General features: G+C 69.8%; 191 protein-coding genes, 6 tRNA genes, 1 other RNA gene and 14 pseudogenes (2 of these 212 only partly in view). 98 read left to right on the top strand and 114 right to left on the bottom strand.

From position 1 onward, the window contains the following. The 4 genes and pseudogenes from ACN28I_RS17910 to ACN28I_RS17895 form a co-directional block, all read left to right on the top strand. Positions 1–549 carry the end of a CHAT domain-containing protein gene (locus ACN28I_RS17910; RefSeq protein WP_420943206.1) on the top strand. 1497 nt of this gene lie to the left of the window's left edge, so only the last 549 of its 2046 coding nucleotides appear in the window; its start codon lies off the left edge, out of view; its stop codon occupies positions 547–549. After that, a pseudogene (locus tag ACN28I_RS17905) lies at positions 546–905 on the top strand (hypothetical protein); the annotation flags it as partial. The gene ACN28I_RS17910 and the pseudogene ACN28I_RS17905, both read left to right, overlap by 4 nt. A 28-nt stretch (positions 906–933) precedes the next feature. Continuing rightward, the gene (locus ACN28I_RS17900) at positions 934–1815 is read left to right on the top strand and encodes a hypothetical protein (protein ID WP_420948660.1); all 882 of its coding nucleotides are present in this window, start codon (positions 934–936) and stop codon (positions 1813–1815) included. Continuing rightward, positions 1728–3974: a hypothetical protein gene (locus tag ACN28I_RS17895; protein WP_420943205.1), complete on the top strand. Its 2247-nt coding sequence runs from the start codon at positions 1728–1730 to the stop codon at positions 3972–3974. Before ACN28I_RS17900 ends, ACN28I_RS17895 begins: the two co-directional genes overlap by 88 nt. 16 nt (positions 3975–3990) lie before the next feature. On the opposite strand, the gene ACN28I_RS17890 is transcribed toward ACN28I_RS17895, so the two are convergent. Continuing rightward, a complete protein-coding gene (locus ACN28I_RS17890; RefSeq protein ID WP_420943204.1) occupies positions 3991–4518 on the bottom strand; it encodes a hypothetical protein in 528 nt (175 codons plus the stop codon). 1346 nt (positions 4519–5864) lie between these two features. Here ACN28I_RS17890 and ACN28I_RS17885 point away from each other — a divergent pair. Further along, the gene (locus ACN28I_RS17885) at positions 5865–6062 is read left to right on the top strand and encodes a hypothetical protein (RefSeq protein ID WP_420943203.1); all 198 of its coding nucleotides are present in this window, start codon (positions 5865–5867) and stop codon (positions 6060–6062) included. A gap of 15 nt (positions 6063–6077) precedes the next feature. Here the strand turns inward: ACN28I_RS17885 and ACN28I_RS17880 are convergent, their stop codons facing one another. The 3 genes from ACN28I_RS17880 to ACN28I_RS17870 all read right to left on the bottom strand — a co-directional run bounded on the left by ACN28I_RS17880 (position 6078) and on the right by ACN28I_RS17870 (position 9077). Next, on the bottom strand, positions 6078–7367 hold the full coding sequence (locus tag ACN28I_RS17880) for a hypothetical protein (RefSeq protein WP_420943202.1): 1290 nt from the start codon (positions 7365–7367) through the stop codon (positions 6078–6080). Between the two features lie 121 nt (positions 7368–7488). Beyond that, positions 7489–8637 (bottom strand): chromate efflux transporter, encoded by a 1149-nt coding sequence (chrA, locus tag ACN28I_RS17875; RefSeq protein WP_420943201.1) that lies wholly within the window; start codon positions 8635–8637, stop codon positions 7489–7491. Then, positions 8634–9077, bottom strand: coding sequence for a DoxX family protein (locus ACN28I_RS17870; RefSeq protein ID WP_420943200.1), 444 nt, complete (start codon positions 9075–9077; stop codon positions 8634–8636). The genes chrA and ACN28I_RS17870 overlap by 4 nt, the downstream gene beginning before the upstream one ends. 235 nt (positions 9078–9312) lie before the next feature. Here ACN28I_RS17870 and ACN28I_RS17865 point away from each other — a divergent pair, with 235 nt between their 5' ends. From ACN28I_RS17865 to ACN28I_RS17855, 3 genes are all read left to right on the top strand, one after another. Further along, positions 9313–11388: a M13 family metallopeptidase gene (locus ACN28I_RS17865; protein ID WP_420943199.1), complete on the top strand. Its 2076-nt coding sequence runs from the start codon at positions 9313–9315 to the stop codon at positions 11386–11388. Between the two features lie 107 nt (positions 11389–11495). Then, positions 11496–13730, top strand: coding sequence for a prolyl oligopeptidase family serine peptidase (locus tag ACN28I_RS17860; RefSeq protein ID WP_420943198.1), 2235 nt, complete (start codon positions 11496–11498; stop codon positions 13728–13730). A gap of 123 nt (positions 13731–13853) precedes the next feature. Then, positions 13854–14231 (top strand): hypothetical protein, encoded by a 378-nt coding sequence (locus ACN28I_RS17855; protein WP_420943197.1) that lies wholly within the window; start codon positions 13854–13856, stop codon positions 14229–14231. 28 nt (positions 14232–14259) lie between these two features. On the opposite strand, the gene dps is transcribed toward ACN28I_RS17855, so the two are convergent. From dps to ACN28I_RS17840, 3 genes are all read right to left on the bottom strand, one after another. Beyond that, positions 14260–14736 carry a DNA starvation/stationary phase protection protein Dps gene (dps, locus tag ACN28I_RS17850; protein ID WP_420943196.1) on the bottom strand — a complete coding sequence of 159 codons (477 nt, stop codon included), beginning with the start codon at positions 14734–14736 and terminating at the stop codon, positions 14260–14262. A 113-nt stretch (positions 14737–14849) separates the two neighbouring features. Beyond that, complete coding sequence (locus ACN28I_RS17845; protein ID WP_420943195.1) at positions 14850–15377, bottom strand: carboxymuconolactone decarboxylase family protein; 528 nt, start codon at positions 15375–15377, stop codon at positions 14850–14852. A gap of 6 nt (positions 15378–15383) precedes the next feature. Next, positions 15384–15938, bottom strand: coding sequence for a peroxiredoxin (locus tag ACN28I_RS17840; protein WP_420943194.1), 555 nt, complete (start codon positions 15936–15938; stop codon positions 15384–15386). Between the two features lie 225 nt (positions 15939–16163). On the opposite strand from ACN28I_RS17840, the gene ACN28I_RS17835 reads away from it, so the two are divergent. Together ACN28I_RS17835 and ACN28I_RS17830 are read left to right on the top strand one after the other, a co-directional pair. Then, positions 16164–17765: a sigma 54-interacting transcriptional regulator gene (locus ACN28I_RS17835; RefSeq protein WP_420943193.1), complete on the top strand. Its 1602-nt coding sequence runs from the start codon at positions 16164–16166 to the stop codon at positions 17763–17765. After that, positions 17762–18604: a DUF3014 domain-containing protein gene (locus ACN28I_RS17830; RefSeq protein WP_420943192.1), complete on the top strand. Its 843-nt coding sequence runs from the start codon at positions 17762–17764 to the stop codon at positions 18602–18604. Before ACN28I_RS17835 ends, ACN28I_RS17830 begins: the two co-directional genes overlap by 4 nt. A gap of 7 nt (positions 18605–18611) precedes the next feature. Here ACN28I_RS17830 and ACN28I_RS17825 read toward each other — a convergent pair whose 3' ends face one another. From ACN28I_RS17825 to ACN28I_RS17805, 5 genes are all read right to left on the bottom strand, one after another. Beyond that, positions 18612–19418: a GNAT family N-acetyltransferase gene (locus ACN28I_RS17825; protein WP_420943191.1), complete on the bottom strand. Its 807-nt coding sequence runs from the start codon at positions 19416–19418 to the stop codon at positions 18612–18614. 7 nt (positions 19419–19425) lie between these two features. Further along, positions 19426–21870, bottom strand: coding sequence for a transglycosylase SLT domain-containing protein (locus ACN28I_RS17820; protein WP_420943190.1), 2445 nt, complete (start codon positions 21868–21870; stop codon positions 19426–19428). A gap of 226 nt (positions 21871–22096) precedes the next feature. Further along, positions 22097–22759 (bottom strand): hypothetical protein, encoded by a 663-nt coding sequence (locus tag ACN28I_RS17815; RefSeq protein WP_420943189.1) that lies wholly within the window; start codon positions 22757–22759, stop codon positions 22097–22099. A gap of 1 nt (position 22760) precedes the next feature. Next, positions 22761–23462 carry a DUF2339 domain-containing protein gene (locus ACN28I_RS17810; RefSeq protein ID WP_420943188.1) on the bottom strand — a complete coding sequence of 234 codons (702 nt, stop codon included), beginning with the start codon at positions 23460–23462 and terminating at the stop codon, positions 22761–22763. Between the two features lie 145 nt (positions 23463–23607). Then, positions 23608–24441: a type VI immunity family protein gene (locus tag ACN28I_RS17805; RefSeq protein WP_420943187.1), complete on the bottom strand. Its 834-nt coding sequence runs from the start codon at positions 24439–24441 to the stop codon at positions 23608–23610. Positions 24442–24859: 418 nt separating this feature from the next. Between ACN28I_RS17805 and ACN28I_RS17800 the strand changes: the two genes are divergently transcribed. The 4 genes from ACN28I_RS17800 (at position 24860) to ACN28I_RS17785 (ending at position 26774) form a co-directional block, all read left to right on the top strand. Beyond that, positions 24860–25276: a hypothetical protein gene (locus ACN28I_RS17800; protein WP_420943186.1), complete on the top strand. Its 417-nt coding sequence runs from the start codon at positions 24860–24862 to the stop codon at positions 25274–25276. Beyond that, positions 25206–25550 carry a hypothetical protein gene (locus ACN28I_RS17795; RefSeq protein WP_420943185.1) on the top strand — a complete coding sequence of 115 codons (345 nt, stop codon included), beginning with the start codon at positions 25206–25208 and terminating at the stop codon, positions 25548–25550. Before ACN28I_RS17800 ends, ACN28I_RS17795 begins: the two co-directional genes overlap by 71 nt. A 108-nt stretch (positions 25551–25658) precedes the next feature. Beyond that, positions 25659–26339 carry a hypothetical protein gene (locus tag ACN28I_RS17790; protein ID WP_420943184.1) on the top strand — a complete coding sequence of 227 codons (681 nt, stop codon included), beginning with the start codon at positions 25659–25661 and terminating at the stop codon, positions 26337–26339. A 96-nt stretch (positions 26340–26435) separates the two neighbouring features. Then, positions 26436–26774 (top strand): helix-turn-helix domain-containing protein, encoded by a 339-nt coding sequence (locus ACN28I_RS17785; RefSeq protein WP_420943183.1) that lies wholly within the window; start codon positions 26436–26438, stop codon positions 26772–26774. Here the strand turns inward: ACN28I_RS17785 and ACN28I_RS17780 are convergent. Both ACN28I_RS17780 and ACN28I_RS17775 read right to left on the bottom strand, forming a co-directional pair. Next, complete coding sequence (locus ACN28I_RS17780; protein WP_420943182.1) at positions 26764–27216, bottom strand: helix-turn-helix domain-containing protein; 453 nt, start codon at positions 27214–27216, stop codon at positions 26764–26766. The two genes, ACN28I_RS17785 and ACN28I_RS17780, sit on opposite strands and share 11 nt — an antisense overlap. Continuing rightward, positions 27213–28385: a serine/threonine-protein kinase gene (locus ACN28I_RS17775; RefSeq protein WP_420943181.1), complete on the bottom strand. Its 1173-nt coding sequence runs from the start codon at positions 28383–28385 to the stop codon at positions 27213–27215. The genes ACN28I_RS17780 and ACN28I_RS17775 overlap by 4 nt, the downstream gene beginning before the upstream one ends. Before the next feature lie 238 nt (positions 28386–28623). Here ACN28I_RS17775 and ACN28I_RS17770 point away from each other — a divergent pair, with 238 nt between their 5' ends. After that, positions 28624–28923 carry a DUF5953 family protein gene (locus ACN28I_RS17770; RefSeq protein ID WP_420948659.1) on the top strand — a complete coding sequence of 100 codons (300 nt, stop codon included), beginning with the start codon at positions 28624–28626 and terminating at the stop codon, positions 28921–28923. A 655-nt stretch (positions 28924–29578) separates the two neighbouring features. On the opposite strand, the gene ACN28I_RS17765 is transcribed toward ACN28I_RS17770, so the two are convergent. Continuing rightward, a complete protein-coding gene (locus tag ACN28I_RS17765) occupies positions 29579–30034 on the bottom strand; it encodes a carboxymuconolactone decarboxylase family protein (RefSeq protein ID WP_002621435.1) in 456 nt (151 codons plus the stop codon). Between the two features lie 162 nt (positions 30035–30196). On the opposite strand from ACN28I_RS17765, the gene ACN28I_RS17760 reads away from it, so the two are divergent. Next, the gene (locus ACN28I_RS17760) at positions 30197–31117 is read left to right on the top strand and encodes a sigma-70 family RNA polymerase sigma factor (RefSeq protein ID WP_420943180.1); all 921 of its coding nucleotides are present in this window, start codon (positions 30197–30199) and stop codon (positions 31115–31117) included. 118 nt (positions 31118–31235) lie between these two features. On the opposite strand, the gene ACN28I_RS17755 is transcribed toward ACN28I_RS17760, so the two are convergent. From ACN28I_RS17755 to ACN28I_RS17725, 7 genes and pseudogenes are all read right to left on the bottom strand, one after another. Then, positions 31236–31409, bottom strand: a complete 174-nt coding sequence (locus tag ACN28I_RS17755) for a hypothetical protein (RefSeq protein ID WP_420943179.1) — start codon at positions 31407–31409, stop codon at positions 31236–31238. Between the two features lie 356 nt (positions 31410–31765). Then, a complete protein-coding gene (locus ACN28I_RS17750) occupies positions 31766–32116 on the bottom strand; it encodes a hypothetical protein (RefSeq protein WP_420943178.1) in 351 nt (116 codons plus the stop codon). After that, positions 32116–32982, bottom strand: a complete 867-nt coding sequence (locus tag ACN28I_RS17745; RefSeq protein WP_420943177.1) for a hypothetical protein — start codon at positions 32980–32982, stop codon at positions 32116–32118. The genes ACN28I_RS17750 and ACN28I_RS17745 overlap by 1 nt, the downstream gene beginning before the upstream one ends. 730 nt (positions 32983–33712) lie before the next feature. Further along, a complete protein-coding gene (locus tag ACN28I_RS17740) occupies positions 33713–34657 on the bottom strand; it encodes a DUF2381 family protein (RefSeq protein ID WP_420943176.1) in 945 nt (314 codons plus the stop codon). Beyond that, positions 34654–35806, bottom strand: a pseudogene (locus ACN28I_RS17735) (IS4 family transposase). The gene ACN28I_RS17740 and the pseudogene ACN28I_RS17735 overlap by 4 nt, the downstream one beginning before the upstream one ends. A gap of 226 nt (positions 35807–36032) precedes the next feature. Beyond that, a complete protein-coding gene (locus ACN28I_RS17730) occupies positions 36033–38027 on the bottom strand; it encodes a serine/threonine protein kinase (protein ID WP_420943175.1) in 1995 nt (664 codons plus the stop codon). A 354-nt stretch (positions 38028–38381) separates the two neighbouring features. Further along, positions 38382–38993 (bottom strand): hypothetical protein, encoded by a 612-nt coding sequence (locus tag ACN28I_RS17725; protein WP_420943174.1) that lies wholly within the window; start codon positions 38991–38993, stop codon positions 38382–38384. A gap of 303 nt (positions 38994–39296) precedes the next feature. Here ACN28I_RS17725 and ACN28I_RS17720 point away from each other — a divergent pair, with 303 nt between their 5' ends. Next, complete coding sequence (locus ACN28I_RS17720) at positions 39297–40409, top strand: AAA family ATPase (RefSeq protein ID WP_420943173.1); 1113 nt, start codon at positions 39297–39299, stop codon at positions 40407–40409. A gap of 32 nt (positions 40410–40441) precedes the next feature. On the opposite strand, the gene ACN28I_RS17715 is transcribed toward ACN28I_RS17720, so the two are convergent. After that, the gene (locus ACN28I_RS17715) at positions 40442–41371 is read right to left on the bottom strand and encodes a phosphatase PAP2 family protein (protein ID WP_420943172.1); all 930 of its coding nucleotides are present in this window, start codon (positions 41369–41371) and stop codon (positions 40442–40444) included. A gap of 48 nt (positions 41372–41419) precedes the next feature. Next, positions 41420–41815 carry a hypothetical protein gene (locus ACN28I_RS17710; RefSeq protein ID WP_420943171.1) on the bottom strand — a complete coding sequence of 132 codons (396 nt, stop codon included), beginning with the start codon at positions 41813–41815 and terminating at the stop codon, positions 41420–41422. 204 nt (positions 41816–42019) lie between these two features. On the opposite strand from ACN28I_RS17710, the gene ACN28I_RS17705 reads away from it, so the two are divergent. Next, positions 42020–43663, top strand: coding sequence for a R3H domain-containing nucleic acid-binding protein (locus tag ACN28I_RS17705; RefSeq protein WP_420943170.1), 1644 nt, complete (start codon positions 42020–42022; stop codon positions 43661–43663). Positions 43664–43703: 40 nt separating this feature from the next. Here ACN28I_RS17705 and ACN28I_RS17700 read toward each other — a convergent pair whose 3' ends face one another. After that, on the bottom strand, positions 43704–45077 hold the full coding sequence (locus tag ACN28I_RS17700) for a BON domain-containing protein (RefSeq protein WP_420943169.1): 1374 nt from the start codon (positions 45075–45077) through the stop codon (positions 43704–43706). 413 nt (positions 45078–45490) lie between these two features. Continuing rightward, positions 45491–45829, bottom strand: a complete 339-nt coding sequence (locus ACN28I_RS17695) for a hypothetical protein (protein ID WP_420943168.1) — start codon at positions 45827–45829, stop codon at positions 45491–45493. Positions 45830–45978: 149 nt separating this feature from the next. Here ACN28I_RS17695 and ACN28I_RS17690 point away from each other — a divergent pair, with 149 nt between their 5' ends. The 4 genes from ACN28I_RS17690 (at position 45979) to ACN28I_RS17675 (ending at position 50376) form a co-directional block, all read left to right on the top strand. Then, positions 45979–47619, top strand: coding sequence for an AMP-binding protein (locus ACN28I_RS17690; RefSeq protein WP_420943167.1), 1641 nt, complete (start codon positions 45979–45981; stop codon positions 47617–47619). A gap of 56 nt (positions 47620–47675) precedes the next feature. Continuing rightward, complete coding sequence (locus ACN28I_RS17685) at positions 47676–48278, top strand: DUF2378 family protein (protein ID WP_420943166.1); 603 nt, start codon at positions 47676–47678, stop codon at positions 48276–48278. A 144-nt stretch (positions 48279–48422) separates the two neighbouring features. Further along, positions 48423–49688, top strand: coding sequence for a hypothetical protein (locus ACN28I_RS17680; RefSeq protein ID WP_420943165.1), 1266 nt, complete (start codon positions 48423–48425; stop codon positions 49686–49688). Between the two features lie 55 nt (positions 49689–49743). Further along, positions 49744–50376: a hypothetical protein gene (locus ACN28I_RS17675; RefSeq protein ID WP_420943164.1), complete on the top strand. Its 633-nt coding sequence runs from the start codon at positions 49744–49746 to the stop codon at positions 50374–50376. Positions 50377–50476: 100 nt separating this feature from the next. Here ACN28I_RS17675 and ACN28I_RS17670 read toward each other — a convergent pair whose 3' ends face one another. Then, on the bottom strand, positions 50477–50986 hold the full coding sequence (locus ACN28I_RS17670) for a hypothetical protein (protein ID WP_420943163.1): 510 nt from the start codon (positions 50984–50986) through the stop codon (positions 50477–50479). A 42-nt stretch (positions 50987–51028) separates the two neighbouring features. Further along, positions 51029–53293, bottom strand: coding sequence for a trypsin-like serine peptidase (locus ACN28I_RS17665; protein ID WP_420943162.1), 2265 nt, complete (start codon positions 53291–53293; stop codon positions 51029–51031). A gap of 133 nt (positions 53294–53426) precedes the next feature. On the opposite strand from ACN28I_RS17665, the gene ACN28I_RS17660 reads away from it, so the two are divergent. After that, on the top strand, positions 53427–53915 hold the full coding sequence (locus ACN28I_RS17660) for a YqaA family protein (RefSeq protein WP_420943161.1): 489 nt from the start codon (positions 53427–53429) through the stop codon (positions 53913–53915). Between the two features lie 63 nt (positions 53916–53978). Further along, entirely contained in the window at positions 53979–55607 is a 1629-nt protein-coding gene (locus tag ACN28I_RS17655) for a pre-peptidase C-terminal domain-containing protein (protein ID WP_420943160.1), read from the top strand. Between the two features lie 78 nt (positions 55608–55685). Here the strand turns inward: ACN28I_RS17655 and ACN28I_RS17650 are convergent, their stop codons facing one another. After that, the gene (locus tag ACN28I_RS17650) at positions 55686–56861 is read right to left on the bottom strand and encodes an AI-2E family transporter (protein ID WP_420943159.1); all 1176 of its coding nucleotides are present in this window, start codon (positions 56859–56861) and stop codon (positions 55686–55688) included. Between the two features lie 117 nt (positions 56862–56978). Here ACN28I_RS17650 and ACN28I_RS17645 point away from each other — a divergent pair, with 117 nt between their 5' ends. From ACN28I_RS17645 to xdhB, 3 genes are all read left to right on the top strand, one after another. Next, positions 56979–57392: a DoxX family protein gene (locus ACN28I_RS17645; RefSeq protein WP_420943158.1), complete on the top strand. Its 414-nt coding sequence runs from the start codon at positions 56979–56981 to the stop codon at positions 57390–57392. Positions 57393–57495: 103 nt separating this feature from the next. After that, the gene (gene xdhA, locus ACN28I_RS17640; protein ID WP_420943157.1) at positions 57496–58947 is read left to right on the top strand and encodes a xanthine dehydrogenase small subunit; all 1452 of its coding nucleotides are present in this window, start codon (positions 57496–57498) and stop codon (positions 58945–58947) included. Positions 58948–58952: 5 nt separating this feature from the next. Next, positions 58953–61340 (top strand): xanthine dehydrogenase molybdopterin binding subunit, encoded by a 2388-nt coding sequence (xdhB, locus tag ACN28I_RS17635; protein WP_420943156.1) that lies wholly within the window; start codon positions 58953–58955, stop codon positions 61338–61340. A gap of 39 nt (positions 61341–61379) precedes the next feature. Here the strand turns inward: xdhB and ACN28I_RS17630 are convergent, their stop codons facing one another. Next, on the bottom strand, positions 61380–62090 hold the full coding sequence (locus ACN28I_RS17630) for a heme oxygenase (biliverdin-producing) (RefSeq protein ID WP_420943155.1): 711 nt from the start codon (positions 62088–62090) through the stop codon (positions 61380–61382). After that, positions 62087–62314: a hypothetical protein gene (locus tag ACN28I_RS17625; RefSeq protein ID WP_420943154.1), complete on the bottom strand. Its 228-nt coding sequence runs from the start codon at positions 62312–62314 to the stop codon at positions 62087–62089. Before ACN28I_RS17625 ends, ACN28I_RS17630 begins: the two co-directional genes overlap by 4 nt. A 190-nt stretch (positions 62315–62504) precedes the next feature. Between ACN28I_RS17625 and ACN28I_RS17620 the strand changes: the two genes are divergently transcribed. Further along, positions 62505–64778 (top strand): hypothetical protein, encoded by a 2274-nt coding sequence (locus ACN28I_RS17620; protein WP_420943153.1) that lies wholly within the window; start codon positions 62505–62507, stop codon positions 64776–64778. Continuing rightward, a complete protein-coding gene (locus ACN28I_RS17615; protein WP_420943152.1) occupies positions 64775–66115 on the top strand; it encodes a hypothetical protein in 1341 nt (446 codons plus the stop codon). Before ACN28I_RS17620 ends, ACN28I_RS17615 begins: the two co-directional genes overlap by 4 nt. Positions 66116–66118: 3 nt before the next feature. Here the strand turns inward: ACN28I_RS17615 and ACN28I_RS17610 are convergent, their stop codons facing one another. After that, positions 66119–67375 carry a threonine/serine ThrE exporter family protein gene (locus ACN28I_RS17610; protein WP_420943151.1) on the bottom strand — a complete coding sequence of 419 codons (1257 nt, stop codon included), beginning with the start codon at positions 67373–67375 and terminating at the stop codon, positions 66119–66121. A 165-nt stretch (positions 67376–67540) separates the two neighbouring features. Between ACN28I_RS17610 and ACN28I_RS17605 the strand changes: the two genes are divergently transcribed. Genes ACN28I_RS17605 through ACN28I_RS17595 form a run of 3 tightly spaced genes read left to right on the top strand, consistent with a single transcriptional unit; the run spans position 67541 to position 69222 of the window. Further along, complete coding sequence (locus ACN28I_RS17605) at positions 67541–68038, top strand: type II TA system antitoxin MqsA family protein (protein ID WP_420943150.1); 498 nt, start codon at positions 67541–67543, stop codon at positions 68036–68038. Between the two features lie 33 nt (positions 68039–68071). Then, complete coding sequence (locus tag ACN28I_RS17600) at positions 68072–68653, top strand: hypothetical protein (RefSeq protein WP_420943149.1); 582 nt, start codon at positions 68072–68074, stop codon at positions 68651–68653. A 5-nt stretch (positions 68654–68658) separates the two neighbouring features. After that, positions 68659–69222, top strand: a complete 564-nt coding sequence (locus ACN28I_RS17595; RefSeq protein WP_420943148.1) for a GNAT family N-acetyltransferase — start codon at positions 68659–68661, stop codon at positions 69220–69222. A 97-nt stretch (positions 69223–69319) separates the two neighbouring features. Here the strand turns inward: ACN28I_RS17595 and ACN28I_RS17590 are convergent, their stop codons facing one another. The 3 genes from ACN28I_RS17590 to ACN28I_RS17580 all read right to left on the bottom strand — a co-directional run bounded on the left by ACN28I_RS17590 (position 69320) and on the right by ACN28I_RS17580 (position 71156). Beyond that, a complete protein-coding gene (locus ACN28I_RS17590; RefSeq protein ID WP_420943147.1) occupies positions 69320–70258 on the bottom strand; it encodes a hypothetical protein in 939 nt (312 codons plus the stop codon). Then, the gene (locus tag ACN28I_RS17585) at positions 70255–70662 is read right to left on the bottom strand and encodes a phage holin family protein (protein ID WP_420943146.1); all 408 of its coding nucleotides are present in this window, start codon (positions 70660–70662) and stop codon (positions 70255–70257) included. Before ACN28I_RS17585 ends, ACN28I_RS17590 begins: the two co-directional genes overlap by 4 nt. Before the next feature lie 80 nt (positions 70663–70742). Next, on the bottom strand, positions 70743–71156 hold the full coding sequence (locus ACN28I_RS17580; protein WP_420943145.1) for a hypothetical protein: 414 nt from the start codon (positions 71154–71156) through the stop codon (positions 70743–70745). Positions 71157–71342: 186 nt separating this feature from the next. Between ACN28I_RS17580 and ACN28I_RS17575 the strand changes: the two genes are divergently transcribed. Continuing rightward, a complete protein-coding gene (locus tag ACN28I_RS17575) occupies positions 71343–72167 on the top strand; it encodes a pseudouridine synthase (RefSeq protein ID WP_420943144.1) in 825 nt (274 codons plus the stop codon). Positions 72168–72170: 3 nt separating this feature from the next. Here the strand turns inward: ACN28I_RS17575 and ACN28I_RS17570 are convergent, their stop codons facing one another. The 4 genes from ACN28I_RS17570 to rnk form a co-directional block, all read right to left on the bottom strand. Next, complete coding sequence (locus ACN28I_RS17570) at positions 72171–72989, bottom strand: aminotransferase class IV (protein ID WP_420943143.1); 819 nt, start codon at positions 72987–72989, stop codon at positions 72171–72173. Next, the gene (locus tag ACN28I_RS17565; RefSeq protein ID WP_420943142.1) at positions 72986–73558 is read right to left on the bottom strand and encodes an anthranilate synthase component II; all 573 of its coding nucleotides are present in this window, start codon (positions 73556–73558) and stop codon (positions 72986–72988) included. The genes ACN28I_RS17570 and ACN28I_RS17565 overlap by 4 nt, the downstream gene beginning before the upstream one ends. Then, positions 73555–75024, bottom strand: a complete 1470-nt coding sequence (locus ACN28I_RS17560; protein ID WP_420943141.1) for an anthranilate synthase component I family protein — start codon at positions 75022–75024, stop codon at positions 73555–73557. Before ACN28I_RS17560 ends, ACN28I_RS17565 begins: the two co-directional genes overlap by 4 nt. Before the next feature lie 112 nt (positions 75025–75136). Next, positions 75137–75541: a nucleoside diphosphate kinase regulator gene (gene rnk / locus ACN28I_RS17555; protein WP_420943140.1), complete on the bottom strand. Its 405-nt coding sequence runs from the start codon at positions 75539–75541 to the stop codon at positions 75137–75139. Positions 75542–75844: 303 nt separating this feature from the next. Between rnk and ACN28I_RS17550 the strand changes: the two genes are divergently transcribed. The 4 genes from ACN28I_RS17550 (at position 75845) to ACN28I_RS17535 (ending at position 80431) form a co-directional block, all read left to right on the top strand. Next, positions 75845–77041 (top strand): cupin-like domain-containing protein, encoded by a 1197-nt coding sequence (locus tag ACN28I_RS17550; protein ID WP_420943139.1) that lies wholly within the window; start codon positions 75845–75847, stop codon positions 77039–77041. Between the two features lie 49 nt (positions 77042–77090). Further along, positions 77091–78251: a cysteine desulfurase family protein gene (locus ACN28I_RS17545; RefSeq protein WP_420943138.1), complete on the top strand. Its 1161-nt coding sequence runs from the start codon at positions 77091–77093 to the stop codon at positions 78249–78251. A 47-nt stretch (positions 78252–78298) separates the two neighbouring features. Next, positions 78299–78862, top strand: coding sequence for a dihydrofolate reductase family protein (locus ACN28I_RS17540; RefSeq protein ID WP_420943137.1), 564 nt, complete (start codon positions 78299–78301; stop codon positions 78860–78862). A 69-nt stretch (positions 78863–78931) separates the two neighbouring features. Continuing rightward, on the top strand, positions 78932–80431 hold the full coding sequence (locus tag ACN28I_RS17535; protein ID WP_420943136.1) for a methyltransferase family protein: 1500 nt from the start codon (positions 78932–78934) through the stop codon (positions 80429–80431). A gap of 29 nt (positions 80432–80460) precedes the next feature. Here ACN28I_RS17535 and ACN28I_RS17530 read toward each other — a convergent pair whose 3' ends face one another. Both ACN28I_RS17530 and ACN28I_RS17525 read right to left on the bottom strand, forming a co-directional pair. After that, positions 80461–81264, bottom strand: coding sequence for an iron-containing redox enzyme family protein (locus tag ACN28I_RS17530; protein WP_420943135.1), 804 nt, complete (start codon positions 81262–81264; stop codon positions 80461–80463). A 102-nt stretch (positions 81265–81366) separates the two neighbouring features. Beyond that, positions 81367–82884 carry a class I SAM-dependent methyltransferase gene (locus tag ACN28I_RS17525; protein WP_420943134.1) on the bottom strand — a complete coding sequence of 506 codons (1518 nt, stop codon included), beginning with the start codon at positions 82882–82884 and terminating at the stop codon, positions 81367–81369. Between the two features lie 142 nt (positions 82885–83026). Here ACN28I_RS17525 and ACN28I_RS17520 point away from each other — a divergent pair, with 142 nt between their 5' ends. The 5 genes from ACN28I_RS17520 (at position 83027) to ACN28I_RS17500 (ending at position 87976) form a co-directional block, all read left to right on the top strand. After that, a complete protein-coding gene (locus tag ACN28I_RS17520; RefSeq protein WP_420943133.1) occupies positions 83027–85060 on the top strand; it encodes an ABC transporter permease in 2034 nt (677 codons plus the stop codon). Between the two features lie 3 nt (positions 85061–85063). Beyond that, complete coding sequence (locus ACN28I_RS17515; RefSeq protein ID WP_420943132.1) at positions 85064–86362, top strand: ABC transporter permease; 1299 nt, start codon at positions 85064–85066, stop codon at positions 86360–86362. After that, entirely contained in the window at positions 86362–87138 is a 777-nt protein-coding gene (locus tag ACN28I_RS17510) for an outer membrane lipoprotein-sorting protein (protein WP_420943131.1), read from the top strand. The genes ACN28I_RS17515 and ACN28I_RS17510 overlap by 1 nt, the downstream gene beginning before the upstream one ends. Before the next feature lie 171 nt (positions 87139–87309). Beyond that, complete coding sequence (locus ACN28I_RS17505; RefSeq protein WP_420943130.1) at positions 87310–87588, top strand: hypothetical protein; 279 nt, start codon at positions 87310–87312, stop codon at positions 87586–87588. 4 nt (positions 87589–87592) lie between these two features. Beyond that, entirely contained in the window at positions 87593–87976 is a 384-nt protein-coding gene (locus tag ACN28I_RS17500; RefSeq protein ID WP_420943129.1) for a DUSAM domain-containing protein, read from the top strand. Positions 87977–88012: 36 nt separating this feature from the next. Here ACN28I_RS17500 and ACN28I_RS17495 read toward each other — a convergent pair whose 3' ends face one another. From ACN28I_RS17495 to ACN28I_RS17475, 5 genes and pseudogenes are all read right to left on the bottom strand, one after another. Beyond that, the gene (locus ACN28I_RS17495) at positions 88013–93676 is read right to left on the bottom strand and encodes an amino acid adenylation domain-containing protein (RefSeq protein WP_420943128.1); all 5664 of its coding nucleotides are present in this window, start codon (positions 93674–93676) and stop codon (positions 88013–88015) included. A gap of 232 nt (positions 93677–93908) precedes the next feature. After that, positions 93909–103349: pseudogene (locus ACN28I_RS17490) on the bottom strand (amino acid adenylation domain-containing protein); the annotation flags it as partial. A gap of 126 nt (positions 103350–103475) precedes the next feature. Beyond that, positions 103476–103856, bottom strand: coding sequence for a hypothetical protein (locus ACN28I_RS17485; RefSeq protein ID WP_420943127.1), 381 nt, complete (start codon positions 103854–103856; stop codon positions 103476–103478). Next, entirely contained in the window at positions 103780–105372 is a 1593-nt protein-coding gene (locus ACN28I_RS17480; RefSeq protein WP_420943126.1) for a hypothetical protein, read from the bottom strand. The genes ACN28I_RS17485 and ACN28I_RS17480 overlap by 77 nt, the downstream gene beginning before the upstream one ends. 136 nt (positions 105373–105508) lie before the next feature. Next, complete coding sequence (locus ACN28I_RS17475) at positions 105509–106177, bottom strand: hypothetical protein (RefSeq protein WP_420943125.1); 669 nt, start codon at positions 106175–106177, stop codon at positions 105509–105511. A gap of 74 nt (positions 106178–106251) precedes the next feature. On the opposite strand from ACN28I_RS17475, the gene ACN28I_RS17470 reads away from it, so the two are divergent. The 4 genes from ACN28I_RS17470 (at position 106252) to ACN28I_RS17455 (ending at position 110697) form a co-directional block, all read left to right on the top strand. Beyond that, a complete protein-coding gene (locus tag ACN28I_RS17470) occupies positions 106252–106431 on the top strand; it encodes a Xan family putative trans-acting RiPP leader peptide (protein WP_420943124.1) in 180 nt (59 codons plus the stop codon). 46 nt (positions 106432–106477) lie between these two features. After that, a complete protein-coding gene (locus tag ACN28I_RS17465) occupies positions 106478–107503 on the top strand; it encodes a Rieske 2Fe-2S domain-containing protein (protein WP_420943123.1) in 1026 nt (341 codons plus the stop codon). 123 nt (positions 107504–107626) lie between these two features. Beyond that, complete coding sequence (locus tag ACN28I_RS17460) at positions 107627–109546, top strand: hypothetical protein (protein WP_420943122.1); 1920 nt, start codon at positions 107627–107629, stop codon at positions 109544–109546. Between the two features lie 20 nt (positions 109547–109566). After that, the gene (locus ACN28I_RS17455) at positions 109567–110697 is read left to right on the top strand and encodes a hypothetical protein (RefSeq protein WP_420943121.1); all 1131 of its coding nucleotides are present in this window, start codon (positions 109567–109569) and stop codon (positions 110695–110697) included. Between the two features lie 25 nt (positions 110698–110722). Here the strand turns inward: ACN28I_RS17455 and ACN28I_RS17450 are convergent, their stop codons facing one another. Beyond that, positions 110723–112009 carry a TldD/PmbA family protein gene (locus ACN28I_RS17450; protein WP_420943120.1) on the bottom strand — a complete coding sequence of 429 codons (1287 nt, stop codon included), beginning with the start codon at positions 112007–112009 and terminating at the stop codon, positions 110723–110725. 70 nt (positions 112010–112079) lie between these two features. Between ACN28I_RS17450 and ACN28I_RS17445 the strand changes: the two genes are divergently transcribed. Then, entirely contained in the window at positions 112080–113393 is a 1314-nt protein-coding gene (locus tag ACN28I_RS17445; protein ID WP_420943119.1) for a metallopeptidase TldD-related protein, read from the top strand. Between the two features lie 44 nt (positions 113394–113437). On the opposite strand, the gene ACN28I_RS17440 is transcribed toward ACN28I_RS17445, so the two are convergent. Together ACN28I_RS17440 and ACN28I_RS17435 are read right to left on the bottom strand one after the other, a co-directional pair. Beyond that, on the bottom strand, positions 113438–114823 hold the full coding sequence (locus ACN28I_RS17440; protein WP_420943118.1) for a cupin-like domain-containing protein: 1386 nt from the start codon (positions 114821–114823) through the stop codon (positions 113438–113440). A 29-nt stretch (positions 114824–114852) separates the two neighbouring features. Further along, positions 114853–116241 (bottom strand): MATE family efflux transporter, encoded by a 1389-nt coding sequence (locus ACN28I_RS17435; RefSeq protein WP_420943117.1) that lies wholly within the window; start codon positions 116239–116241, stop codon positions 114853–114855. 121 nt (positions 116242–116362) lie between these two features. On the opposite strand from ACN28I_RS17435, the pseudogene ACN28I_RS17430 reads away from it, so the two are divergent. The 3 genes and pseudogenes from ACN28I_RS17430 to ACN28I_RS17420 all read left to right on the top strand — a co-directional run. After that, positions 116363–116710 (top strand): annotated as a pseudogene (locus ACN28I_RS17430) (MBL fold metallo-hydrolase); the annotation flags it as partial. Between the two features lie 67 nt (positions 116711–116777). Further along, a complete protein-coding gene (locus tag ACN28I_RS17425) occupies positions 116778–117956 on the top strand; it encodes an MBL fold metallo-hydrolase (RefSeq protein WP_420943116.1) in 1179 nt (392 codons plus the stop codon). Between the two features lie 6 nt (positions 117957–117962). Then, on the top strand, positions 117963–118721 hold the full coding sequence (locus tag ACN28I_RS17420) for a 2OG-Fe(II) oxygenase (RefSeq protein ID WP_420943115.1): 759 nt from the start codon (positions 117963–117965) through the stop codon (positions 118719–118721). A 77-nt stretch (positions 118722–118798) separates the two neighbouring features. Here ACN28I_RS17420 and ACN28I_RS17415 read toward each other — a convergent pair whose 3' ends face one another. The 5 genes from ACN28I_RS17415 to ACN28I_RS17395 all read right to left on the bottom strand — a co-directional run bounded on the left by ACN28I_RS17415 (position 118799) and on the right by ACN28I_RS17395 (position 122663). Next, on the bottom strand, positions 118799–120454 hold the full coding sequence (locus tag ACN28I_RS17415; RefSeq protein ID WP_420943114.1) for a hypothetical protein: 1656 nt from the start codon (positions 120452–120454) through the stop codon (positions 118799–118801). A gap of 209 nt (positions 120455–120663) precedes the next feature. Beyond that, positions 120664–121014 carry a DUF2019 domain-containing protein gene (locus ACN28I_RS17410; protein ID WP_420948658.1) on the bottom strand — a complete coding sequence of 117 codons (351 nt, stop codon included), beginning with the start codon at positions 121012–121014 and terminating at the stop codon, positions 120664–120666. Then, positions 121014–121607 (bottom strand): hypothetical protein, encoded by a 594-nt coding sequence (locus tag ACN28I_RS17405; RefSeq protein ID WP_420943113.1) that lies wholly within the window; start codon positions 121605–121607, stop codon positions 121014–121016. The genes ACN28I_RS17410 and ACN28I_RS17405 overlap by 1 nt, the downstream gene beginning before the upstream one ends. A 273-nt stretch (positions 121608–121880) precedes the next feature. Beyond that, on the bottom strand, positions 121881–122195 hold the full coding sequence (locus ACN28I_RS17400) for a hypothetical protein (RefSeq protein WP_420943112.1): 315 nt from the start codon (positions 122193–122195) through the stop codon (positions 121881–121883). Positions 122196–122237: 42 nt separating this feature from the next. Further along, on the bottom strand, positions 122238–122663 hold the full coding sequence (locus ACN28I_RS17395; RefSeq protein ID WP_420943111.1) for a hypothetical protein: 426 nt from the start codon (positions 122661–122663) through the stop codon (positions 122238–122240). Positions 122664–122885: 222 nt separating this feature from the next. On the opposite strand from ACN28I_RS17395, the gene ACN28I_RS17390 reads away from it, so the two are divergent. Together ACN28I_RS17390 and ACN28I_RS17385 are read left to right on the top strand one after the other, a co-directional pair. After that, positions 122886–123557 carry a hypothetical protein gene (locus tag ACN28I_RS17390; protein WP_420943110.1) on the top strand — a complete coding sequence of 224 codons (672 nt, stop codon included), beginning with the start codon at positions 122886–122888 and terminating at the stop codon, positions 123555–123557. 2 nt (positions 123558–123559) lie between these two features. Beyond that, positions 123560–124039 (top strand): SMI1/KNR4 family protein, encoded by a 480-nt coding sequence (locus tag ACN28I_RS17385; RefSeq protein WP_420943109.1) that lies wholly within the window; start codon positions 123560–123562, stop codon positions 124037–124039. A gap of 61 nt (positions 124040–124100) precedes the next feature. On the opposite strand, the gene ACN28I_RS17380 is transcribed toward ACN28I_RS17385, so the two are convergent. The 5 genes from ACN28I_RS17380 to ACN28I_RS17360 all read right to left on the bottom strand — a co-directional run bounded on the left by ACN28I_RS17380 (position 124101) and on the right by ACN28I_RS17360 (position 127648). Beyond that, on the bottom strand, positions 124101–124568 hold the full coding sequence (locus ACN28I_RS17380) for a hypothetical protein (RefSeq protein ID WP_420943108.1): 468 nt from the start codon (positions 124566–124568) through the stop codon (positions 124101–124103). 127 nt (positions 124569–124695) lie between these two features. Then, complete coding sequence (locus tag ACN28I_RS17375; RefSeq protein WP_420943107.1) at positions 124696–126099, bottom strand: DNA sulfur modification protein DndB; 1404 nt, start codon at positions 126097–126099, stop codon at positions 124696–124698. A gap of 313 nt (positions 126100–126412) precedes the next feature. Continuing rightward, complete coding sequence (locus tag ACN28I_RS17370; RefSeq protein WP_420943106.1) at positions 126413–126991, bottom strand: tyrosine-type recombinase/integrase; 579 nt, start codon at positions 126989–126991, stop codon at positions 126413–126415. Positions 126992–127126: 135 nt separating this feature from the next. Next, positions 127127–127426, bottom strand: coding sequence for a hypothetical protein (locus tag ACN28I_RS17365; RefSeq protein ID WP_420943105.1), 300 nt, complete (start codon positions 127424–127426; stop codon positions 127127–127129). 149 nt (positions 127427–127575) lie between these two features. Beyond that, positions 127576–127648: transfer RNA gene (locus ACN28I_RS17360), tRNA-Asn, on the bottom strand. Positions 127649–127795: 147 nt separating this feature from the next. Between ACN28I_RS17360 and ACN28I_RS17355 the strand changes: the two are divergent. The 6 genes and pseudogenes from ACN28I_RS17355 (at position 127796) to ACN28I_RS17330 (ending at position 134030) form a co-directional block, all read left to right on the top strand. Further along, a pseudogene (locus ACN28I_RS17355) lies at positions 127796–128987 on the top strand (RsmB/NOP family class I SAM-dependent RNA methyltransferase). A 112-nt stretch (positions 128988–129099) separates the two neighbouring features. Continuing rightward, positions 129100–130000, top strand: a pseudogene (locus tag ACN28I_RS17350) (S66 peptidase family protein). Continuing rightward, a complete protein-coding gene (locus tag ACN28I_RS17345) occupies positions 129997–131172 on the top strand; it encodes a serine hydrolase domain-containing protein (protein ID WP_420943104.1) in 1176 nt (391 codons plus the stop codon). The pseudogene ACN28I_RS17350 and the gene ACN28I_RS17345 overlap by 4 nt, the downstream one beginning before the upstream one ends. Next, entirely contained in the window at positions 131165–132631 is a 1467-nt protein-coding gene (gene mpl, locus ACN28I_RS17340; protein WP_420943103.1) for a UDP-N-acetylmuramate:L-alanyl-gamma-D-glutamyl-meso-diaminopimelate ligase, read from the top strand. The genes ACN28I_RS17345 and mpl overlap by 8 nt, the downstream gene beginning before the upstream one ends. Before the next feature lie 5 nt (positions 132632–132636). Beyond that, on the top strand, positions 132637–133191 hold the full coding sequence (locus ACN28I_RS17335; RefSeq protein ID WP_420943102.1) for a TlpA family protein disulfide reductase: 555 nt from the start codon (positions 132637–132639) through the stop codon (positions 133189–133191). 17 nt (positions 133192–133208) lie between these two features. Next, complete coding sequence (locus ACN28I_RS17330) at positions 133209–134030, top strand: inositol monophosphatase family protein (protein WP_420943101.1); 822 nt, start codon at positions 133209–133211, stop codon at positions 134028–134030. On the opposite strand, the gene ACN28I_RS17325 is transcribed toward ACN28I_RS17330, so the two are convergent. From ACN28I_RS17325 to mglB, 15 genes are all read right to left on the bottom strand, one after another. After that, positions 134027–134638, bottom strand: a complete 612-nt coding sequence (locus ACN28I_RS17325; protein ID WP_420948657.1) for a polysaccharide biosynthesis/export family protein — start codon at positions 134636–134638, stop codon at positions 134027–134029. The two genes, ACN28I_RS17330 and ACN28I_RS17325, sit on opposite strands and share 4 nt — an antisense overlap. A gap of 16 nt (positions 134639–134654) precedes the next feature. After that, positions 134655–135920 carry a hypothetical protein gene (locus tag ACN28I_RS17320; protein ID WP_420943100.1) on the bottom strand — a complete coding sequence of 422 codons (1266 nt, stop codon included), beginning with the start codon at positions 135918–135920 and terminating at the stop codon, positions 134655–134657. 119 nt (positions 135921–136039) lie between these two features. Further along, a complete protein-coding gene (locus tag ACN28I_RS17315) occupies positions 136040–136606 on the bottom strand; it encodes a hypothetical protein (RefSeq protein WP_420943099.1) in 567 nt (188 codons plus the stop codon). A gap of 76 nt (positions 136607–136682) precedes the next feature. Then, positions 136683–137132 (bottom strand): cyclic nucleotide-binding domain-containing protein, encoded by a 450-nt coding sequence (locus tag ACN28I_RS17310; protein WP_420943098.1) that lies wholly within the window; start codon positions 137130–137132, stop codon positions 136683–136685. A gap of 42 nt (positions 137133–137174) precedes the next feature. Beyond that, complete coding sequence (locus ACN28I_RS17305) at positions 137175–137462, bottom strand: AgmX/PglI C-terminal domain-containing protein (protein WP_420943097.1); 288 nt, start codon at positions 137460–137462, stop codon at positions 137175–137177. Then, positions 137357–138538 (bottom strand): hypothetical protein, encoded by a 1182-nt coding sequence (locus tag ACN28I_RS17300; protein ID WP_420943096.1) that lies wholly within the window; start codon positions 138536–138538, stop codon positions 137357–137359. Before ACN28I_RS17300 ends, ACN28I_RS17305 begins: the two co-directional genes overlap by 106 nt. A 24-nt stretch (positions 138539–138562) precedes the next feature. Beyond that, positions 138563–138862, bottom strand: coding sequence for a hypothetical protein (locus ACN28I_RS17295; protein WP_420943095.1), 300 nt, complete (start codon positions 138860–138862; stop codon positions 138563–138565). An 8-nt stretch (positions 138863–138870) separates the two neighbouring features. Continuing rightward, positions 138871–140160 carry a tetratricopeptide repeat protein gene (locus ACN28I_RS17290; protein ID WP_420943094.1) on the bottom strand — a complete coding sequence of 430 codons (1290 nt, stop codon included), beginning with the start codon at positions 140158–140160 and terminating at the stop codon, positions 138871–138873. Continuing rightward, positions 140157–143432, bottom strand: a complete 3276-nt coding sequence (locus ACN28I_RS17285) for a tetratricopeptide repeat protein (protein ID WP_420943093.1) — start codon at positions 143430–143432, stop codon at positions 140157–140159. Before ACN28I_RS17285 ends, ACN28I_RS17290 begins: the two co-directional genes overlap by 4 nt. 98 nt (positions 143433–143530) lie before the next feature. Further along, positions 143531–144226, bottom strand: coding sequence for a hypothetical protein (locus ACN28I_RS17280; RefSeq protein WP_420943092.1), 696 nt, complete (start codon positions 144224–144226; stop codon positions 143531–143533). Next, positions 144223–145020, bottom strand: coding sequence for a hypothetical protein (locus ACN28I_RS17275; RefSeq protein ID WP_420943091.1), 798 nt, complete (start codon positions 145018–145020; stop codon positions 144223–144225). Before ACN28I_RS17275 ends, ACN28I_RS17280 begins: the two co-directional genes overlap by 4 nt. 272 nt (positions 145021–145292) lie before the next feature. Then, positions 145293–146837, bottom strand: coding sequence for a tetratricopeptide repeat protein (locus ACN28I_RS17270; RefSeq protein ID WP_420943090.1), 1545 nt, complete (start codon positions 146835–146837; stop codon positions 145293–145295). Between the two features lie 825 nt (positions 146838–147662). Further along, the gene (locus tag ACN28I_RS17265; protein WP_420943089.1) at positions 147663–148406 is read right to left on the bottom strand and encodes a dihydrolipoamide acetyltransferase; all 744 of its coding nucleotides are present in this window, start codon (positions 148404–148406) and stop codon (positions 147663–147665) included. Between the two features lie 48 nt (positions 148407–148454). Further along, on the bottom strand, positions 148455–149042 hold the full coding sequence (mglA, locus tag ACN28I_RS17260; RefSeq protein ID WP_375771736.1) for a gliding-motility regulator Ras-like GTPase MglA: 588 nt from the start codon (positions 149040–149042) through the stop codon (positions 148455–148457). Positions 149043–149053: 11 nt separating this feature from the next. Continuing rightward, a complete protein-coding gene (gene mglB / locus ACN28I_RS17255; RefSeq protein WP_047856129.1) occupies positions 149054–149533 on the bottom strand; it encodes a gliding-motility regulator GTPase-activating protein MglB in 480 nt (159 codons plus the stop codon). Between the two features lie 388 nt (positions 149534–149921). Here mglB and ACN28I_RS17250 point away from each other — a divergent pair, with 388 nt between their 5' ends. The 3 genes and pseudogenes from ACN28I_RS17250 to ACN28I_RS17240 all read left to right on the top strand — a co-directional run bounded on the left by ACN28I_RS17250 (position 149922) and on the right by ACN28I_RS17240 (position 155110). Further along, positions 149922–151370 (top strand): MSCRAMM family protein, encoded by a 1449-nt coding sequence (locus ACN28I_RS17250; RefSeq protein ID WP_420943088.1) that lies wholly within the window; start codon positions 149922–149924, stop codon positions 151368–151370. Continuing rightward, complete coding sequence (locus ACN28I_RS17245) at positions 151367–153343, top strand: FecR domain-containing protein (protein WP_420943087.1); 1977 nt, start codon at positions 151367–151369, stop codon at positions 153341–153343. The genes ACN28I_RS17250 and ACN28I_RS17245 overlap by 4 nt, the downstream gene beginning before the upstream one ends. 7 nt (positions 153344–153350) lie before the next feature. Further along, positions 153351–155110: pseudogene (locus ACN28I_RS17240) on the top strand (protein kinase domain-containing protein). 10 nt (positions 155111–155120) lie between these two features. Here the strand turns inward: ACN28I_RS17240 and recR are convergent. The 4 genes from recR to dnaX all read right to left on the bottom strand — a co-directional run bounded on the left by recR (position 155121) and on the right by dnaX (position 158350). Next, complete coding sequence (gene recR, locus ACN28I_RS17235; protein WP_420943086.1) at positions 155121–155714, bottom strand: recombination mediator RecR; 594 nt, start codon at positions 155712–155714, stop codon at positions 155121–155123. Between the two features lie 6 nt (positions 155715–155720). After that, positions 155721–156038, bottom strand: coding sequence for a YbaB/EbfC family nucleoid-associated protein (locus tag ACN28I_RS17230; protein ID WP_047856133.1), 318 nt, complete (start codon positions 156036–156038; stop codon positions 155721–155723). An 88-nt stretch (positions 156039–156126) separates the two neighbouring features. Further along, on the bottom strand, positions 156127–156900 hold the full coding sequence (locus tag ACN28I_RS17225) for a DNA polymerase III subunit gamma/tau (RefSeq protein ID WP_420943085.1): 774 nt from the start codon (positions 156898–156900) through the stop codon (positions 156127–156129). Between the two features lie 235 nt (positions 156901–157135). Continuing rightward, positions 157136–158350 carry a DNA polymerase III subunit gamma/tau gene (gene dnaX / locus ACN28I_RS17220; protein WP_420943084.1) on the bottom strand — a complete coding sequence of 405 codons (1215 nt, stop codon included), beginning with the start codon at positions 158348–158350 and terminating at the stop codon, positions 157136–157138. 213 nt (positions 158351–158563) lie between these two features. Here dnaX and ACN28I_RS17215 point away from each other — a divergent pair, with 213 nt between their 5' ends. Further along, complete coding sequence (locus ACN28I_RS17215) at positions 158564–160009, top strand: mannosyltransferase (protein ID WP_420943083.1); 1446 nt, start codon at positions 158564–158566, stop codon at positions 160007–160009. Between the two features lie 52 nt (positions 160010–160061). Here the strand turns inward: ACN28I_RS17215 and ffs are convergent. The 9 genes and pseudogenes from ffs to ACN28I_RS17170 all read right to left on the bottom strand — a co-directional run bounded on the left by ffs (position 160062) and on the right by ACN28I_RS17170 (position 166998). Then, positions 160062–160150: signal recognition particle sRNA small type (gene ffs, locus ACN28I_RS17210), an RNA gene on the bottom strand. A 21-nt stretch (positions 160151–160171) separates the two neighbouring features. Next, positions 160172–160258, bottom strand: a tRNA-Ser gene (locus tag ACN28I_RS17205). Positions 160259–160271: 13 nt separating this feature from the next. Further along, positions 160272–160358, bottom strand: a tRNA-Ser gene (locus ACN28I_RS17200). Positions 160359–160364: 6 nt separating this feature from the next. Continuing rightward, the gene (gene tadA / locus ACN28I_RS17195) at positions 160365–160832 is read right to left on the bottom strand and encodes a tRNA adenosine(34) deaminase TadA (RefSeq protein ID WP_420943082.1); all 468 of its coding nucleotides are present in this window, start codon (positions 160830–160832) and stop codon (positions 160365–160367) included. A gap of 25 nt (positions 160833–160857) precedes the next feature. Then, a tRNA-Arg gene (locus ACN28I_RS17190) sits at positions 160858–160934 on the bottom strand. Between the two features lie 80 nt (positions 160935–161014). After that, positions 161015–161104: transfer RNA gene (locus ACN28I_RS17185), tRNA-Ser, on the bottom strand. Positions 161105–161147: 43 nt separating this feature from the next. Continuing rightward, positions 161148–161234, bottom strand: a tRNA-Ser gene (locus ACN28I_RS17180). A 117-nt stretch (positions 161235–161351) separates the two neighbouring features. Next, a pseudogene (gene serS, locus ACN28I_RS17175) lies at positions 161352–162633 on the bottom strand (serine--tRNA ligase). 90 nt (positions 162634–162723) lie between these two features. Further along, positions 162724–166998, bottom strand: a complete 4275-nt coding sequence (locus ACN28I_RS17170) for a tetratricopeptide repeat protein (RefSeq protein ID WP_420943081.1) — start codon at positions 166996–166998, stop codon at positions 162724–162726. A gap of 219 nt (positions 166999–167217) precedes the next feature. Between ACN28I_RS17170 and ACN28I_RS17165 the strand changes: the two genes are divergently transcribed. The 3 genes from ACN28I_RS17165 (at position 167218) to ACN28I_RS17155 (ending at position 170269) form a co-directional block, all read left to right on the top strand. Next, positions 167218–168531 (top strand): protoporphyrinogen/coproporphyrinogen oxidase, encoded by a 1314-nt coding sequence (locus ACN28I_RS17165; protein ID WP_420943080.1) that lies wholly within the window; start codon positions 167218–167220, stop codon positions 168529–168531. Positions 168532–168603: 72 nt separating this feature from the next. Next, positions 168604–169314 carry a glycosyltransferase family 2 protein gene (locus tag ACN28I_RS17160; protein ID WP_420943079.1) on the top strand — a complete coding sequence of 237 codons (711 nt, stop codon included), beginning with the start codon at positions 168604–168606 and terminating at the stop codon, positions 169312–169314. Positions 169315–169324: 10 nt separating this feature from the next. After that, positions 169325–170269, top strand: coding sequence for a polysaccharide deacetylase family protein (locus ACN28I_RS17155; protein ID WP_420943078.1), 945 nt, complete (start codon positions 169325–169327; stop codon positions 170267–170269). Between the two features lie 9 nt (positions 170270–170278). Here ACN28I_RS17155 and ACN28I_RS17150 read toward each other — a convergent pair whose 3' ends face one another. The 3 genes and pseudogenes from ACN28I_RS17150 to ACN28I_RS17140 form a co-directional block, all read right to left on the bottom strand. Beyond that, a complete protein-coding gene (locus ACN28I_RS17150; RefSeq protein ID WP_420948656.1) occupies positions 170279–170761 on the bottom strand; it encodes a tetratricopeptide repeat protein in 483 nt (160 codons plus the stop codon). Between the two features lie 88 nt (positions 170762–170849). After that, a pseudogene (locus tag ACN28I_RS17145) lies at positions 170850–171215 on the bottom strand (tetratricopeptide repeat protein); the annotation flags it as partial. Positions 171216–172191: 976 nt separating this feature from the next. Further along, positions 172192–173250 (bottom strand): annotated as a pseudogene (locus ACN28I_RS17140) (serine/threonine-protein kinase); the annotation flags it as partial. 130 nt (positions 173251–173380) lie between these two features. Here ACN28I_RS17140 and ACN28I_RS17135 point away from each other — a divergent pair. Further along, positions 173381–174234, top strand: a pseudogene (locus tag ACN28I_RS17135) (lysophospholipid acyltransferase family protein). 19 nt (positions 174235–174253) lie between these two features. Then, positions 174254–175198, top strand: coding sequence for an SDR family oxidoreductase (locus tag ACN28I_RS17130; RefSeq protein ID WP_420943077.1), 945 nt, complete (start codon positions 174254–174256; stop codon positions 175196–175198). A gap of 265 nt (positions 175199–175463) precedes the next feature. Here ACN28I_RS17130 and ACN28I_RS17125 read toward each other — a convergent pair whose 3' ends face one another. Then, a complete protein-coding gene (locus ACN28I_RS17125) occupies positions 175464–175790 on the bottom strand; it encodes a hypothetical protein (protein WP_420943076.1) in 327 nt (108 codons plus the stop codon). Positions 175791–175954: 164 nt separating this feature from the next. On the opposite strand from ACN28I_RS17125, the gene ACN28I_RS17120 reads away from it, so the two are divergent. Both ACN28I_RS17120 and ACN28I_RS17115 read left to right on the top strand, forming a co-directional pair. Continuing rightward, positions 175955–179413, top strand: coding sequence for a tetratricopeptide repeat protein (locus tag ACN28I_RS17120; protein WP_420943075.1), 3459 nt, complete (start codon positions 175955–175957; stop codon positions 179411–179413). Between the two features lie 58 nt (positions 179414–179471). Further along, positions 179472–179792: a hypothetical protein gene (locus ACN28I_RS17115; RefSeq protein WP_420948655.1), complete on the top strand. Its 321-nt coding sequence runs from the start codon at positions 179472–179474 to the stop codon at positions 179790–179792. A gap of 23 nt (positions 179793–179815) precedes the next feature. Here the strand turns inward: ACN28I_RS17115 and ACN28I_RS17110 are convergent, their stop codons facing one another. Continuing rightward, a complete protein-coding gene (locus tag ACN28I_RS17110) occupies positions 179816–180802 on the bottom strand; it encodes a HEAT repeat domain-containing protein (RefSeq protein ID WP_420943074.1) in 987 nt (328 codons plus the stop codon). Positions 180803–180822: 20 nt separating this feature from the next. After that, the gene (locus ACN28I_RS17105; protein WP_420943073.1) at positions 180823–181758 is read right to left on the bottom strand and encodes a hypothetical protein; all 936 of its coding nucleotides are present in this window, start codon (positions 181756–181758) and stop codon (positions 180823–180825) included. Positions 181759–182324: 566 nt separating this feature from the next. On the opposite strand from ACN28I_RS17105, the gene ACN28I_RS17100 reads away from it, so the two are divergent. After that, on the top strand, positions 182325–182513 hold the full coding sequence (locus ACN28I_RS17100; protein ID WP_420943072.1) for a hypothetical protein: 189 nt from the start codon (positions 182325–182327) through the stop codon (positions 182511–182513). Between the two features lie 33 nt (positions 182514–182546). Here the strand turns inward: ACN28I_RS17100 and ACN28I_RS17095 are convergent, their stop codons facing one another. Beyond that, positions 182547–183173, bottom strand: coding sequence for a hypothetical protein (locus ACN28I_RS17095; RefSeq protein WP_420943071.1), 627 nt, complete (start codon positions 183171–183173; stop codon positions 182547–182549). Between the two features lie 681 nt (positions 183174–183854). On the opposite strand from ACN28I_RS17095, the gene ACN28I_RS17090 reads away from it, so the two are divergent. The 5 genes from ACN28I_RS17090 (at position 183855) to ACN28I_RS17070 (ending at position 190992) form a co-directional block, all read left to right on the top strand. Beyond that, positions 183855–184598 carry a cytochrome P450 gene (locus ACN28I_RS17090; protein WP_420943070.1) on the top strand — a complete coding sequence of 248 codons (744 nt, stop codon included), beginning with the start codon at positions 183855–183857 and terminating at the stop codon, positions 184596–184598. Positions 184599–184866: 268 nt separating this feature from the next. Further along, on the top strand, positions 184867–185490 hold the full coding sequence (locus ACN28I_RS17085) for a hypothetical protein (RefSeq protein WP_420943069.1): 624 nt from the start codon (positions 184867–184869) through the stop codon (positions 185488–185490). Positions 185491–185666: 176 nt separating this feature from the next. Beyond that, on the top strand, positions 185667–186191 hold the full coding sequence (locus tag ACN28I_RS17080) for a hypothetical protein (RefSeq protein WP_420943068.1): 525 nt from the start codon (positions 185667–185669) through the stop codon (positions 186189–186191). Positions 186192–186387: 196 nt separating this feature from the next. Then, entirely contained in the window at positions 186388–187923 is a 1536-nt protein-coding gene (locus ACN28I_RS17075; protein ID WP_420943067.1) for a P-loop ATPase, Sll1717 family, read from the top strand. Positions 187924–188496: 573 nt separating this feature from the next. Beyond that, on the top strand, positions 188497–190992 hold the full coding sequence (locus ACN28I_RS17070) for a hypothetical protein (protein ID WP_420943066.1): 2496 nt from the start codon (positions 188497–188499) through the stop codon (positions 190990–190992). A gap of 3 nt (positions 190993–190995) precedes the next feature. On the opposite strand, the gene hflX is transcribed toward ACN28I_RS17070, so the two are convergent. Together hflX and ACN28I_RS17060 are read right to left on the bottom strand one after the other, a co-directional pair. Further along, positions 190996–192417, bottom strand: a complete 1422-nt coding sequence (gene hflX / locus ACN28I_RS17065; RefSeq protein ID WP_420943065.1) for a GTPase HflX — start codon at positions 192415–192417, stop codon at positions 190996–190998. 118 nt (positions 192418–192535) lie between these two features. Next, complete coding sequence (locus tag ACN28I_RS17060) at positions 192536–192964, bottom strand: VOC family protein (protein WP_420943064.1); 429 nt, start codon at positions 192962–192964, stop codon at positions 192536–192538. 39 nt (positions 192965–193003) lie between these two features. Between ACN28I_RS17060 and ACN28I_RS17055 the strand changes: the two genes are divergently transcribed. The 3 genes from ACN28I_RS17055 to ACN28I_RS17045 all read left to right on the top strand — a co-directional run bounded on the left by ACN28I_RS17055 (position 193004) and on the right by ACN28I_RS17045 (position 195732). After that, complete coding sequence (locus ACN28I_RS17055; protein WP_420943063.1) at positions 193004–194422, top strand: dicarboxylate/amino acid:cation symporter; 1419 nt, start codon at positions 193004–193006, stop codon at positions 194420–194422. A 147-nt stretch (positions 194423–194569) separates the two neighbouring features. Then, positions 194570–194908 carry a hypothetical protein gene (locus ACN28I_RS17050; protein ID WP_420943062.1) on the top strand — a complete coding sequence of 113 codons (339 nt, stop codon included), beginning with the start codon at positions 194570–194572 and terminating at the stop codon, positions 194906–194908. 269 nt (positions 194909–195177) lie between these two features. Next, positions 195178–195732 carry a hypothetical protein gene (locus ACN28I_RS17045; RefSeq protein ID WP_420943061.1) on the top strand — a complete coding sequence of 185 codons (555 nt, stop codon included), beginning with the start codon at positions 195178–195180 and terminating at the stop codon, positions 195730–195732. Here ACN28I_RS17045 and ACN28I_RS17040 read toward each other — a convergent pair. The 4 genes from ACN28I_RS17040 to ACN28I_RS17025 all read right to left on the bottom strand — a co-directional run bounded on the left by ACN28I_RS17040 (position 195714) and on the right by ACN28I_RS17025 (position 199074). After that, positions 195714–197789, bottom strand: coding sequence for a RecQ family ATP-dependent DNA helicase (locus ACN28I_RS17040; protein WP_420943060.1), 2076 nt, complete (start codon positions 197787–197789; stop codon positions 195714–195716). The two genes, ACN28I_RS17045 and ACN28I_RS17040, sit on opposite strands and share 19 nt — an antisense overlap. A gap of 2 nt (positions 197790–197791) precedes the next feature. Further along, positions 197792–198106 (bottom strand): DUF3006 domain-containing protein, encoded by a 315-nt coding sequence (locus ACN28I_RS17035; protein ID WP_420943059.1) that lies wholly within the window; start codon positions 198104–198106, stop codon positions 197792–197794. Further along, positions 198103–198876 carry a RadC family protein gene (gene radC, locus ACN28I_RS17030; protein WP_420943058.1) on the bottom strand — a complete coding sequence of 258 codons (774 nt, stop codon included), beginning with the start codon at positions 198874–198876 and terminating at the stop codon, positions 198103–198105. Before radC ends, ACN28I_RS17035 begins: the two co-directional genes overlap by 4 nt. Positions 198877–198948: 72 nt before the next feature. Continuing rightward, the gene (locus ACN28I_RS17025) at positions 198949–199074 is read right to left on the bottom strand and encodes a hypothetical protein (protein ID WP_420943057.1); all 126 of its coding nucleotides are present in this window, start codon (positions 199072–199074) and stop codon (positions 198949–198951) included. A gap of 69 nt (positions 199075–199143) precedes the next feature. Here ACN28I_RS17025 and ACN28I_RS17020 point away from each other — a divergent pair, with 69 nt between their 5' ends. Then, positions 199144–199668: a hypothetical protein gene (locus ACN28I_RS17020; protein ID WP_420943056.1), complete on the top strand. Its 525-nt coding sequence runs from the start codon at positions 199144–199146 to the stop codon at positions 199666–199668. 160 nt (positions 199669–199828) lie between these two features. Next, positions 199829–200263 (top strand): DUF6960 family protein, encoded by a 435-nt coding sequence (locus tag ACN28I_RS17015; RefSeq protein WP_420943055.1) that lies wholly within the window; start codon positions 199829–199831, stop codon positions 200261–200263. Between the two features lie 15 nt (positions 200264–200278). Here the strand turns inward: ACN28I_RS17015 and ACN28I_RS17010 are convergent, their stop codons facing one another. The 4 genes from ACN28I_RS17010 to ACN28I_RS16995 all read right to left on the bottom strand — a co-directional run bounded on the left by ACN28I_RS17010 (position 200279) and on the right by ACN28I_RS16995 (position 204649). Continuing rightward, entirely contained in the window at positions 200279–201001 is a 723-nt protein-coding gene (locus ACN28I_RS17010) for a response regulator (RefSeq protein ID WP_420943054.1), read from the bottom strand. Further along, positions 200998–203532 carry an ATP-binding protein gene (locus ACN28I_RS17005; protein WP_420943053.1) on the bottom strand — a complete coding sequence of 845 codons (2535 nt, stop codon included), beginning with the start codon at positions 203530–203532 and terminating at the stop codon, positions 200998–201000. Before ACN28I_RS17005 ends, ACN28I_RS17010 begins: the two co-directional genes overlap by 4 nt. Before the next feature lie 7 nt (positions 203533–203539). Further along, on the bottom strand, positions 203540–203917 hold the full coding sequence (locus ACN28I_RS17000; protein ID WP_420943052.1) for a response regulator: 378 nt from the start codon (positions 203915–203917) through the stop codon (positions 203540–203542). Between the two features lie 273 nt (positions 203918–204190). Further along, positions 204191–204649, bottom strand: coding sequence for a cyclic nucleotide-binding domain-containing protein (locus ACN28I_RS16995; protein ID WP_420943051.1), 459 nt, complete (start codon positions 204647–204649; stop codon positions 204191–204193). Positions 204650–204730: 81 nt separating this feature from the next. Between ACN28I_RS16995 and trxB the strand changes: the two genes are divergently transcribed. The 5 genes from trxB to ACN28I_RS16970 all read left to right on the top strand — a co-directional run bounded on the left by trxB (position 204731) and on the right by ACN28I_RS16970 (position 208673). Next, positions 204731–205690, top strand: coding sequence for a thioredoxin-disulfide reductase (trxB, locus tag ACN28I_RS16990; protein WP_420943050.1), 960 nt, complete (start codon positions 204731–204733; stop codon positions 205688–205690). A gap of 27 nt (positions 205691–205717) precedes the next feature. Continuing rightward, positions 205718–206905: a trans-sulfuration enzyme family protein gene (locus ACN28I_RS16985; protein ID WP_420943049.1), complete on the top strand. Its 1188-nt coding sequence runs from the start codon at positions 205718–205720 to the stop codon at positions 206903–206905. Then, complete coding sequence (moaC, locus tag ACN28I_RS16980) at positions 206902–207399, top strand: cyclic pyranopterin monophosphate synthase MoaC (protein ID WP_420943048.1); 498 nt, start codon at positions 206902–206904, stop codon at positions 207397–207399. The genes ACN28I_RS16985 and moaC overlap by 4 nt, the downstream gene beginning before the upstream one ends. 70 nt (positions 207400–207469) lie before the next feature. Then, entirely contained in the window at positions 207470–208246 is a 777-nt protein-coding gene (locus ACN28I_RS16975) for an aminotransferase class V-fold PLP-dependent enzyme (RefSeq protein ID WP_420943047.1), read from the top strand. Next, on the top strand, positions 208128–208673 hold the full coding sequence (locus ACN28I_RS16970; RefSeq protein ID WP_420948654.1) for an aminotransferase class V-fold PLP-dependent enzyme: 546 nt from the start codon (positions 208128–208130) through the stop codon (positions 208671–208673). The genes ACN28I_RS16975 and ACN28I_RS16970 overlap by 119 nt, the downstream gene beginning before the upstream one ends. A gap of 43 nt (positions 208674–208716) precedes the next feature. Here ACN28I_RS16970 and ACN28I_RS16965 read toward each other — a convergent pair whose 3' ends face one another. Beyond that, the gene (locus ACN28I_RS16965) at positions 208717–208920 is read right to left on the bottom strand and encodes a hypothetical protein (RefSeq protein ID WP_420943046.1); all 204 of its coding nucleotides are present in this window, start codon (positions 208918–208920) and stop codon (positions 208717–208719) included. A gap of 102 nt (positions 208921–209022) precedes the next feature. Between ACN28I_RS16965 and ACN28I_RS16960 the strand changes: the two genes are divergently transcribed. Continuing rightward, positions 209023–209274, top strand: a complete 252-nt coding sequence (locus ACN28I_RS16960; protein WP_420943045.1) for a hypothetical protein — start codon at positions 209023–209025, stop codon at positions 209272–209274. Here ACN28I_RS16960 and ACN28I_RS16955 read toward each other — a convergent pair. Beyond that, on the bottom strand, positions 209228–209581 hold the full coding sequence (locus ACN28I_RS16955) for a hypothetical protein (protein WP_420943044.1): 354 nt from the start codon (positions 209579–209581) through the stop codon (positions 209228–209230). The genes ACN28I_RS16960 and ACN28I_RS16955 overlap by 47 nt on opposite strands. A gap of 135 nt (positions 209582–209716) precedes the next feature. On the opposite strand from ACN28I_RS16955, the gene ACN28I_RS16950 reads away from it, so the two are divergent. The 11 genes and pseudogenes from ACN28I_RS16950 (at position 209717) to gvpJ (ACN28I_RS16900) (ending at position 216219) form a co-directional block, all read left to right on the top strand. Next, a complete protein-coding gene (locus ACN28I_RS16950; protein ID WP_420943043.1) occupies positions 209717–209965 on the top strand; it encodes a hypothetical protein in 249 nt (82 codons plus the stop codon). A 98-nt stretch (positions 209966–210063) separates the two neighbouring features. Continuing rightward, on the top strand, positions 210064–211188 hold the full coding sequence (locus ACN28I_RS16945) for a trans-sulfuration enzyme family protein (RefSeq protein ID WP_420943042.1): 1125 nt from the start codon (positions 210064–210066) through the stop codon (positions 211186–211188). Between the two features lie 117 nt (positions 211189–211305). After that, on the top strand, positions 211306–212250 hold the full coding sequence (locus ACN28I_RS16940) for a MaoC/PaaZ C-terminal domain-containing protein (RefSeq protein WP_420943041.1): 945 nt from the start codon (positions 211306–211308) through the stop codon (positions 212248–212250). Between the two features lie 62 nt (positions 212251–212312). Further along, on the top strand, positions 212313–213152 hold the full coding sequence (locus ACN28I_RS16935; protein ID WP_420943040.1) for a GvpL/GvpF family gas vesicle protein: 840 nt from the start codon (positions 212313–212315) through the stop codon (positions 213150–213152). Further along, complete coding sequence (locus ACN28I_RS16930; RefSeq protein ID WP_420943039.1) at positions 213145–213846, top strand: GvpL/GvpF family gas vesicle protein; 702 nt, start codon at positions 213145–213147, stop codon at positions 213844–213846. The genes ACN28I_RS16935 and ACN28I_RS16930 overlap by 8 nt, the downstream gene beginning before the upstream one ends. A gap of 101 nt (positions 213847–213947) precedes the next feature. Further along, a pseudogene (gene gvpJ, locus ACN28I_RS16925) lies at positions 213948–214154 on the top strand (gas vesicle protein GvpJ); the annotation flags it as partial. A 136-nt stretch (positions 214155–214290) separates the two neighbouring features. Then, positions 214291–215058, top strand: a complete 768-nt coding sequence (locus tag ACN28I_RS16920; RefSeq protein WP_420943038.1) for a GvpL/GvpF family gas vesicle protein — start codon at positions 214291–214293, stop codon at positions 215056–215058. A 2-nt stretch (positions 215059–215060) separates the two neighbouring features. Next, positions 215061–215333, top strand: a complete 273-nt coding sequence (locus ACN28I_RS16915) for a gas vesicle protein GvpG (RefSeq protein ID WP_420943037.1) — start codon at positions 215061–215063, stop codon at positions 215331–215333. Next, positions 215330–215569 (top strand): gas vesicle protein, encoded by a 240-nt coding sequence (locus ACN28I_RS16910; protein WP_420943036.1) that lies wholly within the window; start codon positions 215330–215332, stop codon positions 215567–215569. The genes ACN28I_RS16915 and ACN28I_RS16910 overlap by 4 nt, the downstream gene beginning before the upstream one ends. Continuing rightward, on the top strand, positions 215566–215886 hold the full coding sequence (locus tag ACN28I_RS16905) for a gas vesicle protein K (RefSeq protein ID WP_420943035.1): 321 nt from the start codon (positions 215566–215568) through the stop codon (positions 215884–215886). The genes ACN28I_RS16910 and ACN28I_RS16905 overlap by 4 nt, the downstream gene beginning before the upstream one ends. A 9-nt stretch (positions 215887–215895) precedes the next feature. Continuing rightward, positions 215896–216219 (top strand): gas vesicle protein GvpJ, encoded by a 324-nt coding sequence (gvpJ, locus tag ACN28I_RS16900; RefSeq protein WP_420943034.1) that lies wholly within the window; start codon positions 215896–215898, stop codon positions 216217–216219. On the opposite strand, the gene ACN28I_RS16895 is transcribed toward gvpJ (ACN28I_RS16900), so the two are convergent. Further along, a complete protein-coding gene (locus ACN28I_RS16895) occupies positions 216216–217751 on the bottom strand; it encodes a ricin-type beta-trefoil lectin domain protein (protein WP_420943033.1) in 1536 nt (511 codons plus the stop codon). The genes gvpJ (ACN28I_RS16900) and ACN28I_RS16895 overlap by 4 nt on opposite strands. A gap of 353 nt (positions 217752–218104) precedes the next feature. On the opposite strand from ACN28I_RS16895, the gene ACN28I_RS16890 reads away from it, so the two are divergent. Next, positions 218105–219985, top strand: coding sequence for an RICIN domain-containing protein (locus ACN28I_RS16890; protein WP_420943032.1), 1881 nt, complete (start codon positions 218105–218107; stop codon positions 219983–219985). Between the two features lie 7 nt (positions 219986–219992). Here the strand turns inward: ACN28I_RS16890 and ACN28I_RS16885 are convergent, their stop codons facing one another. From ACN28I_RS16885 to ACN28I_RS16855, 7 genes and pseudogenes are all read right to left on the bottom strand, one after another. Next, a complete protein-coding gene (locus ACN28I_RS16885; protein ID WP_420943031.1) occupies positions 219993–220652 on the bottom strand; it encodes a hypothetical protein in 660 nt (219 codons plus the stop codon). Positions 220653–220654: 2 nt separating this feature from the next. After that, entirely contained in the window at positions 220655–222211 is a 1557-nt protein-coding gene (locus ACN28I_RS16880; RefSeq protein WP_420943030.1) for a DUF4139 domain-containing protein, read from the bottom strand. After that, a complete protein-coding gene (locus ACN28I_RS16875; RefSeq protein WP_420943029.1) occupies positions 222211–223257 on the bottom strand; it encodes a DUF4139 domain-containing protein in 1047 nt (348 codons plus the stop codon). The genes ACN28I_RS16880 and ACN28I_RS16875 overlap by 1 nt, the downstream gene beginning before the upstream one ends. 376 nt (positions 223258–223633) lie before the next feature. Continuing rightward, positions 223634–223810 (bottom strand): annotated as a pseudogene (locus ACN28I_RS16870) (DUF4139 domain-containing protein); the annotation flags it as partial. Positions 223811–224178: 368 nt separating this feature from the next. After that, positions 224179–224499: pseudogene (locus tag ACN28I_RS16865) on the bottom strand (DUF4140 domain-containing protein); the annotation flags it as partial. Between the two features lie 75 nt (positions 224500–224574). Continuing rightward, a complete protein-coding gene (locus ACN28I_RS16860; RefSeq protein WP_420943028.1) occupies positions 224575–225552 on the bottom strand; it encodes an SDR family oxidoreductase in 978 nt (325 codons plus the stop codon). Then, a protein-coding gene (locus tag ACN28I_RS16855) for a lysophospholipid acyltransferase family protein (RefSeq protein WP_420943027.1) crosses the window boundary here: on the bottom strand, positions 225549–225797 show its 3' end. It continues 558 nt past the right edge of the window; 249 of the gene's 807 nt are visible here — the last part of the coding sequence; its start codon lies off the right edge, out of view — the gene reads right to left on this strand; its stop codon occupies positions 225549–225551. Before ACN28I_RS16855 ends, ACN28I_RS16860 begins: the two co-directional genes overlap by 4 nt.

Genomic DNA, 225797 nt, shown 5'->3' with positions numbered 1-225797 from the left:
CTCGCCGAGCAGCATCCGGACTTCACGCTCCACGTCATCCAACCCTCCTCGCGCGCGGACAGGCACGCCCTGGTGATGCGGCGCCAGGCGGGCGCGAGCCGCTGGGAGCGGGTGAACAAGCTCCCGGCCTCATTGGACACCACGCGCGAGCTGGTGGTGCTCCGGCTGTGCTCCGGCTACCTGCCGGCCCACCACTTCACCCGGCCGCTGCTCACCGAGGATGATTACCTGTTGGGCCTTCGCGGCCTGGGAAGCCTGCTGCCCGCCGAGCTCGCCGATCCCATCCAGAGCGTCCTGAGCCAGCGCCCGCTCCTGCTCGTCGGGTTGTCCCAGCTCACCTGGTGCCACCGGATGCTGCTCTACCAACTCTTCGGCAGACGCGCGTTGATGCACGGCAGCGTGGCTGTCCTCGACCCCCACATGCATGAGCAGGAGGTGTGGGAAGAAGGGCGGGGACTGCCAGGAAGGACCGGGGTGAGGGCCCTCGAATCGACGGATGAGGAGCTGATGGACTGGCTCGAAACGCTGGCGGCCGGGAGGGCGCCATGAGCGGCTCCGCCAATCCCTTCCTGGGACCCCAGCCCTACCGCGCGAGCGAACGGGACCGTTTCTTCGGCCGGGAGGAGTCCACGCGCAAGCTGGTGCAATGCATCCTGGCCTGGCCCTGCCTCCTGCTCTTCGGCCCCTCGGGAGCCGGCAAGTCCTCGCTGATGCAGGCCGGGGTGATGCCCCTGTTGGAGGAGAAGCACGGCTTCCGCGTGGTCCACGTCGGGGCCTGGCTGTCTGGCTTCACACCCCTCGAGTGGCTCGTCCACGCGATGTTCGCGGACCTGATGCTCGGCCCGGTGCCCGAGGGGATGGACCCCTACGAGGCGCTCGACGAGGCCGTGCGGCGGGCGGAGCGGCGCTCGGAAAGACCGGTGCTGCTTCTATCTGGACCAGTTCGAGCAACTCTTCCTGCCAGGGCGTTCCCTGGAGCAGACGGACGCGCTGCTCGCGGGACTGGTGCGGCTGGTGCGCAATCCCTTCCCGGGACTCCAGCTCGTGCTGCTGCTGCGCGAGGACTACCTGGGACGATTCCGGGCGCGGCCGTGCTGCTCGGGCGAGCTGATGGAGCATGGCTTCCGGCTCGGCCCGCTCACGGTGCGGGAGATGGGGGAGGTGGCGCGCAGGCTGGCGGCCTCCGGCATGCCCCCTCAATCCTGGCCTGAGCAGGAGCTGTGGCAGTTGATGTTGCAGGTGCGGATGCCGGGGCAGGACGCCACGGGCGAGGCCGAGGTCCAGACGGCCTTCGCGCAGATCGTCTGCCGTGCGCTCTGGGAGGAGCGCGCCGCCGGGGGAGCGGTGAATGGGCCGGTGGAGGCCGAACCCATCCTGCACCGCTACCTGGATGTCACGCTGGAAGGGCTGGGGCCCCTGGCGGCGGATGCCCGGCGGCTGCTGGAGGAGCACCTGGTGGCCTGCGATGGCAGCCGGACGCTGCTGACGGAGCGTCAGGCACGCGCCGCGCTCCCCCCGGGGCAGGCGGACCGGGTGCTGACCACCCTGGAGAGAACCGCGGTGCTCTTGGCCGGAGAGCACCACGGCAGCCGTTACTTCGAGCTGGGCCACGACTGGCTGGCGAGGAAGGTCTTCGAGGCTTCCGGCGGGAGCGGTTGCGGCAGGAAGAGGCCCAGCGGCGGCTTCAACGGGAGCGCGCCCGCTCGCGCAGGTTGCGGCTCATCTCCGTGTTGGCCCTGGCGGTGGCGGTGGCGATGGGGGGGCTGTTCTTGTGGGCGCTGGCGCAGGCGGAGCGGGCCCGGAGCCAGTCCTTGATGTCGGGGGCACGGGAGTTGTTGGAGCGCGGCCAGCCCGCGATGGCGATGAAGCTGTTGCTCGAAATCCACCGGCCGGAGCGGACTCGAGGGTGGAGGAGCCTCGCGTACGGCACCCTGGCACACAGCGCTCCAGAGGTGACGTTCCGCGCCCCGGGAGCGGTCTACGCGGCCCGCTTCAGCCCGGATGGAGAGCACGTCGTCACCGCCAGCGAGGATGGGTCGGCCCAGGTGTGGCGGACGGATGGGACGGGCCCCGCCGTGGAGTTGAAGGGGCACGAGGGGTTGCTCACCTCCGCGGCCTTCAGCCCGGACGGACGGTCCGTCGTCACCGCCTCCTGGGATGGGACGGCGCGGGTGTGGCGAGCCGATGGAACGGGCGAGCCCCGGGTGCTGAAGGGGCACACCGGGCCGGTCGTCACCGCCACCTTCGGCCCGGAGGGCCAGGCCGTCGTCACCGCCTCCTTCGATGGGACGGCGCGGGTGTGGCGGGTGGACGGGACGGGCTCCCCCGTGGTGCTCCGGGGGCACGCGGCCCGGGTGCAGTCCGCCGCCTTCAGCCCGGATGGCCAGCGCGTCGTCACCGCCAGCTCGGACGGGACGGCACGCGTGTGGCGGGCGGATGGCACGGGCGCGCCCCGTCTGCTGGAGGGACACACGGGAGCGGTCATGTCCGCCGTCTTCAGCCCGGATGGCCAGTGGGTCGTCACCGCCAGCGAGGATGGGACGGCACGCGTGTGGCGGGTGGATGGCACGGGCGAGCCCCGGGTGCTGAAGGGACACACGGGAGCAGTCATGTCCGCCGTCTTCAGCCCGGATGGCCAGTTCGTCGTCACCGCCTCCTGGGACGGCACGGCGCGGGTGTGGCGAGCCGATGGCACGGGCGAGCTCCGGGTGCTGAAGGGGCACACGGCGCAGGTGCAGTCCGCCGCCTTCAGCCCGGATGGCCGGTCCGTCGTCACCGCCTCGTGGGACGGCACGGCGCGGGTGTGGCGGAGCCATGGGCCGGGCCAGCCCGTGGAGCTGGAGGGGCACAAGGGGTTGCTCATGTCAGCGGCCTTCAGCCCGGATGGCCGGCGCGTCGTCACCGCCTCGTGGGACGGCACGGCGCGGGTGTGGCGGGCCGAGGGGACGGACGAGCCCGTGGTGCTCCGGGGACACGCGGGGACGGTCACGTCCGCCGCCTTCAGTCCGGACGGCCAGCGCATCGTCACCGCCTCGTGGGACGGCACGGCGCGGGTGTGGTGGGCCGAGGGGAGGGGTGAGCCCGTGGTGCTCCGGGGACACACGGCGCAGGTGCAGTCCGCGGCCTTCAGTCCGGATGGCCAGCGCATCGTCACCGCCTCGTGGGACGGCACGGTGCGCCTGTGGCGGGCGGATGGCACGGGCTCCCCCGTGGTGCTCCGGGGGCATGCGGGCGTGGTGACATCCGCCGTCTTCAGCCCGGATGGCCAGCGCATCGTCACCGCCAGCTCGGACGGGACGGCGCGCGTGTGGCGGGCGGATGGCACGGGAGAGCCCGTGGTGCTCCGGGGACACACGGCGCAGGTGCAGTCCGCCGCCATCAGCCCGGATGGCCAGCGTGTCGTCACCGCCTCGTGGGACGGCACGGCACGGGTGTGGCGGGTGGACGGGACGGGCGAGCCCGTGGTGCTCCGGGGGCATGCGGGCGTGGTGACGTCCGCGGCCTTCAGCCCGGATGGCCAGTCCGTCGTCACCGGCGGCGCGGACGGGACGGCGCGGGTGTGGCGGGCGGATGGAACGGGCGAGCCCCTCGTGCTGCGAGGGCACACCGGGCCCGTCCGGTCCGCTTCCTTCAGCCCGGAGGGCCAGCGCCTCGTCACCTCGGGAGATGACGGAACGGTCCGGGTGCAACGGGTGGATGGGACGGGCGAGCCCCTCGTGCTGCAAGGACACACCGGACCGGTCCAATCCGCCGCCTTCGGCCCAAATGGCCAACGCCTCGTCACCGCTGGCAGTGACGGGACCGCGAGGAACTGGCCCCTGCTCTCCATCCCCGCGCTCCAACGGCACCTGCGTGAGGACAACAAGGACTGCCTGCCACCGGACCTGCGTGAAACCTATCTCTACGAGAAAGAAACGCGGGCCCGCGGGCATTACACCGGCTGCGAACGCTCCCATGGCCGTGGTTCCTCATGAAGGCCCGGGGCTCGCTTCACCCCGTGGCCCGCCGGAGTGGAAGCCGGACCGCTGGATCTCCCAGCAGGAGGTAGCCTCGCAAGTCATTGCGGAGCATCCAGAGGTAGCCGACCTGCCTGGGATGGGTGGGATCTGGCCGCCCCTCCTCGGCCGCTTCCTGCCGCTCCTGGTAGGCGGACATCAAGCTGTCATTCACGTCCCGGAACGAGCGCATCAATGCATCGAGCGCGATCCCCACGCGGCTGCCCTTCGCCAGGACCTCGAGCGCCGAGAGGATGCGCGAAGCACGGCTCTCGGTGAGGTCGTCCGGGTTGGCGAACCCGAAGTTCCAGGCGAGATCACTATGCCCCAGGAAGGCCAGGGGACCGCGCGGATTGGCCAGCAGGGCCTGGGGAAGCGCGGCGAGAAAGGGCGGCTCCCCGGGCCGGGGCAGGCTCTCGAGCACGGCCTCGGGGCTGCCAGGGAAGAGTTGCTGCCGCGCCAGCATCGACAACCAGGCGTGGAACGCGCTCTTGCGTGGAGTGGCGGCCCCGAAGCACGCCACGCAAAACCATACGCCCCCCGGGAGGAAGGGCGGCTGCCGGACCTTGTCCGCGGTGAGCCTCCAGCCCGGGCGTCAGCCAGAGTGCTCCCTGCCTCGCCCGCTGCTGCTCGTCGGAGGCCCATCCCTCACGCGGCGCTCCCATCCCGTGCGACACCGAGAGCAACACCCCCGGGCCCACCGCGCCAGCCACGCGCGGCAGCGCCTCCGGCTCCTCGCCGGGCAGGACGAGTCTCCTCGCCAGATGTCTGGGAATCCATCGCGACTCCACCACCTTCCGGCAGGGCTCCATCAGGAGTTGGTGGCCCCGGATCGTGGCCCGCGAGCCATCGCTGGCCGTGTAGAGCAGCACGTCGGGAGCCTCGGCCTCTCCAGGGGAACGCTCGTGCGCCAGCACCTTCTCCACATAGGCGGCATGGCTGGCGAGGTCCGTGGTTCCCTCCGGTGTCGCGAAGTGCAACCGCCCCACGAAGGCCCCCTGGGCCAGGACGTGCTGGAGCTCGAGGGAGACCTGGTCCGGTGCCCCGAGCACCAACAGGTATCTCGGCCGCTCCTCCTGGGGGACGCTCTCACTCCGATAGACCCGCTCCCTCCACTCCACCGCCTGGGCCGCCTCCATGTCCGGAGGCACCCGGTAGACCTTCACCTCCGCGTCCTGCTGCCGCGCCCGGTGCTCCACCAGCGGGGCAATGGCTCGCAACAGTGAGTCCCCCTCGCTTCCCTCGGGCGCGATCACTCCCCAACGCTGCTCTGGCAAGGCATTGGGGTCCGCATCCGGTCTGTCGAGCAGGGGCACCTCCGCCCGGCGTGGCAACCGCTCGGGCCGGGGGGCGCCCTGGATGGCCTCTGGAGCCAGCCCGGAAGGCAGGAAGGGTTGATGATCTCCAGCCCTGGCGAGCAGGAGCTCGAGGGTCTCCCCGGGTGACTCCGGCGGGGGTGTACGTCGCGGCAAGCCCATGACTCCGTGCGCCCCCTTCCCGTTCGGGGCTCATCACATCAATGTAGGGCTGAGCTCCATCTCCGTCCAAGGGACGAGCCGAAGGAGTAGCCCGTGATTGATCATGACCAGGCGCAGATTATTTCGGAGCTGTCACGAGATCTGGTCAGCCAGATGGCTCCTGGAGAGCTGCCGCGGTTCGAGGCGACCCGCGCGGCCTATTTCGAGGATCCAGACAAGGTGCTACGGGGGGCGCCGGCCCAGGACGAGATTCTCGACTTCGGCATGGGAGAGACGTTGGCCCAGATGACGCCCGCCATCCTGGCGGTCGTGACCCAGGTCGTCGCGTTCCTGGCGTCTGAGATCAAGAAGCAGCTCAAGACGGAGAGCTTCGGCTTCGTGGGAGAAGCTCTTGAAGGGGATGTTCAAGAAGTTCAAGGAGCGGATGGGCATCTCCCGGCCCAAGGTACCGACGCTGACTCCCGAGATGCTCACCCGCGTGCGCGAGACGACCCTGCAGAATGCCTCCAGGCTCCATCTGCCTCAGGAGCAGGCCATGGTCCTGGCCGACGCGGTGGTGGGCAGCCTGACCCTCGCTCCCGCCGGGTGAGGCCCCCTCTGGGGTTCATCGTGTCCGTCCCGGCAGCGAATAGATGAGGTTCGCGGAGAAGGCGGTCTGTCCGTAGTAGGACCCGCCCGCGATGGACCAGTTCATGCCGCCGGCCACGGCCAGGCCTGTCCTCCCGATGGGGAGGCTGAGGCCAAGCTGGGCCTGCAGGTAGTTACCGGGCAGGCTCGGGACGCTGAGGGGCCGCAACGGCGAGGACTGGCCGAGATGGCCCCTCAGTCCGAGGCTCGAATGCAGCCTCGGCATGCCACGGAGGAGCCGTGCCTTCACGCCCAGCGCGACGGCGAGGGTGGCGCCCAGGGCTCCCTCCCCGGCGCTGAGCAGGTAATCCGGGCCGAACGACGCCATGGCGTCGACCCGCCACGGTGCGCGGAGGTCCCTGGTGAGGCTGTACGTGCCGGCGCCCAGGAGCGCCGCGCGAAAGGGCACGGGACTGGACCGGGTCGCCGGAACGTCCAGTTGCACCTGGAGTCCTCCATGCGCGGAGTCCACCGCATCCTCGAAATCGTCGAGGGCCTGTTGGAACCGGGGGCTCGCGGCCGCCGCGGTCCGGAGCCGGGCGGGAAGCCCGGGGGAGCAGGCGGCGGCGAGCCCCTCGAGCGTGCCGCCGGGAGCGAAGAGGGCATCGAGACACCGTGCACGCTGCTCGGGGGGGAGCGTGTCGAGCGCGCGCCGCAAGTCCTCGCGGATTCCGCCCCCCGCGGAGAGCGCCTGGCGCTGGGCCTGGAGGGCCGCGGCGGACAGGGTCTCGAGCTCGCGGTGGGCCACCGCGGCACCGAGGAAGTCGATGTTGGACCGCAAGCCGAAGAATCCGGCCGGTTGCTCATCCCCGAGAGGAGCGGGCAGCACGACGCTGACATCGAAGAGACGCGACAGCCGCGCCTGGGAGCCCGGGTCCTTGCTCGCGATGGCGAGCGGGTTGGCCGAGAAGGTGAGGAGATGGGCCCGGCCGTAATCGCTGGACACGACGCCCAGTGAGGCACCCACGAGCCCCACCGGTTGGACGGAGACCGTGGCATCGATCTGGCCGGGGGTGCCGGCAACGCCAACACCCAGGACCGGCTGGACCGCCTCGCGCTGGATGACCTCGACGGCCTCGTCCTCCCGGAGGAGCTGTCCGAGGCGTGATTCATCCACCGCGAAGGTGCTGACCAGGAGCGAACAGGCCTCCGGCTCGCTCGAAGGACAGCCAACGCCCCCAGGACAGGTGGGGTGAAGGCTCTGGTAGCGCTCCAGACAGGGCCCTGGAGCCTGGGCCAGGACGAATGCCAAAAGAGAAACAAGCATGAAGGACCCCCTCCCACCAGAAGCTCTCCCCAAGAACATGGAAGAGCCAGCTACCTGGAAGAGCAGGAGATTCGTCGATTCCTGAGCCTTGGTTGGACAGAGCGTCGTGCAGAGCGCTGGCTCAACCCACCAGCAGCCCCACCACCGCGCCACCCAGCACGAGCCAGGCGGAGTTGACGCGGTAATGGATGAGCAACACGGCGCTGACGAGCGCGAGGCCCACCGTCCACACGTCCACCAGGGCCGCGCGTCCGAGTTGCCAGGTGACGGTGGCCATCAGCGCCAGCGAGGCCACGTTGACGCCGTCGAGAAAGGCCCCCGCCACCCACGAGCGGCGCATGCGGGGCACCAGCGGGCCGCTCACCGCGACGAAGAAGAACGCGGGCAGGAAGATGCCCACCGTGGCCACCACCGCGCCCCAGGGTCCGCCCAGCACGTAGCCGATGAAGGTCGCCGTGGTGAAGACGGGCCCGGGCGTCACCTGGCCCACCGCCACCGCGTCCAGCAATTGCGCCTCGGTGAGCCATCCCCAGCGCTCGACCAGGTCCGCGCGCAGGAAGGCCAGCAGCACGTAGCCGCTGCCGTAGAGGACGGAGCCCACCTTCACGAAGAAGAGGAAGAGGCCTCCGAGGCTGAAGGCCGGGGCCGCTGTCGCCGCCAACACCCCGCCCAGTGGCAGCCCCGGCAGGAGCGCCTTCACCGCCGGGGGCGCCGTGCCTCCGCCCTCGCGCTTCCGCGTCACCAGCCGCCACACCGTCACGACGCCGCCCGCGAGCAGCAACAGGAGCAGCTCGTTCACACCCAGGAATCCCAACGCCACGCAGGCCACGCCCACCGCCGCCAGCAGCTTCGTCTTCGCCGCCCCTCGCGCCAGTCCCCAGATGGCCTGCAGCACCACCGCGATGATGACGGGCTTCACGCCATACAGGACATGCCCCACCCGTGGGAGCTGCCCGAAGCGCGTGTACACCCAGGCGATGGCCGACACGATGAGGAACGCCGGGAGGATGAAGCACGTGCCCGCCACCACCAGGCCGCTCCAGCCCGCCCGCCGGTGGCCGATGTGGATGGCGAGCTCTGTCGAGTTGGGCCCGGGGATGAGGTTGGCCGCTCCGAGCAGATCCAGGAACTCCTCTCGCGTGAGCCACTTGCGGCGCCGGACGACCTCGTCCTCCATCAGCGCGATGTGGGCCGCGGGGCCTCCGAAGGCCGTCGTCCCCAACCGCAGGAAGAGCAGCGCCAGCTCCCGCAGCGCACCCTCCTGGCTCACTTCCGCCGCTCCGCTCCCGCTGACAGCCGCGCGTCCACCGACCACGGCCCCGCTCCGACGAGCAGCAGGAAGAGGGCGCCGAGCAGCATGGAGAAGTCCGTCCGGGACTCGTGGGCCATGCTCCAGAAGCCACGGCCCAGCAGGATGGGCACCTTCGTGCTGGCGATGGCCACCAGCATGTTGATGATCAGCGGCACCGCCGCCAGCCGCGTCAGCAGGCCGAGCAGCAGCAGCGTGCCTCCCACGATCTCCACCACCCCGACGAAGGGCGCCAGCACCTCGGGCGCGGGCAGGCCGATCTTCGTGAAGCGGCCCACGCCCAGCTCCCCCGGGTAGAGGAACTTCTGGATGCCCTCGGACAGGAAGACCGCTCCCACCATCACCCGGATGAGCAGTGTCTCGGGCGGAGCCCCGCTGGATAGAAGACGCTCGAAGCGCATCGTCACTCCCTCCTCTCCGGCCGCTCTTCGCACGGATTGTGTGCCCTGTCGCGGCGCATTCTCGTCACGACGCTCCGTGTCGAAGGGTCCACCGGGGGCGGGTGGACGCCTCGCGAGCGGCTCGGGCAGCATGCGCGCCACCCGAAGCGGGGGAATCCGGACGATCCTGGGGAATTCCCCGCCGTTCCCAGGGTTACCTCCCTTCGTCTCACCCGACACAGCACAGCGAGAACGCATGAACAGCAAGAAGCCCCTCCGCCTTTCCTGGGCTCCCACGCTCGGCGCCTGTCTCCTCCTGGGATGCACGGCCAGCTCTCGGAGCACCCAGCCGGAAGTGGCCGTCCAGGCCTCCAAGCCCCGCTCCCTCGGCGTCGACACCAAGTACTTCGACCCCAGCGTGCGCCCGCAGGATGACTTCTTCCGCTACGTCAACGGCACGTGGTTGAAGACGGCCGAGATCCCCGCGGACAAGGCCCGCTACGGCTCCTTCATCGAGCTGCGCGACAAGAGCGAGGCCGCCCTCCGCACCCTCATCGAGGAGGCCGCCGCCACCCAGGACAAGAAGGCCGGCACCGACCCGCAGAAGGTGGGCGATCTCTACCAGAGCTTCATGGACACTGAGCGCATCGAGTCGCTCGGCCTCCAGCCGGTGCGTGCGGACCTCGAGCGCATCGCCGCGCTCCAGGACAAGCAGGGGCTGCCGGAGCTGTTCGCCGCGATGATGCACCTGGGCGTCCAGACGCCGTTCAACCTGTACGTGGGTCAGGACGCGAAGCAGGCCACCCGCTACATCACCTACGTCAGCCAGAGCGGGCTCGGCCTGCCGGATCGCGACTACTACTTCAAGCAGGAGCCGCGCTTCGCCGAGACGCGCGCCGCGTACCTCACCTATATCGAGACGCTGCTGGGCCTGGCGGGTGAGAAGGACCCGGCCGGTGCGGCCAAGGCCATCCTGGCGCTCGAGACGTCGCTCGCGGAGAAGCACTGGGACCGCGTGCGCAACCGGGACCGCGAGGCCACCTACAACCTCAAGAGCGTGGCCGAGCTGGAGCAGCTCACGCCGGGCTTCTCCTGGCCGCGCTACCTCGAGGCCCTGGGCGCGGAGAAGACGCCCGGCGTCATCGTCCGCCAGCCGGACTACTTCCAGGCCATGGCCGCGGCGCTGACGAACACGCCGCTGCCCGTGCTCAAGCAGTACCTCACCTTCAAGCTGCTCGACGACATGGCGCCCCTGCTCAGCTCGCCGTTCGAGCAGGCCGAGTTCGTCTTCCGCGGCAAGACGCTCCAGGGCCTCCAGGAGAACCGCCCCCGTTGGAAGCGCGGGGTGGAGGCGGTGGACTTCGCGCTGGGCGAGGTGCTCGGCAGGCTCTACGTGGATCGCCACTTCAGCCCGCAGAGCAAGGCCCGCATGCAGGAGCTGGTGAAGAACCTGCGCGTCACCTTCGAGAAGGGCATCGATCAGCTCGAGTGGATGAGCCCGGACACCAAGACCCAGGCCAAGGCGAAGCTGGCGAAGTTCAACGTGAAGATCGGCTACCCGGAGAAGTGGCGGGACTACTCCGCGCTCACCGTCAGCAAGGACGATCTGGTGGGCAACCTGAAGCGCGCCACCACGTTCGAGCTCCACCGCAACCTCGACAAGCTCGGCAAGCCCATCGACCGGCTCGAGTGGGGCATGACGCCGCAGACGGTGAATGCCTACTACAGCTCGACGATGAACGAGATCGTCTTCCCGGCCGCCATCCTCCAGCCTCCCTTCTTCAATCCCGAGGCGGATGACGCCGTGAACTACGGCGCCATCGGCGGCGTCATCGGCCATGAGATCAGCCACGGCTTCGACGACCAGGGCAGCCGCTCCGACGGTGACGGCAACCTGCGCGACTGGTGGACCGCGGAGGACAAGACCGCCTTCCAGCAGCGCACCCGCATGCTGGCCGAGCAGTACTCTGCCTTCAAACCGCTCGAGGGGATGAACGTCAACGGCAAGCTGACCCTGGGCGAGAACATCGGCGACCTGAGCGGCCTGACGGTGGCCTTCAAGGCCTACAAGCTGTCGCTGGGGGGCCAGGAGGCTCCCGCCATCGAGGGCTTCACCGGTGACCAGCGCTTCTTCCTCGGCTGGGCCCAGGTGTGGCGCACGCTGCACCGCGACGATGCCCTGCGGCAGATCCTCCTCACGGATCCGCACTCGCCGGGCGAGTACCGGGTGAACGGCGTGGTGCGCAACATGCCCGAGTTCTACTCCGCCTTCGGTGTGAAGGAGGGTGACGGCGCGTATCTGCCTCCCGAGCAGCGCGTGAAGGTCTGGTAGTTTTTCAGTGATGGCGTGCCCCCGGGGGCGCTTCCGACGCGGCGAGTCATGCGAGTCCTTCGCCGTTTCGGAAATACGCCCCCGGGCTGATAGGTTCGCGCGCCACCATGCGAATCCGCGCTTTTTCCGCCGCCGCGTGCGCCCTCTGGCTCACGCACTGCAGCCATGCTCCGACGCAACTGGAGGCCCAGGCCCCCAGCGCGTCCCAGCCCGCCCCCGCACCCGCCGCCTCGGCGAGCGCTCCCTCCCAGGCCTCCTCCCGTCCGAGCTATCCCGCCGCGCGCAAGGATGAGGTGGTCGACGACTACCACGGCACGAAGGTGGCCGATCCGTACCGCTGGCTGGAGAACCCCGACTCGCCCGAGTCCCGCCAGTGGATCGAGGCCCAGAACCAGCTCGCCTTCGGCTACCTGGAGAAGATCCCCGCCCGCGCTCAAATCAAGCAGCGGATGACCGAGCTGTGGGACTACGAGAAGTACGGCGTGCCCTGGCGCGAGGGCAACCGCTACTTCTTCCACCGCAACAACGGCCTGCAGGCCCAATCCGTGCTCTACACGGCCGACTCGCTCGAGGCCGAGCCCCGCGTGCTGCTCGACCCGAACACGCTGTCCGCGGATGGCACCGTGGCCCTCTCGGGCCTGGAGATCACCGACGACGGCAACCTGATGGCGTACGGCGTGGCCTCCGCCGGCAGTGACTGGAAGGAGCTGCGCGTGCGCGACGTGCGCACGGGCAAGGACCTGCCGGACGTCGTCAAGTGGGTGAAGTTCTCCGGTGCCTCCTGGACGAAGGACGGCAAGGGCTTCTTCTACAGCCGCTATGACGAGCCCAAGGCCGGCGAGGCCATGAGCGGCGCCAACTATTACCAGAAGCTCTATTTCCACAAGCTGGGCACGCCGCAGGCCGAGGACGTCCTCGTCTACGAGCGCAAGGACCAGAAGGAGTGGGGCTTCAGCGGCTTCGTCAGCGATGACGGGCGCTACCTGCTCATCAACGTCTCGCACGGCACCTCGCCGAAGAACCTCGTCTTCTACAAGGACCTGAAGGATCCCAAGGCCCAGGTCGTCGAGCTGCTCAAGGAGTGGGAGGCGGATTACGAGTACGTCGGCAACGACGGCACGCTCTTCTATTTCAAGACGGACCTGGAGGCGCCGCGCGGCCGCCTCGTCGCCCTGGACCTGCGCAAGCCGGAGCGCAAGAACTGGAAGGAGATCCTCCCCCAGGGCGCGGAGACGCTGTCGAATGTGAGCTTCATCAACGATCAGTTCGTCGTCAGCGTGATGAAGGATGCCCGCTCGCAGGTGCGGCTGTACTCGCGTGATGGCAAGGCCAAGGGCGAGCTGGCCCTGCCCGGCCTGGGCACCACCTACGGCTTCGGCGGCAAGCGCCAGGACACGGAGACCTTCTACGCCTACGCCAGCTACACCACGCCGACCACCATCTACCGCTACGACCTGAAGACCGGCCAGAGCCAGGTGTTCAAGGCGCCGAAGGTGAAGTTCGATCCGTCGCAGTACGAGACGACGCAGATCTTCTACACGAGCAAGGACGGCACCCGCGTCCCCATGTTCCTCAGCCACAAGAAGGGGCTGAAGCTGGATGGGACCAACCCCACGCTGCTGTACGGCTACGGCGGCTTCAACGCCCCGATGATGCCGGGCTTCAGCGTGGCCAACCTGGTGTGGATGGAGCAGGGCGGCGTCTTCGCCGTGGCCAACCTGCGCGGCGGTGGTGAGTACGGCCGCGAGTGGCACGAGGCGGGCACGAAGCTGCGGAAGCAGAACGTCTTCGACGACTTCATCTCCGCGGCCGAGTGGCTGCTCGCCAACAAGTACACCTCGACCCAGCGCCTGGCCATCAACGGCCGCTCCAACGGAGGCCTGCTGGTGGGCGCGGCGGTGACGCAGCGTCCGGAGCTGTTCGGCGTGGCCCTGCCGGGCGTGGGCGTGATGGACATGCTGCGCTTCCACAAGTTCACCATCGGCTGGGCGTGGACGAGCGACTACGGCTCCGCGGAGAACCCGGAGGAGTTCAAGGCGCTCTACGCGTACTCGCCGCTGCACAACCTGAAGCCGGGCACGCGCTACCCCGCGATGCTCGTCCACACCGCGGACCACGATGACCGCGTGGTACCGGGCCACAGCTTCAAGTTCACCGCGGCCGCCCAGGCGGCGCAGGCCGGTGAGGCCCCGGTACTCATCCGCATCGAGACTAAGGCGGGTCACGGCGCGGGCAAGCCCACCGGGAAGATCATCGAGGAGTACACGGACCTGTGGGCCTTCACGCTGCACCAGATGGGTCTGGGCGGCGGTCAGGCCGTCGCGGCTGACCAGTCGCGCTGAGCTCCGGTGCTGAATTGAAGCGGGCAGCCATCCGGGCGCATTCCCGGGTGCCTGCCCGCTTCCTTGCCTCACACCGAAGGGCATCCACCTTGTCCGGAAACGATTTGGACAAGGAGATGCCACGTGAAAAAGCTTTCCATCCTGGCCGCCGCCACCTTCGCACTCAGCCTCGTGGGTTGCGCCAATACCTCGAATGCGCGCGATGCCGAGGAGCCCTCCAACGAAGAAGCGGTGTGGCAGCCCTACCACGAGCGGGCGCGCGAGGACCGTGAGGACGCCCCCACCGTCTATGACGGCGAGGTGTCTGGGGACAGCGGCCAGCACTCCACGGTGACCACGGGCGATGGGAAGCGGTGGGACGTCACGGGGGAGCCCGGCGAGCAGGAGCCAAAGACCCCGGCCACCCAGGACGGCGACGAGGCCACCGGTGGCTCCGGCGAGGTGAAGGAGGACGTGGAGATCATCGACGAGGGCCCGACGGACGAGGCGCCCCAGGAGTGACGCCGGAGCGCGTGGGGGAGCGTCAGTCTCAGGACTCCAGCGAGGCGCGCAGGAACCAGGCGTGCTTCTCGAACTCGGTGATGATGCCGGTGAGCAGGTCCACCGTGTCCGTGTCCTGGTGCTGCTCGGCCACCTTGCGGCTCTCTCGCGCGCCGGTCAGGTAGGACTCGATGCGGTCGGCCAGCAGCCGCACGTGCTCCAGGTCCTTCGACGTCTCCTGCGGGTAGTCCGGCAGCCGGCTCGTCTTCGCCACGTGCCGGCTGGTGCCGTACGCCTTGCCACCCAGCGTCACCGCGCGCTCGGCCACCGAGTCGTTGTGCGCCGCCAGGCTCACCGCGAAGGTCTCGAAGAGCGGGTGGAGCGCCGCGAACTGCGGGCCCTTGATGTTCCAGTGGGCGACCTTGATCTGACTATGGAGATCCAAGCCATCGGCCAGACGCTCATTGAGCGTGGCGGAGACGGCGGTGCGGGTCTGCTCGGAGAGGGGGCTGGGGCTGCGGTACATGCGCTCATTCCTTTCGTGTGTGTTTGAGAATGAGATGCGTGGGCCCGCAAAGTGACGCGCCCCCCGGTGTTGCCACCGGAGGGCGTGTCTGATGTCAGCGTGTAGCGGAACGTCTACGACTCGAGGCCCACCGCCGCCGCGTGGACGACCGAGGCGATGCGGACGGCGTCGTGCACCTGGTCCTCGGAGAGGCCGCCTTCGATGACGACCTTCTCGTGCGACTGGACGCACGTCTCACAGCCGTTGATGGCGCTCACCGCCAGGCAGACGAGCTCGAAGTCCACCTTGTTGGTGCTCACCTGCACCAGCCGGTTCATCCGCAGGCCGGCCCGCTTGGCGGAGTAGGACTCCTTCCCCACCATGTGGCGGAACCGGTAGTAGACGTTGTTCATCGCCATCAGCGAGGCCGCGGCGCGCGCGTCCTCGATGATGGGATCCGCCTTCTCACCCAGCGCCTGACGGGCCTCGTGCAGCAGGGCCTCCTTCAGCCGCTCATTCCGGGCCGAGAAGGCACTGCCCACCGCCACCCCCCAGCGCTGCTCGGGGGTGAGGCTGTTGTTCTCCAGCACCGACTGGAGGTTGAGCCGGGTATCCCGGTGGGCATCCGTCAACTCACCGCGAACGACTTCGAGCGACGCCATGACGTATTACCCCGCCTTCGCCAGCTTCTTGGTGAGCGTCTCCTCGCCCTTCTGCCAGTTGCAGGGGCACAGCTCGTCCGTCTGGAACGCGTCCAGCGTGCGCAGCGTCTCGGAGACGTTCCGGCCCACCGACAGGTCGTTCACCGACACGTGCCGGATGATGCCCTGGGGGTCCACGATGAAGGTCGCGCGCAGCGCCACGCCCGCGTCCTTGTGCAGGATGCCCAGGCCCGCGCTCAGCTCGCGCTTGATGTCCGCCAGCATCGGGAAGGGCAGGCCCTTGAGGTCCGGGTGGTGCGTGCGCCACGCGTGGTGCACGTACTCGCTGTCGGTGCTCAGGCCCAGCACCTGCGCGTTGCGGTCCTGGAAGTCCTTGTCCCGCTTGCCGAACTCGGCGATCTCGGTCGGGCAGATGAAGGTGAAGTCCTTGGGCCAGGAGAAGAGCACCAGCCACTTGCCCTTGTAGCTGTCCTGGTTGATCTCCTTGAACTCCTTGCCCTTCTCCAGGCTCACGACGGCCGTGAGGTTGAACGCGGGGATCTTGTCGCCAACGGTCAGCATGTGATTCGACTCCTTGGGGGTTGAGGCCTGCCTGCTGGCAGACCGGACAGGGTTTCGTCGCGTACTACTGGGAGCAGCGTCCGTGCCAGGGAAACTCCACCTGTGATTCCAAAGGGTTGACTCCTACCCACTCCCCGGACGGTGCCGCAGTATCGGTGCATACCGAAATATCGGTGCCCAGCGCCACTGACATTTCGGTGGCGCTCCGGTTATCTACAAAGACGCATGGCCGATGACATCGTTTCTGTGACGCGGAGCGGATTTCGTGAACAGGCCCGGGAACTGGCCGAGCTGGCGGTCTCGGAGGAGACGGTGGCGGAGCTGCTGCGCCGCGGGCTGGACTGGCTCACCCGGGTGGTGCGCTTCGACCTGGCCACGCTCTTCTTGTTGCGAGAAGGAAAGCTGGTGGCGGTGGCGGCGCGGGGGCCCCTGGCCTCGGACAAGGTGCGGCGCCACGAGCTGAAGCTGACGGACTTCCCCACGCTGCGCCAGGCGCTGGAGACACGCCGGGCCCGCGCCTTCACCCACGAGGACCACGCGCACGGGGACGGAGATCCGTTCGACGGGGTGTTGGACCTGCCGCCCGGGCACTCGTGCATGGTGGTGCCGCTGTGCGCGGGGGAGAGCTGCTACGGCCTGCTGACGCTGGACAGGACGGAGTGCGAGACGTACCCGCGGGAGTTGGTGGAGCTGGTGGAGGTGTACGGGCAGATGCTCGCCACCACGCTGCAGGAGACGCAGCAGAAGAGCACCTTCGAGCGGCTGCACCGGCGGGAGCACGAGCACGCGCGGCTGTTGGAGGCGCAGCTCGGCGGGGACGAGGTGGGGGTGCTGGAGACGTCGCGGGCCCCGGCGGTGCGCGAGCTGGCGCGGCGGGCGCGGCAGGTGGCGGAGACGGAGACGCCGGTGCTGCTGCTGGGGGAGACGGGCACGGGCAAGGAGCGGCTGGCGCGGGCGGTACACCGGTGGAGCTCGCGCGCCGAGGCGCCCTTCGTGACGCTCAACTGCGCGGCCATTCCCGCGGGCCTGCTGGAGAGCGAGCTGTTCGGCCACGTGAAGGGGGCCTTCACCGGCGCCACGCGGGACAGGGCGGGGCGCTTCCAGATGGCGCACGGGGGCACGCTCTTCCTGGATGAGGTGGGCGAGCTGCCCGTGGAGCTGCAGGCCAAGCTGCTGCGCGCCTTGCAGGAGAAGACCTTCGAGCCGGTGGGAAGCGACCGGACGGTGCGCGCGGACGTGCGGATTCTCGCGGCCACACACGTGGATCTGCAGCAGGCCATCGCCCAGCGCCGCTTCCGGGAGGACCTCTACTACCGGCTGAGCGTCTTCCCGCTGCGGCTGCCTCCGCTGCGCGAGCGGCTGGAGGATCTGCCCCAGTTGTGCACCTTCCTTCTGGACGAGCAGGCCCGGCGCACCGGGCGGCGGGGGATGACGGTGACGGGAGAGGGGATTGTCCGCCTCGCGGCGTACGACTGGCCGGGCAACATCCGCGAGCTGGCCAACGCGCTGGAGCGCGCCACCATCCTGTCGCGCAAGCCGGAGCTGGGCGCCGAGGCGTTCGATCTGCCCCTGCGCCTGCCGGGGGCGAAGGCCGCCGTGGAGGCGCCGCCGCTGGTGGAGGGCGCGGTGCCCACGCTGGAGGAGGTGCAGCGCCAGCACATCCTGCGGGTGCTGACGCTGACGCAGGGCCGCATCTACGGGCCGGGGGGCGCGGCGGCGTTGTTGGGTCTCAAACCCTCCACCCTGCAGAGCCGGATGAAGAAGCTGGGCATCACCCGGATGGAGCAGTACGTGGCAATGCCACACCCTTCCGTGGAGGAATCATGAGCGACCCGCAGCAGCCGCCCCAGGGGGCACCCGCCGGCGCACCGAAGCCCGCTCCCTCGCGCAAGCCCCTGGTGGCCGGCATGGCCGCCCTCGCCGTGGTGGGCCTGGGCCTCCTCTGGCTCGTGCTGCGCGGCAAGCCCGAGGTGCCCGCTCCCGCCGCCCCGCCTCCCACGCCCGTGGCCGCGGCCCCCACGCCCGGCGCGGAGCCGGCGGCCCCGGGCGCGCCCGCCGTGCCCCTGCCTCCGCTCGGCCAGAGTGATGCCCGCGTGCGCGAGCTCGTGGGCCCCCTGTCCTCCATTCCCGAGCTGGCGAAGTGGCTCGCCTCCGCCGAGGACCTCGTGCGGCGTTTCACCACGGCCGCGGGCAACGTCTCCGAGGGGGAGAGCCCGCGCGCCGCGCTCTCCTTCATGGCGCCTCAGGGCACCTTTCAGGTCGTCGAGCGCGAGGGCCGCACCTTCATCGCCCCCGAGAGCTTCGCCCGCTACGACACGGTGTCGCGCGTCTTCACCTCGCTCGACACGCAGGCCAGCGTGCGCGCGTACCAGACGCTCAAGCCGCTCATCGACGGCGCCTACAAGGAGATCAGCCGCCCCGGCCAGCGCTTCGACCAGACGCTCTCCAACGCCATCCAGCGGCTGCTGGACACGCCGGTGCCCGAGGCCGAGCTCGAGGTGGTGGACACGCCGGGGGTGAACTACGCCTACGCCGCGCCGGAGCTGGAGCAGCTCAGCGCCGCGCAGAAGCACCTGCTGCGCATGGGGCCGGCCAACGCCCGCGCCATTCAAGCCAAGCTGCGCGAGTTGCAGGGCGCGCTCGCGCTGCCCCGCGCCAGCCGCTGACGCCGGCTCACCGGCCCTGGGGCGGCGCCGCCATGTAGAAGTGGAAGCGCGTCACGGGCCGGTAGCCCATGCGGCGGTACACGGGCAGGCCCGCCGGGGTGGCGTGCAGCACTGTGCGTTGGATGCCCCACGCCCGCTCCGCCTCGCCGAGCGCGTGGCGCATGACGGCCTCGGCGCAGCCAAGCTGACGGTGCGGGGGCAGGGTGGCCACCATCGAGACATAGGCCACGCCGTCCACCCGGATGACGGCCGCGCTGGTGGCGGCCTCTTCGTGGCGGTAGCCGACGAAGCCCGTGCCGTCCCCCGAGAAGAGGCCCGGCACGTCGAAGGCCTCGCGGCCCGTGGCGAGCGGCACGTCGTAGCAGCGCGAGTTGACGTCGGCGAGGTCGCGGCGCCCCTGGGCGTCCGTCGTCTGGCGCACCTCCAGCACCGGCTGGGGCCGCATGGCGGGGGCGAGGCGCTCGGCCACCATGCCGGTGGCCACCATCGACAGCTTCAACCCGTGAGGGGCGAACAACTCCCCGGCCCGTTCCCGCAGCCGGGGGGGCACCTGGTCCTCACACAGGGCGAGCATCCATCCCCGTCCCTTGGGTGCCAGGTGGCGGGCGGCGGTGGCGGCCGCCCGCTCCAGGGCCTCCTCCGTCTCCACCCGGGTGGGGAGGAAGGCCGCGTTCATCATCGACCACGAGACGTTGCTCGACGCGATGCTCACTTCGGGCAGGTCGAGCACTTCTCCGGCAACGCTGTTCCTGGCGAAGAAGCGCCAGGAACCGTGCAACTGGGTGTTGGATTCGTGGATCTCGTCGTGGGACATGCCGGGCTCAGCGAGAGCCCGCATTATTGGAGCCGCGCTCCCCGAAGGCCAGCGTGGTCATCTTTCCCGAGGCGTAGAGGAACTGGTAGGCCGAGGCGCTGCCCAGCACGCGCTTGACGTAGTGGCGCGTCTCCTCCACGGGAATCTGCTCCACCCACTCGTCCAGCTCGGCGTCGGGGAAGCGCGACAGCCAGCGGTCCACCGCGCCCGGGCCGGCGTTGTAGCTGGCCACCGCGTAGGCCGGGTTGCCCGCGAAGCGCCGCTGCAGGCTGCCCAGATACGCCGAGCCCAGGCGGATGTTCTCCCGGGGCTCGAGCAGCGCGGCGGGCGTGGTCAACGGCACGTTGAGCTGGCGCGCCACCGCGAAGGCCGTGGCCGGCATGAGCTGGGCCAGGCCCAGCGCTCCCGTGGCCGAGCGCGCCTTGGGGTTGAAGGCGCTCTCCTCGCGGATGAGGGCCTGCATCAGGTCCGGATTCACCCGCGCCGCCCGGCTGTGCTGCACCACCAGGTTGCGGAAGGCATGCGGATAGGCGGCCGAGTAGATGAGGCGCGTCTCGGCCTCGGTGGGCGCGGCCAGGCCCTCACGGCGCAGCGACCAGGCGATGGAGCGCGCATGGCCCTTGTAGCCGGTGGCGTGGAGGATGTGGAAGAGCAGCCGGATGGACTCCTCGGTGCGGCCCTTGCGGTCCACCGCCAGCAGCTCCGAGGCCGCCTCGCGGTGCTCCAGCTTCAGCAGCTCGATGCCGGTGACGAAGTGCGGATCCGCCGCGAGGTTGCCCGCGTCCAGGGGCCAGACGGACATGGCGTCGCTGGGGCTGCGCAGCCGCTCGTTGACGGCGCGGGCCCGCTCCGGCGCCTCGGCCGCCAGGCGCGAGCGCGCCATCAGCCCGTACCACGTGGCCGCACCCTCGGCCGCCACCCGCTCCATCAGCGCGTGCGCCTCCTCGGCGCGGCCCAGCGTCAGCAGCGTGCGCGAGCGCCAGTAGCGGGCGCGCTGCACCGACTCGTGCGTGGAGCCCTTGCCCCTGAGCTCTTCAATCCGCGAGAGGGCCTCGAGCGCCTCGTTCTGCTGGCCCTCGGCGCGGTACACCCAGAAGCGCTGGAAGAGGGCCTCGGCCGCGAAGTTGCCATCCGGGTGGTGGGAGATGAGCTGATCCAACGCGGCCATGGCCGCCGCCTTGTTGCCGCGGTCCAGCGCCTTGTGCGCCGCGTAGAAGAGCGCGTCATCCGCGTACGGGTGCTTCGGGTAGTCCCGCGCGAGCGTCAGGTAGGTGGAGATGGAGCTGTCCGGCTCCACCACCGACTCCGAGTAGCCCAGCACGTAGAGGGCGCGCGGGCGCAGCGCCTCGTCCTGGCACTGCTCGACGACGGGCCGCAGCGCGCGGATGGCCAGCGAGTGCTTGCGCTCCTTGCGCATGGCCGTGCCGTAGGCGAAGTGCGCGCGGCAGGCGAGCGGATCCGGCAGCTCCATCTTCGGGAGCATCCGCTCCAGCATGTCCAGCGCCTCGTGGTTGTGGTGCAGGGAGAGCAGCGTCTCCGCGCGCGCCACCTTCCACTTGGGCACGTAGGGCAAGTCGCGCAGGCCCTTCACGGCCGCGTGCACCTGCCTGGAGAAGGGGTGGAGCGCCCAGACGGCGAGGTGCGCCCGGTGCTCGCCGTTGTAGTCGGCCTGGTAGCGCGCCAGCCGGGCGATGGTCAGCCACGCCTCGGCCTGCCGGGGGTTGTTCGGCTTGGGCGAGTCCGTCTGGACGATGGGCGTGAGCGCCGCCACGGCCCCGGCGTAGTCCCGCTTCTTCTTCTCGAGGATGGCCGCCATGCCGAAGCGCGCATCCTCGAAGCGCCGCGCGCCGGGGGACACGGCGCCGTAGTGGTGGACGGCCTCCGTCCACTTGCGCAGCCGCTCATAGGCCTTCGCGGCCTCGAAGTGACAGTAGTCGCGCAGGGGCGGGTGGCTCTCCGCCAGGGCCGCGAGTTCCTCGGCGCCCGTGGCCCACTGGCCCATGCGCAGCGCGCTCATCGCCCGGAGGTAGCGCACCGGCGGCGTCGCCTCCTGGTCCTCCAGGAGCTGGCGCGCGGTGCGGTAGCGGCCCCCATCATACGCGTCCTTCGCCTTCGACAGCACGCCCTCGGCGAAGTAGGACTTGAGATCGGCGAGCTCGAACTTGCGCACCCACCGGCGCTCACCGGGCGCCACGGGCTCGGTGGGCCCGATGGTGAACTCGGGCTCGGCCTCCTCGTTCTCGCTGTCCAGCGAGGAGGGCAGTTGATGCTTGGAGGAAGCGCTCTCGGCGAGATTGGAGATGTCTCCCGCCGGAGGCTGCTGCTGTTGTGTCTGCTGCTGGGCCTCGGCCCGGGCGGCGGGCGCCACCCAGAGGGCCGCCACGAGCGGCCAGCTCAACAGCCGGTTCGTGTACCGCAGGAGGCCTCGGAGCGCCGCGTTTTCCAGTCCCACACCCATTCCCCTTGTTCGAGGCACGCACCGCGCGTGAGGACCAGGAAATAGGAATGGTGCAATGGGACCGGGAGTGTGGGAGCACGGCGCCTTGCTCGCCTGCGTTGTCTCGTGCACGGCACACATGCACGCCAGGGAGCAGGCGGGCGAGCTACCCGACACCGCGTCCGTGCGGCTCGCCCGCTCTCAAAATCCGGGAGGGGTGCTTCTCACCACGCGTGAGGGATTACGGCCGGCGCAGTGTCACCTCGGAGGCGTTGGCGCTCTCGGGCCAGCGGGTGAGCCGCGGCGTGCGCCCCGGCGCGTCGCACAGCTCCAGCCGCCGGCCCCCCGGGTGGAGGAAGTAGAGGGAGCGCGGTGCGCGGAAGGACTCGGGCATGGCCGCGTCCTCTCCGGGCTTCAGCAGGCGGCCCACGCGCCACGTGCGCACGACCGGCTTCTCGCGCAAGTGGTGGTGCACGGACACCACCACCTGGTCCACACCTTCCATCGTCCACTCCAGCACGAGCTGCGTCCCCGCGAGCCGCTTCTCGTCGAGCAGCGGGAAGGAGCGGCCCCCCGCGTACGCCACGGCGTCCACCTTCGCGCCGCGCAGGTCCCCGAGGAAGCCGAGCTCCAGCCGGCGGCCGTCGCGGGGCACCCGGAAGGAGTAGGCCATGCGGCCCGGGCGCACCGAGTCCGCGCCGGTGTACGCGGAGGCGTCCTGCTCGAAGAGGAGGGCGGGCTCGCCGGAGCGGAACCAGTCCACGTCCGCCGGGGCGGCGAGGGCCGGGGCCTCCTCGGGCAACACCACGCGCTTCCACCCCGCCGTCTGGTCCGAGGGGACGAAGCAGGGGCCCTCGGGCGTGCCCGCGGCGAGCATCATCACGAGTGCGGCGAGGGGGTGCATGTCACGCGCTCCGGGGCGTGCGGGGGGAGGACAGCCACGCGCCGCCGAGCATGAGCGCGCCCGCGCCGGCGAAGCAGGCGACGCGCAACGTGCCGCTCAGGTGCGTGGTGTCGTAGGCGAGCGCCTTGCCCAGGGCCACGGCGATGAAGGCGAAGCCCACGTCGCGGATGACGCTCTCGCCACGCAGACGGCCGTACACCACGAGGCCCACGCCCGCGGCGAGCCAGCCGAGGGTGAGCACCAGCCGGCGGCCGAGGTCATCGGCGGCGAAGCCCAGGGTGAAGAAGTGGAAGTAGAAGGCCCACGAGGCGGCGATCACCGCCGCCGCCAGCCCGTACCAGAGGAGGAAGGCCTGCACCTTGTCCTCGCGTGCCTCGGTGCGGCGCCAGGTGCGCGCCACGGTGACGGCCGAGGCGAGGACGGTGAGGCCCAGGCCCGTGAGCAGCAGTCCGGACTTCGTCGCCGCGTACCAGAGGCCGCCCATGAGGCCGGTGAGGAGCAGGGCGATGGGGCCCACGAGCGGGCGATGGCGGGGCACCTCGGCGAGGGCCACCGAGGAGGCCAGCACCGCGGCCACCGCGAGCAGCAGCTCGTGCGGCACTTGCAAGTCCCGCCAGAGGAAGACGCCTGCCAGCGCCATCATCCCCGCGCCCGCCACGGCCAGCACCCGCACATCCCACTTCGTCGACATCGTTGCGTTCATCGATTCGGACCCTCCGGGCGAGGGTCCACTGCACCGCGCGAGCCAACCGTGGCGCTGTGCGTCATTCAGAGGGAAGGGCGGGGCGCGGTGTGTAACGGCTGTGCAACGGCGCGCACAGGCCCGGGCGGCGGTGTGCAGCGCGCCGTCAGTCGAGGAAGCGGCGCTGCCAGCGGCGCATGTCCTCCTCGCTGAAGCCGTCCTCTTTAGGCCGGTTCATGTACAACCAGGGCTCCAGCACGCGCGCCAACTCGCGCCAGGCGGGCAGCGTATGGCCCTGCTCCGTGTCGCCCGCCTCCGGCCATTTCCCCAGTGTCACCAACACCCGCTCTCCGTCGAGCTCCTGCACGGTGGTGCCGGGTGAGTGCAGGCGCGCGCGTAGACCGGCGGCGCCCCCCAGTTCCCTCAGCACAGGGGGGGCCAGGAAGTTCAGCCAGTGCACCCCGTCCACCCGCGTGCCGATGGTTCTGGTGATGAAGCGTGCTTCCGGAATGTCCATTCCGGGGTAGCGGAAGGACAAGTCACGGATGGGGCGGGTAACGCCAAGGAGGGTGTCCGGGAAGTGGAAACAGAGCCCCGCGTGGCCGGAGTTGAAGGGCAGCTCCGCCGCCAGTTCCAGCGCCAGTTCCCGCACGCGCCCCGGCCCTTGCTCCTCCAGGTATTCCGTAGGGAGGAAGAAGGACACCTGGCTCGCGGGATCCTTCTCGTAGAGTTCGAGCATGAGTCCGTCGTAGTTGAACTCGTAGCCCAGGGTTTCGCTGTCTGACTGGCACAACCAGGGGTAGGCGGCGGGCTCCTCGAGCATGTGCTGCCGGATGTAGGCCCAGCCCTTGTCATCGAGCTCATACCAGTCCTCGTCGTAGGGATGGGCGTAGCTGGTGAGGGCTTGGGGGCCCACCGCACGGCGGTACACGTCCAGGGCGTTCAGCACCTGTTGCACCACCTCCTGGTGGGAGCGCTTCATGTAGAAGGTGATGCTCACGCTTTCCCGGATGCAGAGGAATCTTTGTTCCTTATCGCCCTTGTCGATCCGTACACGCGGGTAGTGCTCGCTCATCGCTGGCTCTGCCAATTGTCAGGATTTGGGTTCGCGCATTCCTCACTTGTAGTCGACTACAAGTGAAGTTTGTTTCATCCTACATATTTGCCTTGCTTCACTTGTAGTCGACTACAAGTGGCGCACTGCCTGCCGGTATACGAGTCACGGGTTCCCCCAGGCAAGAAGCGAAGGACCGTCCCGTCTTGTGGACGGGGCGTGGAGAACGTGGACTCTTTCCGCCCATCTCCTCTTCGTAACTCTTTGAAACACTTCGTGTCTGTCTTTGGCCCGCGGCCTGCTCTGTCTCCGTGTGCCGCTGATTCACAGTGGCGATGCACACCACCCTGAGGGGGGACGTACCATGAACAAGACGATGACCGCGGTGGGCGTCGACATGACGCTCGACCAGATTCGCGACACCATCAACGCGCTGGCCCGGCAGGGCAGCACCGCCAACCACCAGATCGGCGTGCTCTACAACCACGTCGTGGACAGGCGGCTGGCGGAGATCGCCGGGTACAAGAGCACGCAGGACTACTTCATCGCCCACGTGAAGGCGCTCGCGCAGTCCACCCTGTCCCTCTACGGCACCGTGGCGCGCAACTTCACGGAGTCCGTCTGCACGCAGCACGGCATGGGCAACCTGCGGGAAGCTCCTCCGCTACGCGGACGTGGCCAACATCTCCATCCCGGAGGACCCGGGGCCCATGAGCATCCAGGTGCCGCAGGAGGACGGCAAGGTGGTGACGAAGCCCTTCTCCGAGTGCAGCGTGGATGAGCTGGAGCGGGCCACCCGGGCCAAGCGGGCGCCGCCCGTCTCGCGCGTCCCCATCGCGGACCAGGCGCGCCTGCTGTTCCTCGAGGACAGCATCGTCACCCGGTTCTCGGGGGTGGCCCAGGTCCGCTTCTCCTCGCGCAACAAGGGGGGCAAGACGCTCGTCAGCCTGCAGGACGTGCCCATGACGGAGCTGGTGCGGCTCACGGAGGCCATCCAGGACGGCATCAGCGCCGAGCCCACCCTCGCGGACACGGAGACGCTCGCGTCCGCCTGACATGAGCCAGGCGGGAGGGGAGGGGCTCCGGCCAGTCCGGGCCGGTGGGCCCTCCCCCCTGCCCTCATCGCCGCCGACGGCGGCGCTTCCCGAGGGGAGGTAGCACACATGACTGTCATGACGAGGGAAGAAGCCCTCGCGGAGTTGAAGAAGGTGGCCACCCAGCTCAACACGCTCTTCTCGACCGGGTGCTCGGTCCAGGACCAGCTCGGCCTCGCGTACCACTCCGCGCTGAGCAGGAATCTGGCGGAGCGCGCGGGCTACAAGAACGCGTGGGAGTACCTGAGCCGGAACGTGAAGGGACTCACCCGGGCGACACTGAACACGTACACCGATGCGGCCACCTACTGGGGGAGCGCCGTCACCCGGAAGTACGGCGTGGAGCGGCTCAAGCTCCTGTCCAGGTACCTGCGGGCGAACCCTCCCGGGATTGGCCAATGGCCGGACCCGGATCCGGGTTTCCTGTCCATCCGGGTGCCGCAGCCGGAGGGCACGGTGGTGGTGAAGACCTTCGCGGACTGCAGCCTGGAGGAGATGCGGCGGGCGGTTTCCCCGCCCAGGCCCAAGCCTGTCTGGGAGCACGTCCGCATCCGGGAGCGGCTGCGCTGGCTGTTCCTGAGGCAGCTCATTCCTCAGCGTTTCGCCACCACCGAGGTGCGCGTCCGGGCCGAGGGCGACAAGGCGTTCGTCACCTTCCAGGAGGTACCCGTCGCGGAACTGGAGAAGCTCATCGCGGTGCTCCAGGAGTGCCTCGCGTTGGAGCGCTCGTCGTTGCAGGCCAGGCCCTGACAGGGAGGGGCGCCGATCCGCGAGGGTGGGCGCCCCTCCTTGCGTTTGTGTGCACGTGTCCTCGCGGCGCCACTCCCTTTGCGGTAGACGCAGCCCATGGACGAGAAGCTGCAACACCTCCTGGGGGAAGCGGCTCGAGCCGCGAGGCTGCGGCTGGGCCTCACACAGGCGGAGGTCGCCGGGAAGGTTGACTTGGATCCAGCGGTCTACGGCCGGGTGGAGCGGGGCCATATGATGCCCAGTGTGCCCTCGCTGCGGCGCATTTGCGTGGCCCTGGGTATCTCCGCGGATGCGCTCCTGTCCTTGGGACGGCAGGAGTCCGAGGAGCCTCCGGAGCTGAGTCGGATCATCCACATCCTGCACGGCTGGCCTCCGGAACGGCTGGCGCTCCTGCGCAAACTGTTGGAGACGGCAGACTCCCACCTCACGACGTGAGCTTCCCGGAGACGGGCTGCTCCTCGCCCACGGGGGGCTGCCGCCTGCCGGTGAGCTTCACCAGTGCCGTCACCATGGCACTGAGCACGGCGAGCTGCTCCTCGTCCAACAGGCGCAGGGTGCGCAGCAGGCGGCGCAGCGCGGGCGGGTCCTCGGCGGTGGGTGTCGCTGTCCTCAGCCAGGCTGCCGTCTCGCGGGTGCCAAGTCCCAGGACGGCGTTGGCGTCCACCCGCAGCACCATGCAGAGCTTCCGCAGTTTGGGCGGGCTTGGCATCAGGTGTCCGCGCTCCATCCGCCCGTACACCTCGGTAACGACGCCCACCCGCTCGGCCACGTCCGCCTGGGTCATCTGGAGAGCCCGCCGGGCCTCACGGAAGACTTCTCCCGCATGATGGGCCAGCCTTCTCTTCTGGGGAGAGGGCGTGTCTGGCGTCATGGTCATGGCCGGTGCCGGGGCTTCCTCCCGCCTCCCTCGCCTTGCGCCTCCTCCTCGGGGGTGGGCAGGACTCCCTTCTCGGTGGGGAAGGCGCGCGTGTCCTGAGCGGGCTTCTGATTGAAGACCAGGGGAGCCAGCTCCGCCGCCGCTTCCTGGGCCCCGAAGGGCTTGCCCAGGCGCAGGTACGTCCGCAGGTCCTCGCGCAGCTCGGCGCCGCTCTGATAGCGCTCCTCCAGGCGCGCGCGCAGTGCCTTGTGGACGATGCGCTTGAGCTGACCCGGCACTCCCTGGGCCGCCCGCTCCACGTCCTCCGGACCGAAGCGGAGGATCCGGTCGGCCAGCTCTCCCACGCTGGCCCAGGTGGTGCGCTCGGCCTTCACGGTGGAGTTGTAGCGGACCACCTCCGGGGACTCGCCGGGCGGCAGGTTCACGTCCTGCGGGTCCAATGGGTACTGGCCTGCCAGCATTTCCAGCAGCACCATGCCCAGGGAGTAGAGGTCCGCCCTTCCATCCGGCGGTTGGAAGCGCAGCACCTCCGGCGCCGCGTAGGCCACGTCCGCCCGGAGCACCCGGGGCGCGGTGCGGACCCGTCCCGTCATCTCGGACCAGGCCACGCCAAAGTCCGTCAGCTTCACCTGTCCCTGGAGGCCCAGCCGGAGGGTCATGGGACTGACGGCCCGGTGGACGACGTGGAGCGGCTGGCCGCGCTCGCCCTTCCTGTTCCAGGCATGGTGGAGGGCGTCAGCCGCCTCGGCGGCGATGTAGCAGGCGAAGGCGGGTGACAGCCGGCGGCCCTCCAGCAGCACGGCGGCCATGGCCGTGTCGAGCAGGCAACCCGCCATGTACTCCGTCACCACGTAGGGCCGGCCCTCATGCTCCTCCAGTCCGAACACCCGGGCGATGTTGGGGTGGTCAAGGTGCGCGGCGAGCTGGACCTCCTCCACGGCCCGCTGGCGCCGCTCCGGCCGGGGCGGCATCACCACGCGCCGGAGGATGACGACACTCGCGGGCTCGCCGCCTCGCAGCGGCTCGCGTCTGGCGAGCACCGTGGGGCTGTAGTCCTGATGCTCGAGGAGGGTGCGCAGGTACTCGTAGCGGTACTCCGCCCCCTGGAACAGAAGGGGGCTGGGCCCCTGGGGGCGGATGGGGAACTCGGAACTGATTGGCGTGTCCATGGCGCGCTCCGGGCAGGGTCCTCACGGCGGCCCTTGCTCATCCAAAAGGTCCGTTGCTCTGGTTTGGAGGACCACTCAGGTATCATGCCCGGCCGTGGAAGGGAAGAGTGGGCCCACTGCCCGAGTCGGGGTTGTCACCCGACCCGTCAGGACAGAACGGTGACGTGGGCCAGGAGAACAGGGCCGTGGGGCGCGCCCCGCGCCGCGCGCACGCCAGACGAAGAATCGGCCAGATGACCTGAAGCCGCGTCCCCGTGGGTTGCCGGTGCTCAAGTCCCCTGGTGCCATGCGCTCGCCTGAGATTCCCCATCGCCTCGGGTGGCTGAACGACTGGTCAGACGCCGCTGCACAGGCCATCGGCTTCCCGGACCCGGCCCGCGACGCGGAGCTGCTGTCGCGCTCACGGCGTACCGCGACGGGCGGGTGGGTGGTCAGACTCACCGAGGCGCCGCTCGACCTGGAGAACCCCGCGCACCTGGACGCGCTTGAACGGGCCTATGAGCGCTTCCCGGAGATCGGCGGGCGTTCCATCTCTTGAGGCTCGCCATCCAGTGGAGGCGGCGGGAATCGAACCCGCGCTGGGCGGTGCGAAAACTCTAGCAGATTCGCGCCCTTACCTCGTAACCGTCCGGAATGCTTGGGAGTCGATATTCCGCCGCGTCCCACCCTGTCCCGCCCCGTTCCAGGTCATTCCGCATGTTCATGCGACATACGCGCGACATGGCGAGGGTGTGCTGCCCACCGTTGGGCTGTTCAGAACTGAGTGGCTTGCCGCGCCCTTGGCCGTTCTGAATGTGCAGCTCGCTCCCAGTGCCCTTCCTTGCCGGAATTCTACCCACAGCACCCGCATACCCGGCCCGCGCACCTCAAGCGGAGCCCTCGGCCGTTGGGGCATGCTTTGACGCGCCAGGCATTGAAGGAATTGCGTGAGCAGTACCGGGCTTTCGTCGCGGCGATCCGAGAGGCGGCCGCGCGGTGGAAGCTGGGAGACTTCTCAGCCCCCTTTCCTCTTTTCTCCTTCCCGCCTCGGGTTGTGCCGGGCCGCGTTGCTCGAATTCTTTGACACCCTCTCGGGCCTCTCGGGGCCAACACGCACCTTCACGCGAACGACAGGCAGGGGCTGGAGCGGCTGTGCCGCTATGGAGCACGTGGATCGTTGGCGCTGGTGCGTTTGTCACGAGCGGGGGACGGCCTTAAGGCTGTGCCTTGACCGGCATCCGAAAGGGCGCGCCGAGCCGGTTGAAGGCGTTCATCGCGGCGATCGCGATCGTGAGATCGACGAGATCCTTCGGCTCGAACGCAGCGGCCGCCGCGGCATAGGCTTCGTCGGAGGCATGAGTTTCGCTGACTCGCGTCACTTCTTCCGCCCATGCGAGCGCCGCGCGATACTGCGGTGGGAACAAGTGCGGCACTTCAGCCCAAACCGGTACGAGCGCCACCTTGTCCACTGGCATGGTCTTGAGCAGGTCGCGCGTGTGCAGATCGATGCAATGCGCGCAGCCGTTAATCTGGGACACCCGCAGGAACACCAGATGGATCATTTCCTCCGGCAGGTTGGTGCCGGTGGCGACATAATGATGCACACCGAACAGCGCCTGCGCTCCTTTCGGCGCCACTTCGTGCCAGACCAGCCTCTTGATCTCGTTCATGCCTGCTTCCTTTGTCAGCGGCGTCCAAGCGACGCTCGCTGCATTGACGAAGCGGGCCGTCCGTTGTGTGACACGCCGTGGAAAATTTTCGATCAGCGTGCGATCGTGTCACAATGTGGCGGGCTGGCTCGCCACATCAGCAAATCCAAAGAGGAGCCGTGAGTGACGAGGAGCGAGAGCGAGAAGGTGGCGAGCCAAGCGCCGCAGCAGACCCCTCGCCTTTCGGACTTTCAACGAGAACGTAAGCGGCTGGTACGCCTGGCGTACCGTATGCTCGGGTCGTTCAGCGAAGCCGAGGATGTCGTGCAGGATGCCTGGCTCAAATGGGAGCAAGTCGAAGGCGGCGTCGATGCCCCGGCGGCCTATCTGACGCGCATCGTCACGCGCCTGTGCCTCGATCAGCTGAAATCGGCACGCGCGCGCCGGGAAACTTATGTCGGGCCGTGGCTACCGGACCCGCTGATGGGCTCGACTGACCCCGATGAGGCCATCGCCGACGACATCACGGTCACGCTGATGCTCGCGATGGAGCGCTTGTCGCCGCTGGAACGGGCGGCGTTCCTGCTCCACGACGTGTTCGACGTTGCACTGAATGACGTCGCCGTGACGCTCAGCCGGGAGCCTGCGGCGGTTCGCCAGTTGGCTTCGCGCGCGCGCAAGCATGTGCAGGCCGCCCGGCCGCGCTTTAGCGTCGAAGCGGCAGAGGCGAACCGCATGACGCAAGCCTTCTTCGTTGCCGCGCGCGACGGTGACATCGCAGCGCTCGCCTCGCTGTTGGCGAATGAGGTCGAGATCCACACCGATGGCGGAGGTAAGGTCTTGGCCTTCCGCAACATCATCCGCGGTCTCGATCGTGCGCTGCGCCTGTTCGCCGGGCTTCGGCGCAAGAACGCGACGTCGCCCACATTGCTGCATACCTCCGTCATTGATGGCTTGCCGGGCTACATCAGTATCGACCGCGGTGTCGTGCAGACAACCGCGCTCGATATTCGTGACGGAAGGATCGCGGCGATCTACATCGTCCGGAACCCCGATAAGCTAAGGCATCTGAGGAAGCCGAGCCAAGAGCATCCATTGGCCTGAAATTTGCGCGAGACTGACGATCGAACTCACCGGCGGCAGGGCAATGTCGGGAGGTCACAGGCCAGGAGGCCCCTGTCCTTCGTCTCCAGGGCCCGCGCCACCAGCGCCCCCACCTCCTTCATCTCCCCCGCGGGGACGGGGCCAGCGCGGGCAGATCGGCCTCGGCCACCTGGACCAGGGGCGTGGGCGACAGCGGGTCGGCCAGGGCCGGGGTGGAGAGGGAGAGCAGCGAGAGGACGGCGAGGGTGGACAGCTTGAGGCGTACGGATTTGGTCCAAATTTGGTCCGACAAGAACCGATTTGGTCCCCCAAGATGCTCCACGCCTCCTCAGTTAGGGGTGGGTTCGACTCAAGGCGGCGGGCAACCTCTATTGGAGGCGGCGGGAATCGAAGCCGCCAAGGGCGGATCTGCCTCCACTCGGGACCAGAGGCACACCCCCGTTTTCCCTCTGAAAATGGGGCGCCCATCTGTCCGGGCGAGTCCATGCGCGTCCGTTCGATTTGGTCCTTGGAACGGTAATGACTGATCGCGACGCAGCCAAGGTCGAAATGGCAAAGCAGGCCGTCAAAAAGCTATGGGATGAAAACTAAGCAAAGGTACGGGAGAACCAACCAAACACAGGCCACATCTCCCGTCTTGAGCGGCACCTAATCAACATCCAATTTCCAGGTGCCCTCGTCCCAATACTTCAAAACGCGAGACGCCAAGAAAGGGACCATGCCTTTCCCCTTGGCCGCTTCCTCAAGGACGGACTTTGCCTGCTCGGGCCTATCACTGAGCAAACAGGCCGCCGCGTTGACTCGAACATCCATGCGCGGATGCACTAACAGTCCCGCGAGAGCATCCCTCCCAGCCTCGCCTTGGTCGCGCAGCTTCTTGTAGGCAGCTATGTATCGCTTCGCATATTTGTTCCCCCCCTTACGATCGCCGCGCATGATTGCCTCAGTCTGCGCCGCTACATTCAGGGCGAAGTCCTCCACGATGCTGCCCAGATCCATTACCACACCCCATTCTTGATGTTCTCAATTGCAAGCAAGGCAAACTCTCGCTGCGCCTCGTAGGATTGAGTGCTGAGCCATTGCCTCACCGTCAGGCGTGAGGACTTGGTTGCGGTCCACTGGATGGACGAATAGAAGGCGCTCACCTCGTCATGTAGCGGCTTGTCTAGAGCAACGACATTCTCGGTGTTGTGTATAGCCTCGCCTCCAAATCGCTTGACGTTCCCTTTGGTCTGCTCAACTAGGTGATGCCACTCCTTGCCTTTGCCCGCTGGCCCCATGGCCGACTTGAAGCCACTAAACGACCCCCACGCCCGGTGTCCGTTCGGCAGGAGCTTACCCCGAGTCGGGGCAGGACTCCCAGCGCCAACGCCCCGGGCGGCCATGGCCACGGCATGAGGAGCCAACACCACGCGGATCGTCCCCTCTGGCACAGAGACAATAAGGCGCTCGGCTCCGGTTGCCGTCTCCAGCAGGCCCAACCCGGTACGAGTCGCGACTCTCTCCGACGCTTGCGTAAATCCGGGCAGCTTCGGGGCCTTGGAAGCGAGCGCCGCCGTTTCTCCTATCGCCGCTGTCGCCACCACCACGAGAATACGCACGCTGTTAGGGCCGATGACACGCCCGAAACGCTCGCCAATCTCGCGCAACTCCGCAAAGGTAGAGGCCCGGGGTGCATCCTCGTAAAGCTGCGCATAGGCCCGCAGCAGGTCGAAGAATTCATAACCAAGATAGCCCCATAGGGCGGCGCTAAACACCAGAGCCGCTCCCTTCGTTATCGGATCGGGCACGGGCGCCAGCAGCAGCGCCATATAAACAGTGATGCTAATGCTGACCATCGCGAGCATCCGCGTAGGGTCGAGCATGGCCCGCACTTCCGAGTTTATGCCCTCCAGGGCAGGGCCCACCGCCAGAGCAAGCGCAAGGCTGCGCTTGTCGTCATCCTGGAAACCGGGCCCATCCTCAAACAGTGTCAGACAGTCCCCCGGACTGCCGCACCGCTCGCAGTGGCGCCCATACGAGCGGGCCAAGTCTGATTGCCACGCTTCGCCACTCACGGGCGCGGAAGCCAACGCCAGCCTACGGCCGACATACAACGGGGGACGGGACGCGGCCACCCGAAGAGGAATGTTGAGCCAAAGCGTTGTCATGGCCGCCGAAAACTCGGCGTCGCTCACCTGCACCGGCGCGAAGTCCGTAGGCAGCTTGGCAAAGACAGCCTCTCCCTCCTGGCTCCCGTCCTCGGCTTCCCCTTCCAGCGCCCACGGCTCGGGCGAGTCGTGCGGCACGGGTGGACGGTAACGGGAAGCCGCCAAGCCTCCAGCCATGGGGGCCCCCGTGGCGCACGCTGTCACCAGCATCAGCGCCGCCAGGGCCAGCGCACCCGCGCGCAGGGGCCGCCGTGTGTCCACGGGGCGAGTATCGACAGAATGCCTAGACATTGCCGCACCTCTCCGGGCGAGCCGCCCGAGCTGAAAGCCCAAACCCGTCGATTACAGAGAGTGGCGGACAGTAAGGTCAAGCCGTAGGGTCTGGTGAGGTGCTGAAAACCCATCGGGTAGGTTACGCTTCCCTCGGGCCGCCGTGGGGCGGCGGCTACTCGCGCGCCGCGCCTTGCTTCCCTGCTTGCTCCTCAGCCGGGAACGTGACGTTCCCGAGGGTGACGGTGCGGGGCCCTTGCGCCTCCCACAGCTTGAGGGTGCAGGGGCAGGCGAGTTGCCCCGGCTCCCTTTCCGCGCCCACCACGACAAAGCCCGTTGCGCCGGGGGCAATGGCCGACTCTTGCCACGCGGAAAGCTCCACCTCCGCGCCCGTCGCGTCCTTCAACACCGCCCCCGCCGCCGTCCAGGGCTCGGCGCCAGGGTTTGCGAGTCGAAGCCTTACCGCCATGCTTCCCGGGCGAGCTTTGCCTTTGCGCTGGCTGTAACTTCGGGCCGCCTCTGTCCGCAGTGCGTTGGCCGGGTCGTGCTTCAACTCCCTCCCAATGTCTCGCGAATCAACCGCCTCTTCACGCTCCAGCCACGCGGCGCCCATGAGCCCGCCGGGCTCCTTGCGCTCGGCCAGAAGCCGCGTCTTGTCCTCCTGGCATTGGCGGGCTTCGGCCTGTGCTTCGTCTTTCTCTTTCTGGAGCACGTCCGCCGGGCGGGGCTTGCGGAACACTTCCACGCGCCGCGCCCCCCTTGCCGCATGGCCCACGAGCCAGAAGGTTGCACCTGCCGGGGCCGCGCCATCCGCAAAGCGCACCGTTACCTTGACCCTCTCCCCTGGCAGAAAATCCCCCTTGGGAATGACGTGGAGAGTCAGACCCTCTTTGCCCGGGGTCCAATCCGCAAGGCGGCCCTCTGGCTGGACCTCCACGGCCCCCGCAGCAAGGCGGGAGTCAAACGCAAACGTTGTCGTCTCGTTCGGACTAACGCACACCTCGGGGGCCTGTCCCGTGGGGTCCGCCGCCACGTCGATGCGGGAGGTAGCAGCACAGAGGGGGACGGGGGGCGGCGGCTCGGCGGCCTGTGCGGCGCCAGCGCTGAGGCATCCCCTCATATAAGGCCGAAAGCTTCACGGAAAACGAGCTGTTCACAGACGAGTTGGGCGAAGCGATCAATGAGAGGCCGCAACTGGGCTTCGGGCATATTGGGCAGAGCCTGGTAGTACATGCAGCCCTGGCGGAAGAGGGAGTAGGTGCGCTTCTTGGAGGTGTTGGCTTTGAGGTGGCGCTCCATACCCAGGCTCTCGCCAGCAGCCCCCAGCAGCGTCAGCAGGGCACATGCGAAGGCACTCAGTAGCAGCAGCCTGTCACGCCTGTCCGTCTCCGCGATTCGGAAGGAGGACAGGCCCATGCCAAAGCGCAAATCCTTCACGTCCCTGAAACTCTCCTCGATGGTGAATCTCCCGCTGTAGAGAGTCACCACCTGGGCTCCGGAGCTTCTCCCCCAGGCTGGTTGCCAGACACCAGGGCTCCTTCATGCCCTTCTTCTTCACGCATACCACCGCGGCGACTTCCACCTCATCGGCCGTGACGCGTGCGCCCTTGAGCTTGCGCAGGTGGCCTGAGGTGGGCACCCACTCCGCTGCCGTCCGGCGCTCTCCCTGCGCGCTGGTGACGATGATTCGCTGGCGGAAGCGCACCACGTACTCGAAGCGCAACTGCTCGAGCAGGGCATAGAGTTTCTGGTCCGCGAAGCCCCGGTCGGCCAGAATCGTCACCTTCACCTCGGGCGCAATCAACTCCCGCAGCCGCAGCAGGACGCTGTCTTCGGCGTCATTGCGCATTCCCTTGAGCGCGGACTTGTGGACCGTCAGCCACACCAGGGGCGTGGAGCGCCCGTGTCCTGTGCGCAGCGAGGCCACCAGCGTGGTGTGGTCGTCATCGTCGAAGTCCGTCCAGTCCAAGGCCACCACAGCCTCAGTTCGCTGTCCCATGACGTAGGGCACCCAGAGAGAAAGCAGGTGCCACACGTCCACTCCCGTGTTGGACAGCAACCTGTCCACCTGCTTCACCCCGTGCTTGCCCTTCTTCCCCCTCGCCACTGCCAGCGCCTGCCCTATGGCGTACACCGAGAGGCTCGCGGCGTGGATGACGCCCAGCGTCGCCAGGGAGAGCGACAGGACCCTCTTGGCGTGGAGGTCTTCTCCGAAGAGTCCGGCGAGGAATTCGTGCACCTGCTGTTCGTTGATGGCTTGAGTACCCACTTCTCCGGTAACATCCATGACCCTACTGCTCAAACCATATGGCCAGATACACGCTTCCTCGCCTGCTTGCTAGATGAGGGGATGCCTCAGGCGCCAGCGAGAAGGGCGAGCGCCAAGAGGGCGCCAGGGGACGGGGGCAGCACGGGAATCCAACCTCCAGAATGCAAGCGGGCCCGCGTCAGACAGCTGGCGGGCCCGTGTTAGGCGCAAGGGTGCGGCGGCATGTCTAGAAATAACCGCCCTGGTAGCTAGAGCCCTTCGGGAACACGTCAAAGCGGGTGAACATCTTCACGTTGCCGGGCCTGCTCTCGTGCGCGGGGCAGTCGCCCAGTCCGGCGGGGCAATCCGGTCCACCCGGCATGGCTGACGGGACCTCCAGGCCAATAACCAGACACACGGGGTAGGCGTCCCCGCCTGGAATCTGCGCCCGGGTGAAGGTGCCATAAAAGCGGCTTTCCCCAAGCTGCAACGTCCCGTAAAGCAACGCACCCCGAGGCAGCTTGCCGATGCCGTCCCCGCCCAGCACCACGGTAACGGGCCCCTCCCGCACGGGGGCCCTCTCGGTGTTCTCCCCCTCGTACCCTTGCAGCACGACGGTTTCCCCCGCGCTGAAAATACCTAACCTTTCGTGTGACGCCTTCCAATCGGCGGGGCATTCGACAGGTGCGGGCGTGGGGCGCACCTGGGGGGCCGTGCCGCCGGTGCAGGCTTGCAGGGCGGCTCCGACGAGGCCAGCGCAGGCACCGCGCACAACGGCACCCATGCCCTTCTGCTTCGTGTCCCCCTGGGGGCGGGGGGTCTTCGGCTGCTTCTTCACGGAGGCGTTGTCCTTGGAGGGCGCCGCGAGAGGGGCGGCGGCCGCAGGGGTGGCCTCCGCCGGGGGCGGAGCTGCGGCCCGGTCAGCTTCCGGCGGCTGCCACCTGGGCGCCACTTCGCCGCCGCCCCCGTCGGCCCAGGTTGGCTCCGTCCAGGGCAAGTCCAAGGGTAGGGGGCCCTGGCTGGAAGCGGGCGGCGGCGGGGGCCACCAGCGCTGGAGGAGCTGGTCCGCCCCCAGGCCCGCCAGCACCAGCACGCCCAGCACCACCGCCGCCTTCAGCAGCGAGGCCAGCACGTCCGCGTGGCGGAACACGGCGGCGGGCCAGGTGAGGGGGGCCGAGGTGGGCGTGGGCAGCGCGGGCGGCAGCGGGCCCGGAGAGGAGGGTTCCACCGGAGCGGGCCGCTTGCCCCGCCGGGGTTTCTGCCGCACCCACCGCCGCAGCCAGGCCGGTTGCTCCGCGTCCCCCAACGCCTCCTCGCCGCTCCCGTCCTCGTCCCAGCCGGGGAACAGGGGCACGTCCCAGGCCGCGTCTCCCTTCGCCTCCTTCAGCACCTCCTCGAGCGCCTCGCACAGCGCCCCGGCGCTCGCCAGGCGCGCCGTGGGCTGCTTCTCCAGCAGCCGCATGCACAGGACGCTGAGCGCCCGGGGCACCCGCTCATTCACCTCGTGCGGCGGCACGGGCTGGCGCGTGAGGATCTCCGCCAGCATCAGCGGCTCCGCATCGTCGATGGGGTAGGTGTCCGTCAGCAGCGCGTAGAGGATGACGCCCAGCGCGTACAGCTCGTCCGCCGGGCAGTAGTGGTAGCGCTCCCCGGGCTCGCGGCTCTCCCGCAGGAAGAAGGCCACGGACTCGGGGCTGCGGAAGTGCAGGTCTCCCGGGGCCAGCGCGCCGCGGGTGACGCGCGGGGCGCCGGGCATTCCGCCGGCTCCGAAGTCCACCAGCACCGGCTCCCCGTCCGCCTCGCGCACCAGCACGTTGTCGTCCTTCAGGTCCCGGTGCAGCACCTCCGCCGCGTGCACCTTCGCCAGTGCGCGCGCCAGCTTCCACAGCACCACGGCCACCACGCGCGCGCACGGGTTCTCCTCCCGCGCCCACCGCTGCAGCGTCCGGCCGCGCACGTACTCCATGACGAGCACGAGGAACTCGGGCTGGTCCTCCGGCCACTCCACATGGCTCAGCAGCCGCACCACGTTGGGGAACTTGTGGCGCAGCAGGATGAACAGCTCGCGCCAGCCCCATTCCCCCACGCGCGCCAGGTGGATGAACTTGAGCGCATACGGGCGCCCGTCCCGCCAGGCCAGGTACACCTTGCCCTGGCCCCCGGCGCCCAGCTTCTTCTCCACCCGGTAGCCGCCCACCACCACGCCCGGCGGCACCACCTCCTCCACCGGCTCGTGCTTCACGGCCTCCCTCCACCGGAGACACCGGCAGGGGACGGCGGGAGTTCGGTCATGCGCTCAACCTCCGGAGTGGGGAGGCTAGCAGAAGCGACGGCAGTTCCGCTCAACGGCCTCCAGCCCCGGAGTGGCGCACCGCAGGGGGGTTCAACCTCCTGGCAGCGCCACCGTGGAGAACAACAGGTCCGCCCTGCGGGGCTTCACGGAAGTTACTGGTCCCAGCCCCAGCAGCGATGAGGCTCGCGCCTACAGGCGCAAAGGATCGAGCGATGAACCTACCTGAGCCCGTGCTGATGCTCGACGGCTCCGGAGTCGGTGCTCGACCTGGCCCGGTGTTTGAGAACCGCGAAGATTGTTGCGTTACGCCTTATCGAATCCGCCTTCGTGAAGTCGTCCGAGCACCATCTCGTCACCGGAGTCGAAGCCGACCACGAAGATCCGCTCCTGCGCACCGGCGAGTAGCAGCTTGCTGTCGAGCTTCTGCGCGAGCGTCCTCACGCTCAAGGCCGCGAAGGCGAGGTTGAGAGGGTAGGTCGCTTCATTCATCAACGCCCCCTGCGAGTTACCGTAGGCGATGGAGTACACGCGGGAGAGCACCTGCGAATGTGCGTAGCGCCCTTCTGGAAACCATGCGGGACCGCAGGGCCAATCACCCTTGCTGGCATCGTAGGGGTTGCCAGCGACGTAGAGGTCCGCGGAGGGCTCGTCGCCTCGATACGGATTGAAGAGACCGAACCAGAAACCGGTCATCTCGGGGGGTGGGGGGGCGGACTGGAATAGGTGAGTCAACCAGCGCTCGAGATGCTGGATGTCGCTGTCCACATCGAGGGCACTCAGCCGCTTCCAGGCTGGGTGCGGATGCTGGCGTTCGCAGTGCGTGATGACGTGCGCCATTCCCTCGGCGACCGGGCAATCCGAACGCACAAGGGCTTGAATCTCGTCGTAGGCGGCCGCCTTGTTGACCTCTGGCATAGGCTCATTCTACATGACGTCCGTCATCATGCGAGCGGTGCCACAGCGGCCTTCTACGGAATGGGCCTGGTTGGCGGAGGGGCGTTCACGGTGGTGTGGCTCGGCTGCGTATGACGGCCAGGTTGAGCACTCGTTCCTGTTCAAGCCGAGTAGCCGTTCCGCCCGGTGGTGTACCGCTGCGGGTGTCACTTGTAGTCGACTACAAGTGTAGACTTGCTTATCTTACATATTTTGTATTCTTCACTTGTAGTCGACTACAAGTGACCAGCTTCCGGCCTTGCCTGGCTTAGGGTGTGCGCCGCCATGCCCATCACCCAGCTCGAGGTCTCCGGGTACCGCTCGGTGCGCCAGCTCGCGCTCCCCGTGGGGCCGCTCACCGTCATCGTGGGGCCCAACGGCAGCGGGAAGACGAACCTCTACCGCTCGCTCTACCTGCTGGCCGCCGCCGCCGATGGCCGGCTGGCCCAGACGCTCGCGGAGGAGGGCGGCATGCCCAGCGTGCTGTGGGCGGGCTCGCGCGACAAGAAGCCCGTGCGCATGACGGTCGGCGTCACCGTGGATGACCTCGCCTACGAGCTGAGCCTCGGCCCCGTGCCGCCCGCCTCGGGCAAGGACAGGGAGTCCCCGAGCCTCTTCAACCTGGACCCCGAGGTGAAGGAGGAATACCTGTGGACGGTGGAGGCCCGGCGGCGCGCGGTGTTGATGGAGCGCAAGGACCGCACCGCCTTCCTGCGTGACTCGGAGGGCAACCGCACCACCTTCCCCATGCAGCTCTGGGCCGGTGAGTCGGTGATGGCGCAGCTCTCCGAGCCGCACCGCTTCCCGCGCCTCGCCGAGGTGCAGCGCGCGCTGCGCCTGTGGCGCTTCTACCACCACTTCCGGACGGACCCCGAGGCGCCCCAGCGCTCGCCCCAGGTGGGCGTGCGCACGCCCGTGCTGGCGCATGACGGCAGGGACCTGGCCGCCGCGCTCCAGACCATCATCGAGATTGGCGACGCCGAAGGGCTGGAGCGGGCCCTCGAGGATGCCTTTCCCGGCTCGCGGGTGGAGATCCAGGCGCCGCAGGGCCGCTTCAGTCTCTTCCTCCACCAACCGGGGCTGCGGCGCCCCCTGGCGGCGCGCGAGCTGTCGGACGGCACCCTGCGCTACCTGTGCCTGCTGGCGGCGCTGCTGAGCCCGAGGCCTCCCGCCTTCCTCGCGCTCAACGAGCCGGAGACGAGCCTGCACCCGGATCTGCTCGAGCCCCTGGGCCGGCTCATCGTGGATGCCTCCATGCACAGCCAGGTCTGGGTGACGACCCACGCGGAGCCCCTCGCCCAGGCCATCGCCAGGCGCTCGCGCGCGGACCCGGTGCGGCTGACCAAGGAACTCGGCGCCACGGTGGTGGAGGGCGGCGAGAGGCCCGAGGACGCGTAGGTTTCCCGCCCCGCGCACCTTCAGTGCATCGGTCAGAAGCTGGGCGGGGTGGTTTGGCGGCGGAAGGGTGGACAGTCCTCCGGGCGAGCCACCGTTCTTTCCGCGGGGTGGAGATGGAAGGCTCTCGGGAACAGCAGGGCGCCCCACAGCATCGCCAGGAAGTAGAGCAACCCCTGGAGGGGCGGCGCCGCGCCGAGGTGCGCGGGCACCAGCAACGCGAGCAGCACGGCGGACCCGAGCGCCAACCCACGGGAGCGTTGGACACGGGGCGCGCGGACGGATGTGTCGCCCCGAAGCCTCGAGTCCACCAGCACGCCGAGGACGAGGCCCGCGGCGAAGCCGAGCACCTGCCAGGCCCGCCTGTCTCCTCCGAAGAGGAACACCCCGGAGGACATGGTGGCCACCATGCCGAGTCCGAACGACGCGAAGAACCGGAAGGGGCGCCGCTCGCCCCAGCGCCACAACGCGGGCCACAGGCGCGCATAGCCGCCCAGCAGCAGGAGCCCGATGAGCAGCCCGCCCACCACGTCGCCCAGGTAGTGCGCCCCCAGGTAGAGGCGCGCGAGCATCACCCCGGGCACCACCAGCCAGGGCACCGCGCGGGGAATCCACCCCCGCAGCGCCAGCCACCCGAAGAGCGCCACGGACGTCACCGTGTGCCCGCTCGGGAACGAGGACACGGCGGGGTCATCGCGCACCACGACTCCCGGCTCCCGGGGGCGCGGCAGGTCCACGAGCTCCCACAGCGCCAGGTCCACCAGTCCCGTGAGCATGAACAGGCTGGCGACGGACAGCGCCGCCCCGCGCCCCGCCCTCCAGCGCACCAGCGCGAAGAGCACCAGCGCGCACGCGGTGTCCCCCAGCAGCGAGAGCACCTGTGCCAGGAGCGTCCATCCGGGCGCGTCCCCGAGCCACGATTGGATGGCGATGAGGGAGCGCGGTCCCCAGAGGAAGTCGATCACGTGCCCTGGATGTCCGGGTTGTCCATGGACTGCGTCCCCATGCCCTCGTCACCCATGTGGCTGTCGAGCCTCCATGCGCAGGTTGGTCATGAAGGACTCCTGGTCCCGGGCGTCCATGGCGCCGAGGATCCGGGGGGCGATCATCCGCATCACTCCGAGCTGCGCCTGGAACGGGAGCTGGAAGATCTGCTCGATGAGCGCCGTCACCGTGTCCCCGGTGCCCGGCGTCCAGGTGTCTCCGGTGGAGGTGTGCCGCTTCATCGTGTCCGGCTGGCCGGCTCCGAAGCCGTGCACCACCGTCCCCGGCATGTGGGTCTCCAGGTGTTGCTGCGGCATCTCCATCGCGGCCGCATCGCGGACGCTCATCCGTCCCTTCGTCTTGTCGGGGGGCTTGCTGTGGTTGGTGATGATCTGCGTGTCGGGGTCCTTGTCGTACCGGGCCATGGGGTCGCTCCTCGGGCGGGGGCAGGGGGCGGGGAGCCCCCGGGTCATGCCCCCTTCCGCTGAGCTATGCAGGACAGTGGGAAGCACCCAGTCACGAGGGAGCGGCGCTGCCCCTGGATGCCCGCTCGCATCGGGTGCTCCGCTGCCCCCCGGCCGCCAGACCACGTGCAACCCGGCTCGGAAGGATTCACCTTTAGACACGTTATGAGTCAACGCGACGCCAGTGCCGTTCCTGATGACGACTTCCAGCTCCTCATGGGTGTCCTCCCCGAGCCGTTGCAGGCCGCGGTCCGGGACCTGCCTCCCGGGGAGGTGCTCGAGGTGGTGATGGACCTCGGCCGCTCGCCCGAGGCCCGGCTGACCGGGCGGGTGGTGCGCCTCTCGGAGAAGCCCATCTCCCGCGAGGACCTGGCCCATGTGCTCTCGCAGGTGGGCACGGTGAGCGAGGACAACCGCGCCGGCATCGAGCGCACCCTCCACCGCGTCTCCGCCATCCGCAACCGGCAGGGCAAGGTGGTGGGCCTCACGTTGCGCGTGGGCCGCGCCATCTTCGGCACCATCGACATGCTCAAGGATCTCATCGCCTCGGGCCTGAACATCCTGCTGCTCGGCCGGCCCGGCGTGGGCAAGACGACGAAGCTGCGCGAGGTGGCCCGCGTGCTCGCCGATGACCTGGGCAAGCGCGTCATGGTGGTGGACACCTCCAACGAGATTGGTGGCGACGGCGACATCCCCCACCCGGGCGTCGGCGGCGCGCGCCGCATGCAGGTGTCCCGGCCGGACAAGCAGCACGACGTGATGATCGAGGCGGTGGAGAACCACATGCCCGAGGCCATCATCGTCGATGAGATAGGCACCTCGGCCGAGGCCTCCGCGGCCCGCACCATCGCCGAGCGCGGCGTGCAGCTCGTGGCCACGGCCCACGGCAACACGCTGGAGAACCTGGTGCTCAACCCCACGCTGTCGGACCTCGTGGGCGGCGTGCACACCGTCACGCTCAGCGACGAGGAGGCACGGCGGCGCCGCACGCAGAAGACGATCAACGAGCGCCGCGCGCCGCCCACCTTCGACGTGGTGGTGGAGATGGTGAGCCGCGACGAGGTGCTGGTGCACCGCGACACCGCCCAGTCGGTGGACCGGCTGCTGGCGGGGGAGAACGTGGGCGGCGAGCGGCGCCAGCTCGTCGAGGGCCAGGTGGAGGTGAAGGAGGAGCCGCAGTCGGTGGCCCCGCTGCCGGTCCGCACCTCGGAGCCTCCTGCCTCCCGGGCGGCCCCGCGCCGCGGTGGTGCCAGCGCGGGCGCCCAGCCCGGCCTGCGCCAGGGCACCACGCGCATCTACGCCCACGCGGCCAGCCGCGACCTGCTCGAGCGGGTGCTGCGCGACCTGGGCCCGGATGCGCGCGTGGTGGGCCGCCTGGAGAACGCGGACGTCATCCTCACGCTGCGCTCGCGCGCCAATGATCCGAAGCTGCGCAAGGTCTCGGAGAAGACGGGGGCGCGCGTGCTGGCCATCAAGCGCAACAGCTCCTCGGAGATGCGGCGGGTGCTGCGCGACGTCTTCCTCATCGCCGAGGGCGTGGACGAGGACCAGGTGCGCGAGGCCGTCATGGAGGCCGAGCACGCCATCCAGCGCGTGCTCAGCGAGAGCGTGGTGGTGCCCCTGGCCCCGAGGCCTCCGCGGCTGCGCAAGCTGCAGCACCGGCTCGTCTCGCGCTACCACCTGGAGACGGTGAGCCACGGCAGCGAGCCCCAGCGCCACCTCATCATCTACCCGCTGGGCGCGCTGGTGGACATCCCCCGGGACCAGCAGGAGCTGGAAGGCGAGGAGGGCGTGGAGGGCATGGCCTGAGGCCACGGTCCCCACACGCCCTCCGGGGTGTCACGGACGCTCAGTCGCCCATGTACGGCTGCGCGTCCCCGTGCTCCCGCGGCTGCTCGTCGCTCTTGCGCGCCGCCTCCTGGGCCATGGGTCTGTCCCCCATGGGCTTCACGCGCACGCGGTTGTGGACGTCGTGCACGCCGCGCACGTTGCCGGCGATGTCCTCGATGGTGCGCTTCTCCCAGCGCCCCTCCACCGTGCCGCTCAGGGTCACCTCGCCATTGCTGACGGTGACCTCCACGTCACCCACGTCCACGGGGCCCTCCATGAGCCGCTCGCAGACGTCCTCGCGGATGCGGTCATCCGCCCGCTGGTAGCCGCGCGGCGGACGCACCGGGCCCCGCCGGGCCTCCATCCGGTCCAGCTTCGCGTCATAGCTGCGGGGGGCGTAGCCGCGCTCGTAGGCGCCGAGTCCTCCGTAGCCCCCCTGGTTGTAGGCGCGCTCGGCGCCGAACGAGCCGTAGCCCGGGCGGCCCGGCTCTCCGCGCTCGGTTCCGTAGTCGCGCACCGGGCGCTCCATCCGCCGCGCGCGCACGGGGAAGCGTTGCTCCTGGCCTGGGCTGTCGTTGTCTCGCTGTGCCATGTGGACTCCTCTCCTGTCAGATGTGTGGGGCACCGCCCTCACGAGTGCAGCGTCCGGCCCTGCGGGTCTCCCGGCTCTCTCCGCGAGTCCTCCTCGCGCTGCTGCTCGCGGGCGACCCGGGAGCTCATTGCTGACCTCCTTCACCCCGAGCACCTCCTCGGTCAGGTCCTCGATGGCGCGCTTCTCGTCGCGGCTCTTCACGGTGCCGGTGAGGGTGACCTCGCCCTTCTCCACGCGCACGGTGACGTCGTCGGCATCCATCCAGCCCTGCATCAGCCGGTCGCAGATGTCCTCGCGGATGCGGTCATCCGAGCGCTGGTAGTTGCGCGGTCCGCGGCCCTGGCGGCGCGGCAGCTCGGGGGACTGCTCGTAGTAGGGGTAGGCGCCCTGCATGCCGCCGCGGCCCGCGCCGTGGCCCATCTCCCGGTCCATGTCGCGCGTGGTGCTGGTGGAGTAGCCGGTGCGCGGTTGGTGCTCGATGAACGAGGACTGCACGCGCGGTGGCCGGTAGTCGTCATCGCCGAAGCCCCGGGTGCCGTAGCCCCGGTCGCGGCCCTGATCCTGGCTCCAGCCCTGGCCCCAGCCGTAGCGGTCGTAGTCCTCGCGGCTGCCGCTCGCCCCCAGCCCGTACTGGCCCGCGCTCCAGCGATCCGTGTCGTAGGGCTGGGTAGGCTGGGCGCCGGGCGCGCCGTAGCGGTCGAAGTCTCCCCGCACCCGCTCGCGCGACACCTCGCTCCAGAAGCCCTCGCCGAATTCCTCTCCGGGCCCACCCGCGCGGCGGACTCCCGGCGTGCCCCGCATCGAGTCCTCCGCGGTGGTACTCCTCGCGGCTGTCCTGGTCGAAACGGCCCCGGTCCTCGTCACCGCCGTACTCGTAGCCCCGGCCGTAGCGGCCCACGTCCTGATCGCCGAAGCCGCTTCCCCGCATTCCTCCGCCGCCGCCTCCACGGTGGGAGCGGCCGCGGCCCCGGTCCTCGTCACGGCCCCGGCCCGGACCCCGGTCCTCGCCGCTGTACCCGCGCACGCGGCCCATGTCCCGCCCGCGCTCCGTGGTGTCACGCCGGTTGCCGCGCTCCGGGTCCTGGCCCCGGCCCTGCCACTCCACGTCCGACCGCCGCCTGTCCGCCATCGCCGCCTCCTTGGGGTATGGATCGCCCAGAGGGTCGTACCGGCTCGCACCTCCGGCAAGGGGGCGTCCGGAGCAGGCCGCCCGGCTATCCCTCCCCGCGGGACGAGGCTTCCGCCCACCACTCGATCCAGGTGCGCCGGGCCATCCATGCCACCGTCAGCGACACCCCGCCGAGCATCCCCAACTCGACACCCTCGGGGTGGCGTACCGCACAGGCGCCGGCGAGCAGTCCAGCCAGCAACACCAGGAACATGGACAGTCCATGGTGGAAGCGGGCGGCATCCGTGCGCGGCCACGTGTCATCCTTCGCACGGGCCCGCCGTCGCATGGCCACCAGTGCGCGCGCCACGGCCAGCAGGAAGAGCGCGTAGCCGCAGACCCACAGCACCTCCGCGTGGACGTTCATGGTCGTGATGGCGTCCATCCGTGCCCCCCTTCGCGTGCGGCATGTCCCGGGTGCCGTGCTCCCGGATCGCCGCGGCGGAGGCAAGGACGGGCGCGCAAAAGTTGAGCGGCACATCCACCAGGGAACGGACGCTTGCGGGCGGTGCCGACTCGCGAACATCATCGGCCATGTCCTCTCCTTCCTACGTCCACGGAACCAGCACCACCCCGTTGCTCGGGGAGACCATTGGCCAGAACCTGCGCCGGACCGTCGAGCGCTACGGCGAGCGCGAGGCCCTCGTCGTCCTCTCGCAGGGCTACCGCGCCACGTGGCGCCAGTTCTGGGACGAGACGACGAAGGTGGCCCTGGGCCTGCTGGCCTTCGGCGTGGAGAAGGGCGACCGCGTGGGCCTCTGGTCTCCCAACCGCTTCGAGTGGGTGGTGTCCCAGTTCGCCGCGGCCCGCATCGGCGCCATCCTCGTGAACCTCAACCCCGCCTACAAGACGGCGGAGCTGGAGTACGCGCTCAACCAGTCCGGCACCAGTGTGCTGCTGCTCTCGCGAGGCTTCCGCCAGACGGACTACCGCAAGATGCTGGAGGAGGTGCGCCCGCGCTGCCCCCAGCTTCGCGTCTCCCTGGTGCTGGACGACGACTGGAAGCTGCTGCTCGAGAACGGCACCCGCGTGAGCGAGCGCATGCTCACGGACCGCGAGGCCACGCTCCAGTTCGACGATCCCATCAACATCCAATACACGTCCGGCACCACGGGCTTTCCCAAGGGCGCCACGCTCAGCCACCACAACGTCCTCAACAACGGCTTCTTCGTGGGCGAGGCGCTGCGGCTCGGGACGGAGGACCGCGTCTGCATCCCCGTGCCCTTCTACCACTGCTTCGGCATGGTGATGGGCAACCTGGCCTGTGCCTCCCACGGCTCCACCCTGGTGATTCCGGGCGAGGCCTTCGAGCCGCTCGCGGTGCTGCAGGCGGTGGGCGCCGAGCGCTGCACCGCGCTCTACGGCGTGCCCACCATGTTCATCGCCGAGCTGGACCATCCGCGCTTCGCCGAGTTCGACTTCTCCTCGCTGCGCACCGGCATCATGGCTGGCTCGCCGTGCCCCATCGAGGTGATGAAGAACGTGCAGGCGCGCATGAACATGCGCGAGGTCACCATCTGCTACGGCATGACGGAGACCTCGCCCGTGTCCACGCAGAGCGCGCTGGATGATCCCCTGGACAAGCGCGTGGGCACCGTGGGCCGCGTGCACCCGCACGTGGAGGTGAAGATCATCGACGCGAGCACCGGCGGGGTGGTGCCCCGGGGCACGCCCGGCGAGCTGTGCACGCGCGGCTACAGCGTGATGCTCGGCTACTGGAACAACCCCGAGGCCACCCGCACCTCCATCGACGCGGCCGGTTGGATGCACACCGGCGATCTCGCCACCATGGACGAGGACGGCTACGTGAAGATCGTCGGCCGCATCAAGGACATGATCATCCGCGGCGGCGAGAACGTGTACCCGCGCGAAATCGAGGAGTTCCTCCACACGCACCCCGGTGTCAGCGAGGCCCAGGTCATCGGCGTGCCCAGCGAGAAGTACGGCGAGGAGGTGATGGCCTGGGTGAAGCCCAAGCCCGGCACCGCCCTCACCCAGGAGGAGTTGGTCCGCTTCTGCACAGGCCGCATCTCCACCTTCAAGATTCCCCGCTTCTGGAAGTTCGTGGACGAGTTCCCCATGACGGTGACTGGAAAAATCCAGAAATTCAGGATGCGGGAGGTCGCTGTGGCGGAGCTGGGGCTGCAGTCCGCCTCGGCGATCCGCACGGCCTGACACCCGGAAGGCGGGTTTTGGGCTCTAATGGTGCACCCCCCTTGGAGCCCTCCACCGTGACCCTCTCCGCCGCCCCCATTCCCGCCCCCGGATTGGAGCTGCTGCTCACCCTGGCCACTCCCATGGACACCTGCCGTGGGATGTTCTTCAACGGAGCATTCGAGGCGGCACGCTCGCTGGGAGGCGAGGAGGCCCGGTTGAAGTGCCACGTGGCCGCCGGGGAGAAGAAGTACGTCGACTTCTTCAGCTACCCGGTGGCGGACTTCCTCAAGACCATCTTCACCGCCGCGGAGGTGCTCGGGGGGCCGGCGCCGGCGGGACAGAGCATGGTGCTGCGGCAGTTCGGGCGCCGGGCCACGGCGGACTTCCTCCATTCCACCGTGGGCAGGACGATGATGGCGCTGGCCGGGACGGATCCGCAGCGGCTGCTCGCGAGTTTTCCCAGTGCCTACCGGGCCTCGCTGAGCTACGGCGACCGTTCCGTGGAGCGGCTCGGGGAGAAGCAGGCGCGGCTGATGGCGCGCCGGGACTTCCTGCCGCTGGCGTACAACGAAGGCGTCCTCCTCGCCGCGATGGAGCAGACGACGGCCCGGGAGCTGGTGGTGCGGGGGCGCCAGTTGTCACCGCTCGACGTGGACTATGAAGTGAGCTGGCTGTAGGGGCCTCGGACAGGAGCGGGCGATTCACGGAGGGGGCGCCTGGCTGGCTCCTCCGTCCCAGGCCCGCGCGCCTCGACATAATCCCTTCCCTCCGCCCGTTGCGTTGGGAGGGAGGCCCCACTCCGAGGGAGAGGAGAGGACGTCATGGGTGTGAAGCTGCTGCTGGCAGGCTGGTACGGTGGAGGGGCGCTCTTCTCGGCGCCGGAAGCGCCCTGGCCCTGGCTGCGGCGGGTGGAGCGGTGGGTGAGGGGGGCGGCGGAGGAGTTGCTGGAGAGCTCGCGCACGGTGGAGGGCCCTCGGGGGCCCATCTTGTTCCTGCGCCTGCACCCGGCGGCCGAGGACGTGGCCATTGTCGCCGCCGGGCAGGGGCGGGTGGTCGTCCTGGCCAATACCTCCATGGTGGGGCCGGGCTACCACCGCTACCTGTGTGATCTGCTCCATGCCCTGGGGGACGCGCTCCATGTGGACTGGGCGGAGCCGGCCCTCACGGTGGCGGGAGTGGGAGACCCCACGGGGTATTTCCATACCGGAGACGCGAGTGACATCGCCCCTCGCATGCTCGCCTGGTTGGGGAGCATGGCCGGCCGGGTGTTGGACTTCCGGAGGCAAGGCCATTCGGGGGCCACGCTCTCGCTGCGCCCCGGGCACGGCTTCGAGCACCCCGGGGCCCTGCTGACGCCCATGGGTCCGCGGGACGAGGCGTGGTTGCGCGCCGTGCATGAGGAGCCGCTGAGTGGCCGGGACATCTTTCCGTGGTGGGAGCCCGGGCAGGGCGCCGCGACGAAGCTGGGCCGGGCGCTCAGCCTCATCTGGACGGAGATGGTGTGGCGCCCGCCGCTGCTCGAGGAGGAGCGCCACCGTTTCCGCGAGGTGGCCCGGTTGCTGGAGTCCGCATGGCGGGAGTCGCCGGAGCTGGCCTATCCGTGGCGCGAGTGGCAGCAGGTGTTGGGCTATCTCGGCGTGGGCGGCACGCTGGCGGAGGAGGTCTCCCGCCGCGCCATCGAGGCGCCCTCGGGTCCGCTCATCGGCTACCGGCGCGGCGCCGTGCAGGTGACGCTGCCCGAGGGCTGGGAGATCCGCATCCCCGGCTCGCTCGCCGAGGAGCGGCTGGCCGATGGGAGCTGGGTGGCGCGAGACCATCGCCGCAGCGTGCGCTTCGTGCCGCTGCAGGACGACGTGGAAGGGATTGCCCCCGGTCCCGAGCAGTCCCTGCCGTACGAGTTCCAGCACCAGGGCGAGCGGGTGAGTGGACGGGCCACGCTGCACGTGGAGCCGGGGGATTGCCGGCTCACGGCGCTGTGCGAGTCCGGCACGCACCGGGCCCTGTGCGTCGTCAGCTTCGATGATCCGGATGAGCAGGATTGGGCGCTGGGCACCTGGCGCTCGCTGGACCACGCCGCGGCGGCGTGACGCCGTGCTCGTTGGGCGCTCACCGGCTTTCGAGACTTGGCTCCGATGACGGGCCATGGCAGAGAGCATGGCCACTCCCATGCTCTCTCGCGAACCGGCAATGCTCGACCCCATGACAACCTGCACGGCCTTTTTCAGGTCGCTCGTGCCATGCATCGCCCTGCTGCTGGTCTCCTGCGGGAGCACTCGTCATACCGTTTCCCCAGGCGCCGACGAACTGACGGGATTCGTGCTCATCATGGGTGAGGACCCGGATGGCCAGGTCCGCCACTCCTGGCAGCGAGCTACCGAATTGAACCTGCCTCGGTATGACCCTCCCTCCAGCGTGGGACGCATCGTGCTCGCTTCACGCCGCCCCAGGGATTGCGATCAGGAGCAAGTCGACTGCGTCCAAGCCTGCATGAAGCGCAGGCTCCCTTCCAATTACAGTCACATCAGGCGAGAGGACGGTGGCAAGAAGAGGTTTTGTGAGAAGGAGTGTCTGGAGGAGTATATGGATTGCTTGGAGTCGCAGAAGCAGCATGCCCTGCAATTCAATGCTGTGGATTCCGCGGTCGAGTGGTTGAAGCGGAATCGCGAGCAACTCCTTCTCGGCTCGGTGGTCATCATTGCCGGTGTTGCATTCGTGACCATCTCCGCTGGCGCAGGGGCCGTCGTGCTGGCACCCATCGTGCTCGTGGCAACTTGAAGAGTATGCGCTTCACAGTGCTCGCTGGAGTGCCCGCATGAACTCCGATCTCATCAGAACCTTGACCCTGCTCCATGAGGTGGAGCGGCATGCCCTCACCTCAAAGCAACATGAGGCGCTCAGGAACTCCATGCTCACACTCCATTTCATCATGGGGCGGGGTGAGGCAGGTGAGTTCGCGGACTATCTCGAAGGCTTCGGGGCTACGCCCAACCCTCCGGTTCTCTCTTTCGCGACGAAGGAAGACGCGGACGTTTGGCTGCGGAATCATCCCGCCCCGCCCCATGGAGCCGTCATTGGGGTAGGAACTGCTCGCTATCACGTCGCGTACTCTCGAGAACTCGAGCATCGGAAGTTGCTTCGCCTCCCCTCTGAAGAAGAGTGGAAGCAGATGGAGGAGGCCGGGGAAGACCCTGAACCAGAAGCCGAGGATGCGCCCGAGCCCCAAGAACCAGGTCACGGCACGAGGTTCAGCCTTTTTCGCCTCGCCAATTGGACCTTCTTCCACCTCTACGAAATGGAGAAGCGTATTGCTTCCGCCGAGGAGCTCGAGGCCATCAGAATCGCCAGGATCTCCTTCCACTTCGTGATGGATGAGGGGGAGGAGCATGGATTCGAGGCGTACCTGGAGACCGTCCACTCCGCCCGGACCTCACGTCCTCTCCAGTCCTTCGAGAACAGAGCGGATGTGGACACATGGCTCGAGAATCAGCCCGAGCCTCCGCCTCCGGCAGTGGTCGCCATCGGGAACGACCTCTACTCCGTGGGGTACAATCGCAGGCGTAGGTTGCGCATGCTGATCCGCATCCCCACCGGCTCGGGCGGGTGACTGGGGTCTCCCAGTGCAGGGTGACCTCAGAGGGGGCAGGCACTCCGGGCGCGCTGCGTGAGAACTTGTCCGACTGTTGGACAGGTTTTCAGCGAACGCGCCCGGGACCCGCGGCCTTACTGGACGGTGTAGACCACCGTGCCGCTGCAACCGCGGTTGGCGGCGCAACCGGCGCGGAGCTGGTACGTGCCGCCCTTGCCCGCCGGGACGGTGTAGCTCAAGTGCGAGAGCGAGCCGCAGGCGTTGTCGTTGGAGCCCACCAGGGTACCGGTGGAGGTGTAGAGCCGCAGGTATGTATCGCCGCTGCCGGAGGCGCCCGCCAGGGTGCAGGTGCCGAGCCTCGAGCGTCTGGCCCGCGGCCACCGTCACGTTGCGGTGGGTGGTGTTGCGGGTGGCGTTCTGGGTTCTGCTGGCGGCGTAGGTGAACGAAGCGGTGATGGGGCCGGGCGGTGGCGGGGGGGCGGCGGTGAGCTTCCACACCACGGTGCCGTCGCAGCTCCCGCTGGAGTAGCAGCCGGCCCGGATTTGATAGGTGCCGCCCTTGCCCGCGGGCACCGTGTACTTGAAGTACGAGGAGTGGCCGCCACAGGCGTCGTCATTGGCGGCGGTCTGGATGCCCGCGCCATCGAACAGGCGCAGGTAGGTGTCGCCGTTGGCGGTGGCGCCGGTGAGGTTGCAGGTGCCCACCTCCACCACGTCCCCCGCGTTGAAGGTGAGGCTCTTGTTCACCGTGTTCTGCTGGGCGCTGTGGGTGTTGGTGGCGCTGAAGGTGAAGGACTCGGCCGGCGGCGGGGGAGGCGGAGGCGGCGGGGGAGGGGGCTCGCCGTTGGCGCCCCACGGGTCCGGGCACGTGGCGCTGCGGAGGGCACACCGCGGCAGGCTGGTGCCCAGGTGGGTGATGACGTCCTGGATGGGCACGCCGCGGTTGGGGCAGTTGGCGCAGTGGTGCAGCGACACCACCTGGTGGTCGGCATAGGCAATCACCGGCGAGCCCGAGGAGCCGCCCTGGGTGTCCGCGTAGTAGCCCACGTCATTGGGCCCGCTGCTCTGGCACGCCGCTTCGTTGAGGCTGTACACCTCGGCGTAGCCGGAGGCGTCGGCCGTGGCGCTGGAGGTGACGGCGATCTTCTTGCCGTACGCCGCCGGGTGCTGGGGGACGTAGATGCGCTCGTCCACCACCGCGCCGGTGGGGCGGAGCTGGAGGAAGCCGTAGGTGCTGGTGGGGTTGGTGGGGAGCTGCACCAGCGTGTAGTCGCGGGGCGCGTCCGTCTTCACCAGGGTGGCGCTGGTGGCCACCACCGTGCCCGGGCATGCGCCCCAGGAGCCGCAGGAGGTGGCGCAGGTGGCGCCCTCGGCCATGAACTCGTAGGTGGTGTTCTGCGCGTCCGTGGCCTTGCTGATGCAGTGGTTGTTCGTCAGCAGGTGGCCCTGGTCGCCCACGAGCCAGCCGGTGCACGCGCTGGAGCCGTTGATGAGCAGGCGCGCCACCGCCCGGCCGTGGTTGTAGATCTGCGGCTCGCTGCCCTCGTAGCACCGCGCCCAGCCGGATTCGTCCGCGCCACACAGGGCCTCGGCCTGGACGCCGCTCGGGCCCAGCTCCTGGGCGGTGTAGCCGCGCGCGTACTTGTCGATGCGGTAGCCGTATTTGTTGAGCACGCCCCGGCGATCCACCGCCGTGCCGTGCAGCTCGATGATGGCGGTGTCCCCCGGAATGGGGATGCCCCAGAAGCCATCTCGCGCGCCCGGGTGCGTGTTGTCGTAGCGCCAGGAGCGCGAGCCGTCCGGCGCGCGGACGACGAGGAAGTCCCCCTCCTCCAGCTCGAGCGTGGCGAAGTGCGGGGCGATGTACGAGGCCCCGGGGTGGGTGAGTGTCCCACGATGCAGGGCTCCGTTGGCGGCGCGCTGCTCCACCGCCGTGTACGGGTGCGGCGATTCGAGGCGGTGCACCACCTCCTCGCCCACCTTCTTGATGCTCTGCGACGCGGGCGACGCCTCGCAGACCGGCCCGCTCCCGGGCACCGTGGCCCCCGCGGTGGTGCCGAGCGCGAGGCTCACGGCGAGACACGCTAGCCGGCGAAAGGCATTCATGTGGGGACCTCGGTAGGGGGTGGGAGCCGGCTGGAAGGTAGGAATGAGCAGGCAGGCGTCCAGCCCTCCCAGGAGTACGGGGAGTCCGTGGCTGCACGGACGCGGCCCGGAAGGTCCTAAAGTGGGCGCCACGATGCCCGACGCGTCCACGCTCGCTGACTGGGGACTGCCGGGGCTCTTCCTCGTGGCGATGGTGGCCGGCTCGGTGCTGCCGGCGCCCTCCGAGGCGGTGCTGGCCGCGCTCGTCTATGGAGGGGTGTCCCCGGCTCCGGCCGTGGCGGTGGCCACCGCGGGCAATGTGCTGGGGGCCCTCACCCTCTATGTCCTGGGGCGCTGGGTGGCGCGCGGGGGCGGTGGCCCGGTGGGACGCTGGGTGCAGCGCCGCCGTGAGTGCGAGGGCCCCCGTCTGGCCCGGGCCCAGGAGCGGCTGGCCACCTGGGGTGCCCCGGCCCTCGCCCTCGCGTGGGTGCCCGTGGTGGGGGATGTGTTCGTGCTCGCCGCCGGCCTCGTGGGCGTGCGCTGGGGGCCCTTCGTCGGCTTCGTCACAGTGGGCAAGGGGCTGCGCTACCTCTTTGTCGCGCTCTCCGTCGTCGCGGCAACCCCCGCTGGAATTTCACCGTGAGACTGCGATGATGGGCCCGCATTCCCCCCATCGCCCGCTCGTCGCGGGCAGGAAGTGTTTCCGATGAGACAGTCTTACCCTTCCTCGAAGCGCTCGGGCCTGGGCCCCTGGCTTCTGGTTCCACTGCTCACCCTGGTCCTCGCCGCATGCGGTGAGGGCTCCGCCGTGGACCCGCGGGAGGAGTCCGCCAACGAGGAGCTGTCCGCGGGAGGGGCGGCGCTCGGGGAGTTCCGGCTGCGCCTGATGGCCGCCAACATCACCAGCGGCAACCTGCAGAGCTACGACCCGGGCCACGGCACCCGCATCTTCCAGGGCACGAAGCCGGACGTGGTGGCCATCCAGGAGTTCAACTACGGGAACAACTCGGCCGCCGCCATCCGGGGCTTCGTCGATACGGCCTTCGGGCCGGGCTTTCACTATTACCGGGAGACGGGGGCGCAGATTCCCAACGGCATCATCAGCCGCTGGCCCATCATCGCCTCGGGCGAGTGGGTGGACCCGAAGGTCGGCAACCGGGACTTCGCCTGGGCGCGCATCGACATCCCCGGTCCGAAGGATCTCTGGGTGGTGAGCGTTCATCTGCTCACCTCGGGAAGCGGCGTCCGCAACGAAGAGGCGGTCAGTCTGGTGCAGCGCATCAAGGACAACATTCCCACGGGGGACTACCTGTCCATCGCCGGTGACCTCAACACCGACAGCCGCTCCGAGAGCTGCTTCAGCACCTTCAGCCAGGTGGTGACCACCAGCGGCCCGCACCCCGCGGACAAGAACGGCAACGTCAACACCAACGCCGGCCGCTCCAAGCCGTACGATCACGTGCTGGTGGACTCGGATCTGCGCGCCTACCAGACGGCCACGGTCATCGGCTCCAGCTCGTTCAGCGCGGGCCTGGTGGTGGACACGCGCGTGTACTCGCCCCTCTCGGAGATCTCCCCCGCGCAGTCGGGGGACAGCGGCGCCTCGAACATGCAGCACATGGCCATCATCAAGGACTTCCTCCTGCCGGGGGATGATGGGACGACGCCCGTGGGGAGCGTGACGGTGGGCTCTCCCAACGGTGGCGAGAGCTGGGCGGGGGGCAGCAGCCAGACCATCACGTGGACGGCGAGCGGCGTGACGCAGGTGAAGCTCGAGTACACGACGGACGGGAGCACGTGGAACCTCATCTCCGCGGGCACGCCGGCCTCGGCGGGCAGCTACACCTGGGTGGTGCCGGGCACGGCCACCACGGCGGCGAAGGTGCGGGTGAGCGACGCGGCCAGGCCCTCCATCACCGACACCAGCAACGCGGCCTTCACCATCACCGTTGTGCCGGTGCCCGTGGGCGCCATCACCGTGGAGACGGAGTCCAACAACACCGCGGCGACGGCCAACGGCCGGGTGGGGGCGGGCACCAGCGTGAGCGGGAGCATCTCCACCAGCACGGACGCGGACTGGTTCAAGTTCACGGTGACCGAGCCGGGCACCGTCACGGTGAAGCTGACCATGCCCGGGAGCGGGGATCTGGACTGGTACCTGTTCACCGAGTCCGACCTGAGCTTCTTCGAGGTGCGCGGCTACACCACGAGCAACCCGGAGGTGGGCACCTACGAGGCACCCGCCGCGGGCACGTACTACGTGAAGGTGGTGGGCTACTCGGGCGCGATGAGCAACTACTCGCTCCTCGTGACGGGGGCCGGCGTCCAGCCGTAGCCTCCCCGAAGGCAGCGAGGGCTCCCGGGGGCACTCGAGCCCCGGGAGCCCTGGAGACGGCCCTCCCTTGGAGGAGGGTCAGTGGTGGTGGCTGTCCAGCAGGGCGTCACCCGAGTGGAGCCCGGCGGGCTCGAACTCCTCGCCCTCGGCCACCGTGGGCTGGTTGCGCGGAGGCGTGGGCGGGTCCCCGGGGCGGGACGAGGGCCGGCCGTAGTCGCGCTCGTAGATGCGCAGCACGGCGAGGAAGAAGGCCACGATGAGGGGCCCCAGCAGCAGGCCGACGGCGCCGAAGACGGCCAGGCCTCCGAGCAGCGAGAAGAAGACGATGGCGCCGTGCATGTGCATGCCACGCTTGGCCAGGATCGGCTTGATGACGTTGTCGGAGAGCCCCACCACGACGACGCCCCAGATGGCCAGCACGAGGGCGGCGATGGGGTGGCCGGTGGCGAGCAGCAGCAGGGCGGCGGCCAGGCACACCACGGCGGCGCCGACGGCCGGGATGAGCGCGAAGAAGAACGTCACCGCCGCGAAGAAGATGGGGACCGGCACGCGGGTGATGAGGTAGCCCACCAGCGCCGCCGCCGCCTGCACGCCCGCGGTGGCGATGCTGGACACCAGCACCGACTTGGTGACGCGGCGGAACTCCATCAGCAGCTCCGTCGTCTGCCCGCGCTTGAGCGGGGACACGCTCTCCAGCCACGCGACGAGTTGCTTGCCCTGCACCAGCAGGAAGTAGAAGGCGATGAGCATCATCACCGTCTGGAAGACGACCGTGCCGGTGGTCATCACCACCCCACCGACCGTCTGGGCCGCGGTGGCTCCCCGGGTGCTCACCTGCTCCTGCAGGGTCTGCCACAGCCCGGCGCTCCGCGTCTGGAAGTTCTCCAACATCTGCCCGGCGTGCTCCTTCAGCGGGCCGGGGACGTAGGCCAGCAGTCCCTCCAGCCCCCGCCGCTCCACGGTGTCGGCGATGAAGGCCACCCCCTTGGAGATCTCGGAGACCAGGAAGGCCGTGATGCTGGCCAGGGGCGCGAGCACCGCCACGATGACGCCCAGACAGATGAGGCCGGCCGAGAGCCCGTCCTTCCCGTGGAAGCGCCGCGTCAACCACCGGTGCAGGCCGTACAAGGCCCCGGCGAGCACCGCGGCCAGGAAGAAGGCCTCGAAGAAGGGAGAGAAGACCCAAAACACCAGGGCGATGGACAACACGATGAGCCCGATGAGGACCCTTCGGGCGCCTTGTTCAGTGGCCATGGGCGGACGATGGGGGCGCCACCCGGTGACCGGTAGGGGTGGGGCCGCCCGGCTGCCCGCTCTCCAAGGCTGCTCGGTTCTTGGGGAAGCAGGCAGGCCGGGTAGAGTGCGCGCCCCATGCCGTCCTTCGACTCGAACCTCTTCCCCCTCTGGCTCGTCCAGGCGCTGTGCGCCCTCTTCCTCGCCATCACCTTCCTCCAGTCCGGCCTGGACAAGGTGATCGACTGGAAGGGCAACCTGGGGTGGCTCACCGGACACTTCTCCAAGACGCCCCTGCGCGGGGTGGTGGCGCCCATGCTGGCCACCCTCACGCTGATGGAGCTGGCCGCGGGCGCGGTGAGCGCGGCCGGGCTGGTGGTCCTGGTGCTCTCCGGGGGCACCCGGGTGGCCCTGTGGGGCGCGGCCCTCTCGGCCCTGTCCTTCGTGGCCCTCTTCTTCGGCCAGCGCATGGCCAAGGACTACGCGGGCGCCGGGGGCTTGGTGCCGTACTTCCTCGTCAGCCTGCTGGCCCTGCTGGTCATGCGCGGCTGAGCCGTCCGGCGCCCCGGCCGCACCGGGCCGGGTTCCCTCGGGCGCGAGCCGTAGTAGTCTGGCCCCCCGGCCCTTCCGCGATGGAGGGGACCGGAGGAGGCCCATGGAACGCCTGCGCTTCTTCCTGAATGACAAGCCCGTCGAGGAGACGGGGCTCTCTCCCACCACCACGCTGTTGCGCTACCTGCGCGACAGGGTGAACCTCACCGGAACCAAGGAAGGCTGTGCCGAGGGCGACTGCGGGGCCTGCACCGTCGCCGTGCTGGAGCACGACAGCCAGGGGGCGCCCGCCCTGCGCGCGGTGAACTCGTGCCTGGTGCTGCTGCCCATGCTGCAGGGCAAGCGCGTCTACACGGTGGAGGCCCTCAAGGAGGGCGGCCAGTACCACGTCGTCCAGGAGACGCTGGCGCGCGAGCTGGGCTCCCAGTGCGGCTACTGCACCCCGGGCATCGCCATGGCCATGCTGGAGGCCTGCCACCGCCGGGACATGGACGAGCCCTGGAAGCTGGACGCGCAGATGTGCGGCAACCTCTGCCGCTGCACCGGCTACCGGCCCATCCGCGAGGCCGCGAAACAGGTGGCCGGCCTGCGCCCCGAGGACCGTTTCGCCCGGGCGCTCGCGGAGACGCGGCCCGAGCCCATGGCGCTGGCCTACGAGGCCGGGGCCCAGCGCTTCTTCACCCCCGGCTCGCTGGAGGCCCTCTGGGACGTGCTCGACACGCACCCCGAGGCGCGCTTCGTGATGGGCGGGACGGACCTGTCGCTGGAGGTGACGAAGCGCTACGCCGAGCCTCCGCTGCTGGTATCGCTGGAGGCCCTGTCCGAGCTGCACGTGCTGGAGCCCCGTGCCGGTGGGCACCGCCTGGGCGCCACCGTGTGGCTGACGGACCTGGAGGATTACGCGCGCGTCGCCTGCCCACCCCTGGAGCGGATGCTGCGCTACTTCGGCTCGCGGCAGATCAAGAACCGCGCGACGGTGGGCGGCAACCTGTGCACGGCCTCGCCCATTGGAGACCTGGCGCCGGTGCTGCTCTCGCTGGGCGCCGAGGCGGTGCTGCGCTCGCGGGCGGGTGAGCGGAGGATGCCCTTGGAGGACTTCTTCCAGGGCTACCGGCGCACGGCGCTCGGGCGCGGTGAGGTGCTGGCGTGCGTGGACGTGCCGGCCCAGCCGGAGGGCTCGCGGGCGCTGGCGTACAAGGTGTCCAAGCGGCGCGAGCTGGATATCAGTGCCGTCTCCGCGGGCTTCCGGGTGGTGGTGGACGGGGAGGGGAAGGTGACGGAGGCGCGGTTGGCCTACGGAGGCATGGCGGCGACGCCCTCGCGGGCCCGGCACACCGAGGCCGCGCTGGTGGGCCAGCCCTGGACGGAGGCCGCGGTGGAGGCGGCCCTGGCCCGGCTGGACGAGGACTTCAAGCCGCTGTCCGACCATCGCGGTTCGGCCTGGTACCGCGCGCAGGTGGCGAAGAACCTGCTGCGCGGCTTCTTCCACGAGACGCTCTCCACGCCGGTGCCCCGGCTGGCGGAGGGCCACTCGGCCACGGTGCAGGTGAGGTGACCCGGATGAGCACGCTTCCTTCTTCTCCCGATACCCTCCCCGCCCAGCAGCCCGGGCCCACCCCCACGCCCCTGCACGCCCCGGCCCCGCACGAGAGCGGCCTGAAGCACACCAGTGGCGAGGCCCGCTACGTGGACGACCTGCCCTCGCCGCCGGGGATGCTGGTGGGGCACCTCGTCACCTCGCCGCACGCGCACGCGCGCATCCGGCGCAGGGACGCCTCGCGGGCCCGGGCGCTTCCCGGCGTCCACGCCGTGCTCTTCGCCGAGGACATCCCCGGGGAGAACCAGGTCGGCCCCGTCATCCACGACGAGCCGCTGATGTCCGACGGCGAGGTGCACTTCCAGGGGCAGACGGTGGCGCTGGTGCTGGCGGAGGACGCCGCCGTGGCCCGCCGTGCCGCCGCGCTGGTGGAGGTGGAGTACGAGCCGCTGCCCGCGCTCCTGTCCATCAAGGCGGCGGTGGAGGCGGGCTCCTTCCTCACCACCCCGCATGTCATCGGCCGGGGAGAGCCGGACGCCGCGCTCGCCGCCGCGCCGGTGCGCCTGTCCGGCGAGTGCATGACGGGCGCGCAGGACCACTTCTACCTGGAGACGCAGGCGTCGCTGGCGGTGCCGGGCGAGGACGGCTCGGTGCACCTGTGGAGTTCCACCCAGCACCCCTCGGAGGTGCAGGCCATCGTCGCCCATGTGCTGGGGGCGGGGCGGCACCAGGTGGTGGTGGAGGTGCCGCGCATGGGTGGCGGCTTCGGCGGCAAGGAGACGCAGGCGGCGCCCTTCGCGGCCCTGGCGGCCCTGGGCGCACGTGCCACCGGGCGGCCGGTGAAGATGTGGCTCAACCGCGACCAGGACATGGCCTTCACCGGCAAGCGCCACCCCTTCTGGGGCCGCTATGAGGCCGGGCTCGACAAGGAGGGGCGGCTGCTCGCGCTCAACGTCGAGCTCGTCTCCGACGGCGGGTGGAGCACGGACCTGTCGCACGCCATCCTGGACCGGGCGCTCTTCCACCTGGACAACGCGTACTTCGTCCCGGCCCTGCGCTTCACCGGCCGGGTGGCCCGCACGAACCTGCCCTCCAACACGGCCTTCCGCGGCTTCGGCGGGCCCCAGGGCATGTTCGTGATGGAGGAGGTGCTCAACCGCGCCGCCGAGCTGCTCGGGTTGGACCCGGCCGTGGTGCGCGAGCGCAACTACTACGGGCAGGCCCCCGCGAACCTCACCCACTACGGCCAGCCCGTGGAGGGCAACCGGCTGCCGCGCCTCCACGCGGAGTTGATGGCCTCCAGCGACTACGCCCGCCGCCGCGCGGAGATCGACGCCTTCAACGCCCGCTCGCGGTGGACGAAGCGGGGCATCGGCTTCCAGCCGGTGAAGTTCGGCATCTCCTTCACCACGAGCTTCCTCAACCAGGCCGGGGCCCTGGTGGTCATCTACACGGACGGCAGCGTGCAGCTCAATCACGGTGGCACCGAGATGGGGCAGGGGCTGCACACCAAGATGAGGGCCGTGTGCGCGCACGAGCTGGGCATCCCCGCCGAGCGCATCCGGGTGATGAACACCGCGACGGACAAGGTGCCCAACACCTCGGCCACGGCGGCCTCGAGTGGCACGGACCTCAACGGCATGGCGGTGAAGCAGGCGTGCGAGGTGCTGCGCGAGCGGCTGCGCCCGGTGGCCGCGCGGTTGCTCCAGGCCGAGCGGGGGGGCGAGGTGGATGCGCTCGCCTTCGTGGGGGGCCGGGTCTTCCTGCCCGCGCGTCCCGAGCGCTCGGTGTCCTTCGCCGAGGTGGTGCACGCCGCGTACCTGGCGCAGGTGTCGCTGTCGGCCACGGGCTACTACCGCACGCCGGACATCTCGTATGACCGGGTGGCCGGGCGCGGCAAGCCCTTCCACTATTACGCCTTCGGGTCCGCCGTGGTGGAGGTGGAGGTGAGCGGCCTCACCGGCGAGCACCGCCTGCGCCGGGTGGACATCCTCCACGACGTGGGCACCTCGCTGGTGCCGAGCATCGACCGGGGCCAGGTGGAGGGCGCCTTCATCCAGGGCCTGGGCTGGCTCACGTGCGAGGAGGTGCTCTTCGACGCGAAGGGACGGCTCGTCACGCACTCGCCGGACACGTACAAGATTCCGGCGGTGGGGGATGCGCCCGAGGACTTCCGCGTCGCCCTGCTGGAGCGCGCGCCGCAGGACAACAGCATCCACGGCAGCAAGGCGGTGGGCGAGCCCCCGTTCATGCTGGCGATTGGAGCGGTGACGGCGCTGCGGCACGCGGTGGCCGCCTTCGGTCCTCCGCGGACTCCGGTGGAGCTGGCCTCGCCCGCGACGCCGGAGGCGATTCTGCGCGCGGTGGAGGTGGCGCGGGCCGCGGGAGCGCTTCCGGACGGAAAGGCCTGAGGCGCGGAGCGGGAGCGCTCGCCGCCGCGCGCCAGGTGCTCAGGACATGCCGCGCGCCAGCTCCAGCGGCCACGGCCACCTGCCTCGCGGCGTCACGCTCTCGCGCCGTCCGTGGGGCACGGTGAGATTGCGGCCCAGGGCCTGGAAGAGGGCGTGCACTCCGCGGACGGCGAGCCGGGCCTCCGCGGCGAGGGCCTCGCGAGAGGCTTCGTCCAGGCGCAGCAGATCCAGCGTGTCGAGCAGGTGCGCCCGGTAGGCCTCGCCGTCGAGGTGGGTCGCGTGACGGAGGAAGACGGTTCCCTCCTTCCCGCGCAGCCCGAGGGCGCGCGCAATCCCGGCGCCACCCTGGCCGGCTCCGGGCAGATCCGTGGCGTAGAGCACCCAGGCATGCGCGGCGAGCAGCCCGGGGGCTTCATCGCAGAGCAGGCCGAGCCGCTCCACGTGCGCCACCGTGTCCTGCCGCGGCGCGCTCGAGTACCACCCCGGGCCGAGCAGGGTGCGCAGATCGTCCTGCAGCAACTCGTTGCGCCACAGCTCGGGCAGGCAGAGGGGCGCCACCGAGGGGAGCTGGCGGTTCCACATGAAGGACCACTCCAACTCCGCGTAGAGGGCCTGGAGGTTGGCCAGCAGCCGCACGTAGTGCGTCCGGTCCAGCTCTCCGCGCGCGAGCCGCTGGGCGAAGGGGGTGCTCGCCGCGGCGCGCAACTCGTGGGCGGTGGCCCGCCGCAGCAGCTCCGTCAACGTGCTCACTGTCTCCACCCTCCCGTGGCCGCGGCCTCGGGCTCGGCCTGGGGCGCCGAGGCGAGCGTCCGCAGCGCGTCTCCCAACGTGTGCCAGGTCGCGTGCAGCGTTCCCTCGTCCATGCGGATCGTCAAAGGCCCGAGGGTCAGGTGCAGGTGCCCACAGGAGCAGCGCGCCACCTCCGCGCTGGGACTACGGGCCAGGATGGTGCGGCAGCAGGGGGGAGTCGGCACGGCGGACCTCCTCGGCGTCTCGTTGGTGGGTGATGTTGATTCTGATTATCGTTTTCAAAATGAAGATGCCAGACGAGGGGCGAGCGGTCAAGACTGCTGGCGGCACGTGGGCTGCTCAGGCGCACCGGTAGACTCCTCCCCCGCTCCAGCCGCTCCCCACCCATGAGCGCGGCGGGCGGGGAGGTGCCGCGTGTCCAACCGTCGTGAAACTCCGCGTCCGGCGGCGGGCGCGCCCCGATGGGGTGTGCTGCTGCTGGTGGCCCTCCTGCTCACTCCCGGCTGCGTCACGCCGGGTTCACGTCTCCTGTCCAAGACTTCCCCCTTCCAGGCGCCCACCTCCTCCGCTTCCATGGAGGACGAGCCGCAGCGGTTGCACCGGCGCCGCGGCGCCCGGGGGCTGGGCTCGGACGCCACTCTGTTGGGCGCGGGCGAGACGGCCATGCACAGTGTGGCCAGCGGGGGCATGGTCCCCCAGGGTCCGGCCACCTGCGGCGGCCAGACGGTGCCCCGGGGCTGGCCCGACTACTCCTCCGGCGGTGAGGCGCTGCTGGCGCCCTTGCTCACCTGCACTTCGCCCACCGAGTACGTCGCCCTGCAGCAGCGCGTGGACATGCCCCGGCTGGTGGAGGCCCTGGACGAGTGGAGCGCGGTGCGGCTGGGGACCCTGGGCCCGGTGCGCGAGGACGCCGCCGCCCTGCTGCAACGCAAGCGCGCCGCCTTCCTGGTGAGCGCCACCGAGCGTTACGGCCCCTTCCACGCCGAGGTGTTCGCCCTCTTCGTGCTGCACTCGGCCCATGACGACGAAGTGGACGCGGTGCTGCGGCTGCTGGCCGGGGACAAGCTGCTGGGACAGACGCTGGCCCTCATGCCCGCGGTGCGCCAGGAGTTGGAGACGCGCGGCCTGCCCCTCTCCCTCTACCCGGAACGGGCCGCGCGGGGCGGGGACGTGCTGCGGGGCCTGGGCCGCGCCGCCCGAGATGCGCTCGCCACCAGTCCCCTGGTGGACGGCGGGCGCTACACGGAGTTGGTGGGGCGGTGGGCGCACCTGCCTCCACCCTACCAGCACGCCGCCCGCGAGGTGGAGCGGGCCCTGGCGCTGCGGCACCTCTCGGCGGGTAGCGTGGCGCTGGGCTCCTTCGACGCCATGACGTTCGGGGTTCCGCTGGGCTTCTACTACCTGGTGGCCGGCACGAGCCAGGGGGCGTACTCCCTCGGCCAGGGCCACTACGAGCAGGCCACGCGCGAGCTGGCACCCACCCTGCTGCTGGGCACCCTGTACGCCGGTGGCAAGGGCCTGCGCGCCCTGACCCAGGCCCGGGGGGCCGGCACGCCCGCGCTCGGCGGTCTCCAGGTGATGGAGCAGCGCCTACGGGGCCTCCAGGAGCTGGCGCGGCAGGTGGAGACGCGGCTTGGCGTGGGCGGCCTGCGGGAGCTGGCCGGGTGGATACGAGAGCGCCGGGAGGTGGGCCACTTCGTGGCCGTGGGAGGAGTGGACGCGGCGCTGGCATTGCACGAGGCAAGGGGCAATGTGGCCCGGGCGCAGGCGGTGATGTCCAGGGCCCGGCCCGGGTCCACGGGCTCCCCGTCGGAGAGGAGCGGAGCCCACCGGGGCGCCGGGCAGGTGGCCCCCATGGCGGACGACGCCGTACGTGCCAGCCACGAGGCTGCCGGGCGCGCCGGGAGCCTGGCCTCGCTGGTGGACGACGGGGCGGGGCTCGCCCGGGAGGTGGTGGAGGCGCGGCTGGCGCTGGTGGAACTGGAGGCCCCGGGCCCACGTCTGCCCCGGGACGTGGCGGTGCTGGAGAAGCAGCGGCCCTCCCCGCGGGCTCCGCCGCCCGGAGCCGGGGGCAATCCGCGTTGGGGGGAGTACGTCGCCTACTACGAGGAGCGCCTGCGGGAAATCCAACAGGGCAAGGCGGCCAAGGCCCCCATGCGCTGGGAAGCCTACGAGCAGATGCGGGGGTGGTTCGCCCGGGGGCTGGCCTTCGAGCGCCTCATGGTGGAGTTGCTGGAGGCCGACGCGAAACGGCCCCGGGCCGAGCGCCGCTTCCTCGGAGCCTTCCTCCAGCCTCGTATCCTGCGGTCCGTGGGCGTGACGAAGCCGGAGAGCGGCCTGCGCTATGCGGATGTGCTCGTCATCGAGGAGGGCGGGCCTGCTGGAGTGCCACTTCGCGTCGAGACCTTCAGCTTCAAGAGCCGAGATCTGTCACTCTTGAAAGGCGGGGAGCTGATAGCGCAGATGGTCGAGGACGCGAGTGAAGCGCTCCAGAAGTACGGAGGGACGCTGGATATCCGCCGGAACTCCGTCCACTCCTTGCTCTCCGGGAGTAGCGAGGTGCCCGTCCAACGGGTCCGCCTCGTCTATGAGGGCGGCAAGCTCAAGCCCTCGCAGGTCGCAGACCTGGATGTTGCCGTGGAAGCGGTCACGGAAAGGGTTCCGGGGGTGGAGGTGCTATTGCAATGAAGGTGCTGGAGCTTCACGACATCAAGGCGGGAGACAGCCTCCGTCTCACCTTCAGGGGGGCGTTCGACCCGGGGGCCGCACGAGAAAGCGAGCTGGAGCCCTTTCTTCAAGTGCTCGAGGAGCACGCGGGCGAGTGGATGCCGGACGTCGTAGGAGGCAAGCGGCAGCGGAAGTACACCTGCGCTGCCCTTTGGAAGGCGCTGGAGGAGCGAGGGGGTGACCGATACACCCACTGCGGGCTCTATCGCACGAAGTGGCCCGCGTTGGACATGTCGCTCGGTCTCTTCCTCCCGCCTCTTCCACCCAGGCTGGACATCATGCTCAAGGTGAAACCGCTCTCCTTCTTCGCGGAGGCGGAGCGTTGCCTCCATCTGGTGGAGATGGTGCGGGCGTGGGCCGTACGCTACCCGGTTTCCCATGCGGCGGCCCACAGCGCTGACGACGCGGAGCTGGCGGGTTCTCCCCGCTTCGGTCGCGACATGCAGACTTCCATTCGGGACGGTTTCGACAAGGTGTACGAGGTGTTCTGGCTCAACGTCTTCGGCCCGAAGCTGGTGGAGAGCGTGGGCCGCGAGCGGATGCTGTCCACGCCAGCGTGGCGGGTGGAGGAGCTGCCCAACGGCTGCGTCCTGCTGGTGACGCGGCCCACCGCCGCGGACTTCGCCAGCGAGGAAGCGCGCCAGGCCCAGGCCCGTGCCCATGCCCACCTGCGGCCGGACCTGGACTTCGACACCCTTCTGCGCACCCTGCGCGAGCGCAGCGCCACGCTCGCCCCCGTGGAGCCCCGCTTCCACCCGGACGTGGCCCCGCTCCTGCTGCGCGTGGTGGACAGCGCCGCCAGCCACGAGCGCCAGCGCACCATCGCCGAGCTCAATGCCTGGCAGCCGCCCGAGCCCGAGGAGTGGCGCCCCGCCAGTTCCGCCCTGCCCGCGGACGTGGACAACCCCGGGCGCGCCATGGAGCACTACAGCGGCCTGGCCGAGCACCTCGTGGCGCTGCTGCACACGAAGGTGCCCTCCGTCTTCGAGCAGACGCCCGAGTCCCTCACGGACATCGATTCCTACTTCTGGCTCGAGGACTTCCCGAAGAGCCGCCTGCGGGAAAACATCGACGCATACGCGGTGCCCGCCATTGGCGCGTACCTGGGTGAGGTGCTGGTGCGCCACCTCGGAGGCCGGTGGATACCACGCCAGACGCTCGAGGAGGCCCAGGTGCTCGTGGGCAACCGTGTCTGGCTGCCCTTCGTCCGCGCCCGCCACTACATGCGCTCGTGCCAGGCGTTGCTGGACTTCTCGCTGACGCGGCTCTACCGCGCCGCCGAGCGGCACCGGGGTTGAGTGTCAGAGCGCCTTGCGCGGCTGGACGAGGGCGTTGGCGAACAGGAGGCCGGCGACGAGGGCCACGGCGACCATGAGCATGGAGAAGGCGGTGTCCACGCCCGCGAGCACATCGCGGGCGAGCAGGGACTCCATGCTGCGGAAGCCGATGCTGCCGGGAACCAGCAGCATGATGGCGGGCACCAGGGTGATGACGGCGGGGCGGTTGCGTATGCGGGCGAGCAGGTTGGTGACGACCCCCACGATGAGCGCACCGACGAAGGCGCCCAGTTGCGTGCCGAGCACCTCGGAGCCCAGGCGCGAGCCCACGTAGGCGAGGGTACCGGTGAGGCCGATCCACCCCCAGTCACGGGGCCGGGCGCGGAAGAGCACGCTCACGCCGAACAGCATGGACACCAGGGCAATGGGCTCCGTCCAGGCGGGGAGCTCGGGCCCGGGGCCGAGCTTCGCGGGCAGGGGGAACCACTCCGCGAGCCGGGTGCCCAGCGCCACACCGAAGCCGAGCTCCAGGAACACGATCGCCGCGCCGGTGAGCCGTGAGGTGCCGGAGATGAGGTTGCGCGTGGCGAGCTCGTTGAGGGCCACCGTCAGACTGAGGCCGGGCAGCAGCACGATGAGGCCCGCGAGGGTGACGATCTGCACGGACAGGGGCCCCACGAGGCTCGCGGCGATGACGGCGAGGGCCGAGGAGAGGATGGCGGCCACCGGCTCCAGCACCCACATGGTCGAGGACTGCCGGCGCGTCCACAGGTCCAGCCCGCCGATGAGGAGGCTGATCAGCGCGGCCACCCCCATCTCGCGCGGGCCACCGCCGAAGAGCCGGGCACCACCGACGGCGGCCAGGGCCCAGCACAGCAGGAGGAGGGGACTGCCGTAGCGAGGGGGCTCGGCGAGGATGGACTCCACGCGCTCGGCGCCTTCCTCGGGGAGAAGCTCTCCGCGGATGACGGAGTCCGCGAGCGCATCGAGGCGGGCCAACCGGCCGAGGTCCATCTCTCCGGGCTCCACGCGGATGAGGGAGGTGCGCAGGGCCTCGGGAGGGCCGAAGGACGCGAAGATGGACGTGGGGGTGGAGAAGAAGCGGGCCTCCAAGCCCAGCCGTTGGGCCACCAGGCGCATCTGCTCCTCGAGCTGGTGGGCGGGAGTGCCATAGCGGTGCAGCGCCTGCCCGAGGCGCAGCGTGAACGACACGGCCGGGACGGGAGGAGGTGGCGCGGCCTGGAGCGCGAAGAGCTGTTCTGCCGGGAGCACAGGCCGCACATGGCAGAGCGTTCCTGGTGAGTCAAACGAAGCCTGTGTCACTCCCTCCACCCGCCCGCTTGCCCTACGGCAGACCAGGAGGGCGCATTGCGGGTTGATGTGTCAGGTCATGTCAGGATGGGGGACGGACGGAGTCAGGTGGGTGACCGCCATGCGGAGGAACCGGTGAACAACAAGTGTCTCACATGCGGCACGCCCATGAAGGGAACCCGGGAGAACATCAAGGATGACCTCATCGGTCTGGATGGCGTCACCTTGAAGGGGGTCATGGTCTACCGGTGTCTCAAGTGCGGCGAGCGTCTGCTGGGCATCCATAAGATCGTGGAGATGCACCGCCAACTGGCCATGGCGGTTGCCCGGCGCCGGGAAAAGCTCGGCCCGAAGGAGATCCGCTTCCTGCGGAAGTACCTCGGGCTCTCCAGCAAGGACTTCGCGGACAAGATGGGCGTCGACAAGACGACCGTCTCCAAGTGGGAGCGCGTCGATGCTCCGGCACCCATGGGACAGCCCGCGGAGAGGCTCCTCTGCCTCATGGTGATGGTGGACAAGCCCGTCGAGGAGTACCCGCTCGAGGAGACGGGGCTCGTCGAGGCCAGGCCGCTCCGGATGGTTCTCGAGGAAGGCAAGGGTTCTCAGGCGTGGCGGGTCGTTCCTTCTTCTTGACGAAAGCGCCGCTTCGCCGTGCTCTTACGGCCCATGAGTGACTTCGCGCAGGGATTCATCGTGTTGGGAGCGGCTCGCACCAAGGTGCAGCGCTGGCTCGGCTCCCGCCAGTTGCCGGCCTTCCTCGCCGCCGGTCCGGGCAAGGCGCTGCGGCTGTGGCCCCGGGCCGAGGGCGAGGCCGCCGAGGAGGCCGCCAGTGCCCTCTCCGGCGAGCTCCCCAAGAGCCGCGTCCTCGTCTTCTCCATCGGTCAGGACTCCCTGCGCGTCAGCGTCCATTCGGACGGCTCCTGCCAGACCCGGGAGGAAGTGGCCCTGCGCCTGCGCACCGCGAAGCAGCTCTCCCAGGCTCATGCCGCCCTCCAGCGCGTCTCCACCGCCCTCGACTTCAAGGGACACCGGCCCACGCTGCTGCGTGACGGCGACAGCCGCCCCGGGTTCCTCGCGCTCGCCGGTGTGAAGGAGGAGGAGCTCTCCTCCCTGTCGCACGCACGGCTCGCCGAGGCCCGCCAGCACCCGGACGCTCCGGACGCCGTGCGCTTCCAGGACTTCACCTTCGTGGACGAGCAGGGAAAGGCCCAGCCCTTCTTCTCCAGTACCCCGGGCCCGGAGTCCTGAAGGCCATGCTGCTCACCACGCCCCTGAAAACGTCCCGCCTGCTGCTGCGCGAATTCGAGGAGGACGACTGGCGCGCCACCCACCCCTACGAGTCCGACCCCGAGGTGGTGCGCTACCAGTCCCATGGTGTCCGCACCCCCGAGGAGAGCCGGGACTACATCCTCCGGGTGATGGCCCTCTCGCGCGAGACGCCCCGGCACGTCTATGACCTGGCCGTGGTGCTGCGCGACGGGAACCGGCTCATCGGGCGCTGCGGCATGCGCATCACCGACCCCGAGCTGCGCGAGGCCTCCCTCTGGTACATCCTCGACCGCTCGCGGTGGGGCCAGGGCTACATCACCGAGGCGGCGCGGGCCCTCATGGACTTCGGTTTCGGGACGCTCGGCCTGCACCGCATGTGGGCCGATTGCGACCCGCGCAACCCCGGCTCCTTCCGCGTGATGGAGAAGCTGGGCATGCGCCAGGAGGCCCACTTCCGCGAGAACGGCTTCTACAAGGGCGAGTGGTGCGACTCCCTCATCTACGCCCTGCTCGAGCGCGAGTGGCGCGCCCTGCCTCCGGCCCGCTAGCCGCCGGACAGAGCAAGGCCGGGCGAGGCGAGTGACGCCCCGTCCGGCCTCGTGCGCTCCATGGGTGCGAGCACGCCCCTCTCAGAGGGCGGCTGGCTCAGTGCACGGAGGTGTAGTCATCGAGGGGCGGCAGCGGAGGAATGGCGCCACGCTCCCGCTCGCTCTCCGAGGACGCCGAGGCCTGGAACTCGTCCTCCTGATCGCCCTCTTCCCCGGTCTGACCCGAGAGCTTCGTCTCGAGCTGGTCGCCGAGGGTGGAAATGCGCTCCTTGACCTTGGCCTTGGCCGGCTCGATGAGCTGGCGCTCGCGGTTGGTCACCGGGATGAAGCTGGCGAACAGCGCGCCGAGGGCGAGGCCGCCGATGGCCAGCAGCGCCGGGTTCTCGGAGACGGTGCCGTACCAGTCCGAGGCCTGGTGGCGGATCTGCCCGCGGTCCGGGATGCGCTCACGCAGCCCATGGGTCCTGTCCATGGCCCGGTCCACCAGGCCGCTGGCGCGGTCCTTGAGCTCGTAGGCCTTGTCCTTCGCCATGTCCACGGCGTCCGAGGCGCGCTCCTTCAGGCCGCCGCCGCTGTCCCCGCCGCCCATGTTCATGGAGGAGCTGGTGCCCACATCCGTGCTGGTGCGCACGCCGATGTCGGCGCCCAGCGAGCCCCGCGCATCCCCGGTGGGCCTCATCAGGCCCCCATCGGGCGCGGGAACCAGGGACGGGGTGCCCCGGTCATAGTCGCCGTACATGCGGCGGTTCCAGTCGGACTGGTGGCGCACGTCGAAGGCCTTCTTCATCAGCACCGAGCCCACTCCGGCGCCGAGGATCGCTCCCAACATGCTCCAGCCCTTGGGCGTGTCCGCCCGTTCCTTCACTTCGTAGCCCTTGCGCATCACGGTCTCCCTGGCTTGTGTCTTGAGTTCGTCGACCTTCTCCACCGCCTTGTCCCGGGCCTGCTCCTTGAGGTCCGTGACCTTGTCCACGGCGAGTGCCTTGAGGTGCTCCGGCTCCACGCGCCGGGCCAGCTCATCGGCGAGCTCGCTCATGCGTGCCCGTGCATCTGAGATTTCACGGATTGGAACGTCTTGCTCGCCCATTGACTGTCCTCCTTCAGGGTTTGAATGGTCTGGTTGGGGGCGTGGATCTGCTTGAGCTGCTTGATGCCGGCCATGGCGATGCCCGCGCCGATGGCGAGGAAGGCCACCGTGACGATGAGCGTGGCGGCCCACAGCGGCAGCACGTATTGGAGCAGGACCACGGCGAAGGCCGCGAAGAGGAGCGCGCCGATGAACAGCAGCAGGCCCCCCGCGCCCACCAGGATGCCGCCCGCCTTGACCTTCGTCACCTCCTGGCGCAGCTCGGTCTTCGCCAGGGCGATCTCCGCGCGGATGAGCCGCTTGCCCTGGTCGAAGAACTCGCTCAGCAGGGACCCGAACGCGCGTCCCGACATGCCGTCACCTGGGACCGTGCGGTCCTCGTAGTCGAAGCCTCTTCGAGTATCTGGATTACCGGGTTGCATCGTGTCCTCTCCTATTCCTTGAGGATGCGGGCGGCGAGGAACCCGAGGGCGACGCAGCCGGCGAAGAAGGGCGCGGGCTTCTCGCGGATGAACTGCTTGGCGTCACGCACCAGCTCCTCGGTGCTGCCGTTCTCGATGCGGTCCGAGACCTGGCGCACGTAGCCCACGGCGCCATGGAGAATCTGCTGAGAGAAGCCGTCCGCGTTCTGCGAGGCGTTCTCCAGCGTGGAGACGAAGCCCTGGAGGCCCTTGATGAGATCGCCCTTGCGGTCGTCGATCTGGTGGTAGACGCGATCCCGCGTCACGCCGGTGAAGCGCTTCACCTGCTCCTTGCCGTGGGCGGTGAAACCGGTGTCCTGCTCCGCGCCGATGGACTGGCCGGTATACGTGGAACCCTGGATTCCCCCTTCAGTCACGGTTGCCATGCGCTCTCCTCCGAGTAGGTTGGAATGAGGTGGTGTTCATGCGGGAATGGCCCACACATGCTTCAAGCTAGGCACGCTCAGGAATGCGCCAGGAAGGAAGCGGGGAACGCTCGCGAAGCAGGCAGGGGAGAGGGGTACCGGCGCTCAGGAATAGGAATAAGACGCGCCCCAGGAGGGGAGTCGCTGATGGCGAGGAAGCCGAAGACACCGCGGTGGTTGGAGGCCGCGCGCCGGCGCCAGGAGCCGGTGCCGGAGGGGAGCCGCGCGGACTGGCTGGCGCGAGCGTTGGGCCGGGCGGGGGTGATGCCCCGGTCCGAGGCAGAGCAGGCCATCCGTGAGGGACGGGTAGAGGTGGACGGGCGCGTGGAGCGCGAGCCCTTCGCGCCCGTGCACGCGGGCAGTGCGGTGCGGGTGGATGGGACACCGCGCTCGCTGGAGGCGCGGACGCTGGCGTTGATGTTCCACAAGCCCGCGGGCGTGGTGGTGCACGGGAGCGATCCCGAAGGCCTCGGCACCGTCTTCGAGCGGCTGCGCGCGGTGCTGCCGCCGGAACTGCGAGGCCATGAGTGGTACGCGGTGGGGCGCCTGGACCGGGACACCACGGGCCTGCTGCTCTTCACCAACGAGGAGCGGTTGGTGGCGCACGCGACCTCGCCGGAGACGCACGTGCCCAAGCGGTACGTGGCGGACGTCGAGGGCGCACCCTCGGAGGCGGCCCTCCAGCGGCTGCGCGAGGGCCTCATGCTCGACGATGGACCAACCAGGCCGGCGGGCGCCCGGCTGTTGGCACCGGGGCGCGTCGAGCTGGTGCTCACCGAAGGGCGGCACCATCAGGTGAAGCGGATGCTGGCGGCGGTGGGGCACCCGGTGCGCACGCTGCACCGCGAGGCCGTGGGGACGCTGGTGCTGGACGTGCCGGAGGGCGCCTGCCGTCTGCTCATGGACGCCGAGGTACAGCAGGGCCTCGGCTTCCAGGACATCCCCTCTCCCTCTGGGCGAGGGCCAGGGTGAGGGTCAGTCCCCGTTCCGCCGCGCGGACTCCCGCACGACGGCGCGGGCGTGCCCGGCCAGGGCGTGGCTCTCGGGCAACTCCCGCCCGAGCAGCCGCGGGACGGCGAGGGCGAGGCTCACGGAGTTGGTGAGGACACAGCCGCGCACGTCCCCCACCTGCTCGCGGCGCACCGGGCGCTCCACGATGGGCCGTCCTGCGAGCCGTCCTTCCACCAGCAGCACGGAGCGGATGATGCCGGGAAGGCACGGAGCCTCCAGCGGCGGCGTCACCACCGAGTCCCCCACGAGGAAGAACAGGTTCCCATTCGGGACCTCGCAGAGCTCCCCGGCCTCGTTGACGAAGACGGTACCCCGTCCGAGGTGCGCGTACTGGCGCAGGTACGAGACGCTCTTGTGATTCAGGGTGGGGTCACCCCGGCGGTAGCAGCGCTCTTCCACCGCCTGGAGGGCAACCCCCTCTTCCGGGGGACGCGGAGGCAGGGAGCGGAAGGACAGCAGCAACCGCCCATCTCCCGCCACGAGCTTGGCCACTCCGGTGAAGCGTGGCCCCAGGCTGGCATCCGCCTCCAGGCACCGGCGCAGCGCCTCGCGGACGGCCTCGGGGGTGAGTACCTCCGGCGGAGGTGCGTGCACGCAGCCCGCATGAGCCCCGAGGCTCTCGCGGAGCCGCGCGAGGTGCCGCTCGAGGAACATCGGAGCGCCCTCCTCGACGAGGAGCGTCTCGAAGAAGCCCGCGCCGAAGAAGAAGGACTGGAGGAAGTCCTGGAGCCGCAGGTCCTCCAGCCGGCACACCTCGCCGTTCACCGCGACCGTCCCCATCATCCGATGCGCGCCTCCAGGAAGTTGGCGAGCAACTGGTTGCCGTGCGGCGTGAGGAAGGACTCGGGGTGGAACTGGATGCCCTCCAGCCACGGGTACTCGCGGTGGCGCAGGCCCATCACCAGCTCGCCGCACCAGGCCGAGACCTCCAGGCACTCGGGGAGGCTCGCCCGCTCCACCACCAGCGAGTGGTAGCGCGCGGCGACGAACGGCCCCGGCAGGCCCCGGAACACGCCCCGGTCATCGTGGTGGATGTCGGCCGTCTTCCCGTGGACGGGCACCGGCGCGCGCACCACGCGCCCGCCGAACACCTGCCCGAGCGACTGGTGGCCCAGGCACACCCCGAGGATGGGCACCCGGCCCGCGAAGGCGCGGATGACCTCCATCGAGATGCCGGCCTCGTCCGGGGTGCATGGGCCCGGGGAGATGACGATGTGGTCCGGCCGCAGCGCCTCCACCCCGGCGAGCGTGAGGGCGTTGTTGCGCACCACCTTCAGCTCCGCCCCGAGCCCTCCCAGCGCCTGCACGAGGTTGAAGGTGAAGGAGTCGAAGTTGTCGATGAGCAGCATCATGCCGCGTCTCCCTCCGGGCGCGCGGACAGCGCGAGCAGCAGCGAGCGGGCCTTGTGCAGCGTCTCCTGGTACTCGCGCCTCGGCTCCGAGTCGTGGACGATGCCCGCGCCCACCTGCACGTGGGCCTTGCCGTTCTTCAGCACCATGGTGCGGATGACGATGTTCAGGTCCAGCTCGCCCGTGAAGCTCACGTACCCGAGCGAGCCCGTGTAGAGGCCCCGGGCGTGGGGCTCCAGCTCGGTGATGATCTGCATGGTGCGGATCTTCGGCACGCCGGTGATGGTGCCGCCCGGGAACACCGCCGCCACCACGTCGAGCGGCTCCACTCCCGGCGAGAGCCGGCCCACCACCTCGGACTCGATGTGGATGACATGGGCGTACTCGGTGATCTCCATCAGCTTCGTCACCTGGACGCTGCCGTAGGCGCAGACACGCCCCAGGTCGTTGCGCTCCAGGTCCACCAGCATCGCGTGCTCGGCGCGCTCCTTCTCGTTGGTGCGCAGCTCGTGCACGAAGCGGGCGTCCTCCTCCGGCGTCCCCCTGCGGCGCGTGCCCGCGATGGGCCGCGTGAGGGCCTGGCCGTCCTCCACCCGCACCAACCGCTCGGGCGAGGCGCTCACCACCTCGAAGCCGTCCACCTCCAGGTAGCTGGCGAAGTGCACGGGGCTGAGCGCGGACAACGCCTCGTACAGCTCCAGCGCGGACAGCCGCGGCTCCACCTCCAGCCGCTGCGAGAGGTTCACCTGGTACGTGTCCCCCGCGCGGATGTACTCGCGCACGCGCTCCACCGCGCGCAGGTAGTCCTCCTGCGTGAAGTTGGAGCGCCACGCCACGTCCGGAGTCTGCCCGTCCGGCAGGTGCCAGCCAGGCGCCGTGGGCCCTCGGGCCGAGGCTTCGCGCACCTCGCGCTCCAGGGCCTCCACCCGCCGCGTGCAGTCGTCGTAGTCGCTGCCCGTGGCCACCACGAGCGCGCGGTCTTCTTGCGGCTCCACCGCCACGAAGGTGTCCACGAAGCCCAGCGCGATGTCTGGGATGTTCAGGTCGTCGTTCGGGTGGCGCGGCAGGGACTCGAAATAGTGGGCGGCCTCGTAGGCGAAGAAGCCCACCGCGCCACCACAGAAGAGCGGCATCCCCGGCAGCCGGAGCCCTCGCCAGCGCTTCAGCAGCTCGCGCAGCACGGACAGGGGCTCGCCCGGGTGCGGCTCTCCGTTCACCTCGCACCGGGGGCCCTTGGCCCGGAAGGTGAGGAAGGGCTTCGCTCCCACGAAGGAGTAGCGGCCCTCGCTGGAGGTGCGTGTGCTCTCCAGCAGGAAGCGGTGGCCCGCGGGCAGGACGCGCAGCAGGTCCACCGCCCTCAGGCCATGGAGCTCCACCGGGCGCACGAGGGGAACCTGGTTGTAGCCCTCCGCGACGAGCGCCTCGAAGCGTTCGCGGCTCAGCGGGGGCGGGGCAGGGGAGACCGGCATGGGCGCAGGGCTTGTAACAGAGGTCCCCAGGCTCGCGCTCCGGGTTGCTCCGTGGGCCCGCTCCGCCCGCCCTTCCGGGGTTCAACCCGGGATGGGAGAGGGGTTGTTGGGCTCAGTGGTAGTGGCCCGCGGCCTGCGGCTGGTAGGTGACCGAGAGGATGTGCAGGCGTTTGGTCTTCCCGCCGGGAAGCTGCCAGTCGATCTCCTGCCCCACCGACAGCCCGAGCAGCGCCGCCCCCACGGGCGCCAGCACGGACACCCGCCCCTGCTCCAGCGAGGCGTCCTGCGGATAGGAGAGCGTCACTTCCCGCGTCTCCTGCGTGTCCTCGTCCCGGTACAGGACGCGGCTGTTCATGGTGACCACGTCCGGCGGCACCTGCGTCGGCTCGACCACCTCCGCGCGCAGCAGTTCCGCATCGAGCGCGTCCGCCTTGTCGCCCGCGGTCGTGTCGATGAGGGTCCGCAGCCGCTCCATGTCGGTCGACGTGACCACGATCCTCGGCTCTTGCGTTCTCATCACGACTCAATCCTTTGACCCTGCGTGCGGCCGGTCAACCAAGCAGGACTCGGGCCATGCCTGCATGGCGGCTGGGCGTCTGGAACCGGACGTCCCACCGGGCGCAACCCTGACGGCCCGTCAGGGCTCGAGCGGCCCCGCGACATGCAGACGCAGTGCGTCGAGCACCCATCCACCCGCTCCTCCACCCGCCCTCGCTGCTGCGCTACCTCGCCTCCCGGCCGGGATTGACTTTCCAGGTGAGCGGTTTTCTCATGGCTTGAGGAAGGGAGTGTCCTGCCCTTCGAGTGCGTGAGAGCCCCCATGAACCTGCCGCCGCTGCCCTTCGAAGCCAGACCCGTCCGCCGCATCGCCCGGCTGTCTCGTGAGGAGTTCGTCCCCTCCGCCATCACCGAGCCGGTGGTGGTGACCGGGTGCATGGAGGACTGGCCGCTGTTCCAGGGTATGCGGGCGCGGGAGAGCACCGAGCAGAAGCTCGCCCTGCTGGGCTCGTACATCGGCCAGCAGCCGGTGATCTTCCACGACCTGCCGAAGCACTTCAAAGGCCAGTTCCACTTCGATGGCACGCCGGACCGGCTGACGTTCGGCGACGCCACGCGGCGCGAGAACGTCCCGTTCGACCTGTTCTCGCGCCGGATGCAGGAGTGCCTGAGCGGGGCCTCGGGTGACGCCGTCTACATGCAGGCGAACTTCATCGAGAAGGGAAGCCCGCTCTTCGGCGCCCTGGGGCCCAACATCCTGCCCTTCTTCCCGGAGGGCCATGAGCTCGCGATGATCTGGGTGGGCTCCAACGGCCAGGTCATCAACCTCCACTACGACGACTTCATGACCGTGCTCTGCATGGTCAACGGGGTGAAGCGGGTGACCCTGCTGCCTCCGGAGACGCTCCCCGACCTCTACCTGGCGCCGTTCGATCGCATGCTCGAGGGCTGTCAGTCGAGCCTGGTGCGCGTGCTGGAGCCGGACTTCGAGCGCTATCCGCGCTTCAAGCGGGCCCTCGAGCAGGCCATCGTCGCGGTCCTGGAGCCCGGTGACGTGCTCATCATGCCGCCCATGTGGTGGCACCACGTCGAGTCCTACGGGCTCAACATGATGGTCAACAGCCGGGTGTTCATGGCCTCCTTCCAGGATTTGGATCAGGCGTACACGAACCTGTCGCAGGCCATGCGGCTGTTCGTCCCCCGCACCCAGGCGCAGCGCAATCAGGCCCTCTCGCTCTACCGGGAGACGGTCTTCGGGCCTGGAGCGGCCGCCGCGTCCCCGCGGGAGCAGGGCGTGGAGGAGACCCCCGAGGACAGGCAGCACCGCCTCGCGACGCGGGACTTCGCCGCGCGCATCCCGGTCATCCTGCGCGAGCACCTGGCGCGGCACTACGAGCACTTCGTCTTCCAGGCCAACGGGGATCCGCATCCCACCCTGCCCGGCGTGCTCGACGCCCTGGTGGAGCGCAACCTCAACGCACACAACATGTTCCCCCGGGTGGATGAGGTGGAGCCGTAAGCCCGGCAGCCGGGGCGGAGCGTTGGCTCGTGCCCCTCCCGTGCCCGTCATGAGCGAGCTCCACGATCCCATCTGCCTGGATCCCATCTACCTGGACCACAACGCCACCACGCCGCTGCTGCCCGAGGTGGTGGACGCCATGGTGCCGTACCTGCGCGAGCACTTCGGCAACCCGTCGAGTGCTCACGTCTACGGGCGCCGCGCCAAGGAGGCCGTCGAGCGCGCACGCTCCCAGGTGGCGGCGCTGATCGGCGCGGCGGCGGAGGAGGTCTTCTTCGTCGCGCACGGCACCGAGGCCAACAACCTCGCCATCCGGGGCGTGCTGGCGGCGCGGCCGGACAGGCGGCACGTGGTGACCTCCGTCATCGAGCACCCGGCCACCGCCGAGCCGTGCCGCGAGCTGGAGCAGCACGGCGGGCGGGTGACCTGGCTCCCGGTGGACGGGGAGGGACGGGTCCGCGCCGCCGAGGCGGTGGCGGCGCTGCGGAGCGACACGGCACTCGTCACGCTCATGCACTCCAACAACGAGACGGGCGTGCTGCAGCCCATCGCCGAGGTGGCGCGCGAGGCCCGGGCGCGGGGCGTCTGGGTGCACACCGACGCGGCCCAGTCCGTGGGCAAGCTGCCCGTGTCCGTCGAGGGGCTGGGCGTGGACCTGCTCACGGTGGTGGGCCATAAGTTCGGCGCGCCCAAGGGCGTGGGGGCGCTGTACGTGCGCAAGGGCACGACGGTGCGTCCGGTGCTGCTCGGCGCGGGGCACGAGCGCGGCCTGCGTCCGGGGACGGAGAACGTCGCGTCCATCGTGGGGCTCGGCGTGGCCTGCGAGGTGGCGCTGCGCACGGTGGAGACGGAGCCGGCGCGGGTGCGGGCGCTGCGCGACGAGTTGTGGGAGCGGCTGCGGGCGCGCGTCCCGGGACTGGCGCTCAATGGTCATCCGGCGGAGCGGCTGCCCAACACGCTCAACGTGCGTTTTCCCGGAGTGAGTGGCTCCGCGCTGCTGGCGGCGGCTCCCGGGGTGGCCGCGTCCACGGGCTCGGCGTGCCACGCGGGCGAGGAGTCCGCTTCCTCCGTCCTCACCGCCATGGGCCTCGAGCCCGGGGCCGCGCTCGGCTCGGTGCGCCTGTCCCTGGGCCGGACGACGACGCGGGAGGATGTGGCCGCCGCCGCCGAGGCGCTCGCCTCCGCCTGGGAGCGCCTGGCCCGCCGCTGACACACTCGCGCCGCGCCCTGGTGCGAGCAGGAACAAGGGAGAGGGACATGCGGAAGCTGATCGTTTTCAACAATGTGTCGGTGGACGGCTACTTCGTGGACGCGAACGGCGACATGAGCTGGGCCCACGAGGGGACGCAGGATCCGGAGTGGAATGCCTTCGTCTCGGGCAATGCCAGTGGCGGAGGTGAGCTGCTGTTCGGCAGGAAGACCTACGAGCTCATGGCCAGCTTCTGGCCGACCCCGGCCGCGGCCCAGATGAATCCCGTGGTGGCCGAGCGGATGAACGCCATGTCGAAGGTCGTGTTCTCGAGGACCCTGGACCAGGCGTCCTGGAGCAACACGAAGCTGGTGAAGGGCGACCTGGTGGAGGAGGTCCGCAAGCTCAAGCAAGCGCCCGGACAGGGCATGACGATCCTGGGAAGCGGCAGCATCGTTGCCCAACTGGCGCGGGCGGGATTGGTGGATGAGTTCCAGCTCGTGGTGAGTCCCATCGTCCTGGGCCAGGGGAGGACGATGTTCGAGGGCCTCCAGGAGAAGCTGCGCCTGAAGCCGGCCCAGACGCGGACCTTCGGCAACGGGAAGGTGGTGCTGTGCTACGTGCCCGCGTAGCGGGAGCCCAGGTGCAAAGCGGCAATCGGTTGGGCCATACTCCGGCTCCCCGACCCCGAGGCATGCCCCGTGTCCGAGTCCACCCCCGCGCCCTCCCAGACCGCGTTCGTCCAACAGCTCAACTTCTGGGCCCGCGACGCGAGCAATGAGTCCGCGGCGCTCCTGGGCGCCTTCGCGCTCGGGATGTTCGCGCACCTCCCGGACGCGGGTTCCTCCGCGCCGGTGTCCCTGGAGTCGCTCGCCCAGCGCATCGGAGGCACGGTGCGGGGCACGCGCTCCGTCATCGAGCCCCTGGTCGGGCTCGGCTTCGTCCAACTGGAGGAGGGGCGGGGTTACTCGCTCCCGGCGTCCAGTGCCGTCCTGCGCGAGGCGGGTTTCGCCGCCCGCATGCGCGAGGCGCTGGAGGGGTGGCTCGTGTCCGCGAAGCTGCCCGAGGCCGTCCGCTCGGGCGCCCCGGTGGAGTGGCGGGGCGGGTCCAAGGACCTGATCGGGTGGTACCGCCAGGAGTTCCTCGCGCCCCGCGCGCCCGCGCCGAGCCCCACCGCCGCGGACTACGAGGACCGGGCCGTCCGTAACTTCCTGCGCACCCAGGCGCTCCTGACGAGCGGCACGGTGGGCCTGCTGGAGGCGCTGGTGTCCGGCCCCCGGCCGCTCGCGGAGCTGGCCAAGGCCACCGGCTCCCAGCCCGAGGCCCTGCGGGTGTTGCTCGGGGTGCTCGCGTCCATGGGCCTCGTCCGGCAGGAGGGCGAGGCCTTCGGGTTCACCGAGCTGGCCGGCCGCTGCCTCGACGCGAGCAGCCTTCCGTACTTCCAGAGCGCGTTCCCGGCCACCCTGGACTACTGGGAGGCCTTCGGGCACCTGGACGAGGCCGTCACCCAACAGAAGTTCCGGTTGGATCTGCGCGACCCGGAGACGGCGAAGCGCATCTACCAGCGCAATGCCTCGCGCATCACCGGCATCTTCGCCTCGCACGTGAAGCTGGGCCGGAAGGCCGCCGCGCTCGTCGCCACCATGCGCCCGCTCGAGAACGTCCGCGTGCTCGACGTGGGCACCGGCTCGGGGGTCTGGGGCGCCGCCTTCGGGCTGGCCCACCCCACCGTGCATGTCACCTACCTGGACTCCGAGCACGTCCTGGAGCAGGTGAAGCCCAACATCGCGAAGCTCAAGCTGGACGGGCGCGCGCGGTATTGGGCCGGGGATTGCCTCTCCGTGGACTACGGCGAGTCCCAGTACGACCTCATCCTCCTGCCCCAGGTCATCCCCGCGCTGCCTCCCGAGGAGCTGCCGCGGCTCTTCGGGAAGCTCGCCCGCGCGCTGCGTCCCCAGGGACTGCTCCTCATCTCGGGCTACCTGCTCACGGACCGGCGCGATGGTCCCCTGGACGCGCTCTACTTCGCGCTGCGCCGCTACGTGTCCAATGAGGGCGACGTGCTGTCCATGCCCGACTTCCGGCGGCTGCTCGAGCCCGTGGGCCTCACGTCCTCGCGTGGTTTCGAGATGCCCATCCAGCAGGTCGTCGTCGCCTCACGGGGTGACGTCTCCTGGCCGGATGGGACTCCCGCCCGCTGACACGGTGCCAGCGGGCCAGGCCGCCGCTTCTACCCCACGTTGCGCCGGGCCTCCGGCGCCGACGCGGAGAGCGCCTCGTTGAGGGCGCGGAACAGGTCGGCGAAGCCCTCGCAGAACGCCATCGCCCCCGCCTCCACCTGCTTGAGGATGGCCGGATCCTGGGCCGCGTAGATCTCGATCATCGAGCGCCCCATGGACTTGTGCATGGGCTCGACCACGGTGTGGACCCGGAAGAAGTGCAGCACGGGATCCGCGTCGTCCTTCACTCCGTAGTGCTCCTTGTACTTCAGGAAGCCGTTGAGGAAGTAGACGAACTCCTCCGAGGACGTCACCTCGGAGGCGAGGTGGAAGCCGAGCGCCTCGCCGATGGAGCGGTGCCGGTAGTACTCGGTGGTGCGCTCTCCGAGGATCTGCCCGACGGGCAGCAGGTAGCGCGGGTCCTGCATGTCCGCCTCGCTCACCTTCAGGTGCGCGGTGAGCTCCTGGAAGAGCTGGTGGTGCGTGCGCTGCATCCCGTTGCGCAGATCATGCAGACCGAACTCGTCCACGTCCGCGAAGAGGATGTAGGCGCCCATGGCGGTGGCGCCATAGCGGTCGCCGCGCGCCATCCAGTCATCGGAAATCTTCAGCGCCAGGGCGAGGATGCCCGTCGGCACCGTCTTGAAGAACGCGCCCATCGTCGCGAAGAAGGTCTTGAGCTCCCGCGCGTCCAGCGGCTTGCTGGCGAGCAGCTTGCCGAAGGCCGCCAGTTCCTTGACGGCGGCATGCTCGAGCATCCGCGCCTCCATCAAACTGAGCTCGCGGTCGAGCGCCTGGGAATCCGTCGCGGTCATCGTCATTGTCCCTCCGGGGGCGGGGCTTTTCCGAAATTAACGGAAAATAAGTCTAATCCCGGACCGGGGGGTGGAGCAAGCCACGCCCCGGAGGTGGGGCCCTCACGCCGCGCTGCGTTCGGTGCGCGGAGGCGGGGCGAGCCGCTCCGGCAGAGGCACCCCGGCGCGCGCGGCGAGCAGCAGCTCCTGGGTGGGCAGCGGCAGGCACACCGTGGAGGCGAGGCCCACGTCCGCCAGCAGCCGGGCGTACTCCGAGTGGGAGAGCAGATCCCCCTCGTTGGTGAGGAAGCGCCGGAAGCCGAAATAGAGGTGATCCAACGGGCCGTCGCGCCGCTCGTTCAGCACGTACTCGGCGATGACGAGGATGCCGTCCGGCTTCAGCGCGCGCGCCACCCGGCGGAACATGTCCGGCAGGGACTCGGGCCGCAGCACGTTGAGCACCTGCGGGAGGATGATGAAGTCGTACGCGGCCTCGCCGAAGTCCTGCGTGAAGAGGTTGCCCGGCCAGAAGCGCGCCTGCCCCAGTGCCTTGAGCTGCTCCACGTTGCGCCGCGCCTGCTCCAGCACCACCTCCTGGTCGAAGTAGGTGACGTGCGCCGTGGGCTCCGTCCGCGCGAAGGCCACGCCCCACACCCCCGAGCCCGTGCCGATGTCCAGCACCTTCGCCCCCGCCAGCGGACGCACCTGCGCCAGCGTCGCCGCCGCGCGCCGGCTGAGCTGGAAGTGCGAGGCGAACACCGCCGTGATCTGATTCGAGTTGTCCGCGTAGAAGCGCCGGCTCACCTCGGGATCCTTCAGGTCCAGGATGAAGCGCTCGTGCCGCACCGTCTCCTCGAGCCGCTCCAGCGCCTCCCAGTACTGCGCGGACACGGAGAAGGAGCGCAGCAGGTACGGCAGCGCCTTGCCGTCGAGCACCTGGCGCGCCTCGTCCGTGAAGCTGCTCGTGGTGCCCTCGGTCCGGGTGAGGCCCAGGTGGGCCAGCACCTCCAGCACCGTGCGCAGGCCCCGCTCACTGGCGCCCGTGGCCGCCCGCAGCGCCGCCTCGTCCTGGGGCCCCGTGGCGAGCTGCTCGAGCAGCCCCAGCCGGCCCACCGTCACCAGCAGCCAGGTGCGCGCGGCGCCGCGCGCGAAGCGATCGAAGAAGTCCTCCGCCTCGGGAGACGGGGCGGGCACCGGCCCCAGGAAGAGCCGCTCGTAATAGCCGAGCACGTCCCGGCAGCCGTCCTGGCCCAGGCGCTCGCCCGTCTTCACGGCCTCCTCCAACCGGCCGATGGCCCCCCACCAGCCCGCCGCCTCCTGGAGCCGCTCGCGGAAGGCCGCGTCTCGCAGGAAGGCCGCCACCGGACGGGCGAGCACGAGTCCGCGCGCGTCATCCATCCGCACCAGGCCCAGGCACACGAGCAGCTCCACCAGCGAGCGCACGCCTCGCACCGACGCGCCCACCTTCGCCGCGAGCTGCTCGGCCGTCACCGGCGCGCCCTCGCCCTCCACCGGCAGGGCGTCGAAGAGGCCCACGGCCAGCGACGTGCGCAGCAGCGCCGACTCGTTCGACGCATTGCGCGCCCAGAAATGCAGGGACTGCGCCAGGGAAGGGGACGGGGCGCTCCGCGGAGCCGTCATGGGTACCTCGTTCGGGGGGCCCCTAGCTTCGCCGCTTCCCTCGGGGTTCCGCAACCCGGGGGGCCGTGAGTTCATGGCCCCATGGCTTGCCAGGATTGGCATGTTTTTCTAACTTCCACCCTTCGGTGAGAGGGAGTACGCATTGACACTGCTGTTGCTGACGTTGCAGGGCATCCTGGCGCGTCGCCGGAGCTGGTGGGTCGGTCTGCTCGCGGCGGGTGCGGCGGCCCTGCTGACGCCCGGTCTGGCCCTGGTGGAGAGCATTCATGACGGGACGCGGCGCAGCCTCATCGAGAGCGGCGCCGGGCACCTGCACGTGTACCACTCGGGCTCGCCGCAGACGCCCGTGCTGCTGACGGGCCCGGCCGGCGCGCCGGAGCTCGTCCCCTTCGACGACTACCCCGCCACCGAGGCGCTCGTGCGCGAGGTGGAGGGCGTCCAGGAGGTGGTGCCCCTCGAGGCGGGGACGGCCACCGTCTTCCGCGGCAACTACCTGGACGAGAAGCTCGCCGTGGTGCGCGCCGTGGCCCGCGAGCCGGCCTCCCCGGAGCGGGAGGCCCGGCTGGGGCGGCTGGCGGCCGACCTGCGGCGCACCATGGAGCGCGTGGTCCAGGACGAGCGCCGGCGCGAGGAGGCCTTCACCGGGGAGGGCATCGTCGCGGAGGATCGGCTCGCGCTGGAGGAGGTGTCCTCGGAGGCCTTCTGGACGCGCTTCACCGCCGAGCCCCTGCCCGCCCTGGAGCTCATCGAGAACCGCGTGGCGAAGCTGGCCGGCGAGGGCGAGTCGCTCCCCCTGGACTACCTGGGCACGGAGCCGGTGCGCTTCGCCCGGGCCTTCCCGCGCTTCGAGCTGGTGTCGGGGCAGCTCCCTCCGCCCGGCAGCCGGGGCGTGTTGCTGGGGCAGGCGGCCTACGAGCAGAACTTCAAGCTGCCCATCGCCCTCCGCATGGACGAGCTGCGCCGGGAGCTGTCGCGCGGGGGCCAGCTCGCCGGGGACGAGCGGCTGCGGACCCTGGTGGAGCGCAACCTGGCGGAGCTGCCGGACCTGCTGGCGCGGCTCGACGTGGAGCGCTCCTCGGCGCTCCAGGCGGCGCTCGCGCGCGTGCTGGGCCACCCGGGGGAGCTGGAGCCGCTGCTGCGCGAGTTCCTCTCGGTGGAAGACGGGAACTTCGAGTCCCGTTACGGACTCTTCTACTCCGAGCTGGCGCCGCACCTTCCGCTGTACCGGGTGCGCCCCGGCGACACCCTCACGCTGCGCAACCGCGTGCTCACCGCGGCGAGCGTGCCGGTGCGCATCTGGGGCACCTTCCGCTTCAGCGGCCTGGGCGGTGACTCCAGCCAGGTCAACGCCACCAGCCTGGTGGACCTCGTCTCCGCGCGCCTGCTGGCGGGCCGGCAGACGCAGGAGCAGGCGCGGGAGTCCCAGGAGCTCATCGAGGCGTTCGGCATGGACCGGGAGAAGCTGTCCGAGGGTGGGTTCAGCCGGCCGGTGATCGTCGATCCGGAGCCGGAGGCCGCCGAGGCCGTGCCCGTCCCCACCTCGAAGGAGGTGCTGCCCGAGACCTTCACGGAAGGCGAGCTGCTGGGCGGCAGCGTCCTGCAGGCGGCCATCCTGCTGCGCCCCGGGGCCTCGCCCGAGCTCGTCTCCGAGCGCATCCGCCAGCTCGCGGGCGAGCGGAAGCAGACGCTGGCCATCACGGGCTGGCAGGACGTGGGCGGCGCCTTCAGCGGGGTGGTGGAGATGAGTCAGGTGGTGCTGCTGGTGCTCGCCGGGTTGCTCGGCTTCTTCGTGCTGCTGGTATCCGCCGGCACGCTGCTGTTGATGGCCAAGGAGCGGGTGGGCGAGGTGGGAACCCAGCGCGCCATCGGCATGCAGCGCCGGGAGGTGTTCCTCGGCATGTTGCTGGAGGGGCTGGTGCTCGGGGGCCTGGGCGGAGTGCTCGGGTCCGCCCTGGGGGCGGGTTTGCTGATGGCTGTCGTGGGTGGAGGGATGCCCGTGGGAGACGAGCTGCAGTTCTTCCTCGGAGGCGCGGTGCTGCGGCCGCACCTCGGGGTGGGGCACGGGCTGACGGTGACGTTGGGCGTGCTGGCCGTGGTGACGGTGGCGGCGCTGGTGCCCGCCTGGCGCGGGAGCGCCGTCGAGCCGGTGGTGGCCATGCGCCGGAGGGAGGACTGAGCCATGAGCAACCTCCTGCGAATCGCCCTGCGCAACCTCTTCATCGACCGGGAGCGCGGACTGCTGCTCTTCTTCCTCATCGCCAGCGCGAGCGCCGTGCTCGTCGGGATGATGTCGCTGACGTCGGGAGTCGCCTCCGCGCAGCGCGAGGCCGTGCTGACGCTGCTCAGTGGAGAGCTCAATGTCGGCGGGTACTTCAAGGTGCACCCCGACACCATCGCCCCGGTGATGGGGGATGCGCGCCGCGTGCGCGCCGTGGTGGAGCCGCTCGTGCCCGCCGGCTGTGGCCTGCGTGAGCGCGGACGGGGCCTGGCCTCGGTGGGCGCGGGCCGGCACCGGGGCCGCTCCTTCATGACGAGCCTGGACGTGACGCGCGAGCCCGAGACGCTCGCGAGCATCCGGCTCGCGGGGGGCTCGCTGGAGGCGCTGGACAGGCCGCGCACGGTGGCCCTCTCCACCTCCCTGGCCGAGCGGCTGCGCGTCAAGGTGGGCGACGTGGCCACGCTCTTCTCGGAGATGGTGGGCGGCAAGCGCAACGCGCTCGACGTGGAGGTGGTGGCCCTCACCGAGCCCGCGGGGCTGCTGGGGGAGTCGGCCGCCATCCTCGTCTCCAATGCCACCCTGCGCGAGCTGGGCGGGCTGCGCCCGGAGGCCGCGGGGGTGTTGCAGCTCACCTGTGCCGGGGGGGCGGAGCCCGGCCCCCTGGACGACACCTTCCGCCAGGCGCTGCGTCAGGCGGGCTTCGACGTCCTTCCGGCCTCGCGCGAGGCCTACGGCGACAAGGTGGCGCCGCTGCTCCGGGAGAACTGGTCCGGCCAGCGGCTGGATGTGAGCACCCGCGAGGACGAGGCCTCCTTCCTCGCGCTGGTGACCGACGGGCTCGCGGCCCTGACGGTGCTGGTGGGGTTGATCGCCATCCTGGTCGTCATGGTGGGGCTGTTCGTCTCGCTGAGCGTCTCCGTGCGCGAGCGCACCCGGGAGATCGGCACGCTGCGCGCCATGGGGATGCACCGCCGCTCCGTGGTGGGCCTGTTCCTGCTCGAGGGCCTGCTGATGGGGCTGCTGGCCTCGGCCACCGGGGCCGCGGTGTCCGCGCTCCTGAGCGTCCTGCTGCGGGGCGCCATTCCCCTTCCCACGCAGATGGCCAAGCTCTTCTTCAGCAGCACCCTCCCGCTGGAGCCGCACCTGCCGGGCGCGGTGCTCGCCGTGGTGCTCGTCTCCCTGGGCGCATGTCTCGCCTCCATCATCCCCGCGGCCCGCGCCGCCGCGCTCTCCCCCCGTTCCGCCATGGAGTCCCTGTGATGAATCCGCGTGCCGCCCGTCTGCCGTCGCTCCTCCTCGCGCTCCTCGTGTCCCTGCCGGCCCTGGCCGCCGAGCCCCCGCTCTCCGCCACGGAGCTCGTGCGCCGCATCGACAAGCGCATGTCCCTGCAGAGTGACTACAAGGGCACGGTGCGCATCCTGGAGCGGCGCAAGAACGGCGTGGAGAACGCGTACGAGATCGTCGTCTACCGCCGCGACTCGACGAGGGATCTGCTCTTCATGACGACCAAGCCGAAGATCCTCAACGGCAGCGGGTACCTGCGCATCGGGAAGAACCTCTGGGAGTACGATCCCACCGTGGGCCAGTGGACGCGCACCACCGTGCGGGCCAACATCTCCGGCACCTTCACGTGCGAGGCGGACTTCGACCGCTCCCGGCTCTCCGAGGACTATGACGCGAAGGACGAGGGCGAGGAGACGATCGACGGCACGAAGTACCGGAAGATCTTCCTGAGCCTGAAGCCCGGCGTCGAGCAGCCCTTCCCCCTGCTGCGCATCTGGGTGGATTCGGACCTGAACATCGTCAAGCGCGTGGGGTACGCGCCGTCCGGCCGCACGCTGCGCTCCGACTACATCCGCAGCTATCAGCGCCTCAAGGATCCGGTCTCCGGAGAGATCGTCTACCACTACAAGGAAGTGCTCGAGGTGGAGGAGGAGGAGGGCACGCAGATGCTGCTGAAGTACGACGAGGTGGTGCTCCAGCCGCTCAGCCCGAACATGTTCACCAAATCCTTCCTCGAGCAGCGCGCGCGTTAGTTCCAGCCTGGCACTCCCGTGTCGATGAATTCTGGTGAACGCGCCTCCGGGCGCGTGAGCCGTGCTCCGGTTCGAGGGGCGGCTCTGTGGTGGTGGGGTGTGCTCGCGTCGGGTTGCTCGGCGGGTTCTGCCGCTTTGCTCCCGTCGGATTGCCGAGCCGGGGACACCTCCATGACCTGCTGTATCAAGAAGTTCCCGGCCGACCCCGTGGGCGCTTGTGGTGCCACCGCGTCGGACATCGAGCAGGCGCTCAGGATGGCGTCGCAAGTCGACGAGGATGACTTCGCGAACAACGCCTCGCTTCCTGAGTGGAAGCAGTGGTGCATCAAGTTCTACGTCCGGTGTGTGGACTACGGGTGGAACGGCAAGTGTGACGACTGCCTCCGCGTCTGCGAGGGCCAGCAGGATTGGCCGACCGACATGTGTTTCCCGCCCAGGAAGAAGAGGTGAGCCCGTGTCCGAGGAGATCGACTGGAACCCGATCCGGGCGCTGGCTCAGCGTGTGTTGACGCAAGGCGAGCCCCTGGAGCTCACCAACGAAACGCTCGCCCTCTTGCGGAAGAGTGCCCGTGAAGTGGCCATCAGCTCCGAGGATGCCGAGGACGCTCTTCGCAGCCAGTCCACCGCGAGCACCTTGCTACGAGAGATCCGCCAGCGCATCCGCGACGGCTCCAATCGGCTGATGCAGGCGCTCGAGCGGGCGTACACCCTCCGGGAAGCAGGAGACCTGGAGGGCGCTCGCAGGGAAATGGAAGGCGTGCTCGCCGTTGAGGTCGTGCCCCTCTATCGCGCCCAGGCCACGGACGTGCTGGAGGACATCGAAGCGGGGCTGTTCTAGACCCTCTCCCAGAGGGAGAGGGAGAGGGGATGTTCCTCAGTCCTTCCGGTCGAGCGCGGCGAGCACCCCGGTCACCACCTCGTCCAGCCTCGGCGGGCGGATGAGGTCCGGGTGGTTGCCCTCCAGCGCCACCAGCTCGAGCTGCTCGCGCCGCAGCACCTGGCTCCACCCGATCGTCTCGTCGCGGCCCGTCCGGGACTGGGCGGACGTGAAGAGCAGCACCCGCGCGCGGATCTCCGGCACCGTCCACTCCCGCGCCTGCGGCGTCAGCACCTCCCCGAGGATGTGCCACAGCCGCGCGAGCTGCGCTCCCTGGAAGTGCGGGGCCAGCATGCCTCGCTCCTTCGCCTTCTCCGCCAGCAGCTCCCACTTCGCTTCGATGCTCAGCGGAGCCAGCTCGCGCTCCAGGCTCTCGTCGAGCAAGGTGAACTCGTCGGCGATCACCCGCACCGGATCCTCCGACTCCAGCCGCGGAATGGTGTGCGAGGGCAGGGTGTCGAGCAGCGACAGCAGCTCCACCTGCTCCCCGGCCGCCTCGAGCTTCGCCGCCACACCGAGCGCCAGGTAGCCGCCGAACGAGAACCCCAGCAGCCGGTACGGGCCGTGAGGCTGCGTGGCCCGGATGTCCCGGGCGTACTCGGCCACGCGCTCCGCGAAGGTGGCGAGCTGGCGCTTCGACACCGTTTCGGGCGCCTGGAGGCCGTAGCAGCGCACCCTCGGCTCCAGCTTCCGGACGAGCTCCATGTAGTGGTGCAGCTCTCCGTCACCCGGGTGCATGACGAAGAGAGGCGGCGCGTCCTCCGTCACCTCCGCTCCCGACAGGCGCAGCACGCTCGTCCGCGGCGGGCCCTCCGCCAGCAGCTCGCGCACCGCGTCCGCCGTCTCCTTCAACACCGGGCTCTGGAAGAGGACCGCCAGCGGCACCGGCATGCCGAGCTCCTCCTCCATCCGCCCGAGCAGGCGCATGGCCAGGATGGAGTCTCCGCCGAGCTCGAAGAAGTCGTCCTCGGCCCGGATGTCCTGCCGGTGCAGCACCTCGCCCCACAGCCGCTGCAGCGTCATTTCCAGCGTCGAGCGGAACGCCGTCTCCCGCTTCCCCGCCGCTTCGGCCACCACCGGCGCCTGCTCCGGCTCCGGCAGCGCCTGCCGATCCACCTTGCCGTTGTTGTTGACCGGCAGCTTCTCCATCACCACGAAGACCGCGGGCACCATGTACGCGGGCAGCCGCTCCGACACGTGCTCGCGCAGCGCCTCCGCGCTCACCGTCCTGGGCGCCTGCACCCATGCGCAGAGCTGCTGCACGCCCGCGGCCGAGGTCCGTGCCAGCACCACCGCCTCCTCCACTCCCGGGCACTGGCGCAGGCACGTCTCGATCTCCGACAGCTCGATGCGGAAGCCGCGGATCTTCACCTGGTGGTCCGCCCGTCCGAGGAAGCGCAGGCGTCCGTCGGGCAGCAGCCGGGCCAGGTCACCCGTGTGGTACATGCGCGCGCCGGGCTCGGTGGCGAAGGGATCCGGCACGAAGCGCTCTGCCGTCATGTCCGGAGCGCCGAGGTAGCCCCGCGAGAGCGCCGCGCCTCCGATGTAGACCCGGCCCGGCAGGCCCGGCAGCACCGGCTGGAAGTGCTCGTCCAGCAGGTAGAAGCGGACGCGCGGAATGGGCCGGCCGATGGGGAAGGTAGGCGCGGTGCCCACGCCCTCCTCACCGGGGATGTCGCAGGTGGCCGAGGTGATGGTGCACTCGGTGGGGCCGTACACGTTGACCCAGGGCGCGTGCGTGCCGCCCACCCGTTGCCAGGCCTCGAACGTCTCGCGCTTGAGCACGTCTCCGCCCGGCGCCAGCAGGCGCAGCCGCGGGGGCACGCGCTGGCCCTGCGCCTCCATCTCCCGCACCCACTCCTCGATGTATGTGGGCGGCAGGCTGATGAGGGTGATGTCCGTCTGCTCCAGGTACGGCGTCATCGCGTACGCCGGCACGAGCCCGCTGCGCATCACCACCGTGGCGCCCATGGCCAGCGGCGGGTACAGGTCCTCGGCCGCCGCGTCGAAGCTCAGCGGCGCGAACTGCAGCATGCGATCGCCCGGACGCAGGCCGAAGCGCGCGGCGATGGCCAGGTTGTGGTTCACCACCGAGCGGTGCTCCACCATCACCCCCTTGGGCTCGCCCGTGGAGCCGGAGGTGAAGACGAGGTACGCGAGCTGCCCGTCGGACACGGCACGCGGGCCGGGGCCGAGGTCTTCCGCCACCAGGTCCGGCTGGGGCGGCATCTCCACCCACGGCACCAGCCCCTCGTGCTCGTACATGACCTGCGGATCCACCCACAGCAGGTTCACGCCGGAGCGCTCCAGCACCGCGCGCTTGCGCGGCTCGGGCCAGCCCGCGTCCAGGGGCACGTAGGCGCAACCCGCCTTGAGGATGCCCAGCAGCACCGCCATGGCCTGCGCGGACGGCTCCATCACCACGCCCACGCGAGCCTCGGGGCCCAGGCCCCGCTGCACCAGGAGCGTGGCCAGCAGGTTGGCGCGGGCGTTGAGCTCGGCGTAGCTCCACGTGGTGTCCCCGTGCGCCACGGCGGGCGCGTGGGGCGTGCGGCGCACCTGGGCCTCGAAGAGCGTGTGCACGCAGGCCCCGGCCGGCACCTCCTGCGCTCCACCGTCGAGCGCCCGCAGCACCTGCGCGCGCTGCTCCGGAGACAGCAGGGACAACCGCGACAGGGGCACGTCCGGGGAATGCACCACCTCGGAGAGCAGCTGCTCGAAGGCGCGGGCCATGCGCTCGGCCGTCCGCGGGGTGAAGAGGGCGCTGTCGGTGGCGATGAGGCCGATGGTGCTGCCCTCGGGCTTCTCGATGAGGTGCACCACCACGTCATAGGCCGCCATGACGCCCTCGCCCTCCAGGTGCGAGGCCGAGAGCCCCTCGAAGGACGGGGCGTCGAGGCTGTCCAGGTTCACCAGCGCCTGGGCCAGCGGCGGGGCGGGGATGTTCGTCTCCGGCTGCACGGCGTCGACGATGCGCTTGAAGTGCACCTCCTGGTGCGCGGTGGCGTGCACCACGGTGCCGTGGGCCCGCTTGAGCAGCGCGCGGAAGCTGGGGTCTCCCGAGACGTCGGTGCACAGCGGCACCACGTTGGTGAAGTAGCCCACCAGGCTCTCCGTCCCCGGCAGCAGCCGTCCCGAGAAGGGCGAGGCCACCACCACGTGCTGCTGGGCCGTCAGCCGGTGCAGCCACGCCTGGACCAGGGCGATCGTCGCGGTGTAGGTGGACACGCCCTCCCGCCGGGCCAGCGCCTTGAGCGCGGCGATGTCCCCGCCGCGCAGCGAGAGCCGCACCGGCCGCATGTTGGCGTTGGCCGCCGGGGCCCGGCGCGGGAAGTCCAGCGGCAGATCCAACACGGGCGGCGCGTCCGCCAGTGCCCGCTTCCAGGACTCGAGGCCCTCGTCCAGCCGGTGGAGTTGCTCGGGCTGCCGCTGCCAGAGGGCGAAGTCCGTGTACTGCGCGGGCGCGGGGGGCAGCAGCGTGGGCTGGCCCGCGAGTGCCGCCCGGTACGCGGCCGACACCTCGTCCAGCAGCACCTGCAGGCCCATGCCGTCCAGCACCAGGTGGCTCACCGCGGTGATGAGCACGTGCCGCGTGCCCTCCGCGTCCAGGCGCAGCAGCTCGAAGCGGTACAGCGGCCCGTCGTGCGGGTCGAAGTGCTGCCGGTCGTGACGGCTCGTGGCTTCGCTCGCCGCCTTGCGGGCCTCGGCGGGCGGCAGGTGCGAGAGGTCCGTCCGCACGAGCACCGGCGCGCTCCTCGCGTTCACCCGCACGAAGAGGGACCCGCCCTCATGGGCGAAGGTGCTGCGCAGCGTTTCGTGGCGATCCACCACGGCTTCGATCGCCCGCTCCAGCTTCGCGGCGTCGAGCGAGCCCTCGAGCACGAGCCCGGTGACGATCACGAAGGGCGGGGCGTCCGGCAGTTGCAGCGCGTACCACATGCGCTCCTGCACCAGCGAGGCGGGCAGGCGCGTGGGACGGGGGCCGGACGGCTTCCACTCCACCCGCGAACCGGGGGCCTGGGCGAGCTTCCCGGCCAGGCCCGCCACGGTGGGCTCGGAGAAGAAATCGGCGAGGGACGGGGCGACACCGAAGCTCTGGCGCACGCGGGCCATCAGCCGGGTGGCGTTCAGCGAGTGGCCGCCCAGGCGGAAGAAGTCATCCTCGCGACCCACCGCGTCCACGCCGATCACCTGCCGGAAGAGCCCGGCGAGCAGCTCCTCCACGGGGCCGCGTGGGGGCTCGCCCGCGGGCTTCGTGTCGGTGCCTTGCAGCGGCATCGACTCCAGCACCTTCCTGTCCACCTTGCCGTTGCTGTTGAGCGGCAGGGCCTCCAGGGACACGAAGCGCGAGGGCACCATGTAGCCGGGCAGCGTGCGGGCCATGGCCGCCGAGAGCCCGGTCATGCTGACCTCGGCGCTGGTGGGCACCACCCAGGCCACCAGGGACGTCTCACCCGGCCGCTCCCGGCGCGCGGTGACGATGGCCTCGCGCACCTGGGGCAGGGCCCGCAGGGCGGCCTCCACCTCGGCCAGCTCGATGCGCACGCCGCGCACCTTCACCTGGAAGTCCACGCGGGTGACGAACTCCAGCACGCCCTCCGTCCTCATCCGCCCCAGGTCCCCGGTGCGGTAGAGCCGCGCTCCGGGCCGGGTGCTGAAGGGGTGCGGAATGAAGCGCTCGGCCGTCCAGTCGGGGCGGCCCAGGTAGCCACGGCCCACGCCCTCGCCGCCGATGTACAGCTCGCCCACCACGCCCGGGGGCACCGGCCGCAGGGACTCGTCCAGGACGTACACCTCCACGTTGCCCCGGGGCGTGCCGATGGGCGTGGTGGCTCCCCGCGGGGCCGCGTGCAGGAGGTGCATCGTGGCGGTGTCCGTGCACTCGGACGGCCCGTACAGGTTGCCGAAGCGCACCGCCGGGTAGCGCTCCATCCAGGCCCGGCACAGCGCGGGCGCCAGCTCCTGCCCACCGGTGAGCATCCACCGCAGGCGGCGCAAGCCCGGGGCCTCGGCCGGATCCGAGTCCTCGAGGATGGATTGGAGGATGGGTGCCACCAGCTCCGCGAAGGTGGTGCCGCTCTGGTCCAGCGCCACGGCCAGACGCGGCGGCTCGCGCACCAGGGCGTCGTCGAAGACGTACGTGGTGCCGCCGACGCAGAAGGCCCCGAGCATCTGCCAGATGGAGACGTCGAAGCCGATGGCCGCCGTCTGCGCGAGCACGTCCTTCGACGTGAGCCCCAGGTCCTCCGCCTTGCCCAACGCATGGTTGAGCATGTTCCGGTGGCTGATCATCACGCCCTTGGGCGTGCCGGTGGAGCCCGAGGTGAAGATGACGTAGGCGAGGTTGTCCGGGGTGGCGCGGCGGGGCAGCGGCTCCGGGCTCTCGGTGTCCAGTCCCTCCAGGGACAGGACGCGGGGGCGCTCGTGCCCGGGGAGCGAGGCGAGCACCTCGGCGAGGAGCTCACCGGTGCCCTCGAGCGGGAGGACGAAGGGCGCGCGGCTCTCCGCCAGCAGGCCGGCGAGGCGCGCGGCGGGGAGCTGCGCATCCAGGGGCAGGTAGACGCCGCCGGCCTTGTGCAGCGAGAGGATGGAGCGGATGAGGCCCTCGGTGCGGTGGCTGAGGACGGCCACGAGGGACTCGGAGCCAACCCCCTGGGCCACCAGCCGCCGCGCGGCGCGGTGGGTGTGGGCCTCGAGCCTCTCCGTACGTCCACTGTCCTCCCTCGAAGGCGAGGGCCACCTGCTGGGGCATGGCGCGGGCGTGCGTGGAGAAGAGCTCGTGCACGCACGTGTCCAGGCTCCAGTCACGCGGGGTGGGGGAGGCGGCCCGCATGAGCGACTGGTGCTCGTCCGGGGTGAGCAGCTCCAGGGCGTCCAGGCGCCTGTGGGGCTCGCGCAGCGCGTGGGTGAGGAGCTGGACGTAGTGGCCCGCCAGGCGCTGCATCGTTCCGGCCTCGTAGAGATCGGTGCTGTAGCGGATGGCGAGCGCGTGGCCCTCGGGCCCCTCCTGGATGCCGAGGGAGAAGTCGAGCGGGCTGCTCTGGGACTCCAGCGGCAGGCTACGGCCCTGGAGGCCCGGGAAGGCGCTGGTCAGGGCGCGCTCCACCCGGTTGAGATCGAACAGCACCTGGATGAGCGGCGAGTGGCTGGAGCGGCGATCGACGCCGAGCGTCTGGACGACGCGCTCGAAGGGCACGTCCTGGTGGGCGATGGCCTCCAGGGTGGTGGTGCGCACCTGCTCCAGCAGGGAGGAGAAGGAGGCGGAGGGCGCCACGCGGGTGCGCAGGGCCACGGTGTTGACGAGCAGGCCGACGACGCCCTCGGTGTCCGGGTGGGTGCGGCCGGAGGTGGGCGTGCCCACGCACAACTCCTGCTGGCCCGAGTAGCGGTGCAGCAGCGTGGCGAACGCGGCGTACAGCACCATGAAGGGCGTCACCTGGTGCTGGCGGCAGAAGGCGTGCAGGGCCCGCGTGAGCGAGGCGGGGAGCGCATGCGGGCCCGTGTAGCCACCCTGGTGGGAGAGGACGGCGGGACGGGGCTTGTCCGGAGTGAGGCTCAGCAGCTCCGGCGCGCCGTCGAGCTGGCGCTTCCAGTAGTCGAGTTGCGTCTGCTCACGCGCATGCAGGGGCGCGGTGCGCTGCCAGGCGGCGATGTCGGCGGAGTCCAGGCGCACCGGGGCCAGGGCGGGCGGTTGGCCCGCGGAGAGCGCGCGCCAGGCCTCGCTCAGCTCGCGCACGAGCGTGTCCAGCGACAGCCCGTCCACCAGCAGGTGGTGGAAGACGAGCAGCAGCACGTGCTGCCGGGGGCCGGTGCGCAGCAGGCGGAAGCGGTAGAGGGGGCCCTCGTCCATGGAGAAGGGCCGGTGGGCCTCCTCGCGCAGCCACTGCGTCACCCGTTGCGGCGAGGCGGCCTCCAGCACCTCCGCCGTCAGCACCTCGGAGGGCAGCGGCTGGACGGTGGGCCGGGGCATTCCCTCGCGCGAGGGCACGGCCAGGCGCAACAGGGGATGGCGCTCCAGCAGCCAGCGCAGGGCCGCTTCCAGCGTGCCCGTGTCGAGCGGACCCGTCAGCTCCACGGCCTCGGGGATGTGGTACGCGCTGGAGCCGGGGTGCAGCTGCTGGATGAACCACAGCCGCTCCTGGGCGAAGGAGAGCCGCGGAGGCTCGCCCGCCGGCCGGGGCGTGGGCGCGGGGAGCGCATGGGGCGAGGTGCCCTGGAGCTCCGTCACCTGGCGCGCGAGTCCCGCCACGGTGGGCGAGGTGAAGAGGGCCGCCAGGGGCAGCTCCACGCCGAAGGCCTGACGCACGCGGGCCACCAGCCGGGTGGCGCTCAGCGAGTGGCCGCCGAGGTGGAAGAAGTCGTCCTCGCGCGACACCGTCACCCGCTCCAGCACCTGGCAGAAGAGCCCGGCGAGCAGCTCCTCCACCGGGCCACGCGGGGCCTCGCCGCGGCGCGGCTCCGGGGCCCCGGTGTCCTCCGCCGGCAGCGCGGCCAGGGCCTTGCGGTCCACCTTGCCGCTCGTGGTGAACGGGAGGGCGGGCAGCGCGACGAAGCGCGAGGGCACCATCGCGTCGGGCAGCGTGCGGGTGAGCGTCTCGCGCAGGGCACCCACCGCCCGGGCGGCGTCACCGTCCAGGACGAGGAAGGCCTCCAGCCGCGCGTCCTTGCCCTTGCCGCGCACGATGGCCGCCGCCTGGCGCACGCCGGGCTGGCGCAGCAGGGTGGCCTCCACCTCCTCCAGCTCGATACGGACGCCGTGCACCTTCACCTGGAAGTCGGTGCGGCCCAGGAAGCTCAGCGAGCCATCCCCATTCCAGCGGACGCGGTCCCCCGTGCGGTAGAGGCAGGCGCCGGACTGGCCGGAGAACGGATCCGGCACGAAGCGCTCGGCCGTCAGCTCCGGCTGGCCCCGGTAGCCGCGGCCCAGGCACGTGCCGCCGATGTACAGCTCGCCGGGAATGCCGGGGGGAACGGGCTCGCCGCGGCCGTCGAGCACGTACACGCGGCACCGGTCCAGCGGGCGGCCCAGGCGCACGGGCCGCTCCGGCATCGTCCGCTCCGCGACGACGTTGATGCTCGTCTCCGTGGGGCCGTACGTGTTGATGAGCTGCGTGCGGGTGAAGGCGAGCTGCCGCACCAGCGGATCCGGCAACACCTCGCCACCGGTGACGAGCACCTTCAGCGACCGGAAGGCCTCGAGCGCACCGGGCTCCTCGAGCGCGGTGGCCAGCGAGGAGGGCGTGATGACGACGTGGGTGATGCCATGGCGGGAGATGTCCCGGCCCAGTCCGAGCGGGCCCACCTCGCGCAGGAGGGTGCGCGCGCCCCGGGTGATGCTGAAGAGCAGCTCCTCCAGGTGGATGTCGAAGGAGAGGCTGCCGGACGAGGCCCAGCAGTCGCCGGGAGCCGTCGCGTAGTACGTGTCGAAGGCGGCGAAGCAGTGGACGACGTTGCGGTGGGTGAGCTCCGCGCCCTTGGGCTCACCGGTGGAGCCGGAGGTGTAGAGCAGATAGGCGAGGTGCTCGGCGCGGGCGGGCTGGAGCGCCACGGCGGAGGACGGCTCCCGCGTGCGCACGTCCGGAGACACCAGGGGCACGTCGAGCGAGGCCCCGTCGAACAGCGCCGGGCGGCTGACGACGAGCTTCGCGCCCGACCTGCGCACCAGCGCGGCCCGGCGGGCGGCCGGGTGCGAGGCCTCCAGCGGGAGACACCCGGCACCACTCAGGAAGATGGCCAGCAGCGACACCACCGCGTCGAGCGAGCGCTCCAGGCACAGGCCCACCACGGTCTCCGGCCCGGCTCCCGCCGCGGCCAGGTGCACCGCGAGGCGCGAGGCCTGGGTGTGCAGCTCGCGGAAGGTGAGCGTGCCCTCGGGGGCCACCACCGCCGGAGCTTCCGGGGTGCGCGCCACCTGCGCCTCGAAGAGGGAGGCGATGGTGGCCTCGGCGTCGAAGGGCCGGTCGGTGTCGTTGAAGGCGTGGAGCACCTGCTGGCGCTCGGCGGCGCTGAGCAGGGACAGGGCCTGCACGGACGTGGCGGGCGAGGCCAGCGCGCTCTCGAGGAGCTGGAGGTAGTGGCCCAGCATGCGCTCCACGGTGCCGGCCTCGAAGAGGTCCGTGGCGTACTGGATGAGCAGCTCGGTGCCGCTGGGGCGCTCGGCGACGCTGAGCGAGAGATCGAAGAGGCTGCTGACGGCCCCGGGCTTCAGCGGACGGGGCTGGTGGCCGGGGAAGATGTCCGCCAGCGAGTGTTGCACCTGGCTGAGCTCGAACATGCTCTGGAAGAGCGGCGAGTGGCTGGTGCTGCGCTCGACGGCGAGGGCCTGGACGAGGCGCTCGAAGGGCACGTCCTGGTGGGCGATGGCCTCCAGGGTGGTGGTGCGCACCTGCTCCAGCAGGGAGGAGAAGGAAGCGGAGGGCTCGAGGCGGGTGCGCAGCACCACGGTGTTGAGCAGCAGGCCGACGACGTTCTCGGCCGCCGGGTGGGTGCGGCCGGACATGGGCGTGCCGACGCAGAAGTCTTCCTGGCCCGAGTAGCGGTGCAGCAGCGCGGCGAACGCGGCGTACAGCACCATATAAGGAGTGACCTGGTGCTGGCGGCAGAAGTCCTGGACGGCCCGCGCGAGCGCCGGGGACATCGAGCGGTAGACGATACCTCCGTGGTGCGAGAGGGCGGCGGGACGCGGCTTGTCCGTGGGGAGTTGCAGCACGCCCGGGACGCCGTCGAGCTGGCGCTTCCAGTACTCCAGGTGCTGCTGCTCGCGCGCGCGCAGCGGCTCGGTGCGCAGCCAGGCGTTGAGGTCCCAGTGGCTCAGGCGCGGAGCGGGCAGCTCGGGGTGCTGGTGCTGGCTGAAGGCGGCGAGGGCCTCACCCAGCTCGCGCACGAGGAGGCCCACCGACAGGCCGTCCACCAGCAGGTGGTGGAAGACGAGCAGCAGCACGTGGCGCTGGGGCTCCCGGCGCAGCAGCCGGAAGCGGTAGAGCGGACCGCCGGGGGTGAAGGGCCGGTTGATCTCCTCGTCCAGCCAGCCGGCGCGCGCCTGCGTTTCCAGGGACAGCACCTGCTCGGGCACGGGCAGGAGGACGGGGGAGGGCTGGCCTTCGCGAGCGGGCACGGCCATGCGCAGCACGGCGTGACGCTCCAGCAGCCAGCGCAGGGACGCCTCGAGCGCGGGAACGTCGAGCGGCCCCGTCAGCTCCACGGCCTCGGGGATGTGGTACGCGCTGGAGTCCGGCTGGAGCTGCTGGAGGAACCACAGGCCCTCCTGCGTGGAGGAGAGCAGCGGAGGGGCTCCGGCCGGCAGCGGAGTGGGCGCGGGCAGCGAAGGGGCGGCGCCCTGACGCTTCTCCACCTCGCGAGCCAGTCCCGCCACGGTGGCCGTGTTGAACAGCGTGTCCAGCGCCAGCTCCACGCCGAAGAGCTGATTCACCCGGGCGATGAGGGTGACGGCGTTGAGCGAGTGGCCACCCAGGTCGAAGTAGTCGTCCTCGCGCGAGACGGACTGGAGGCCGAGCGCCTCACAGAAGAGCTGAGCGAGGCGCTGCTCGACGGGGCCGATGGGGGCCGCGCCCTGCTGCTGGGCGCCGGGCGCTTCGAGCGCAAGGGCACCGAGGGCGTCGTAGTCCACCTTGCCGTTGGTGTTGAGGGGCAGGGCGGGCAGGAGCACCAGCCGGGAGGGCACCATGTAGGAAGGCAGGGTGCGCTCGAGGGCTGAGAGCAGGGCGGCTTCGGTGACGCCGGGGAGGGAGGCCACCACCCAGGCGACGAGGAAGGGGTCGCCGGGCTTGCGCTCGCGCACGGAGACGGCGGCCGAGCGCACCTGGGGCAGGGAGTGGAGGGCGGCCTCCACCTCACCGAGCTCGATGCGGAAGCCACGCACCTTCACCTGGAAGTCGGAGCGGGTGACGAACTCGAGCAGGCCGTCGGAGTTGAGGCGGACGATGTCGCCGGTGCGGTAGAGGCGGGCACCGGGAGAAGGGGAGAAGGGGTGGGGGACGAAGCGCTCGGCGCTGAGCTCGGGGCGCAGCAGGTAGCCGCGGGCGACACCGGTGCCGCCGACGTAGAGCTCACCCATCACGCCCGGAGGAACGGGCCGCAACGCCTCGTCGAGGACGTAGACCTCCATGTTGGCCTTGGGCAGACCGATGGGGGTGAAGGCGCCGGAAGGGGCGGACCGCAAGGGGTGCACGGTGACGATGTCGGTGCACTCGGTGGGGCCGTAGGCGTTGACGAGGGTGGACTGGGGGTAGCGCTCGAACCACGCCTCGCACAGCGCGGGCGGCAGGGCCTGTCCGCCGGAGATCACGAAGCGCAGGCGATGGAGGGCGGGGACGTTGGGGTCATCGCCATCGCGCAGGATGGACTCGATGACGGCGGGCACCGTGCCGAACACCGTGACGCCAGCCCGCGCCAGGGCGGCAACGAGGCGCGGCGTGTCCCGGACGAGCTCATCCTCGAAGAGGTACGTGGTGGCGCCGAACGGGAGCGCTCCGAGCATCTGCCAGAGGGAGATGTCGAAACCCATGGACGCCGTCTGGGCGTTGACCTCACCGGGGGCGAAGCCCAGCACCTCCTGTTGACCCAGGAAGTGGTTGAGCATGGAGCGGTGCTCGACCATGACGCCCTTGGGCGTGCCGGTGGAGCCCGAGGTGAAGATGACGTAGGCGAGGTTGTCCGGAGTGGCGCGGGGCGGCAGGGGCTCTGCGCTCTCGGAGTCGAGCCCGTCCAGGGAGAGCACCAGGGGCTGCTGGAGGGTCGGCAGCAGGTCGAGCACCTCCTCGAGGAGGGGAGCGCAGTCGCCGAGGGAGAGGACGAAGGGAGCGCGGCTCTCGGAGAGGAGCTGGGCGAGGCGGGCGGGAGGCAGCCGAGCGTCGAGGGGAAGGTAGGCGCCGCCGGCCTTGTGGAGGGAGAGGACGGAGCGGACGAGGGCCTCGGAGCGGTGGCAGAGGACGGCGACGAGGCACTCGGGGCCGACACCCTGGGCGACCATGCGGCGGGCGGCGCGGTTGGTGTGGGCCTCGAGGTCGGCGTAGGACCAGACGCCGGCACTGGAGGCGAGGGCCACCTGGTGGGGCGTGCGCCGGGCCTGGGCGGAGACGAGCTCGTGGACGCACGTGTCCAGCGCCCAGTCACGCCGCGAGGTGCGGTGCGCGGATTGGCGCTCGCCCTCGGTCAGCAGCTCCAGCGCATCGACGCGCGTCTCCGGGGCGCCCAGGGCCTGGGTGAGGAGCTGGATGTAGTGGCGCCGCATCCGCTCCACGGTGGAGCGGGTGTAGAGGTCCTCGCTGTAGCGCAGGAGGATGTCGAAGCCGCCCGAGCGCTCGGTGACGGTGAGGACGAGATCGAACAGCGCGGCCCGGTTGTCGAGCCGCAGCGGGCGCGCGCCGAAGTGGGAGAGCGCGGCCTCCAGCGAGCCCTCTTCCTGATAGAGCTCGAACAGCACCTGGAAGAGGGGCGTCTGGCCGGGACCCCGGGCCGCGCCGAGCGCGGTGACGAGCCGCTCGAAGGGCAGCTCCTGGTGGGCGATGGCCTCCAGGGTGGTGGTGCGCACCTGCTCCAGCAGGGCGGAGAAGGGGGCGGAGGGCTCGACGCGGGTGCGCAGCACCACGGTGTTGATGAAGGCGCCGACGACCTTGTCGAAGGCCGGATGGGTGCGGCCGGAGGTGGGGGTGCCGACGCAGAAGTCCGCCTGGCGCGAGTAGCGGTGCAGCAGCGCGGCGAAGGCGGCGTACAGCACCATGTAGGGCGTCACCTGGTGCTGCTGGCAGTAGGCGCGCACGGCCTCGGTGAGCGCGGCGGGCAGCGGCAGGTGGTCCGTCTCGGCCGCGCGGCTGGTGCGGCTCGAGGGCGTCAGATCGGCGGGCAGCCGGAGCGCCTCGGGGGCGCCGGTGAGCTGGCGCTTCCAGTACTCCAGCAGCTCGGCCTCGCGGGCCGGGGTGACGGAGGCGCGCTGCCACGCGGAGAGATCCGTGGCCTCGAACTCCAGCGCCTCGAGGGCGGAGGACTCCCGAGCACCCGCCGCGGCGCAGAGGGCCCCGAAGTCACGCATCAACAGGTTGAACGACCAGCCGTCGAAGAGCAGGTGGTGGAGCACCACGAGCAGGACATGCCGGTGCGGCGAGAGGCGGAAGAGGTGGAAGCGGTAGAGCGGCCCGTGCGCCAGATCGAGGGGGCCGCGCAGCACTTCCTGGAGGCGCTGGAAGAGGAGGGTGTCGTCCTGGCCTCCGGCGAGCTCCTCCACGGTGAGCACCCGGGCGGGCACGTCGTGGAAGGTGAGGCGGGGAAGGCCGCTCCGCGAGGGGAACGAGGAGCGCAGCGAGCGGTGGCGGGCGAGGAGCTGGCGCAGCGCCGAGTCGAGCAGCTCGGAGTCGATGGGGCCGCTCAGCTCCACGGCCCGGGGCATGTTGTAGAGCGGGAGCTGGGGCTGGAGCTGCTGGAGGAACCACATGCGCTCCTGGGCGAACGACAGCACCGGAGTCGCATCCGCGGGGAGCGGGGTGGGCGCGGGCAGGGAAGGAGCGCTGCCCTGGAGCTTCTCCACCTCCTGAGCGAGTCCCGCCACGGTGGGGTGGGCGAACAGGAACTCCAGCGGGAGCTCCACGTCGAAGAGCTGCCGGATGCGGGCGGTGAGGGAGATGGCGCTGAGCGAGTGGCCACCCAGGTCGAAGTAGTCGTCCTCGCGCGAGACGGACTGGAGGCCGAGTGCCTCGCAGAAGAGCTGGGCGATGCGCTGCTCGATGGGGCCGATGGGGGCCGCACCCTGCTGCTGGGCGCCGGACGCTTCGAGCGCAAGGGCACCGAGGGCGTCGTAGTCCACCTTGCCGTTGGTGTTGAGGGGCAGGGCGGGCAGGAGCACCAGGCGCGAGGGCACCATGTACGAAGGCAGGGTGCGCTCGAGGGAGGAGAGCAGGGCGGCTTCGGTGACGCCGGGGAGGGAGGCCACCACCCAGGCGACGAGGAAGTGGTCGCCGGGCTTGCGCTCGCGCACGGAGACGGCGGCCGAACGCACCTGGGGCAGGGAGTGGAGAGCGGCCTCCACCTCACCGAGCTCGATGCGGAAGCCACGCACCTTCACCTGGAAGTCGGAGCGGGTGACGAACTCGAGCAGGCCGTCGGAGTTGAGGCGGACGATATCGCCGGTGCGGTAGAGGCGGGCACCGGGAGAAGGGGAGAAGGGGTGGGGAACGAAGCGCTCGGCGCTGAGCTCGGGGCGCAGCAGGTAGCCGCGGGCAACGCCGGTGCCACCGACGTAGAGCTCACCCAGGACGCCCGGGGCAACGGGCTGGAGGGCGTCGTCGAGGACGTAGACCTCCATGTTGGCCTTGGGCAGACCGATGGGGGTGAAGGCGCCGGAGGGAGCGGACCGCATGGGGTGCACGGTGACGATGTCGGTGCACTCGGTGGGGCCGTAGGCGTTGATGAGGGTGGACTGGGGGTAGCGCTCGAACCACGCCTCGCACAGCGCGGGCGGCAGGGCCTGTCCGCCGATGATCATCCCCCGCACGCGATGGAGCGCGGGCAGGTCCGGGTTGTCGCCGTCCTCCAGGATGGACTGGAGGAGGGTGGGGACCATCTCCGCGAGGGTGACGCCGGCCTGCTCCATGGCGGGAACGAGGCGCGGCGTGTCCCGGACGAGGTCGTCCTCGAAGACGTGCGTGGTGGCTCCGAAGGGGAGCATTCCGAGCATCTGCCAGAGGGAGATGTCGAAGCCCATGGACGCCGTCTGGGCGTTGACGTCACCGGGCGCGAAGTTCAGCACCTCGTGCAGGCCCAGGAAGTGGTTGAGCATGCCGCGGTGCTCGACCATGACGCCCTTGGGCGTGCCGGTGGAGCCCGAGGTGAAGATGACGTAGGCGAGGTTGTCCGGGGTGGCGCGGGGCGGCAGGGGCTCGGCGCTCTCGGAGTCGAGCCCATCCAGGGAGAGCACGAGGGGCTGCTGGAGGGTCGGCAGCAGGTCGAGCACCTCCTCGAGGAGGGGAGCGCAGTCGCCGAGGGAGAGGACGAAGGGAGCGCGGCTCTCGGAGAGGAGCTGGGCGAGGCGGGCGGGAGGCAGCCGCGCGTCGAGAGGAAGGTAGGCGCCGCCGGCCTTGTGGAGGGAGAGGACGGAGCGGACGAGGGCCTCGGAGCGGTGGCAGAGGACGGCGACGAGGCACTCGGGGCCGACACCCTGGGCGACCATGCGGCGGGCGGCGCGGTTGGTGTGGGCCTCGAGGTCGGCGTAGGACCAGACGCCGGCACTGGAGGCGAGGGCCACCTGGTGGGGCGTACGCCGGGCCTGGGCGGAGACGAGCTCGTGGACGCACGTGTCCAGTGCCCAGTCACGCGCGGCGCCCATGTTGTGCGGTTCCAGGTGCTTCAGCGACACGGAGGGCACGGCGGCGGAGTCTTTTCTGGAAGCCATGGAGGACGGAGGGGGGAGAAGAATCTGGGACGGTGTGAGGAGCCGGGCAGGCGCGGCCTGTCAGATCCTCATGCGGACGTTGATGCCTGCGCGGAGCAGCCCGAGTCCCTCGACGGGGAGCTCGGCCACCGACAGGTCGGGCTGGAAGCGGAACTCACCGCCGCGCTCGCCGAAGGGGGCCTCCACGAAGACGAAGACCCGCACCGCGGTGGTCGGCGCCATGCTGAAGTCCACCCGGCCCGTCACGGAGCGGTCGGAGATGTTCGCCAGGCCGGTGAAGTTCAGCGTGGGCGCGTACATGCTGCGGCGGCTGATGGAGATCTGCCCCATGCCGTAGTAGCGGCCGAAGAAGAGGGGGCGGTAGTCACCCGTGGACTGGAGCCAGGTGAGGAAGGCCCGATCGGTGTAGCCGAGCGGGTTGTAGAAACCCTCCAAGCGCACGCCGACGCGGAAGACATCCGCGAGCCGGAACTGGGTGCCCACGCCGGCACTGGCGAGCAGCGTCGGCCCGTCGAGCCTGCGCTCGGAGAAGCCGCCGTCGTTCCGCTGCCAGAGACGCACGTCGGTGTCCTGCACCAGCGAGAGCTCGGCGTTGAGATCGAGCGGACCCAGGCCCATGCTCCAGTCCAGGCCGTAGCGGGGGCGGCGGTTCTGCAGGAAGGACGCGATGAGGCTGAGCTTCTCCGAAGTTGCCGAGCGCGATGTCGGCGCGTCCGGCGGCCCCGTAGCGCAGCTTGTCCTCGCCGGGCCCGTTCAGGTCCGCCGTGACGAGCAGCGTGAGGTTCGAGGCCATCGCTTCCCAGGGGATGTTCACCTTCAGCATGTCCACCCCCAGCCGCAGGTCGATTCCCTCGAGCGGTTGCTGGTTGGGGGACTGGAGGAAGTCGGTGGGGTTCCAGATGAGGGAGCTGCCCCATTTGATCTGCTGCCGGCCCGCGGTGATGAACACGCGGCTGGCGATGTCGAAGCGGAACCAGAGCTGATCCAGCACGGCCTGGGGACCGGCGCCCGCCGCGTTCAGCGGATCATAGACGAGCCGCCCCACCACGAAGCCGCGCAGGCTCTCGGAGGGCTTGGCATCCATGTAGAGGTTCACGAGCGCGGGCAGGCTGGGCCTCGCCGAGGTGGTGCCGCCCAGGCGCGAGCCGAGCACATCGATGCGCTGGTAGAAGAGCCCGCCCAGGGTGAGGAAGTTCTCCTTCTCCGCGCTCATGGCCGGGGGGAGCTCGGTCGTGGTCCTGGAGGCGGGCTCGGAAGCGGGCCCGGCGGAGGGCTCGTCGGTGGGCCCGGTCTGCTCCACCGCGGCCTGTGAGACGGTGACGGGCCGGAACGCCGTGCTGAAGGGATCCGGCTCCTCCGTGGCACCCGGCTCGTTGCCGGCGGCGGACGTGGGGCTGTTGGCCGCCACTTCGGTGGGGCTCGGGGCGGGCGCGGGCGGAGGCTCCTCGGCGGGAGCGGGCTCGGCGGCGGCGAGGACGGGCGCGGGAAGCTCCGGCGGCTCCTCGAGGGGCGGCTGCTTGCGGACCCCGCGCCCCGGACGGGGCGGCACCAGGTACGCCAGCGAGTGAACCCGCTGGCCCTCGAAGAAGACCGCGAGCCCGGACCTGGCGTAGTGGAAGTAGACGCGGTTGCCGGGCGTGACCTTGACCTCGTAGCAGGACACCGGCTTGCGGACCTTCTTGCCACCCGCCTTCGCGCCGGGCGTCCGGACCTTGCCCGCGGCCTTGCCCGCCTTCACGCAGGGGGGCCCGAACTGCTCCTCGAGCGCTTCGCGCGTGGGCGGCGTCTCGGGGAACACGTCGATGCGCTGGAGCAGTCCGTTCTCCATGGAGATGCGGAACCGCGCACCGCGCGTCCCCTCGGGCGCTTTCTCCCTCCAGTAGTCCAGCACCATCTCCTCTCCATCCGGAGAGGTGCGTTCGGCGGGCTCGCCGAACGACTGGAGGAGCTCCTGCATCGTGGTGACGCCCGGTGTGCTCCCCTGCCATTCGCTGGCGGCTCCGGTACAACTCCAGACAAGAGCCAGGAGGATGGCTGCGCGAGCGGCGGAGGTCGGTGTCAGCATGAGCAGAGGGGGGCGAGGCGGGGGAGCATCATTGTAACGTTTGCGCGCCAACGGATGGAAGGGACCGCGTCCGCATCGCCAGGCCCAGGGCGAGCCAGACGGCGCCCGCCAGCGCGAAGGGGAGCTCATCCACGACATATGCGGGCACGGAGCCGAACGACAGGGTGGAGGCGGCGATCAGCACCACCGTCGAGACTCCCAGGGCGATCAGCGTGCGGCCCGCCCAGGGGAGCGGCTCCTGCCCCTTCCTCGCGGCGAGACCGAGCAGCACCGTGCTGGCGCAGACGGCCATGACGCCGGTGCCTCCGAGGTCCGGACCGAACCGGGCGGGCCCCACCGCTCCCGTGAGCAGCACCAGATTGGCGCCCGCCGTCGCGACGGCGAGGGCCGCCAGCAGCAGCCCCGCCCGCGCCGTCCACCTCGCGTGGCTCCGCTGCCGGGCATGGAGCCCCAGCAGGCTCGTGCCCAGCAGGAGGATGGCTCCGCAGAACGCGGCGAAGAACGGGAGCCACGCGGCGCTCACGTCCGTGTGGGGCCGCTCTCCCTGCCGGCCCAGCAGCACGGAGCCCACGTACGTCACCACCCACAGCGCCCCTCCACCCATCGCTGCCAGACCTTCCCAGCGGATCGCCATCCGCGCAGCGTAGCGGATGGGCTCCGGCGGCTCCAATCCCAGTGGAATGATCCACGGGTACATTGACAGCCGCCCCCGCTTCACGGGACCATCCTGGATTGCAGCGTTTCCGATCCTTCGTCCCCCCAGGAGGTCCCATGGCATCGCAAGAGAATCCCCTCCAGGCTGCCGAGTCCGCCGCGCCTGTCGTCGCCCAGGCCGCCGAGTCTCTCGCCGCGCCTGTCGCCGCCGCTCCCGAGAAGCTCGATGAGCTGGAGGAGATCAACTTCCTGCTCGAGGAGATCGAGAGCAAGATCGCCCCGCTCGCGCTGGCGTGAGCGGACCGGGCCTCGCGGCTGCCCGTCCAGGGAGGGCCGCGGGGCCATGTCGATGCGTTCAGACATGGATTCGAGCGTGCGCTCCTACGAAGAGGCCTTCTCCCCGTACTGGCATCCCGTCGCCTTCTCGCAGGAGCTGAAGGAGCGTCCCCTGCCCGCGCGTCTGCTGGGGACGGAGCTGGCCCTGTGGCGCACGGGCTCCGGCGTCGCCGCGACGCGGCGCTACTGCGCGCACCGCGGGGCGGACCTGTGCGCCGGGGAGGTCTCCGGCGAGGGGTTGCGCTGTGCCTTCCATGGGTGGACGTACGGGACGGACGGCCGGTGCGTGCGCATTCCCTCGCAGCCCGGGGTGCCCATCCCCGCCGCCGCGGCCGTCTCCTCGTTCCACGCCGCAGAGCGCTATGGCCTCATCTGGGTGTGCCTGGCCCGGGAGCCCGCGGCCCCGCTGCCGGAGTGGCCGGAGCTGGAGACGGGGAAGATCGCCACCGTGGCCCTGCCCCGCCTGGACTGGGAGGTGTCCGCGGGCCGCATGGTGGAGATCGTCCTGGACGTCACCCACCTGTCCTGGGTGCACCGGGGCACGTTCGGCAACCCGGAGCAGCAGGAGGTGGCGCCCTATGAGGTGGAGCGGCGGGCCGGTGGCCTGAGGGCGCAGATCTCCTATCCCGCGCTGGCGCCCGCGCTGGACGGCGCGCCGCCCAAGGTGGACAAGACCACGCTCGTCTACGAGGTCTTCTACCCGTTCGCCGCGCGCCTCACCTTCAAGCCCACGCTCTTCTTCCCGCACACGGTGTATGCCATCGCTTCACCCTGGTCGGAGGAGAAGATGCAGTGCTTCTACTTCGCCTCGTACCACCCGGCGCTGCGGCACTTCCCGGACATCTTCGTGAAGAGCGAGCTGGCCATCCTCGAGCAGGATCGGCTCATCGCCGAGGGGCAGCGGCCCAGGGCCCACCCGCTGGACTTCTCCGGTGAGGTGCACGTGCGGGCGGATCGCCTGCCCCTGGAGTACCGCCGGGGCGTGATCGCGCTGCGCACCGGTGGCCCCGTCGAGCTCCCCACCCCGGCCTGAGGGCTGGGGGGCGGTATGGATTTCAAGGGAGGTCCCCGCTAGAGTGGGGCCTCCGAGCAGCTGATTCTCCCCCCCCAGGTCCTGGCTTTGCGCTGGTGAATACAGGACCCGAAATCCAGTGACATGAACCTGCGCCAGAAGATCCTTCTCCTGTCCACCGTGGTGCTCGCTTCGGGCTGCGACCTCTTCAACATCACCGATGCGGAAGGTACTCGGGGGCGTGGGGCGACGGCCTTCGATCCCTACTCGAGCTCGGCCTCCGGCGCCCTGTCGCTGACGCTGCTGCAGTTCAACGGCTGCGCCATGCTGCCCAACGGCGAGCCGGTGTCGCGTGGCTCGCTGGAGCTGCCCGGCTACCCGGAGCAGTGCCGCCACCTCAACGACGGCATCCCCCTGGGGCCCGAGCGGCCGCCGTCCGCCACCTTCCAGGTGACGCCCGGCGCGCTCTACTTCCTGCGCGAGTTCACCGCGATGGACATGATGATGAGCCTGGCCACGATGGACCCGGTCCAGGACGACGCCACGTTCAACGACTGGCGTGCGCCCACGGTGTGGATGCGCAGGCAGTCGCGCTTCAAGAGCCTGGACTGGGGCGGGCTGGCCGTGGGCCGCGAGGAGTGGAAGAACCTGAACAACGATGCCTCCTACCAGCGGGAGATCTTCTACGAGAACGCCGGGTGGATGCTGTCCGACGACGACACGTTCACCCTCGAGGTGTTGGACGCCGGCGGCACCGTGCGCTCCTCCACCACCTACAAGCGCAAGGACTTCCTCGCGGAGACCCACGTCACCGGGCGCACCCGCGTGAGCTTCACGACGATGGGCCTCACCCGTCCGCTCTTCCCCAACGATCCCTCCATGCACGTGGACCTCATGGGTCCGCCGCCCGTCTTCCTGACGGGCGTGAAGGTGTCGCTGGCCAACTCGACGGATCCCTTCAAGAGCTTCCGCATGCCGCAGCTCACCGGTGAGGGCGTCATCCGCGTCACCTGGAGCCTGATGCCCGAGGAGCCCTTCCTCTTCCCGGTGACGTTCGTGCCGGAGCAGAGCCGCGAGCCCTCCTGCTACAAGCTGGACGCCAGCGGGCTGGCCACCACCGAGCGCGTGCCCTGCGGCTTCGGCCTGCAGCAGGCGGCGCTGATCTCCCGGCCGGCGAACGGCAAGTTCTTCCAGCCCGGCGAGACGGTGGACTTCACCATCTCCCTGCGTGACGGCGACGGCAACGGCCTGCACTCGCGCGATGGCCTGCCCTCCTACAACCAGTACATGGCGGGCGAGTCCAACGGCATCGCCTACTTCAACGACTCGATGCTGACCACCTACCGTGACGCGAGCAGCTCCGAGTCCGGCTTCAAGGTGGTGGGCCCCCTGCAGGAGTTCCGGCCCGTCTACGGTACCTATACGCGGCCCTACTTCTCCTATCCGCAGGCGAGCGAGCCCTATTACTACCTGGATCCGGGCGCGAAGTTCCTGCCCCGCGCCGCCGAGCAGACGCCTCCGGCGCGCTGGGCCGTGAAGCTGCCACCGGACGCCAAGCCGGGCACCTACGCCATCTTCCTCAAGGGCCACCGCAACTTCATGGGCGAGCGCCTCAACCGGCTGGAGCCGTTCTTCTTCCAGGTCGGCCAGGAGCAGGCCACGACGTACCCGGGCCGGGTGGGCAACTGCCAGATGTGCCACAACGGCGTGAACTCGCTGAGCAACCTCCACCACGGCATGTCCGTGGACAACGTGGAGGCGTGCACCACGTGCCACAACGAGGAGTCCATCGGCTTCCTGCCGGACACCATCCACCGCATCCACATGGGCTCGCGCAAGTACGCGCAGAACAAGCAGGACTGCCGGATGTGCCACCTGACGAAGGAGAGCACCGTGCGGCCCAGCATGATGGCCTGCAACGGCTGCCACCTGCAGTCGCACGGCACCGAGTTCTTCGACATGAAGTTCGCGCCGTACCAGAACGCTCCCAACGCCTACGGCAATTGCGCCCAGGCCTGCCACGTCTCGACTCCTCCGGCCCGCCACATCCTGCCGGAAAACTGAGCCCACCGAGGACCGCCAACATGAGGGCTTCGACCGTCTTCTCCAGTGTCATGCTGTCGGCCGCCCTGTCCGGTTGTCTCGGGCAGGAGCCGCCGGTGGTTCCCCCGAGCAACCCCTACGTGGACGCCACGCCGCGCACGAGCACCGTCTCGGGCTTCGTGCACGATCCGGAGGCCTTCTGGTACCTGATGGCCAACTGGCCGATGGATCCGGAGCATCCGGAGATGGCTCCGGGGCCGTTGCTCCTCGAGGGCTCGCCCATCCTGAGCTACTCGAGCATCACCGGGGCCCACGTGAACCTCGTGGACCACGGCGTCCCCGCCGCGCCCACGTCCGCGGTCACCACGCAGCGCGGTGGCTTCAACGTGTACGGCGTGCCGGCCAGCGAGTCGACCGAGTACCTGATGCGCTCCGAGGTTCCGGCCTCGGGCGTGACGCTCGGCGCGGAGATGCACGAGCCGCCGCCCGTCCCGATGCCCGCGGCGGCGAAGTACTACCCGACGACGACGCTGCGCCCCATCGTGGCGAGCGGGCCGTTCTGCAACCTGCAGGTGGCCACCATGGTGAGCGACGCCGGGGCGCTCGGCGCGCTGGCCTTCGCCATCTCGGACGAGCAGGGCCGCACGGTCACTCCGGATGACCTGATGGATCCCAACCAGTTCGGCGGCGTGGTGCTCACGTGGGTGTACGCGCCCAGCGAGTTCCTCGATCTCATCGTGGTGCCGGCCGACCATCAGGTCGCCGTCGAGACCAACTACGGCACGCTCTACGGCATCGACTGGGCACCGTCGATGGGCATTCCGGGGCAGACGGAGCTGGGCTACATGGCCGGCCGGGGCGCGCCGAGCTACGTCGGCTACTACGCGGTGGTGCTGCCCAGGGACGTGCCGCCGGAGCCGCTGATCGTGTCGTTCTCGGATACGGGCTCGACGTACCCGGACGGCTCGCCGGATCCCACCCGTCCGTGGAGCATCCCGCCCGTCATCGCGGAGCCCCAGCCGGGCGTGTCCATGGCCCGTGTCCACGCCTTCCCGGGTGGAGAGCCGCCGGGCGGTCCGCCCGAGGACGCGTACGACGAGTTCCCGCCCGAGCCGGACATGAGCTGGGTGTGCATGCCGATGCATCCGCCGGAGCCTCCGCCGGGGGAGTAGCGGCTGGGGGCCCGCGCGAGCGGGCTCACCGCCACGGCCGCAGGTGGAGCCGCCGGAAGCGCAGGGACGGCTGCCCGAAGGACACGGGCAGCGGGCCATGGTCCAGCTTCCGGCAGCCCCGGGTGGCGAACAGGTTCTGGAGGTCCGCGCCGACGGCGTCGATGTCCGCCAGCGCCTCCAGGCCGTTGCCGCTGAGGATGCCCGGAGACACCAGGCGCCCCAGGCGCCCGTCGCGGATCTCCTGCGCCTCGATCATGTAGAAGCTGAAGTCCCCCGACAGCAGGTTCATGTGGCGCGGCGTCAGGTGGCGCACGAGCAGCCCGTGGGGCACGTCCGCGAGGAGCCCTTCCAGGTGCCCCTCGTGCGGCTCCACGCGGGTGTGCGCCATGCGCGCGAGGGGAGGGTGCTTGAAGCCCACCCGCCGGCCGTGGCCGTTGGGGGCGAGTCCCAGCACCTTCGCACTGCGCGAGTCCAGGAGGGGCGTGCCCACCCGGCCCTCGTGGATGAGGCGGACGGGCTGGGCGGCGTGGCCCTCGTCATCCCAGGCGTAGGCGAGCGCCCCGCATCCGTCGGTGGGGTCGTCCGAGATGGAGACGAAGGGCGCGGCGACGCGCTGTCCGAGGCGGTGGGCCAGGTACGAGCCGCCGCGTGCGACGGCGTCCCCCTCCAGCGGGTGCCCGCACACCTCATGGAAGAAGCAGGCGGAGGCGGAGCCGGGAGGGAACACCACCGGCAGCGGGCCCGAGGGGCATGGCACCAGGGGCGTGCACTCCTGGAGCTGCCGCACCAGCCCGCCCACCAGCGACTCGAGCTGAGGCAGGGCCGCGAGCATTCCCGCGCCGTCCGGGTAGGCCGCACACCGCCACAGCTCGGCCGTCCCGCCCGGAGGGCCGCCGTACACCTTCACCTCGAGCAGCGCGTAGTGCCGCCGATCCGCGGCCAGCCGGGACGGGGTGGCCAGGAGGGTGCGCTGATCCACCTCGCGCAGCAGCACGTCCAGGTGCGCCGCGCCCGCGGCCCGGGCCGTGTCCACCAGCCGCCGCACCACCTCCACCGCCACGCCGCTGTCCGGCGGAGCCGGCTCGGGCTCGGGCTCGAGCAGCTCGCGCGCCGGGGCCAGCACGTCCGCGGGCAGCGCTCCCGGCGGCAGCGGGCCCCCGGCCACCTCCGTCCACACCTGCTCGTGGCCTCCGGGCACCTCCCGGCGGGCGGCATGGCCGCGCTCGCAGACGGGCGCCTGCACGCGAAGCCCCGAGCGATGATGGGTGACCTCGGTGACCTCGCGCCGCTCCACGAACCAATCCCGCGACAAGACGATGTGCCTCCTGCCCGTTTCTTACCATCCCCGTGCCGCGGTGCGGATGGGGCATGATGGGCCCGTCATGCCGGTGACCTCCCAGGAGCTGGAGTTGCGTGCGTTGGCCGAGGCGGCCCGGGCGGAGGTGGACGCCTTCGTGCGAGAGCGGGCGCCGGCCTCGGTCGAGCTCTTCCTCCAGGCGGGCAGGCGATTGTCCCTGGAGTACGAGGCCGGTACGGGCGCCTCCCTGCTCAATGGGGGCGGGTCCGTGTGGGCCGCGGCGCGCGTCTGGCGGGAGGAGGGCTCGGGCCATGCGGTGCTGCCCGTGGGCGGAGCCGCGGATGTCGGGCGCGTGCTGAGGGCCGCCGGACAGCGGATGGGCTCGGGTCCCCGCCCGGTGCTCCCCCCACCGCTGTCACCGGCCGGGCCGCCGCTCTTCCACCTGCCGGAGCTCTCCGCCTCGCGGCTGCGAGGGCTGGCCGGGCAGCTCGTCCAGGAGGTGATTCCTCCGGGCGTCGTGGTCCAGGCGGCCGTGCTCGCGCAGTCCGCGGCGTGGTTCGCGCTCGTGCGTGGGGAGGGGGGCTTCCAGGTGGGCAGCACCTCCCGGGAGGAGGCCTTCGTGCGCTGCGAGACGTCGCGCGGCGCCCTCGTGGACGCGGTGGCCTCGCCGCTGGAGGGGACGTGGAATCTCGCGGCCCTGAAGGCACGGCTCGCGGAGGCCGTCGAGGCGCTGGAGGGCCCGGCGGAGGCGGCGGACCCGGGGCTGCCCCTCGTGTTGCGGCCCGCCGTCGCGGCGCCCCTCGTCGCGGCGCTGGCCTGGATGCTGCGGGGGGACGTGGTGGCGTCGACTCCCGCCCTGGCGCGCGCGGTGGGCAAGAAGCTCTTCCCCTCGGTGCTGAGCGTGGAGGACGACCCGCTCCATCCGCTCGGCACGCAGCTCCGGAGCCTCGATGACGAGGGCGTCCCCATGCGTGTGTCCCGGCTCATCGAGGAGGGCCGGTTGCAGGGCTTCCTCCACTCGGCCACGACGGCGGCCTCGCTGGGCGCGGAGCCGAACGGCCGGGGCCTGCGCGCCGAGTCCTCGCCGCCCTCGCCCTCGCCGGTGAACCTCTTCATCGTGCCGCGGGGTGACGCGCTCCCCAGTCACTACACGGAGCTGGTGGCGCGCATCGAGACGTTCACCACCATGCCGCGTCCCGGGACGGTGTCGCTGGTGGCCGGAGGCTGGGAGGTGCACGAGGGCCGCCGCGTGCGCCGGGTGGCCCCGATGGAGCTGAGCCTGCCGGTGCTGGAGACGTTCCGCGTGCTCCGGGGCGTGGGCGCGGACTTGACGTTCTTCCCCACGGCCGAGGGGTGTGGCACCCCGTCGCTCGTGTTCCCCCCGCTCCCGGGGGCTTGAGAAACCAGCCACCCGGAGGAGCGGGCACCCCGCTACGAGCCGGCTCAGCGGCGGCGGGAGGAGGGGGGCTCGCAGCGCTCCACGCCGCGCCAGCGCACCAGGGAATCGAGCAGTGCGTGGAAGGAACGCGGGGGGAAGGCGCGCGCCGGCAGCCGGTGGAAGAAGTCCCGGGCGAGCGTCTCCACCTGCTGGGGCTTGCCGCCGTTGAGCGTCTCCAGGAGGTGCTCGAGGCGGCGGCGCGCCGTGGCCGAGGGCTCGAGAATCTGGGCGTGGCCGTTGGCGGACACCAGCAGCGGGCCTCCGGGCAGCGGCAGGCCGAGGAGGGGCCGCCGGGGGCTGGCGCGGATCCACTCGGAGGGCGTGAGGGGCGCCTCCTGGGCCTCGGGCGCGGCACCATCCAGGGTGCCGCTGGAGAGGAGGCGGGCCCACTCCAGGGTGCGCTCACGCTGCAGGGCGAGCAGGCTCGGGCGGCGGGTGTGCTGCTGGAGCGCCTTGCGCAGCGCGGCCGGCGGCTGCCAGCCCCGGGCACTGGGCAGCTCGTTGGGACGCAGGCGCGCGGGCCACTCTCCCGGCGCGCCCATCATGGTGAACTCGGGCGGGCTCGTGCCCACCCCGAGCGAGGCGCTGACGGACAGTCCCTCGGACGGCTCGGCGCGGTGCCAGTAGGAGTCGGGCCAGTACAGCAGGTCTCCCGCCCGGCCCTCGAGGAAGGACGCCTGGGCGAGCAGTTGCTTCTCCTCGGCCGCGTCGCGCACCTGGATGCCGCCCGGGCGGTGGATGAAGCCCGGATCCTTCGGCACCTCCTCGCGGTGGGAGAGCGCCTCGAAGGGCCACATGCTCATGGTCTTCTTCCCCTCGACGACGAAGTAGAAGACGTGCAGCTCGTCCTTGTGGATGCCGAAGGGCGTGTAGCGGTAGTTGCCGAAGAAGACGGCCGAGTCGCTCCCGCTCAGCGGCATGCCGAGCGTCTGGTGGAAGCCCGCAAGGAAGCTGTGCATCTGCAGCCAGTGGCCCCAGTGCCAGGCCTGGGCGCGGTTGAGCACGAGGCCGAAGCGCTTGCCGCCCAGCACGCGCGTGACGCGCTCCACGTACGCATGCGCGTCCCGGTCCTCGCGTGACGGGAGGAAGTGGGGCGCGAGGTTGAAGAGCACCGAGTAGTACGGCATGCCGGCGGGGCCGTCCTCGTGCTCGATGAAGAAGCGCAGGCCGCGCAGGGGCGGGAACTCACCCCGGAGCGCGCGCTCGCTGCCCTCCACCAGCCCCGCGAAGATCTCCTCGAGGGTGGGGAAGTGCGCCGCGAACAGCCCCCGGAAGACGGCGGGCTTGCGGTCCCAGTGCTCGCGGCCGAAGTCCTTCCAGAAGGTGCGGGGGAGCGTGAGATTCGGCTCGCCGGGAGCCGGGGTGGGGCGGGCGGGAGTGGGAATCAACATGGGGAGGACCTCGGTCGGAAGGATGGGGCTCACGCTTGGGCGGCCAGGGGTTGGAGCGAGCCCGAGCTCAGACGCTCGAAGCGCCAGAGAAGGGCGGCGGCGATGGTGGTGAGCCCCGCGAACAGGCCCCACCAGATGCCCAGCACGCCATACCCCAGCCCGTACGCCAGCAGCAGCGCCACGGGCAGGCCCACCAGGTAGTGCCCCACCGTGTTGGCGTAGAAGGTGAAGCGCGTCTCCCCGAAGCCCCGCAGCACCCCGCCTCCCACCGCCAGCGCTCCATCCGAGAGCTGGAAGAGGGCGGCCACCAGCAGCAGGGGGAGCAGGACGGGCAACACCTCCGAGGGGGTGCCGATCAGCCTCGCCAGGGTGTGGGGGAAGAGCGCGAAGATGACACCACTGCACAGCATGAAGACGCCCACGGAGACGAACGCCACCTGTCCGCGCAGCCTCGCCAGGGCCCTGTCGCCCGCGCCCACCGCCCAGCCCACGCGCACCCCGGCGGCGTTGCCGATGCCCATGGAGATCATGAAGGAGAAGATGCACAGGGACATGGCGATCTGATGCGCGGCGATGCTCTCGGGACCCAGGCCCCGGGCCAGCAGGGCGGACAGGCCGTGGAAGCCCTCGTCCGCGACGCACTGCAGCCCCAGGGGGAACCCCATCCGGAGGATCTGCTGGATGTCCTGGCGGGAGGGGCGGCGCGAGGGCATGCCCTCGGGAACGGGCACCCGGCGCAGGGCGAGCGTCACGATCAACCACTGCAGGCCCGTGCAGAACGTGGTGGAGAGCGCCGCCCCCGCGGCCCCCATGGCGGGCACCGCGCGCAGCGGCCCGAAGAAGGCGGGGAGCTCGGCGCCGCCGAAGACGAGCACCACGTCCGCGGCCAGGTTGAGGACGTTGGCGGCCACCGTGGACACCACCAGCACGCCCGGGCGCTCCGAGGCCTGCAGGTAGGTGGCCGTGTTGATGAAGAGCAGCATCAGCGGCAGGCCGGGGGCACGCCAGAGAAGGTAGTCCTGCACCGCGGCCTGCTCGGTGGAGCCCAGCCCGAGCAGGGGCGTGAGCCAGGCGCCCCCCATGACGAGGAGCCCGAGCAGGGTGCCTGCCCCGGCGGCCACGTAGCCCCCCTGCCACACGAGCCCCCGTGCACGCGCCGCGTCACCGGCGCCGAAGGCCTGGGAGATGAGCGGATCCGGCCCCACCATCAACCCCGCGCCGAAGCTGAGCACCAGGATGAGGAGCGCATTGGACAGCGCGGAGGCCGCGAGCATGGTGGTGCCGGCCCGGGCGAGCACCGCCGTGTCCACGAACCCCATCATCGACTGGCCGATGTGCGCGAGGGTGATGGGGAAGGCGAACTTCCACAGCTCACGGAATTCCGTGCGGGGGCGGGTGTCGGGGGCGGGGGGCTGCATGAAGGACCCGAAGCTATCTCAGTCACCCCTGGGACGGGAGACCCCCCGGGGCCTGTCCCCGTGGGCCGCCCGGCGCGCCCTCGGTTGACAGACCTGTCTCTTTCCCTGACAAAGGTCGGTCATGGACGCCCGCACCCCCGTCTTCCTCCGGCCCGACGTGATGCTCGAACCGCTGGTGAATCAGTGGTTCGCGGTGCACACCCTCGTACCGCCGGTGTCGGCGGCCATGATGGTGGTGAACAAGCAGCTGCGCATCATGAAGTCCTTCGTGGACTACCCGCAGGGGCATGCGCAGGCGCTGAAGACGCCGGGGATGGCGGGCGGCTCCTTCCTCAATGTGGACCCCGGCCGCGTGTCCGAGGTGCGCGAGCTGCTGGAGAAGACGCAGCGGGAGAACCCCGAGTTCATCGAGTTCGACAGGGCCGTGCGTGCGCTGGAGAAGCTGCTCGCCCAGGAGACCTCGGGCGAGGGCCTGGAGCGGCTCTATCCGCTGCTGCCCGACGCGCTGCGCGGCTACGTCGAGCTGCAAGTACGACATGCAGCACCGGCCCTCCTTCCGCTTCTTCGAGCCGCTGCTCTACCGCGGCCGGTTCTACAAGGAGAGCTGCCAGAGCGTGGTGCTGAGCCGGGGAGGCTCGGACGTGCGGCCCTTCGCCTACAGCACGCCGCGGCTCGCCGAGGAGGGGCAGGTCTTCCTGCCGCTGCCCTTCCGCCACGAGGGGCTCTCCGCGCTCGCGCGGATGAGGGAGCACGCCGCGCCGCTGGGGGAGATCCAGGAGCGGCTGGGGGTGGAGGCCGGGCAGGAGGCAGCCTTCCACGCGTTCTTCACCGAGCAGGCGCCTGTCCGGGCCGAGCGCTTCGCGGGCCCGGGCGTGCGGGTGCGCTACTTCGGCCATGCCTGCCTGCTCATCGAGTCCCGCGACGTCACCGTGCTGGTGGACCCGAGCATCTCGTATGAGTACCCGACGGAGCTGCCGCGCTTCACGTTCGCGGACCTGCCGGAGCGCATCGACTACGTCCTCATCACCCACGGGCACGGGGACCACATCAACCTGGAGACGCTGCTGCAACTGCGTCACAAGGTGGGCACGGTGGTGGTGCCGCACAGCAGCAGCGGCATGGCGGACCTGTCGCTGAAGCTGCTGCTGAGGGCGATCGGCTTCCCGCGCGTGATGGACCTGGACGAGCTGGAGAGCATCGAGCTGCCGGGCGGGAGGATTCTGGGGCTGCCCTTCCTGGGCGAGCACGCGGACCTGGATGTGAGGGCCAAGCTGGTCTACCTGGTGCAGTTGGAGGGGCGCTCGGTGCTGGCGGCCTCGGACACCAACTGCCTGGAGCCGCGGGTGTACGAGTACCTCCGCGAGGACGTGGGGGCGCTGGACGCGCTCTTCCTGAGCATGGAGTCCGAGGGCGCTCCGATGAGCTGGGGCTACGGGCACATGTTCACGAGCCCGCTGCCGCGCAAGATGGACCAGGCGCGCCGGCTCAATGGGGCCAACTTCGCGAGGGCCGCGCCGCTGGTGGACCTGCTCGGGCCCAAGCGGGTGTACAACTACTCCATGGGGCTCGAGCCGTGGCTGGGCCACGTGATGGGCCTGGCGTACACGGCCACCTCGCCGCAGATCCTCGAGTCCGACAAGTTCATCGCGTACTGCCGGGAGCGGGGCATCCACGCCGAGCGGCCCTTCGCGCGGCTGGAATTGAACCTGGGCTGAGCCTTCGTGAGCGTCGCGACCCTCGAAGAAGGCCCGTTGCTGGGGCCGAGCTTCTTCCTCTCCCGTACGGCGCTGCGTTCGCTCGCGCTGGCACATCGTGACAGCTACGGCGCCGCACGGCCCTATCCGCACGTCGTCATCGATGGCTTCCTGGGAGAGCGGCTCGCGTCCGGGCTGGCCGAGGTCTTCCCGGGCGCCACCGAGGCCAGTTGGAAGCGGCGCGATCACCAGGAACAGGCGGCGCGCCTGGGACAGCTCCAGCGCAAGGCGTTCGAGGGGGTGCACGGAGCGCTCCGGCACCTGCTCTCGGAATTCTCGAGCATGTCGTTCATCGACTTCCTGGAGAGCCTCACCGGAGTGCAGGGGCTCATCGCGGATCCGCATTTCCGGGGCGCCGGGCTGCACCTCACGCTGCGTGGAGGCCATCTCGCGCTCCACGCGGACTTCAACCGGGATCGCTTCCGTGCGCTCTCGCGGCGGCTCACCGTCCTCTACTACCTGAACCCCGGCTGGGAACCCGCCTGGGGCGGTGACCTCGAGCTGTGGGACGCCGGCCTCACCCGGTGCGAGACGAAGATCGCCCCGCTGCTGGATCGGCTGGTCGTGATGGCGCATGGGGATGACTACTGGCATGGCCATCCCTCCCCGCTGGAGTGTCCCGAGGGACGGGGTCGAGCCGCGGTCGCGGCCTACTTCTACACGGCGGAAGTGTCCCCGGACGCACCGGAGGCCCACAGCGCCATCTGGGCGCCCCCGCGTTCCTGATTCAAGAAGTTCCCCTCGCGGTGCGGGGAGCTGGGCTCCGGCCGCCCCCGTCCTTGGGAAGTCGAAGTCCGGTCGCGCTACCCGTTCAACATGGCGAGCACGCTCAGCAGGTAGATGCTGGCGAGGGCGCAGGCGAGCCAGACGCGGTTCCGGCCGGGCGTGCGAGACAGCTTCCGGGTGAGCACCACCGAGACGGGGAGCAGCACCAGGTTCGTCACGGCGAACACCGGGAGGATGATGAGCCCCGAGAGCGCGTCGGGGTGCTTGTCGAAGGACAGGGAGAAGGGGATGGAGACGGCCAGCGCGGCGATGAGCCCTCCGAGCACCAGAAGGACCCGGCTCGTGTCGCGCCGGGAAGTCGCGGCCACGATCGCCACGAAGAGGGCGCCCATGAGGAGGTAGGGGAGGAACTGCCCGGCCTTCTGGACCCACCGGGACTGCTCGGGCGGGGAGGGGAACTCCTGGGCCGCGGGGGACGCCGGCTGTGCGGCGGAGGGGGTCTGCTCGGAGATGACGGGCAGACCCGCGGCGGTGAGCTCGATGCGGCTCGGGGGCGCGATGTTGGCGCGGTCCCACCGGGACAGCTCGACCGGGGGATACCGGGTATGGCCCGGGAAGGAGACGAGCCGTCCGAAGGTCTCGGGCTCGTTCCAGCGCAGGGTGCTGGTGGCCACCAACGTCTGCTGTCCGGCCCCGGGCACGTCCGAGTCCGAGAAGGCCACGGTGAAGGGGACCTGCCAGGACTCCTCCGGCCGGGTCACGCCGAGGCTGGAGAGTGGCAGGTCCACGACGAAGGTGTTGCCGTCGAGCGCCACGATGGGCAGGGGCTCGGTGAGGCCGGCGGGGTGGAACCAGCGAGAGAGCAGGGTGCCCTCGCCGGTGCGTGCCACCGCGAGCTGGCGTGTCGAGGAGCCTTGGCCGTCCTGGCTGGCCCACCAGATTTCCAGATGATCCGTGCCGAGCAGGTCCCGGTCGCTCATCCCGGAGGTGGCGGGAACGGTGATGTCGTCGCGCACCTGGATGCGCAGGCGGACCGCATCCGGGCCCTGGGCGAGCGCGGCCACGCGGAAGGAGGCGTCCTGCTCTCGCCTCCGGTGCTTCGCGCCGTGGGTCACCTGGTTGTGCGTGGGCGGGAGCGTGGCGGCCACCTCGGGCGAGGCGAGCACCGGCAGGAGGGCTCCCGCGAACGACGTCTGGTGCTGGGTGTCTCGTGATTCGGCGGTTGTCGTGTACACGGACGTGCTGCCGAAGGTCAGCGACTCCCAGTCCTCATCCTCGGAGGAGCTGCCGAAGCTCTCGCCCTGGAAGGCACTGCCCTCGGAGGACTCGAGCACGACGGGCCTTCCCTCGCGGAAGGCCACGCTGGCGCTCGACCACACCCGGTACTCGTCCGTCGACAGCTCCAGCCGGGTGGGCCGTGGTCTCTTCTCCGGCGGCGAGGAGGGGCACGGGCGCTTCTCGGAGTCCGGGCTGACGGTCCAGAGAACGCCCGGCGCCTGCTCCAACACGTACAGCCCGGAGCTGTCTGCCTCCGAGGGCTTGCACAGCCGGGCCAGGTGCTCCAACTCGGGGTCCTCGTCGAGCTGGGCGTTGGACACCCAGTCCACGGTGAGGGAGAGGCCGCGGGCATAGGCGTCGGCCTGCTCGCGGAAGGAAGGGGAGGATGCTGCGCTGACGGACGAAGCGAGCAGCAGCCCGGTGAGCAGGGCGCGAAGCGCGTGGCGAGGAGGCATGGCCGGTGGTCGCGCACTCTACAGGTTTCGCTCGCGCTACCACGAGCCCGCGCCCGGTCTGCCCGGCGGAGACTTCTAGAAAAGCTTCGCGGTGACCCACTTCTGGAAGCCTGGCCCCTTGCTGTCGCCCCGACTCGAACCACGGCCCTGGTGATTAACAGTCACGTCCGAGGCTGGAGCAGGGGCGGCGGCCCTGAGCTTCATGGTGGCTACCCTGGGTCAAGGGCCCAGGTGCCTTCCTCCCACCGCTTCAGTGCCTGCTGTGCACAGAAGGGGATCATTCCTTCGCCCTTCGCGGCCTCCTCCAGGACCGCTCTGGCCTCGGCCGTCCGGTAGCGGAGCAGATGCGCGGCGGCCATGACGCGCACGTCCATACGCTCGTGCTTGAGCAACACGAGGAGTGCATCACGCCCGGCATCGCCGTGGGCCAGGAGCTTATCGACTGCGGCACCGTACTTCCTGGCGTGCTTGTTCCCGGTCTTGGCGTCCCCTCTCCAGATGGCCTCGGTCTGCGCGGCCACGTTCAGAGCGAACTGCTCGACTAGCTCCTCCAACTTCATCACCAGATCCCCTTCCTGATGTTCTCGATGGCCAGCAGCCCGAATTCGCGCTGGGCCTCGTACGACTGCGTGCTCAGCCACTTGCGCACGGTCAAGGGCGAGCCCGTGATATCGCGGCGGACCGACGAATAGAGCGAGCTGATGCGGGTGTGGATGCCCTTGTCCAAGGGGACGATGTTCTCGGTGTTTTGAACGGCCTGGGCTCCGAAGCGTTTCACGTTGCCCGGCGTCTGCTCGACGATGTGGTGCCACTCCTCCCCTGGGCCCGCCGAGCCCATGGCCCGCTTGAAGCTCTTGTACGAGCCCCACGCCCTGAAGCCGTTGGGAGGAGCATTGGCAGCGGCGCCGCTCATGGCCCGAGCCGTCATGGCGACAGCACCAGGAGCAAGGGCGATGGTGACGGACTCGGCGCTCACGGCGACCGTCTCCACATGCCCCACCGCCACGAGACGGATACCCACCTGCGTCTCTGCCTGCACGGCCGCCTGCATCGAGCCGGGCAGCGCCGGCACCTTCGCGGCCAGCCCCGGCGCCGTGTTGCCGATGGCCGCCATGGCCAGCATGGCGAACGCTCGCGCCGCGTTGCGGCCCATGAACTGGCCGTACCGCTCGCCTACGGCCAGGGGAGGGCAAAAGAAAAAGGGCGCCAGACTTTCGTCTGACGCCCTCTTCCAGTTCCCCGACGAGGACTCGAACCTCGGACCTAGTGATTAACAGTCGTGAAAATGACGGGCGGGCCACCATTCCTCCTCTGGCGAGGGGGTTGGAACGGTCGAAAACGGGAGAGGTGGTTGCCCGTAATTTGCCCATGGTCTTCTCGAAGAATCGGACGGTTGCTGCACGGCTGGCCTCCGAAGGCCCTGTGCTCACCGCTCTGGCTTTTCCTTCCTCCTCTTCTCCGCCTCCATCGCTCGGTCGAACCAATATTGATGGAGGAGCATCCCACCCACCCAGGTGAGCGCAATCAGGGCGGACTGCCAGAGGGGGAGCGTTCTTCCGCCCATCCCGGGAGAGCGGATGTCAAATGCCCGGCTGACGTAATACGGGAAGCCGAAGAACCAGACGATTCCCAGGTTCAGCGGGAGCAGGACGGGCCAGCCGTGCGACTCGTACCAGGTGACGTTTCCCTCCCACCACGTGCTGAGCGCCCAGAGGCCGAAAAGAAGGACAAGAAGTTCCATGCGAGCAGGTGCTGAGTCGAGTTGGCGAGTGGCCGGAGGAGTCTAGAACTTCAGCTTGCGGATCGCATCGGCGGGCGACTCCGAGGGCCTGGAGGTGGCCGTCCTCGGGGCCCGGCGAGACCTGGAAGGCTGCGGCTCGGTAGCGGGGAGTCCCTCGCTCAAAATGCGCTCGATCTCGGACACGGGGATGCGCTGGTGCCCGTTGACGTCCACCGTCTTGATGCGACCCGAGGCGATGAACTGCGCCAGGGTGGTGGCCCGGTCCACCCCGAGGCGACGGGCGGCCTCCTTCTTCGACACCAGCCTGTTCTCCACCAACAGCAGGATGGCGCTGATGATGACGGGCGCGCTGTGCGTCCGATCCGGGTCGGGCACCGCGCCCATGGCGACGCTGTCCGCGATCCAGTGGGCGCCCTCGATGGCGTAACGAATATCCCCCAGCTCAGCCGAGCGGCTGATGTGTTCCACCTGTGCTCCTCCTCGGGTGGATTGGATGATGACGTACTGGCCAAGCAGCCAGGACGTCAGCGGGATGGCCGCCAAGGTCCTTATGCCGAAGCACCGGCGTTCTTGGTGATCTCCCCGAATGATGCCGCCGAGAACGGTGAGCCCCAGGAGTTGTCAGTCTCATCGGGTATTCCATTGGATCGGCTACCCATCGGGGCGTGGCCATCACCACGGGGAATTCCCATGAAGCTGGCCGGAGCGGTGGTGCTGTTGGTGTGCCTCGCCGGATGTGCGACGACCCGGGGTGCGGATGGCCCAGGAACGGGGGGCTCTGGCCCTTCGCCCTCACCGGGGGCCAAGCCCGCCGTGAAGAAGGAACTGCCCTGGTTGAACGTGCCGGGCGGGCGCATGAAGACGACCCTCTTCTACGGCCCCTGGCAGTGCCGCCGGGAGTTCATGAGCGGGTGCCAGAGGGAGTGCGCCAGCGAGGGCTACACGCTCAAGGGGTGCATGTGGCTGGCCGATCTCAAGTTCGACTGGGAGGGACGCCTCGTTGTCTTGCCCGTTCCCGTCAAGGCCGGGAGCCGTTACGGCATCTATCACTGCTGCTGCAACTACCCCGAGCTGTCACCCGAGGACAATGCAGCTCAACGTAAGGCGTGGAACAGGTTTCGGACTTCCTTCCGGAAGGACTGGAGCGAGAAGTTTGGTCAGTGGCCCGATAAGGGCGGGGTGTCCTGGCCGGGGCACCACATCCGAGACCTCTGGCACGGCGGGGACCCGGTGGACCCCAACAACGTCTTTCCTGCGCAAGCGGACGTTCACGATGTGTACAACGAGCAGTACCCCGTCTGCTACGCCGGTCAGGCCCCCTGGAATACAGTGGGCCCCAACCTGCCCTACACGGACAACTGACGATGGCCACGTCCATGAGCCGCTTGCTCGAAGAGGTCTCCCGCGACCACTTCCCCTATCCCCCCGCCACGCCCGAGGAGATCGAGGAGTTCGAGCGGCGGGTGGGCTGGAAGCTGGACCCGGACCTGCGGGCCTTCTACCTGCACTGCAACGGGGCAGAGCTGATTGAGCGGTTGCCGGACTCCCCCTACCGCATCCTCCCGCTGTCACAGATCGTCCGGGCGCGGGTGGCCATCTTCGGGAAGAAGAACGACGATGACGCGCATGGGCCCGCGTCAATGTGGGCCATCTGCGACGTGCAGGACGGCAACTACGTGCTGGTGGACGTGGCCCGGCAGGAGAATGGCCGTTACCCCCTGACGGACGGCTACCACGAGGCATGGCCCAACCCGAAGTACTGCGGGCCAGTCGCCATCTCCTTCTCGGAGTTCCTGGAGCAGGTACTGCGCACCCGGCGCGGCCTCTACTGGCTGGGGGAGTGAACTCTCCTCCAACTCGATTCCGATTCCTCTCCCGTTGCAGGTGGAGGAGCTTCCTCCGTGATCAGATCGTCGGCTTCGAGTAGTCGTCCAGCACGTCGGCGAGCCGCTCCAGGGAGGTGGCGGTGCGTGGCACGACGTACTTGTAGTTAGAAACCGTGTAGCGCATCCCTGGAGCCGTGATGGCTCGCATGGTAGCGGCTAGGCCGCGCAGCACAGCGGCATCCTGGGGGCGGATTCGCATCTTCAGATTCGCGGAGCCGGATCCTCCGTTGAGCTGGCCTCCATGCTTGCGCACGTAGTCCACGACCTGGGAGCTGTACGGGGCGTTGCGGTCGAGCATCAGCTCCAGCTCATCCGGTTCGCTCACGGTGACGAACATGGTGCAGAAGTAGCTGTAGAGATCACCATCACTGCCGACGTCCCTTTCCTGACGGTCATCAATGGCGAAGATCTTGCCTTTATCCAGGTTCTTGATGCGCTTATCGGCGAACCCGCCGTAGGCGCTGAAGAGGTGCGCTTTGAGCGACATGCTGATCTCCTGAAGATAGGTACTTTCGTGGGGACGGATGCAGGACATGCTGACGGGCAGGTACCGCGCCCACTCCTTCAAAGGAGTAGGAGTGGACGCTAGAGGCACCTGGAATCCAGTTCGCCAGCTACTTCCGCGGGCTCAGCTTCGCCAGGTAGCGGATGATGCCCGGCAGCACCAAGATCGACTCGTTGTGGCGGCTGCCGAAGCGGAGCTTGCCGTCGATGAGTCCCCCGATGGACTTCTGGCGCCAGTTGTCGGGCAGGTAGTCCGGCAGAGCCGGGTAGTGCGACAACTTCTCGTCGTTGAGGTGCTCGATGTTCCAGAGCGGGTTGTTGTGGGAGAAGTCGATGGTCGGCAAGCGGGACAGGAACTGCTCCGCGACCTCCTTCCCCTCCGGCTTCCGGCCCCACAGGATCTCGAAGTACACGCGGGCGATGGACTTCAAGAGGGCGGGCTGTGCGGCCACGGACTCGTTGCGGTTGAAGATCCCGGGGATCTTGGTCACCACGGCCCAGAAGGACCAGGCATCCTCCTCCCGCTCGGTGATGATGGACGCAGTTGCTCCCGAGATGGTCGTCTGGTTGAGGAAGAGACGCGCGTTGACGGCGTTGAGCGAGTCGAGCTTCATCCAAGCCGGGTCCTCCCAGTCCACGCGCCCCTCCTCCACGATCGACACTCCCTCGAACCACTCTTGGTCCTTGAGCCGGTGCGTGAAGATGTTGATCGGGTTTGACTGATCGAAAGCCTGCGCCTGGCTGGTCAACACGGTCTTCTGCAGGTTGTTCAGATCGTGGAAGAGCTGCTTCTCCTTGTCGATCGACAGTCCGAAGTGAATCTCGATGGTGATCGAGAAGCGCTCGGTGAAGATGGTCGTGGCCTCGTGCCAGAAGGGCGCCGCCTCGTCGGACACCTGCTTCAGCTCGGCGGGGACCAGGCCACCGGACTTGGTGTACTTGCGGTCGCGCGTTAGCTGCTGGAGGTAGTCCCGCACCAGCCCCCAGGCGATTCGCCGGTGCTGTCCGTCCACGACCCAGAGCATCTGGTTCGAGCGCAGCTTCAGGATGAGTTCACCCGGCGAGTCCTGGACCGGAGCCACCGTGATCTCGCGCATTTCATCCCGGATAGACGCGACGATCGGCGCCCACGCGTAATACGGCTGGTCCCCGAGGTCGTTCTTGATGGTCACGACATCGGCGGGAATCTTCCGCTTGGCGTCCTCCCACTTCTTGAACGTGTAGTTGACCAACCCCTTGAAGATGAAGCGCGCCATCTTCTGAGCGTGGGGCACATCAGGCTTGCGCTGGGTGACCGGCCCCTTCAGCGGGTCATTCCCCACCATCGACTGGAGCAGGAACGTCCCCAGGTCCATGGTGGTGACCATCGTGTTCGAGCCCAGGTTGACCGACCGCTTCGCACGCAACTCGATGAAGCGGTTGCTCCCGGCGAACTCAAGTACATCGGCGAGGGTCGTTTCGCCTGAGGAGGCGGTGTGCGTCTTCGACACGGTGGTGGCGTTGTTATCCGACATTGTGCGTCCTTTCCTGAGCTACCAGGCCCAGAGTTTCGATTGGCCTGGCGGTAAGTCCGCCACGACCAGGCGGTACGCATACTCCACGAGGTAGAGGACAGTGTCAACGCCTGGCGATACGATTGTCTCAAGGTCTGGCTATTTGTGCGACACCTGGCCGAATTGGGAGTTCCGCCAGGCGGATATTTTGGTGGGGATCCTCCCCATGAACTCGCTCTGAATGTGAGTAGGTCACGTAATTTCAATGGGTTATGTGGAATGACCAAAGGTCCGGCTACTTTTTGAAGAGTAGGGCCCTCCCACATCTAGGTCTCTAAACCAAGGTGGGAACCTTCGTCGAGACGGCGTGCGTCGCGTAGAAGCGCCGCATGGTGGTCGGGCTCTTGTGGTTGAGGAAGGCCGCCACTGAAGCCGGGTCCGCGCCCTTTTCGATGGCCCAGGTGGCGACGGAATGCCGGAACCGTCCCTGGGTGAAGGGCGGGATGCCTGCCGCCTTGCAGGCCCCCTTGATGGTCAAGCCGTACTTCTCGAAGCTGAACGAGCCCCGCGCCAACATCCGCTTCCCGGCCTCCAGCACCTCGGCGGACACGGCGGTGCGCAAGGGTTCGCCGCTCTTGGTCTGCGGACACACCAGCACGCCGGCGATGCCCTCGGCCTCTCCCCGGTACGGCTCCGCGCTGCCCATCTTGGCGAAGCGCACCAGCTCCGAGACGTGCCAGCCGGTGCCCGCCTGCACGTCCATACTGTCGCGCCAGTGAGGCGCAAGGTGCTCATAGGCGAGCAGGTAGTGCTCCCGGGGAATGACCTTGGTTCGCTTCCACTGCTCGGGCCTGGTCTGGGGCACGGTGAGCCGCCCAAAGGGGTCCTCGGCTACCGAGAGGACGTGCTTCACCTTGCGCAACCAGGAGTAGACGCGCTTGAGGACCGCGATCCGATGCCCCCGGGCCTTTGCCCCTTCCAGGGCGGGGAGGATGTCATCGAGGAGCGTGAGCTTCCGCAGGTCCTGGTCCTTGAGCTGGTGGGCCCACTACGCGAGGTGACCCTGCTGCTTCTTCACCCAGGTAGGGCTGTTCTTGTCCACGTCGCGCGAGTAGGCGAGGAATTCAGCCGCGAGCGGCGCATCGAGGTAGATGGGCTCCTCGTGGGACGAGCCCGCCGGGTTGTAGTGCTTCGGGTCGGTCTCGAATCGCTTGAGCTGTTCCATGGCCGCCCGGAGCGTGGTCGCCCGCGTGCTGACCTTGTAGTTCCGCCCGTTGATCATGCGGCGGATGACGTAGACCTTGCGACTCCTGGAGTCGTGGCGGATGAGCCCACCCTCCCACGTCACCGCGTAGTCCTGGCTCTTGCCCGTGCTCTCACCCAGGCGCCTGCGCCCTCCATGGGAGAGAACGTCCGGGGGTTGCCCGTGTTGTGCCCACGGCCAGGGGAGGGCAAAAGAAAAAGGGCGCCAGACTTTCGTCTGACGCCCTCTTCCAGCTCCCCGACGAGGACTCGAACCTCGGACCTAGTGATTAACAGTCACCCGCTCTACCGGCTGAGCTATCGGGGAATATGCCCGCTGCGCGGTGGCCGGTGTGGACCGCCGCGACAACGAGGTGCTTTCTAAAGAACGGAGTCCGTCCTGTCAACATCCCGTTTCGACCCGCTCTCCCGGCTTCGCTCGGTCCCCTGGCCGGCACTCGATGGAATCGCCCCCATCGCCGCCGAGGCCCTCTCTCATGTTCTCTCGGGCAGTCCCGCCGAAAGGGTGCTCGACCGCACCCTCCGCGCCCACCGCGACTTCTCCCGCGAGCAGCGCCAGGCCCTCGCCGAGACCGTCTTCAATGTCGGCCTGTGGCGCCGCCGGCTCGGTTTCCTCCTCGGCAACCCCGACGCTCCCCCTCCCGCGCTCCTCTTCGCCTTCCTGCACCGGCTCGCCGGCCTCTCGTCAGAGGAGGCCGCCCGGCTCTCGGGAGTGGGGGCCCCGCTGCCCCTCGTGGCCGGGGAACCCCCGTCCCTCGCCCTCCGCTGGTCCTTGCCCGACTGGCTCGCCGAGCATTTCTCCCGCGAGGCTCGGCCCCGCCGCCGAGGACTTCTGCGCCCACCTCAACGTCCCCGGCCCCATCACGCTCCGGGTGAATCCGCTGCGCACCACTCGTGAAGCCCTCGCGGAACGGCTCCGTTCCGAGGGCGTCGAGACCCGGCCCGGGGCGCTCAGCCCCCTCGCGCTCCACATCGTGGGCCCCAAGCCCAACCTCTATGGGCTCGACTCCCTGCGCGAGGGTCTCTTCGAGGTCCAGGACGAGGGGAGCCAGTTGCTCGGCCTGCTTCTCGAGGCCCGGCCCGGGGAGACCGTGCTCGACCTGTGCGCCGGTGCCGGAGGCAAGACGCTCCAGCTCGCCGCCGCCATGGAGAACCGGGGCCGGCTCCTCGCGTACGACCCGGATGCCGGGCGGCTCGACCGGCTCCTGCAGCGCTGTTCCCGCGCCGGCGTCTCCCATATCCAGGTGCTCCGCACGCCTCCGGAGGGCGTGCTCGCCGACCGGGTGCTCGCGGATGCCCCGTGCTCGGAACTGGGCTCCCTGCGGCGTGGGCCGGACTCACGCTTCCGTCTCAGCCCCGCGTCCCTGACCGAGCTGCCTCGCGTCCAGCGCGACATCCTCGCGCGCGCGGGCCGCCTCGTGCGTCCCGGGGGCCGGGTCGTCTACGCGACCTGCACCGTGAATCGCGCGGAGAACGAGGAGGTGGTCCTCGGCTTCCTGCGCGAGTCCCCCGGGTTCCGGCTCGTGCCTCCCGGGGCGGGGTGGTTGGACGCCTCGTGTGTCCGGGAGGGGTTTTTGTTCTGTGCTCCGCATCTGCACGGGACCGATGGGTTCTTCGCCGCGGTGCTGGAACGGGTGGGCGGGTAGGGGGCAGGCACCCTCACCCTGGCTCTCTTCCGGGGTGAGAGGGGAGGTTGTCCCTCGGACATGGGGTGTTCGAAGCCCGAGACATGCGCGCCCCCGGTGCTATGAAGGCGCCGTGCGTTGGCTCAAGCCCCCCCTGCTGCGTCCTCGCGACACCGTTCACGTCGTCGCCCCCGCCGGGCCTTTCGACCCGCCTACCTTCGAGGTCGGCCTCGGCGTCCTCGCTCAGCGATACGACACCGTCTACCAGCCCGACCTTTACGAGGCCTGGCGCTACCTCGCCGGTCCTGATTCGCGCCGGGCCGCGGAGCTTCTCCCGCGCCCTCACCGACTCCAACGCCCGCGCCATCTTCTGCGCTCGGGGGGGTTACGGCGTCATGCGCCTGCTCCCCTCGCTCCCGCTCGCGGACATGGCGCCCACGGCCCTCGTCGGCTTCTCCGACATCACCGCCCTGCACCTGCCCCTCCAGGGGCTCGGCCGCGTCACCATCCACGGGCCCGTCGTCACCCACCTGGGCAAGCAGCCTCCCGAGGTCCAGGAGTACCTCTTCCGGCTGCTCGAGTCCCCCGAGCCCCCGCCGCCCCTCCAGGGCAAGGCCTCCTACGTCCCCGGCGTCGTCGAGGGCCGGCTGCTCGGCGGCAACCTCTCCGTGCTCTCCCGGCTGCTGGGCACTCCGTACATGCCGACGCTCGACGGGGCCATCCTCCTGCTCGAGGACGTGGGCGAGGCCCCCTACCGGTTGGATCGCATCTGGACGCACCTGCGGCTCGCGGGCGTGTTCGACAAGGTGCGAGGCATCGTGCTCGGCGACTTCACCGGCTGCGAGCAGAAGGACGCCCCCTACAGCAGCGCGGATGTCCTCCGCTCGCTCGCCGAGGAGACGGGGCTGCCGTGCGCCGCCGGCTTCCCCATCGGCCACGACATCCCCAACTACCCCGTCGCCCTGGGCACCCGGGTGCGGTTGGATGCCGGCGTGGCCCGCCTCACCTTCCTGGAAGGAGCGGTGCAGGCATGAGCAGCCACCCCATCGCCAATCTCCAGACCGTCCTGGAGGAGTCCGTCACCTTCGGCATCTTCCCGGCCGCCCAGGCCGTGGTGATGCACCGGGGCGTCCAGGTCTTCGGCGGGGTGGCGGGCAACGTCACGGGAGACACCCGCTTCGACCTGGCCTCCGTCACCAAGGTGCTCTGCACCACCGCGCTCTTCCTGCGCTTCTGGACCGAGGGCAAGGTCGGCCCCGAGACGCCCGTGGCCCGCTACTTCCCGGGCTCGCCCGTGGGGGACGCGGGCGCCACGGTGGCGGACCTGCTCTACCACCGCTCGGGCCTGCCGCCCTTCGTGCCCTTCTTCGCCCAGTCGCTCACCGCGCACCCCGAGTTGCTCGATCCCGGCTGCGCTTCCGCCACCCGCGCCCGCGTCCGCGACGAGGTCATCCAGGCCGCCGCGAGCACGCCACTGGTGGCCCCGCTGCGTACCGCCACCGCCTACAGCGATGTGGGCTTCATCCTCCTGGGTGAAATCCTCTCCCGGGCGGGTGGCGCGTCCCTGGATGTCCTCTTCTCGCGTCACGTCGCCGAGCCGCTCGGCCTCTCCGCGCGCTTCCACCGGCTCACCGACTTCCCCACGGATGGCCGGGTCGCCCCCACGGGCGCCACCCGTCCCCGAGAGCCCGCTCCCGGCCAGGAGGGCCTGTGGGGGGAGCTTCCCTCGCGTCCCGCCGTGCCCGGTGAAGTGGACGACGACAACGCCTGGGTGATGGACGGCGTCAGCGGCCATGCCGGCCTCTTCGGCACCGCGGTGGACGTGGCCCGCTTCGGCCAGGCCATCCTCGCCGGGTGCGCGGGGGCGCCCTCGTTCGCGCCCGCGCCCCTGTTGCACCGCGCGCTGGCCAATGATCCGCTCGTGCAGGGCAGCACCCGCTCCATGGGCTTCGACACGCCCTCGCAGGGCCTGTCCAGCGCGGGCCACTTCATCGGCGACACGCCTCCGGGCGCGGTGGGCCACCTCGGCTTCACCGGCACCAGCCTCTGGGTGGACCTGCGCCGCTCCCTCGTGGTGGCGCTCGTCACCAACCGCGTGGCGCATGGCCGCAAGGAAGTGCGCATCCGTGAATTCCGTCCCGTCTTCCACGACCTCATCGTGGAAGCACTCGGCCTCAACGACCTGACCCCGAAAGCACATGGCTGACGACAACGGCAACGTCCTCGAAACCATCACCCCCGGCGCCGTGCGCCGCATCCACCTCGTCGGCGTGGCTGGCACCGGCATGGGCTCGTTCGCCGGCATGCTCAAGGCCGCGGGCTACGACGTCACCGGCAGCGACGAGAACGTCTACCCGCCCATGAGCGACATGCTCCGCGCGTGGGGCATCCAGGCGCTCACGCCCTACAATCCGGGGAATCTCGATACGGCGAAGCCGGACCTCGTCATCATCGGCAACGTCATCCGCCGGGTGAACCCCGAGGCCACCGCCGTCCGCGAGCGCCGCATTCCGCAGATGAGCTTCCCGGCCGCGCTGGGCTCGCTCTTCCTCGACCGCGCGCACTCCGTCGTGGTGGCCGGCACGCACGGCAAGACGACCACGTCCTCGCTGATGGCCCACGTGCTCGTGGCGGCGGGGAAGGATCCGTCCTTCCTGGTGGGCGGCGTCACGCAGAACTACTCGGGCAACTACCGGGTGGGGAAGGGCCCGCACTTCGTCGTCGAGGGTGACGAGTACGACACGGCCTACTGGGACAAGGGCTCCAAGTTCCTCCACTACCGGCCGAAGACGGCCATCCTCACCAGCGTGGAGTTCGACCACGCGGACATCTTCCGGGACCTGCCGCACTACGAGGCCACGTTCGACAAGTTCGTCCGGCTGATTCCGAAGGACGGGCGGCTGGTGGTGTGCGCGGCGTACCCCAACGCGGTGAAGCTGGCGCAGGCGTGCCCGGGGCAGGTGGTGACGTACGTGGCGAAGGAGGGCGCCGACGCCGACTTCACCCCACGCAACGTGCGCTTCGGCCCCGAGGGCGCGCGCTTCGAGGTGGTGGAGCGCGGCACGGTGCTGGGCAGCGTGCTGTTGCCGCTCTCGGGCATGCACAACGTGGAGAACACGCTGAGCGTCATCGCCGCGGCGCGGGGGCTGGGCCTGTCCTTCGAGGAGATCGCCCAGGGTCTGGCCAGCTTCCAGGGCGTGAAGCGGCGCCAGGAAGTGCGCGCGGAGATTGGCGGCGTCATGGTGATGGATGACTTCGCGCACCACCCCACGGCGGTGCGGGAGACGATCGCCGCCATCCGCCACCGCTACCCGGACAGGCGGCTGTGGGCCATCTTCGAGCCGCGCTCGAACACCAGCCGCCGCAACATCCACCAGGAGGACTACGCCCACGCCTTCACCGGCGCCAACCTGGCCAGCCTCAAGGTGCCCGAGCGTCACGACAAGGTGCCCGTGGACGAGGAGCTGAACGTGCCCCGTGTCATCGAGGCGCTGAAGACCCAGGGAATCGACGCCGACTCCACCACGGACGTGCCCTCGCTCGTCGAGCGCGTGGCGCGTGAGTCCCAGGCCGGGGACGTGCTGCTCGTGATGAGCAACGGCGCCTTCGGAGGCTTCATCGACAAGTTGCTCGTCGCACTGCGGGCCCGCTTCGGGGAAAAATGACCCCCATGCGTCCTTTCCTCCTCGTCCTCGCCACGCTCGCCCTGTCCGGGTGCGCCGCCCAGAAGATGCCGTCACTCACCGCTCCCGCGCTGGCCACGGGCTCGGCGGCACTGGCGTCCTCCGAGTCCATGCCGCTGGAGTTCACCGTCAAGCGCTACCCGGGCGGTGAGCCCCACGCCATCGCCAGCGACCGGGGCAGCGTGGTGCTGCTCGACGTGTGGGCCACCTGGTGCGAGCCCTGTAAGGACGCGCTGCCCATGTACGAGGACCTGGCCAAGCACTACGCCGGGAAGGGCCTCAAGGTGTACGCGCTCAACGTGGACGAGGACGCCCGCGCCATTCCCCCGTTCCTCGCGGAGACGAAGGTGACGCTGCCCGTGCTCCTCGACTCCAACGCCGAGGTGTCGGAGAAGGTGCTGCGCGTGCGCGGCATGCCCACCACGGTGCTGCTCGATCGGCAGGGCCGGGTGCGCTACGTGCACGAGGGCTTCGCCGAGGAGTACCTGACCAAGTATCAGGCGGAGATCGAGGAGTTGCTCGCCGAGCCCGCGAAGAAGTAGCCCAAGGAGGAGCCGCCATGTCCGATGAGTCGCCCGCCACGTTGCGCCGCATCGCCGAGGAGGGAGCCCGGCTCGCCGGGAAGGTGCTCTCCGAGCGTTTCCTGGGCGAGCGCACCATCGAGTACAAGGGCGGCATCGACACCGACCTGGTCACCGATGCGGACCGGGCGGCCGAGGCGGCGGTGCTCGGCTTCATCCGCCAGCAGTACCCGGGCCACGCGATTCTCGCCGAGGAGAGCGGGGCCTCGCAGGGCTCGGAGCTGCGGTGGATTGTCGATCCGCTGGATGGCACCACCAACTACGCGCACCGGGTGCCGCACTTCTGTGTGAGCGTGGGCGTGGAGGGGCCGGGCGGAGTGCTGGCCGGTGCCATCTACAACCCCATGCTGGACGAGCTCTTCTCCGCCGCGCGAGGGCAGGGGGCCACGCTCAACGGGCGTCCGCTGAGGGCCTCGGGTTGCACGGAGCTGTCGCACGCGCTGCTGTGCACGGGTTTCCCCTACGACGTGCACCAGAAGCCCGAGGGCCCCATGGGGCTGCTGCGGCGGTTCATCGTCCGGGCGCAGGGCATCCGCCGCACGGGCAGCGCCGCGTTGGATCTGGCCTACGTGGCGGCCGGGCGGTTCGACGGTTTCTTCGAGTTCGGCCTCAAGCCGTGGGACGTGGCCGCGGGCTCGCTGCTGGTGCAGGAGGCGGGTGGGGTGATGGTGCGCATCGACGGAGCCCCGTTCCAGGTGGGAATCGGGGACGTGCTCGCGTGCGCGCCCGGACTGGCCTCCGCGCTCATCGCCGAGAGCCAGGGGTTCCTCGCCGACCTCGGCTGGACGCCCCCGGCCTAGAAGAAGCTCTCCGGCACGTAGACGATGTCACCCGGCCGCAGGCTGAAGTTCTTCTCCGCGCCGTCGCGGATGTCCTTCACCGGGACGCGGATCTTCAACTGCTGGCCCTCGTCCTGCCGAGCCACCTGCGTCCCGTTGGGCGAGGCCAGCTTGGTGAAGCCGCCCGCGAGCGTCACCGCCTCGATGATGGTCATGCCCTCCTCGTAGGAGAACGTGCCCGGCTTCTGCACCTCACCGAAGACGAAGACCTTCTTCGAGTTGTACTCGCGGATGGAGACGGACACCTCGGGGTGGCGCAGGTAGCGGGTGAGGCAGTCGCGCAGCGCGTCCGCGGCGGTGCCCGAGGTGCGGCCCGCAAGGTGGACCTTGCCGCACAGCGGGTAGTCGATGGTGCCCTCGGGAGACACGGCCCAGATGCCCGAGTGGTCCGGCTCCTGGAAGACGCGCACGTCCACCAGGTCTCCCGGGCCGAGCGTGCGGCGGGTCTCCGCGCCCTCGGAGGCACGTGACCCGGGCAGCGCCGAGGCGTCGATCGTCTGGGAGGGCGTAGTAGTGCGGCACGCGGTCAGCGCGCCGAGCAGGAACACGAGGAAGCGGAGGGAGCGCATCACGGAGGGGGCCGTCTCAGTACGTCACGGTCATCCGAACATACCCTTCGTGGCGCGAGTAGTTGATGCCCGCGCCCGTGAGCGTCGACGTCCGGGTATTGAGCAGGTAGCCAGCCCCGCCGATGAGCCATCGCTCGAACTGGTACTGGGGGCCCACGTCCAGCTTGAAGACGGTGTCGCGCCGGTCCCCGAAGAAGCTCAGGAAGTCCAGCGCGCTGCTGGCCCGCAGGGTGAGCCGGCCGCCGAGCAGGGCCTGCCCCTCCAGGTACGCGCGGTCATCCCGGAACTGGCCGAACGCCGCCACCGGCTCCAGCGTCCGCGCATAGCCCGCCTTGAGGGTCGTGGTCGGGCTCACCATGTAGCTGCCCTCCACCTGGGCGAGCAGGGTGCCTCCGAGGCCTCCACTCAAATCCTGGCCCCACCCCAGCATGGCCGTGACGGCGATCCTCGGCGTCACCAGGCCCGCGAGGCCTCCCTTGGCCTTGAGCAGCAGGGCGTTCGGGGTGTCCCCGTTCGTGTAGTCGCGCAGGTTGAGGTCGACGTCCGCCACCACCGCCGTCTTCGGCAGGAAGCGCCAGCGGCCATCGAAGCCCGCCCGCAGGTCGCTGTAGTTGAAGCGGCTCACCTGCGCCGGGTCGCACTCGATGCCGCCGCAGCCCACCGGGGCCAGGGCTCCCATGGGCTGGAAGGACTCCATCCCCCAGGACACCTGGGGCACCACCTCGAGGGCGCCTCCTCCGGGCCGCAGGGGCACGCGCAACTTCAACTCGTTGAAGAGCGACAGCACGCCCGCGCCGATCGCCGCGCTGCGCGTCCGGTCCGAGCGCTGGAAGTGGTCCGCCACCTCCACGCCGATCTGCCCCTCCTGGTTGAAGACGACGTCGAGGTCCGCCTGCGCCTGCAGGTGGGAGGTGTTGGTCGAGCCGGGGGTGAAGAGGCCGGTGTAGTGGACGTAGTCGGCGTACCCCCGCAGGTTCAGCTCCACCAGCTTGCCGGGCAGCTCCAGCCGCAGCCCGGGCCGGATGTGCAGCAGGGCCTCCCCGGAGAGCTGGTCCGACACCACCGTGGGGTCCATATTGCCCGGCGGAGGGAAGTAGCCGGCGGCGCTGTCGTAGCGCGTCTCGAAGTCGAAGGTGGCATGCAGCCTGCCATCTCCCACCTTGATGCCGTTGCCACCCGTGTGGGGGCCGCCCGTCAACGCGGGCGCCTGGCCAGACGCGGGCCATGAGGCCACCATGGCCAGCAGGCTCCAGGCCCTCCACTTGTTGGCAAGCCGCGTCATGAAACGGTCAACACCCCGGCTCCGGGTCATAGCACGCACATCGTCCGTGCTCGAAATGACTTGGGCCTCCCGTGAACGGCCACGGCCGTCCGAGGAGCGGGGAGCCAGCCTTGCTGGAATCACCGCACGGCGCTGGCGGGCGGCGGGCGGACGACGATGTTCTCCACCGGAAGCGGCCGGGTGGGGTCTCCCCCGGGCAGATTCGTGGGCTCCTCCACCTCCACCGACATGTTCTCGTCCGCCTGGAAGGCCAACTGCCCGATGCACTTCTCCGCCTCGGTGCGGAGCTGGGACACCTTCTGTTGGGCGATCATCACCTTGGTGTACTCGTGCTCACCGGCGGTGCGCTCCCGGTTGGAGACGGCCTCCTGGAGCGCCACGTCCGCCTGCTCGGAGATGCGCAGCAGGCCCTTGATTTGAGTGAGCTTCTCGTTGACGCAGTTGAGCTTCACCACGTCCTTGGCGCGCCGGGCCTCGTCCAGCTTGCCCAGCACGTCCCGGAGCACCTCGCGCATGGCCCCGAGCGACTTGCTGCTGCGCTCGAGCTTCTTCTCGTCCGGCACGTCACTGGCCTTCTCCGCCTGCAGGGCCGCGGGAGCCGCGGGGGCCGGGACGGGACGAGGGGCGGGCTGGGCCAGGACGAGCCCGCTCGTGAGCACCAGGGCCAGTACTCCAATGTAGGGCATGTGCTCCACTCCAGGGCCGCGGTGCATGCCCCCGACGCTAGAGAGGCGGGCAGGGGGTGTCAACGCGCGGCACCGCTCACGCCTGCCTGGCGGTGAGCCGGGCATTGGCCTCGCGCACCCGGGCCGACAGGATGCGCGCGATGTTGATGACGACGAAGGTGAAGCCGTCGCGGTGCGTCTGGCGGAAGGTGGCCAGGTGCTGGGTGGTGAGCCGCAGCAGCACGGCCTCCGTGCGCGCCCGCACCGTGGCCGAGCGGTACTCCTTGTCGATGAGGCTCATCTCCCCGAAGAAGTCCGGGGCGGTGAGCACGGTGAGGGGCCGGTTCACCCCGCCGCTGTCGCGCCGCACCACCTCCACCTCCCCGCGGACGATGACGTAGAGGCTGTCGCCCAGCTCGCCCTCCTCGAAGACGTGTTCCCCATCGGCGTAACGCCGCTGCTCGGCCAGGTCGGCCAGATGCGCCAGCTCCGTGCTGGAGAGCATCTCGAACAGCGGCGAGGATGAAATGATGGCCAGCTTCTCCATGACCCCCGACCCCCCGGGATGATGCAGGTTGCTGGCCCCAGTCTACCCCGCCGGGGTGAAGACGAACGGGTAGGCCACCGGGACTTCGTCATCTGGTTTGAAGGGGAACATCCAGCCCCGGACGACGGTGCGGATGCAGCTCGCCACCGCGTCGCTGCCCAGGGTGTTTTCCTCGATTTCGATCTCCCCGGCGCGTCCGGACGGCAGGATGGTGAAGCGCACCATCACCTTGCCCTTGAGGCTGGGGTTGCGCTTGAGCTCCTTCTCGTAGCAGCCCTGGATGGACTTGAGGCGGGACTTGATGAAGCGCGCGAGCGCCTCACGGTCCACCTCGGAAGCTTCTCCACCTCGGGGGTGGAGGTGGTGACACGGCCGGAGACCTCCACCTCCTTCTTGGAGCCCAGGTCCACGTTACCGCCACCGCTGGTGCCGAGGTCGCCGATGCCCGCCACCTTGCCGGTACCGCCGCCACGCGGGCCATTGGCGCCCACGGAGGCCTCGGTGGCGATGCCCACGCCGCCCGCGCCGGCCAGCGCCTGGGCGATGTCTCCGCCACCCGTGCTGCCGCCGAGCACGTCCGAGAACGCGCCCCCGCCACTGCCCGAGGAGCCGAGAATCTTCAGCAGGCCCTTGCCAGCCACCTTCTTGGCGACCTCGGCGCGCCGGGCGGCGGCCTCCTCGGCGGTGGCGGGCCTGGAGGTGCTGTCCGCGGAGGGCTTCTCGTCCGAGTCGTTCGCCTTGGGCTTGTCCTTCTCGGTGTCGGCGGCGGCCTGGGCGGTGTCGGTGGCCTGCTTCTTGGGCTCCTCCTGCTTGGGAGGCATGAGCACCCGGGCGAAGCGGTCATCCAACTGGTCCAGCTCCAGCTCGGGCTCGGGAGGAGGCTCGGAGGCGATGATGACGGCCGCGCCGGCGAAGTGGAGCAGCAGCGAGGCGGCGAGGATGCCGAGGAACATCCGGTCCATGCCCCGCCACGCGCTGCCCTGGAGGTCCGGGGGGAGCCGGGGCGCGTCGGCGGGGAGCGGGGGGAGGATGAACTGGAAGAAGAGGTGGAGGTCCTTGTCGAGCTCCACCACCCCGCGGGCGCTCTCCTGCAGGGGGAGGATGTACTGGTCACCGCGCTGCATGGCCATGCCCTGCGAGCGCAGGGTGTGGAAGTCCACGTCCGAGGAGCCGAGGTTCACCCGGCCCTGCATGGCCTCGTTGAAGACGAGGTTGTACTGGCTGGCGCGGTACTCGAAGACGGGGAAGCTGGCCGGTATCTCCGGCAGCGGCAGCACGAGGGTGCTCTTCGGATCCTGGCCGACGGTGAAGTCACCGGGCTTGTGGAGGTGGCGCTCCTCGAGGATGCGGGTGCCCTGGAGGAGGCCCACGCGGAGGATCCGGTTGTGCGGCTGGGGGGAAGCCATGGTCTTCTCGGAGCCCTTCCTACCCTAGAAGGGTTCCTTCTCCACGCTCTTGACGACCTTGGGCGTGAAGCTCTCGGCCTGGTTGAGCTCGTCGAAATTCAGGTGGGAGCGCTGGAGGATGTAGAAGGCCTGCGGCTTCTGGATGTTGCCTTCGACGGTGATGGCCTCCAGGCGGATGACCTTGCGCTTCTTGCCGTCCTTCTGCGGGGCCGCCTGGGTGCCCTGTGCCGAGCCCTGGGTCTGCTTGGGCGTGGACGCGGCGGAGTCCTGGGCGGACGCGGGCGCGGCGGCGAGCAGCAGCACGAGGGGGAGGGCAGGGCGCATGGGTGGGCTCACTTCTTGTCCTCGGTGACTCTATCCGAGGTAGGAGACTCGTCGGAAGGAGGGGCCTCGGCCTGCTGGGCCTTGCGCAACTGCTCGCGTTTCTCGCGCTCGCGCCGCCGCTCCTCCCTCTCGATGCCCTTCCGGGCGTCCTTGACGTAGCCGTCCACGCGCTCGTCGCGGCCGCCCCGGGCGCGGTACTGCTCGAAGAAGGAGAGGCAGGCCTGGAGCCGGGCGAGCGTGTCCAGCTCCTTGGGCTCGGCGTCGAGGTGGAGGATGGCGAGGTTGAACCAGGTGTCGGGCAGGGCGGGGGCGAGGCGGAGCACCTGCTGGTACTCGGCGAGGGCGCGGGCGAAGTCCCCCTGGCCGCGGTAGGCGTTGCCGAGGTTGAGGCGGGCGGAGACGAAGTCGGGGGCGGCCTGGACGGCGGCCTCGAGCTCCCGGACGGCGGCGGCGTGGTCCTGGGCCTCGTTGAGGAGGGCGCCGTGGTTGTTCCGGGCCTCGGCGAAGTCGGGCTTGAGCTCCGAGGCCTTCTGGAAGGACTCGAGGGCGGCGGGCTTGGTCCCGAGCGCGAGCAGCACGAGCCCGAGGGCGTTGTGGGTGGCGGCCTCGTTGGGCGCGACGGTGCGGGCGTTCTCCAGCACCATCCGGGCCAGCTCGTACTTGCGCTCGCGGTAGTACACCTGGGCGAGCAACTGCATGGCCCGGACGTTGCGCTCCTCGGACTTGAGGACGCGCTTGGCCTCGGTGGCGGCCGCGTCGAGCTTCTTCTGGCACAGCAGCGCCTGCACGAGCGCGGTGCGGGGAGCGATGGCGTCCGGCTTCGCCTGGAGCTGCTCGCGGAGCCACGTCTCGGCCTGGGCGGCCTTGCCGGTGCGGCACTGGAGGCGGGCGAGGTTGTCCCAGGCGGCCTGCTGGTCCGGCGCGAGCTCCAGGGCCTGGCGGTAGGCGCGCTCGGCCTCGTCGTGTTTGCCCAGGCGCTCCTGGGAGATGCCGAGGTTCGTCCAGGCCGCGCCATCCTTCGGGCGGCGCTCGGTCTGGGTCCTGTAGCTGGACTCGGCGGCCGTCAGCTCGCCGCGCTGGGCCACGGACAGCGCATCCGCGGGAGGAGGAGCGGCGTCGGCCTTCTTCGCGGCGTCCTGGGCGGCGGGCTGCTTCTTCGCGGTGGCCGGGGGCGCCTCAGCCGGCGTGGCGGAGGCGGAGGGCGCAACGGCGGCGGCCGGGGCCTCCGGCCTGGGCGTGGTGGCGCAGGTGGAGGCGAGCAGCAACAGGCCCGGGAGGAGCAACCGGTGCGGGCTCACCTGCCACCTCCAATGAGGCCTTCGGGGTAGAGCTGATCCGAGGCGATGGCGTCCTTGGGCTCCTTGAGCACCGGGTACTCCTTGGGCCGGAAGCGGTGGAGCGACTCGAGGGTCTTCTTGGTCCACTCGTTGGAGATGCGGTTCTTGCGCGCCTCCTGGAGGGTGGCGGCGTAGCTCTCGACGGCGGCGTCCTCGAGCGTGGCGGTCTGCTGGGCGAGCAGGTCCTGGTAGGCGACCACGGCCTCCTCGCCGAGCCGCTTCACGTCGGGGGGGACGGGCGTCTCGATGATGGTGTTGGCGAAGCGCTCCAGGGCGTAGCCGCGGCGGTAGAGCGCGGCGAGCGTCCACTCCAGGCGCTTGTAGGGGAAGACGCGGGCGTAGGCGTCGTTGACGGACTTCGCGCCGGTGCGCTTGGCGGTGAAGCTGCGCTCGAGCGCCTTGCCCTTGCCGCCGATCTTGAGCCTGTCGAAGCCACGGAATTCGGCCTCGGCGAGCTGGAAGCGGCTGTAGGCGGCGGCATCCGCGGCGCGGGGCTGGGCCTCGGGCTGGAGCTTGCGCCGGTCGAACTCGTCGGCGGCGGCCGCATAGGCGCGCAGGGCTTCCTTCTCGTTCTTCAGCTTCGCCCACGCATCGCCGATGCGGCGCTTCGCGTCCACCACCAGCTCCACCTGGGCGGGCTGCGAGGCGAACTTGCGCACGAAGGCCTCCAGCGCGCGGATTTCGCCCTTCCAGTCCTCGCGCTTCTCGAGGATGAGGGCGGCGCGGAACTGGTTGCGCGGGGCGTCCTCGGCGTTGGGGAAGAGCTCGGCGTAGCGCTGGAAGGAAGCGGCGGCCTCGGCGTAGCGCTGCTGGCCCTCGAGCAGGGTGGAGGCGTTGAAGAGCGCGGCCTCGCGGTCCTTGGAAGCGGGGTAGTCCTTCACCAGCTTCTGGTAGCTCTCCACGGCCTTGTCGAAGTCGTAGGAGTTCTGCGCGTTGACGGCCACGCGGAAGAGGGCGCCATCGGCCAGGGGCGAGGTGGGGTACTCGCGGTAGATGCGCTCGTAGAGCTTGAGGGCCGAGTCGAAGCGCTGCGTCTTCTCGTAGGCCACGGCGGCGTTGTTGAGGGCCTTGTCGGCGAACTCGTGGCGGGGGGCCTCGTTGACGAGCTCGATGTACTTGGCGGCGGCCTCGTCGTACTTACCCTCGGCGAGGAGCTGGTCGGCGAGCTTGAAGCGGCCGGCGAGCTTGAAGCGGACCAGGTCCTTGTGGAGGTCGCTCCGGGGGTCGATGACGTCCTTGTTGGAGGCGAGCTGGCCGCTGACCTCCTCGACGCTCTTCCAGTCCTGGCCGATGAGGAAGGTCTCGACGATGAGGTTGGTGGAGAAGCGGGCCACCTCGTGCTGGGGGTACGCCTTCACGATGGCCTCGAAGCGGCGGCGGGCCTCGGGGAAGTCGTCGTGGGCGTAGTACAGCTCGGCGGCCTTGTAGGCGATGCCCGGGGTGCGCTCGCTCCTGGGCAGCTTCGCCACGTGCATGTCCGAGGCGGCCACCAGCTTCGCCTCCAGCGCGGTGAGGGGCGAGGGCTGGATGGGCTGGCCCTCGGGACGCTCGCTGGAGCGCCGCGGGGTGGGCGCGGGCTGCTTGCCCGCCTTGACGTCCACCTCGAGCTGCTTCTGCCGGGAGAGCACCACGCTGAAGGCGGACTCGGCGAAGTACTTGTCGCCCAGCACCGAGTCGCGCACCGCCTCGTAGTGCTTCGAGGCCTCGGCGAACTGCAGCGAGTTGTAGAGGCACTCGGCGGCGTAGAACTCGAGCTCGTAGGCGTTCTTGCTGCGCGGGAAGCGCTCCAGGTAGCGGCTGTAGCCGGAGGCGGCGAGCTCGAAGCTGGCCTTGGCCTGGTCGAACTTCCCCTCCTGCTTGAACACCAGGGCCTGCTGGTGGTGGTAGATGGCGCTGGAGTAGAGGTTCTTCTCGGTGAGGTCGTTCGCGGTGGCCAGCACGTCGGGGTCGCGCTGGTGCTCCTGGTACCACCGGGAGCCGGGCGAGTAGAGCTCGGAGAGCTTCTGGGCCTCGGCGGAGGACTCCGTCAGCCTGCGGTCCCGCTCGTAGGCCTGGACGATCTTCTGCTGGATGAGCGGGGCATCCGGCGAGAGCGGAGCCTTCCGCAGCACCAGCGTGTAGGCGGCGATGGCCGCCTCGTGGTGGGTCTGATCGAAGAAGACGTCGCCGAGGCGCCGGTACACCTCGGGCTCGTAGGAGCGCGGGCCGATCTTCGCGAAGTACGCCTTGGCCTTGTCGAGGCCGCCCCAGGTCTCATCGGCGAAGGAGATGGCCGTGTACTGGAGGGCCTCGTTGCGCAGGTCTCCGCCACCGGCCTCGTCGCCCTGGACGGCGCGCTGGGCCTCGTAGAGGTCCACCAGCGCGATGAACGTGTCCACCGCCTCGTCGAAGCGGTCCATGCGGTAGTACGTCCACCCGAGCTTGTAGAGGGCCTTGTCGTAGAGCGGGTGCGAGGTGTCGCGGGTGGCGGCCTCGTAGGCCTCGGCGGCCTTGGAGAGCGCGGTGGGATCGCTGTAGGCGTCGAAGTAGTACTCGCCGACGCGCACCCACGCCTCGGTGGCGAAGCGGCTGGAGGGGTACTGGACGATGAGCTTCTGGTAGGCGGCGAGGCCGTCCTCGAAGGCGTTCTGCTTCTCCAGGCAGTAGCCGAGCAGGTACCAGGCGCCGTCGTTGAGCCGGTAGTCCGGGAAGCGCGAGAGGAGCTGCCGGTAGAGCGCGATGGACGGGGTGAAGTCCGGCTGCGGCTCGGGCGGAGACTCGGCGCCGTCGGGGAGCGCGCGCAGCGTCTCCTCCTGCTCGCGCATGGCCACGAGGTGCGAGTCACTGGAGCGCTCGTAGTACAGCTCCGCCAGGCGGAACATGACGTCCGGGGTGTAGCGGGGCTCGTCGGGGTAGCGCCGGAGGAACTCCTCGAAGCGCGCGATGGCCTCCAGCCGCTCCTGGCGCTCCTGCACCTCCATGCTGGAGATGGCCTTCTCGTACGAGTCCGCCAGCCGGCCGCGCTTGTCCTGGTACTTCTTCTGGATGAGGAGCTGGATCTCCCGCTTGTACTCGCGAGACTCCTCCTCGTAGCGCTGGACGGCCTCGCTCAGCTCCTCCAGCAGCTTCTCCTGCTCGGGCGTACGGCCGAGCCCAGAGAAGCGCGAGGGGGCCGGCTCCGGACGTGCCACGTCCTGCGCGGCGGCGTGTGCGGTGGCCAGCGTCAGGAGGGTGAGCAGCAGGGGGCGGCGCATTGAATCCGCCGCATCCTAGCCAACGCGATGGATGGCTCCCAAGGACTGTCGGGCCGGGTCAGGCAGGCGAGCACAGCCAGGCCAGAGGCCCTCGCCGCTCAACCCGCGTCAGGGGAGGACGGTGGGGCCGGGACTGCCGGTGAACCTCCGTCCGGAGTCGGAACGCCGCCATCGGGAACCAGGGAGCCCGCGTCAGGCGAGTTGGGGGCAGGGGCCGGAGTGGGGGGGGAATCCGGGGTTGGACGGCGGGTGCCTCCGTCGAACCAGGATGAAGGGAGGTTGGGATCCACCTTGCCCCAGACGCCGCCCACCTGGGAGTCGGGAACGGGCGTGCCCTGCGATTCCTGCTCGCCAGTCTCGGAAGCCGGGCTCAAATCCTCGGGCTCGCCGTCGAACAAGCGGCGGAGGATGCGTCCATCGAGGCTGATGGCGTACCTCGCTCCACCGTCCAATGGGATGACGGTTGGTTCACACGCCTTGGGGTCCGTGCCAATTTCCACGAAGATGATGTCATCCCGCCGAATGACCCGATAGCGGTGTGCTTCTTGTTTCTCCCAACACTGCCGCTCTCTTCCATTGGGCGGGATGAAATCATTGGCGGCGATGGTGATGGCTCGCAGCGTTGCGCCGTCCAACTCGTAAGGCTTGCCTTGCTCACCAATGATGGTTGCGAAGTGTTCGTGGAAATTGGGGAACCTGATGGAGGTGTCTTCCTGGCGTAGCGCTGGTTTCTGGAACAGCGCACAGCTCGAGAGGATGACAGTCAGCGCGAGGGGCAGGTTTCTCAGTCTCATGGCGCGCCCTCGGTGGAGTTCTGGCAGGGGGCTGTTTTGTTCTCGATACGAAAGTCTTCTGAACTGAGCCACCTGACGGTACCAGTCTGTTGGCAGAGCCATGTGTCCTGGGTGCGGGTCCACTTCCGCAACTGACCTGCGAGCGGAATATATTGAAAGAACCCGTCGCAGCTGGGGTTCTTCAGGTCGCTCGAGTTCGAAAAGAACGCGATGACGGCGAGTTGGACCTGTTCCTTCTTGTTCTTCGCAGTGCGCGCTTCGAAGTCGAACCCGTGAAGCTTTCCCTTGCGGACGATGGCGTCGATATCGTGCCTGGAGAGTTGTGCCTCGTATGGGTGGTTGTGAAGCGCGAAGACGTACTTGAGGCTGCCTTGTGGGTAGCGCTGGTCATCCACGATGGGCGGAAGGACGCAGCTCTTCTTTCTGTCCAGATCGTCGGATTGAGACTGGTCCGTCAGCATGCTCATCTCGTACTTGTGGTCTGGGGTGTAATAGAGCCAGGCACAGTATTCGCGTGAGATTCGCCAACGCAGCGGGAAGTCTTGATCCTGTACGCGGCCTGCGGTCGCGTTCGGCTTGGAAAGGATAAGCGGGCACGCGGCGAGCAATGCATCCGAGTAGGAGTCGAAAGAACCAAAGTCCGGCATTGGGCCTGGGAGACTCTTCAGGAGAGGTTCTCCGGGCTTGGGGCGCACGACACCCTCAATGGATTGGGGCGACGAACATCCCGAGCCCATCAGGGCCGAAGCCAGCAAGGCTCCTGGCAGCCATCTGCGTGAATTCTCGTACGCCATGGGCTCCTTCCGGTGGCCAGGATTCGCTCCCAGTACCTGTGCGCTCTTGTTCTCTCTCGGCCTCCCCATCCACCAACCCCAAACCGCGTACCAGGAATCTCCAGGCAAAGCATGGAAACCCTATAAGACGGAGAGCGTAGCAGTCCTTGAGGCATCGGGACAACATCGAGGCACGATATTACCGGACATGACCTCAAAAGTCATGTGGTGGGACGCGACAGTCGCGTCACGTGGCCTCGCGAAACGCGCGCAACCCTTGGGGAGGACGCCCGCTAGTTCTCGTCCTTGAGGACTTCCTCGTACTCCTTCTCGAGGTCGCGCAGATCTGCCTCCTTCTGCGCGGAGAGCTTTTGAATCTCGGTCGTCTTGTCCTGCTTGCGGGTGAAGGCCACGTCCACCAGCCCCACGTCCGCCTTGAGGACGAGGTCATAGAACTGCTTGCGGACCTTCTGGATGCTCTCGAAGCCGATGCGGCCCACCATGTGGCGCGCGTCGCCGGACACGCTGGCCACTTCCTGGTGGTAGTCCTGGAGGAGCCGCTGCTCGGCCAGCACCTTGCCCTTGATGATTTCCCCGCGCCGCTGCACCTGGGCGCGCAGCACGTACCGGGCCGTGTCCACCCGGGTGCGCAGGGCCTCGGATCGCTGGCGTGTCTCGTGCGTCCGGGCCACCAGCGCCGCGTCCTCTCCGGACAGCCGCTCCTCGGCGGCGGCCAGCAGCGCGTGCTCCCGCTGGAGGGTCTCGCGGTAGCGCCCGCGGAGGATGTCCTCGCCCGAGACGAAGGCACTGGCGGAGGCGCGCTCATCCGCCAGCCGCGAGCGGAGCAGCTTCAGCTCGGCCTCGAGCGCCGCCACCGTCTGCTCCTCGTTGTGGAGCTGGGTGAGGAATTCCTTCTCCTCCTCGGGTTGGCGGGTGCGCTCCGCGCGCGTGTCGTCCAGCCACTGGCGCACCGCGGTGGAGATGGCGCTCATGCTCTGCAGCTCGAAGCCCAGTTGGAACGCGTCCCGGTCCAGCTCGTCCACCCGGGTCTGCATCCGCTCCCGCCGCGCGTCTATCTCCTGGGGGGTGGTGGGCAGGGTGGCCAGGCGCGTGCCCAGGGCCTCGCGCTCGCGGCGTACGCCCGCCAGCGCGGTGAGCTCCTCGGGCCGCAGCCGTTCCCGCAGCACCTCGCCCTCCACCTGCACCAGGCCCTGCTCCGCCCGCACCAGCGCGCTGTCCACCGCGTCCGCCCGCTGATAGCCCTCCTGCAGCTCGGGGAACACCTGGAGCCCGCGCTCGTCCAGGGCATGGAGGATGCGCGTGGCCAGGGCCTTCGACTCGTCCACGCCCTCCCGGCTGCTGTCGAGGTCCTTCTGCATCCCCACCGCCTTCGCCAGCTCTTCCTGGGTGGTGGCGAACTTGAGCGCCAGCGGCGGCAGCAGCGTGGTGACGTCCAGGGTGCTCGCGTTGCGCGCCAGCAGCCTGTCGAAATATGCGATGGGGTCCTGGTTCGCCTTCAGCAGCGCGTCCACCTGGTCGCGCACCGGCTTGTAGGTGCCGATGACGTCCTCGTACGTGGCGGTGGCCTCGTCGTACTTGCGCAGCTTGAGCTGCAGGTGGCCCTGGAGGAGGCGGGCATCCGGGGCGACGGGGGACTCGGGCCCCACCAGCAGGAGGATGTCCGTGGCGTTCTTCGCCTTCTCGAAGTCCCCCCGCTTCACGTGCACCCAGGCCATCTCATAGAGCGAGTCCACGAAGGATTCGCTCTCGCGCGGAACCTCCGCGTACCGGTCGAGCGCCTCGTCGGCACGTCCCAGCTCGTAGAGGAGCCGCCCCATCGACAGGCTCGCCAGCTCCTTGAGCCGCTGGAGGCCTCCGGCTCCTGGGCCGTGCTGGAGGCCAGGGGACGGAAGCGCTCCACGGCGCCCGCGTAATCTCCCTCCTGCACGGACAGCACTCCGAGGAAGTATGCGCTCTGCGGCTGGAAGCGCCCCCCGGCGGTGCTGGCCAGCGGCTGGAAGGCCGCGCGGGCCCGCTGGCGCCGCTCCGCGTCCGGCAGGTCCGTCCGCTTGAAGATCCACTTGGCGTAGACGTACTCGAGCTCGGGGGGGAGCTGGCCGCCCGACAGGCGCCGCGCCCGCTCGATGTACTCGTCGAGCCCCGTGAACTGATTGAGCCGGCTGGCGATCTCCAGGTAGCGCGCGAGCGCGTTCCGGTAGTGCTTCGTGTCGCTCAGCGTGAGCAGCTCGCGCAGGTAGATGCGCGCGCCGATGTCGTTCTGCTGCCGGTAGAGCGAGTCCCCCAGGTAGAAGAGCGCGTCCGGGTAGCGTCCCTCCGCGCGGAACTTCGGGTCGCCCACCAGGTCATAGAAGAGCACCGACGCGGCGGCCCAGTCCTCCAGCAGGTATTGAATCTCTCCGTCGGAGAAGCGCCGCAGCCGCAGCTCGTCCTCACCGGGCTCGGGGCGCTGGGTGAACTGGGCCTCGACGAAGCGGAGGTTCTCCTCGGCGGCCTTGAGCTGCCCGGACACCTGGTCCAATCGCGAGGACAGCTCACGGGCGGAAGGGCGGGGGGCCTCGGCGGCGCGCGCGGAGCCGGGAGCCCCGAGCGTGGCCGCCGCGAGCAGCAGGGCGTGGAGGCGCGACGTGCTCAAGGCCGGCCCCCTACTTCGTTTCGGAGGCCGCGGCGGGAGGCGGCGGGGCGGCGTCCGGGGCCGGCTGCTGCTTTCCGGAGTCACGCGACGACTCGATGTCGTAGCGCACCGCCGGCCGGTCCTGCAGGTCCGTGGTCACTCCCCCCTTCTCGAATCCCACCACGCGCACGGTGGTCACCTTCCCCGGCTCCGCGTTGAAGGTGTAGCTGGACTGCACCTTGAACCGGTAGCCCTCGAGGTAGCTGAACACCCCGTAGCCATGGCCGCGGTAGACGAGCCGCACGGCCACCTGGTGCTGGCCCGGCACGATGCGGCCGCTGAAGATCTCCAGCTCCTTGTGCTTGGACAGCTCCTCGGAGGTCTCGTCCGTGCGGGTGAAGATGGGCGCGCCGTCCAGCGCGTACGCCACCGACTCCAGCACGAACGAGTCGCCCATCTCGTTGCGGTGGAAGAGCACCGCGCGCGCTCCGGTGGAGAGATCTCCCCCCAGCACCGTCTCCTGCAGGAGCTGCAGGCGCGCCTTGGAGCGGTAGATCTTCTCCTTGAGATCGACCACCTGCTCCTCGAGCGCCCTCACCCGGGTGTTGAAGGCCTCGTCCGCCGTGCGCGCCTGAGGGGCCGGGGCGGCGGGCGCGGCGGCCTCCGAGGGCGCGGGCGTGGAAACGGCGGAAGGGCCCTGCTGCGCGAACGCAGGGGCCCACAGGGCCGTGACCGCCACGGCCAGCGCACGGAAGGTGGAGGATGCCGAGCGCACGAAGGAGCGACCCCGTCTGCGGGCGGACCCGAAGGCCCGCCCAGCGTTCTAGCCGCCCTTCTTCAACTCCGTCAGCACCAGCTTGGCCACCGCCTTGAGCGTGTCGAAGACGCCCACGCCGGTCGGCGCCACCGCCTGATACTCGGGGATGTTGCGCTGGTTGAGCGACTTGCGCATCTCCTCGACCGTCACGGCGTTGGGCAGGTCCCGCTTGTTGTACTGCATCACGTACGGAATCTTGTTCAGGTCGTAGCCCTGCTCGGCGAGGTTGATGCGGAGGTTCTCCAACGACTCCATGTTGGCCTCCATGCGCTCCACCTGGCTGTCGGCCACGAACACCACGCCGTCCACGCCCTTGAGGATGAGCTTGCGGCTGGCGTCGTAGAAGACCTGGCCGGGCACCGTGTACAGGTGGAAGCGCGTCTTGAACCCGCGGATCTCACCGAGCGACAGCGGCAGGAAGTCGAAGAAGAGGGTGCGATCCGTCTCGGTCGAGAGCGAGATGAGCTTGCCCTTCGTCTCCGCGGCGGTCTTGTTGTAGATGTACTGCAGGTTCGTCGTCTTCCCGCACAACCCGGGACCGTAGTAGACGATCTTGCAGTTGATTTCGCGAGACGAGTAGTTGATGAAGGACATGGCTTCTCGGGTTACTCGCTGAAGAGGTTGTCGATATCGTCGTCGGAAATCTCGGCGAACGGCGAGCCGGCCCCGGGACCATCCGTCTTCTTCACGAGGCTCTCGAAGATCTTGGTCAGCTCGTCACTGGCCTTCTTGATGCGCAGGCGCACCAGGCCGAGGCTGGTCCGGTTGTCGAAGATGACGACCAGCACCACCCGGCTCCCGACGATGGTCATGTACAACGAGTCCTTGGCCCCTTCGTGGAATTGATGGGGGAACTCGTTTTCGCCAATCAGCTTCGCGAGACCGCCCATCGCCGCCACGTTACCGGCCGTCAGCGAGGCCAGTGAGGTGGTGTCGATGTTCTGCGTCTGTCCCGCGGAAGAGATGAGCTGCCCGTTCTTGTCGACGAGGAACACCACCTTCGCGTTCGCGTCCTTGGTCAGCCGGTCGCAAACCGCGTTGATCTTGGTGAACTCCTCTTCATACATCACCAGTTGCGTGCCCATGGGCGTTTACGCTCCTAAGCGTCTCGCTCGACCTTGACTCCCGCGGCCCCCGAAGGTTTCCGGAATGAATTTCGGAGGTTAGGTGCGGCGCTCCCGACCGGGGGAGCTTTAGCAAAGCCCTTCCAACCCGGCAAGAAGCCACCTCTATCCCTGGAACCATGTGCTCCGAGGGCTGGCGTGCAGGCACGTGCCCACAGAGGTCGCCTGCTGGGGGGCGTGGAAGGGTTGGGGGGACTCATTCGGGGGTATCTTCCGAGGTAGGAAGGCGTCGTGGAATTCGGATCGCGTCCAGTTTGGAGGGGACCTGTCGAGTATTCACTATACTCCGGCCGTGGCGTTCCGCTCCCGTCCCTTTTTCGCCGTTCTCCTACTTGTGCTCACCCTGGGGGTGCCGATCAGCACGTGGGCCCAGGGTGTACCCGCGGAGCGGGCGTCGGTGCGGTTGCGCTACGGGCTGGCCTTCCGCGAGGGGGCTCAGGAGGCCGGGCCCACGGTGTCGTACGCGGGCATGACGCCCAATGACGTGGCGCTGGGCGTCTCCGCGTTCGGCGAGGGCTGGCTGGGCGCGTGGGCCAGCGTGCAGCGCGAGGGCTTCCGGCTCTCGCTGGGCTCGGAGGCCATCACCGGCGGAGCGTTGGTGCGGGCCTCGGTGGGCCCGGCGGCGCGCGTCTTCCTGGGGCCGGTGCGCGCCGAGCTGAGCGCCGGCTACGGCTTCGCGCAGTTGCCGGCCTTCTCCTCCAGCTCGGGACAGGTGCAGCTCGTCCCCACGGCGCGCCATGCGGCGTTGCTGGGCGCCCGGGTGCTGGTGCCGCTGCCCTGGCGCCTGCGCGCGGAGGTGCGCGGGGAGCTGCCCGTGGCGATCGGCTCCTCGTCGAATGGCTTCGCGGCCGGGGGCGCGCTGCTCGTCCCGGTGCTGCGGCGGGGCGAGTGGAGTGGGGCGCTGGCGCTGGAGTACCAGTACGTGCGCGACGCGCTGACGACGGCGGATGGCGGGGTGTCCCGTCAGAGCATCAGCCGCGCGGGCGTGGCGTTCGAACTCTCCCTGGGGGGCGCGGACGCCGACGTGAGGCCGAAGACGGGCGAGCTCGTCCTGTCGGTGGTGGACGCGGACTCCGGCCTGCCGCTGCCCGAGGCGCGGGTGGTGCTGACGGCGGACGGCGTGGCGCAGGCGCCGCGGGTGGCGGGGGTGGATGGGCGGCTGACGGACGTGGTGCTGCCGCCGGGCGAGGTGCTCGCGCGGGTGGAGGCGGGGGGCTACCTGCCCGCGGAGGCGCGCGCCACCGTGACGGCTGGCGGGCGCACGGAGCTGGTGGTGCGGGCGAGCCCGGAGCCGCGCGTGGGCACCCTGCTCGTGACGGTGACGGATGCGCGCGGTGGCAAGCCGCTGCCGGGCGCCGCCGTGGCCGTGGGCACCACCGAGCGCGTCACCGACGCGGCGGGCCAGGTGCGCGTGGAGGGGCTCGGTCCAGGTCCGCTGGAAGTGAAAATCTCGGCCGAGGGCTTCCGGGCCATCCAGGAGGCGGTGGTCATCGTCACCGGGACGGAGACGGAGCTGGCCGTCTCGTTGGTGTCCGGGCGTCAGGGAGCGCTCGCCACCCTGTCCGGTCAGGTACGGAGCGTGCGGAAGGGAAAGCCGCTGAAGGCCCTGCTCGTCATTCCCGAGGCGAAGATACGGCGCCGTACGGATGCCCGGGGGACTTTCCAGGTCCAGCTCAAGCAAGGTAGGTATCGGCTCATCTTCTCGGCTCCCGGACACGTGTCCCAGACCAAGGTCGTCACCGTTCGCGACGGCGAACAAGCCATCTTCAACGTCGATCTCTTCCCCAAATCCCGGTGAGCCCCTTCCGCCCTCGCATCGTCTCCGCTCTGTGTCTGCTGCTGGCCTCCGCCTGTGGTGACGAGGAGCCGTTGCCTCCTCCCGTGCCGCCTCCCGCTGTTGCCGTGGCGGAGAAGCCCGCGGAGGTGGCGGTGCCGGACGCGGGCAGGGTGGAGCTCGCACAACTGGTGGTGGTGACGGGCGAGGCGCGGCTGGAGCGCGGAGGCAAGCAGTCGCCCGCGGCGCCGGGCCCGTTGTCGCGCGGTGACGCGGTGGAGACGGGCGCGGACGGCGCCGTCACGGTGCGCTTCGCCGATGGGCGCACGGTGGAGGTGGGGCCGGATGCGCGCTTCGTCCTCGAGGAGGACTCGAGCGGCGTGGTGATGGCGGTGTCGCGCGGCCTCGTGCTGGCGCGGGTGCCGGCGGACCGGAGGCCGGGGTCGGCGGGCCCGAGCGTGCAGCTCACCCTGCTCACCCCCTTCGGCCTCACCCGGGTGGGCGCGGACGGCGGCGAGGTGAAGGTGGACGTGGGCCCGGACGAGGGCCGCGTCGAGGTGTTGCTGGGCACCGTGGAGGTGGTGGCGAAGAACGGGCAGACGGTGCGGGCCGAGCAGGGGCAGGTGGCGTCGGTGAAGGTGGAGGGGGTGACGACGCGGGTGCTGGAGCTGGCGCCCGTCGAGGTGACGGTGCACGCCGGGACGGGCCGCGCCGAGTGGCGCCAGAAGGGCAGTGCCCGGTGGCGCGGGGTGGCCCGGAACGGCGAGGCGCTCAAGTCCGGAGACAGCGTGCGCGTGCGCCAGGGCACGGCGCTGCTGAAGCTGGAGGGCTCGGAGTCCACGCTGTCACTGGGCTCGGGTGGCGAGCTGGTGGTGGAGGACGTGGCCCGGGCGGGCTCGACGGACGAGGCGCGGTTGGACCTGCGCAAGGGCGAGCTGGGGCTGATGCTGGCGCCGGGCCGCGCCAGCCGGGTGGTGCTGCCGGGGCTCTCGCTGGAGAGCAACGGGGCCGCCCGGCTCGACGTGCGGCGCACCGGGGATGGCTTCACCGTGGACTCGCGCGTGGGTGACGTGACGCTGGTGCGCGGAGGGGCCCGTGAGTCCCTTCGGGCGGGCGAGCGCGCCACCGTGACGGGCGAGGCCACCGCACAGGTCGGGGCGCTGGAGCGGGCGCCGTTCGCGCTGCCCTCCGCCGAGCGTCAGCAGGTGTTCCATCGGCGCCCGTCGGAGGTGGCCCTCACGTGGGAAGAGGCGGGCGAGGTGCGGGTGGAGGTGGCCTCGGATGCGGCCTTCAAGATGCCGGTGTTGGAGGGCACGGCCCGGAGCGGCTTCGTCAACGTGATGCCTCCGGCCCGGGGCTCGCTGTACTGGCGGGTGAAGCGGGTGGACGGCTCGGAGGTGGCGCACGGCAGTGCGACCTTCGGACCGGAGCGCTCCACGAAGGGCGAGCTGGACCGGCTGCGCAACCGGGTGCCCGAGGGCCCGGAGAAGACGACCATCTTCTTCCAGGACAAGCCCCCGGCCGTCACCTTCACCTGCGAAGCGGAGCAGGGCGCGGCCTCCTACAAGGTGGCGGTGTACCGGAGCGGGGCGCTGGGCAAGCCCGTGGCGGAGCGCTCCGCCGACGAGCCGCGGGTTCCACTCGAGGCGGGCACCCTGGGCGAGGGCAGCTTCGTCTGGTCCATCACTCCGGTGGGGGCCGCTGGCCGGCCGTTGCGCGGCGGGCGGATGAACAAGCTGGAGCTCGTCTTCGACAACTCGGTGCCCACGCTCATCGTCAACGCTCCCCGGGAGGGCCTGCGCGCGGGCCCTCGCGTGCGCGTGGCCGGAGTGGCTCCCGTGGATGCGAAGCTCTTCGTGAACGGGCAGCCCCTGACGCTCGATTCGAAACACCGCTTCAATACCTGGGTGGTTCCCGAAGGACGGCCGCCCCAGGTCGTGTTCAAGCTGTCCCGCCCCGGTGCACCGGACGTCTATACGGTGCGCACCCTGAAGTGAGGCCCGCATGACGACCCCCGATGCCGGAAAGGTAGTTGGAGGGAGCCCCGAGACCCAGCTCCGGGCCTATGGCCAGTACGTGCTGGTGCGCAAGCTGGCCGAGGGCGGCATGGCGGAGATCTTCCTCGCCAAGCGGCTCGGCGCGGACGGCTTCGAGCGCAATGTCGTCATCAAGCGGATGCTCTCCTCCCTGTCGGGCATCCCCGAGTTCGTGGAGATGTTCCGCGACGAGGCCCGGCTGGCGGCGAAGCTGTCGCACCCCAACATCGTGCAGATCCAGGACCTGGGCTTCACGGACGGGTGCTACTACATCTGCATGGAGTACCTCGCGGGGGAGGACTTCTCCACCACGGTGCGCACGGCGAGCTTCCGGGGCGAGTACGTGCCGGTGCCGCTGGTGATGCGCGTGCTCGCGGACGCGGCGCGCGGCCTGCACTACGCCCACGACTTCTCCGACGAGTCGGGCCGGCGGCTGAACATCGTCCACCGCGACATCTCGCCCTCGAATCTGTACGTGACGTACGAGGGCCAGGTGAAGGTGCTGGACTTCGGCATCTCCAAGTACGAGTCGCGCCAGGCCCAGACGCGCACGGGCGTGGTGAAGGGCAAGTACATCTACATGGCGCCGGAGCAGGCCCGGGGCGGCCAGGTGGACCGGCGCGCGGACATCTTCGCGCTGGGCGTGAGCCTCTACGAGGCGCTCACCCACGTGCGGCCCTTCGCCCGGGACAACAACCTGGCGGTGCTCAGCGCGCTGCTGGACGGAGACTTCCAGCCGCCTCGCGAGCTGCGGCCGGATCTGTCCCCGGAGCTGGAGATGGTGGTGCTCCGGGCGATGGCCTACGACCCCGACGAGCGCTACGCCACCGCCGCCGAGTTCGCGGATGACCTGGAGCACCTCCTGTCGCGGGAGCCCCAGCGGCCGACGGGCTCCGCACTGGCCTCGTACCTGCGCGGCAGCTTCGGCGAGGAGCGCTACGCGGAGAAGACGCGCATCCCGACCATCACGACGCTGAAGGAGTCCGGGCTCTCCGTTCCGGTGACGATCCCCGGTGCCGCGTTGATGCCGTCGGGCTCCATGCCCTCGGTCTCCTCCGAGGCGCGGACGGGGGTCGTTCCCCCTCCGCCCGGGACGAACGGCGCCATGGGCGGGGGCTCGCGCTGGCGTGGAATCGCCGTGGGCGTCGTGGCGAGCTGCCTGCTGCTGGCGGGTGGGGCGTTCGTGGTGGGGCGCCAGATGGCGCCGCCGGCGCCGCAGCCCGTGGTCCAGGCCGCTCCGCCCCGGCTCCGGTGGAGCCCACTCCCGCTCCCGCCGCGGCACCGGAAACCGCCGCACCCGGAGCCGCCATGGCCGCCGTCGCCGAGGCTCCGCCTCCCGCCCAGACGGCGCTGGCCGCCGCGCCGGAGCCCACCGAGGCTCCGCCCGCCGAACAGGCCGAGCCACCCGCCGCGAAGACGGCGCGCACTCCGGCGAAGCGTGTGACGCTGGAGGCCGCGGACATTCAACGGGTGGTGTCGCGCAACCGGGCGCGCATCATGTCGTGCTTCGAGCAGTACAAGCGCGAGCTGCCCGCGGACGAGGGCCAGGTGCAGGTGCGCTTCACCATCTTCTCCTCGGGCAAGGCGGACGCGGCCACCCAGGGGCCGCTGGCGGCGAAGCCCGTGGGCAAGTGCCTGGAGAAGCAGGTGGCGCGCCTGCGCTTCCCTCCGCACCGGGACAAGGAAGTGACGGTGGTGCTGCCCTTCGGCTACCGCGTGACGCGGTAGCCGCGAGGGCTCACAGCTCGCGCCGGGCGCTGAGCGCCTTGGCCAGCGTGGCCTGGTCGGCGTACTCGAGGTCGCCGCCCATGGGCAGGCCCTGGGCGATGCGGCTCACCCGGATGCCCATCGGCTTGAGCAGCCGCGTGAGGTAGAGCGCGGTGGCCTCGCCCTCCACGTCCGGGTTGGTGGCGAGGATGATCTCCTCGACATGGCCATCTCCCAGACGGGTGAGCAGCTCCTTGATGCGCAGCTGCTCGGGGCCCACGCCGTCCAGCGGCGAGAGCACGCCGTGCAGCACGTGGTAGCGCCCCTTGAACTCGCGGGTGCGCTCCAGGGCCATGAGGTCCGCGAACGTCTCCACCACGCACAGCGTGCGCTCGTCGCGCCGGTGATCCCGGCAGAAGCCGCACAGCTCCGAGTCGGTGAGGGAGAAGCAGCGGGCGCACAGGTGCACCTTCTCCTTCACCTCGCGGATGGCCTGGGACAGCTCCTGGGCGTACTCGCCCGGGGCGCGGAGGATGTGGAACGCCAGCCGCTGCGCGGTCTTCTCCCCGATGCCGGGGAGCTTCGCGAGCTGGGCGACCAGCCGGTTGAGCGGATCAGGAGTCATTCGGTATCAAGTAATGCCGGGGATCTTCACGCCGCCCGAGATCTTGCCGAGCTCGCGCTGCATCTTCTCACGGCTGCTCGCCAGGGCAGCGTTGACGCCGGCGGTGACCAGGTCCTCGAGCATGCCCAGGTCGTTGGGGTCCACGAGCGACTTGTCGATCTTGATGCTCTTGATCTCCTGCACGCAGTTGGCGACCACGGTGACGCGGCCGTCGCCGGCCTGGGCCTCGACGGTCTCCTCGGCCAGCTCCTTCTTGCGCTGTTCGATCTTCTCCGTGAGCTTGTTGGCCTGACGGATGAAGTAGTTCAAGTCGATGCCGGGCATGAGCTTCCTCGTGGGGCGTGCGAGCGGGCATCGGAAGACCGCTCGGTGTGGTGCGAAACGCGCACCCTAGCGTCGGGCGAGCCGGTTGTCAGGGGCTCTCGTCGGGGAGGTCGTTCGACGGGGCGGCGACCGGGCGCGCGGGCTGGTCATAGATCTGGATGTGTTCGATCTCGCCCCCCAGGAACTTCAGGGTGGCGCGAATCGCGGGATGGCCGCGCACCCGGCCCTCGGTGCTCTTCTCGTGGGCGGCGCGCTCCTGGGCGTCCTCCTGGGCGATGCTGATGAGGCCCGCGCCCGGACCCGGGGCCTCGTTCTCGGCGCAGTCCTGCACCACGAGCTTCGTGGGCCGGCCGAAGTGCTCGGAGAGGGCCTTCTCGACGATGCCGCGTCCAGCACCGCCCGCCACGGTCGTCTTGTGGAAGCCGTCCTTGGGCGTGTAGGCGATGGCCACCTCGCCCTCGCGAATCCACAGCAGGCGGCCACAGGCGAGCGACTTGGCGTGCCGGCCGGAGGCCTCGCGCACGCTGTCCACCGCCGCGCGCCACCGCTCCTGGAGCGGACGCCGGAGGTTGTCGCGGCCCGAAGCGGCCATGGGCGCCGCGGCCCGCGCGGCGTGGTGGACGTCGAAGGGCCGGACGGACTCGGCCTCTGGTTCCGGCTCCGGCTCGGCGAGAGGAACGGGCGGCACGTCGGGCAGGCACTCGCCGGAGGCACAGCCCTCGGGGGAGCCCTCCTCGGGGAAGTAGCGCTCGTCGTCGACGGGAGGCGGAGGCTGGGGCGGCTGCGGGGGCAGGCGCACGTTCGTCACGCGCACCACGGGCTGCGTGGGAGCGGGAGCCGCGGGGGGCGGCGCGACGGGCACGGGGCCCCCGCGGGACATGCCAAACGGAGACGAGGCCGGAGGCATGGCGGCCCGCGCGGGCTCGGAGGCCTGGGCAGGAGCCGGGACGCGCGGAGCCGGAGCGGGGGAGGGCGCCGCGGGACCTGGAGCCCGGGCCTCCCACGGACGCGACGGGGCCTGCGCCGCCGCGGGAGGTGCGGCGGGCTCGGGCGCGCGAGGCGGCGGGGCAGGGGAGCGGGTGGGCTCTGGGGGACGCTCAGTGGGAGCGAAAGTTGGCGGGACTGGGGCGACCTCCAGGCGCCCCAGCAGCTACCTTGCGCGCGTCCTCGGGTCCGAGACCGGAGGCGAGGCGATCCACCCGGGCGAGCAGCTCCGGGATGGAGCCGGCCGGCGACAGTTGGATGGCCTTGAGCAGCGCCATCTCCAGCGCGAGCCGGGGATGGGCGGCGCGAGACACGTCCCACACGCACCCGTGCACCACGTCGAAGAGACGGGAGATCTGCGCCGGCTCCGCGTCCTTGGCCAGCGCGGTGAGCGCGTTGCGCTCGGACTCGGCGAGCTCCGCGGGGGCCTCGCCCAGCGTCTTGGTGACGAAGAGGTGGCGGAGCTGCAGCGCGAGCTCCTCGGTGAGGCGCTTGAGGTCCGTGCCGCGGTTGAAGACCTCCTCCACGCGCTCGAGCACGCGCTTCGCGTCCTTGCGCACCAGGGCCTCGGCGAAGTCCTGCACCACCGTGCGATCGATGGTGCCCAGCGCGTCGGCGACGTCCGAGTCCTTGGGCTCGGCGCCACAGGCGGAGAAGATCTGATCCAGGAGGCTGAGCGCGTCGCGCATGCCGCCCTCGGACTGACGCACCACCATGGCGAGCGCGGTGTCCGAGATGGCCACCTTCTCCTGCTCGCAGATGTACTTGAGCCGCTCGAGCATCACCTTCCCGGAGATGCGGCGGAAGTTGTGGCGCTGGCAGCGCGAGAGGATGGTGTCCGGGAGCTTGTGCGCCTCGGTGGTCGCGAAGATGAACTTCACGTGCCCGGGCGGCTCCTCGAGCGTCTTCAGGAGCGCGTTGAATGCGGCTCCCGAGAGCATGTGGACCTCGTCGATGATGTAGATCTTGTGCCGGTCGCGCTGCGGCAGGTACTTGGCGTTCTCGCGGATCTCCCGGACGTTCTCGACGCCGTTATTGGAGGCACCGTCGATCTCCGCCACGTCCACCGAGGTGCCCGCGGCGATCTCCGTGCACGCCTGGCACTTGCCACAGGGCTCCGGGGTGGGGCCGTGCTCACAGTTGAGGGCCTTGGCGAGCAGGCGGGCGGCGGTCGTCTTGCCCACGCCTCGCGGGCCGCAGAACAGGTAGGCGTGCGCCACCCGGTTCATCTTGATGGCGTTGGCGACCGTCCGGACCACGTGCTCCTGGCCGGTCATGTCGTCGAAGGTCTGCGGGCGCCATTTACGGGCAAGAACGAGGTAGCTCATGGGGGCCGGGAGTCTAAACACGGGAACGCGCCGGTTGCATGCATGCAACCACTTTCCTTTCTCGCAGGAGACTCCGTGGCTGCTTGACCCCAGAAGTCAGCTTCGGCTGTCCAGGAATGGGACGCCTGGAGTCGGGTGCTTCACTCGGAGTGTCCCGCATGCCCCTCGCCTGTGCTTCCCCGAGAGGATAGGGAGAGTCGCGAGGCCCTTCTCATGACCGTTCCCGCGCCCGTCTCCAGTCCTCCGCCGTCCGCCGTCCCCGCCTCCGAGGTGCCGCGCTCGGGGGGACAGCGGCGCTGGCCGCTCGTGGTGCTGCTGGGCGGGGTGGGGCTGTTGCCCGCGCTCATCGCGGTGGCGCAGCTCGGGCGCATCCACCCGGACGAGGTGTATCAGTTGCTCGAGCCGGCCTGGTTCCGCGCCCACGGCTATGGGGTGCTGGCCTGGGAGTGGCGCGTGGGCCTGCGCAACTGGGCCATGCCCGGAGTGGCCGCGTGGCTGTTGCGGCTGGCGGACGTGTTGGGCCTCACGCACCCGGTGGCGTACCGGGCGCTGCTCGCCGTGCCGCAGGTGGCGCTGCACGGGTGGATGTTGTGGGCCGGGTACCGCTACGCCGAGCGCCGCGCGGGACCCTCGGGGGGCCTCTTCGCACTGCTCGCCCTGGGTCTCTACGGGCCGGTGCTCGTCTTCGCGGGCCGGACGTTGGGGGAGTCCCTCTCCACCGCCTTCCTCGTGGTGGCCCTGGAGGCGCTGGACCGGCCCGGACGCCCGGTGCGAGCGGGGCTGGTGGGGGGACTCGCGTTGGGACTGGCGGTGGTGGCGCGCTACGGCTCGGCGGTGATGGTGCTGGCGGCGCTCGTCTGGCTGGCGGCTGCCCGGCGGTGGCGGGTGCTCGCCTTCACCTGCCTCGGGGGACTGGGCATCGCCCTGGGCCTGGGGGCCCTCGATTGGGCGACGTGGGGCAAGCCCTTCCACTCCTTCTTCGCCTACGTGGACTTCAATGTCCTCTCCGGGCAGGCCGCGAGGCAGTTCGGCGCTTCACCCCCGGGCTTCTACCTGTGGCCCTTCCTCTCCGGGCTGCCCCTCTGGCTCCTGGCCGTGGTGCCCCAGGGACTGTCCTCCCTGCGCCGGAGGCTCGCCGTCCCGCTTCCACTCTTCTGCGCGGTGGCCTACCTGCTCGCCATCACCACCACGGCCCACAAGGAGGAGCGCTTCCTCTACCCGGCCCTGGTGCTCCTGACGCTGGCCGCGGCTCCCGCCCTGGCCACCCTCGTGCTCGGACGCGAGGCGGCCCGCTCGAGGTGGGCCCTGGGGACGGCCGCGCTGGCCACCGCACTGCTGGCGGGACACTTCTTCCCACCGGGGGACCTGCGGGGAGACCAGTTCCGCGCCATCGTCGCGGCCACCCGGGACGACGGCGCGCGCGGGCTGCTCATCGTCAACGAGGGCCTGTGGGGGGCGGGGGGCTTCTTCTACATCGGCAAGAACATCCCCTGGTCCACCTGCGACTGGCCCCGGGATGCCAGCTTCCAGGCGGCCATGAGGGATGCGCGCTTCAACCGCGCCGTCACCTTCGAGGGCCGGGCCCTGGCGGAACTCCAAGCGGCCGGCTTCCGGGTGGTGGGCCAGGTGGGCCGCGAGACGGTGCTCGCGCGGGACTGAAGGGCAAAAAAAGAAGGAGCCGAGTCCTCTTTCGAAGACTCGGCTCCTTCACAAGAACGGCCGGGACACACGCGGAGGTGCGCTACCGTTGCTTCCTTCCGGACCTGGCGGGGTTCACGTCCCCACGTTGTCCCGACCACAAGCTCTTTGTGACAACAACTACGGAGAGGGTGGGATTCGAACCCACGATACCCTTTCGAGTATACACGCGTTCCAGGCGTGCGCCTTCAACCACTCGGCCACCTCTCCATGAGACACTCTGCGGAGAGCGTAGGATTCGAACCTACGATACCGTTCCCGGTATGCCTGATTTCGAGTCAGGTGCCTTCGACCACTCGGCCAGCTCTCCAGATATTCACTTGTCGCGTTTCTTCTCGCGCAACCGCTCGAAGAAATCCTTCAGCATCTGACGGCTCTCGTCCGCCAATAGTCCACTCATCACCTGGAGCCGGTGGTTGTGCCGGGGCTCCTCGGCGAGGTTGTAGAGCGAACCAACGGCTCCGGCTTTCGGGTCCATCGTTCCGAAAACCAGCCGCGTGACCCTCGACTGAACCAGCGCACCGGCGCACATCGCGCACGGCTCCAGCGTCACATACAGGGTGACACCCGTGAGCCGCCACGCTCCTAACGCCTTGGCCGCTGCGTCCAGCGCGAAGATCTCCGCGTGGGCCAGGGGATTCCGGTCGATCTCCCTGCGATTGAAGCCAACCCCGATGACCTTGCCATCGTGAACGGCTACCGCACCGACAGGGACTTCCCCGAGTCCAGCGGCTTCCCGCGCGAGCGCGAGCGCCTGCTGCATGAAAGCTTCGTCCAGACTCATGAGGGAATGAGATGAGGGGAAAGGGTGGCGCTCCCTGGAGGATTCGAACCTCCGGCCTTCGGATTCGTAGTCCGACGCTCTATCCAGCTGAGCTAAGGGAGCTTGCCGTTTCCTTCACCGCATCTACCACAACCGCGACCTCTGTACCACAACCACTTTCGCGCTACCACAACCAAGATGAGTGGCGGAGAGAGAGGGATTCGAACCCTCGATACCCTTTCGAGTATGCAGGTTTAGCAAACCTGTGCCTTCAGCCTCTCGGCCATCTCTCCACTGCCTTGCCTGTCAAAGAACCGCATACCACAACAACAACATCGGAGGAGGTAGGATTCGAACCTACGGGAAGCTTGCGCCACCTGCGGTTTTCAAGACCGCTGCCTTCAGCCGCTCGGCCACTCCTCCACTGCTTGGAGCCGCGCGGGCCACCCGAACTGCGTGGGCCGCCCTTCTACATCATCCGGGGCCCATTGCAACAACGTTATGGGGCCCCGGAAGCTGACAGCACGCCGATACCGCCTGCTACAGCGGCCGGAGCTCCTTGAGGCCTCCCATGTAGGGCACCAACACCTCGGGGATGACGATGCTTCCGTCCTCGCGCTGGTAGTTCTCGAGGAGGGCGATGGTCGTCCGCCCCACGGCCAGGCCACTGCCATTGAGCGTGTGGAGGAGCTGGGGCTTGTCCCCCTTCTGGGCCCGGTAGCGGATTTTCGCCCGGCGGGCCTGGAAGTCGCCGCAGTCCGAGCAGGACGAAATCTCCCGGTACGTCCCCTGGCCGGGCAGCCAGAACTTCAATGTCGTAGGTCTTCCGAGCGCCGAAACCCATGTCCCCGGTGCACAGCAGCATCACCCGGTGGTGCAGCCCCAGGCGCCGGAGGATGTCGCAGGCGTCGTCCGTCATCTTCTCCAGCTCGTCGAGGCTGGACTCCGGGGTGGCGAACTTCACCAGCTCCACCTTGTGGAACTGGTGCTGGCGGATGAGGCCGCGGGTGTCCTTGCCCGCGGAGCCCGCCTCGGCGCGGAAGCACGGGCTGAAGGCGCAGTACTTCCGGGGCAGCTCGGCCGCGTCGAGAATCTCGTCCGCGTGATAGTTGGTGACGGGCACCTCGGCGGTGGGGATGAGGAAGCGCTCGGTCTCCCCCACCGTCTTGAAGGCGTCGTCCTCGAACTTGGGGAGCTGGCCGGTGCCCATCATCGTCTCGCGCAGCACGAGGTAGGGCGGCAGCATCTCGACGTACCCCTTGGGGGTGTGCACGTCGATCATGAAGCTCACCAGGGCCCGCTCCAGCCGGGCCAGCGCTCCCTTGTAGAAGGCGAAGCGCGAGCCGGACACCTTGGCGGCGCGCTCGAAGTCCAGCATCCCCAGCTTCTCACCCAGCTCGAAGTGCTGCTTGGGCGTGAAGGGCAGGTTGGGCTTCTCACCCCAGATGCGCACCTGGACGTTGTCCTCGGCGCCGCCGCCCACGGGCACGGACTCGTGGGGGATGTTGGGGATGAGCAGCAGGATGCGGCTGAGCTCCTCCTCCACCTCCTTGAGGCGAGCCTCCTTCTCCTTGATGGTCTGGGAGACGGCGCGCATCTCCCCGCGCAGCGACTCGAGCGCGGCCGGATCCTCCTTGGCCTTGCGCTTCATCTCCTCGTTGGCCGTGTTGCGGCGCGCGGAGAGTGACTCCATGGCCACATAGAGGTCGCGCCGTTCCGACACGAGACTCTTGAAGGGGCCGAGGTCCAGGCTGCCGCCGCGGGACTGCAACCGGGCGACCACCGCATCGAAGTTCTGCGCGACGTGCTTGAGATCCAACATGGCGGGGCGGGTTGTAGTCACCCCGCGCGGGCCCGGCAAGGCAGGAAGCACCCGGGCGCCCGGAAACGGACGCCCGGGGAGTCCGGCGGACTACTCGAGGAAGCTGATCTCGTCCTCGACTTCCTTGCGATCCACCGCCTCGGGCTTGCGTCCCAGGTACTCCTGGAAGGCCTTGATGGCGTCCTTCTTCTTGCCCTTTTCCTTGTAGGCGAAGCCCAGATGGTACCAGGTCTCGGGCTCGACGGGCTCGACCTTGGTGGCCTTCACGTACCAATCGATGGCCTTGCCGTACTGGTTCTGCTCACTCCAGGCGCGGCCGATTTTGTAGAAGACCTCGGTCAGAGCCGGGTCGGCCTTGAGGGCCTGCTCGTAGGCGCGGACGGCCTCCCGCCAGTGCGTGGCGTTGAAGTGCGTGTTGCCGATGGCGGCGAACACCCGGGTGCGCTTGGGCTCGGCCTTGAGCGTGGCCTGGAAGGCGGTGAGGGCCTCGTCGAACTCGCCGCGCTCCAGGTGGGCCAGACCGAGGGCCTCGTGGGCGTCGGCCATCTTCGGCTCGAGCTTCACGGCCTCCTGCCATTCCTTGATGGCCTCGGGCAGCTGCTTGGCGTCCCGGTAGAGGGCACCGAAGGCGTAGCGGTAGTCGGCCCGCTTGGGGGAGCGATCCACCGCGGCCCTCATGCTCTCGATGGCCTGGGAGAAGTCGCCGGCCGGCACCGTCTCCGGATCCGCCTTCTCCTTGATGGCCTTGGCCCGGGCCGCCTTCACCTGGGCCTTCACCTGGGCCGTCTTCACCATGGCCATGTGGAAGTTGGACTCGGCGTTGGAGGGCTCACTCTTGAGCGCCATCGTGAGGTTGACCTCGGCCTCCTTGAAGTGGTTGGAGGCCTCCGCCGGCTTGTCTTCCGGGGTGGCATGGCCCTTGTCGATCTGCACGGCGGCCAGGGTGACGAGCGTGGGCACCGAGCGGGGCTCGGCCTTCTTGGCCTCGGTCAGCTCGGTGAGGGCATCGTCCAGCTTGCCCTGACGCCACAGCACGAGGCCGCGATGCAGGCGGGCGCCCCGGAGCGTGTGCGGATCCAACTGCAGCGCGGTTTCCGCCTCCTGCTGGGCCTTCTCCAGGTCCCCGGCGAGCAGCGCCAGGCGGGACAGCCCGAGGTGGGCATCCGCGAGGGTGGCCTCGAGCGTGACGGCACGCGTGAACGCCTCCTGGGCGCGGACGGTGTCGTCCTCGGCGAGCGCCAGCTCACCCAGGCCGAGCTGCACCCAGGCGTTCTCGGGAGCGAGGGCGGCGGCCGCCTCGAAGCTGGCCTTGGCCTGCTCATTGCGGCGCTGGCGCAACTGGAAGCGGCCCAGGGCGACGTGGGCCTCGACGAGCTTCTCGTCGGCCTTGATGGCGCGCGCGTAGTGCTGCTCGGCGGTGGTGTTGCTGTCGCGCGCCTCGTCGACGCGGCCGTTCAGGTATGCGATGCGGGCGCTGTCCTTGAAGCGCTTGGCGGCCTCCTCCACCTGCTTCTGCGCGGCCTCGATCTTCCCGAGCGTCACCAGGATGCTGATGTAGCCATCCGCGGCCTCGAGGTTCTGCGGCTCGGCCTTGGCCACCGCCTCGAAGAAGGGCAGGGCGTCCTCGAACTTGCGCTGGGCCTGCAGCACGCGCGCCAGGTAGTTCTTGAGGATGAGGGCGTTGGAGTCCTTCTCCAGCGCGGCCCGCAGCTCCTTCTCGGCGTCGTCGAGCCGGGCGAGCTGGAAGAGGGCGATGCCCTTGAAGGTGCGGGCACGCGACAGCTCCGGCGCGCTCATCTGCGCCTGGCTCTTCTCCTCGAGCGCGAGCTCGGCGGCCGCGAGGCCCTTCTGCGCGTCCTTGCGCAGCAGCAGCTCCACCGCGGCCAGCTCCACCGAGGAGCTGAGGTGGGTGGCGTCCGCCTTGAGCGCGGCCTCGTAGGCCTTGGCCGCCTCATCCGCCTTGCCACCGGCCTGGTAGACGTTGCCCAGGGCATGGTGGGCCCGGGCCAGGTCCGGCTGCGCCTTCAGCACCCGGTTGAGCGTGTCGATGGCCTCGACGCTGTCCTTCTTCTGGGCGGCCTGGGCCTCGGCGAGCAGGAGGCCCAGCTCGGCATCCCCCTGGTTGGCGTCGCGGCTCCAGGCGTCCTTCGCGAGCTGGATGGCCGTGCCGTAGTCCCGGGCGATGATGGAGCTGCCCACCCGGTACTTGGTGTACTCGACGTTGCTCTCACCCAGCAGCTCCAGGCTCGCGGCCTCCTCCTCGGAGCGGCAGCGCAACAGGTCTCCGCTGTTGGCGGCCGAGTAGCGGCGCTGGAGGTGGAAGACGGCCTGGCACCAGATGGCGCGCACCTCCGGGTACTCGTTCCCGGAGAGCACCTTCGCCGTCAGCGTGTGGGCCTGCTTGTAGCCCTGGAAGGAGTCCTGCAGCATCGCCTTGCGCGCGGCCTCGACGTCCGCGTGCTCCGCGCTGCCGTCCTTCACCTTCGTGGGGAGGAACTTCTTCAACCCGAAAGCGCCGTAGCGCGTGGCGCTGAAGCTGAAGCCCACGCCGAGCACCAGCACCACCGCCGCGCCGGAGATGACCAGCGGCAGGCGCTGCTTCACCTTGCCGAGGAAGATCTCCATCTTGGTGGTGCTGTCCGTCACCGCCACCGGCGCCATGCGGCCGCCGTACATCTGCTGCAGCTTCTCCATGTTGGCGGCGGAGTTGAGGTTGGCCCTGGAGCCGGGCTCGGCGGCGGCCTGGGCGGGAGCGGGGGCGGCCACGGCGGGCGTCCCCGGCCCCTCCATCAGCTTCTGGATGGCCGCGGCGAAGGTGGGCACCGTGCCGATGGGCGTCCAGGACTCTCCGTCGTTGGAGACGTCCTCGTTGCCCAGGAGCTGGCCGTCCTCGAGCATCTTGACGACGACGCCCTCCTCGAACGGGCCGAAGACCTTGCCGGAGCGGCGGCGCACGTGGAAGCGGCGCACGTTGGACTTCGCCTTGTTGGCGCCGTTGTCCTTGGCCGCGTCGTCGATGAAGCTCAGCATCTCCAGGCCATCGGCCGTGCCCGCGGTGGGCGGCGGCGGCAGCGGCGCGGAGAGATCGGCCTCGAGGTCATCTCCCCCGGCCCCGGAGGGCGCGGAAGGATCGAACTCGAGCGCGTCGGGGATGGAGGCACCGGCGGACGCCATGGGCGCCGCGGGCGGAGGCTCCGAGAAGTCCATGCCCACGTCCACCGTGGAGGGCGCGGGCTCCGAGAAGTCGAGGTCCGTTGCCTGGGCGGCCGGCGCGGGCGGCAGCGCGAAGGGATCCTCGTCGGCGAAGGGATCCGCGGACGGCGTGGGCGCGGGCGCCATGGCGAACGGATCGGCCTCGGGCGCGGGCGGCAGGCCGAACGGGTCGTCCGCACCGGAACCGGCGGCGAACGGATCGGCCTCGGGCGCGGGCGGCAGGCCGAACGGATCCGCCTCGGGCTCGACGGGAGCGGGAGGCAGGCCGAACGGATCCTCGCCACCGGCAGCGGCGTACGGATCGGCCTCGGGAGGAGGCGGCAGGGCGAACGTGTCCACCTCGGCCGTGTTCCGCGGGGCCTCGTCCAGGAACGAGTCGCCGGTGGCGTACGGGTTGTCGGCCGGAGGAGGCGGCATGGCGATGGCGCCCCCGGGCGTGGCGGCGTACGCGTAGGGCTCCTCGGCGCCGACGGGAGGAGGCGGCAGGGCGATGGCGTCCGCCTGGGGCGCGGCGGCGTACGGATCCGCGGCGTACGGGTCCGCGGCATACGGATCCGCGGCGTACGGGTCCGAGCCGTAGGGGTTGCCGGCGGGAGGAGGCGGCAGGGCGATGGCGTCGCCCTGGGGCGCGGCGGCGTACGGATCGGCGTAGTCGAAGCCGCCCGCGTTGTCCGCGTAGCCGTCGGAGGCTCCGGGCAGGGGCACGGCCTCACCCTGCTGCGCGCCGCCGTACGGGTTGTTCGCGTACGGATCGCTCGCGCCGGGCAGGGGGATGGCACCGCCCGCGCTCGCGTCGTAGCCCTGCGCGGGATCGGAGTAGTCCCCGGAGGGCACGGCGGCACCGGGCAGCGGAATGGCCTGCGGAGCGGTGACGTCGCGGTAGGCCGCGCTCGGCACGGGCAGGGCGACGACGCGCGTGGCCTCGGACTCCGCGGGCCGCTGGAAGTCGTCGTAGCCGGCGTACGGATCCGCCTGGGGCGCGGTGGCGCCGGGCAGCGGAATGGCGGCGGGAGCGGGCACGCTCACCGGCTCTTCGGCCTTGATGGGGAAGGTGTTCTGGCACCGGGCGCACTTGAGCTTCGCGCCGCCCGGCGGGATCCGCTTGTCATCGATGTTGTAATTCGTCTGGCAAGACGGGCAGGAGACTTTCATGGGTTTCCTTCAGCGGGGGCTGGACGGTCGCGAACGGCCGCGCTCCCGCGGCGGGCGAAGGTTATCAGAGGCATTTTCCAGGCGGCAAAGAACGAGACGCCGCATCGGACGAGCCCTGGCGGCAGGGCAGGCGGGCAGGGGACCCCTTTCCGGGGGGGGGCCGGGTGACACGTGCCGGTTGCCCGGGGGGGCTCCGAAGGTGGTAGACCCGGCTTTTCCATGGAACCCATCGTCATCCTCGGCGCGGGCCTCGCGGGGCTGTCCGCCGCTCATTTCCTGCAGCGCCCCTGGCGCCTCATCGAGAAGTCCGAGCGGGTCGGCGGTCTCATCAAGACCGAGGTCATCGACGGGTGTGCCTTCGATCCCACCGGCCACTGGTTGCACCTCAGAGACCCGGAGATCAAGGAACTGGTGGATACCCGCTGGCTCCCCGGCCAGTTGGTCACCATTCAACGAAAGGCGGCCGTCTACTCGCGGGGGGTCTTCACGCGCTTTCCGTACCAGGTCAACACCCACGGGCTGCCCCCCGAGGTGGTGGCGGAGAACCTCATCGGCTACGTGGAGGCCGTATACGGGGAGAAGGGCCGGGCGCTGCGCGAGCGCGAGCCGCGCGACTTCGCCGAGTTCATCCTGCGCTACATGGGGGAGGGGTTCGCGAAGAACTTCATGTTCCCCTACAACAAGAAGCTGTGGACGGTGGACCCGTCCGAGCTGTCCGCCGCCTGGGTGGGCCGGTTCGTGCCGCGCCCCACCTTGAAGGAGGTGGTGGACGGGGCGCTGGGCGTGGGGAGCGATGCGCTGGGCTACAACGCCTCCTTCGTCTACCCGCGCGAGGGCGGCATCGAGAGCCTCGCCCGCGCCATGCTCGCCCACCTGAAGGGCGGGGAGTTGAGCGTCAACACCGAGCCCACCGCCATCGACTGGAAGGCCCGGCAGCTCACACTGTCGGACGGGCGCACGCTCGGTTACTCGGAGCTGCTCTCCACCATCTCCCTGCCGGGGCTGGTGCGGCTGGTGGGCAAGGGCGGCTCCGGGGTGCCCGACGAGGTGCTGGCCGCTGCCGGACGTCTGCGCGCCACCACGGTGACGTACGTGTGCGTGGCCGCCCGGGGAAAGAATCCGCAGCCGTGGCATTGGATCTACCTGCCCGAGCCCGAGTTCAAGACGTACCGCATCGGCTCGCCCTCGGCGGTGTACGCGCCGCTGGCGCCTCCGGACACCTCCACCTTCTATGTGGAGTACAGCCACCACGGCGAGGTCTCCATGGCCCAGGCCGAGGCGTACGCGGTGGAGGACCTGGTGCGCTCGCGCATGGTGAACTCGGCGGACGACATCCTCTTCGCCCAGGCGCGCGAGATTCCCCACGCCTATGTCCTCTATGACGAGGCGTACGGGCCGGCGAAGACGGAGATCCTCCACTTCCTGGAGCACGCGCGCATCCACATCGCGGGGCGGTACGGGCAGTGGGAGTACTCGTCCATGGAGGACGCCATCCTCGGTGGGCGGGCCTTCGCGCGCCGGTTGAACGGCTGACGGAGGGCGGGCGCCGGCGGTAGTTGTGCATCGACGGGGCCCTCGGGGGCGTGCTAGGTCGCACGTCCGCCCATGGCCCCGTACCTCTCGATCGTCATTCCCGTCTACAACGAGGCGTCCATCGTCGCCTCCGCCGCGGCGGAGCTCTCGCAGGGGTTGGATGCGCGCGGGTGGGACTACGAGATCATCTTCGCGGAGAACGGCTCGCGCGACGCCACGCCCCAGATTCTGGAGGCGCTGTGCGCGAAGAACCCGCGCCTGCGCTGGTTCCACTCGGAGCGGCCCAACTATGGCGTGGCGCTGAAGGCGGGCATCGAGAAGGCCCGCGGCACCTACGTCTTCTGCGATGAGATCGACCTGTGCGACCTGAGCTTCTACGACGCCGCGCTGCCGGTGCTGGAGAAGGGTGGGGCGGACATGGTGGTGGGCTCGAAGGCGGCCAAGGGCGCGAGTGATCAGCGGCCCCTCGTGCGGCGCGTGGCCACGCGGGTGCACACCAGGCTGCTGCGGGTGACGCTGGGCTTCCAGGGCACGGACACGCACGGGCTGAAGGCCTTCCGGCGCGAGGCGTTGATGCCGGTGGTGGCCAAGTGCGTGGTGGACATGGACGTGTTCGCCAGCGAGTTCGTCATCCGCGCCTGGCGCGAGGGGCTGCGGGTGGTGGAGATCCCCATCCAGCTCCAGGAGAAGCGCCAGCCCTCCATCCACCTCTTCAGGCGCGTGCCCAACGTGCTGAGGAACGTGGGCAAGCTCTTCTACGTCATCCGCATCCGCGGCACCTGAGGAGGCGCGGGTGGCGCGGCGGCTCGCATCCATCTCCGTCGACCTGGACTCGCTGCCGCACTACTGCCGCATCCACGGGCTGCCCGAGTCGTTGCTGGATGCGAGGGCGCGGGGGCTAGTCTACACCACGGCGGTGCCCCGGCTGAGGCAGTTGCTCGAGTCGGTGGGCGTGCCGGGGACGTTCTTCGCCATCGGCGAGGACGTGGCGGCGGACGCGGGGGCCGCGGAGGCCCTGCGCTCGGCGCACCGGGCGGGTGTGGAGGTGGCGAGTCACAGCTTCTCGCACGACTACGCGCTGACGCGGCGCCCTCCCGAGCGCATCCGCGAGGATCTTCGGCGCGCGGACGAGGTGCTCGAGGCGGCCACGGGCGTGCGTCCGGTGGGCTTCCGCGCGCCGGGCTATACGCTCAACGCCGCCCTGTACGCGGCGACGGTGGAGCGCGGCTACCGCTATGGCTCCTCCGCCTTTCCCGCCGTCCCGTACTACACGGCCAAGGCGGCGGTGATGGGCTCGCTGGCCCTGCTGGGGCGCCCCTCTCGGGCGGTGCTGGACTCGCCCCGGGTGCTGCTCGCGCCCCGGACGCCGTACCGGCCAGACCCGGCCCGGCCCTACCAGCGGGGCTCGGGGGCCGTGCTGGAGCTGCCCATGGCGGTGACGCCCGGCGTGCGCTTCCCCTTCATCGGCACCTTCGCCCTCACGCTGCCCCTGCCGGCCATCCGGGCCGCGTACCGCTCCCTCCAGGGCGACACGTTCTTCAACCTCGAGCTGCACGCGGCGGACGTGCTGGACGCCCAGGACGGCATCCCGCCCGAGCTGGTGCGCCAGCAGAGGGACTTGCGGGTGCCCGCCGCGCACAAGCTGGAGCGGTTGAGGACCCTCTTCGGCTGGCTGAAGTCCGACTACGAGGTGGTGACGCTGCGCGATGCGGCCTCCCACCTCGCCCTCACCGTGTAGCCGCCGCGCTCAGGGGACGGGCACCGCCAGGGTCGTCCTCTCGCTCTTCTTCCGGGTGCTTCCCGGGCGCGCCCGCTCCAGCGTCCGGGCCAGGGTCTCGCGCGACTCCGCCACCAGCGGGTGCTCGGGCCCCAACGCCTTCTCGCGCAGGGCCAGCGCCCGCTCGTGCAGCGCCCGCGCCTCCTCGTACTTCCCCAGGTCCCGGAGCACGTTGCCCAGGCCGTTGAGCGACAGGGCGATGTCGGGGTGCCCGGCCTCCAGGGCCTTCTCCTGGATGGCCAGCGCGCGCACGTGCCGCGCCCGGGCCTCCGGGTACTTCTTCAGGAGCCGCAGCACCTCGCCCAGGTCGTTGAGCGTGGTGGCCACGTCGGGATGGTCCGCTCCCAGCACCTGCTCGCGCAGGACCAGCGCGCGCTCGAGCCGCCGCCGTGCCTCCTCGTACCGGCCCAGCCCCCGGAACGCGTTGCCCAGGTTGTTGAGCGTGTTGGCGATGTCTGGATGCTCCGGCTTCAGCAGCTTCTCGCGGATGGCCAGCGCGCCCTCGAGCCTCCTTCAGCGCCTCCTCGTACCGGCCCAGGGCGTCGAGCGCGACGGCCAGGTTGTTGCGCGAGGTGGCCACGTCGGGATGCTCGGGGCCCAGGGCGTTCTTGCGGATGGCCAGCGCGTGCTCGTACAGCTCCCTCGCCTCGTCGTGCTTGCCGAGCTGCCCGAGCGCCGTGCCCAGGTTGCTGTAGGAGTTGGCGACGAGTGGGTTGTCCGGCCCCAGCGTCTTGCGCCGGAGGCTCAGCGCCTGCTCGTACGCGGTCCGCGCCTCCTCGTACTTGCCCAGCGCCCCGAGCGCGACGCCCAGGTTGTTGTACGCGGAGATCACCTTCGGATGCTCGGGACCCAGCACGTGGCGCCGGAAGCTCCAGCGCACGCTCGTACAGGCTCCGGGCCTCCTCATAGCGGCCCATCTCCTGGAACGCGATGGCCTGGTCATTGAGCGAGTCCGCGCGCGTCTCGTCGTCATCCGCCACCTCCACGGCGGATTCCATGGCCAGCGTCAGCCCCTGGGCCTCCTGGTAGCGCGCCTGCCTCCACCCCACCTCCCGGAAGAGCAGCGTCCAGGCCTTGGCCACCATCACCTGATCCTTGCTCCTCGCGGCCACGAGGATGGCCCGTCGCGCCAGGGCCTCGGCGCCCGCGTAATCCCCGCCCTGGTCCTTCAGCGATGCGGCCTCATACAGGGCCTGTGCCACGAGCGGCCCGTAGCCCACCTGCTCCACCCGCGGCAGCAGCTCCTCGCTGGGGGCCAGCGCCTCGCGGTACTGGCCGGCCATTCGCAGCGTCGCCAGCCGGTCCACCTGCACCCGCAGCGTCTCCACCGCGGCGCGCACCGAGGGATCCTCCGGCAGGGGCACCGTGGCCGTCAGCGCCTTCACATCCGCGCAGGCGCTCAGCGGCGGCAGCGACTGCACCACCTGCACGGCCTTGGACAGGTTGTCCCGGTCGGGACCGCGGGCGAACAACTCCGTCAGCTCCCGCAACTGGCCCCGGCGCCGCTCCAGGCAGTCCACCTTCAACACGTCGAGCTTCCCGGGCGAGGGCTCCTGGAGGGCCTCGCACGCCTCGGTGCGCATCCGCACCCAGGTGCCCGTGTAGCCGTCGAGCAGCGAGGCCGTGCGCGTGAAGGTGTCCTGGGCATACGGCAGCCGGGTGCCGAGGAAGGCCCGCTTCATCCGCGCCTTCACCGTCTCGTCCCACGTGCCGGTGAGCCCGCGCTCCATGCTGGCGCACCCCGGCTCCTGCTCCGTGTGCAGCAGCGCGCTCCAGAGCGTCAGTCCCGCCAGGCCCGTCACCAGGGCCACCAGGGCCGTCTTGCGCCGCCGGGCCCGCCGCCGCGCATCGAGGTCCACCTCCAGCGCCGCGACCAGCTTCTGCATGGACGCGGGGCGCTGCGCGGGGTCCGCCCGCAGCCCCTGCACCAGTGCGCGCGCCACCCAGCCGGGCACGTCCGTGTTGGCTGGAGGGGGCTTCACCCGGCCCTCGAGCTGGGCCTCGGTGGACTCGGCCTGGGTCGCGCCGGAGAAGGGGTGTTGCCGGTAGAGGGCCTCGTAGAGGGCCACGCAGAAGGCGAACAGATCGCTTCGCGCATCGGCCGGCCCGGCCCGCAGCAGCTCGGGGGCCATGTAGCGGGGCGTGCCCAGCAGCGTGCCTTGCAGGGTGAGGGGGCTGTCCAGGGCGCCCGGCGGCAGGGGCAGGGGCGTGTTCGAGGAGGCCACCGGGGTGGTGGTGGTGCCGGCGCGCGCCAGGCCGAAGTCCGTCACCCGCACCCGCCCGTCCTTGCCCACCAGGACGTTCTCGGGCTTGAAGTCGCGGTGCACGAGGCCCGCCTCGTGCGCGGCCGCCAGCCCGCGCCCCGCCTCCAGGTACACGTCCAGCGTCTCCCGCCAGGTGCGCGGGGCCTGCTCGCTCCAGCGCCGCAGCGTCTGCCCCTCCACCATCTCCATGGCGATGAAGATGGCGCCGTCCTCGAGGGTGCCCACGTCGTAGATGGCCACCACGTTGGGGTGCGAGAGGCGCGCCATGGCCTGGGCCTCGCGCAGCATGCGCGTCTCCAGGTCGTGCTGGGACAGGCCGGGGTCCCAATCCCGGCGCAGCAGCTTGAGGGCCACGCGCCGGTCCAGCCGCGAGTCATAGACGGCCACCACCTCGCCCATGCCGCCCTGGCCGAGCCGGTTGAGCACGGTGTAGCGGCCGGCCAGCGTCTGTCCCGGCGCGGTGGAGACGGGTCCGCTCCGGCGGGGCTCGGAGGGGGAGGCTTCCTGGGAGAACAGCGGCGTGGCGAAGCTGCGGACCTGGGTGGCGGCCTCTCCCAGCGCATCCGAGAACTGGAGGGTTTGAGCCGGTGGGGCGGCCTGGGAGCGCACCACCGTGGCGTCCTCCTCCAGGGTGCCGGTGCCCGAGTCCTCTTTCGCCCGTGGCCCCTCCTCGCTCATGTGCGTGCCTCCCCGGGAGTGACTGTCGCCAATGGGACAGTCTTACCCCGAACCCGGGAGGTAGAGTAGCGGTGACCCTCCGGCCTCGTTCCCCTCCCAGCGTGGGAAGCGATGGTGTAGACACGCCCCCATGCTCGAGCAGCTCTCCGACAAGGTGAAGCAGGAGCCCGGGAGTGGACGGAGCGCATGGTGGGCCCGGAGCGCAAGGAGCGCCTGCAGGCGCTCGCCCGCACCGGCAATGAGTACGGGGTGGATCCGTTCGGCTTCAACCTCGACTACAGCCTGTCGGCGCTCGCCCCCTTCTTCTGGCTCTACCGTCACTACCACCGGGTGGAGACCTTCGGCATCGAGAAGGTGCCCAAGGGCCGCGTCCTCCTCATCTCCAACCACTCCGGCCAGCTCCCCATGGACGGGGCGATGATCGGCGTGGCCCTGCTGCTGGAGGCGGACCCGCCGCGCGCCATCCGCAGCATGGTGGAGAAGTGGGTGCCCTCGCTGCCCTACGTCTCCACCTTCATGGCCCGCGTGGGCCAGATCGTCGGCACCCCGGAGAACTGCCGCCGCCTGCTGGAGGCCGACGAGGCCATCCTCGTCTTCCCCGAGGGCGTGCGCGGCCTGGGCAAGCTGTGGCCCCAGCGCTACCAGCTCCAGGACTTCGGCCTGGGCTTCATGCGCCTGGCCCTGGAGACGAACACCCCCATCGTCCCCATCGCCGTGGTGGGCGCCGAGGAGCAGTCCCCCGCGCTGGTGGACGTGAAGCCCCTGGCGAAGCTGCTCGGCTTCCCCTCCTTCCCCCTCACCGTCACCGGGATGCCGCTGCCCCTGCCCACCAAGTACCGCATCTACTTCGGCGATCCGCTGCGCTTCACCGGCCGCGCCGACGACGAGGACAGCGAGCTGGACAAGAAGGTCCGTACCGTGAAGACCGCCATCCAGGGCATGCTCAACCAGGGACTCAAGGAGCGTCAGGGCGTCTTCTGGTGACGCGCCCGGCACCCTCGCCATGAATCAGGATCCATCCAAGAGACCGGCCGTCGTCATCACCGGCATCAGCGGCAACCTGGGCCGGGCCCTCGCCAAGGTGCTGCACAAGCACGAGCGCATCATCGGTATCGACCGGCGCCCCTTCGTGGGCCGGCCGAAGGACATCGAGATGCACCAGCTGGACCTGCGCAAGAAGAAGGCGGAGGACGTCTTCCGCAAGAACGACATCCGCGCGGTCATCCACATGGGCATCATGCACGACCCGCGCATGAGCGAGGAGGAGCACCACTCCTTCAACGTGGTGGGCACCACGCGCCTGCTCGAGTACTGCGCCAAATACGGCGTGCCCAAGGTGGTCGTCCTCTCCTCGGCCAACGTCTACGGCCCCAGCCCGGACAACTCCAACTTCCTCACCGAGGACGCGCCGCTCATGGCGGCCAGCCGCTTCTCGGGCGTGCGCGATCTCATCGAAGTGGACATGCTCGCGCATGGCTTCTTCTGGAAGCACCCCACTGTCCAGACGGTCATCCTCCGGCCCGTCCACATCGTGGGTCCCACCATCAAGAACGCCCCCAGCAACTACCTGCGGCTGCGCCGCCCGTGGGTGCTGGCGGGGTTCGATCCGATGGTGCAGCTCATCCACGTGGACGACGTGGCGCGCGCCATGGTGGAGGCCGCCCTGCGCCCCGAGCCCAAGGGCGTCTACAACGTGGTGGGCCCCGGCGAGGTGCCCCTGTCCGCCATCCACCGCGAGCTGGGCCACAGCGCCATCCCCGTGCCGCACCCCGTGGCCCGGCCGCTCCTGGGCCTCCTCTTCAAGTACCGGATCGCCAACTTCCCCCCGCCCGAGCTGGACCACATCCAGTTCCTCTGCAACGTGGACGGCTCTCGCTGGCGCCAGGACGTGGATTGGACGCCGCGCTTCTCCATGCGCGACACCATCCGCTCCGTCATCGGCGAGTAAGGGGTTCCGCTGACGCCGCTGTCAGGGTCCCGAGCCACGGGGCTTCAAAAGGGGGTCTGACATCCGTGTCAGGCCCCCTGGCTTTTCCGGTACGGGCTTTTCCCGACGGGGGGCATGCAACCCCTTGATTTCAGGAAGGCGGTGGGCGGCCAGGGGACTGGCACCCGCGTTGCTATGTACCCCATCAACTTCCTTAGGGGGTTCCATGGGGGAACCTTCGACGCCCACCGTTCCGGCCGGCCCCGGGACGGTGGGCGGTTTTTTTTCAGGGGAGCTCTCCGTCGAAGGGTCCCCCGGACTGCTTCTCCAGCAGCCACTTCCCCTCCCGGTAGATGAACTCGGAGGTGACGGTGTCGCTCTGCTCGGACACCGAGGGCAGGCGCATCCACTTGATGCGGCTGGTGACGATGGCCCGCTCGCCCTCCTCGACGACCTCGACCTCTTCGATCTCGTAGTCGGTGATGGACAAGTCCCGCTCGTCCTGCTTCTCCCGGCGGGCCCTCTCGAAATCCTGACGGCGCTCGGGGACGATGAAGCGGGTGGCGATGCGGTAGTCCTTCCAGCGCACGCGCTGGTGGAAACTTTCCACCACGGGGCGAAGCGTCTCCAGGTCGGACTTCTTCTTCGTGTGGGCGCAGCCCCCACTGAGAGCGAAAACGAGCAGCACAGCAAGCAGGCGAATCACCCGGGGAACGCTAGCACCCATTCCAGAGGGGGAGAAACGGAAGAGGCGCCGGTGATATGGTCCCGGGCCGCATGGCCAAATCGTTGGTGGAGCGCTACGAGCAGCTCCTCGCCCAGGATCCTGCTTCATCGGTATTCGTCGAGCTGGCCAAGGCGCTGGTCGCCAAGGGCGAGCACGCCCGCGCCATCGCCGTGTGCGAGCAGGGCATTTCCCACCATCCCAACTCGGTCACGGGGCGGGTGCTGTGGGGCAAGGCCCTCATCCTGATGGGGCGCCCCGCCGAGGCGATGGCGCAATTCGATCAGGCGGTGTCGATCGACAAGGAAAACCCGCACGCCTACAACCTCATCTCCGAGGTGTTGCTGCAGCGGGGCCTCTACCGCTCGGCACTGCCCATTCTGCGCAAGGCGTTGGCGCTGCAGCCCAACGATGCCCGCGTGCGCGGATGGATGGAGCAGGCGCAGGCCGCGCTCGCGGGTGGACCCGCCCCGGCCTTCGGAGACCTGAACGCCCTCGAGCCCAAGAGCTCGGAGGAGACCGCCGCGCCCGCGGAGGCGTCCGAGCAGGCTTCCGCCGAGGCCCCCGCGGCGCCGGCCGCCCCGGAGCTGTCGCCCGAGGCCGTGACCGCGGAGACGGTGGTGGCCGCGGAGGCCCGGGAATCCACGCCGGCCCCGGAGGCTTCTTCCGAGCCGGTGCTGGAGGGCGTGGAGGCCGCTCCGGACGAGGCGCCCGTCGAGCTGTCGCTGGAGGCCAGTGACATCGACGGAGGCGCGCCGTCCGAGGCCGCGCCGGCCGGGAGCCCCGAGGAGGCGCTGACCGTCGAGGAGGAGCCGCTGGCCGGCCCGGCCGAGGCTTCCGGCGGTCCGGAGGCGCTGGAGACGGCTCCGGCCGAGGCCGCTGCCGCGGACGACGAGGGACTGCTCGCGGAGCTGCCGCCGCTGGAGTCCGAGCCCGAGCCCGCCGCTCCCGAGGCGCTGGAGCCCGAAGCCCCGGCCCTGCACTCCGTGCCCACCGCGCAGCCTGGCGGGACGGGCTCCCGGCGCGGGTTGCTCGCGGAGCTGCCCGAGGCCTCGGGCGCCGCCCCGGTGGTGCCCGCGCAGGCCGCCGCTCCGGTGGCCCGGCCGCCCGTGCAGGACGTGGCGGCCCTCACGGCGGCCTACGAGCGCGAGCTGCGCGAGAAGCTGCTTCCCAAGGACTCGGCCTCCTTCCTCCCACCCCGGGCGATGAAGGTGGCGGCGGCGGCGGCCGTCCTGGTGCTGCTGTGCGGCGTGTTCCTCGTGGTGCGCGCGAAGCAGGGCGGACAGGCGCTCGCCTCGGCCCTGGATCGCGTCTCCCGGTTGCTGGAGCAGGACACGGAGGCCTCCCGGCAGGAGTCGCTCTCGCTGCTCTCCCACGTGGTGGCGCTGGAGGACGACAACACCCGGGCCTGGGCCCTCTCGGCCTATGCCCACGCCCTGCGGTACGCGGACACGGCTTCCGCCGAGGAGCGGACCCAGGCGCTCGAGGCGCTCGGCCGCCCCGGGGTGCGCACGGAGCATCCGGTGAGCTCCCTGGTCGTGGACGCGCTGGTGGCCGACGCGCAGGGCCGTGACGCCGCCCGCCGCGCGCTGCTGGCCGCGAAGGTGGAGAGCCCGGAGGCGCACGGCCTGGCCGGTGGCGTGCTCCTGGAGCAGGGCCTGGAGAAGGAGGGCCTGGAGCGCCTCGAGCGCGCGCTGAAGCTGTCGCCGCGCAACGTGCGCGCCCTGGTGTCGCTCGGCGCCTACTACCGCGACGCGGGCGATGCGGTGAACGCCCTGAAGATGTACTCGGCCGCCACGAAGCTGGCCCCCGAGCACCCGGTGGCGCGCCTCGGTGTCGCGGAGAGCCGCCTGGCGCTCGGCCAGGAGCTGGCGCAGGCCCTCGCGGACGTGCAGGGGCTGAAGGGTGACGCGCTGCCGGTCTCCCTGCGCGAGCGCCACCGGCTGGTGCGGGGCCGGTTGATGACGGCCCTGGGCAAGGCCAGCGAGGCGCGGACGCTGCTGGCCGAGGGCGTGAAGGGCCCGCTGGCCTATGAGATCTCCCTGGCGCTCGGCGAGGCGAATCGCGCGGCCGGGGACATGGCCGCCGCGCAGCGGGCCTTCGAGCAGGCCCTGACGTTGAAGCCCAGCAGCGAGGAGGCCGCGGCGGGACTGGGCCGGGCGCTGCTGGACCGCGATCGCGAGCGCGAGGTGCTCTCCCGGGTGGAAGGGGAGGGCCCCGAGGTGGCGCTGGTGAGGGCCGCGGCGTACGCGAAGCTGGGAGACTTCAAGCGCGCCCGGGTGGAGCTGGCCCGCACGCGCGTGGAGGACCGCTACCCCGCCGAGGCCATCATCTACCTGGCGCAGGCCGACGCCGCCGAGGGCGAGCGGGCCCGGGCGTACGAGGCGCTGGAGAAGACGCTCGCGGCGACGAAGAAGGCCAAGGCCGAGGTGCGCACGGCGCTGGGGCAACTGCACTGGCAGGACAAGGCCCTGGACAAGGCGAGCACCCTGCTGGAGGCGGCGGTGGCCGAGGGCACGCGGGACTACGAGGCCTCGTGCGCGCTGGGCCGGTTGCTCATCGCCCGGGGGCTGCCGGACCTGGCGATGAAGCCGCTGACGCAGGCGGTGGAGCGCAACGGCGCGCACGGCGAGGCGCGCGAGGCGCTCGGCCGGGCGCTGCTGGCGCTGGGCCGCACGACCGAGGCCCTCAAGCAGTTCGAGGAGTGGCAGCTCGACAACCCGGGCGCGGCGGGGGCCCACAAGGGCTTCGCGATGGCCCTCTACCAGACCGGGAAGATGAAGGACGCGGAGGCGGCCTCCGGGCGCGCGGTGAAGCTGGTGTCGAACGATCCCGAGGCGCACCGCGTGCGCTCGGACATCCTCTTCGCGCTGGGAGACACGCGGGGTGGCTTCAGCGCCCTGGAGAGCGCCAACAAGCTGGACAGCAAGTCGGCGGAGACCTTCTGCGGCATCGCCCGGGCGTTCCTGCGGCAGGGCCTGGTGGCCAACGCGGGCAAGGCCTACGAGGCGGCGCGGCGCGAGGGTCCCGAGACGCCGTGCGGCCGCTCGGGTGAGCACTGGGTGGAGGACTCGGGCGGACGGGCCGCGGCGAAGGTGCTGCAGGGCATCGCCGAGAAGGCCTCCACCACGTGGGACAAGTCATTCGCCCAGGCGGCCATGGCTCGGGTGCTGCTGGCCGCCGGAGCGGCGAAGGACGCGCGGGCGGCCGCGGACGAGGCGGTGCGGCTGGAGCCCTTCTCCGGACGCAACCACCTGGTGCTGGGGCAGGTGGCGCTGAGGCAGCGTGACGAGGCCGCGGCCCTGAAGGCGCTCAACCGCGCGGTGGAGCTGGAGCCCGTGGACGGACTGGCGTGGCTGGCGCTGGCGGACGCGCTGGTGCGCAACCCCGCCGAGACGGAGCGGGCGGTGCAGGCCTATGGGACGTTCCTGAAGCTCGCGGGCGGTTCGCCGGAGGCGGCCCGGGTGAAGAAGGCCCTCAAGCCGCTCCAGAAGAAGTTGGGAGGCCGGTAGCGTGCAACAACCCCAGCCCCAGTCATCGCTGCCGCCACCGCTGCCGTTGATGCGCATCATGGGAGGCAATGCCTTCCTGCTGTCCGTCCTCTACCTGCTGGTGGGCATCGTGGTGGAGGGGGCGCGGCGCGTGTGGCCGTCCATCTTCCTGCAGCGGCTGTCCCTGTCGCTCGACTCGCTGCCGGCGCGGGCGCTGGAGTTGGTGGGGTTGATGGAGCCGCTGCGCGAGGCCTACTTCACCCAGCAGATCCGCGAGTCCGTGGTGCGCCTCGTCTTCGGCGTCACCACCATCATCATCATCTTCCTGCTCGCGGTGGTGGTGGGCGTGTTCATGGGCTCGCTGCGCAGCCTCGCGCTGCGCCGGGCCTCGCGCCGGTAGATGCCGTCCCCAGAAGGGGCCCTTTAGAGAAGCGTTCCCGTGGAGGGGCGTCCGCGCAGCACGAGGGCCGCATCATCGAAGACCTTGGCCAGACCGGGATCTGCTGGCCGGTGTGCTTCGAGGAGAGCTGCATCCTCCGGGTGGCCCAGGTGCTTGAGCAGGACAGCGGCTTGAAGGGAGCACTTGAGAGAGGAGGTCGCCGCGACCAGCCTCCGGGCCATGTCACGTAGCCTGTCGAGTTCTGCCTCCCGGAGCATGGGGAGGAGCCACTCCGGGCGCAGGAGGAGCAGAGAGAACAAATCCACGCAGTAGCCCGAGGCCACGCCTTTGTACTTCACGGCCGTGTCCACCAGGGGCCATGCCGAGGAGATGAAGGCGGGTAGGGTGGAGACAAGTGCCTCGGGTATCTCCTCGGTGAGCACCGTGAGCACCTCGCCCTTGAGCCCGATGGGAACGGAGTCATCGCTGGCCCAGGCACGGAGCTCTTCCGGGGACTTCTCCAGCAGTACGCGCAGGCCGTGCAGGGCTGTGGGGGCTGAATGTTCGAGTTTCTCCAGCCCCTGGCGGACGACAGGAATCAGGTCCGGATGCCGTTGGCGCCACAGAGCGCAAGCCACGTCATTCAAGTCCGCGGCCTCGGGCCTGCCATGGGCGACCAGCCGCTCCAGCCTGCGTGCCAGACTCGCCCTTGCGCTCGCGCCCTTGATGCGTCCCAGTGCCTGCGTGAGGGCCTCCACGACGGCGGCTCCATCGTGGCCTCCCCGTGCTTCCTCCAGGGCAAGCTGGTGCTCGAGTCGCTTGGCGCTGGAGGCACCGCCCAGCTCGCCGAGGCCGAATGCCGCTGCCTGACGCACGGCTGCCTCCGGGTCCTCCAGCATGGCCTCCAACAGGGGCCGGGCCTTGCGCGCGCCGAGCTGGGACACCTGGGCACGCGCGCGGGCCTCATCGCCCTCGCTGAATGCCTGGAGGAACCCGTTCCGCCACTGCGTGACATCCTCCCTCTGCGCCATGCCTCGCCCTGGTCCTCTTCCTACGGAAAGCCTACTCCGGGAGGGACGTACCTTCCCACCAGCGTCCCGTCGAGTAGATACAGCTCGAGAATGGCGTCCGGGTCCGCCCGCTTCATGGATTCGAAAGCTTCCAGCTCACGCTTCAAGTCCCGAGGGTTGGAGACATAGTTGGTGTTGTGCCGCACCCCATCCGGCCGCACCGACGATGCATCCGGTCTCCGGAAGCGAACGTCCTTCACGGGTGCTTCATCATAGACGCGCTTGCCCGCTGCATCCCTCTGGACCCTGTCCTTCCTCAGACTCGTATGCCCGGCCGCTTCCCGTGAGGCCAGGTCCCGCTCGATGGTCTCGTTGTGAGCCGGGTTCTGCCGGGTGTGGGGTTGCCCGTAGCGCGTGGCGAGCGTGGGTGCTCCGCTGGAATTGCTTCCCGAAGCGTTGGTCGCGCAAAGAGCCAGGCTGGAGCAGATGGCGGCGCCCGCGGCCACACCGGAGACGATGAGGGAGCCGTCCGCCACGAGCTGAGCGGTGGAGACGGATTGCTCCAGGAGGACGAGTCCTTCGGGCGTCACCGAGGGCAGTAGCCGCCAGATTCCGCCCTCGGGCACCTGGGGAATGAGTCTGGCCACTCCCAGGGTCGCGACCGTTACCAGCACCCGCAGGTACGTGCCGCCCATGGCCTTGCCGAAGCGTGCGGAGGCAGCCTCCAACTCCTGGGGCGTGGAAGCGGCTTCCGCCTCTTGGTACAGGCGCAGGCCTGCCAGGGCTACATGGCCCAGTTCGATCAGGCCCACCGCCAGCGAGAGGCGCAGGGTGAGGGTTGCGGCGAAGGCTTTCGAGAACAACGGCTCGGGGGCCAGCCAGGCCGCGAAGTACACCCCGATGGAGATGCAGACACTGATGACGAAGGCGGGAGAGGTGAAGAGCGCGATGGCTGCCTCGCGGATCCCTTCGTGCATGTAGCGGGTAGAGAGTTGAAGGGCGAGGAAGAGGCGGCTGGATGTCAGGGACCCAGGCAGGGGGACCAATGGGGGGCCGAAGTGGGAGAGGAACTCCTCGCGCAGCCGCGACTCCCATGGGGGCGCCGTGTCCTGGCCGGCATTGCCCGCACCGGGTATTTCCAGCAGATGCAGCCGAGGGCGAGGTGGCGAGCCAAGGGGTGAGAAGGTGGCGAGAAAGGGGCTCACCTCCTCCAGGCTCAACACCTCCAGGGCGGAGTCGGGCGGACGGAGAGGGAAGAGGAGCTGCCGGCGATCCCCTGGTAACTCGCGGAGGCCAACCGGTAGGAACCGCACCTGCGCAGGTCCCGTGGGTGCCTGCTGCTTGATGACCAGCTCCTGGCGTTGCTGGGGGGCACTGGCGCGGGCGCCCCCACGTTGATGGACACCCGGAGTATCGGGAGCCTGCCGTGCTCCTCCTTCATCGGCGGTCGCCCTCGAGGTGACGCACGCGGTGGACAGGAGAGCGAAGCTCAACACCAGGGCCATACGCGGCGATGCAGGGGTTCTGCTCATGTTTCGGGAGCATGCCCCAGCCAGCGCTTCGAAGGCAGTCGCTGCGCGAGGCCTACTTCACCCAGCAGATCCGCGAGTCCGTGGTGCGCCTCGTCTTCGGCGTCACCACCATCATCATCTTCTTCCTGCTCGCGGTGGTGGTGGGCGTGTTCATGGGCTCGCTGCGCAGCCTCGCGCTGCGCCGGGCCTCGCGGCGGTAGTGGCTGGAGGCGGCGGGAATCGAACCCGGCTCCTCAGCGGGAGGAATCGAGCACCTGGAATGGGATGCTCAGCGTGGTGAACGTCTCACCGGTACTCTCGTCCACCAGACGGGCCTGGAGGATGAGCTGGCGCTCGTTGGCGCCGAGGCTCTCGAAGTAGAGGAAGCCCGTCCACGAGGACTCGTGCTTCAGGACGCCCTCGGGGAAGGCCTGGCGCAGCATGTCCGTCGTCGGCAGCCCGGCGCTTACGCAGGTGTAGCAGGCGACCTGGGGATCCCGGGTGAACTGGCCACCCGGGCGATACGTGGGAGGCGGTGTCGGCACCCGGGGAGAGCTGGGCCGGGCCAGCGTGTTGGGCTGGAGCGCGGCGTAGTGCGCCTCCCCCACGAGCGAGAAGCCGTCGTACTGGACGTGCAGGGTGCGGCCGCTGTTGTTCTCCAGGGCGAGTTCCACCGGCGTGAGGATGCTGGGGAGATCCGAGGGGGCCCCCTTCCAGGTGTCCGCGCTCACCACGAGCCGCACCCCTTTGTCCTCGGCGGCGGCGATGCGCCCGTCCTTCGAGAGGACGATCTGAGACGCCGGCATGGGGCGCATCCGCGCCGGGGTGGAACAACCCGTCAGCAGCCACAACACCACGACACCCAGAATGCAGGAGCGCATGAACGTGCTCTTCCTCGGTGATGAGTTTCCGGCCCCGCCGCGCATCTTCGACATGGGAGCGGAAGCCCGCCACCCCTATTTCCAGGACTGTTGCACGCCCGCCACGGGGTCCCCAGGCGGAGCCGCGTTGGCGGAAGGCGCGCGTCTATACCCCCCGGCCTCGAAGTTCTAAGGTCGGTGCTTTGCCTGCGAAGGAGCGCTCCATGACGGTCAGTCCCCTGTTCGCGGAGGGAGAGACGCTGTGGTCTCCCCACGTGCGCGCCAACCCGTTCCCCCTCTACAAGCGCATGCGGGAGGAGTTCCCCGCCGCTCGCATCACGGATCCGGCGACGGGGATGCACTTCTGGCTGCTGACGCGCTACGCGGATGTGGTCTCGATCGTGAGGGATCCGCGCTTCACGCAGGATCCCTCCCGCCTGCCCGACGAGGTCCGGCAGCGGTACTTCAGCCATAAGAACAGGGCGCTCAGCCAGCACCTGGTGACCGCGGATCCGCCGGACCACACGCGGAGGCGCTCGCTGGTGTCCAAGGCCTTCACCCCGCGCCGCATCGAGGAGCTGCGCCCGCGCATCACGGCGATCTGCTCGGAGCTGCTGGAGAAGCTGAAGGCCCAGGGCCCCGGGACGGACTTCCTCGAGGAAGCTCGCCTTTCCGCTGCCCGTCATCGTCATCACCGAGCTGTTGGGGATTCCCTCGGAGGACCGGGACCGGTTCCGCGAGTGGACGCAGACGTTCTTCACCCCTCCGTCGAAGGACGCCCAGGAGAAGACCCGCGAGGCCCACCAGCGCTTCATCCAGTACCTGGAGGACATCTTCGAGCAGCGCCGTCAGCAGCCCGGGGACGATCTGATCAGCGCGTTGCTCGCCGTGCAGGAGCAGGGGGATCGGCTGAGCGCCGAGGAGCTGACGAGCATGGTCTTCGTTCTGCTCGTCGGTGGTTACGAGACGACCGGGAACCTGTTGGGCAACGGCCTGCTGGCGCTGTTGCAGCATCCGGATCAGCTCCAACGGCTGCGGGAGGATCGCTCGCTCATCCCCTCGGCGGTGGAGGAGATGCTGCGCTACTGCGGCCCGTTCGAGCTGAGCATCCTGCGCTTCCCGAAGGAGGACCTGGAGCTGCACGGCCAGCGCATCCAGGCCCATGAGGCCGTCCGGGTGAACTACCTGGCTGCGGACCGGGATGCCGCGCAGTTCTCCGAGCCGGACCGGTTCGACGTGGGGCGCACGCCCAACAAGCACGTGGCCTTCGGTCATGGCATCCACTTCTGTCTGGGAGCGCCCCTGGCCCGGCTGGAGGCCATCGTCGCCTTCGAGTTGCTGCTGGAGCGGCTCCCGGGGATGCGTCTGGCCACGGCGCCCGAGAAGCTCGCGTGGCGCCCGAGTGCCCAGTCTCGTGGGCTGGTGAGCCTGCCCCTGGCGTTCTAGCGCGCTGCATCCTCCGGGTGGCCCAGATGCTCGAGCAGGACAGCGGCTTGAAGGGAGCACTTGAGAGAGGAGGTCGCTGCGATCAGCCTCCGTGGCGGGAATCGAACCCGCCGCCTGGCACTCCCGGAGCCCTGGCCCGAGCCCCATCCCTTTCAAGGCCGGGGCTTCCAGGAGCCCCGGAGAAATAGCCCGCGAATTTCCTGCATGATTCTCCCGCTCGCCGGCTCTTCCCCAAGGCAGGGCATTCAATTCCAAGAGGGGGAAGTGCATGAAACCGATGCAGCTGTCCGCAGGGAAGTCCGTGTTCCGCTCGTTTGCCGTCATCCCGCTCCTCGCCTCCACGCTCGCGCTTCCGTCCAGCGCACTCGCGCGGGAAGAGACGCCGGAGCCGGCCTCCACGTCCATCCGTTCTCAGCGCCGCGTCGGGATCATGGCGGAGGCTGGGTGGAACAGCCTCAGCGGGGTGGGGATGCAGGTGAGCTACCACTTCATGCCCCAGCTCTCGCTCGACGTGGCGGGGGGGCTGTCGGCGTTGGGCTGGAAGGCGGGCGCGCGCGCCCGCTACAACTTCGTCACCTCCAATTTCACGCCTTTCCTCGGCGCGGGACTCATGATCGGCTCGGGCGCGGGTGACGAGCCCCTCTCCGTTGACGACGGCACCAGGACGGTCCTGGCCCGGGTGGGGCTCGCTCCCTTCGCCCAGGTGGTGGGGGGCCTGGAGTACGTCGCGGATGGGGGCTTCAGCATCATGGCGACCGCCGGCTATGCCTTCGCCCTCACCCAGAATCCGGAGGTTGTCTCCGGAACCCCCACCGAAGCGCATCGGCAGGTCTTCGAGCTCCTGTACGGCAACGGCATCTCGCTGGGACTCGCGCTCGGCTACACCTTCTGACCCGGCCCAGGGGGTCGGACGGCTCGTCGGCCCCTGGATGGGCGCGGACTCGATCCGCGTCTCCAGATCGCGCGGCCCGAAGATTCTCTGCATGATTTTCCGGGTCCCTGGCTCATGAGAGATGGGAGCTCCGCCATTGCATCTCGCAAGCGCAGCTCCCGTCGGGGGAAGACCACATGCGCTACACGACTGCGCCCGCCGTACTGCTCGCCGCCTTCATGGCGGCCTGTGCCACCACCCCAGCGAAGAACTTCGACACCACGAGGCCGCTCCAGCTCGACGGAGGGACCTACCGCCAGGGCGACCAACCCATCCTGGTGTCTGACCTCGAGGAGAAGCTCGCGGCGCATCCGTCCGCCGGGACCAAGATGGGCGGCTACAAGGCGATGAAGTGGACCGGATTGATTCTCAGCAGTGTCGGCGGAAGCCTTGTCGGGTGGAACGTGGGGGACAACCTCATGAAGACGGGCAAGGCGGACTGGACGCCAGCCCTGGTGGGGGCCGGCACCATCGCCCTTGCCATTCCGTTCGCCCTCATCGCGGACGGGCAGCTGCGCTCGGCGGCAGAGAGCTACAACGGCAGCTTCACCCAGGCACAGTCGAAGGTGCTGGGCGGTGCGGTACCTTTCTTCGCCGTCCTGCCCGAGACAGAAGGGGGCAAGGGGGGCAAGTGCCTCGCGGGCGTCACGATGTCCTTCTAACCGCCTCTCCTTGAGCTGGTGCGGGAGGCCCTGGGGTCCCTTCCACCGTCCTGTCTCCACCACGCCCGCACGCCTCTCGCGGCCCCCCCGTGTCCTGGCGTGTGGTTTCGGTCCCTCGGCGGAGGCGCCGCTTTACAAGCGGGTGAGGCTGGGAAGAACCTCCCTGCGCAGTCCGTCAGCAGGAGGCGACCCTGTCATGCCTCAAACGCCGCTCGACGTCCTGGCCCCCTACTTCTTCTCCGGCACGGCCGAAGGGGAGAAGCGAATCCTCAAGGAGGTCTTCATCCCGCCGGGGCAGATGGCCGAGGTGCTGAACCTGCCGGAGGGCAACCCGCGCATCCTGGTGGGCTCGAAGGGGATGGGGAAGAGCGCCATGCTCAACCGCTTCTACGACGCCACGCGCGCCCAGAAGCTCCCCGCCCTGTTCCTGACGCCGAGCAACCTGGATCTCCGCCCGCTGCAGGGCCACAACGACCTCGCCACCATCGAGCGCACGCTCTTCCAGTGCCTGGTCAGGGCCGTGGCCGTGCATATCGGTACCCAGCTGGCAGGGTTGCTCAGCAACGCCGACAAGAAGTTGCGGGACGAGGCGTTGAAGGAGGGCCTCATCGAAGAAGACTTCATCGAGCGGGGGATCAAGCTCCTGGCGGCCGTCGCCAGGCCCACCACCCAGGTGGACTTCGCCCAGCTCGCCAAGGATCTGGCCGGTGGAACGTCGGATGCCGCGCTGCTCAACTCCATCACCGGCCACATGGAGGAAAGCGAGTCGGTCATGCTCGTGCTCTTCGATGACACCGACCAGGTCGCGTCGCCCGATGAGCCGAAGGAACTCAACCGCATCTGGGGAATGCTGCATGCGCTGCGGGACCTGGCCAGCAGGGTTCCCCAGATCAAGGTCGTCGCGACGCTGCGCTCCGAGGTGTGGACCCGGCTGCGGGACCCGGTGGGCAACCGCGAAACGCTCGACCACTTCCACGGATGCATCATGCACCTGAAGGGCTCGGAAGAGCTCCTCGACCGCATCGTCCAGCGCCGGGTCCTCAAGGCCGCGGAGAAGGCCTCCAAGGGGCCGGTGCGAGACCCCTGGGCCCTCTTCTTCGAGGGCAGCGAGGTCCACATCCCCGGGGCCGGTCCGGGTCACACGCGAGGCTGGAGATCCTTCCTCGTGACCAACTCGCGCGAGCGCCCGCGGGACCTCATCCAGTTCGTCTCCTTCCTTCTGCAGACGGCCAAGACCCGCATCGCGGATACGGAGCCGAATGCTGGCCCGCAGGCGCGAATCACGGGATCGGACGTCGCGCGCTCGCTCCCGCGCTTCTCGAAGACGCGGCTCGAGGATCTCTCGACCGAGGTGGGCAAGGCCTGCCCCCAGTTCTTCGCGGTCGCGGAGTCCTTCTGCACGCTCTCGTCCGAGCTCAGGTATGACGAGCTCCATCAGCATCTCGCGAAGCTCCCGTCCCGTTTCTCCATCCAGCTCCGTGGCAAGTCATTGCGGCCCGACTCGCACGATGCCGCGGCTCAACTCCACGCGCTCCTCTTCGAGGCGGGTTTCATCAATGCGCGGGTCGATGATCCGGGCCAGCCCAGGGGCTACCGGCACCTGACCTTCGCGGACAGGCCGGAGCTGACGGACCCGGCCCACGTCAACGAGGCTCGGGCGGCGCGGTGGGACGTGCATCCGGTCTTCCGCAGTCATCTCCTGCAAATCAAGCCACCGCCCCGGAAGGTCTGACTGTCTCCCGAGGGGGTTGGCTGCTCGTTCAGGAAGCAGTCACTCCCATGGCACTTCCGGGCATGTCCAAGGATCGCCACTCCAGCCGTCTTCACTCTGATGAACATGGAGGTGTCTGCACGGGGTTGAGCGCTCAAAGGCCGCAGGTGTTGTTCGTGGAGCAATTTAGAGGAGGTACCAGGACATGAGTCTCCGTGTCCCACCTTGCCAGGAAACAACCTGGCCCGTCCTAGTCTGGAGTCATACTTGCGTGAGCGGTCTCCAGATCCCCACGGGTGGTGATCCACGGAGCCGCTTTGTCTGGCCCTCGGACCTCGAGTCTCTTGATGGCCAAGGGTCAATCGGGAGCCCCAGGGAGCAGTCGCACTGGGCCCCGCCACCTCTCATTAAACTGGGCCGCTGCGAGCGTGCCCGGGCGCGAAGTGCAGCCCCCACGGTGCCTCATGGCGCTGTGGGGGTTTTGTTTTCAGCCCCACGTGATGACCCCAGACACCAGGTGGTGACGGGTGTCACCAGGGGCGGCGCTCCCTTGGGTGGCGCAACTCACCGGAAACACGAGGCCCCCGGGCTGGCATGACGGACGCAACAGGGCCCGTCATGCCCATCGCGCCCCTGTCCAGGCAGCCCCTCATCCACCGGTCTTCCTTCCCCCAGGGCACCCCCGTGGAGAAGCCGGCTCCGGCCGCTTCCGCCCAGAAGCCCGTGGAGGTCCTTGCTCGCAACGGCCGCGACACCTTCGAGCCCGCCGTGGCTCCCGCGGTGGCCGCGAAGCGCCTCCAGGAGACCGCCGCCGCCGGGAAGACGCTCGCCGCCGAGGCACCTCGTCCCGCCACGCCGCCTCCCCCGCGAACCGTCTCCGGCGAGGAGCGCGCCGGGAAGGAAGTGGACGTGAAGACGGTGGCGGACCGCCGCGTGGAGACCGAGGAGGCGCAGAAGAAGCTGAGCGAGGAGACCGGCAAGCAGGCCGATGACATCCTCGCCATGGCCAACGGCAAGGCGGTGGTGCCCCCGGGCGCCGAGGTGAAGAAGCTCTCCGACACCGAGGCGGAGCTGGTGCGCCGGGACAACAAGGGCGGCGTGCTCGAGCGCACCGTGGCCTCACGGGGCAAGGACGGCGCGGTCTCGCTGGACTCCGCGACGTATGCGAACGGCGTCAACAAGCGCGACCGGATGGAGGTGCTCGAGGGCAGAGGCACCCGCGTGCGGCATGCCGAGTGGAAGGGCGAGACGAACGAGGCCGGCGGCCTCAAGTCCTTCGATGACATCGCCAGGTCGCGGGAGCGCAACCTCGTCTCCTCGGACACGCACGTGCGCGTGGAGGACGGGCGGCTCAAGGTCGACGCATACGCGCAGGCCGACGGCGCCATCAAGGCCAGCCGCACCTCGTTCTACCAACAGAAGGGAGACAAGGGCATCGACAACAAGTTGGACAAGCCCTTCGACTACAAGAAGCCGGTGGATCGGGCGGATACCTACTCGTACTCGATTCCAGCGCCCAACGCGGATGGCTCCCAGGACAATCCCCAGTACCAGCGCACCCAGGATTTCTCCCAGGAGAACGTGAAAGCCACCTCCATCGTCAACCGCGAGCTGGATGGTCACACGAAGTACGCGGGGCAGGGGCCGCACAACCGCGAGGACGTGGATCGCCTGCGCGACGAGTACTCCAAGCACGGCGGCGAGAACTATGACGCCAACGACGGCACCAAGAAGGGCAAGACGCCCAAGCAGTGGTTCGTCGAGGTGCAGAAGGGCCCCGATGCCAAGGACACGCAGACCTTCATCGAGGGCTCGCCCAAGGCCACCGTCGTCACCCACCTGTCCCGCGAGGGCAGCCAGGTGCGCGAGAGCTACTCGGGGAAGACCTTCAAGCCCGGCTCCAGCGATCTGGCGGAGGTGAAGGGCGAGTCCTCGCGCACCTACGCCCAGGACGGTTCCATCGAGAAGATGGACGCGAAGCGCAAGGAGGCGGACGGCACGGACCTGGAGCAGCACTACGCCAGCACGCGCAAGCCCACGGACAAGGGCCTGGAGCTCAACGAGACGCTGGAGACGAAGCGCACGAAGGACGACAAGACGTTCACCTCGAAGCAGGAGGACACGTCACTCCTCTCCGGCCAGGGCGCGCAGTTGCTCGGCTCGCGCAACACGGTGACGGACCCGGACGGGCGGCAGGCCGTCTCCGAGGTGGGCAAGCAGGGCGAGAAGATGACGCTCTCGGGCCCCGGGGGCAGGGACCCTCGCACCGTCGCCCGCCCGGAGGACTTGAAGGACGATGAGGCGGGCAAGGACCTGTTGCTCCAGGCGAGCGTGTCCACCACCCACACCGTCCAGGACTTCCTGCGCAATGGGGGCACCCGGGCGCTCGGGGCACTCCACGGCCTGAGCGCGGGCGCGGACCAGTTGCCGCTGGGCAAGGCGTCCCGGGTGTTCGGCAAGGAGTCCGTGCAGAACTCCCTGCAGGGGGCGAAGGGAAGCGTGTCCTCGTTGGGCGGCGCTGCCGGTGTGGTGGCGGGCGGGTTGCAACTCGCCCAGGGCATCCGCGAGCACAACGTGTCCTCCATCTTCCAGGGCCTGGCGGACGTGGGCGTGGGCGCGTTGGACCTCTACAACGGCACCCAGTCCTTCCGGAACGCCATCAAGGGTGTGTCGGACTTCGCGCTGGAGGCCTCCGACGATGCGTCCCGGCTCGCCGGTGGTTGGCTGGGCAAGGCGACGGGGCTGGACAAGCTGGCGCAGACCTCGGCGGGCACCAAGGTGCTCGGGGCCATCAAGGGCCTGGGCGGCGCGGCCAACGTGGCCGGTGCGCTGGTGGGCACGGGCCTGGGCATCAAGGACATCGTCGACGGAGCGCGCTCGGGCGATGGGGCGCAGATCGCCAAGGGCGCCGTGAGCATCGCGGGAGGCCTTGGCGGAGCAGCCGCCGCCGTGGCCGCGGGCAGCGCCTTCGGTGGACCCATCGGCGCCGCCGTCGGCGCGGTGGTGGGCTTCTTCACCTGGGGCATCACCAAGCTCATCGACAAGATCAGCGACAAGGCGCACAAGATCGCCGGCCTGCAGATCGGCTGAGGCTCACGCCTCGAAGGCGCGGGTCAACCGGGCCATCGCCGCCGGGAGCGCCCGGACCTTCAGCCGCCGGCCCGTCTCGTCGAAGGCCTCGGAGATGACCCGGGCATGCTCGTACACCTCGCCGATGCGCGCCTGGCGGGAGTAGGGAATCACCAGCTCCGCCTCGACCATCGAGCGATCGAAGAACTCGATGAGGGTCAGGCGCAGCGCCGCGACGTCGTCCGGTGAGTGCGCCGAGAGGACGAGCGCCTCGGGGTGCTGCTGGAGCAGGGCCTCCCGGGCCTCGGGAGAGAGCCGGTCCGCCTTGTTGAACAACAGCCTGCTCGGGACGCTCTGCGCGCCAATCTCCCGGAGCACGGAGCGGGTGACCTCGAGCTGGGCTTCCCAGGTGGGATCGGAGGCATCCACCACGTAGAGCAGCAGCGAGGCCTCCAGCGCCTCATCCAGCGTCGACCGGAACGAGGCCACGAGATCGTGCGGCAGCTTCTGGATGAAGCCCACGGTGTCGGAGACGAGCACCCGCGGACGGGTCTCCGGTTGCAGTGCGCGCACCGTGGTGTCGAGCGTGGCGAAGAGCTGATCGGCCACCAGCACCTCGCTGCCCGTCAGGGCGCGCATGAGCGAGGACTTGCCCGCGTTGGTGTACCCGACGAGCGCCACCCGGAGCTGGTCCCTCCGGGCGTAGCGCCGGTTCTCCTGGTCCTGCTGGATGGACGCGAGCCCCTCGCGCAGCTCGGCGAGCCGGTCGCGAATCTTGCGGCGATCCAACTCCACCGCCGAGTCACCGGAGCCCCGGCCTTGCTGGCGCTCGCGGCTTCCCGTCGACTCGCGCATTCGCGGGGCGAGGTAGTTGAGCCGGGCGAGCTCCACCTGCATCTTCGCCTCGCGGCTCCGCGCGTGACGGTGGAAGATGTCCACGATGACGCCGGTGCGGTCGAGCACCTGGGCGCCCGTGGCCCGCTCGAGGTTGCTGAGCTGGCTGGGCGAGAGCTCATGGTCGACCACCACCACCGTGGGCCTCGCCGTAGCGGGCTCCTCGTCGCTTTCGGCCGCCAGCTCCTCCACGGGGAGCTCCTCGTCCTCCTCCTCCACTTCGGCCTCTTCTCCCGCCGCTTCCGCCTCGGCTTCCTCCGCCTTGGCCTCCCAGCGCTCACGGGCCTTCGATTTGCGCTCCTGCGCGCCCGAGGACACGGTGCCGCGGCCCCCGGTGAGATGGGCCAGCTCCTTGAGCTTTCCGGTCCCGAGGACCGTCCCTCCGGCGAGGCGCTCGCGGCGCTGGCTCACGGTCGCGACGACCTCGTAGCCGAGGGTGTGCACCAGCCGTCCCAGCTCAGCGAGATCGGCGGCGTGGTCAGTGTCCGAGACGCCCGGGAGCTGGACGCCCACCAGTACGGCGAGAGGGCGCGGGGAAGAGGAGGTCGACATGACACCCTCGTATCACGCCGGGCTCCCTCCCGCGCGGGTGGGCGTGCCGGGGTTGAACCCCGGTTCCTGATGGAATTGACCGGCGGTCCTACCCCCCCGGAGTCTTGGATGCCCTGGCTCAGGCGGTGAAGACGTGCTCGGGGTGGCGGAAGGCCTTGAACTCGAGCGCGTTGCCGCTGAAGTCCCGGAGGAACATCGTCGCCTGTTCTCCGGGTTGGCCCTCGAAGCGGATGCGCGGCGGGATGATGAACGTCACCTGCGCCGCGGCCAGCCGCTTCGCCACCTCCTGGAACTCCTCCCAGCCCAGCAGCGCGCCGAAGTGCGGCATGGGCACCGCGATCTCTTCCACCCGTCCGGTGTCCCGGGTGACGGTGGGCTCGCCCAGGTGGGCGGAGATCTGATTGCCAAAGAAATCGAAGTCCACCCACGTCTGGGTGCTCCGCCCTTCCCGGCACCCGAGCAGCTCGCCGTAGAAGCGACGGGTGGAGGTGAGGTCTCGGACGTTGAAGGCGAAGTGGAAGGGCCGCACGGGCGTGGACGGTACCACGCCCGGGCGCTTATGGTGCCGCGCCCCCAAGGAGACGACATGAGCACCCAGAGCGAGCCAACCGGCAAGTCCATGCCCCTGCACACGAAGATCCTGCTGGGGCTCGTGGTGGGAGCGGTGCTCGGGCTCGTGCTGAAGCTCACGCTCGGCGCGGAGCACGAAGCCGTCAAGGTGCTCAACCGCTACGTAGCGGGGCCGCTCGGGCAGATCTTCCTGCGCCTGCTCTTCATGGTGGTGATTCCGCTCGTCTTCGCCTCCATCTCGCTCGGCGTGGCGAGCCTGGGCGACCTGAAGCGGGTGGGGCGGATCGGCCTGAAGACGCTCACGTTCTTCTTCATCACGATGTTCATCTCGGCGTCCATCGGCCTGGGGCTGGTGCAGCTCCTGCGGCCCGGCACGCGCATCTCGCCCGAGACGCGCACCGAGCTCATGGCCACATACGCCAGCGACGCTGCCTCGAAGGTGCAGGCGTCGCAGCAGTCCACGTTCGGCATCGAGACGTTCGTGAACATCATCCCGCGCAATCCGGTGGCGTCGGCGGCGAACCTGGATCTGCTCGGCATCATCTTCTTCGGCATCATCTTCGGCGTGGCGCTGACGATGATCCACCCGGCTCGGGCCCGGCCGATGATCGGTGTGCTCGAGGCGCTCAACGACATCGTCATCAAGATCGTCGAGATGGCGATGAAGCTCGCCCCCATTGGAGTCGGGGCGCTCGTCTTCGGCGTCACCTCGCGCTTTGGCTGGGTGCTGCTCAAGCCGCTCGCCGTCTACGTGGTGGTGGTGCTCTCCGGGCTCCTCCTGCACACGATCATCACCTTCCCGCTCATCCTGCGGTTCCTGGTGGGGCTCTCGCCCTTCACGTTCTTCTCGCGCGTGAAGGCGGCGCTCGTCACCGCGTTCTCGACGAGCTCGAGCAATGCGACGCTCCCCAGGTCCATCGCCGTGGTCGAGCAGAACCTGGGCGTGCCGTCCAAGGTGGCGGGCTTCGTGCTGCCGCTGGGCGCGACGATGAACATGAATGGCACGGCGCTCTTCGAGGGCGTGACGATCATCTTCCTGGCGCAGGCGTTCGGCGTGACGCTGGACGTGGGCCAGCAGGCGCTCATCATGCTGATGGCGGTGATCACCGCGCTGGGGGCCGCGGGGGTACCCGGCGGCTCCATCCCGCTGCTCGTTGGAGTGCTGGCGATGTTCGGCGTGCCGGGAGAGGGCATCGCGCTCATCCTCGGCGTGGACCGGATTCTCGACATGGCGCGCACGGTGGTGAACGTCGCGGGAGACCAGGTGGCGGCGGCGTACATCGCGAAGAGCGAGGGGCTCTGGACGGCGGCGTCGGTGCCCGCGGCGGGAGTCCAGGCGGGCGCGGGGAAGCTCGACGAGAGCCCGGGTTGGCCCGGGCCCACGGACGTGCAGCCCACGGTGGAGAAGGACGAGCGCTCGCGGCCGGTGGGCTGAGCGCCCATCCGTCAGCATCACTGCCTCAAGCCGAAGATGACCCCGATATCAGGCTTCACACTCCGCAGAGAGTCCCTCGAGGAATCAGCCCGGCCCGGAGCCCTGCTCCATGAGGGACGGGAGACTGGCCTCGAAATCCATGCTGCCGTGCTCAACGCGCAGTTCTCGATGAAGCCTGATCTCTATCTGTTGTTCTTCACGGATGACTGCCCTTACGAAGAGGAACTGCAGATCATCCTGTTGGACAAGCACCTGAAGCTGATGGACGGCGTCAAGCTGGGAGGGATGTACACTCCTGGAATATTGTCCGACATCCGCGAGGAAGGTGAGAATCAGCTCAGCTTCGCTTTCTTCTCCGGCATCCGGACGATCCTCCAGCTTCATCCTGAGGGATTCACCCAGCTCATCAGAAGATTGCCACCACGCGTCAGGCCACTCAGACATCGATTCCTGGGCAAGCACTATCTGTCCGTCAGGAATACCTGAGTCATCAGCGCCACAGGAGGAGTCATGCCCGCGAAGAAAGATCCTGTTCTTGAAAATGCCCTCCAGCAGCTCGAAACGCAGGCGCTGAACTTCGCCTACCGCTGCACGCAGGACAAGCGGGCGGCGAGAAGTTCAAGAAGCCCTTTGAGCAACTGGGGCCCAAGCAGCGGAACCAGGTTCTTCTCGAGGTCGTAGACGCTTCTGGGCGCCCCAACCCGAAGTTCAACGCCAAGGCCGCCCGGCTTGGTGCGGCAGCAAGAGCGCTCTGGGTGCTGGGTGCTGCCATTGCTGTCTACAACATCGCCGTTTCCGACAACAAAGCTCAAGCGGCTGCTCGGGAAGGCGTGAGCATCGCTGGAGGATTCGCGGGCGGCGCCGCCGGTGGAGCACTGGCGGGGATCTGGTTCGGGCCCGTGGGTGTTGCTGTCGGCGCAGCGATCGGCGGGGTGGTGGGCTCCATCTGCTCTGACGAATTGTTCGTCGAACTCGCTCCCGTGGGCTCCAGGAGTGTGAATGCCATCCTCGATCCGCACACGATGCCGTTCTCCACGGATGAAGAAGGACTCGCGAGCGCCCTCTACGAGCATGCAGGGATAGATACAAGTCTCGTCAAGTCTGTCTTCGCCGTACTGGCCGAACGGTATTCCTCGGATTCCGACGATGTGGCGCTGGCTTATGTGAATCTGGTGAAGTCAAAAGGTGGGTCCGTGATGCATGCGCTGAAGCTGGATTCCAGCCTCAAGGATCTGCTCATCCAGCTCCTCGAGCAGGGCTGGACGACCTCAGGCGAATCCGCGGCCATCCGCTACCTGCGCGGACTCTGAGTGCGGGACTTGCGCACCCGGGGCGGCACGGGAGCCACCGGGATGGGCTCGTGGCCGGCGGCGCGGGCCATGAGGCAGATCTCCACCACCTTGGGACCGAAGCGCTCCCAGCGGCTCTCGCCCGTGCCCTTCACCGTGAGGAAGGACTCGCGGTCGATGGGCAGGGCGGCGGCGAGCCCGCGCAGCGTCTCGTCATTGAAGATGATGAAGGGAGGCACCTCGAGGTCGCGCGCGAGCTCCTTGCGCCAGCGGCGCAGCTCGGTGGCGGCCAGCTCGCTGTAGCCGTCGGGGCGCCCGGGGGCGAGCGTCGGCGTGGCGCGCGGCGCGGTGGCGGGACGGTCGAGCCCCTCCAGGCGCTTGAGCCGGCTGCCAGCACACGTGTCGCAGTTGCCGCACGTGGCCTCCACGTCCTTCTGCCCGAAATACTGGAGGATGAAGGCCCGCCGGCACCGCTTCGTGTAGGCGTAGTCCGTCATCTGCTTGAGGTGCAGCAGCGAGCGCCGCTCCTGCTCGCGCACCTTGCTCAGGTCCACGCCCAGCTCGCGGAAGGGCACCGGTGACAGCGCGCGGATGGTGCGGCCGGAGAAGGGCCGGCGCACATTCAGCGCTCCCGCCCGCTCCAGCAGCTTCAGCGCGTGTTGAATCTCGTCGCCGGACAGGCCGGTGCGCCGTGCGAGGATGGGCAGCTCGGTGGTGGCCGAGCGCCCCACGGGGAACGTCTCCAGCAGCGAGGCCAGCAGGCGCCGGGCATCCGGGGCATGCGGCTGCGCGCTGGGCGCCTTCTCCGTCAGGGTGATGCCGTACTCGCCCTCGCCCCGGCTGCCGCGTTCAATCTTGCCCTCGCGCTCCAGGATGCGCAGCGCGGCGGAGATCTCGAACTCGCTCGCGCCCGCCTGGGCCGCCAGCACGTGCTGGCCCTTGTCGTACTCGGGCACTGAGCGCAGCACGTTCCACAGGTCCGAGAGCACCGCTTCGGACGGGTGGTTGCTCTCGATGAGCCGCTCCTGCGTGTAGACGTCCGCGTGGTTGAAGAGGAGCGCGGCGAAGGCCGGCCCCCGGTCACGGCCCGCGCGGCCGATCTCCTGGTAGTACGCCTCCACCGCCTTGGGGATGTTGGCGTGGGCGACGAAGCGGATATCCGGCTTGTCGATGCCCATGCCGAAGGCGTTGGTGGCCACCGCCACCGCCTCCTTGGCGGACATGAAGTCGTCCTGGGCGCGGCGCCGCGCGTCGTCGTCCATGCCCGCGTGGTAGAGGATGGCGTTCACCCCCCGCTCCAGCAGCGCCGAGTGCGTGTTCTCCGCCGACTTGCGCGTGGAGCAGTAGATGATGCCGCTGCCGCCGCCCAGGGACGACAGCCCCGCGCAGGCCCGGCGCTTGTCCTCGTCCCCGCTCACCTGGAACACCTCCAGGAAGAGGTTGGGCCGGTCGAAGCCTTCGGCGAACACCTGCGGATCCTTCATCAGCAGGGAGCGGACGATGTCGTCGCGCACCTCGGGGGTGGCGGTGGCGGTGAGGGCCACGGTGCGCGGCGGGCGCAGGCGCTTGCGCACCTGGCCGAGCTGCGCGTAGTCCGGCCGGAAGTCATGGCCCCACTGGGAAATACAGTGGGCCTCGTCCACCGCGAGCAGGTCCACGCCCACCTGGCTCAGCGCCTCCAGGAAGCTGGGGCTGCGGAAGCGCTCGGGCGCCACGTAGACGAGCTTGAACTCGCCAGCGCGCATGCGGCGGATGCGGTCCGCGCGCTCCAGGTCCGACAGGGACGAGTTGATGAACGTGGCGGAGATGCCGCGGCCGGTGAGCTGCTCCACCTGGTCCTTCATCAGTGCGATGAGGGGGGAGATGACGAGCGTCACCCCGGGCAGCAGCATGGCGGGGAGCTGGTAGCACAGGCTCTTCCCCGCGCCCGTGGGCATCATCACCACGGTGTTGCGCCCGCTCATGATGGAGCTGATGACCTGGGCCTGCCCCGGCCTGAACTCGCTCAAGCCGAAATGGCGGACCAGACCCTCCTGGGCTTGCTCGTAGTAGGGGAGGGCCTCCGGCATCCGCCGCATATTCAACGTTCCTTATCAGCCGTCAACGACCCAGAGGCTCCTGAGTCCAGATCCAGCCCGTCAGGTACCGGAACGGCCAGGCGCGCCCGCCACTCGGCCACCTCGCGGGCCAGCCGGGCTCCCAGCTCGGCATCCAGGCGGCCGTCCCGTACCACGTCTCCTTCCCGGGCCTCCGGGGGCAGGGTGGAGCGCGGCACCATGCGCGCCTTGCCGCCGCCCACGGGCACCACCTGCGCCACCTCGTCCTCCAGCACCTCCACCTGCACCGCCCCGCCCGTACCACCGCACGCCAGAACACCCAGTGCCCCCAGCATCATCCACGCTCTCCCGCCATGCTCCATGACCCTCGGGTCTCCCCGCCCAACAGTGGCAGCTCGCCCCGCTCCAGCAGCGAGCTGTACGTCCCATCTCCAATCACCACATGGTCCAGCACCTTGATGCCCAGCACCCGGCCCGCCTCGATGAGCTGCGCGGTGAGGCCCAGGTCCTGTCCCGACGGCTCCGGGTCCCCCGAGGGATGGTTGTGGGCCAGCACGATGGCCGAGGCCCGCGAGGTGATGGCCGCGGCGAACACCTCGCGCGGATCCACCGGGCACGCGTTGATGGTGCCTTCGGCCACCCGGGCGTCGTGCAGCAGCACGTTGCGCGCGTTGAAGCACAGCACATGGAAGACCTCACGCCGCAGCGCGCTCAGGTTGGGCGCGAGGTACGCGTAGATCTCCCTCGGAGTGCGCAAGCGCGGTCTCCGCTCGGTGACGCGCTGGGCGCGGCGTCCCAGCTCCAGCGCCGCCATCACCTGCGCTGTGCGCCCCGGCCCCATTCCCGGGCGGGCGCACAGCTCCCTCGGGTCTTGCTGCACCAATTCCTTGAGTCCCCCGCGTGTGGCGAGCAGCACTTCCGCCAGTGCCTGCGTGCGCGCGCCCGAGCCCATCAACACGGAGAGAAGCTCCGGATCGGTGAGGGCCGCCGCCCCCAACCGGAAGAGGCGCTCCCGGGGGCTCTCCGCCTCCGGAAGCTTCTCCCTCACCGACCCATCGCCCGCGGACTCCTCCCACCCCACCGTCGCCACCACCGCCGTTCGATCCATCCCGCCCTCCGTCCGCGCTACGGACTTCGCACCACACCGCCACCCACGCCGCCCGCCCGACCATCCCGCCCTTCATCCGTGCCGGGCCGGTAGAGCAACGCGCGTGCCGACGGTGTTCCCCTCGGAGAGGCCGTGCTTCACCGTCCCGTTGCGCGTGAAGCGGCTCGCGGCGGGGACGGGTGACGGGTGACGGGCCATGGCACAACCATGACGAAAGGACCGCGCGGCCATGAATCAGCGGGACGTGGATTTCCCTAGGGTGACGCCATGTCCCATGTCCTCCGCCATCTCGTGTTGTGGGTTGCTGGCTCCTGCGCTGTCTTTGCCCTCGGCGCGTGTTCGAGCGTCTCGGCCGCCACCCAGCCCACCGCGTCGCTCTCGGTGCGCGAGCTGAACATCGTCGACGAGCGCGGCCAGGCGCGTCTCCGCATTGCCGCGCCGCTGCCGGATCCCCAGGGCCTCAAGCGCGCCGTGAAGGCCGTGGGCATCCAGTTCATGGCTCCGGACGGGCAGGAGATCGGCGGGCTCGCCATGCTCGACTCCATCGGTGTCACCGGGCTGTGCTTCGACAGCAAGGAGGGCTACGAGGCGATGTGCATGGGCCTCATCAAGGGAGAGCCCAACATCACCTTCCGTCACGACTGGAAGGAGCGCATCGTCATCGGTGTGGAGAAGGGCGTGGCGAGCGTCGTCCTCCACGACGCCCAGGGCAACCCGCACCTGCGGCTCGAGGTCGACAAGGACGGCAAGACGCGGGTCGAAGGGGTGACTCCGGCCCCCGCGGGTAAATAAAGGCGGCCCTTGGGGCGTTCCGGGGGCGACCGTCTCATTGTGTGCGGAGCGGCCCACCGTCTGGACGGGGACGGTTGGCGGCACATGCCGCACTGTGTCACGTCAGGCCAGTGCGATCAGTCCGTGTGCAGGAACTCCGAAGAGCGCGAGGAGGTCGTCCATGGCCGCCGATTCCGGGCAGATGAATGAACGCAGGTGGGGGCTCTACCCCTGGCACGGGCAATCCGAGTCCGAGCGCGCGCTCGTCCACCCCGAGGACTTCGAGCGGCTGAAGCTGCTGTGGCCCTACTGCAAGGTGCTCAAGCGGCTCGGCGAGGCCGCGGAGCAGGGCTTCATCGTGCTGCGCTATGGCGAGAGCACCTTCCGCGTCCGGCCGGAGCTCTTCCAGCCCGTCCCCCCGCCCGCGTTCGACATCGGCAGCGCGGTGCGCCTGCGCAAGGACCCCGAGCGCACCGGCGTCATCGTCGCCATCTACTGGCACTACAAGCAGGCCCGGCCCTTCTTCCTCATCCGGCTCGGGGTGAAGCGATCCCTCAACCGCTACCGGGCCGAGGAGCTCCTGCCCTTGGCGGCGCCCCTGTCCCCGTGTGCCTGAGCCGGCTCGGCGCCATCAGTCCCCGGTCTTCCGGAGTGCCTGCCACGCCGCTTCCAGGGCCTTCCAGTCCGCGGTTCCCTTCCCGTCACGGGCCCGCCGCAGCAGCGATTCCAGGTGCCACGCCGCTCCGCTCACCGCGTGGAGGCCGTAGGAGCCCGCCGTCCCATGCAGCTTGTGGGCGAGCTGGTACGCCTCGTCCAGGGCCTCGGCGCTCCCGGCCCGCGCCCGCTCCAGCGCCGCCGCCAACTCCCGCAGCTTCTCACCCAGGCGGGCGGCGTACCCGGCGCTCAGGGCCCGGAAGGTGGCGTCCAGGTCATCGCTGGAGTCCTGTGCCTCGGTCTGGGCCACGGGCGGCCGGGGCGGGGGCCTCACCGCCAGCATCTGCTCCACCCGGAGGAGCAGCTCCTGGGGCGTGTAGGGCTTGTTCAGCACGCGCGGCACCTCGAGCTGCCGGGTGAGGGCCTCCTGGCTCCGGGGGTCCTTCCAGAAGGCGGAGGCCAGGAGGAGGGGTAGGGCGGGGTGCTTCTGGCGCAGCTCCTGGAGGAAGTCCCCCTCCCGCACCTCCGGCAGCAGGCCGTCCACGATGGCGGCATCCACCCGGATGCAGGCCAGCACCGTGCGCGCCTCCTTCACGGTGCGCGCCGGTTCCACCTCATAGCCCCGCTCGCTCAGGGCGGCGGAGACGAGCGACTGCAGGTGCGCGTCGTCCTCGAGGAAGAGGAGCGTTCCCCGGCTCATGAGGTCTCCTTGCGCGGCTCCTCGCCGCCCTGTCTGCGGGCCAGCAGGCCGTTGAGCAGCTCCCTCACGGAGGCCAGCAGCTCGTCCTCGGACGTGCGCGCCTTGGTGAGGTGGCGGGTGATGCCGAGCGTGAGCTGGTTCTGGTCCACCGACGACAGCTCGCGCCCGGTGAAGACGATGAGCGGCGTGCCACGGCCCTTGCCCTGGCGGAGGATGTCCACCACCTCGAAGCCATCCAGCCGGGGCAGGCCCACGTCCAGGACGATGAGGTCCGGCGGCGTCGTGCGCGCCAGCGCCACCGCGCCCTCTCCGTCCTCGGCCTCGTAGCAGGCCACGCCCAGCCGCTCCAGTTGGGCGCGCAGCACCTGGCGCGTGCTCACGTCATCGTCCACGATGAGCACCCGCGCCTGGCCCGGCCGGCGGATGGCGTGGCGCAGCGCCAGGAGGAAGCGCGTCTCGTCGAAGGGCTTCTCCATCCAGTCCACCAGCAGCGGCTGGACGACACCCTCCTGCTGGGACGAGCGCCCCGCCAGCATCAGCACCGGCAGCTCCCGGGTGCGCGGCTCCTCACGCAGCTTGCGGACGAGCTCCAGCTCGCTGCCGTCCATGCACTGCGCGTCCAGCACCAGCATGTCCGGCGCGCCCACCTCGATGAGCTTTTCCGCCTCCTGCAGGGTGGGGCTGCGCAGCACGCGGTAGCCCTCCTGGGTGAGCAGGCCGCGCAGCAGGCCGGACAGCTCCGAGTCCTGCGTCACCGCGAGCACGGTGTAGCGCGACTCGTCCATCACGACGGAGTTGGGGCCCGAGCCCACGCGCAGCGCCGTCAGCGAGAAGGTGAAGGTGGCACCCTGGCCCGGCTCGCTGTGCACCTCGATGCGGCCGCCGTGCTGCTCGACGATGGCCTGGGAGATGGCCAGGCCCAGGCCGGTGCCGCCCTTGGTGCGCGTGTCCGAGCTGTCCAGTTGCTGGAACTTGCCGAAGAGCCGGCCGCGCTGATCCAGGGGAATGCCCGGCCCCTGGTCCACCACGGAGAAGCGCACCTGGCCGCGAGCATCCCGGGCGGCCCGCACCGCCACCTCGCTGTCCGGAGGGGAGAACTTGATGGCGTTGGAGACGAGGTTGGTGAGCACCTGGATGAGCCGGTCCCGGTCCGCCCGCACCGGGCCCGCGCCCACCGCGTCGGCGCGCAGGCTCACCCGTGCCGCGTCCGCCATGCCCCGTACCCCGCTGAAGGTGGCGTCGATGACCTCGGCCGTCTCCACGGACTGGAGCTTCAGCTCCAGCTTGCCGGACTCCATCTTCTCCAGGTCGAGGATGTCGTTGATGAGGCGGATGAGGCGCTCGGTGTTGGTGCGGGCGATGCGCACCATGTCCTGGGCCTGGGCGGGCAGCTCGCCGAGGATGCCGCCTTCCAGCAGGCCCAGCGAGCCGCGGATGGAGGTGAGGGGCGTGCGCAGCTCGTGGCTGACGGTGGAGACGAATTCATTCTTCATCCGCTCCACCTCGCGGCGCTCGGTGATGTCGCGCACGTAGGTGGTGAAGCGCGGGGGGCCCTCGCTGCGCACCCGGAAGAGGGTGAGCTCGGCGGGGAAGGTGCCGCCGTCGGCGCGCAGCCCCTGCAGCTCCAGGCGGGTGGCGCGGCCGGGGGCGGCGTCGGCCCGGAGCGCGCGGGCCACCGTGGCGCGCTGCTCGGGCTTCACGGTGGCGGCCAGGGCCAGCGACAGGAAGTCCCGGCCCAACGCCTGGGCCCGTGGCAGCCGGAAGATGGACTCGGCCGAGGGGTTGAACTCCTGGATGCGGCTCGCCTCGTCCAGGGAGATGATGCCGTCGAGGGCGCTCTCCAGGATGGCCGCCTTGCGGGCCTCGCTCTCGCGCAGCTCCGCGTTGGCGGTGGAGAGGGCCGCGGTGCGCTCCTCCACACGTGCCTCCAGTTGCGCGTTGAGGGCGTCGAGCGCGGCCCCCGTGCGCGCCAGCCGGAACAGCACCACCAGGACGAAGGCGACGAGCAGCAGCGAGACGGCGAAGAGGATGATGCGGAAGCGCTCGGCGCGCGCCAGGGCCCCTTCGTAGAGCTGGAGGTAGGTGGTGATGAGCCGCTCGGCCTCGGGGCTGGCGGGGCTGTCCAGCAGCTCGCGGAGCGTGGTCTCGGCCTCGGCGCCTTGCTGGGCCTGGAGGCGCACCAGCAGGGCCTCCTCGTCCGCGAGGGCGCGCAGGTAGTCGTCCAGCACGGCGCCCAGCGTCCGCCGCTCCGGCTCCGTCAGGAAGGACGGGAAGGCGCGCAGCTCCTCCGCCCGGGTGCGCAACCCGGCGAGCTCCTCCCTCGGCGCGCCATGCTGCCGGGGCAGGCCCACGTGGGCTCGCAGGAGATCCTGCTCCACCTCGGCGCTCAGGACGCGGAGCTGGCGCAGCCGGGTCCGGTAGCTGTCATGCTCGTCGGCCCGCATCGGACGGCCCAGGGCGAAGAGCACGCACAGGAGCGCGAGCGCCCCCGCCGCGAGCACGATGGAGCGTTTGGACAGACGGGTCTTCACGGGGACCTCAGGCGGGCGGCAGCAGCTTCTTGATTTCCGCGGGCAGGGTCATGGGATCGAACGGCTTGCCGATGACCCCCACGGCGCCCAGCTCCAGGTAGCGCGCCACTTCCTGCTTCTGGATTTTGGCCGTCATGAAGATGACGGGCGTCTGGGCGGTGGAGGCCTGGGCGCGCAACTGGCCCAGGGTGGTGGGCCCGTCCATGCCCGGCATCATCACGTCCAGGAGGATGAGGTCCGGCTGCTCGGCGGCGGCCTTGGTGACGGCCTCGGCGCCCGAGGCGGCGAGCACCGTCTGCCAGCCGCCCACGCGGCCGAGGCTGAGCTGGCCGATGGTGCGGATGTCGTCCTCGTCGTCCACGAGCAGCACCTTGCGAATCGTCATGGGGAACCTCTGGGCGGCGGGGATGTGCAGCACACGGGGCTGCTCGGCCTCGGGCGCGGGCGCCGAGGCCGGCTTTCACCAGACGCCTCGTTTCATCGGGCGGAAGGGGAGGGGGGAGCATGGAGGGGGGAGACCCGGGGGCGCGGAGGGACGCCCGGACCCAGTGTATCCGGGGCTCACGCGGAGTGGGGCTCCCCCTCTCACACCTCCGACACCCTGGTGGGACCCCAGGCCACCGGGCGGGAGGCGGCCCGGCCGGGGGAAGGCGGCGCGTCAGAAACGCGACAGCGCCAGGAACGTCTTCATCTTCTCGTTCGTCTCGCGCAGACGCACGGAGAGGGTGCGGACGAAGCTCCACAGCAGCACGTAGGCCAGGTCCTTGTCCGTGAACATCAGGTGGTCCAACTGCTCGCGCTCGATGACCCACAGGGTGCACGAGGTGTGGGCATAGGCGTCGGCCGAGCGGGGGATGTCCTCGATGACGGACATCTCCCCGAAATACTGGCCCTTTTCCAGGATGGCGAGCGCCTCCTCGCCCATGCCGGGCACCTGCTGGGAGATGCGGACCTTGCCTTCCAGGATGATGAACATGTCCCGGCCGGTCTCCCCCTCGCGGAACAAGCAGGCGCCCGCCTCGTGGCCCCGGGGTCGAGCGATCGCCGCTACCCGCAGCAATTGACTCTGGGTGAGGCCCTCGAAGAGCGCAACCTTCTGGAGGATCGCGGCATCCATTGTGGCGCTGGTTCGTACCACGACCCATGGGGGCTCTGGTACGGTGGCGCCCCCATTTCACGGAAACACAGGAGCGACGACGTGGCGGAGAAGATCAACAAGGTGACCATCATCGGCTCGGGGCCCGCAGGCTACACCGCGGCCATCTACGCCGCGCGTGCCAACCTGCAGCCCGTCATGTTCTCGGGTGGCCCCACCCTGGAGGACCCCCAGCGCGTGCCGGGCGGCCAGCTCATGGTCACCACGGACGTGGAGAACTACCCCGGTTTCCCCGAGGGTATTACGGGCCCGGAGATGATGGAGCGCTTCCAGAAGCAGGCCGAGCGCTTCGGCACCGTCATCCACATGGAGAACGTGGTGAAGGTGGACTTCTCCAAGCGCCCCTTCTTCATCGAGGGCGAGAGCCAGAGCTGCTACTCGGAGACAGTCATCATCGCCACGGGTGCGACCGCGAAGTGGCTGGGAGTGAAGGGCGAGGACACCTACAAGAACCGGGGTGTGTCCGCCTGCGCCACGTGTGACGGCGCCTTCTTCAAGAACCAGGACGTGCTGGTGGTGGGCGGCGGCGACACGGCGATGGAGGAGGCCACCTACCTGGCGAAGATCGTCAAGAGCGTCACGGTGGTGCACCGGCGCGACAGCCTGCGCGCCTCGAAGGTGATGCAGGACCGGGCGCTCAACAACCCGAAGATCTCCTTCCTGTGGGACAGCGCCGTCGACGAGGTGATGGGCGACGCCAAGGGGATGACGGGCGCGGTGGTGCGCAACCTGAAGACGAACGACACGAAGCTGGTGGCGGCCACGGGCCTGTTCGTGGCGATCGGCCACACGCCCAACACGGGCCTCTTCCAGGGCGTACTGGAGACGCACCATTCCGGCTACCTGAAGACGGTGCCGGGCAGCACCCGCACCAACATCGAGGGCGTGTTCGCCTGCGGCGACGTGCAGGACAGCTACTACCGGCAGGCCGTCACCGCGGCGGGCACGGGCTGCATGGCGGCCATCGACGCCGAGCGCTGGCTCATCGAGCACGGCGAGTAGGCGCGGCGGGGCACCCGGGAGACATCCATGAGCACGAAGCGGAAGACGGTGGCGGTGCACGCGGGCTCGCAGTTGACGGGCAGCAAGTCCCAGCCGGTGGTGCCGCCGATCCACGTGTCGGCGGTGAGCTACTTCGACAACAGCGACGAGCTGGATGCGGCGCTGGATGGCAAGGACTACGTCTATTCGCGCATCGCCGCCCCCAACGCGGCGCTGCTGGAGGAGGCGGTGGCGGCGCTGGAGGGCGCGGAGGCCTGCGTGGCCTACGCGAGCGGCATGGCTGCCCTCAAGGCCGTCTTCGAGGCGCAGAACCTGAAGGCCGGCGACGTGGTGGTGATGCCGGCGGACGGTTACGGCGTCACCCGGTCGCTCTTCAAGAACCTGGCGGCGCGGAACGGGGTGCGCATCGAGGCGCTCATCCTCACCGACGCGGCGGCGGCCGAGCGCATCGTCGCGCTGCGCCCGAAGCTGGTGCTGGCCGAGAGCGTCACCAACCCGCTGCTGCGCGTGCCGGACATCCGGGTGCTGGCGCGGGCGTGCCGGGAGGTGGGGGCGGCGTTGGCGGTGGATGCGACCTTCCCGTCTCCGTACGGGCAGCGCTCGTGCGAGCTGGGGGCGGACTACGCCATCCAGTCCACGACGAAGTGGCTCAACGGGCACAGCGACGCGCTGGGCGGCTCGGTGAGCGGCACCCGGGAGAAGCTGGCGCCGCTGCGGGCCGCGCGCCTGCTGGGCGGTGAGGTGCTGGGGCCTTTCGAGGCGTGGCTCACCCTGCGCGGGGTGCGCACGCTGCCCATCCGCATGAAGGCCCACTGCGAGCACGCGGCCCACGTGGCGAAGCGGCTCTCCGAGTCCCCGCTCGTCGAGCGCGTGCACTACCCGGGACTGCCCGGCCACCCGGACCACGCGGTGGCGAAGCAGGTGCTGGAGGGGGGCTTCGGCGGCATGGTGGCCTTTGATATCCGAGGCGCGGGCCGGCCGGACTGCTTCCGCTTCCTGGAGGCGGTGAAGCTGGCGAGGGCGGCGCCGTCGCTCGGGGACGTGTGCACGCTGGTGATGCACGCGGCGAGCGCGAGCGCGCGGCGGATGACGCCCGAGGAGCGGCAGGCGGCCGGGATCGGCGAGAGCCTCATCCGCGTCTCGGTGGGCCTGGAAGACCCGGATGACATCGCGGACGACTTGCTCGCCGCGGTGTCGGAGGCGATGAACCGGTGAAGATGGTGGACGTGGGTGGGAAGGAGAAGACCGAGCGCGTGGCCGTGGCCACCGCCCGGCTGCGCATGCTTCCCGCGACGCTGGAGCGGATTCTTCAGGGGAAGGTAGAGAAGGGGGACGTCCTGGCGGCCGCCCGTCTGGCGGGTGTGATGGCGGCCAAGCGGACGCCGGACATCGTTCCCCTGTGCCATCCCATCGCGCTCTCCGGGGTGGAGGTGCAGTTGGAGCCCCAGAAGGACGCACTGGAGATCCGCGTGACGGTGCGCACGGTGGACCGCACGGGCGTGGAGATGGAGGCGCTCACGGCGGCATGCGCCTCGGCCCTCACGGTCTACGACATGTGCAAGAGCGTGGACCGGGGCATGGTGATGGAGCAGGTGCAGCTCGACCACAAGTCCGGCGGCCGCTCCGGCACGTGGGACCGCGAGGTGGCTCCCGCGAAAAAGTCCGCGACGAAATCGCGCCGCAAGGCCGCCCGCCCGTCGGGCCGGTAGTCCTGCTCGGAGAGGGAACCCGGGGTCCTCGCGGAAAGGACCCCGGGCATGAGGCGTGTTGGGCAGTGGCATGCCTCCCGCCCAGACCGATTCGTTGCTGAAGTGGCGCTCGGAGTTCCCCATCCTCGAGCGCAAGGCCGGCTACCTCATCAACAACTCGCTGGGCGCGATGCCTCGCAAGGCGCGCCAGTACCTCAACGACTACGCGGACCTCTGGGAGACCGAGGGCGTGGTGGCGTGGCACACGTGGCTGCCCATGGTGGCGCAGACGGCGGACCTGCTCGGCTCCATCATCAACGCCCCGCCGGGCACCATGACGATGCACCAGAACGTGAGCACGCTCATCTCCGTGCTCATCTCGGGCCTGTCCTTCTCGGGCCGGCGCAACAAGGTGGTGCTCACCGAGCTGAACTTCCCCTCGGTCGTCTACAACTGGATGGCCCAGCGCAGGAGCGGCGCCCGCATCGAGGCGGTGAAGAGCCGCGACGGCGGGCTGAACGTCGAGACGGAGGATCTGCTCGCCGCCATCGATGACGAGACGCTGGTGGTGTCGCTGGACCTGGTGCTGTTCCGCTCCTCGGGGCTGGTGGACGTGAAGCCGGTCATCGAGAAGGCGCATCGGCACGGCGCGCTGGTGATTCTCGACTGCTACCAGGCCACGGGCGCGGTGCCCATCGACGTGCGGGAAGCTCGGGGTGGACTTCCTGGTGGGCGGCAGCGTGAAGTGGCTGTGCGGCGGCCCCGGGGCGGCGTACCTCTACGCGCGCCAGGACATCATCCCGGACTTCAAGCCGAGGATGACGGGGTGGTTCTCGGACGCGCACCCGTTCGACTTCCGTTTCGGTGATGTGGAGTACGCGGCGGACGCGCACCGCTTCATGGGCGGCTCGCCGTCGGTGCCCGCGCTGCACGCGGCGCGCGCGGGTTATGAGATCATCCGCGAGGTGGGCGTGGCGGCCATCCGCGAGAAGTCGCTGCGGCAGACGTCCCTGTTGATGGCGCTGGCGGACGAGCAGGGGCTGAAGGTGAACACGCCCCGCGCGCCCCACCGGCGGGGCAACACGGTGTGCCTGGACTTCGAGGGCAGCGAGGACGCGTGCCAGCGCCTCATCGCGCAGGGCTTCGTGGTGGACTGGCGGCCCAACGGGGGCATCCGCATCTCGCCGCACTTCTACAACTCGGATGGCGAGTGCCGCTCCATCATGGATGCCATCCGTGAGCTGCGCGCGTCAGGGACGCTCGAGAAGACCCTCGCGGGCCCGCGCGCCCACTGAGCCAACGCAACGTCTGGCGGCTCTGCGCAGGGAGCGGGAGCGTTCACTCGACGCAGACGCACCTGCGCCCGGAGCAGTAGCCGTCGGAGTAGCCCATCTCCCGGCAGTGCTCGTCACACGGCTCCATGCAGATGGTCGCGGAACCGCCGCGGTCCACCACCCCGGTTTCCGCTCCGGTCCCCGCCCCGGCGGCGAAACCCACGCCCAGGCCCAATGCCAGCGAGACACCTACGATGAATCGACGCACGTGCACCTCCACCCGGCGCGGCTCATCCGCGCGGGCGTTCATGGTGCCGAAGGGTCCGCACCGCCCCGGACCCCTCTGCTGGAAGTGTTGATTGGAAGACAGTTGCGTTTCGCCGAGCGCGTCTCCGAGCTCGGGCTGGGGCTCTCGCTCACCGAGGGCTTGACGGACCCGAAGCGGCTGCGCGAACTCGTGGAGCGGCTGGACACCGAGCCCGCCTGGCGTGAGCGCGTCGCCCGGTTCCAGGACTCCGTGCGCGAGGGCGGCGGCGCGGTCCGTGCCGCCGAGGCCTTGCTGCGGTTCGCCTCGGCTAGCGCAGCCCCGCGTCCAGCGGACCGAGGATCGGTGGAGGCATGAGCCCGCCGGAGCCGCCCATCCCCGCGTCGTTCGTCTCGAACGGCGAGGGGTAGGACGGCGTGATGCCCGAGCCCCCGAGGCCGCCATCCTGGCTGTCATAGGGGGACGGCGTCGGGCTCGGCACGCTCCCCGGAGAAGGCGAGACACCCGGTTGAGGCGAGAGCCCCGGGGGCGTCGGGGAGATGCCGGGCGAGCCAGGTGCACCCGTGTTGGGATCGAGCTGCGCGTTGGCCACCGCCAACGTGAACAGCGAAGCCCCGAGCACCGCCCCGGCCACCGCGAGTCGCTTCTTCAGATTGAGAACCATCTTCCGCCTCCTGCCGTGCCTCTGGTGCCAGGAAGGTGGGTATGTCCGTATGCGTGCCGCAGCGAGCCCTGGCCCTCCCGCTCGGAGAGGAGCCGGCCGCCAACCCCTTGTTTTCAGTGCTTCCGCCTCCTCCGGGTGATTCTGTCCTACGGCAGTGGCTGCGCCGCGGAGTTCTACTCGGGCGTGGAGGGGCAGGCGGCCGCGAGGCGGATGGTCCAGGCGGACGTGGAGTCGGTGCTCGCGAAGCGGGAGCGCGTCTCGATTGAGGAGTACGAGCGCATCATGCGGCTCGCCTCGGACGCGCCGGAGTCGTTGACCCCGGCGCCGGGGGAGTTCCGCCTCGCGGAGATCCGCGAGCACCGCCGCATCTACACCGTCGGCTGATCCTCTTCAGGGAATGCTGTCCCCTGCTGAACCGGCCTCTGCCCGGTCGAAACGGGGGTTACTGCATTTCCTGGCGACCGAGGTGTACCTTCGAGAGCATGAGCACGGACCTACCTCTCGCGGGGATCTCGTCAGCCGAATCCCTGCTCGTCGCGGCGGGACGCGACCGGCGCCCTGGGGCGCCGCTGAACCGGCCGCCCGTTCCAGCCTCGAATTTCGTCCTCGGTACCGAGCGCGCCTACGCACGAGACGACGGCACGCCCACGTGGGAAGCGCTCGAGGAGATCGTCGGGCTCTTGGAAGGAGGTCATACCGTCGCGTTCGCCTCGGGCATGGCCGGCATCGCCGCGGTCTTCGACCAACTGCGCGTCGGGTCGCAGGTCGTTCTCCCGGACGATTGCTATCAGGGCGTGGCCGGGCTCGCTGAGCTCGGGAAGCAAAAGGGCTTCTGGAGTCTCCGCAGACTGGCGGTCGACGATACGGCGGGGTGGATACGGGCCTGCGCGGACGCGGACCTCATCTGGCTGGAGTCTCCGTCGAATCCGTTGCTGGCCGTGGCCGATGTGCGCGCCATCTGTTCGGCCGCCCGGAAGCCAACCGCCCTCGTGGCCGTCGACAATACGTTCGCGACTTCCCTGAATCAGCGGCCGCTCGACCTGGGCGCTGACGTCTCCTTCCAGTCGGCAACCAAGTTCATCGGGGGGCACTCAGACCTTCTCTCGGGGGTGGTCACCGTGAGGCGTGACGACCTCCGCACGGCCCTGCGGCGCTCGCGTGAGTTGAACGGAGCCACTCCCGGTGCACTCGAGTCATACCTCGCGGTGCGTGGCGCACGCACGATGGCGCTCAGGCTCGAGCGAGCCCAGGCCAACGCCATGGTCCTCGCGGAGCGCCTGCAGGCACATCCGCGTGTCGCCCTTACCCGGTACCCGGGACTGAGCAGCCACCCGACACACCCGGTCGCGCGCGCTCAGTTGAAAGGCTTCGGCACCATCATCTCGTTCGACGTTCGCGGCGACGCCGCGGCGGCCGACGCGGTGTGTTCGCGGGTCAGGCTCATTCATCACGCCACCAGCTTGGGTGCCGTCGAGTCGACGATTGAGCGCCGTGCCGGCATCCCCGGCCAGGAGCACCTGCCCCCTTCACTCCTCCGATTGAGCGTCGGAATCGAGAATGTCGAGGAGCTCTGGGCAGACCTCGCATCGGCCCTGCGGGACGAATAGGCCCCACTTGCGCCAAGGTGTTGGCCTGCGCCCGCTGTGGACGCAAGCTCACCCCAGTGGGGTCACTTGAGCGGGAGCGACAACCCGGCCAAATACCCAGACACCGCAGGAGCCCCCTTGTCCGTCTCTCCGCCAGTCCTCGAGCTCACCGAACCTCCGTCCCTCGCCGTGGAACTGCTGCGAGCCGCCGTGGCCCGCCGTCCCGCGCGCCCGGGCGAGGTGCCCCGGCTCGAGGTACGCGTGCGTCACTTCACGCCGGACCCCCGGCAGCTCGCGCTCTACCGCGAGGTGTGCGGCTTCCCGGCGGACGGTCACCTGCCGCTGCCCTTTCCCCAGGTGCTCGCCGCGCCGCTCCACCTCGCCCTGCTCAACCGCCCCGAGTTCCCCTACCGGCTGCTCGGGATGATCCACGTGCGCAACCACATCCAACAGTACCGGCGGCTGGCGGAGGGAGCCTCGCTCTCGGTGCTCGCGTGGGTGGAGGGCCAGCGCGAGGTCCGGCTGGGACGCGAGTTGGATCTGCACACCCAGGTGGAGGAGGGCGGGGCGCTCGTGTGGAGCGCCGTCACCACGATGCTGCGCCGACTGCCCGGCACCGGTGAGCGCCCGCGCGAGGAGCGGCCAGCGGGCTCCACGGCCGCTGTCTCGGAGGAGGACGCGCTCTTTGCCCAGAGCCGCCCCGCGCCCTGGACGGTGCCCGAGGACACCGGGCGGCGCTACGCGCGGGCCTCGGGGGATTACAACCCCATCCACCTGCACGCCCTCTCGGCGCGGTTCTTCGGATTCCCACGCGCCATCGCGCACGGCATGTGGACCGTGGGCCGCTGCGTGGTGGAGCTGGGCGAGGCGGCCGAGGCTCCCGCCCTCACATTGTCCTCGGTGTTCCGCCGGCCGCTTCTGCTGCCCTCGCGAGTGGTCTTCCAGACAGCGGCGCAGCGGGACGGCGCCGTCGCCTACCGCGTGAAGTCCGAGGACGGCCAGCCGCACGTCATGGGCGAACTGTCCCCTATCCAGGAGCCAACACACCGGCCCTCCGCCCGGGAGGGCCTGCCCCGCTCCTGACGGCATGGCGCTCGCGGAGCACCCCATTCCTGTCGGAGGCGGGTGGGACACTCCGGGGCACCATGAACGCAAGAGAGACCGCCCGTTCCACGGGTGATGAAGGCGTGGGGCTGTACGTCTTCTGCTTCGCGCGCGCGGGTGCGGCCGGAGTGGCGGTGGACCACGGCCTCGACGCGAAGGTGCACGAGGACATCGCCGCCATCTGCTGCGAGGTGCCACTTCACGAATGGACGGGGGAGGCGGGCGAGGCCCACTTGAAGGACCTGGGCTGGCTCGGGCCGCGCGCCCTGCGCCACGAGGCGGTCATCGAGCAGATGATGGCTGCCTCCCCGGTGCTGCCGCTGCGCTTCGGGTGCCTGTTCTCGTCGGCGGAGCGGCTCGAGGCCCTGCTCCGGCGCGAGCGGGCGCGGATCTCTGCCTTCATCGAGAAGGCGGCGCACGAGGAGGAGTGGTCGCTCCAGGGCTCGCTGGATGTGAGGGCCTGCGAGGAGGCGATGTTCGCCGCCGACCCTCGCGTGGCGAAGCTGCCGGCGCAGGCGGGGGCGCGCTATCTCATGGAGCAGAAGCTGCGCAAGGACGCGGTGCGCGCGGCACGCGGGTGGGCCCAGGAGATCCAGGCGGACATCTCACGGGCCCTCGAGGGACTGGTGCTCGAACGGCACTCCCTGCGGCCCCCTCCGAGGAACCCGGACGAGCCAGGACGGGAGGGCGCTTTTCACTGGGCGCTCCTCGTGCCGCGAGGCGCGGAGGCGGAGCTGGCCAGGCGGCTCGAACCCCTGGCAGAGCCACTGTCGGCGCGCGGCCTGCACCTGTCAGCGCGAGGGCCCTGGCCGGCCTACAACTTCGCGCCGCGACTCGGGGATGTGCCCGGCGACGGGAACGAGGTGCGGACGCATGACTGACGGGACCAGACTGCTGCTCTATTGCATCGCGGACGCGTCGGCTGCGTTGCCGCGCGAAGGGCAAGCGGGTGGGCTCCTGCGCATCGTGCACGGCGGGCTGGCGGCCGTGGTCTCACCCCTCGCGGAGCCCGGGCGGGTGGACGCGCCAACGAAAGCGGAGCTGCTCGGATACGAGCGTGTCATCCGCTCGCAGCACGCCGTGGCCGATGTGCTGCCGATGCGCTTTGGCAGCGTGCTCTCGGGAGAGGCCGCGGTGCGCGCGCATCTCGACGAGCAACGGGAGACCTATCAACGTGCACTCACTCGGATCGCGGGTTGCGTGGAACTGGGAGTGCGAGCGCTGCTCTCCGCGCCTCCGCCCACCGCGCCGGAGACGGCCGTGAAGCCGATGAGCCGCTCGGGTGCCGATTACCTCGAGGCGCGGCGGCGGCACTATTCCGCGGAGAACCGGCTGCGCGACCGGTGCGTGGAGCTGGAGCAGGCCTTGTTGTCGAAGGTGGCGCCGCTGTGCAGGGAGCACCGCATGGAGCTTCCGGCCCCGCGCCCGGGCGAGCCCGCGCTCTGCTCACTGTATTTCCTGGTGCCGCGCGAGCAGGTCCTCGCGTTCCGCATGGCGGTGCCGTCAATCCCTGTTCAAAGTCATACAGAACTCGCGCTGAGCGGTCCGTGGCCGCCCTTCAATTTCGTGGCATGAGTCTGTCCATTGAAAGACATGTCAGGCACTCCTGCTAATCGTGAAGGCAAGCAAGGACGGGAACCACGGTCCGAGCCCAACACGACAACCAGGAGGCAGTCATGGCGGCCATCACGAAGTCGACCGATTCGTCCAGCCTCGCGGAAGTGATCAGCATCATCTTGGATAAGGGCATCGTGATCGATGTGTGGGCCACGGTTTCGCTCGTGGGCATCCAGATCCTCTCGGTGGAGGCGCGTGTGGTGATCGCCTCGGTCGAGACGTATCTGAAGTACGCGGCGGCGATCGGTCTGACGGCTGGCACCAGCAGCGCCCTCCACGAGGGCAAGAACGCGGCCCTGCCGATGCCGGCTCCGGCGATGGCGGCGGCTGGCGCGCCCGCGGTGGCGATGGGCGTGTAGCGGAACGAACCCTCATCACGACAACACGAAGGGAGTCCGGGAGATGATGAGCGCTCAGGCTGGAGGCACGTATCTCTATGCCGTACTTGCCGGCGGAGCAGGTGCCGGAGAGAAGGGTTTGACGGGTATCGAGGGCGGCGAGGTCTACCGCATCACCGCCGGGGACATCTCGGCGGTGGTGAGCAGGGTGGGCCGGGCGCGCCTCCGGCCTGAGCGCAAGCATGTCCTGGCGCATCAAGCGGTCCTGCGGCGCTTGATGGAGCACACCACCGTGCTGCCAGCGGCGTTCGGCCTCGTCGCCCGGAGCGATGAGGCCGTGCGCGCCCGGTTGCTCGAGAACGAGGAGTTGTTCCGGGCGCAGCTCGGCCACGTCGCGGGCAAGGTGGAGATGGGGCTCAAGGTGCGCTGGAGCACCTCGAACCTCTTCGACTACTTCGTCGCCGCCCACCCCGAGCTGGGGGCGGCCCGGGATCGCATGAAGGGCCGCCACGATATCGGCCGCGAGGAGCTGATCGAGGTGGGAAAGCTGTTCGAGAACCTCCGCGAAGCGGATCGGCAGGCGCACTCCGAGCGCGTGGCGGCGGTGCTCCGGGAGCGGGGCATCGAGCTGAAGTGGAACACGACGCGTGGGGAGAACGAGGTGATGAGCCTTTCCTGTCTGCTGCCACGAGAGGGATTGGAGACCTTCGAGAAGCTGGTCGAAGCCGCCGCGGAGGGCTTCGATGATCATTTCACCTTCGAATTCAACGGTCCGTGGGCCCCGCACAGCTTCACGGAGCTGAAGCTTCCGGCCACGCCAGCGCAGGAGTGAAGATGTTGCTCATCGACGACATTCTGTTCTCACCGCTGCATGGCCTGCTCTGGGTTGCCCGGAAGGTCGACGAAGCCATGGGCCAGGAGCAGGAGCGGGAAGAGGAGGCGCTCAAGACGCGGCTGGGCGAGCTGTACCAGTTGCTCGAGGCCGGCCAGCTCTCGGAGGAGGAGTTCGAGGCGCGGGAGGCGGAGGTGCTGGATCGGCTCGACGCCATCCTCGCGAGCCAGGAGGAGGCCGAGGCCGCCGAGGGCGATGAAGAGAGGGCGGCGTGACCCTGGAACTGGAAAGGCTCGGAGACGAGGTGCGGCTCGAGGAGTCCGAGTCGCTGTCCCTCTGTGAGGCGCTCGACCGGGTGCTCCACAAGGGCGTGGCGCTGCGCGGAGACATCGTCCTGTCGGTGGCGGATGTGGATCTGGTCTACCTCGGCCTGCAACTGGTCCTGTGCTCGACGGATACGGCGCGGCGCGCGGGACTCGTCCCGTCCCCGCCCGGCGGAGGGACGGCATGAACGGCGTGGGAAGCGGGTGGGAGGCGGTCCTCCAGCAGCAGAGCGCTCCTCCCGTGCGGCGGCTCTCGCTGGACGAGGGCAAGCTGAAGAACGGGCTCGGGCAGTTGGTGCTCACCCTGGTGAAGCTGCTGCACGAGCTGCTCGAGAAGCAGGCCATCCGCCGCATGGAGGGCGGCTCGCTGCGTGACGAGGAGATTGAAAGACTGGGGACGGCCCTGATGCGTCAGTCGGAGGAGATCGAGCGGCTCCGTCTGGAGTTCGGGCTCACGGAAGAAGACCTGAACCTGGACCTGGGCCCGCTCGGCAAGCTGCTGTGAGGAGGACGCATGACGTCACAACGCATCATCCAGGGCCCTCGCAACGCCACGCTCGCGGATGTGCTGGACCGCGTCCTCGACAAGGGATTGGTGGTCGCGGGCGATATCAAAATCAAACTGCTGGACGTGGAACTGCTCACCATTCAGGTCCGGCTGGTGGTGTGCTCGGTGGACAAGGCCGTCGAGATGGGAATGGACTTCTGGAAGAGCGATCCGCATCTGTCCCCGCTCGCGCGGCGCGAGCCGCCCCCGGCGCTACCGGCGGGCGGGCCCGAGGAGCTCGCCCGCCGGGTGGCGGAACTGGAGGCGGTGGTGGCGAAGCTGAGTGATTAGCGGAGGTGCCACTTCTGATTCAGGTTGCCGCTGCACTCCCAGGTATGCAGCCGGGCACCGCTGGCCGAGTTCCACTCCTTGATGTCCACGCACTTGTTGGCCTGCGGGTTCACGAGGTCACCCGCGCCGCTGAGCACGAACTTCTGGGCCGGGTTGCCATTGCAGGCGACGAGCTGGATGGCCGCGCCGTTGGCCGTCGAGCCCCAGGCCACGTCCATGCACTTGCCGAGCGCCCGCACGGTGCCGTCGGAGTAGAAGGTCCAGCTCTGGGCGCCGGTGCCGTTGCAGTCCCACATCTGGAGCGGGGTGCCGTCCGTGGTGTTCGAGTTGGGAATGTCGATGCACTTGCCATTCCAGTTCGAGACGATGGCCCGGCCGCCCGGGGTGCCGCCCGTGGTGGTGAGCGTGAGGCCGTAGGTGGCCAGGACGGGCCGGAGCGGCTGGAAGAAGGAGGTGCCGCCCGTGGTGCAGTTGCCCGCGCCGCCCGAGGTCACGCCCTGGGCCTGGTCACCCGAGAGCCAGGCGCCACCGGAGTCACCGCCCTCGCAGCAGGCGTTGCTCTGGGTGAGGCCGTAGACGGCGCCCTGAGGGTAGTTGACGGTGACGTTCTTGGCCTGGATGACGCCGCAGCGCCAGCCGGTGGTGGAGCCGGAGCGGCAGATGGAGGCGCCGATCGGGGCCTCGTTGGAGCCGGCGACGTTGGCGATGCCGCCCGCGTAGTTGTTCACCCAGGGCTGGGAAGCCCAGGCGGAGTTGACCTGGACCCAGCCGTAGTCACCGCCGGGGAAGGTCGAGCCGCGCACGGTGCCCTGCGCCACGCCGTTGGAGCCGGAGGTGGTGGTGCCCACGCCGCCGCAGTGGCCCGCGGTGACGAAGCCTCCGTGGACGGAGAAGCCAATGGAGCAGCGCGAGTTACCCGGGTAGTAGGCATCACCGCCGCGCAGATCGTACATGGGGCGGGGCTCCTCACTGGAGGCGACCACGCGCACCGAGCCGTCGGCCGCGCCGCTGTCGGCGATGAACTTCCCGACGCTCGACAGGGACGGGTCCCGGACGAACACGACGACGCTGTTGGTGACGGGGTCGACGTACCAGCCGTGGATGGTCCTGTCGGCGCGCTTGGAGTTGCGGTCCAGCGCCGACTTCACCTTGTCGAGCTGCTTCTCGCTCCGGGCCACCAGCCGGGGCTCGGCCCCGAGGGTGCGCACCTGGCGGGCGCTGGCCTCGTCGGTGACGCCGACGATGAGCGTGCTGCCGTCCTGGTTGAGCCAGGCCCCGGCGAATGTGGTGCCCAGGTTCTCGCGCGCCTTCTGCTCGAGGCGGGCGGCCTTCGCCTCGCTGACCAGCCGGCGCCGGGCCTGCTCTCCGTTGAGTCCGAGGTCCCGCTGCATCGCGGAGAGGAGCTCCGGTGATGCGTCGGGCATGGGCACGGCCTCCTTGGCGGGGGCCGCCACGGCGGTGGTGGGCAGGAGGGCGGCCGGTGCGGCGAACAGCGCCGTCGCGAGGGTCAGGCTGCGGAATGTACGGTTCATGTGGAGCTTCCTGTGGGGGTGAATCGAGTGGTCGTATAGGGCGATGACGCCGCGGCGGTCCCTTTGCGGCTGGCGTGCCAGTTCTTCACGGCCCTCCGTGAATGTGCCGGGTTCCATGATTTCATGGGCTTGAGCTGCCTGCCAGCACGAACGGCTGGTGACAGCAGTCACCACCTCGCCATGAATGGCCTGATGACAGCAGTCACCACCTGATGTCTGGAGTCACCACCCTCGTTCTTCGCTCGTTTTCATATGAAATGGGTTTGAACCCGATAAAGCGGAAACCGCTGGATTTTGACTGTTCGTGGTTGTAATTGGCGCGGACCTTCTCACTTCAGGGGTTTCCTATGCACATGGGTATTTCCAAGCGCCGGAGCGCGTGGCGCGGACTCACGGCCGCGGCTCTTTTCTGCACCTTCTCTCCAACGAGCGCGGTGGCCGCCGGGGAGTCCGTCCAGGTCTGGCTGACGACCACCTCGAACAACGTGCTCTCCAAGCGGCTCAGCCTCGAGCCGGCCAGGAGCTTCGGGCCCGAGAGTGGCACGTCGAGGGTGATCGACATCAACGAGGCGGCCACCTACCAGAGCATTGATGGCTTCGGCGGCGCGCTCACGGATTCCTCCGCGTGGGTGATCTACAACTCACCCCAGCGCAACGCGATCATGAACGACCTGTTCAGCGTCGGGGGTGGGGCCGGGTACAACCTGGTCCGGGTGCCCATGGGCTCGTCCGACTTCGCACGGAGTCACTACACCTACGATGACACCTGCTGCGATCTGAATGACTTCTCGGTGAACCACGACACCGCCTACATCATCCCGCTCCTGCAGCAGGCGCGGCAGCTCAATCCCGAGCTCAAGCTCATGGCCGTGCCGTGGAGCGCTCCCGCCTGGATGAAGTTCAACAACTCGCTGCTGGGAGGCGGGTATCTGCGCAATGATCTGTATGGCCTGTATGCCAACTATTTCGTGCGCTTCCTCCAGGCCTATGACAGCCATGGCCTCCCGGTGTACGCCGTCAGCATGCAGAACGAGCCGCACCATGCGGCTTCCTCCTACGCGTCCATGCAGATGGAGCCGAACGACCAGTCGAACTTCGCGACGCACAACCTGCGGCCCGCGCTGAACAACGCCGGGCTCGGGCCGGTGAAGATCCTCGGGTGGGATCACAACTGGTACGACAACGGCGGCCCCGCGCGCTTCCCGTTCGACGTGATGAGCCACAACAACAGCCAGGCGCTCTCGTCGGTGGCGGGTGTGGCCTATCACTGTTACGAGAGCCCCGACGGCAGCTACAGCCTCCAGACGGATTTCCGCAACGCCTATCCCAACAAGGAGGTCCACTTCACCGAGTGCTCCGGTGGCGACTGGGCGACGAACCAGGCCGGCAATCTGAAGTGGACGCTCCAGAACAACGTCATCGGCCCGTTGCGCAACTGGGCGAAGAGCTCGCTGTACTGGAACATCGCGCTCGACCAGAACCATGGCCCGCGCGTGGGTGGCTGTGTCGACTGCCGCGGGATGATCACCGTGAACACGGCCACGGGCACCTATACCAAGAACGAGGAGTATTATAGCTGGGGGCACCTGGCGAAGGTGGTGCGGACCGGCGCGGTGCGCATCGGCTCGACGTCCCGGGGCAATGGCAACATCGAGACCGTGGCCTTCAAGAACCCGGATGGTTCGCTGGCCCTGGTGGCGCTGAACTCCAACGAGACCAGCTCCCTCACCTTCAAGGTGCGTTGGGCCGGCCAGTCCTTCGACTACACGCTCCCGCCCCGCTCGGTGGCCTCGTTCAAGTGGGACTCCCGTGCGTATTACCGGCTCGTGAACAGGGCGACCGGCCGGTGCGTGGACGTCGCCGGTCCGAGCACCTCGGATGGCGCCAACATCCACCAGTGGGCCTGCCACACCGGCTCCAGCCAGCAGTGGGCCATGGAGCCCACCGACAGCGGCTACTCCCGGTTCGTCTCGCGCTACAGCGGCAAGGTGCTCGATGTCGCCGGCCCGAGCACCGCCGACGGGGCCAACATCCAGCAGTGGACCTCCTTCAACGCGGCCAACCAGCAGTTCAAGCCCATCTTGATCGGCGATGGTTGGTACAGGTTCGAGGCGCGCCATAGCGGCAAGGTGATCGACGTGGCCAACTGCTGGAGCAGCGGGGATGGCGCCAACATCCAGCAGTGGATCTGGTCCAACAACGACTGCCAGCAGTTCCGGCTCGAGCGGATGTAGTCTGCGGTCAGTCCACTCGGGAGTGGGGGAGCCGTGGGAGCGCCGAGATGAATTGCGTGGCGCTGGCGCCTCGCAGGACCACGGGCTCCTTGGCCGTCTTGCACACCGCCGTGGCCTGGCACGAGGGACAGAAGGCGAGCTCGAGCTGAGGCGAATGCTCGGGCGCCTGGGCGGCCATGAGTTGCAGGGCGGTGTCCATGTCGCCGGAGCGCAGGCTTTCCACGATGCGCTCCAACCTCGGCTGCGGGGCACTGATGCGGATGTGCTGGAGGAGCCGGTCACACCGGGCGCAGGCCTCCGCGAAGAGGGACGCCATGATGAAGATGCCCACCGGCACGCCGAGCATGGCTCCGACGACGACGAGCTGCGGCATGACGGGGATGAGGTTGTAGAAGAGATAGATGGTGGTGATGCTGCCGAGGACGATCCCCAGGCCCACGAAGAAGTTCTTCGGGGTGGCCTTGCGCGTGATGACGTCGCGATGGGCGGCGGCGTAGGGATTGCGCAGTCCCAGCATCACCAAAAGGAGGCCGAGCACGGCCGGCACGGAGATGACGCCAAGAATGGGCGCATCGAAGGCCCTCTCATCGAGCAGCGTCATGATCCCGATCAGCGCGCCCAACACGATCAACAATCCGCCGACCGCGACGAGGAAGGGGCTCTTCATGGTTAGAGCCCGGCCACCTTGGCGGAACTGGCCACCGAGTACGCGAAGGCCAGCTCCTGCTGGGAGCGGGGTGGGGCGGCCAACTCGAAGCGCACGATGCCGTCCTCGCTCACCTTCGTGGGGGCGGGCTTCGTCTGCTCCTGGTGCAGCTTCACCTCCACGGCCTCCACCTCGGAGACGGGCATGCGCTCCTCGAGGACCACCTTCTCGGCGCAGGTGCCGGTGTTGGAGAGGAACAGTTTCACCTGGTGCGTCCGGGTGCGTTTGCCGGTGATGCGCTGGGTGTCCTGCTTCGAGTCGACCAGCCGGGAGATGCGCAGGGTGTCCTCGCTGCCGAAGCCCAGCTTGAGCTTCTCGCCCACGCCGGTGAACTTGAGCTGCGAGCGGCCCACGTAGCCACTCGAGCGCACCAGGTCCACCGGGCCCGCCAGCAGCACCGCCGGGCCCCGGTTGTCGAAGCGCGCCACCCGGTGCACCAGCGGCGAGTGCTCCGGGTAGCCGATGAGCTCGGACGCCGCCGGAGCGCTGAACTGGAACAGCGGCACGCGGTGCGGCGCTCCGTCACACGGCACCGTCACCCGGTGGGCCGCCCGGAGCGTCAGCGCCTCGCCGCCGTCGTCCAGGCCCGGCATGGACTCCACCTGGCTGGCCCCGCCCTCGCCCGTGGTCTGGATGACCTCCTCGCGGATGCTCACCTCCACGGTGTGCTTCTCCTGCTCGCTCTTGTCGCGCAGCCGCAGCCAGTCCTCCATCAGCCGCGGCGGCGAGGCTCCCAGCGTCGGCCGCGCCGTGGAGAACAGCAGCTCCACGTCCTTCCACTCCTCCTCCGTGCGCTGCCACACCACGGCCTCGCACTCGAGCGTCACCGTTTCACCGCCCTCGCCCGGAGCCAGGGTGGCGCGGTACGCCGGCCGCCACACGGCGCAGGGCACCAGGTACGTCACGCGCAGGGACACCGTCCCTCCCGCCGGGTGGTTCGCCTCCAGCTCCGCCGCGGTGACGAGCTCCTGCTCCGGGAGCTCGCTCCTTTGGCGCACCGTCCGGGTCTCCAGCAGCCGCTGGTGCAGCACCTCCGCGTGACTGCGCGCCTGCCGGATCGCCTCCTCGGTGGAGGCCGCTTCCTTGCGCACCGCCTCGAGCTGCTCGCGCCAGGACTCCGGCTTCGCCCGGCCCGCGCCCGACAGCTCGGCGATGGCCCGCAGCACGTCCTCGCGGGCCACGTTCACCACCTCCAGCCGCGCCTGCAGCCGCATCCCATCCGCCAGCGCGCGCTTCCACTCGGCCTCCTGCTCCTCCTCGCGCCGGCGCAGCTCCGTCCACTGCGCACGGGCGGCCTCGCCGCGGGGCTTCTCCTTCCAGGTGCGGCTCACGCGCGCCTGCGCCACGGTGCCTCCCGTGAGCTGGGCCTGGAGCGACGGGTCCACCGCGAGCGGTGAGAGCCCCTCCACGCGCAGCCGCTGGGACCCGGCGGGCAGCACCACGTCCGCGCGGCGCTCCACCAGCGCGCGGTCCTCGAGGACGGTCACCTTCACGACGGGGAGATGGATGGGGGTGCTCATCACGTCCTCCGGTTGCCGCCCACGAGCATCTTGCTCGAGGGAATCCGTACGGCCCACGTCGCGTTCAACGTCTGCGTCTCACCCGGCTGCAGCGTCACCTTCCAGGCCCGCTCGCCCTCCACGGGCGTCTCGCCGGGCAGGAGCGCGCGCTTGCTCCAGGCGGGTTTCACCTCGGCCTCGTCCACCTTGATGTCCTTCTCCGCCGCGGAGGGCACCGCGGGCACCCGCTCCAGCACCTCCACGGTGACGCGCTGCGCGGTCCGGTTGGCCAGCTCGACGCAGACATGGTGGGTGAGCACGTTGGAGCCGCCGAACACGCCGCCGGAGGCCTCGTCGAAGCGCGTGTTGCGCGACACCTTGATGGACTCCTCGACGCCCAGCCCCAGCCGCTGCGTGGCGCCGGGCGCGAGCGTGGGCAGGGGAGACGTCATCAGGAACTCGTCCCCGAGGGTGATGTCCACCGGGCCGGCGAGCAGCGCGTGCGGGGTGCGGTTCTCCACCTTCACGGTGCGGAAGGCGCGCGATTCCATCGAGGGCACGCAGACGTACTCGGCGCTCAGTCCCACCGGCGCGGAGAACACGGGCACGCTGTGCCACACGCCGTCCGAGGGCACGTCGACGCGCGTCTCCACGTCGAAGCGGTAGTCGAAGTGCGGCGTGGACTGGCGAGGCGGTACGGACCAGGCCGGAAGCGGCGCGTGCTGCACCGTGGCCACCGTGCGCTCGTACTGGGCCACCAGCGCGAAGACGTCCACGCGCACGTGCATTCCCAGCAGCACGAGCAGCTCCCGGGACATGTCCTCGGACTGGGGTTGCAGCCGTCCGCGGAGCTCGGGATGATTCGCGCCGCCCAGCTCCAGGTTGCCGTAGTCGAGCAGATCCACCGCCGGTTCCAGCCCGGTGGGCCGGGAGCGGGTCTCCGCGAGGCCGCCACCGCCGCCAAAGCCTCCTTCCTCCTTGGACTGCTCGCCGTACCCGTCCAGATCCGCGAGCCTCCTCGGACGGCTCCTCCTCCAGCTCCATGGGCGCCTCGTCGGGGACGGCACGGCTCCGCATGAGGTTGGCGCTCTTCTTCTTGGGAGAAGCGGGTGCCGCGCCGGGGGCGGGCGGAGGGGGTGGGGCACCTCCCGCGCGGAAGGCGCCGGTGGGCCTGGGCGCGGACATGGGGGGGGGCGGCGCGGATACGGAAGGCATGGCCTGGGAGGCGCGCATCGGTGCGGGTGGAGCCATGGGCTTGGGGGCGCCCCCTGTCACGGGCTCATCCCTCAGCACCGGAGCCTTTTGGGGCACTGGCCCGGCCGCCGCAGCACCGATCCCGTCGAACACCATGCCGGAATCAGGACGGGACGGGCTCGGGGGCCGGGCCGTGTCGTAGCCGGCGAACAGCTCCTCGAGTCCCGGGGGCGGCTCGCGCCAGCCCGAGCGGGCCGGAGGCGGCTGACGCCGGCCGATGCGCAGGGCCTTCAACTCCGGCACGTCGGCACGCCGCTCCAGGTGCGCGGTGGACAGGGCCAGCCGCACGTTGCTCCAGTCCTCGCCGGTGCGCTGGATGAGGGAGGCGCGCATGCGCAGCACGCCGCCATCGAGCGTCCGGGACATCCGCAGGTCGTAGCCCGGCACCCAGCGGGCACCGTGCACCGCGTACTCGAGCGCGAGCTGCGCGGCCTCGTCCGCCGGGCCCACCTCGGAGAGGGTGATGACGGCCGCCCGGTAGAGCTGGGCACGGTGGCCCCGCACCGCGGACGAGCTCCTCGTTCACCCGCCGCTGGCGCAGGTTCACCTCCTCCGTCAGGTCGCCCTGCTGCCGCTCCAGCGCGATCCGCCGGTCGTGCAGGGGGGCGAAGCTCCGCATCGACGAAGCCCGCCAGCGAGAGGATGGCGGTGAGGGAGGACTCGCGCGGCTCGTGCGGCTCGTCCTTCTTGCGCGGGGGGAAGGAGGGTTTGAGCTTCTGGAGGGCCGCGATGTCCCGCATCACGCGCTCCATCTCCGCGTTGACGGCGGCGAGCTTGTCCCGGGCCTCCTCCAGGGCGCGTTGTGCGGCGGGGATGTCCGTCTCCGGGGGCAGCCGCACATCGTAGGCGGGGCGGATGTCCCGCACCTGGAGCCCCCGAGGGCCCTTGAGCACGGCGGCCCGGAGCGAGCCGGTGCGCAGCCCGAGGGGTAGGCCCTCGATGCGCACCTGTCTGGGAAGCCGGCCGTTGTCGGACGGCACCGCGGCCAGGCGTGTGCAGAGCGCGCCCTCGGCATGCACGGTGACGGCATCCAGCGTGGACGGTACGACGACCATCGAAGCCCCCTCGGTCGGGATTGCACCGCGGAGGCTAACCGGGATGGGGCCCGGATCGCGAGCCCTCGGGCCCTATTACCTCAGCACCCCGAGTGCCTCGAGCCGGTCGAAGAGCTCCTCCCGGCGCGGGCGCGGGGGAGGGTTGGCCGCCAGGAAGGACTCGATCGTCTGCACCTCGTCGTAGCGGGAGGTGAAGCCGGTGGCCTCCTTGAAGGCGCGCGCGTCCACCACGATGGGGTACTGCAGGTGGTAGAGCGCTCCGGGAGGCAGCCGCGGCAGCCCGAAGCGGCCGATGAGCTGGCGCAGCACCATCATCGGCAGCGGCACCGGCTGGCGCTGGGCCTGGCGGATGATGACGGACAGCGGCAGCGGCTGCGGACCCGCCACGTTGAAGACGCCGCGCACGCGCTTCTCCACCGTGAGCGTGATGGCCGACGCCACGTCGTCCTCGTGCAGGAACTGGAAGAGCGGATCATACCCCGCCACCATGGGCACCCGCCGGCCGCGCAGGAAGGTGGCCAGCGTGCCCTGCGCCGAGGGCCCCAGCGAGTAGCACACGCGCAGCACCGACGTGGTCAGCTCCGGGTAGCGCCACAGCGCCGTGGAGGCGTAGAGGTCCGCCGCCACCAGGTCCCCCAGCTCCGGGAAGGAGGCCAGCTCCTTCGGGGGCTCGTCCTCGGTGTGGTACAGCGCCGAGTCCGGTGCCGCTCCGTAGAAGGTGTGCCGGCCCACGAAGAGGGCGTGCTTCACCCCGTATTCGCGGCAGTGCTCGAACACCACGCGGGTGCCGCCCAGGTTGATGCGGTGGCGCTCCTCGCCCTGCACGCGCAGCGACGTCACCGTGGCCATGTGCACCACCGCCTCGGGCCGCCGCGTGCGGAACACGTCCTCCGCCGCCCGCTTGCGCAGGTCCACCTCGTGCACCTCGATGTCCGAGGGCGCGTCCTCCCACGGCCGCGTGTCGATGCCCGCCACCGTGTGGCCCTTGTCCCTCAACTGCAGCGCCACGCGCCGGGCCACCGCTCCGCCAATCCCCAGGATGAGGATCCTCATGACTCCACGCCCTTCCAGCGCTCGTGACGGCGCCGCTCGACGATGCCCGCGATGCGTTCCTTCACCTGCTCCACGTACCCCTGGATGACCGTGTCCTCCTCGTTGCCCGTGCCCTCGAACACCATGGGCTCGCCGTAGTGGATCTCCAGCGGCACGGGGAGGGGCACGGGCAGCAGGTACGGAGTGACGGGGACGTACGGCATTCCGAGCACCTTGCCCAACCCGTAGAGGTTGGCCACCGTGGG

The sequence above is a fragment of the Archangium gephyra genome, from assembly GCF_049060025.1.
GTDB classification, from domain to species: Bacteria; Myxococcota; Myxococcia; order Myxococcales; family Myxococcaceae; genus Archangium; species Archangium gephyra_A.
Note: the sequence above shows the minus strand (reverse complement) of the source record. Positions and strands in the feature narration are given on the sequence as shown.

Coding starts and splice junctions, on each gene's coding strand:
- ACN28I_RS17470 (WP_420943124.1), top strand. CDS start 106,252: ATGGCATCGCAAGAGAATCCCCTCCAGGCTGCCGAGTCCGCCGCGCCT.
- ACN28I_RS17785 (WP_420943183.1), top strand. CDS start 26,436: ATGGACGAGAAGCTGCAACACCTCCTGGGGGAAGCGGCTCGAGCCGCG.
- ACN28I_RS17795 (WP_420943185.1), top strand. CDS start 25,206: ATGAGCATCCAGGTGCCGCAGGAGGACGGCAAGGTGGTGACGAAGCCC.
- ACN28I_RS17595 (WP_420943148.1), top strand. CDS start 68,659: ATGCTGCTCACCACGCCCCTGAAAACGTCCCGCCTGCTGCTGCGCGAA.
- ACN28I_RS17160 (WP_420943079.1), top strand. CDS start 168,604: ATGGCCCCGTACCTCTCGATCGTCATTCCCGTCTACAACGAGGCGTCC.
- ACN28I_RS17130 (WP_420943077.1), top strand. CDS start 174,254: ATGAATCAGGATCCATCCAAGAGACCGGCCGTCGTCATCACCGGCATC.
- ACN28I_RS17165 (WP_420943080.1), top strand. CDS start 167,218: ATGGAACCCATCGTCATCCTCGGCGCGGGCCTCGCGGGGCTGTCCGCC.
- ACN28I_RS17790 (WP_420943184.1), top strand. CDS start 25,659: ATGACTGTCATGACGAGGGAAGAAGCCCTCGCGGAGTTGAAGAAGGTG.
- ACN28I_RS17575 (WP_420943144.1), top strand. CDS start 71,343: ATGGCGAGGAAGCCGAAGACACCGCGGTGGTTGGAGGCCGCGCGCCGG.
- ACN28I_RS16920 (WP_420943038.1), top strand. CDS start 214,291: ATGATGAGCGCTCAGGCTGGAGGCACGTATCTCTATGCCGTACTTGCC.
- ACN28I_RS17405 (WP_420943113.1), bottom strand. CDS start 121,607: ATGGGCCGCAACGCGGCGCGAGCGTTCGCCATGCTGGCCATGGCGGCC.
- ACN28I_RS16905 (WP_420943035.1), top strand. CDS start 215,566: ATGAACGGCGTGGGAAGCGGGTGGGAGGCGGTCCTCCAGCAGCAGAGC.
- ACN28I_RS17720 (WP_420943173.1), top strand. CDS start 39,297: ATGCCCATCACCCAGCTCGAGGTCTCCGGGTACCGCTCGGTGCGCCAG.
- ACN28I_RS16945 (WP_420943042.1), top strand. CDS start 210,064: ATGAGCACGGACCTACCTCTCGCGGGGATCTCGTCAGCCGAATCCCTG.
- ACN28I_RS16915 (WP_420943037.1), top strand. CDS start 215,061: ATGTTGCTCATCGACGACATTCTGTTCTCACCGCTGCATGGCCTGCTC.
- ACN28I_RS17070 (WP_420943066.1), top strand. CDS start 188,497: ATGACGGACGCAACAGGGCCCGTCATGCCCATCGCGCCCCTGTCCAGG.
- ACN28I_RS17410 (WP_420948658.1), bottom strand. CDS start 121,014: ATGAAGTTGGAGGAGCTAGTCGAGCAGTTCGCTCTGAACGTGGCCGCG.
- ACN28I_RS17680 (WP_420943165.1), top strand. CDS start 48,423: ATGGGTGTGAAGCTGCTGCTGGCAGGCTGGTACGGTGGAGGGGCGCTC.
- ACN28I_RS16935 (WP_420943040.1), top strand. CDS start 212,313: ATGAACGCAAGAGAGACCGCCCGTTCCACGGGTGATGAAGGCGTGGGG.
- ACN28I_RS17215 (WP_420943083.1), top strand. CDS start 158,564: ATGACCGTTCCCGCGCCCGTCTCCAGTCCTCCGCCGTCCGCCGTCCCC.
- ACN28I_RS17095 (WP_420943071.1), bottom strand. CDS start 183,173: ATGCGCTCCTGCATTCTGGGTGTCGTGGTGTTGTGGCTGCTGACGGGT.
- ACN28I_RS17455 (WP_420943121.1), top strand. CDS start 109,567: ATGAGGGCTTCGACCGTCTTCTCCAGTGTCATGCTGTCGGCCGCCCTG.
- ACN28I_RS17650 (WP_420943159.1), bottom strand. CDS start 56,861: ATGGCCACTGAACAAGGCGCCCGAAGGGTCCTCATCGGGCTCATCGTG.
- ACN28I_RS17010 (WP_420943054.1), bottom strand. CDS start 201,001: ATGAGCCGGGGAACGCTCCTCTTCCTCGAGGACGACGCGCACCTGCAG.
- ACN28I_RS16930 (WP_420943039.1), top strand. CDS start 213,145: ATGACTGACGGGACCAGACTGCTGCTCTATTGCATCGCGGACGCGTCG.
- ACN28I_RS17110 (WP_420943074.1), bottom strand. CDS start 180,802: ATGGCGCAGAGGGAGGATGTCACGCAGTGGCGGAACGGGTTCCTCCAG.
- ACN28I_RS17295 (WP_420943095.1), bottom strand. CDS start 138,862: ATGCGCCCTGCCCTCCCCCTCGTGCTGCTGCTCGCCGCCGCGCCCGCG.
- ACN28I_RS17400 (WP_420943112.1), bottom strand. CDS start 122,195: ATGGAACTTCTTGTCCTTCTTTTCGGCCTCTGGGCGCTCAGCACGTGG.
- tadA (WP_420943082.1), bottom strand. CDS start 160,832: ATGAGTCTGGACGAAGCTTTCATGCAGCAGGCGCTCGCGCTCGCGCGG.
- ACN28I_RS17840 (WP_420943194.1), bottom strand. CDS start 15,938: ATGCTGACCGTTGGCGACAAGATCCCCGCGTTCAACCTCACGGCCGTC.
- dnaX (WP_420943084.1), bottom strand. CDS start 158,350: ATGAGCTACCTCGTTCTTGCCCGTAAATGGCGCCCGCAGACCTTCGAC.
- ACN28I_RS17020 (WP_420943056.1), top strand. CDS start 199,144: ATGTCCCATGTCCTCCGCCATCTCGTGTTGTGGGTTGCTGGCTCCTGC.
- mglB (WP_047856129.1), bottom strand. CDS start 149,533: ATGGGCACGCAACTGGTGATGTATGAAGAGGAGTTCACCAAGATCAAC.
- ACN28I_RS17000 (WP_420943052.1), bottom strand. CDS start 203,917: ATGACGATTCGCAAGGTGCTGCTCGTGGACGACGAGGACGACATCCGC.
- ACN28I_RS17230 (WP_047856133.1), bottom strand. CDS start 156,038: ATGCCCGGCATCGACTTGAACTACTTCATCCGTCAGGCCAACAAGCTC.
- hflX (WP_420943065.1), bottom strand. CDS start 192,417: ATGTCGACCTCCTCTTCCCCGCGCCCTCTCGCCGTACTGGTGGGCGTC.
- ACN28I_RS17830 (WP_420943192.1), top strand. CDS start 17,762: ATGAGCGACCCGCAGCAGCCGCCCCAGGGGGCACCCGCCGGCGCACCG.
- ACN28I_RS17675 (WP_420943164.1), top strand. CDS start 49,744: ATGGCAGAGAGCATGGCCACTCCCATGCTCTCTCGCGAACCGGCAATG.
- ACN28I_RS17415 (WP_420943114.1), bottom strand. CDS start 120,454: ATGCCTCCTCGCCACGCGCTTCGCGCCCTGCTCACCGGGCTGCTGCTC.
- ACN28I_RS17315 (WP_420943099.1), bottom strand. CDS start 136,606: ATGCCCTACATTGGAGTACTGGCCCTGGTGCTCACGAGCGGGCTCGTC.
- ACN28I_RS17560 (WP_420943141.1), bottom strand. CDS start 75,024: ATGCCGGTCTCCCCTGCCCCGCCCCCGCTGAGCCGCGAACGCTTCGAG.
- ACN28I_RS17100 (WP_420943072.1), top strand. CDS start 182,325: ATGCCCCAGCCAGCGCTTCGAAGGCAGTCGCTGCGCGAGGCCTACTTC.
- ACN28I_RS17665 (WP_420943162.1), bottom strand. CDS start 53,293: ATGAATGCCTTTCGCCGGCTAGCGTGTCTCGCCGTGAGCCTCGCGCTC.
- ACN28I_RS16860 (WP_420943028.1), bottom strand. CDS start 225,552: ATGAGGATCCTCATCCTGGGGATTGGCGGAGCGGTGGCCCGGCGCGTG.
- ACN28I_RS17655 (WP_420943160.1), top strand. CDS start 53,979: ATGAGACAGTCTTACCCTTCCTCGAAGCGCTCGGGCCTGGGCCCCTGG.
- ACN28I_RS17870 (WP_420943200.1), bottom strand. CDS start 9,077: ATGCGCTTCGAGCGTCTTCTATCCAGCGGGGCTCCGCCCGAGACACTG.
- ACN28I_RS17320 (WP_420943100.1), bottom strand. CDS start 135,920: ATGACGCGGCTTGCCAACAAGTGGAGGGCCTGGAGCCTGCTGGCCATG.
- ACN28I_RS17765 (WP_002621435.1), bottom strand. CDS start 30,034: ATGAACGAGATCAAGAGGCTGGTCTGGCACGAAGTGGCGCCGAAAGGA.
- ACN28I_RS17380 (WP_420943108.1), bottom strand. CDS start 124,568: ATGTCGCTCAAAGCGCACCTCTTCAGCGCCTACGGCGGGTTCGCCGAT.
- ACN28I_RS17040 (WP_420943060.1), bottom strand. CDS start 197,789: ATGCGGCGGATGCCGGAGGCCCTCCCCTACTACGAGCAAGCCCAGGAG.
- ACN28I_RS17545 (WP_420943138.1), top strand. CDS start 77,091: ATGAGCGAGCTCCACGATCCCATCTGCCTGGATCCCATCTACCTGGAC.
- ACN28I_RS16985 (WP_420943049.1), top strand. CDS start 205,718: ATGAGCACGAAGCGGAAGACGGTGGCGGTGCACGCGGGCTCGCAGTTG.
- ACN28I_RS17280 (WP_420943092.1), bottom strand. CDS start 144,226: ATGAGACTGAGAAACCTGCCCCTCGCGCTGACTGTCATCCTCTCGAGC.
- ACN28I_RS17120 (WP_420943075.1), top strand. CDS start 175,955: ATGGCCAAATCGTTGGTGGAGCGCTACGAGCAGCTCCTCGCCCAGGAT.
- ACN28I_RS17690 (WP_420943167.1), top strand. CDS start 45,979: ATGTCCTCTCCTTCCTACGTCCACGGAACCAGCACCACCCCGTTGCTC.
- ACN28I_RS16885 (WP_420943031.1), bottom strand. CDS start 220,652: ATGAAGAGCCCCTTCCTCGTCGCGGTCGGCGGATTGTTGATCGTGTTG.
- ACN28I_RS17550 (WP_420943139.1), top strand. CDS start 75,845: ATGAACCTGCCGCCGCTGCCCTTCGAAGCCAGACCCGTCCGCCGCATC.
- ACN28I_RS17745 (WP_420943177.1), bottom strand. CDS start 32,982: ATGCTCGACCCTACGCGGATGCTCGCGATGGTCAGCATTAGCATCACT.
- ACN28I_RS17725 (WP_420943174.1), bottom strand. CDS start 38,993: ATGCCAGAGGTCAACAAGGCGGCCGCCTACGACGAGATTCAAGCCCTT.
- ACN28I_RS17035 (WP_420943059.1), bottom strand. CDS start 198,106: ATGATGCTGGGGGCACTGGGTGTTCTGGCGTGCGGTGGTACGGGCGGG.
- ACN28I_RS17600 (WP_420943149.1), top strand. CDS start 68,072: ATGAGTGACTTCGCGCAGGGATTCATCGTGTTGGGAGCGGCTCGCACC.
- ACN28I_RS17480 (WP_420943126.1), bottom strand. CDS start 105,372: ATGCAGGAGCTCCTCCAGTCGTTCGGCGAGCCCGCCGAACGCACCTCT.
- ACN28I_RS17325 (WP_420948657.1), bottom strand. CDS start 134,638: ATGCGCTCCCTCCGCTTCCTCGTGTTCCTGCTCGGCGCGCTGACCGCG.
- ACN28I_RS16995 (WP_420943051.1), bottom strand. CDS start 204,649: ATGGATGCCGCGATCCTCCAGAAGGTTGCGCTCTTCGAGGGCCTCACC.
- ACN28I_RS17385 (WP_420943109.1), top strand. CDS start 123,560: ATGGCCACGTCCATGAGCCGCTTGCTCGAAGAGGTCTCCCGCGACCAC.
- ACN28I_RS17025 (WP_420943057.1), bottom strand. CDS start 199,074: ATGGCCCGTCACCCGTCACCCGTCCCCGCCGCGAGCCGCTTCACGCGC.
- ACN28I_RS17570 (WP_420943143.1), bottom strand. CDS start 72,989: ATGATGGGGACGGTCGCGGTGAACGGCGAGGTGTGCCGGCTGGAGGAC.
- ACN28I_RS17075 (WP_420943067.1), top strand. CDS start 186,388: ATGCCTCAAACGCCGCTCGACGTCCTGGCCCCCTACTTCTTCTCCGGC.
- ACN28I_RS17055 (WP_420943063.1), top strand. CDS start 193,004: ATGAGCACCCAGAGCGAGCCAACCGGCAAGTCCATGCCCCTGCACACG.
- ACN28I_RS17300 (WP_420943096.1), bottom strand. CDS start 138,538: ATGGCTTCCCCCCAGCCGCACAACCGGATCCTCCGCGTGGGCCTCCTC.
- ACN28I_RS17815 (WP_420943189.1), bottom strand. CDS start 22,759: ATGCACCCCCTCGCCGCACTCGTGATGATGCTCGCCGCGGGCACGCCC.
- ACN28I_RS17880 (WP_420943202.1), bottom strand. CDS start 7,367: ATGCTTGTTTCTCTTTTGGCATTCGTCCTGGCCCAGGCTCCAGGGCCC.
- ACN28I_RS17015 (WP_420943055.1), top strand. CDS start 199,829: ATGGCCGCCGATTCCGGGCAGATGAATGAACGCAGGTGGGGGCTCTAC.
- ACN28I_RS17505 (WP_420943130.1), top strand. CDS start 87,310: ATGACCTGCTGTATCAAGAAGTTCCCGGCCGACCCCGTGGGCGCTTGT.
- ACN28I_RS17460 (WP_420943122.1), top strand. CDS start 107,627: ATGAACCTGCGCCAGAAGATCCTTCTCCTGTCCACCGTGGTGCTCGCT.
- ACN28I_RS17565 (WP_420943142.1), bottom strand. CDS start 73,558: ATGATGCTGCTCATCGACAACTTCGACTCCTTCACCTTCAACCTCGTG.
- ACN28I_RS17435 (WP_420943117.1), bottom strand. CDS start 116,241: ATGCAGCCCCCCGCCCCCGACACCCGCCCCCGCACGGAATTCCGTGAG.
- ACN28I_RS17530 (WP_420943135.1), bottom strand. CDS start 81,264: ATGACCGCGACGGATTCCCAGGCGCTCGACCGCGAGCTCAGTTTGATG.
- ACN28I_RS17580 (WP_420943145.1), bottom strand. CDS start 71,156: ATGGCAACCGTGACTGAAGGGGGAATCCAGGGTTCCACGTATACCGGC.
- ACN28I_RS17425 (WP_420943116.1), top strand. CDS start 116,778: ATGCAGCACCGGCCCTCCTTCCGCTTCTTCGAGCCGCTGCTCTACCGC.
- mpl (WP_420943103.1), top strand. CDS start 131,165: ATGGCTGACGACAACGGCAACGTCCTCGAAACCATCACCCCCGGCGCC.
- ACN28I_RS16975 (WP_420943047.1), top strand. CDS start 207,470: ATGCCTCCCGCCCAGACCGATTCGTTGCTGAAGTGGCGCTCGGAGTTC.
- ACN28I_RS17105 (WP_420943073.1), bottom strand. CDS start 181,758: ATGCACGAAGGGATCCGCGAGGCAGCCATCGCGCTCTTCACCTCTCCC.
- ACN28I_RS17590 (WP_420943147.1), bottom strand. CDS start 70,258: ATGAGCGAGCTCGCCGATGAGCTGGCCCGGCGCGTGGAGCCGGAGCAC.
- ACN28I_RS17705 (WP_420943170.1), top strand. CDS start 42,020: ATGAGTCAACGCGACGCCAGTGCCGTTCCTGATGACGACTTCCAGCTC.
- ACN28I_RS17810 (WP_420943188.1), bottom strand. CDS start 23,462: ATGAACGCAACGATGTCGACGAAGTGGGATGTGCGGGTGCTGGCCGTG.
- ACN28I_RS17270 (WP_420943090.1), bottom strand. CDS start 146,837: ATGGGGCGGCTCCTCTACGAGCTGGGACGTGCCGACGAGGCGCTCGAC.
- ACN28I_RS17170 (WP_420943081.1), bottom strand. CDS start 166,998: ATGAAAGTCTCCTGCCCGTCTTGCCAGACGAATTACAACATCGATGAC.
- ACN28I_RS16880 (WP_420943030.1), bottom strand. CDS start 222,211: ATGAGCACCCCCATCCATCTCCCCGTCGTGAAGGTGACCGTCCTCGAG.
- ACN28I_RS16890 (WP_420943032.1), top strand. CDS start 218,105: ATGGGTATTTCCAAGCGCCGGAGCGCGTGGCGCGGACTCACGGCCGCG.
- rnk (WP_420943140.1), bottom strand. CDS start 75,541: ATGAGAACGCAAGAGCCGAGGATCGTGGTCACGTCGACCGACATGGAG.
- mglA (WP_375771736.1), bottom strand. CDS start 149,042: ATGTCCTTCATCAACTACTCGTCTCGCGAAATCAACTGCAAGATCGTC.
- ACN28I_RS17335 (WP_420943102.1), top strand. CDS start 132,637: ATGCGTCCTTTCCTCCTCGTCCTCGCCACGCTCGCCCTGTCCGGGTGC.
- ACN28I_RS17825 (WP_420943191.1), bottom strand. CDS start 19,418: ATGTCCCACGACGAGATCCACGAATCCAACACCCAGTTGCACGGTTCC.
- radC (WP_420943058.1), bottom strand. CDS start 198,876: ATGGATCGAACGGCGGTGGTGGCGACGGTGGGGTGGGAGGAGTCCGCG.
- xdhB (WP_420943156.1), top strand. CDS start 58,953: ATGAGCACGCTTCCTTCTTCTCCCGATACCCTCCCCGCCCAGCAGCCC.
- ACN28I_RS17740 (WP_420943176.1), bottom strand. CDS start 34,657: ATGAGGGGATGCCTCAGCGCTGGCGCCGCACAGGCCGCCGAGCCGCCG.
- ACN28I_RS17865 (WP_420943199.1), top strand. CDS start 9,313: ATGAACAGCAAGAAGCCCCTCCGCCTTTCCTGGGCTCCCACGCTCGGC.
- ACN28I_RS17845 (WP_420943195.1), bottom strand. CDS start 15,377: ATGGCGTCGCTCGAAGTCGTTCGCGGTGAGTTGACGGATGCCCACCGG.
- ACN28I_RS17835 (WP_420943193.1), top strand. CDS start 16,164: ATGGCCGATGACATCGTTTCTGTGACGCGGAGCGGATTTCGTGAACAG.
- dps (WP_420943196.1), bottom strand. CDS start 14,736: ATGTACCGCAGCCCCAGCCCCCTCTCCGAGCAGACCCGCACCGCCGTC.
- ACN28I_RS17660 (WP_420943161.1), top strand. CDS start 53,427: ATGCCCGACGCGTCCACGCTCGCTGACTGGGGACTGCCGGGGCTCTTC.
- ACN28I_RS17700 (WP_420943169.1), bottom strand. CDS start 45,077: ATGCGGGGCACGCCGGGAGTCCGCCGCGCGGGTGGGCCCGGAGAGGAA.
- ACN28I_RS17475 (WP_420943125.1), bottom strand. CDS start 106,177: ATGTACCCGTGGATCATTCCACTGGGATTGGAGCCGCCGGAGCCCATC.
- ACN28I_RS17775 (WP_420943181.1), bottom strand. CDS start 28,385: ATGGACACGCCAATCAGTTCCGAGTTCCCCATCCGCCCCCAGGGGCCC.
- ACN28I_RS17085 (WP_420943069.1), top strand. CDS start 184,867: ATGAAACCGATGCAGCTGTCCGCAGGGAAGTCCGTGTTCCGCTCGTTT.
- ACN28I_RS17585 (WP_420943146.1), bottom strand. CDS start 70,662: ATGTCGGGACGCGCGTTCGGGTCCCTGCTGAGCGAGTTCTTCGACCAG.
- ACN28I_RS17275 (WP_420943091.1), bottom strand. CDS start 145,020: ATGGCGTACGAGAATTCACGCAGATGGCTGCCAGGAGCCTTGCTGGCT.
- ACN28I_RS17615 (WP_420943152.1), top strand. CDS start 64,775: ATGAAGGTGCTGGAGCTTCACGACATCAAGGCGGGAGACAGCCTCCGT.
- ACN28I_RS17445 (WP_420943119.1), top strand. CDS start 112,080: ATGCCGGTGACCTCCCAGGAGCTGGAGTTGCGTGCGTTGGCCGAGGCG.
- xdhA (WP_420943157.1), top strand. CDS start 57,496: ATGGAACGCCTGCGCTTCTTCCTGAATGACAAGCCCGTCGAGGAGACG.
- ACN28I_RS17345 (WP_420943104.1), top strand. CDS start 129,997: ATGAGCAGCCACCCCATCGCCAATCTCCAGACCGTCCTGGAGGAGTCC.
- ACN28I_RS17440 (WP_420943118.1), bottom strand. CDS start 114,823: ATGTTGATTCCCACTCCCGCCCGCCCCACCCCGGCTCCCGGCGAGCCG.
- gvpJ (WP_420943034.1), top strand. CDS start 215,896: ATGACGTCACAACGCATCATCCAGGGCCCTCGCAACGCCACGCTCGCG.
- ACN28I_RS16955 (WP_420943044.1), bottom strand. CDS start 209,581: ATGGTTCTCAATCTGAAGAAGCGACTCGCGGTGGCCGGGGCGGTGCTC.
- ACN28I_RS17390 (WP_420943110.1), top strand. CDS start 122,886: ATGAAGCTGGCCGGAGCGGTGGTGCTGTTGGTGTGCCTCGCCGGATGT.
- ACN28I_RS16895 (WP_420943033.1), bottom strand. CDS start 217,751: ATGAACCGTACATTCCGCAGCCTGACCCTCGCGACGGCGCTGTTCGCC.
- ACN28I_RS17750 (WP_420943178.1), bottom strand. CDS start 32,116: ATGGATCTGGGCAGCATCGTGGAGGACTTCGCCCTGAATGTAGCGGCG.
- ACN28I_RS17465 (WP_420943123.1), top strand. CDS start 106,478: ATGTCGATGCGTTCAGACATGGATTCGAGCGTGCGCTCCTACGAAGAG.
- ACN28I_RS17525 (WP_420943134.1), bottom strand. CDS start 82,884: ATGACGGCTCCGCGGAGCGCCCCGTCCCCTTCCCTGGCGCAGTCCCTG.
- ACN28I_RS17780 (WP_420943182.1), bottom strand. CDS start 27,216: ATGACCATGACGCCAGACACGCCCTCTCCCCAGAAGAGAAGGCTGGCC.
- ACN28I_RS17515 (WP_420943132.1), top strand. CDS start 85,064: ATGAGCAACCTCCTGCGAATCGCCCTGCGCAACCTCTTCATCGACCGG.
- ACN28I_RS17540 (WP_420943137.1), top strand. CDS start 78,299: ATGCGGAAGCTGATCGTTTTCAACAATGTGTCGGTGGACGGCTACTTC.
- ACN28I_RS17310 (WP_420943098.1), bottom strand. CDS start 137,132: ATGGAGAAGCTGGCCATCATTTCATCCTCGCCGCTGTTCGAGATGCTC.
- ACN28I_RS17860 (WP_420943198.1), top strand. CDS start 11,496: ATGCGAATCCGCGCTTTTTCCGCCGCCGCGTGCGCCCTCTGGCTCACG.
- ACN28I_RS17375 (WP_420943107.1), bottom strand. CDS start 126,099: ATGTCGGATAACAACGCCACCACCGTGTCGAAGACGCACACCGCCTCC.
- ACN28I_RS17800 (WP_420943186.1), top strand. CDS start 24,860: ATGAACAAGACGATGACCGCGGTGGGCGTCGACATGACGCTCGACCAG.
- ACN28I_RS17645 (WP_420943158.1), top strand. CDS start 56,979: ATGCCGTCCTTCGACTCGAACCTCTTCCCCCTCTGGCTCGTCCAGGCG.
- ACN28I_RS17510 (WP_420943131.1), top strand. CDS start 86,362: ATGAATCCGCGTGCCGCCCGTCTGCCGTCGCTCCTCCTCGCGCTCCTC.
- ACN28I_RS17710 (WP_420943171.1), bottom strand. CDS start 41,815: ATGGCCCGGTACGACAAGGACCCCGACACGCAGATCATCACCAACCAC.
- ACN28I_RS17695 (WP_420943168.1), bottom strand. CDS start 45,829: ATGGACGCCATCACGACCATGAACGTCCACGCGGAGGTGCTGTGGGTC.
- ACN28I_RS17285 (WP_420943093.1), bottom strand. CDS start 143,432: ATGCGCCGCCCCCTGCTGCTCACCCTCCTGACGCTGGCCACCGCACAC.
- recR (WP_420943086.1), bottom strand. CDS start 155,714: ATGACTCCTGATCCGCTCAACCGGCTGGTCGCCCAGCTCGCGAAGCTC.
- ACN28I_RS17080 (WP_420943068.1), top strand. CDS start 185,667: ATGCGCTACACGACTGCGCCCGCCGTACTGCTCGCCGCCTTCATGGCG.
- ACN28I_RS17330 (WP_420943101.1), top strand. CDS start 133,209: ATGTCCGATGAGTCGCCCGCCACGTTGCGCCGCATCGCCGAGGAGGGA.
- ACN28I_RS17670 (WP_420943163.1), bottom strand. CDS start 50,986: ATGCTCCTCCCCCTCATCCATCACGAAGTGGAAGGAGATCCTGGCGAT.
- ACN28I_RS17115 (WP_420948655.1), top strand. CDS start 179,472: ATGGGAGGCAATGCCTTCCTGCTGTCCGTCCTCTACCTGCTGGTGGGC.